This window comes from Martinezella sp. CNPSo 3732 (genome assembly GCF_057784515.1).
The window spans coordinates 1-228,295 of sequence record NZ_JBXSOO010000003.1; the positions used below are offsets into that span (position 1 = coordinate 1).

The following is a 228,295-nucleotide window of genomic DNA, read 5'->3' on the forward strand; positions in this document are numbered from 1 at the left end:
CCGAATACTATCTTAGCCGACTATCTTGGCGTCTTGCCGAGTATCAAATGAGGAGCCTGTTTCAGCCTGAGCGCAATATCCGCAGTCTCGAACGACTGCCTGCGCACGTTCTCATAGTCAGCTTGGCCATAATCTTCATAGCATTGCCGAACCAGCGCGAAGAAACGTTCCCTGAGATCCAGGGGCAATTGCGGATAGATCCAATCGAGCAAATCGAACTTGCTGCGAAGGAACCACTGGTAATAGACCTCTTTCATCCGCGGCAGGCGCGCGAACAACGCCTCCACCTCCGCAAAGGCCTTGAAGACCTCGAAGCGCTTTTCGGTGAAGACATTGGTCAGCTGCGCCCTGTCCTGATAGACGCGGTGGCCGATGAGATAGCGATTCATCATGCCGATCTTCCGGGCGTGCAGATAGATGTGCCAGTGAGCATAGATATCGTTATGGACACGCGTCTCCGAGAAGTGCAGACCCGTTTCCCTGCATAGCTTGGCGCTCACGATCTTGTTCCAGGGGAAATTCACCGTGAACAGCAATCGCTCGCACTGATCGAGCGTAAAAATGCCTATATCAGTATCGCCGAGCAGCGCTTGCCAGGCATCATTATCGATCGGCAGCATCGGATCGAGACGACCGTTCTTCTCGGTGACATAGCGATAACGAAACACCATCACATCGCAGCCATTGGCTTCCATGTGATGGACGACTTCATCGATCGAGCGATGTGCTACAATGTCGTCCGCGTCGAGAAAGTAATAATAGTCGCCGCGCGCGGCGGCCATGCCGGCATTCCGGCTATATCCCGCTCCGCCATTTTGCGGATTGCGCAGCAAGCGCACCCGCTGATCGCGCTGAGCATGTCGCTCGACAATCATCGCGGTGGCATCGGGAGACATGTCGTCGACGACGATCACCTCCAGAACGTCACGATTTTCAAGAACCGCGGCAATCGTTTCACCGATGGATTCCTGCGCTTTATAGGCGGGAATGATGACGCTGACTTTGCTCACAGGGTCTCCTGATGCTGACATGGATGCCAAACCCTGGAGGTATCGGTCGATCCATGTGCCTCGGGCTATCCGGCCATTTTCCAGGAAGAGGCACCCTCGAAAACGGCAATCGCTTCCTGCCGGGATTGCAGAATGCGCTGGCCGGAGCATAAAGAGCGGAACTTGCACTGAACTGGAGCATAAGCGCTTCCCACACTCGGATCGCTCAAAACTCTCCAGCCCCGCGAAAGCAATCCGGCTTATTCATGGATCGAAGTCCATGCATAGAATCGCGCTGATGCCTCGTGGAGAATATCGATGTCTTCTGCTCAAGTCCCCGTCCTTTCGATCTGCGTTCCGACCTATAACCGTCAGTTCATGCTCGAGCGGAACGTCAATTTCCACCTGGAAGAATTTCGGCGGCTAGGCCTCCCTTTCGAAATCGTCATTGTCGACGATTGTTCGACGGATGAGACCGCAGCCTACATTCAGTCGATCTCGCATCATCCGGAAATCAGCGCCTATCGCCGGGCGCGCAATTCCGGTTTCATCAGCAACTACGCCTTTGCGATGCAGAGAGCCCGCGGCCATTACGCGGTTTTCCTCGGCGACGACGATTTGCTGATCCCGGAAAAAGTCGTCGAATATCTTCGCATCATGGTGGACGACAAGAATATCGGCATGATCCAGGCGCCGTGGCTTCTGGTCGACGCGCGGCCGGGTGGCGGCGATATGGAGCCCTTCTATCACCTCTCCTATCCGACGCGTCACGCCAAGGGTGACTTCCGCTCTATGCTGGAATTCATTCTCGACCGTCACATCTTCCCCGAATTCATGATCATCCGGCGCGACGTTCTTCTGAAGTCGATTTCCAGCCCGACGCCGTTCATCTTCTGGGCATTCCTCTATACGACCCGCGCATTGGACAAGGCCGACGTGCTGTTCATGCCGGAGCCTTTCGCGCGCGTGACCGCCGTTTCCGACGATCCGCGCCTGCAGCAGGGCAACAAGGAGTGCATGTTCCAGTGGGATACCTATAGAGGCGGCCTCGAATACCTCGCCTCGCAGGCGCTGCGCGATAACCGCTATCCGCCTGACTACCGCGGCTCGCTGATGCCTCGCATCACCGAATTCATGCTGCAGCGCCAGGCGGTCGCCATGCGCCTGCATGTCAACGCGCAGAACTGGGTCGAAGCCTATATCATGTATCACCGCATGGCGGCCTACTTGCCGACGCCGTTGCCGCCGGAATCCTATGATCAGATCCGCAAGCTGGCAGGCATCTCCACCGCCGCAACGGAGGCAATCGCTTTCAACGGTGAACCCGTCATCATCGAACCGATCATCGACGACGCCACGATCAATCTTCTCCCACAGTCGATCCGGCAGCATCTCTCGAGAGAAGCGCCGCAGACCGGCAGCTATGGCGGCAATCCAAGGGCCTATCTCCGCTTCACCGAGGATTTCCCGGCCAATCCGGGTCCGAAGGACGGCCTGTTCAGCATCATGACCTATATCGATCAGTTCGTCTGAGATCTGACATCGAACGCCAAGGGGGCTCCGTCGCGCAATGCTCGGCGGAGCCTTTTTTATGGTTTCACATCAGCCGGGCAGCATTTCCGTCACTGCGATGATCGGCCCGAGCGGAAACAGGCTGTCGCGCCTTTGCCATTCCGGGATATCGAGGCTGGAGATGCTGCCATCGAGAAATAGCGCATTCGGACATTTCAACTCGTCGCGAAACAGCGTTGCAAAGTCGTGGAAACGCACCGCGCCATCGGAAATGGCGAAGACGACCTTGCCGTCAGAGGTAACGCCAACGCCGTTTCGTGTCTTTAAGCTCGGACTGTCGGCTAGAAATGACGGATGGACCTTGCCGCTGATGACCAGCATCGGGCCTGATTGGGTTGCGTAAAAAGGCTTGATGCCGGAAGCTGCGAATGCCTTGCTTTCCATGATCCCAGCCTTGCCCGACCCGAGATAGAAGACCCCGTTTGGCAGGAGATGAAAGTTGCCCCATCCCTTGTTGGTGTTGATCGCCTTCACCTCACGTCCGTTTTCGACAAAGAGGCCCACAGGAGACTGGTCGTCGAGATACATGCCGCCATTCATGGCAAAGCGCACGTAGATGCGATCCTGACGCAGATCATTTTCCAAGGCGCGGAAAGAGCCATAAGGCTTGCCGCTGCGATCGTTCTGGAAAATCTGAATGTCGTCGCTGACCGCATCGAAAGTGCAGACCGTATAACCCTCCCCGAGATGTTGGATCTTCCGACAGGCTTCGCCGGCCGATGCAGTGGCGGCAAAGGCAAGAACGGCAAGGACGACCATCAATCGAATCAAACGTATAGCCCCGCATGAATAACACAGGCTTCAGAACGCATCGCAATGCGGCGAAACAAGGAAGGTGTGACAACTAAAGCTGGAGTGCAGCCATATGGAATGCAAGCTGCGCGGCAGGATAACGATAGCCTGCCCCGACCGGGCAGGCATTGCGTGCAAGGCAGCCGCCGGCCATGCAGCCAGCCTGCCCAGTCGGCGTGCGCAAATGCGACCGGCAGACCGGAGCATCGAAGCCGGCTGCCGTTATCGCTCCAACGGGGCAGGCGGCAAGACAAGGCTTCTCCATGCATAAATCGCATGGATGCGGAGAAAACGGCGGCACCTCCATTCCTTCCAGCACATCGGCAAATCCCAATGCGCCGCGATATCCGTGCCACAGACCATAGTCCGGATGGATCAAGATGCCGAGCGGCGACGCTTTCAAGCCCTCGGCTTGCATGGCCCATCGCTGGAACGGCTGCCAAGGAGGGTCCGAAGGAAAATAGGCCGTAGCCCCCAACCCGCTTGCCACCGGCCGGATAATCGCCTTCGACCAGTCATCGAGGGGATCTTTGCGCATCTCTTTGTCGGGCATATCCAGCCATTTCGAGAACGCCGGCCAGATCGAGCCGCCGATATTGCCGAGCAGGATGACGCTGCGGGCTGTCGTGCCATCGCTCAGGAGCGGCCCCTCGCCTTCGTGGAAAGACAGACAGCCGCGAACGAAAACTCCGTGGACGCCGAGCGCCGCACGGAGTTGTTCGAAGATGGCAGGGCCGCGGCTCACCGTGGCCCCTTATATTCATAGTGCGGCCGCCAGACTTCCTTCTGGATCAGGTCGGCAACACGTGTTGCACCGCCTTGCTCCCTGGCGGCCTCGGGCTCTCTTCAGGTGAAGGCGTCCGGCATGGAATCCTTGCGCTTCTGGATATAGGCGAGGAGGGCCTGGTCGATGGCCGGATCGAGCGGCGGCGCTTCGTAGTGATCGAGCCAGGAACGGCAAAGCGCATTGGCGCGCTGCTCGATGCGCTTCTGGCCTTCGATCTCCCACTGCTCGAAGGAATTGTTATCGGCGAGCGGCGAACGATAGAAGGCCGACTGGAAATTTGCCTGCGTGTGGCCGCAGCCGAGATAGTGGCTGCCCGGACCGACTTCGCGGATGGCATCGAGCGCCTGGCCATTCTCCGAGAGATCGACGCCTTCGGCCATCTTCTGCATCATGCCGAGCTGGTCCTGATCGATCATGAACTTCTCGTAGGAGGAGACGAGACCGCCTTCGAGCCAACCGGCCGCATGCAGCACGAAATTCGTGCCGGCCAGCAGCGTCATGTTCAAGGTATTGGCCGATTCATGCGCCGCCTGCGCATCCGGAATCTTGGAGCCGCAAAGCGAGCCGCCAGTACGGAACGGCAGGCCGAGACGGCGGGCAAGCTGTGCTGCGCCATAGGAAACCAGCGACGGCTCCGGCGTGCCGAAGGTCGGTGCACCCGACTGCATCGAGATCGAGGCGGCAAAGGTGCCGTAGAGCACCGGCGAGCCCTTCCGGATCAGCTGTGTGAAGGAAGCACCTGCCAGCACTTCGGCCAGAATCTGCGTCAGCGTGCCCGCCACTGTCACCGGGCTCATCGCGCCTGAGAGAATGAAGGGCGAAACGACCGATGCCTGATTGTGCCGCGCATAGACCTTCAGGGCGCCGAGCATGGTCTCGTCGAAGACCATCGGCGAATTGGCGTTGATGAGGTTCAGCGTCACGCAATTATTCTCGACGAAATCGTCGCCAAAGACGATCTTCGCCATCGCGATAGTGTCCTCGGCACGCTCCGGTGCCGTGACCGAGCCCATGAACGGCTTATCGGAATATTTGATATGGCTATAGACCATATCGAGATGGCGCTTGTTGACCGGGATATCGACAGGCTCGCAGACCGTGCCGCCGGACGAATGCATCGACGGCGCCATATAGGCGAGCTTCACGAAATTGCGGAAATCCTCGATCGTCGCATAGCGGCGGTTGCCCTCGAGATCGCGCACGAAGGGGGGGCCATAGACTGGCGCGAAAATCGTCGCCTTGCCGCCGACATGGGCGTTGCGGGCGCTGTTACGCGCATGCCAGGTAAATTCCTTCGGCGCCGTCTTCAGAAGCTCGCGGCAAAGTCCTTTCGGAAAATGCACGCGCTGGCCGCGTACGTCGGCGCCGGCCTCCTTCCAAAGTTCGAGAGCTTCCGCATCGTCGCGAAACTCGATGCCGATTTCTTCCAGAACCGTGTCGGCATTGCGCTCGATGAGCTGCAGGCCTTCTTCGTCGAGCACTTCGTAGACGCCGATCTTACGGGTGATATAGGGAAGTGAAGGGCCCGGCCCGCCGCCGCTGCGCGAAGCGCGCCGCGCTGCCGCGCCCCTGCCCTCGCTGCGCGAACGCCGTCCACCGCCATCATTGCCTGCAGCCGGTTGCTCAATCATATCGTCCATGATGTTTCCTCACTCCTGCGCATGGATGCGTCTATCAGGCCCCATGCTACCCGATTCCGCCAAGCGGACGTTCCTTAATGCGCCAGCAATTAGCATAGGACAGACATGGGCTGCTAATATCAACTGTTCTTCGTCCGTCGCGATTGATCCGCGCGACGTCGCATTCAAAAAGAGTTTTGGCGGCCTTCCGGTCTATCGGTAATGGCGGCAGTGTTTTATACAAGTCTCTGATGCATTGCACGAAAATGGGATGGAGCGCATGTCTGACGACGAAATCATTCTCTCGGAACTTTCTGATGAAGAGCTCGTGCAGCAGATGCATGACGACCTGTATGACGGCTTGAAGGAAGAAATCGAGGAAGCCACCAATATTCTCCTGGAGCGTGGCTGGGCCCCTTACGATATTCTGACCCAGGCGCTGGTCGAAGGCATGCGCATCGTCGGCATCGACTTCCGCGACGGCATTCTCTTCGTTCCGGAAGTTCTGCTGTCCGCCAATGCAATGAAGGCCGGCATGTTTATCCTGCGTCCGCTTCTTGCGCAGACCGGTGCACCGAAGCTGGGCAAAATGGTGATCGGAACCGTCAAGGGCGACATTCACGACATCGGCAAGAACCTCGTCGGCATGATGATGGAGGGCGCCGGCTTCGACGTCATCGACCTCGGTATCAACAATCCGGTCGAAAACTACCTCGACGCCATCGAGCGCGAACAGCCCGACATCCTCGGCATGTCGGCCCTGCTGACCACGACGATGCCCTATATGAAGGTCGTCATCGATACGCTGAAGGAAAAGGGCCTGCGCGACGATTACGTCGTGCTGGTCGGCGGTGCGCCGCTGAACGAGGAGTTCGGCAAGGCCGTGGGTGCTGACGCCTATTGCCGCGACGCCGCCGTGGCGGTCGAAACCGCCAAGGAATTCATGAAGCGCAAGCACAACAGCCTGGCTGCCGGCGCCTGAGCCTTTATTTCTCCGAGCCGGCGACGGAAAGGTTGTCGCCGGCCCGTGGGCATCCCAAATGAGTTACTGAGCAGCCTTCTTGACGGTATGACCGGCATCTTCCGTCGCATTGACGGCGTTTGCCGTATCTCTGCCCATGCCACGAATGGTGTTGGAGCACGAAGCAAGCACCATAAGCACGGCGAAGGCAGCGGCGATTTTGCTTGTTGTCGATACGGTCATCATCAGGAGCCCCTTTGAATGGATGTTGATCGGCAAGATTCGGAGAAAAGCCCTCCGCCCGATAAACGCGCAGCAACTCAAAAAGTTCATGTGATCGCGTGCGGCGCAATCGCGCGCGAAATACTGGCAGTCTCTAGAATAAACGGGCTCGATCACATCGATCTGCACTGTCTTCCTGCAATCTATCATTCCTATCCACAGAAGATCGCGCCAGCCCTGGAAGAAGCGATTGCCGATGCCCGCTCGCGCGGCTTCGAGAAGATCTTCATCGGCTATGCCGATTGCGGCACCGGCGGCGATATCGACAGGATTTGCGAACGCGAGGGAATAGAGCGCCTGTCCGGCCCGCATTGTTATTCCTTCTTTACCGGCAATGAGGCTTTCGCCGCGCGCGACGATGATATCACCTCGTTCTTCCTCACCGACTTCCTCGCCCGCCAGTTCGAAGCCTTCGTCATCGTCCCGCTCGGCCTCGATCGTCATCCGGAGCTGCGCGACATGTATTTCGGCAACTATCGCAAGGTCGTCTATCTCTCGCAGGAGGAAGATCCGGCGCTGCAGGCAAAGGCGAAGGAGGCGGCCGCCTATCTCGGCCTGGACTACGAATATCGCTACACCGGATACGGCGATCTTGGCCGCGAGTTGTCGGTCGTCTGATTGCGACGCCTTGTCGTTTCCTGCTGGCTGCTTCTTTGTCGTCACCGACATGCTGGACGAGTAAGACACATTCAATCACAGTTCGAACCTGGTAATTTCAAAGGAAAATGCCCGTTAGGAACGCTGGAAGATAAGCTTTTCATGCGGCGTCGCTTTTCGGCATGTGCCGCGTCGTGGCGAGCGCAGTCCCGAGGTCGGCCGGCGTGCATTCTGGCGTGAAGAGGAGATTTGTGCATGGCAGATCGCATTGTCGTCTACTGGCGGGACATTCCGGCCCAGGTGATCATCAAAAAGGGCAGGCAGACGGCAAAACGTGAGCTTTCGCTGCGCTTTACCGAAGCAATCGACATGTGCGCCATGCGCACGGGTGCAGCCGAAACCGACGACTATCTCGCCGAATGGCGCAAAGCGGATCCCGTGCCGGTATCAGACGAACTCGAAGCTGAAGCAGACAAGGCAGCCGGCGAGCTTGAGGCCGCCTATGATCGCGAGCGGCTGGTGGCGCTGGTGAAGGCCGGAGGCCGCGACAATGGCTGATGCCGTACAGAAACCTGGCAATGCCGCCGCGGGTGCAAAGGCGGCCAGCGGCGCCTACACGCCAGCCGATGTCTCGCCCAACCGCCGCGCCCGGCGCAAATATACGGTCCGTCTCTGGGCCGTGCGTCACTCACGTTTCTTGGAATGGTTCTACCGTCGCTTCGCCGACGCCTTCCTCCTGCTTCATCCGCTGTGGAAGGCATTCGGCTATGACCGCGTGGAGCGCCCGATCACCTTCATCGAACGCAATGTGAAGGGCTTCCTGTTCGATTGCCGCATGTGCGGCCAATGCGCGCTGTCGTCGACGGGCATGTCCTGTCCGATGAACTGTCCCAAGCAGCTGCGCAACGGGCCCTGCGGCGGCGTTCGCGCCAATGGCAATTGCGAAGTGGAGCCTGATATGCCCTGCGTCTGGGTGCAGGCCTGGAACGGCTCGAGGAACATGACCCACGGCGACGCGATCCTGAAGGTGCAGAAGCCCGTGAACCAGTCGCTGCGCGAGACCTCCTCCTGGCTTCGCGTCACGGCGGAAGCGGCAGCAGCCCGCGAAGCGGCAAAAAAGGAAGCCTGAGCGATGTCGCATATCGATGAAAATCCGCTTGGCGTTCACCTGCCGCTCGATCCCCTACCCGGCCACTCCTCGCTGGGGCGGCTGGAACGCGTGCTCCGCCGCGGCGAGTTCGCCGTGACAGCCGAACTCAACCCGCCCGACAGCGCCAATGCCGAAGACGTCTACGAGCGCGCCGCCATTTTCGAAGGCTGGGTTGACGGCATCAATGCCGTCGATGCCTCCGGCGCCAACTGCCATATGTCTTCGGTCGGCATTTGCGCGCTTTTGACGCGCATGGGCTATGCGCCCATCATGCAGATTGCCTGCCGCGACAAGAACCGCATAGCCATTCAGGGCGACGTGCTGGGCGCTGCCGCGATGGGTGTGTGCAACATCATGTGCCTGACCGGTGACGGCGTGCAGGCGGGCGATCAGCCGGGCGCCAAGCCGGTCTTCGATCTCGATTGCATGTCGCTGCTCGAAACCGTGCGCGTCATGCGCGACAACGCCAAATTCCTCTCCGGCCGCAAGCTGACGTCGCCGCCGAAGGTCTTTCTCGGCGCCGCCATCAATCCCTTCGCTCCTCCTTACGACTTCCGCCCCTACCGGCTGGCAAAGAAAATCGAGGCCGGAGCGCAATTCGTCCAGAGCCAGTATTGCTACGACGTGCCGATGTTCCGCGAATACATGAAGAAGGTCCGCGATCTCGGCCTCAACGAAAAATGCTTCATTCTCGTCGGCGTCGGCCCGCTCGCCTCGGCAAAGACGGCCCGCTGGATGCGCTCCAATGTGCCGGGTGTCCACATTCCCGATGAAGTCATCAAACGCATCGAAGGTGCGCAGGATCAGAAGAAGGAAGGCAAGCAGCTCTGCATCGACATCATCAACGAGGTGAAGGAGATCGAGGGGGTTTCCGGCATCCACGTCATGGCCTACCGCCAGGAGGAATATGTTGCCGAAATGGTGCATGATTCCGGCGTTCTGAAGGGCCGCCAGCCTTGGAAGCGCGAGGCCAGCCGCAGCGACGCCCTGGTTGCCGAGCGCCTGCACCAGATCAGCGAAGGCCGGGAAGAAAACCAGCAGGCGATGGCGGAAATCGCAGCTCACCATACGCCGCCGCAGACGCATTGAGTTCGATAGATAGAGGCAGGCCAGGAGAGGAACCGGCCGGCTTGTAACCCAGATCACCGCACGATAGACCAGCTATCGGGCCAACTGACCAGAGGATCAGACATGACGCGTACCATCGTTGCCTCCGCCACCCGCGAGATCATCATAGGCTTCGATCAGCCTTTCTGCGTGATCGGCGAGCGCATCAACCCGACGGGGCGCAAGAAGCTCGCGGCCGAGATGATCGAAGGCAATTTCGACACCGTCATCAAGGACGCCCTGGAGCAGGTCGCCGCCGGTGCGACCATGCTGGACGTCAATGCGGGCGTCACCTCGGTCAATCCGAACGAGACCGAACCGGGTCTTCTGGTGCAGACGCTGGAGATCGTGCAGGGCCTTGTCGACGTACCACTCTCGATCGACAGCTCAGTCACGGCAGCGATCGAAGCCGCACTCAAGGTTGCCAAGGGCCGGCCGCTGGTCAACTCCGTTACGGGCGAAGAAGAGAAGCTCGAAGCCATCCTGCCGCTGGTCAAGAAATACGACGTGCCCGTCGTCGCCATCTCGAACGACGAAACAGGCATTTCCATGGATCCGGATGTACGTTTCGCCGTCGCCAAGAAGATCGTCGAGCGCGCCATGGATTACGGAATCAAGCCGCACGACATCGTCGTCGACCCGCTCGTCATGCCGATCGGAGCGCTTGGCGACGCCGGCCGCCAGGTTTTCGCGCTGCTGCACCGCCTGCGCAACGAGCTGAAGGTCAACACCACCTGCGGCCTCTCCAATATCTCCTTCGGCCTGCCGCACCGCCACGGCATCAATGCCGGTTTCATCCCAATGGTCATCGGCGCGGGCATGACCTCGGCGATCATGAACCCTTGCCGTCCGCAGGAGATGGAAGCCGTACGCGCCGCCAACGTGCTGAACGGCACGGACGCCAATTGCACCAACTGGATCATGACCTATCGCGACTACAAGCCGGCCGAAGGCGGCGTCGCAGCCGCCGCAGCAACGGCGGCACCTGCCGCCGGCGGCGGACGCCGCGGCGGTCGTGCAGCGCGCGCCGGTGCAGGGGCAGCGAGGGAATAAGATGTCATCCGGTCGCGGCCTTTCCAATGATCTTGCCACACTCTGGCTGCAAGCGCCTGTCGTGATCGCCATACGGCTGCAGCAGATGTGGATGGACGCGCTTGCCGGCAGCGTGAACGCGGCTGAAATGAACCGGATGTTTTCAGAAAAGATGATGGCTGCGGCGGAAAGCGCCGTTGCCGTCAACGCAGCAATGGTGCAACAGGGTTTCGCGGCTCTGACGGCTGCAGGCGCGACAAGCCAGCGCAGCATCGCCGATGCGATCGCTCACGCCGCGATAAAACCCTATAGCAGGCGCGTTCGCTCGAACGTGCGCCGCCTTAGCAAATAGAAAGGCTGATCCGTGGCCGAAGCCAGCGACAGCGCGAAACCTCTCGTCCTTTTCATGCCATCCGGCAAGCGTGGCCATTTCCCCGTGGGAACGCCCGTGCTGGAGGCAGCCCGTCAGCTCGGCGTCTATGTCGAAAGCGTCTGTGGCGGCCGTGCGACCTGCGGGCGTTGCCAGGTCTCCGTGCAGGAAGGCAATTTCGCCAAGCACAAGATCGTCTCGGCCAATGATCATCTTTCGCCGATCGGGCCGAAGGAAAAGCGCTATGCCGAGGTGCGCGACCTGCCCGACGGCCGCCGTCTCTCCTGTTCCGCCCTCATCCAGGGCGATCTGGTCATCGACGTGCCGCAGGATACCGTCATCAATGCGCAGGTGGTGCGAAAGGCGGCCGACGAGCGTGTCATCGCCCGAGATGCGGCCGTGCATATGTGCTACGTCGAGGTCGAGGAACCCGACATGCACAAGCCGCTCGGCGATCTGGATCGCCTTAAGGCAGCAATCGCAGCAGACTGGAAATACGACAATCTCGAAGTGGATTTCCACCTCATCCCGCAGGTGCAGTCGATCCTGCGCAAGGGCGAGTGGAAGGTGACGGCCGCTATTCATCGCGATCAGGATAGCGAGCGCCCTCGCCTCATCGCGCTCTACCCCGGCTTGAAGAACGAAGCTTATGGCATTGCCTGCGATATCGGTTCGACGACGATCGCCATGCATCTGTCGTCGTTGCTGTCGGGCAGAACCGTCGCTTCAGCCGGCGCCTCCAACCCGCAGATCCGCTTCGGCGAGGATCTGATGAGCCGCGTCTCCTATGTGATGATGAACCCGGACGGCCGCGCGGCGATGACCAACGCCGTCCGCGAAGCCTTGAACGGCCTGATCGACAAGGTCTGCGCCGATGGCGGCGTGTCGCGCGAGGATATTCTGAACGCCGTCTTCGTCGGCAATCCGATCATGCATCACCTGTTCCTCGGCATCGACCCGACCGAACTTGGCGGCGCGCCCTTTGCGCTTGCCGTATCCGGAGCCGTGCATCTGAAATCGGCCGAGATCGGCCTGCCGATGAATACGGGCACACGCATCTACATGCTGCCCTGCATCGCCGGCCATGTCGGCGCCGATGCAGCTGCAGCAACGCTTGCCGAAGGGCCGCATCGCCAGGATGAGATGATGCTGCTGGTCGATATCGGCACCAATGCCGAGATCGTCCTCGGCAACCGTCACCGCGTCGTCGCTGCCTCTTCGCCGACAGGTCCGGCCTTTGAAGGCGCGGAAATTTCCAGTGGTCAGCGCGCCGCCCCCGGCGCCATCGAACGCGTTCGCATCGATCCCGTCACGCTGGAGCCGCGCTACCGCGTCATCGGCATCGAGCCATGGTCGGACGAGCCGGGCTTCGAAGAAGCCGCAGCTAAGGTTGGTGTAACCGGCATCTGCGGCTCGGCTATCATCGAGGTCGTCGCAGAAATGTTCCTGACCGGCATCATCTCGGAAGATGGCGTCGTCGATGGCTCGATGGCTGCACGCTCGCCGCGCATCCTTCAGAACGGCCGCACATACTCCTATCTGCTGCGCCACGGCGAACAGCGCATCACGGTGACACAGAACGATATCCGCGCCATCCAGCTTGCCAAGGCAGCGCTTTATGCCGGCGTCAAGCTGCTGATGGATAAGCAGGGCATCAATCACGTCGACCGCATCGGCCTTGCCGGCGCCTTCGGCACTTTCATCGATCCCAAATATGCGATGGTGCTGGGACTCATTCCCGACTGTGAACTCGACAAGGTCAAGGCCGTTGGCAACGCCGCCGGCACGGGCGCGCGCATGGCACTTCTCAACCGCGGCCATCGCCGCGAGATCGAGGAAACGGTCAGGAAAATCGAGAAGATAGAGACGGCACTTGAATCAAAGTTTCAGGAGCATTTCGTCTACGCCATGGCCTTACCGAACAAGGTCGATGCCTTCCCGGAACTCTCGAAGGTCGTGACATTGCCGGAACGCAAGCAAACCTCCGACGATAGCGGAGAAAGCGGCGGCCGCAGGCGTCGCCGCAGCCGCGAGTAAGAAAACAATTTGGCCAAGAGATGGTTGACCGCGGTTCACGCGGCCATTTTGCGTCCGATCTCGACAAAAGCCTGGCGGATGCTGTCTGCCACCGCCTTCATCGGTCCGGTCATCTGCGATGCCGTCAGCAAACGGATGTCGAAGGACGTCAGCTCCGGCAGTCCTTCATTCGGCCCGAGTATTTCCATATCATCGGTGATGTAGGAGCGTGGGAATGGCGCCACGGCAAGGTCGGAGACGATCGCGGCGCGCTGCGCCATCGTATGGGCGCTGAGATAGGAAACGCGATAAGCACGTTTCTGCCGCTCCAGCTGCGCCATCGCTTCCGACCGCCAGATGCAGCCCTCCTCCCAGATGGAAATCGGCAGAGGATCGCGGCGATAAGCGGTACCGCACTTGGCACCTGCCCAGACGAGACGCTCCGTGTAGATCACTTCACCTTCGGTCGGGAAAGGACGCGTCGCGCAATTGATCAGCGCCAGATCCAGCCGCTGCTCTTCGATGCGCTTCTTGAGCTGGATGCTCATATCGACTGTTACATCGACCATGATGCCGGGATAGCTCTCTGAAAAGCTTTTAAGGATGCTCGGCAGCAGCCGCTCTCCGATATCGTCGGGAGCGCCAAGCCGCACCACGCCGCTAAGTTCGGGCATGATGAAGCGCGACACCGCCTCATTGGAGAGTGCCAGAATATTGCGGGCATAGGAGAGCAGCATTTCGCCGTGCTGCGTCAGGCTCACCGAGCGCGCATCGCGCAGGAACAGCGTGACACCGAGCTGCTCTTCCAGCTTCTTGATCTGCATGGAAACAGCTGAGGGCGTGCGAAAGACGGCATCGGCCGCAGTCGAGAAATTTCCGGTTTCGGCAATCGCGACGAAGGTGCGCAGAACTTCATTGTCAAGCAACGGTATGGGCCGGCGGAACGGTACGGTCATATCGATTACCTTTCAATTTTTCTGATCTTAAGCACCATATCATTTCATTTGTCTGAATGTCAACGAAGCACCATATTAGACGCAATGGAAATTCATCGCAGACAGCCTCGAAGGAGTAAGATCATGGCTGGCATGGTATCAGACGAAGCCTCACGGCTTTTCTCTCTCCTACGCCTCCGCAAAATTCAGCGCATGGCGCAGCATACGCTCGACGAGATTGCGACCCGCTTTCCCGCTCATCTGATCGATGACGTCAATGCGCGCGGCCTCCCGCCAGATCGCACCTTGGCAGCGCTGGAGCGAAAGCCTGGCAAGCTGCGTTCGTTCAAGAATACTAATGGCAGCTATAAGATCTATTCGTTTGATTGATGGATCTGGCAGGTCCATATTAAACCCGTGACATTTTGAGCGGTTGACACTGAAAGGACCCTGAAAATGACGACCATCAGCTATAGACAGACCGGCACGCGGAACCCGTTTCCGTCAGGCGGAAGTTACATGCCCTTCTTTTCTCGCATCGCTGATCGCTGGCAGCAGTGGCGCTCCCTTCGCGAGCTCGAATCTCTGTCCGATGACATGCGCAAGGACTTGGGCTGGCCGGCCGCAAACGAAATCAAGAAGCCGAAAGCCACCCGATGATAGTGAAAGAGCATAACAACTGAAGGCGACGCTCAACCCAAGCGAGCGTCGCCTTTTGAACATTTCCGCATCCAGATGCGAATCGCATTTTAATCCTGAGAATTACCCACAAATATATTTCGTCGCTTGAGCATATCGCTTGCCTCCGCTTCGCTTCTCTCCTTCATGCCCGTATTTTTCATAGTAGACGCAAATATCCCTTTGCGGCCGCGATTATCCATGCCAATGTCGCTTATAGACCATCGGGCCGACGTATTTGACGCAAGGAATACGTAACGGCCCTGGAACATGGATTTTCACGACATGAGCAAGACCCCGATCAAGACGCGCTCCCTGGTTTTCTTCCTTGTTCCGCATTTCACCATGCTGCCGTTTTCTGCTGCGATCGAGACGCTGCGGATTGCCAATCGCATGCTGGGCTATCCCGCCTACACATGGCGGCTTGCCTCGACGGACGGTCAGAAAGTCTATTCTTCCAGCGGCATTGGACTGGAGGTCAATTCCTCCCTCACCGACGAGCGTCGCTATCTAGGCGGAGAGAACCGCCCGAACATGGTACTGGTCTGTTCCGGCATCTATGTCGAAGAATTCCACAACAAGTCGGTCAATGCCTGGCTGCGCGAGACCTACAATCGCGGTGTGGCCGTCGGCAGCCTCTGTACGGGCGCCCATGTGCTTGCCCAGGCGGGCCTGTTGAACGGCAAGCGCTGTGCGATCCACTGGGAAAATCTGCCGGGCTTTTCGGAAACCTTCCCGCAGGCGGAAGTCTATGCCGATCTCTATGAGGTCGACAGCAATCTCTATACATGCGCGGGCGGCACAGCCTCACTCGACATGATGCTCAATCTCATCGGCCAGGATTTCGGCGAGAACCTCGTCAACCGCGTCTGCGAGCAGCAGCTGACCGATCGCGTGCGCAGCCCGCACGACCGCCAGCGCCTGCCGCTGCGTGCGCGCCTGGGCGTCCAGAACTCCAAGGTGCTGTCGATTATCGAGCTGATGGAAAGCAACCTGGCCGAGCCGCTGTCGCTTCTGGAAATCGCCGACGATGCCGGCCTGTCGCGCCGACAGATCGAGCGCCTGTTCCGCCAGGAAATGGGCCGCTCTCCGGCCCGCTACTATCTCGAGATTCGCCTGGATCGCGCACGGCATCTGCTGGTGCAATCCTCCATGCCGGTCGTCGAAGTGGCGGTCGCCTGCGGCTTCGTCTCCGCTTCGCACTTCTCCAAGTGTTATCGCGAACTCTATAATCGCTCGCCACAGCAGGAGCGCGCCGAGCGCAAACTGACCATGTCGACCAACCGTACCGGCATCGTCGTCTGAGAGCAGTGGAAAAGGCAAGCGGATCATGCAGGCGGCTTACTGGGCCGCCTCTTGGGCCATCTTGAAATCGGAATAGACCTGATTTCGGCCATTGTGCTTCGCCATGTAGAGAAACTGGTCCGCGGCGTTGAGATAATTGTCGAAGGACTCGTAGCCGGCAATTTCCGCCACCCCGATGGAAACAGTCACCGAAAGCTCTTCGTCGTCGGCATGAACCTTTAGGCTGGCAAGGCTGAGGCGGACTTCATCGCATAGCGCGGTCGCCGCACGCGAATTCATCTCTGCAAAAAGAATGGCGAATTCTTCCCCACCGAGGCGGGAGAGCAGATTGTCGGTGCCTTCCAGCAACCCGTGCAGTCGGCCGGCAACGGCCTTCAACACCTGATCGCCGATCTCGTGACCATAGGTGTCGTTCAGTTTCTTGAAGTGATCGATGTCGAGAATGGCAACCGAGCTTGGACGCTGACGACGCAGGCATTCGTTGACCAGCCGCGGGCCATGATCATAAAAATAGCGCCTGTTGTAGAGCCCGGTCAGATAATCGCTAGCCGCTGCCGCCCGCAGCTGTTTCAGCTGTGACAGCGTCTCGACGTTCAACGCGATACGACATTGCAGCTCCTCCTGGACGAAGGGGCGGTAGATGAAATCGCTCGCGCCGGCCTTCAGGAATGTCGCAGACAGCAAACGATCGTTCGAAGAGGATATGCCGATGATCCGCATCCGATCCGAGCCATAGCGGTGGCGGATGCGGCGGGTCAGCTCATGGCCGTTCATATCAGGCATATTGTAATCAGTGACGACGATTTCGATGTCGTCGAATGTCTCAAGCATCGCCAGGGCTTCGATACCCGTGCCGGCTTCGGCGACCTGGAATTGCTGAGCATGCAGCAAATCCGTCAGCATTTTGCGGGCTGAAGGCACATCGTCCACAACCAAAACACGCATCGACCGGTTGGCAATGGCACGCCTTACCGAGGAGACGAGATTGTCGAGGGCGAACTCGCCGTCCTTGAGCACATAGTCAACGACATTGCGCTCCATGATGCGATTGCGCGTCGCAATGTCGAAAGACGCCGTGAAGACGATGGTGGGAATGTCATGGGCAACGGCAACATCCAGGGCTTCTCCATGGGCAGCATCCGGAAGGTTGAGATCGATCACCGCCATCGTGAAGCTGCTATCAGGCCCCGCCAGCACCTCGTTCAGCATTTTCAAGGAAGAGCAATGCGTTACAGCCAGGCCGAGTTCGGTTTCGAACCGATGCGATAGCACTGCGGAAAACATGCGCGAATCCTCGACCAGAAGTATTTTCTGGCTGCCATTGCGGTGGCTAATGCCGCCGCCGAGGGATCCCACATGCAGTACCATTTCCCGTCAATTCCTCCCACACCATCAGGTGCATGAATATTCAGTCAATTGCAGGTCTGCCAAACCGTCTTGCACGTATCCTGAACAGGATTCGTGAAAAAATTGGAACCGCTGATTGCGGAGATTTACATAAAAGTGATTTTTCCTCACTTTTCTTACGGCTGTTTTGCCTGACTTGCCGCGCCTACGAGCTCTTTCCGGTCGGTTGAGCCGACTGAATCTGCAACAGAGTGTCGAGATTTTGATTCACGCGGCAGTAGAACTCCTCATCGATGAATGGCCGGAGGATGAAATCATTGCCACCCGCCTTGAGGAAGCGGGCGGAAAGCAGCCGGTTGTTGGATGACGAGACGCCAATGATGCGCAACTCATGGGAGCCGGTGGTCGCGCGAATACGTCGCGTCAGCTCGAAGCCGTCCATGTCGGGCATATTGTAGTCCGTGACCATAAGGCCGACATCTGGGCTGGCCTTCAGGATTTCGAGTGCTTTTGCACCATTCTCCGCAACGCTGACGCGGAAATTGTAGCGTTTCAGCCGGCTGGACAGCAAAGCGCGCGCCGTCGCGCTATCGTCGACGATAAGGACATGGTGACGATGGTTGGTCAGAAAACGGCAGATCGATTCCGCCAGCATATCCACCGCAAAGACATTGTCCTTGAGAATGTAATCCACCACATCCTTGGCGATCAGCTCGTCGCGCGTGCCTTCGAGAAAAGTACCTGTGAAGGCGATCGTTGGAATGCTGAGATCGACAAGATAGGCCAATGCCTCTCCCTTCTCGGCGCCTGGCAGGTTCATGTTCGAGATCGCCAGCTTGATCGGCTCCGACGACTTGTCGTAGGCGAGCTGCAGTTCTTCGAAATTGCGGCAGATCTCGACGTCGATGTCCAGAAGCTCCTTCAGCTTCGTACTGACCATCGATGTAAAAAGGTTGGAATCTTCAACGAGAAGAATGCGCGAGCCGGCAAGAGACGCACCGGAATATTGCATCCCCGAAACACCCAGAAATGGCATAATGAAAACCTGTTTTTGAAAATGATCCCCTCTGTATTCTTTTAGAACAAAGCCTTTGCGGATTTGTTAAGCCGACTGGTTTCCCGGAGGTGAAGAAAACAGCCCTCATTTGCCGCTTTCCAGGCGCGTTATCACCTGGACTCCCGCGGCGACGACATGCTCGAGATCCTGGATCCCACACGAGAGAAACAATCCCGAAGAGCGCCACACGCTTCCGTCGAGGAGCGCAAACTGCGAACTTCCGAGCGGAACCCACCGGAAACGACAACCGGCATCATTCCCGCTCGCGACACCATGGCTCTGTTTCACCGGGTTCTGCCGGTAATCAGATCACTCCGCCGCGGTCCTGCCCCGGCGCCGGCCTGTGCTCTTCGCTTCTGATACCTTGCCTTCGTCCAACAAAGCGGAATCGTCTTTCACGTCATCCTCAGCCTCAGGCCCATCTGCAAAATCCACCAAGGCATCGGCTGCGATATCCGGCTGCCTGCCTCGTCTGCCCTCGCGAACGATATGCAGCTCCTGATGCGGATAGGGAATGGAAATCCCCTCCTCATTAAAGCGCTTCAGGATTTCGATGCGCAGATTGTTGCGAATCTCCATGCCGTCGGAGAGATCGGACAGATAGAAGCGCATCTCGAAATCGAGCGACGATGGACCGAAGCGCAGGAACTCCACATGCGGCTCCGGATTCCTGAGAACCTTCGGAATCGAGCGCACCAGCTCCAGCAGGATATCCATCACCTTGCGCGGATCGGTATCATAGCTGACGGATACGGGGATTTCGGAGCGGGCGAGCCTGTTGCGATGCGTCCAGTTGCCGACGGACGCATTGATAAGCTCGGAATTCGGCACGATGATCGACTGCTTGCGGAAGGTCTCGATCTCGGTCGCGCGCACCGAGATGCGCTTGACGATACCTTCCGATGTTCCCGAGACGATCCAGTCGCCGACCTTGAACGGCCGCTCGACCAGCAGGATCAGGCCGGACACGAAGTTCGACACGATATTTTGCAGGCCGAAACCGATACCGACCGAGAGGGCACTGGCGACGAGCGCCAGGCTGGACAAATCGATGCCGGCAGCGGAAATGGCAAAGATCGCCGCCAATGCTATGCCGAGATAGCCGATGCCGGTTCTCACCGAGTTGCGGACACCCAGATCCACTTGTCCGCGCGCCATGACATTGCTGTCGAGCCAGCGCTGGAACCAGCGCGTGACCAAATAGCCGCCGGCAAACAGCAGAATGCCGACGAAGATGCCGAGCAGCGAGATCGACATATTCCCGATCTTGATCTCGGTGAAGAGCCTGTAAGCGAAGGTTTCCAGATCCTGGATATGGAAACCCCAGGACAGCAGGATGAGCGGAATGCCCGTTAGCAGCGCGACGGCGTAGGTCGCAAGACCGGCGGCGAGACCGGCCTGATCGAGTGCCACCTCACGTAGCGTCAAGCGATTTTCCAGAAAGCGGCCGATGATCGTTTCGGCAAAGACGCCCTGCTTGGACACGGCCTTGCCGAGTTGGAAGCCGAGATACATGGTCGCGATGACGGCACTCGTCACGATCATCTGCGTCGCCATGAAGCGGGCCAACCCGACATAGCCGATGAACGAGGTGAAGATCACCAATATGCCGAGAACTCGAAGAATGATGGCCATCCCATGAGGCCAATGGCGGCCCGGCGCATCCGGATCGCCATTCTTGGCCAGCATCGGCGAGCCGAAGGAGGCCGCAATCAGGATAAGACCGATCAGCAGTGCCGCCAGGAAGCTTTTCGCGACGGTAACGACGACCGGCGATCCCAGGGACTCGCTGATGCGGTCGAAGACGTAATCCAGCCCGTTGACCACAGCCATGGCCTGCAGGCACCAGGTGAGCGAATGTGCCCCTTTGTTCGACAGCTTGACCAGGCGCCAATGCGGCCGGAACGGCGCGAAAACGGCATTGCTGAGGCGGCCGACAAAATAGACGAGGCCGATGAAGCCGAAGACCGCCGCCAGTATCGGCGCGATATCAGGCCGCAGCACATTGAAATTCGAGAGGAAGAAGAAGGATGTGACGAGAAAGGCCGCCAGCGACAGCGTGCGGATCAGCGTCGACCAGAAGGCAACGGAGAGCCGGCTGATATAGGGCGGGTTCTCGATAGCCTCATCCTGCACATAGTAGCGGCGGAACAGCCGATAACCACCGACAAGAAATATCAGTGCAGCGCCGATCGACAGGCAGACGGCGGCCAGGAACGAGGCAAGCTTGGCCTTGAGCACAAAGCCGATCCAGCTCGTCACGGCGGTACTGAACTTGACGCCCTCGTCGACCAGGGCCGCGCCTGCATCGTCGAATGTCGTGGTGGAAACCTCCGTCCGCTTGAATAGCGTCTCCGCAAACAACTTTCGGCGCATCTCCATGAATTGCATCGAAAGCCGACTGCTTTCTGCGGTCAGATTGTCTGCATCGAGGATCACGGCGCTGATCTGCGAGCGTTCGGCATTAAGCCTTTCGCGCTCCTGCGCGACGATCGGAGCCTCGGGTGGCTGGCCTTCCTTCGGAGCTGCACCGAGTTGTGTCAGGCGTGCATCGATCTCAGCGGTACGGGGTTTCAGGCGCGCGGAAATAGCAGCAGTGGTGCGATTGAGTTCGTCAACCTGGCCGGAAAGCGCCACAAGCGTTTCATCGTCCGCTGTTGCCTGCTTCGCTGCCTCCTGAAGCGATGCGTAGGTCTTCTTTGCCTTGCCCAGATCGGTGACGGCTGCATCCAGCAGCCCATTGGCGAGCTGCCCGGGTTGTTGATCCGTTTGCTGCGACGCCTGGGCCGGCTGCTGATCCTGCGCAAGGGCAGCCCCCGCCAGCGGAATGATGGCGGTAAACACGCCCAATCCCAGCAGCAAAAGGGACAATAGAAAAAGACGAGATTTCAGCGGGCGCAAGCAGAGCTCCTCGTTGCACATGAAGTCGCAGGCAGTGGATGACTAAAATCGCCGCAAAAATGGAGACTCGAGTCGCCCTATAGTAGGATTGCGAATTCCATAGTCTTTACGCGTACGCCTTGTAAGACAAAGAAAGGCGACACGAAGGCATTCCATGCCCTTATCCTGTCCGCAATCTCGCTCAAAACCGGGTATCGCCCGCTCTCATCTTGGCGACGCCCTGTCGCATCGACCATGCCCGCCGGAAATAGGCCAGGAAAACAGCTTGGCAATGGGTCGATCTATGCGCGTCCGCTCCGCAGTATCAGGATGAAGGCGACGCCTCCGGCAAGCCCGGTGACCACGCCGATCGGCATGTCCTCTGGAGCCATGACCAGGCGCGCGATGATATCAGCCCAGATCAAGGTCAATGCGCCGAAAGCGGCGCTCAGCGGCACCACACGCACATTATCCCCACCCACGATCAGCCGCACGAAATGCGGCACCATCAACCCGACGAAGCCGATTGCGCCTGAAAAGGCGACCATCACGCCGGTCAGCAGCGCCGTGATGACGAAGAGCAACAGGCGAAACTGCGCGACGGCAATGCCAAGCGTGACGGCCGTTTCATCGCCCATAGCAAGTGCATTGAGCTCCCTCGTCTTCGGAAGAAGCAAGACGAGGCAGAGCAGCAGGATGCCGGCGGGATAGATAAGATGCTGCCATTGTGCCAGTCCTAGCCCGCCCAGCATCCAGAAGACAACGGTGTTGGCGGCTCTCGGATCGCCCAGAAAGATCAGGAGGTTGCCAAGTGCCGTGAACACGAAGGCTACCGCCACGCCCGACAGGACGAGCCGATCGGCCGATTGCGAGCGCGTCAGCCGCGTCGTCAGCCCGACGGCCGCGGTTGCGAGCAAGGCGCCGGCAAAGGCGAACAACGGCACCGTCAACAGGCCGAGGATCAGCCCGGTGTGCAACAGCGCCAGAATAGCGCCGAATGCCGCCCCGGAGGAGACGCCGAGGAGATGTGGGTCCGCCAATGGATTTCGCGTCAGCGCCTGCAGGACGGCGCCGGTGATGGCAAGCCCCGCCCCGACAAGGGCGGCCAGAACGACGCGCGGGAAACGGACGTCCCAGACGATGCTCTCCTGTCCGCTGGACCAGGTAACCGGAAAGGCACCCGCATGCAGTCTGTTGCCGACGATCGACCAGACGGTGGAGAACGGAATGGATGCCGAACCAAGCGACACACCGGCGGTGATCGACAGGATGAAGCAGATCGCGAGCAAGGGGATGAGAATAGAGAGGTTGAGGCGCATGTTTAAATCTTGAAGAAGAGATCCGCTCCGTGATGAACTGGACGGATCGGCATTACAGACGATTACATGGCGCTCGGGTGAAAGGCCTTGGCCAGCGTAGCAATGGCCTCGATGTTGCGCGGCCCCGGCGTCGCCTCCACATAGGGCAGCACGACGAAGCGTTCATTCTTCACGGCACCGATATTCCTGAAGGCCGGATTGCCCTTGAGAAAGGCGATCTTCTGGGCGGCGGTCACCTGGCCGTAATCGACGATGACGATCACTTCCGGGTTCTTCTCGATGACCGGCTCCCAGGACACCTCCGTCCAGCTCTTCTCGACGTCGTCCATCACGTTGACGCCGCCGGCAGCCTCGATCAAGGCGGTTGGAATGCCGTAGCGCCCCGATGTGAACGGCTTCTCCTCACCGGAGTCATAGACGAAGACGCTGGTCGGCTTGTCGACATGACCGATCCTCGCCTGGATCTCGGCAAGCTGCTTGCGATAGCCGGCGACGAGCGCTTCCGCCCTGTCCTCGACACGGAAGATCCTGCCGAGATCGAGGAGGTCAACGAACATGTCGTCCATGGTCGGCTTGTTCTTCTGCATGACGAAGATGCAGGATTCGGTCAGCTCATAGACCTTGATGCCGAAGGGCGCGAGCGTTTCCGGAGTTACCTCGCCGCCGACCTTCATGCCGTAGTTCCATCCGGCAAAAAAGAAATCCGCATTGGCACCGAGCAGCACCTCCTTGCTCGGATATTTCGGCGACAGCTCCGGCAGTTCCTTCACGCCGTCACGCAGCTTCTCATCCAGCGTCTTCCAGCCGGAAATGCCGGTATAGCCGACCATGCGGTCCTGCAGCTTCAGCGCCAGCATCATCTCGGTCAGGTTGACGTCGTTGGAAACGGCCCGCTCCGGCGCTTTGTCGAAGGTTACATCGCGATTGCAGCTGCGCACGGTGACGGGCTCGGCGAATGTCGTGCCCCCAAACAGGCTTCCGATAAGCAAGGCCGCGGCAGGTAGGGATATGCGAGAAAACATGAATAACTCCAATGATCGTATTATCGAAGGGAAAAGGAAAATCGTTGCGGGCCGCCGTCGGTGTGATGCAGCCGCGTGCCGACCCTGAAAGCGCTTGAGACGTGCTCCACAGTCAGGACTTCGGCAGGTTCGCCGTGGCCCGTGAGCCGCCCGCAATCCATGACGGCGATCTGCGTCGCAAAATCAGCGGCGAGATTGATATCGTGCAGTGTCGTGATGATCGTCGGGCCGAGTCCCTTGAGTAGCTCAAGAATCTCGAGCTGGTGTCGGATGTCGAGGTGATTTGTGGGTTCGTCGAGGATGATGAGCTCCGGTTCCTGCGCCAAGGCCCGGGCGATCAGCGCCCGTTGCTTCTCGCCGCCGGACAGCGATGCGAATTGCCGCAGTGCCAAAGCTTCCAACTCCAGCCGCGTAAGGACTGCGGTGGTGACGTCGTGATCGCGATCACTCCAGCGCGCCATGCCCTTGCGATGCGGAATACGCCCCATCAACACCACATCCCGCACACTGAAAGGAAAATCGCCTGGCGTCTCCTGCGGCACGACGGCGATCCGCTGCGCCGCCTCCCGCGGACCGATGGACCACAGATCCACGCCGTCGAGATACACCCTGCCCCGCTGCGGCTTGAGGCCGCGATAGAGGCAGCGCAGCAAGGTCGACTTACCGGCTCCGTTCGGACCGATGATGGCAAGCCGGGCGCCAGCCTCGACGGACAGCGTAATACCGCTGATGATCGGCATTCCCTTCTGGGCACCCCAGCTGATGCCGTCTGCTTCCAGTCGTGCGCTTCGTTCGGACATGACCCGGCTCCTATTGCAACACGACCAGTTGGCGTTCGGCTGAAACGATGGCGGCGGGAATGCGCGCAAGGGTCTTGCCTGCCAGCGCTCGCGGGCGTTCGCTTTCGCGGCTCAGCCCATCGGGGCGATCCCGATAGAGCCGCGCGAAGGAGATGAGGGCACCTATATCGTTCGCATCCTCGATGTCACCGAAGAGGTACGTCGCCTTTGCCGTGGCCTGGAAAGCGACCGTGCACGGCCGTTCGCAACCCGCCATGCAGACACTGCCTTCCAGGCAGAAATCATCCGCAAGTGCAGCGCCAGCCTGGGAGATCGCCATCTGCAAATGCTTCAGGAGCTCGAGGCCCGGCCGGCATGGTTTGCCGACATAACGGCAGTTGGTGCACACGGTGATCCGGTGCGTCGCCTCTTTTGTATTATCCATGAGATGCCTCCCGGAGATTTCGCCGGAGGCACAGTCAAGATAGGGCCAGCGGACGCAGCGGCGCCCTCGCCCAACCACTGATTTTCCATCGGAACACCCCGTCCGTTGCGGTTGATATCGTCGATGGCAGGTCTCCTGGCTCGCGGGTCACAACTCGTTCGCGCCTTCCCGGCTTAACGCCAGTGGCATATTGCGAACGCGCTCTCCGCTTACAGTTGCGGGGGCAGCCACGGTCTTGGCCCCTGATGGGTAATCCGCACCGTGTTCCCTTTTCAGCCGCTATCAGGATCGATCCGAAAGCAGCACCATCGGCGGTATTCATGTCACAGAAAGCGGATGCGGGCAACGGCGATGTCATATGCGCTTTCATTAGTCCTGGAGCTTCGGCTTAGGTAGCAGTCATTAGTTACGTTATTACATAACAAATGACAAGCCACTATCCCGTTCGCGGCCGAAACTGCGATATGCATGTGCGAAGGCGCCGCAATCACGATCCAGAATGGAAGAAACCGCTGAGTTGTTAGACCGCCTTGCACTGAGGATGGAAACGCTCCGCGACACTCTCTGCCGCCGCATAGGCCTGCGTCACGATCTCAGGCACCAGATCGATGTCGGGGAGACTTCCAAGTCCCAAGGGACCAATCGCAAAAAGCCCCTCTGTCGTGCGCCCGTTGACCTCGAGCGACCCTGTCGCCTCCACGGCGAGGCCGAGGCCAAGCTCGTCCGGCACCGCAAGGCCGGCATCGATGAGGCTGCGCAGCAAGGGTGCATTCAGATCCGGCGCCTGGCACCGGCAGTCGATTACATCGTCGGCATAGAGCTGCTCGGTCTCCTGCCGGCCAGCCGGCCTCAAAACCAGCCCAGTCGGCGTGCGGCGGATAAAATGACCGCGCCGCAACAGCGTATTGCCCTCGGCAAGCTCCTGATTGAGACGCACATGCAGCGCCTCAGGCAGCCGATTGCGATGGCTGTCATAAAGCGCCCGCAAATGGCGGTTGAACTGCTGCTTCTGCCCCGCCGGCAGGGATCGCCAAAGCGAGCGCGCGTGCTTGCGCAAGCCGTTCATGACGGATTGCCAGCTCTGGCCGTTCGCCTCCGCCTCGCCGCAAGCCTTGCGGACGAAGCGGACGATCTCGCTGAGCTTGCCGGGCATCTCGTCGGCAGGGAAAACCGGATCGGCATTATTGCGCGTGTGGCTCTGCGGCAGAAAGCCTCGCCGCGAAACGATAGTGATCTGCCCCGTATAGCCGCTCTCACGCATCTGCAGCAGCCGATCGACAACGCGCAGGCCGCTTCCGAGCAGGATCGTATGCGGTCGCGACACGAGACGGCGCGCGCGCACCGTCGTCGGCACGGTCACGAGATCGCTGGCCTGGAATTCGTGATCGCTAATGCCATAGCCTGTCGCCAGCACCACCATGTCGAAAGGCGCATTGGCGACGCCATCGCTTTCCACTGCGAAACGGCCGCCACGAACGCGCCGAAGCCCGAAGACCGTCTCACTGCTGACCTGCACCGCCACATCCCGCCGTGACGAGAAGGCTTCCGAAAAACGCTGATAGACGTAGTCGCTGAAAATGCTCTTCGGCACGAAGATCTGCAAAAAACCGGGTATGGCGGCGGGCACGGCGCTGCGGAAAGGCGCATTGCCGCAAAGCCATTGATTGAAATCGTCGGGATCGCCGGCGGAAACGGAAAGATCGCGAACACGGCTGTTGAGAATTTCGCTGCTATGTCCGGAGGCGAGCGCCTGACCGCCGCTGACGCTGGAATTGGGATCGAAAAGCTGCAGATGGAAGGGAAAGCGAACCGTCTTCATCAGGGCGATCGCCATCATCATGCCGGAAAAACCGCGCCCGATCACGGCAATGCGCGGCATCGCATAAGGCTGCGCCGTCGCGTTCGTCCTGGCAGAAAAGAATCCCTGAACCGTCATATCAACTCCTGGGGCAAGAGGTGGTCGATCATGCCTTTCTTGGGGCTTGCTCACTTCACAGGTCCGGAAACACAGACGCCAATATCCGGTCCTCGGCAACCTTGGAACTGCGGTCGGCAGAACGCAAGAAAGCCGCTTCCGTTCTCAATACGCGTCGCGCTTCTTCAATCAGGACCCTTCCAAAATGAAAGATGCGACAGGCAGGTCCAACTCCGATCCAACACCAGATGCCTGCAATCGGCCGCCATATGATTACTTCGTCAAAAGCCATCAGGCAGCAGAATTATTGCTATTGTCTACTTATTTAGTCGTATATGAAAGCGCGAAAACGCGCTGCTAGCAAGTGCTTTCTTGTCCGGTCGGAATAGGGTCGACCAAGCTGCGGCACGGAAAACGGCCGACGACCGGACACTCCCTTCGTATCCTGCACTCACGTCGACGGGCAAAAAAGGAAAGCAATTCCAAGCTCTAAGATCAGCTTATGAAGCAGCTTTCGCTATTCGTTGGCCGCAGGAAAGAGGGCTCGCAACCTCTATCCTCAACGTATTATATCGGGCCGCGCGCTTACAATTTTCGTGGTCGACGCCTATCGTGTCCGAGGGCGCGATATGAATGCACCAGGAAAATCCGTTGTACACTCCATCTATCGAAATTAAGATCGCAGCGATTTGCTGCGCCTGAGAAACCGACTTGGCGCTGGCCGAGGAGTGGTGAATGGGGACTGTTTCGCAGTTGCACGAACGCGTCAGACCGCCTGCCCATCGCATCCAAAGCGAAGAGGAAGCGCTCGACATCGCGCGTTCGCTCGCGGCCGCCTTCGCTCAGCATGCAAGCGATCGGGATATCAACCGCATTCTGCCCTATGACGAGCTCGAGGCCCTATCGCAGTCAGGCCTGCTCGGGATTTCCGTTCCGTCGGAACATGGCGGCATCGATATTTCAAACAGCGTTCTCGCCGAGGTCGTTGCCACCCTCGCCGAGGCCGATCCTTCCATAGCACAGATATTGCAAGCGCATTTTCATGTGCTGGAAGCGGTGAGAATTGCGGGTGGCGAGGACCAGCTGGCATCCCTTTTCGAGCGTGCCATTACCGGCGATCGTTTCGGCGGCATCTTTTCCGAATCCGGTGCAAGCGGCACCGACCAGCACGCCTTGCATCTGACAGCGGACGGGCTCGGCTTCCGCCTCAACGGACGGAGCCGGCCCTCCGCCAGCATTCTGTTTTCGGACTGGATCGCGCTATTCGCGACGGACAAACGCAAAGGGCTGATAGCCGCTGTCGTGTCCAGAAATACGGAGGGCATCCAGATCATCGACGACTGGGATGGCTTTGGTCAGCGCACTTCCGGAAACGGCACGACCATATTGCATAATGTCTATCTCAATGGCGACGCCCTTCTCCTGCATCGGGAAAAGCTGGCGGAGCCCACAGTGATCGATAGCGTGAACCAGCTCACGCGCGCCGGCATCAATCTCGGCATTGCCCGTTCCGCGCTGACGGCGACGATGGAATTCGTGCGGACGCGCTCGCACTCAGGGGAAGGCAACGGGGATGAGCGATCCGTCAACGATCCGCTGATCGTGACGAGGATCGGCGAAATTGCCATCCGTATCGAAGCGGCGACGGCGATGGTGGAGCGCGCCGGCGGCAAGATCGATGCCGCGCAGATCAATCTCACCGAAGATCATGTTATCGACGCCGCGCTCTCCGTTGCGGCGGCCCAGACGATTACGGCCGATATGGCGATGGAAGCAGCCGACGCGCTGTTCGAGCTTGCGGGCACGGAGTCTGCGCGCATCGGACTGAACCTCGACCGCCACTGGCGTAACGCCCGCATTCACACCCTGCATGAACCGGCCCGCCGGAAATACCACATCGTCGGCAACTACCATCTCAACGGCGTAAAGCCATCGAAGACCTCATTACCTTAATGGGCGCAGGAGAATCGACAAGGTCAGCCGATGTGTGAAGCCCGGCGGTCTTCCCGTTCCGGCAGATCAGCGTCAGCGCCGCCGGCAACAAATTGCTCCAACGACATGTTGTCGAGAATCTCTGCAATCGCGTCACGCACCTCAGTCATCGAGCGCCGAACCTGACAGCGTTCCGGATCGGAACAGTCGTCGCAGGCTTCATAGGCCGTGCGGCTGGCGCAGCGGATAGGTGCCAACGGACCGTCCAAGGTACGGATGACATGGCCGATGCGGATTTCCGATGCGGGACGCGACAGCGAATAACCGCCGCCCGGGCCTTTCTTCGACCGCAACACGCCAGCGTTTCGCAATTCAAGGAGAATGGTATCCAGAAACTTCTTCGGGATATTGTTGCGTAACGCGATATCGTTGATGAACGCGGTTTCACCCGGACCAAGGCGTGCGAGATCCACCAGCGCCTTCAGTCCGTACTTTCCTTTTTTCGTAAGCATCGCCGTCCGCTTTACTGCAAAGTCAATTGTTGAAAACCCGGCATAGCTCGAAAGAGACTCAACGGGCAGATCCTGTCAGCATGGGACTGCGGAAGTAACCCCGCAATCTCGTGGGAACAAGATAGTAACTCACAAATTGTATAGTTTATATGAGTAAATTTAGGCAAATGTATCGTCTAAGCAACGATTTTGCGGCTTTTCTTGGATTTTAGGCGGCGCTGCTATCCAAATATGTCTTGCCTTGCCCACGCCTGTAATCGGCGATCGCGCCGGCCACCTGGTCGGCCACCAGAACGGCATGCTCGATCACCTCGGGCAATCCCATCAATTCGCCGAAGGTTCCGCGCGCAAGCGGTCCGGAGATGAACAAGGAAGGAACCAGCGTACCATCGCCGGCAAGCGCCCGTGATTGCGTATCGCAGAAAAACCCCAGTCGCGCTGGATCCATTGCGAGATAACCGGCCTTGGATAGCTCATCGATCCAGCCTTGCGATTGCAGGATCCCGCGGTGCCCTGGTCCGGTGGTGACCACGACCGCATCGAATTGCCTTTCAACGGACAGCTCTGAGCGGCTGAGTCGCAGAGTGCAGTCGACGATGCCATCGGCGATGCCATCGGCGACGCCGACAGCCGCGACCGAAGCCGCCAGTATTTCCAGCCGGCCGCTTGCAAGCGCTCCTTCGCTGGCAGCCTCCACCTGCGGTGCGACGCGAAACCGATGCACATCCCAGAATGGCCTCAAATGCCGGACGAGACGCCGCCGCTCCGCAATCGGCAGCGCATGCCAGACATGCCCGCCTTGCGCCCTCACCTGATCGATGACGGCATGCCAGCTGCGGCCCTCGGCCTGCGCCTTGCGGATGGCGGTTCGCACACCGCGCAACAACTCGACTGCCGTCTTCGACGGCTGCGTGGCGAAATCGCCGAAAGGCTCCTGCTTGACCGCCGCATGGCCGCGCGAGCGCAGACCGCGTCGGGATATGGCGGTAACCGGCCCCTTATGACCCCTGAGCTCAAGCGAGGCTATGACATCGGCCGAGGTCAAGCCATTGCCGACGATCAGAACGCGATCCTCGGCGCGAATGGCCGCAAGCGCATCCGGTCGTGTCGGATCGGGAATGAAGCGCGGGTGATCGGCAAGCGCATCTTGCAGCACTGGTGGCGGCAAGGGGGACGGATGGCTGGTGGCGATGACAAGAATATCGGCATCCACACGCTGTCCATCAGTACCGGTGACCGTCCAGCGGTCGCCCCTCCTCTGAATGCGTTCGACACTTTGCCTGATATGGAGGAGCCGCCCATTCTCAAGAAAAGGGCGGATCATGCTATTGATATAGTTGCCGAAAACGGAGCGCCGCGGAAAAAAACTGCCATTAAGGGCGACCGCCGCATCATCATTGGCAAGCGCGTCATTCTCCAGCAACCAGCGCTGAAAATGTTCGATGTCGTCGGGCAGCAGGCTCATTTTTGCCGCCGGCACATTGATGCGGTGGGCAGGATCTTGCGTGTCGTAGGCAAGCCCTGCCCCTAGACGCTCCCTCGGCTCGAATATAAAGAGCTGACCGGCCTGCACCGGCTGTTTCTGTAGCAAATGGAAAGCAACCGCCGTCCCGGAAACGCCGCCGCCGACTATGACGATAACAGGCAGATCAGGCGCCTTATGCTCCAGGTCAATGGTCAATAGCCAACTTCCTCCAGATCGATCGCCACACGAATTCTACATCCGTCGGCAACAGCAATTATCATTGAGATAGAAATATACTCTATAAAATTTGTTGACAACACGATTGCAGCGCGTGCCCGCCCGCCCTGCAACCAACAGCAGTCAATACAGTGCTGATATGCCTTTGCAAACAAACGGTTATTTGTGCTTCGCACAACATTGTTTTTGCATCGCAAGATGCAAAAAGCTTGGCATACACCCGTGGGAGGAACATACTAGTAGTTGTTCTGGTTCATGTTCTCTGTGGGAGGAGAAACATCATGGAACTACTTCGTCTGCTCACCGCGTTCGACTATACCTTGGTGCTGATTCTGGCCGCCATCTTTGTATTCAGCGTCATGGAAGGCGGGCATAAGAAACACTGATTGCGCGCCGTTGAAGGTGACGGTCATTGCCGTCTGACAAACATGTCGGGCGTTATTTGAGCGCGGTTCAATCATCGAGTAATTCCGCCAGCCCGGCTTATCCGAGCACAGGCACGAATACCGCTTACAGCAACAGCGTAATCTGGTGATGCAGATTGGTTACCGCGCGATCAGCGCCGGGCCGGATATTCCGCCAAATCAGAGATTGTAGATCGCGCAAGATCCGCGATAGAATCCGAACCCGCTCCTTCTGGTTCAGGAATGAAGCTGCTCGGTTATACTTACAAAACTTAATCGCAAAATTGCAGCATCTGATTGTATAATCGGATGTATCTATTCATCATTCTGGTGAAAACAGTTCACAAGCTTCGCGCAAACAATTCATTGGATATTACCCAGCATCAATAAAGCACGAAGCAAACAGGATATACTTATGGGATACGACTGGGACGGCATCAAGACGCGCCGCATGCGAAGACTGAAATATGGGATTTCCCTATTTCTTTTCACGATGTCGATATCTGCGCCAACCGCGTTTCTCCTGCATCTGCGCTGAAGCCATTGGCATAGCGATCGCTTCGTGGCCGTTTCAAAACTTCTCCAACTGCGAAAGACGCCGTTCAACCTGACGGGAACCAAAGCAGCCTCCGTTCGTTCCTGGAGGAACTTACTCGCAACCAAGGAGGGCACCATGGCCGACATCTCGCTAGACAAGGACATCAATGCGCAGATCGATGAACTGCGCAGCCAGATCGATAGGCTCTCCACCGATTTGGCAAAGCGGATCGATAGCGCGTCGGATCGTGCCGACGAGGCCCTTTTTTCAGCAAAGGGAAAAGTTGCAAGCATCGCGGATCATGCCCGCTCCGAGGGCCGAAACGTGGTGCAGGTGGCAAAGGAAAATCCGACAGCCACCAGCTCCGTCCTGATCGTGACGGCGCTACTCGGGCTGTTTACCGGTCTTCTGCTAGGCAGGCTCTCCGACTGACCGACAATCGGGCAGCCGAAAACCCTTGACACGTCACAAATTATCTAACGTTTTCAAGGAATTTTTGGTGAGTGATGTATGGCTCGAACCTACGACCCGCTGATTAAGAGTAATCAAAATTTTTCGGAAGAGACTGCATTCCAAGGATACCGGTTTCCAATGGTGCCGCTAACTCACCCTGGAAACCACGTGAACATAACAAGAATTGGAAACCGGCATTGGTGTCATTTTTGTGCGCCCAGCGGCGCCCGGTGAGATCGATCGCATTCACGATGCGCCCTTCGCATTGTTCGGCCGGCGTGAAGCAGACAGAGACCTTCGCCGTTACAGATTGTTCCGCAAGTGTGGGTGACGTGACCAAGAAAATGAGGATCAAAACAGCCAGAAGTCTCATGATCCCACATGATGAAACGCCGTCACATAGGCGCCGAGGCTCGTACCTCTCCCCTCAATGACAATTTGAGTGCCGGGCGCGAGCGTTAGCCTTAAGTCATCCGAAACTCGGCATAGACTCTTAAAAAAAAGCGGTAGCCCCTGGAGGTCCACCGGTGAACGGCAGCCCCGATGGTCCTTTCCATTAGCTTCCGCCACCTTGTAAATGAGTTCAACGTGATGACCGGCAACTGCAGCCGCAACCATGGGGCCACTGACAAGAATCGACACGCTTCCCAGAAAATAGCCGAAAAACAGCGCCATCAATACAGCAGCGATCTTCCTCACTTCTCCTTCAACGGCATGCAAACCTTTGACTACGGCGACGACGGACAACAATGCCGTGACAAGGCCTACCACCATGCGAATGGAGCTCGTCGCGTCCGCCCAATACGTGGATGGCAAGTAGCCGTACCCAAACGTTGTTGAAAAGACGGACAAGAATGCGAGGAAAAGCAAAGCGAGGAACAAGGTCGCCGCGACCCGGCCAGCCCAGCGGACTGTTTTCACTTTCATTGCTTCACACATTTTGATCGGCTCGCCTGGGTTTTCTCAAGCTATCTTTCTCATACCCTCAGTTGCATTAGCAAGGCCTCTACCTCGCCAGTTCTCTCAGGCTTGACTCTTCTTAAAATGAGAACATTTATAGAACATGAAGGAAGACGCAGATGAGCACCGCCAAAAAATTCATCGTCCTGCCGTACCTAAAAAACCGTGGAAATCTTGTTCCGGGCGAGATGCGTCAGGCTTCGAATGAAGTGAGTGCGGAGAAAATCGCTGCGGTTACGGGAAGGAAGTCGCGCCGCGCAGTTTGGCGCGGGATGCGATGAGGCTCATGGAAAGCCGCTGGAGCAAGATCGAGCCCGCTGCATTCCGGAATAGCACGGAACTTGAATTGGAAGCCGTCGCCAATCTGCTGGAAACCGGACGGCCGAAAACCCTCGAGACGTTTCGAATTATCTAACGTTTCCAAGGAGTTTTTGGTGGGTGATGTAGGGCTCGAACCTACGACCCGCTGATTAAGAGTTAGATGATCTTATCCTTTAAAACCTCAGGTATATCATGCGTTCGTCAACATCTTTTATTGTCAACATGTCTTCACGGAGACAGTAAATCCTTTAGTTGCAGCATACCTGTAAACTTTTTTTGCTGTGATCAATTTAGATACCATTTGATCACCTCAATCTCGCCGCCTCATTTTGTGATTTTTACAAGCCAGTTACATCTTTTGAGCCAGTTAAACTTTAGAACTTGCCGGAGTTAGAAATCTCGGTCACCGTTTCTGTATCAACAAAATTGAGTACGAGTTGACGGTATGATCCACACTGAAGTTTTCGACGGAAACACGCTAAGAAAAGTCACTGGCCAGATCGCCAAGGGTAACGCTACGGGAGATACCTGGAAAGACGAGGAGTTGCCTGCTCTTCAAATCAGGGTGGGCAAGGCCTCGGCATCGTGGACGTTCAAGACGAAGGTCTCTAACGTCAAAATCGCTGACTTCTCGGTATTCGGAAAAAACGACGTTGAGACGCTCCGCGATCTAGTGAGACAAGCGAAGCAACTCGAAAAAGAGAGACGGAGCGCCGATTTCCTCTTTCGGGAGTTCGTTGAAAGCCGCTCGGTCACAGAAGCCAAAGCCGTTGCAGATGTCGAGGACGGTCTTGGAATGCAGTGGGAGAAGGCTCGCGATCTGTTCCTCGTCTGGCTCAAAGAGAACCGTAGCAAGGACACCCATCGGACGTATCGATCCGCGCTCGGTGCTGCACACAAGTCAACACTGTACCCTTGTTTCGAGCCGATCAATGGCCGCCCGATAGCCGCCATCACTACAGCCGACCTGGCGATGGTGCGAAACCGGATCAACAACCGCGGGAAGCGTGGAGAAGCCAAGGGCAGAAGCATCCGGCAGGCCGACCTCACCGTGGCAGCACTGAAGGCGGCATGGCTCCATTTCATCAACGAGCCTGAGACCTTCGGTATTGGCATTGCGAACGTTGTGACCGACGATCTGAGAAAGGTTCGAGACCGCGAGAAAGAAGTCGAATCTTCATCCGGCGAGACCGAGCGCACGATGAACCAGATCGAACTTGGGATGTTCTTCGATGAGTTGGGCACGGTCCGAAACGCAATGTCGCGCCTGATCCTGTCATTGCAGCTTCTCACGGGCCAACGCCGCCTCGACGTTTGCTCCGCGATCGCCGAAAGCTTTGTGCGGAGAGATGATTATGGCATCATCTGGCGACTGGAAGACAAGACCAAGTCGTGGCGCGTGCTTCCGCTTCCCCCCATCGCTCAGGACATCGTAAGCTCCGCTTTGGAGGAGCATTCTCACTACAAATCCCGCTACCTCTTCCCGAGGAATCGGAAGAAAAAGAACACCGATCCCGACACGGACGGCCATATCTCGGAGCGTACCCCATCAAAGATGATGGAGTTGATGCGTGAAAAAGGCGGTGCGTTTGAAGGCAGTCTGATCGATCCTTCGACCCACGATCTCAGGAAGGCGTTCATCACATTCTTCACGCCGAGAATTCACAAGTATTCCGTCGGCGGCCGTCAGCTAACAAAGGACGACATCCAGATGATCACCCATCTTGATGAGGGCCGCGAGACGACGGCCACGCTGGTCTACGACAAGAATGAATACCTTGACGTCAAGCTCGCGATCTTGACCGAGTGGCAGGATTACGTTGTCGAAGGCTTGAATCTCTGGCTCGCGGCCAAGTCGTTGAGGAACGCACAGAAGGCGGCCTAAGCCGCCTCTGCCAACCATTCGCGTCACGGATTGCAGTGGAGGTTACCACGGCTTTCGCTCATGAAGCTTGTTCCGCGATGCATGCACCGTTTCGATTCCGCTTTCGTATTTTCTGTGGTCGGTCCTGAAAATCGATCGCTTGTTCAGCGCACCAACTATGCCGCCCACCGACATCAGAGATCGTCGTAGCGAGACCGCAATCTCAGGTGCAGACAGACCTTCCCGGCGCATTTCGGTAGGGATCAGTCTTATTTCGAACACAAGCGCTCCGTGACTTACACGCCGTTCCTCCGGTCATCCTTGACTACAGTTGAGGTGACGGCCGGGACCGTGCCGACGCTTTGCGGCCGGTGACAGCCCCATTCTCCTTCTTTGATTTGCCTTGCCTACGCAGTTCGAGGATTATCGAATCTTGCTAAAACAACCAAAGAGAGTGGCTCGACATTGTAAGCACCCTATGATTTGCATGATCTTTATCGACGCTAACGTTCGGCCGCGAGTTTGGCTGCCTCTGCAGCGCTACCTTGAGACCACTTTCGATGATCGTGACCGAGGTGCCGCGCCTTACAGCACCATCGCGCACGTAAGCTCGTTGAACATCCTTGGCTGGAAGAAGACGTCGGGCATGTCGACGCCGACGTCGCGGGATCGACCGACGCCCAGAAGCTTGCCGTGCGAGTGTCCGAAGAAGTGGAAGGAGCCGTAGTGCTGGCTCGGCCATGACCTAACTGCATAATGAGATAGCCAGAGGTCGCGGCCGCCGTCGGTCGTGCGGATCGCATGTTCCGGCCGCGCTGCCCAGTCAAACGACGACAACGTCGGGTGCAGGCTTCCCTTCTTGTCGACGTCATGATTTCCGATGACAAGGTGCTTGCGGCCCTTCAGTCGCCCGAAGATGGCCCGGATACGATCGGCATCGCGCGACAGATTGAACGCGAAGTCGCCGAGGTGATAAATGATGTCATCATCGCCGACGACCGAATTCCAAGCCGTTACGATGTACTCATCATGCTCGTCGATCGATGTGAACGGTCGAGGCTGCATGCTCAGCATGCGCTCGTGACCGAGGTGCGTGTCGCTGATGTAGAATTTTTTAACGAACCTCATCGGTCCCTCCTAAATTGCCAGCGAAAGCTGTTGTTGCTGCCGGTAGGCATTGACGGCTTCGTGGACGTCCACCCCATCGATCCGGCCGCGCAGGCGCAGGAGCTCGACAACTTCGTCGAATGCCGACCAGTGTTCTTCGAGGATGTCCCTTGCACGGCCGAGTTGGTCCTGAAGGATGTCCTCGACGCGCCGGCGAAGCAGCGGATCGAAGCTGCGGGCCTGAATGAGTGACACGGCGTCACGATGTCCGTCCGAGACCAAGGTCTCGCCCATCCCCAGAGAGGAAAGCATGTACGCTGCAGTGTTCGACGCCTCCGCCAAGTCGTCGACACAGCCTTCGGCATGAGTCCCGAAAACCATACGCTCTGCTGCCACGCCTGCGAGCAGTTGGGCGATGCGATCCATGAACCAGTTGACATCGTGCTGACCTTCGCGATGTCGGATGATCGCCACCCCCGCGATCCCATCGTTAGTGCCACGATCCTTATAGATGATGACCTCGAGGCACTCGAACCCGAGTGCCGCGGCGACAACCGCATGAGCGGCCTCGTGGATGGCCAAGGCATGAATCTCGTCGTGCGACCGACGTTCGCGCTTCGGAAGAGTCTTCATGACGTGCTTGATGTTGATAGTGACCCCATCACGCCGAGCCAGCCGGCGAGCTTCGCGGGCTACCCGTTCGAGGTCAGCGCCGGACATGCCTGCGGTGCGATGGGGAACGACGCTCAATTTTGGCAGCTGAATGCCCAAATGTTGCTCGAGGATAGCAACACGATCTTCGGCGTCGGGAAAGCCGATCTCGATGTGTCTGTCGAGCCTTCCAGAACGGCGAAGCGCGCTGTCGATCCCGCTGACATCATTTGCGGCGGCGATTACAATTACGCCTTCGCGCTCAATCGCCCCATCGACGCATTCAAGCAAAGCGTTCACCACGCCGCGCATCCATTCATCCGACCTGCCGTGACCGATGCTGCCGCGCTGAACAAAGGCATCGGCTTCATCGATCAAGATGACTGCCGGCGCTTGAGCGCGTGCTTCGCCGAAGGACGCCCGCATCGCCTTGATGAGATCGCCTTGGTGTCCTTCGCCGTTAGAAATCCAGGCGGCGTAGCCCCCAATGACAAGGTGCGCATCAAGCGACTTCGCCAGAGCCGACGCAAACGTGGTCTTCCCGACGCCGGGAGGACCCGAGAGAAGAACTGCACCATCGACATCAGTCCACGCGATACGACCGGCGCGCCAGTCATCGATATCCCGCTTGAGTTCCAGAGCCCAGTCTTTTGCTGCGCCGTAGCCAAAAAGTTCCTCAAGCGGACGAACGTCCGGAATGGTTCGCGGTGATGATTTGCTTTTAGTCTTGGCCGCAGCTTCCTTAGCCTCGGCCTCTGCTTCAGCCTCGGTGACTTCGACGTGCAGCCGAAGGGTTTCCGAGATAGGTCGAGGCGACAGGATAGCGAAACGGCGACGACGCCACGGCATCCCGATCAGATGTTCGGCATCGAGGCGGCTAATTACCCGTCCAACGCGCGCAGCCGCCTCGACAACGAGGTCGGCCGCGAACTCGACACGGACGACGCTGTCAGCAAGTCTCACCGTGGGATGTTCGGCGTCGCCTGCGTTGGCGAAAATCAAGAATGCCTTGCCGTCCGCGGCGCTCAGGCCGACGTCAATGCCGTTGCCGGGCTTCAATTTCGAGACAGCGAGTCCCACATCGTTGTCAGCGTCATCAACGAAGTCCTTGAGGTCGAGTTCGCAAGCAGATGCGAGATCGCGCAGCGAGAAATACGCTTCGTCTTCCCATACCGAAGCGTCCGTCGTTGGTGGAACGACGACGAGGTGAACGCCGCGCGGCGCGTGGCCGAGACCGGCTACGATGCGATCAATGTGGAGTCGAGCGAGAACGCGCTCGACGTCGGGCCGGCGTTTTTGAGCCATGAGGGCCTCCTGCAAAATCCAACAGCCGGCACCCGGGATGGGCGCTCGGAAAAGGCTATTGACGTATTCGCAGGGTCTTCATTTCAGTCGGCTCCGTTTGAGTTGCGGCAACCATGCCGGGCACAGTGTAGGATGTCAACGCGACATCCGGGTGTCAGTCTTCCGTGTTCGATCGCACGGTTAATGACATGCGATCGAGGCCAGTTAGAACGGGATTTCGGCATCATCCACTTCGGCGCAGACGGCTTTATAGACGTCAGCGACAGGGACCTTGAGCATCCAGTCGTCGTACGTCAACGTCTGCGGTTGCCACTGCTCAAGTGCCGGCCGTGCGATCCGTTCCGACACTGGAAGGCAGCGAGCAATAGAAACAGCCGCCGTTTGCTCGACCCCTTCGTCGTCGATGACGAACCCGAAGTCCCGCTTCTCTACCCAGTTTTCAAACGCCTCTTCGGCACCGACGCGCGCGATCAGATCAAGGAACTCCTGAGCCTCCATACCGGCCGCGCCGATGCCGTAGTTCTGTGCGCCGTGGATGTCCGTCCACCAGTGGTCGAACACTTTTGTGGCGGGGACGCCAACTGCCGTTTCGGCCTGACGGAAATACATCAAAGTCGGGAAGTTCACCCGAGCCTCTAGCGGCATGTTGTAGACGGTTCCCAGGAGCTTCGCTGCAACCTTTGGAGCAATCCAGGCTGGCTTCAGCTCGCGTAGCTTCTTCGCCGAGCATCCGACCTTGATTGTCAGCTGCCCGTCTACGAACGCGATATTAATCGGAAAGCGCTTTCTGACGCCGCTGATTGCCAGAAGTTCATTGCAAACGAGTTGAAGAGTCTCTTCGAGAACACTGGTCTTCTCCGGCATTCCGACGAACACCCGGAATCCGGCCTTCGTCAGGACCGGGACATCGCGGTATAGTCTGTGTTTGCCTGCTTCCAGGCAAAGCTTGAGATACAGCGGAAAGGTGAATTTGCTCTTGAAGCGAGACAGCGCATTGAGCTCGACCCACGCGTAGTCGCGGCTCTCCAAAACAACGGCCTTCAATGCAGCGGGCAAACGAAAGTAAAGAATGTCAGAGCCACGCAAAGCTGCCAGGTCGTCGGTGTCATGCAGGATTTGTAGCATGCACATCCGCACAAGGCCACGGAAGCCTCTCTGGTTTAGCCGAAGCGTCATTTCGGCTGACGAGAGACGTACAAGAGCTTGCTTGGCGCGCACCAGACTTTCGAGGCCAAGGTAGCGGACGAGATCGCCGAGGCGGATCGAGTGGACGTCACCGTTGATGCCACTCTTTCGAGCCTCAGCAAACAGCCTCCAAAATGCGGCGACGTCATGGGCACGGAGGTGTGTAGACACGATCCGCATCGTGTCGATTACGATACGGGGGATCTCCACACGCGGGGAGGATGCATCGTTCGCGTAGACCGCTTCCGACGACAGGTCACGGCACCGAATCCCGTAACGCTGATCACCCCGAACAATGTCCCCGCCGGTGCTTTGCCACACGTAGCCCCGCTCGCTACCGTCATTACGAACATAAACGAAAAGGTCACCGCGTTTGCCGTGAAGTTTATGACGCCTGCGCATTCTCGCCGCTTCATTCGGTTTCGTCTTTGATGGCAACTCCATTGCCGATGTCTCCCGCATTCCTACTAAAAGTGTGCTTGTCGGCTTCGGGAGGCACAATAGGCCGACAGTAATTTTTGAAGTTAATTTCGCGGTTCTCGACGCCGTCGGGATTCGCGCTGGTTTTTAGAACTATCCACTCGGTGGTATTAAATAAACTGAGGACACTCTGTAATTTGGATTAGAAGCCCTTATTGCGATAGCAACTTTGAACCTGGGGTTCAATTTTCATCCAAGGAGTTTCCTGGGGCTTCGCCAGATTTTTAAGACGGGTCACTTCGCTCGGTCATTTTACTTTGCCCAACAGCGAAGCTTAGAGCAAACGTCATGTTGGTGGGAAATTCGAAGCGGCAGATAGCTTTCCCGTGATCATGGGGTTCCCACGGTCACAGGGTTTCCTACAATCTGGGCTCCTTGTTTTTTCTTAGTATCCATTCGTCGCACCGGCGAAGCGCCGGAGGCTCTTAGTGCGTCAGTTCGTTTTTTGAAACGTATTCTGCACGTAGAAAGCAAATATTAATTCTACATGTAGAATTAACTTGTATGAGGTTCTGCCGATGAGCACACTTCTATGAGTAGAAACGCTTTTTGATGGGGTGAGGAGGATGGCGGCAACGGTAGTTACCAACGAAATTGAAGAAGAAACGACTTCGGTAAGCGACCAGTTGGGCCTGCTGCGCGAACTGCTCAATGAAGACCTCGTTGTCGAGCGCCCGAAGAAGTCGAAGCCCTCTGTCGGGATCGACGCCATGACGCCTGAAGAGTTCAAGGCGTATAAAGCCAAACTACAAGCGGAGCGGCGCGCGCGGAACAAGGAACAGGCTGCAGCCGGTTCCTTGCCGTTCGATTCCGACACGACTCGGGACGCGCTCGCCGACGCCGCGATCATGTTGCTATACTCGGGCGGCCCCGGTGCGACTGCGATCATTAACTACTTGGGTCAGGTGTTTCACGACAAGCCAGGCGCTCCAATGACGATCGCCGCTCGGGTAAAAACGCGGGCGCTCAAGCCAAAGCTCATCAAGTTTGCCCGCAAGTCATCGTAATTTGAGGATGGGACGCCGATGTCCCATTCTTGATTTGGAATCCCGGCGGTTTGTCGCTTGCACCGAAACGGCGTTTCATAAAGTCGCAACGGCGTTTCCGGAGAATTCGGATGGCAAGCGAGTTTTACAGAACCACAGAGCGGCAGCGGAAGTCGGCACAGGCGACGCGCGAGCGCCGCGCAGCGGCTGGCAGGCCTCAGCCCGTTGCCGTTGACGAGGCGCTGTCGGCGGCGCTGCGATCCGCGCTCCGGCAGCTGAAGGCCCAGGGAGATAGGACATCCAATACCTCCGACGTCCTCAATGCAATTTTCGATTCCGCTATCCAGCACCTCGTCGACGTCCGAGGGCTTGACAAGAAGCAGTCTTCCATCGCTTTGTCGGCCCGCTTGGTCAAGCGTCGGCGCTATACATCGGCATCGTGATTTCCTGGGCGTTTGTCCGTGTTCTCCCCATTACTTCCTAGACGTGAATCGGGATTCTCTAAACACGCCGTTTCTACCGACGGCAACAGGGCTACTGCCGCGCCGCCGGTCGTCGTAGCATGGGTCATTGGCCTGAGACCCCGATGTTTTTCGGCGAACCGGCGTTGCGTCATTCCGCCGATGATTACAGAATATTTGTAGGAGCGAAAAAGGAACGCTGCAGGGAGACATCAACTGGAATTGGCACTGAAGCAAGAAGTTCACGAACACCCCGATTTTCGGTTCGCAGACGCGGTAGCGGAGATTCTGGCCGTTGCAGAGCTGCCGAAAGACCTCACGGGATTGCAGACCGAACGGGCCCTCGGCTCTGTCGTAGCCGCATGGTCGTCGGCAAAGGGTTACAACCTGTCCGACGTCGCGCACAGCACGCTGGTGCTGACGCTAATGCAATTGTCTGGCTACGCAGCCCTGTTGTACCGTCGGTACATAGATGCATCCCACACTCTTGATGACGTCCGTGAAGATGGCGGCGACCTCGTCGCAGCTCTCGGTTCATACATCTCTTCAGCCATCGCATATGGCAATGGTGAAATCCGCGAGGAAGTCGCTGAGCTCCGACGGTTGATTGCAGAGCGAGAAGCCCCATGAAAGCTTGCGGCGTAACGCTGATAGAAGCAGAACAAGAGGGGCGGCCACTGAGCCGCTTTTTTGTTGCTTGCACGCAATGTCACCACTCTCCCTCCAAGGGAGACGTCACATGGCAAAACGACACAAACATCCAGAATACCATGTAGCCGAGCGCGCACTTGTCGCTGAGCTCGATCTCGCGGACAGAGCATTGATCCCGATACGGAACCTCGTTGAATGCAGCCTCGTGCGCATCTTCTGGCAAGATTGGCGACGATCGGATTCCCGTGATCCGAAATGGACCGAGACGCCGGGTGATCACGACGAACCGGAGTTTCACCGGGTCGATGGTTGGCCCGAGTATGGTGTAGGAACCGTCGAGCGAAAATGGGCGCGCCGGGCGAGACTTTGGATGTCATGGTATTCTGTAGATGCCTGGCACATTAGCGATTGGCTTGTTAACGCAGTGAGCGACGGCAAGCCATGGCTCTGGAACCTAGATGACTTCGGATATCCCAAGAAGCTTACGAAGTGCGGCACTCTAGACCAGCTCGTACGGGAAGCGTCCAAAGGCTTGCGGGACCGCAATGCGCGAATGGCGCGTGAGATCATTCTCGGACCAGACGACGAGCATTTCATTGGTGACCTCGGCGCAGGCTACACCCTTGTCCGCCTCTGCTCCAGCCTGGCGCTCCGGAGAGAGGGATCGATAATGCATCATTGCATAGGCCATGGCGGCTATGATCCGTATCTCGACGATCCCGACGTCCTCCTCGTCTCGGTTCGCAACAACGACGGACATCCTCTTGCGACGCTGGAAATACAATCGGGTTTCGTCCGGCAGTTCCGGGGCGTGGCAAATTCCGAACCGTCGGCTGCGGTGAAGGCCCTCGTTGACGGAGCTATTCACCAGTTCGGCTGGCAGGAATGGCGGGATCGCAGAGGATCGCGCGACGATGCGCCAGACTACGGCAATGGGGTCGTACCGGTCCTCCGTGACCTGCCGCCCGCGCGACGTCGTGGCTGACCTGGCGTCGTTCCGCCGGCGGGTGCAACATAATCTAGAGTACGCCAACGACAACAAGGAAGATGTCAATGCTGCTGTTTCGATCTATCCACGACGCTCTCGAGCGCCATCTACCTTCGATCGACGAGGAGACCGATCGGCAAGAGGCTCTGAGGTACTTGCGTGGACTAAAGTCTGTTCTCGCAACGAGAGCCGATACGGCCGAGTCGAACGTCACTCTCTTCGGAAATAATCTAACTCGCCGGCGGCTTGCGCAAGCTATCAACGCAGCCCACAGCCGGCAGATCGCTGACGCTCGCAGGATTCACCAGCACGCCCTCGACGGTTTCGGTTAGGATAACCACGATGACATCGACTGAACGTCCCGAATATGACATCGACCACTCCGATTTCCCACCGCCGCTGTGGGGGAGTGGTGGTCTGCCGCCTGGGAGCAGCATGACCTGGACAACGCCGACGCGGAAGTGTCTTCACCTCTTCCATCAATCAGACTCAAAGCCCGGCGTTTTTTCTTAGAGATGCGTAAAATTCTACCGTCCTTCGCAAGATATGATTCCGAAACAGTCGCTACAAGCCGCGTTCAATTTGTTGGAGAAGTCTTATGTCGACGTTGATCATCATCAGCCGCAGCCGAATACGTAGCGAGAAGACTCGCTGCTCGGCTGCCGGATGCCGGTCAAAAAATCCGTCGAGAGGACTACTGCATGATTCCTTGTTCGCCGGCATTCACGCCTCAGCCGCAAGCGACTGACCTGAAGGCAACCGCGGCGCTGCTTCAGCTTGCGATGCAGCTGCATCACCAGCGCGCCACCGCCCACGTTCTCGACGGACGCGTCCTCGTGCTCGATGATGACGCCTATCTCTTGATGCCACATCCTGTCCGCGAACCCGGTCCGTTTGCCGTGTCGGTTGAATTCCCCGATGGGGTCGAGATCGGCGCTGTCTTCGATCTCCTCGGCTCCTCGTTCGACCATCCTTGCCTCAGGCAGGCGATGTTGCTTGTTGCGCAGGCGAAAGAGGACCTCGACGTGGCTCGTGCCAAGGCTAAGGGCCTTATCCAAGACTTCGTCGCCGAGTTCGCTCAGGCGGCATAACCCACTTGCCTCACCGGTCCCGTCATCAAACGGGGCTTCCGATTAACTCTAACGACTTTCAGCATATCATTCTCCTGGCTCCGGGGCTAAAAGACCGGACCAGTGCCCAAGGAGGCAAGAATGCCCGTATCGCAGTCGATCAAGACCCAAGACTACGTCAACCCGGCGGAGGTCGAACGTCACATCCAGGTCAAGGCTGTAACAAAGCCTCGCGCGACATGGTCGGTGCGCCGTGCGTATCGCTTCGAACTTCAGTCTGAGGGCCGTGGTGAGCATAACCCGGTGGTCCGCGCATATGAAGTGTGGGGCAAGTCGGAGTGGCACGTCGGCACGATCGCCCGTCAGTTCGAGCTTCATGACGTCTTCGTCGTGCAGCTTCGCATGGTGGACGAGGTGCTGACGGCCGAGGCAAAGGTGCTGCTCAACATGCGTGCACGCAAGTCGTTGCGCCTCGGCGACGTGAGCGAGATCGTAGTTCCGCTTTCGTCTAAAGTGGACGATCACATGATGCGTCGCCTCGCTGCGGTGCCGACGCGGCTCGGATCGTGGGCTGCCGAACGTTTGGGTTCGATCTTCGAAGCCCACCTTGAGTGTATGCTCAAGAAAGCAGCGGAAGCGGCCTAAACTTCAGCCCCCGGCATCGTCCGATGCCGGGGGCTATTTCTCGTCAATAACCAGACATATTTGAAAACGGGCGGATGCTTCCGCTCACGAACTAAAGTCCGCTCCCTCCACGTAGTGCTGCGTCGAGCGCAGCGGGCGGCTCGTCCATGTGAAACACCGCCGGATTACGGCGTCGGGGGTGCTGTGCTTCGCTCGCCGCCGCCTTCCGCCCTCGGGTCTTCGGCTCTTGCCAGAGCAACCCGCTGGCGCTCAGCCAAGCTCCGGCATTGAACCCTTGAGGTGATCCAGGAATGTCCGCAACGCCGACGGCACCTGGCGATGCGATACGTAGTACGCATGGAAACCCGGTCCTTTCGACGACCATTCCGGAAGCACGATCTCGAGCGTGCCGGATGCCAACTCGGCGGCTACTCGCGATTTCAGGCAATAGAAGAGACCGCAGCCTTCCGTAACCATCCGAATAGACAACTCGGAATCTCCGAGGATCATCGTGCCGGGAACATCAACTTCGATCGTCCGGTCACCGTCGCCGAGTTCCCACTTGTAGAGCCGATCTGTTCCTGTGCGAATGCGGATGCACTCGTGTCCCATCAGGTCCATCGGCTCCCGCGGTCGCCCCCGTTCGTCAAGGTATGCTGGCGAGCCAACCATAACCCACTCCAGGTCGGAGGTCAGGCGTGAGGCAATCATCCCATCCGGCACGGTACCGCCGTAACGGATGCCGGCGTCGAAACCCTCCGACACCATATCGACGAAGCGGTCATCGACTACGATCTCGAGCTCGATATCGGGATATAGACGTCGGAAACTCGGAACGCGCGGACCGATCAGCAGATGTGCGGCGTCCCGCAATGTCGTGATCCGCACCCGCCCGCTCGGACCGTTCCTGAAACCGTCGAGAAGATCGATGGCGCTCTGGATGCCCAAGAAATGAGGCTCGAGTTCCGAAAGCAGCATTTCACCTGCTGCTGTCAGGCTGATGCTGCGACTGGTGCGATGAAATAGACGCACGCCCAGACGTGCCTCGAGACCGCGAATGGCGTGGCTCAATGCCGATCCGGAAACACCGCGGAGCGCGGCGGCTTTTCGAAACCCTCCAGCCCGCGCAATGGCGATGAAGGACTCAAGATCGCTGAGATCGGCTCGACTCGACATGCTATATGACGCCCATTCATCGCAGTGAGAAGTAAGCGTCAACAATACTCCGGATGAACTGCGTGGATCAAGCGCCGACGACGATACGGCCGCCACGCCATGAAATGGGACGTATCGGTATGCAAAGGATTGTCGATCAGTCGGAAGAGGAAAGCGCGCCTCGCTACGAAATCCTTCCTCACAAATTGATCATGAGGAACAGCGGTGCAAACCCAAGGCGCGGTAAAGCACCAGTTAGAAGATTCTTAGGTCTCAAAGAACTCGCGTCGTGGAAAATCCACCGCCAGGCTCGCTCCTCAAGCCTCAAGCCCGCGCCCGCATTTCCGCCGACGCGCTATCCTCAAGCCATATATTCTCGAGCCATTGCTTGAACGCGCTGACCTTCTCCGACCGGAGCCGTGATCGGACGTACGTTAGGGAATGACACCGGAGATTTGGCCCTGTCATCCCAAAGGGAAGGACAAGATTACCTCGTTCGACGTCCCTTTGAAGCAGACGATAACTCTCAAGGCAGACACCCCTCCCTTCGACAGCCGTCGCAATCGACATGAAGGCGTCGCGGAACCGCGAGCCTCTGTTCAGGTCGATTACTAGCCCATGGTCTTTCGCCCATTGCTGCCAGCTGTAGAGGGTCTGCTCGGACTTGATGAGGGTATGACCGACAAGGTCGGATGGCCTGCGGATTGGCTTCTCGCCGTCGGCAACCTCCGGCGAGCAAGCCACCACGATCGTTTCCAGAGGGAATTCTTCGGTGGCGATCGAGCCGAGGCGCGGCACGCTGCCATAGCAGATGTCCACATCCACCGAGCCATCCGTCAATTTTGCGGGGTCGGACGAAGAGAGGAGACGAATTTCGATCGAGGGATGCAGTTCCTCGAATTGCTGAAGCCGAGGCATAAGCCACAGAGATGCCAGGCTTGGCGCGCAGCCGACACTGAGGACGTCGACGCTGTTGCGTCGTGACACCTCGTCGGTGGCCTGTTCGATCATCGAAAGCGCTTCCGATAGATCGCGGTGATATCGCTCACCGATCTCGGTGAGCGATACGTTTCTTCCGATGCGATGGAAAAGTTTTTCACCCAGGTCCTCTTCCATCAACCTGATCTGGTGGCTAATCGCAGAGGGCGTCAGTTGCAGCTGGGCGGCCGCTTCAAGAAACGAACCACGCCTGCCGGCGGCGACGAACGACTGAATTGCGCGGATCGATGGAAGCGTCGTCATCGCTGCCCCGATCCATCGTCATGCATTCTGACTGCACCCCTCGTCATAGCGAGGCCACCTTGCGTGCAGTGCGCTGGCCGAAATCTGACCGGGTGCTCTCTCCGGCGGCGATACGCTTGATGTCGCCGAGAACCTGCGAGAAGTCGCCGAGGCTAGACGTGCCGAAGCCCATGTAAACCTGCTTGAACAGCTGGTAGAGCGTTTCGTACCGCTCCCGGGTCGTTGGATCAGGCTCGTACTTCTTGAACCCCACGCACATGGCGGCCTGGGCACTTTCGATCGATGCGTGGTCTTTCGAGGCGAGGGAGGCGAAAATCCCCGAACCGAGACCAGTGGGAACGCCGTCCGGAACCAAGATCGGCTTACCGATAACATTCGCGTAGATTTGATTGAGGATATGGTTCTTTTGCGGAATTCCTCCCCCATTTATAACGCGATTGACTGGAACGCCGTGCTGCTCCATTCGCTCAAGGATGATGCGCGTATGGAACGCCGTCCCTTCGATCGCGGCGTAGAGTTCGTCCTGCGCCGTATGGCCAAGATGCCAACCAAGGGTCATTCCGCCAAGGTCCGATCGCACCAGGACGGTCCGGTCGCCGTTGTCCCATGGAAAACGCATGAGACCGGTCTTCCCGCCCTCGATGCTTTCCAGTCCCTCGGCGAGCCTTGCCACGGTGGTGCCTGCACGTCGCGCTACGGCGTCGAAGAGATCGCCAACCGCGGAAAGACCGGCCTCGACGCCCACTAGGTCCGGGTGGGCGCTTCCCGGCACGACCCCACAAACGCCAGGGATCAACTTTACCCGCTCACTAACCGCTATGATGCACGTCGAGGTGCCGATAACGTTGACGACATCCCCAAGTTTGCACCCCGCTCCGATCGCGTCCCAATGGGCGTCGAAGGCTCCCGTGGGAACAGGAATGCCGGATGTCAGGCCAAGGCGTTCGGCCCAGTAGGTGCTAAGCCCGCCAGCAACGTAGGCGGACGTCTGGTAGGTGCCGCCGATTTTCTCTCTCACTCCATCAAACAATGGATCAACACGTGAAAGGAAGGCCTGCGATGGTAAGCCGCCCCATTTGGTGTTCCACATCCACTTGTGGCCCATCGCGCAGACACTGCGAACGATCCGCGATGAATCGGTGACCCCCGTAAGGACTGCGGCGGCCATATCGCAATGCTCCACGGCCGTTCCGAAGCGCTCGCGCTGATCCGGATTGTGCCGCAACCAATGGAGAAGCTTCGCGAAGCCCCATTCATGCGAATAAGTTCCGCCACACCATTCGATCGCTTCCAGGTGCATGTCGTGCGCCATGGCAGTGATCTCTTCGGCTTCCGCTTTGGCGCGATGGTCGCACCAGAGGTAATAGTCCCCGAGTGGCTGCATGTTCCTGTCGACGGGCAAGACCGACGACCCGGTCGTGTCGATGGCGATCGAACGGACCAACTTGGGGTCGATATCGCACTCGTCGGTAACCCGGCTCATCGCAAGCACCAGCGCTTCCATATGGTCGGCGTGGGACTGGGTCGCGAGATCAGGGTCGGAGCGGCGGCGCTCAAGCGGGTATTCCGCGATCGCCGTCCCGAGGGAACCCTTCTCGGAATCCGCCAGCGTCACACGAACGCTCAGGGTTCCGAAGTCAACACCTGCTACAATCGACATGGTAATCCCTACTTAGAACCGTCAGGCTGGCCGTAAGTCGCCGACTGGCCGTGTTTGCGTTGATAGTGGCGATCAAGCAGAGCAGCGGATATTTCCGGATCAGCCTGGTTCAGCTGGCGCGAATGGAAGGCGATCTTGGCGACAGCCTCGAGCATTTCCGCATTATGAACCGCGTCCGCCGCGTCCTTGCCCCAACAGAAGGGGCCGTGATCGTTTACCAGGGCAGCCGGGATCGAGAGCGGGGTATTGTTGCCCAGTGCTTCGACGATCACCTTCCCTGTGTTCCGGACGTAGTCATCACGGATTTCGTCATCGCGTAGCTTGCGCGTGACCGGGATCGTGCCGTTGAAATAGTCGGCGTGCGTCGTTCCCATCGCGGGAATCCCCTGCCCGGACTGAGCCCAAGCCGTGGCGAAGAACGAGTGCGTGTGAACGACAGCGCCGATCGACTTGAAGCTCTTATAAAGCTCCAGGTGGGTGTCGAGGTCCGACGACGGTCGCATCGTGCCGTCCACGATGTTCCCTTCGAGGTCCGTCACCACGATGTCCGCGGCGGTCATGGCCTTGTAGGAGACGCCGCTCGGCTTGATGGCGACGACGCCCTGCTCACGGTCGATAGCGCTGACATTGCCAAACGTCGAGATGACAAGACCGCTGTCATAGAGTTCGAAATTCGCGTCGAGCACGGACTTGCGGAGTTCTGCGTACTTCATGGCGCTCCCCTCAAACCTTCTGGCGACGGTTGAAGCGGTCAGCTGCGACGGCGATCAGGATGATCGTACCGATGACGACCTGGTGCCAGAACGTGTTGACGTTGAGCAGGTTGAGGGCGTTGCGGACGACGGCCATCAGGACCGCACCGACAACCGTTCCGAAGAGCGTAGCCCGGCCACCGGAGAGACCCGTCCCACCGATGACGACAGCTGCGATGACGTCGAGCTCGTAACCCGTTCCTGCTTCCGGCATGGCAGCCTCGAGGCGCGAGGTCAGGAGGACACCTGCGAAAGCCGACAGAACACCAACGAGAACGTATACCGCGATTTTCACACTGTCCGTCGGGATGCCGACGAGACGAGCGGCGTCCGGATTGCTGCCGATCGAAAGGACGAAACGGCCAAAGCGGGTGTAGTAGAGAAGGTAGAAAGCGATAGCGAAAACGATAGCAGTCAGGATTACCGGAACCGGGATTCCGCCGACATAGCTCTGGCCGATCATACGGAAAGCGGGATCGGATGCACCGACAATCGGGATGCCCTGCGTATAGACCATCACGACGCCGCGGCTGATGACCATGATCGCCATCGTCGCAATGAAGTCGGTGATGCCGACTTTCGTGATGAGGATGCCATTCACGAAACCGATTACCGCGCCGACCGCGATGCCGCCGGCACAGGCCAGAGCGACTGAATACCCGAGAACGATCAGGTTAGCCGTCACGAGACCGCTGAGCGCCAACGTCGAACCGACGGACAGATCGATACCTCGCATGCCGATAACGAAGGTCGCACCGAAAGCGATTACCGCGATCGGTACGGCCTGGCGAAGTACGTCGGTGAGATTGCCAAAGGTGAAGAAGCGTGGAGCCGCGAAAGCGAGCGCGATCAGCAATACGACGAAGGCGAGATAGACACCCGCATTGCCGCTGTTGCGTGCTAACTTGAAGCCCGAGCGCGGGCGCGTAGCTGCGATATCAGCCATGGATTCCTCCCTGAGTAGGCTGGCCTTGAGGCGGCCGGACCGAATGAAGTGCGAGTGTTTCTTCTTTGGACGTCGCCGCATCGACGACGGCGGTGATCCGCCCCTCGAACATGACCGCGACGCGATGGCAGAGACCAAGCAGCTCGGCGTTGTCGGCCGAGACCACGATGACGGCGCAACCGTCCTTGGCTGCCGCCTGGATGAGCGCGTAAACTTCGGCCTTCGCGCGAACGTCCACGCCGCGGGTAGGCTCTTCGAGCATCAGCACCTTCGGCTGTGTGAGCAGCCAACGGGCGAGCATGACCTTCTGCTGGTTGCCGCCGGAGAGCGACGTGATATCGGCCGATGGGCCGTCGCATTTGACGCCAAGCTTCGAGATATAGCTCTTCGTGATGTCGCGCTCGCGGCTCGGCTTGAGCGTGATCTTGCCCAGTGTGCCGAGATTGGCGATCGAAAGGTTCCAGCCCACGGAGTGCTCGGGGAAGATGCCCTCGATCTTGCGTTCCGCAGGCAGGAAGGCGACATGCTGACGGATGGCGTCCGTAGCGTCCGCAATCCTCGCCTGCTTGCCGTCGATGTGTAGCGAGCCGGCGTCAAAAGGGCGCTGTCCGAAGATGGCGCGCAATACAGCGCTCTTCCCGGAGCCTTCGAGGCCCGTGATGCCAAGGATTTCACCCTTGGCGACCGAGAAGGTCACGTCTTCGAAAACGCCCTTCTTCGTCAAACCGCGAACGTCCAACGAGGGTTCGGACCTTGCCGGGACGCGGGGAGGAAACTGTTTTGCGAGCGACCCACCGATCATCGCGCTAACGACCTTGTCGACATCGAGCTCGGATACGGGCAGATCGGCAACCGTACTACCATCGCGCAGCACCATCACGCGGCTGACGATGCCGAGGAGTTCCTGGATGCGGTGCGACACGTAGATGACGGCTTTGCCCGCCTGCCGGAGTTTCTCGATGATGGCGAACAGCTGCTTTCGTTCGACCTCCTCAAGAGCTTCGGTGGGCTCGTCCATGATGATGATGTCGGCATTGGTGCTGATCGCCTTGGCGATCTCGATCATCTGTCGATGGGACAGGCTGAGCTCGCGGACAGGGCGATCAAGCGGTACGTCGACGCCGAGGTCGCCTTTGAGAATACGGGAGGCGGCGGCACGCATTGCCGAGTGATCAAGCGGCGACGCGCTCGAGTTCCCACGACGGAGCTCCCGGCCCGCGAAGATATTTTCCGCTGCGTCGAAGTCCGGGAACAGGCTGAGTTCCTGGTAAATGATCGCGATTCCGGCTTTGGAACCGTCTTTGGGATTGTCGAGATCGACGACCCTGCCCCGCACCGAAATCGTTCCCTCGTCGCGTGCGTACGCGCCCGACAGGATTTTCATGAGCGTGCTCTTTCCAGCACCGTTCTCACCAACCAGGCCGAGGACGTCGCCTGGGTGGAGTACAAGGTCGATCCCATTAAGCGCCTTCATGTTCCCGAAGCGTTTAGTGATGCCCTTCATTTGCAGGAGCGGAGCGTTCGTCATCCAAGTCACCCTTTTCGATGAGCGGCCCCTCAAAAGAGGGGTCGCGTACGTGTCACTGTTTCTGCTGCGGAACGTAGACGTAGTCGCTCTGGTCGAACGTCTTGATGTTCTTTGCGTCGTAGGTCTTGGGCGCGACGAAGATTTTCTTGGGAAGCGAATTGCCCTTCATGACGAACTCGTCGACCGCGCGGATGATGTTGCGGCCCTCTTCCTTGGCTCCGGTGTCAACCGTGGCCGCGAAATCTCCCGTCAGGATCGCGTCGTTGGCTTCCTTCATGTTCTCGTAGCCGACGATCGCGACCTTGCCGTTCAACCCCTTGGCCTTGAGAGCCTGGAGGCCGCCGAGGGCCATTTCGTCGTAGAGAGCGACCAGAACGTCGATGTCCGGGTTAGCCGTGAACATGTTTTCGGTTACCGAAAGACCCTGGGCGCGAACCCAGCCGGCCGGCTGCTTGGCTACGATCTTGAAGTTCGGGTGCTTCGAGATGATCTCGTTGAAGCCCTTCATGCGCTGGCTCGTGTGCGGACCCGGCAGACCTTCTAAGATGCCGATCTTCACTTCCTTGTCGCCGTAGGTGTCGACGAGCCACTGAGCCTGTGCCCGGCCGCCGTCGCTCTGGTCGTAACCGATATCGCTGACGTAATACGGGTTGTCGGCGACCGGAGAGTTGAAGAGGAAGATCGGGATGCCTGCCTCGGTGGCGCGGCGGATCGAAGGAAGTAACGCACCTTCGTTGTACAGAGCGACGGCGATCGCATCGACGCCGTCGTTGATCCAGGCTTCCATGGTCCTGATCTGATCGTCCGTTGCAGACTGGCTGCTCGGAGCCTGGACGAGGAGCTGGATCGCGGAATCACCACCGCGCTTGTCGATTTCTTCCTTCACGCCAGCCAGAACGCGCTGGTAGTAAGTGTCCATCGCCGTGGGGAGGAAGCCGACCTTGAGCGGACGGTTGTCCTTCTTGACGGGCTTTGCTTCCTGGCCCGTCGGCTTGATGTCCTTGTCCATCAAGATGCCCGGAAAGACCTTCGAGTAGTCGGTCTGCTGCGCAAAGACCGAGCTGAAGGAAAGCGATGCAGTGACGGCGATTGCCGCCCCGAGCATTAGCGTACGTCTGGAAATTGTCACATGATCCTCCCTGGTTGTGACAAGACACGGGTCTCCTGTCCGCGGGAACGGGCCCGCGGCAGAACTTTGCAAACCGGCATTCAAAGGTTCGGCTTAGAGCCCTGGGGCGATCGTGAAGACCGCCCGTATCGGGCCAGCGCCGTAGTTCAGGCACTGGTACGTTGTGCCACCGGGCAAGAAGAACGACTCCCCGTCGCGGATGTGGAACGTCTCGTCGGTCTCGGCGAGATAGAAAGTGGCAGGTCCCTGCAGCACATAAAACACCGCGTCCCCTTCATGGCTGTCGGGTACGCTTGCGCGCGGGCCGACGCCACCAACCGGGATGACCAATTCTCCGAGGTGCATCCAGTCATTGCTGACAGCGAACTGGATCAGGACAGGATGGTCGGAACCGGAAACGATGTTCAGGCGATCGCTCTTGGAGACCTTGACGAGGTCGCCCTTTTCGCGGGCGTCAGCGCCATCGACAGGATAGGCTCCGAGTTTATCGAGGCTCATCATGCTCTCCCTTCGTGCTTGTAGAGGCGGGTCGGACCATCATAGGCAGTCGGCGGACCACTCTCGTCCCAGATGCGCGGGGCGATGCAGAACAGAATGACAGCAGGCTTGTCGCTGAAGTTATAACCGCGGTGCCATGCCCCCTTGGGGATGAGCACGGCATCCCCTTCTACGAGTTCTTCGGTCTGCCCCGTTGCCGGATTGAGGAGGTGAACGGTTCCTTCAAGGACGTAGTAGACTTCGTCGCCGGCGTGAATGTCGGCGGGATCGAAGTTACTACCAGGAGCAAGCTGATAGATGCCCGTGGTCTGCTGATCCGTGCTTGCGAGCAGGTAGTTCAGGTCACTCGAGTACGGCTTCGTGCCCGTGTAGATGAACATCTTGTACGCGTCACGCGTCAGGTGGACTGGCTTTTTCTCGCTTGGCGGATGCGGGAAATTGCCGAAGTAGCTTGGTAGTTTTGGCATTTCGGTACCTTAGGTCCGGAGTTCGGAAAGCAGCGACTTGAGAAGCCGCCAGGTTGAATCCACGGTCGTGTGGTTGAGGCGCTCGCGGGTGGTGTGGACATCGAACGCTTCCGGTCCGATCGACAGCATGTCGATGTCCGGAACCTTCTTTCGGAAGAGACCGAGTTCGAGGCTCGAGTGCGAAACCTCGACGTGCGGCTGTTCGCCGAACTCGCGCTCGTATGCGGCCTTGGCGGCATTGAGCATCCGGGAATCAGGGTTATACGGCCATTCCGGGCAATCCGCGAAGGTTTCGACGGTCGCCCCGTTGCCGATGAGCTCCGACAGTTGCCGGATTTTGTCGACGATGTTGTAGCGACGCGAGCTGACGGCGCTCGGGATCGTGTTGACGATCTCGATCTCGTTACGGTCATTCGAGAGCAATGCGACCGTATTCGAGCTTTCGACGAGACCCTCGACCTGAAGGCTTTTGCTCTGCACGCCGTTCGGAAGCAGGTTCATCGCATCGACCAACGCGCGAGCAGCCTGGGCCGAGAACACCTCGGTGAACTGCGTCGGCGACACTGTCAGACCAACCTTTAGGTTCGGGTCGCTGGTCTTGTATTCGAAGGCGATTGCGGCAGCTTCGGCTTCGATCTTCTGCTTGAGATCGGCGACCTTGGACGCGTCAACCGAGATGATCGCTTCCGCTTCGCCCGGAATGACGTAACGGTTTACGCCGCCATTAACTTCGGCAACGCTTGCGCTGGCCTCACGGATCGCGATCCGAAGAAGGCGGCCGAGCTGGACGATCGCGTTGGCGCGCTCGAGGTGGATGTCGAATTCAGAGTGACCGCTGCTGAGGCCGGAGATGCGCAGCGAAAGAGCGGTTTGGCCTGAGGCGCGCGGTTCCCACTTGAGCGGAATTTTGAAGCGCGCCGAAATGTCACCGGCGCAACCTGCGAACAGGGACTTTGGATCATGCCAGTTCATGTCGAGCAGGCGCTTGCCGCTGAGCTTGGCACCCTCGAAGTACTGCGCGCCGCCCTTTCCTACTTCTTCCTGCACCGTCAGCACGACTTCCAGCGGCGGATGCGCAATGTCGTCCGATGCCAACAGCGACATCGCGAATGCTACGCCGACCGTGTTGTCCGCACCGAGCGTCGTGCCCGTGCCATGGATGAAGTCGCCGATGACCTGAAGCTTGATGCCTTCGTTCTTGAAGTCATGCTCAACACCTTCGTCGCTTTCGCAGACGATATCGGTGTGTCCGTGCAGGATGAGCGTCGGCGCGTTCTCGTATCCGGGCGTGCCGGGCTTCTTGATCAGGAGGTTGTAGATATCGTCCTGGTAGACTTCAAATCCACGAGAGCGAGCGAAATCGGCGATATGATCGCTTACCTGCTTCTCGTTGTATGAACCGCGCGGGATGGCGCTGAGTTCTTCAAAAAATCCAAAGAATATTGCAGGCTCCAAGCCTGCTAGTACAGAATTGGCGCGTCTATCGACAGTCTTTCCGGCCGGGACACTCATTCAGTCCTCCTCTTACTCCAAATCAGCGCAATACTTTCCTGTTCGCCGAAACATAGTCTCGGCAATTGCGTAAAACCGTATTGCTTCACATCTTACGCTCTAAGGCGATCGAGGCTCAGACGCCCTCCACGGCCTGAACCATCTTCGTTTCGAGCAAGTATTTCAAACGCATTATTCAGTGAAATAGGTGAGATAATTTCACTTGAGCGCTTGGCTTCTTGATTTAATGCATACATTACCGCATTCATAAATGTCAAGACTTGGTCGCTGGTCGAGCGATTGGCGTCGCTCGATACCACCTGGCTGGGCGCCAATGTTGACACTGCAATTCCCAATTGACTCCATCTACAAATGCGCTAATGTATACATTATTGCATTCGTATCGACTGGCAACATTGGGAGGAACCACAATGCCGTTGAATGTACGCAAGCCACTTCATAGCCTTGCTATCGTCGCCGCGTTGGCGATGAGCGCGTCGTATGCGCCAAGCGCATTTGCGATTGACGTCGATCAGCAGATCAAGGAAATCGAAAGCCATCCGGCAAAGGGTCCAAACGGCGAAAAAGCCACGCTTGCGAGCGATCTCAAGCTCTCGCCGGACGAGGTCGAGAAGATCAAGGCGAAGAAAGCCAAGGCCGCGATCGTCATGCACTACACGGCCTCCGACTGGGCCAAAGCTCAGATGGCAGGCCAGAAAAAGGCTCTCGAAGAACTCGGCATTCAGATCGTCGCGACGACCGACGCTGGCTACCGCGCGGAACAGCAGGTTTCAGATATCGAAAGCGTCATGGCTCTCAAGCCGGATGTCATGATCACCGTTCCCGCCGAGCAGTCGGCGACCGCAGCAGCCTACAAGAAGGCAGCAGCAGCCGGCATCAAGATCATCTTCCTCGACCAGACGGGCGCAGGAATGAAAGCTGGCAAGGACTATGTCAGCCTGGTGTCGTCGGACAACCGCGGCATGGGCAAGGTCGCCGCTCTCTTGATGGCGAAGGCGCTGAACGGCAAAGGCGAGATCGGCCTGATTCCGCACGCATCCGATCTCTTCGCGACGAAGGAACGCGTCGTCGGCTTCAAGGAAGCGATCAAGGACTACCCGGATATCAAGGTCGTCCAGGAAACGGGTGTCGGCGGCCCTGACTTCTCGAGCGAATCCGAACGCGTCGCCTCCGCGATGCTGACGGCCCATCCGAACCTCAACGGCATCTGGGCAGTCTGGGACGTTCCGACCGAAGGCGTTCTTTCTGCTGCACGCGCGGCTGGCGCTTCCAAGGACCTGGTCATTACGACCTGCGACCTCGGCGTAAACATCTCAATCGACATGGCCAAGAAGGGCTACGTCAAGGGAACCGGTTCCCAGCGTCCGTATGGTGCCGGCTACGCAGAAGGTATCCTGGCCGGGTACGCACTACTCGGCAAGGACGCACCTCCGTACGTTGTGCTCCCTGCCCTCGCCGTTACCCGCGACAACCTTCTCGAGGCATGGCCTCAGTCGAACGGCGACCAGGCTCCCAAGCTCTTGACTGACGCAATGAACTAACGACGCCAGGGGAGTGGCGCTGCCCCTCCCCATTTCACAAGCGGCGGATACGATGATGAATACACAACTACATGCGGATACTGTCGCCGCCGTCAGGATGAGCGACGTCAAGAAATCGTTTGGTGGCATACACGCTCTCCGCGGTGTCAGCCTGACGATCCAGCCTGGTACGATCCACGCGCTGGTCGGCGAGAACGGGGCCGGAAAGTCCACACTCCTGAAAATTCTCCAGGGCGTGTTGAGCCCCACCGAAGGAACGATCGAAGTTTTCGGCGAACGAATGACGGAGAACTCTCCGGAAAATGCCCGCCGCCTCGGGATCGAGATGATCTTTCAAGACCTTAGTCTGATCCCCTCGCTGTCGGTCGCCCAGAACATATTCCTGAACCGCGAACCGCGTCGGATGTCGTTGCTGCTGGACGAACGGAGAGAAATCACCCAGGCCGCCGACATCATCGGCCAGCTGAACCTCCGGGTCGATCCTCGGACACCCGTCTCGGAGCTCAGCGCCGGTCAGGCCCAGCTGACGGAAATCGCCAAGGCCATTCATCAGAAGGCACGTGTTCTGATCCTCGATGAGCCGACGTCGTCGCTCAGCGCGCAGGAAGCAGACACACTTTTCGGAATGCTGCGTAGGCTGACCGCCGCAGCGACTGCGGTGGTGTACGTCTCGCATCGCATGACCGAAATCATGACGATCGCCGACGAGATCACGATCCTGCGCGACGGTCAGAATGTGACGTCAGGGAAGACCTCCGATTTCACACTGGATTCCATCGTCCAGCACATGGTCGGCAAACGCGTTACCGGATTCCAGTATCAGGCTCGCCCCATTGACCGCTCGGGCACACCTGCACTCAAAGTGCGGGACCTGTCGGGACCATCCGGCAAGCCCGAACACGTGAGCTTCGATGTCCACAAGGGCGAGATCGTCGGGATCGCTGGCCTGATGGGTGCAGGACGGAGCGAACTCGCCCGTCTGCTGTTCGGCGTCGATCGACGCAAAGCCGGATCGGTCGACCTCGATGGCAAACCACTTGAGTTCCGGTCGCCAGCCGATGCCATCAAGGCAGGCATCGTACTGGTACCGGAAAGCCGGCACGACGAGGGTCTCATTGTCGAGCATAGTGTTGGTCACAACTTGGGACTCCCACAGATCGACCAGATGGTGCGTGGCCCTTTCACTGACCGCAACCGTGAGAGCGCGCTTAATGCCGAACTCATTTCCCGCCTTCGCATCAAGACGCCGAACGCGGAAAACAAGGTTCGCAATCTATCGGGTGGCAACCAGCAGAAAGTCGTCATCGCCAAGTGGCTCGCCACCGATCCATCCGTTGTCATTCTCGACGAACCGACCGCTGGCGTCGACATCGGTTCGAAAGCCGAGATCGTGGAGCTAATTCGCAGCGTCGCATCATCCGGCAAATGCGTGATCGTAATTTCGTCTGAACCCGCCGAGCTCCTGGCCACGAGCGACCGCATTCTCGTCATGAGCAATGGAAAGCTCGCCCGTGAAATCGAGCGTGACGAAATCGAAGGCTGGGCGGAAAGCGCCGGCGACGAAACCCAATCTCCGCTAATCCGCAGGGAACTCGGCCTGCAGGTCGCGATACAGAAGGCAAGCAAAAATGTCTACTGAAGTCAAAGCGTTGAGCGCAAAACCTGAACCAGAAATCCCACGCAGGCCGTGGCACAGCAACTGGCGCGACTACGTTGTCTACATCGGGTTCGTCGTCATCTTCATCGCTTTCGCGATCTTGCTCCAGGACCGTGGATTCCTCTCCTCGAATAATCTGCTGAACATCCTCCGGCAGACGGCGATCGTTGCTATCGTCGCGATGGCAATGTCGTTCGTACTCTCGGCGGGCGAGATCGACCTTTCCGTTGGCGCGATCGCAGGTCTGTCTTCGGTAGTTGCAGGCCTGGTGCTTATGCAATACGGGCTCGCCGCCGGCATCTTCGCAGGCTTGGCTCTTGGCCTTGTGGTCGGCGCTATCAACGGCACCCTCACCGCCTATCTCAATATCCCGTCGTTCCTCGTAACTCTCGGAATGATGGGGATTGCGCGCGGCGTCGGCATGTGGGTTAGCGGCACCGCTCCTGTTCCGATTGTCGACGACACCTTCGTCTACGTCTTCGGCTCCGGCAACATCGGTCCCATCCCTGTCCTCGTGGTCTGGGTCGCAATACTCGGAACCATCGCCCACTTGGCTTTGCGCAAGACACCTTTCGGTCGGAAGGTCATGTCGGCCGGCGGCAATGCGGTGGCAGCCCGTTACAGCGGCATCAACGTCCGGAAGATCAAGTTCCAGGTCCTGCTTCTGACGGGTGTCGCGGCGTCGATCGCCGGAATGCTCTACGCGGGCCGTCTGCAGTCCGGTCGCTTCCAGCTCGGTGAAGGCGACGAACTGTCGGTCATCGCGGCGGTTGTCCTCGGCGGCACAAGCCTCTTCGGCGGCCGCGGCACCGTTGTCGGATCGATCGTCGGAGCGCTTTTGATCGGCGTCATCAACAACGGCTTGATCCTCGGCGGCCTTGACTACAGCCAGCAGCTGATCGCCCGCGGTCTGCTCATCATCCTCGCGGTCGCGCTCGGTCGCAGCCGCTAACAAGAAGCATTTTAGGAGGTATTAGACAATGAGAGTTCTGGTAACTGGTGGCAGTGGCAAACTCGGTCGAGCCACAATCAAGCATCTGATCGAAACGGGCCACGACGTCATCAATGCAGACACCGTTGCTCCGCACGAAAGCCTCTGCCCTTTCATCAAGGTAGATTTCGAAGACATGCGTGCGACCGTCGAAGCTATTGGCGGTTTCGACTGGGACCACAACCGGAAGACCGAGGCCGTTGTGCATCTCGCCGCCATCCCAATGCCGGGCCGTGTCGCACCTGCGGAAGTTTTCCGTGTGAACACGATCTCGACGTTCAACGTCTTCGAGTCCTGCCGGCTTCTCGGCATCAAGAACATCGTCTGGGCTTCGAGCGAAACCCTCCTCGGCATCCCGTACGAGATCAAGCCTGACTACTTCCCTGCCGACGAGGAATACGAGTCCCGCCCGGAAACGTCGTACTCGCTGTCGAAGCACCTCGGCGAAGAAATGGCCAAGCAGTACTGCCGCTGGGACAGCAACCTCAAGCTGGTGTGCCTGCGCTTCTCGAACGTTATGGACGAGAGCGAGTATGCGGACTTCCCGGATTTCGAGAAAAACCCGGGCAGCCGTCGCTTCAACCTCTGGACCTACATCGACGCACGCGATGGCGCGCAGGCAATCCGCCGCTCGCTCGAATGGAATGGCAAGGGCGCGGAAGTCTTCATCATCGCGAACGAGGACGGGGTCATGACCACCCCCAACAAAGAACTCGTTGCCAAGTGGTACCCCGGCGTCCCGTTCAAGAAGCAGGTGGGGAAGAACGAAACGCTGCTTTCGATCGACAAGGCCAAGCGCGTTCTCGGTTACCAGCCGGAACACAGTTGGCGGAAATACGCACGCTCCTAAGGGAGGGGAAGCTGGGGATAGGTAAATGGCCGCTACGAAACCGACTGAACACGCCACAGAGATAAAGGAGGAGTCGTTCGCGAAGACAATGACCGCGACGGCGCACCTGCGTCTTCGGCAGCTCATCCTGGATAACAAGTGGCCCCCCGGCTACCAAGCGACGGAGCAGGATGTCGCTTTGCAGCTCGGCATGAGCCGGACGCCAGTAAGGGAGGCGCTGATGCGTCTGCAGCAAGACGGGTTCGTTGCGGTTGTCCCGCGTCATGGCATGCGGGTCCTACCCGTTTCGATGTCAGACATGAAGGAAATCTACGATATCCTGACTTCGCTCGAGAGCACTGCCGCCGAGCTGGCTGCGTCCCGCTATCTGCCAGAGGAGCAAATCTGCGGGCTGGAGAAAGCCACCGCCGATATGGACAGCGCGCTGGCGGAAGACGACCTTGAAAGCTGGGCCAGGGCGGACGCTCGGTTCCACGAACAGTTGCTAGAGCTGGGTGGCAATCAGATGCTCAAGTCGGTGGTCCTGAACTTCATCGATCGGGCGCATCGCGTCCGGATGCTGACCCTCAAGATGCGCCCCAAGCCGGTCAACTCCACTCGCGAGCATGCCGAGCTGGTTCAGGCGATCCGGGCAGGCCACCGCGAAAAAGCACGCAATATTCATCGGGCGCACAGGGAGCGCGCGGGCATCGAATTGCTCGCTCTTCTCGAACGTCTAGGCCTCAATCACCTTTAGAAAACAGGTATCAAACATGTCATCGCTCAAGAATAGCTTTAAGGTCGCAGTCCTGCCGGGAGACGGTATCGGTCGCGAAGTCATGCCGGCCTGCCTCGAAGTCATCGACGCCGCCGTCAAGCTCGCAGGCGCTCCTTCGGTGTCGTTCGATACGCACCAGGCAGGCGCACAGCATTACGCCGAGACTGGCGAAGCTCTGCCCGCCTCCGCGCTCGAAGCCTGCCGGGCCGCTGACGCCATCCTGTTCGGCGCGATGGGTTGGCCCGACATCCGTTTCCCTGACGGCACGGAGATCATTCCGCAGCTCGACCTGCGCATGGAATTCGGCCTGTTTGCGGGTGTTCGCCCGATCCGTTGGTTCCCCGGCCTTCCCAAGGTCCTCTCCGACCCGCGCGCCGAAGCCATCGACTTCGTACTGATCCGCGAGCAGACCGAGGGTCTCTTCTACGCCCGCGGCCGCGGTGAAATCCGCAATGACGAGGAGGCATACGATACCATGCAGATCACGCGCGCTGGCACCGAACGCGTCACCGAGTTCGCCTTCCATCTCGCCGCAGAGCGCAAGCGCCGCGGCAAGCCGGGCACCGTAACCTGTGTCGACAAGGCGAACGTGTTCGCTTCCATGGCATTCTTCCGGAAGGTTTTCGACGAGGTGGCCGATCGATATCCGGCGATGAACCGCGATTACGCCTACGTCGACGCCCTCGCACTCAACATGGTCAAGAAGCCATGGACGCTCGACGTTCTCGTCACAGAAAACATGTTCGGCGACATTCTGTCGGACCTGGCCGCAGGCCTGATCGGCGGCATGGGCATGGCTCCTTCCGCCGATATCGGCGAAAATCACGGCCTCTTTCAGCCCGCTCATGGCACCGCACCGGACATTGCCGGCAAGGGCATCGCGAACCCGAGCGCGATGTTTCTGTCCGGAGCGATGATGCTCGACTGGATGGCCGTTCGCCACGGCGAACCGAAACTTGCCGAAGCAGCCCATCTCATCGAAGCAGCAGTTGAATATACCCTTTCCACAAGTCTGGCTGTTCCGATGGAATATGGCGGCAAGGCAAACTGCGCAGAGATGACGCGCAGTGTCATCAGCTCGCTCGGCGCGGTCCAGAAGGAGGTCGCATGAGCTCGGCACAGACTAAGCGCTTCGTGGTCGTCGTCGACTTTGTCATCAAGGACGAACATGTCGAGAAGTTTCGATCTGCGATGATCGCCAACGCGGCCGCCTCGGTAAGCGACGAGCCCGGTTGCACGGTTTTCGACGTTTGCGTTGCCCCTGCAAACCCCAAGCACATCCACCTTTACGAGGTGTACGATACCAAGGCTGACTTCGATTATCACCTCAAGACGGAGCATTTCCTGAGCTTCAACCAGCTCACGACTCCTTGGGTCGCCGATAAGCGCGTCCAGACCTTCGATCTCGCAGGACAGGCTTGAAGGGAGTTACGATGGCAAACGAAATCAAAGCGATCGTCTTCGATACGTTCGGTACCGTCGTTGATTGGCGCGGCTCGATTATCAACGATCTCGGCGCTTGGGGCAAAACCGAAGGCCTCGAGGTCGACTGGGCTGAGATCGTCGACAAGTGGCGCGACCGCTACAACCCACAGAAGGCCCGTGTTCGTAATGGCGAATTGCCATGGACGAATCTGGACGAGCTCCATTTCGATTCCCTGAAATCGGTTTTCGCCGAGATGGGCATTCAGGAGCTCGGACACGACAAGATGATGCACATCAACAAGGTCTGGCACCGCCTGCAGGGCTGGCCGGATGCGTCAAAGGGACTTCACCGTCTCAAGACCAAGTTCATCATCGGACCGCTCTCCAACGCGAACGTCGCGATCCTGGTCAACATGGCCAAGCACGCTGACCTCCCCTGGGACAACGTGTTCTCGTGCGAGCTATTCCAGCACTACAAGCCAGACCCAGGGACATATCTCGGCGTCTGCAAGCTCCTATATCTCGAGCCAAGCGAAATCATGATGTGCGCCGCGCATAACTATGACCTCGCGGCCGCCCGCAATCTCGGCCTTAGGACCGCCTTTATCGCTCGCCCCACCGAATATGGCCCCGGACAGACCGCGGACCTCCACGCCGAACAGGACTGGGAGTTCGTCGCCGACGATCTTGAAGACCTGGCCACCCAGCTCGGCTGCTGAAAGAGAGAAAGACCATGCAGACATACAAGATGTTCATCGACGGCAAATGGGAAGACGCCGTCAGCGGAGAGACCTTCGAGACCCGCAACCCGTTTACTGGCGACGTCTGGGCTCAGATTCCCAAGGGAAGCAAGGACGATGCGGAGCGCGCGATCCTTGCCGCGCACAAGGCCTTCACCAGCGGCCCCTGGCCCAAGCTGACGGCAAGCGACCGCGGCCATCTCTTACGCCGCCTTGGCGACCTTGTTGCCGAAAACGCCGAGCATCTCGCGAACACCGAGGTGAAGGACAACGGCAAGCTCATCAACGAGATGCTGTTCCAGCTCAAGTACATCCCGCAGTGGTATTATTACTTCGGCGGCCTGGCCGACAAGATCGAAGGGGCGGTCATTCCGATCGACAAGCCGGACACATTCAACTTCACCCGGAACGAGCCGCTCGGCGTCTGTGTCGGCATCACCCCGTGGAACTCCCCACTCCTGCTCCTCGCCTACAAGCTCGCTCCGGCGCTTGCCGCGGGCAACACGTTCGTTGCAAAGCCGTCCGAGTTCACCTCGGCCTCTACGCTGGAATTCGCCAAGCTCGTCGAGAAAGCCGGCTTCCCGACGGGCGTCTTCAACGTCGTTACTGGTTTCGGCGCAGACGTCGGCGAAACGCTCACGTCGCACAAGTACGTCAGCAAGATCGCCTTCACAGGTAGCGAAGGAACGGGTCGCAAGATCGGCGAACTCGCCGCCCGCAACTTCAAGAAGGTCACGCTGGAGCTCGGCGGCAAGAGCCCGCATATCGTCTTCGCTGACGCGGAGATCGACAACGCGGTAAACGGCGTCATCTCGGGCATCTTCGCGGCAACCGGTCAGACCTGCATCGCAGGATCGCGTCTGCTCGTGGAGCGCAAAATCCACGACCAGTTCCTGGAAAAGGTCGTCGCCTTGGCCAAGACCGCGCGCATGGGCGACCCGATGTCGACCGCGACGCAGGTTGGCCCGGTGACAACCCCTCCCCAACTCGAGAAAATTCTCGGCTACATTGACATCGCAAAGAACGAAGGCGCTGAATGCCTTCTCGGCGGTGGCCGACCGAACAATCCCGAGCTGTCCAACGGCTGGTTCGTCGAACCGACAATCTTCTCGGGCGTCCGCAACGAAATGCGCATTGCCCAGGAAGAGGTCTTTGGTCCTGTTCTCGCGGTCATTCCTTTCGACAGCGACGAGGAAGCAATCCACATAGCCAACGACACCAACTACGGTCTCGCCGCAGGTTTCTGGACCCAGGACATGCGCCGTATCCTCAAGGTCTCGTCGGCGATCCAGGCCGGAACGGTGTGGGTGAACACCTACCGCACGATCAGCTACATGTCACCGCTCGGTGGCTACAAGGACTCGGGTATCGGTCGCGAAAACGGGATGGCGTCCATCCAGAACTACATGCAGACCAAGAGCGTGATGATCTCCACGGCCGAGAGCGTCGCCAACCCCTTCATCATGAGGTGAAATCAATGGCTCCACTTCTGATTGGTTGCGTCGCCGATGATTTCACCGGCGCAACGGACGTCGCGAACATTTTCGCACGAGGCGGGCTCAAGACCACCGTGCTCATCGGCGTGCCTGCCGATGACGCACAGGTGGACGCCGAGGCGATCGTAATCGCCCTCAAGACGCGGACGATCCATCCGTCGCTCGCAGTCGAAGAGTCCCTCAACGCGTTGCGCTGGCTTCGTCAGCGCCACGCACAGAAATATTACTTCAAGTACTGCTCGACGTTCGACAGCACGCACCGCGGCAACATCGGTCCGGTGACCGAGGCTTTCCTGTCTGAACTGGATAGCGATTTCACGATCGCTTGCCCGGCTTTCCCGGCGAACGGCCGCACGATCTACAAGGGAAACCTGTTTGTTGGTGACGTCCCCCTTAACGAATCCGGGATGCGGAACCATCCGCTGACACCCATGAAAGATTCGAACCTCATTCGGGTGCTTGCGGAGCAGACGAAACTGAACGTTTCCGGTTGCTATCATGAAACCGTGCAGCGTGGCGCGTCGGCGATCACGGAATGGGCCCGGGCTGCCAAGGCCGAGGGTATCGCCATTGCCGTCACGGACGCACTCGGCAACGATGACCTTGTGAAGATCGCTAAGGCTTTCCAGGGCCTCCCTCTGTTCACTGGCGCGTCCGGTCTGGCCTACGGGCTGGTCACGGCTCTCGGCGGTGGCGTGGCAAACGATCAGGATGTTTCCGAGGTGAGACGCCCGGGATTGAGGGCGGTCATCTCCGGTAGTTGCTCCGTTGCAACAAACGGACAGGTCGAGACGATGCTTCGCGACCACGAGGGTTACCGGATCGACGTCGACGATCTGGCGTCGGGCAAGGATGTTGTCGGAGAAGCGGTGCGCTGGGCGAAAGCAAGGCTCGGCCGCAAGCCGATCCTCATCTACGCGACGGCCAATCCGGAAGAGGTCAAGGCCAACCAGGAAAAGCTGGGTGTCGAAGCCGCCGGAACTCTGGTTGAAGACGCTCTCTCTGCAATCACGTTGGCCCTGGTTGAGAATGGTGTTTCCGAGCTGATCGTCGCTGGCGGCGAGACCTCGGGAGCGGTGGTGAAGGCGCTGGATGTCAAAGGCCTCAAGATCGGCCGCGAAATTGCCCCCGGCGTGCCGTGGGTTCGCACCGATCACAAGACCGGGTCCCTCGCCCTCGCACTCAAGTCCGGCAACTTCGGCAATTCGCGGTTCTTCCTGGATGCCTGGGAGAAGCTGTGATGTCGGCTGTGATCTCCGAAGAAGCGAAGATGCGGGATGAAATCGTAAGTGTTGGGAAGTCCCTGTTCGACCGCGGCCTCACACCAGGGTCGTCAGGCAATATCAGCGTCCGCATGACGGATGGTCGGCTCCTCATGACGCCAACGAACGCGTGCCTGGGCGAGCTCGATCCAGAGCGCATCTCGCTGTTTTCGGCCGAAGGCGTTCACATCGGCGGCGACAAACCGACGAAAGAGGCTTTCCTCCACAAATGCATGTACTGCGGCGGTTCGGGTCGGAACGCAGTGGTCCATCTGCATTCCACGTACTCAGTCGCGGCTAGCATCCTCGAAAACGTGGACGAGAAAGATGTCCTGCCACCGCTGACGGCTTACTACGTTATGCGCGTGGGAACGCTTCCGTTGGTCCCATACTTCCCGCCGGGAGACGAGAACCTGGCGACCGCCGTGGGAGCGGCGGCATCCAATCATCACGCCGTCTTGATGGCCAACCACGGACCGGTCGTTGCGGGCAAATCTCTGCGCGATGCCCAGTACGCGACCGAGGAACTTGAAGAAACAGCGAAACTGTTTCTGCTGCTTCAGAACCACCGAATTCGACCCCTAACCAGCGAACAAAAGGCCGCCGTGGCTAACCGATAGGGCGCATGAGGCGCTCGTTTCCGGCGACCAAGGCGCGCCGCCGGATACTATGTACTCTAGGAGGAGAACATAATGGAACGATCAGACAATCCCGCCATGTCGGGTATCCCAGGCGTAGCGGAGGACGCCGAGGATTCGCTCTACAAAAAAGTAACCCTCAGGCTTCTGCCTATCCTGCTTGCCTGCTACACGATCTCGTATCTCGACCGCATAAACATCAGTTTCGCCAAGATCCCGATGAATGCTGAATTGAATTTCAGCGAAGCGGTCTACGGTCTTGGCGCAGGTCTTTTCTTCATCGGCTATGCGCTCGCCGAAGTGCCGAGCAATCTGATGCTGCATCGTTTCGGTGCTCGTCGCTGGCTCGCCCGCATCCTGTTCACATGGGGCTGCATCTCGATGGCGATGCTCTTCGTTTTTTCGGAGAGCTCGTTCTACGTCCTTCGCATCTTGCTGGGCGTTGGTGAGGCCGGGCTATTCCCGGGTGTCATCTTCTATCTACTCAACTGGTATCCGTCGCATCGCCGCGCCGGTATCACGTCGCTGCTTTACCTTGCGGCACCGTTTGCTGGTGTCCTCGGCGCACCGATCTCGGCCTTCATCATCGCCGGCACCCATGGCGCGTTCGGCATGTCGGGATGGCAATGGATGTTCCTGCTCGAAGGCCTTCCGGCAGTTCTGCTAGCTTTCGTAGTCTTCAAATGGCTCACCAACAGCATCGAAGACGCTGGCTGGTTGTCCGCGACCGAAAAGACGACCCTGCGCGCTAACCTCAATGCCGAGGACTTGAAGAAGCATGACATAAAGTTCACCGCGATCTTCTCCGACAAGGGCGTGCTCATCCTGAGCGGCATCCTGTTCGGTATCGTGCTGTCCCAGACGGGTGTGTTCTTCTACCTGCCCTCTCTGATCCGCAACGCTGGCGTCACCGACACGGTTCACCTCGGCATCCTGTCCGCGATACCTTATGCGGCGGCCATCGCGGTCATGCTGGTCGTCAATCGCCATTCAGACAAGGTTGGCGAGCGTCGTTGGCACCTGTTTGGCAGCTGCATGCTCGGCATCGCCGGCTTTATCGTCGCGACGGCGTTCAAGGCAAACCTCGTCATGGTCATCGTCGGCCTCAGCATGGCGATCAGTGGTGTGATGGCGTCCCTTCCCGTTTTCTGGACCCTGCCAACCTCTATCCTGAAGGGCAAGGCCGCGGCTTCGGGTATTGCCTTCGTGAACAGTATCGGATTGACGGCCGGCTTCGTGGCTCCGTTCATCATCGGTTACCTCACCAATACAACCGGAACGACCGATGCTGGCATCTACTTCGTCGCCGCGGTGTGGTCGGCTACCGCATTGGTGGCGGTCTTTTTCGTCAAGCCAAAGCTCGTTTGACAATCAACGGCCGGGCCTGCTGAAGGCCCGGAATCAAACATGGGAAACGCTATTATGGATACTGGCGACGTTAAGCTTCTAGGTTTCGACGTGTTCGGAACCGTCGTCGATTGGAGAGGGAGCGTTGCGCGGCACGCCCAGGCCTTTTTCAAACTGGAAGGCATCTCTGTTGATCCGCATCAGTTCGCGACCGACTGGCGGTCGCTATACCAGCCGTCGATGGAAAAAATCCGTTCAGGCGCACGCGCGTGGGTTCCGCTCAGCGTCCTGAACCTCGAGAATCTCAAGCTTACCCTCGCCTACCACGGGCTGGATGTTGATCGCTTCACGCCCGAGAGCCTCAAGGAATTCAATCGGGCCTGGGAACGTCTTGATCCGTGGCCGGACTCGGTAGACGCCATCGCCCGCCTCAAGAAAAAATACGCTGTAACGACAATTTCCAATGGGCATATCGCCGGCATGATGTGGCTGGCGAAGTACGCCGATCTCAGATGGGACGCCATTCTCGGCTCCGAAATCGCCCAGAACTACAAACCGCGCCCGGAAGTGTATTTCCGGTCTGCGGAAGTCGCCGGTCTCAAAATCGGCGAGACGGCCATGGTAGCTGCGCACAACGACGATCTTGAAGCCGCTTCGGACTGTGGGATGAAGACGTTCTTTGTCTTCCGTCGCACCGAGCATGGCGAGAACCAGACCACTGACCTGACAGCCGAGAAGAAATGGGATGTCGTTGCCGAGGACCTCAAGGACTTGGCCGATCAGCTTGGTTGCTAAATCCCGCGGCGGCTGAATTGATCCAAGCCGCTGGCTCTCAGCATATGTTGATCGCAGACCAAGTGCAGATGATGGGCTATGAGCGTGCGCAAAGGGAACTTTTCTGGACCATGGCTGACGTCGATGATCAGGCCTCTGGAGAAAGCCCTGGCTGTCTTCTGGCCGCTTGGATGGCCGTTTTGGAGTTCATGATTTCCCTATGTATAACAAAAGCTAGGCGAGACAACGAGTGACATTCTGGCCTGCCTTTTGGCCGATCTTTTGAGTCGCTGCATTTCTCCACGCTCAGCCCGATATCGCGAGATTTCCTCATCGTCCCGTGAAATTGGGCTCACGCTCACTGCCAGCGTTTCCGGCCTATATTGCAACGCTTGGATCAGGTCCCAGCTCAGGAGTGTTCGTGAAACCATATGTAATCTGCCACATGATGGCTCCGCTCGATGGTCGGTTGATCGTGTCCGATTGGGCAAAGGCAACAGGGCACTCGCTCGACGAACTGGTGGAAGTGTATGATGCGGTCCACGACGGCATCGGTGCGGACGCTTGGTTGTCGGGACGGAAGACTGGCGAAGAGTTCGCCTCCGCCAGTTTCGCGTCTGTAACCGAGGCATCCGCAACGCCGAAACGTTCGGTGCATGTCGCAAATCCCTCGGCCACGAGCTTCGCGGTGATCATCGACAAGGATGGCCAGCTCCGGTGGGCTGCCGGAGACATAGACGGCGCGCACCTTATCGTCATCCTTGGACCCCAGGTGTCAGATGAACACCTATCCCGTTTGGCGGGCGTCGGCGTCTCGTACGTCGTTTCCAGCGGACCCAAAATCGACCTATCTCAAACGATGAAAACCCTAGCTACTCGTTTCGGGATCAAGCGCCTAATGCTCGAAGGCGGCGCACGCACGAACGGCGAGTTCCTCAAGGCAGGCCTTGTCGACGAGATCAGTTTGGTCCTCTTCCCTGGCATCGGCGGAAAGAGCAATACACCCGCGATCTTCGAGGGAGGAAGCGATGGTCTCGCCGACGTCGGCGCGCTCGAACTAATCTCGGTGGATAAAGCCGGGCTTGGCAGCCTGCACATCCGTTACAAAGTCCTCAAATAAGGCAATGAAACTGGGAGTTATTTTATGAAGATCATGGTCACTGGCAGCACCGGGAAGGTCGGTCGTGCCACCATCGACAGGTTGATCGAGGAAGATCACCAGGTTTTCGCAGTCGACGCGGTCGCGCCGGCGAATCCGAAATGCAAGTTCAGCAAGATTGATGGGACCGATTTCGGTCAGGTGCTGGAATCGGTGCTGGGCATCGACTCCGCACATTTGGGCCAGGATGCTATCGTGCATGTTTCGGCTATCCCGGGTGCAACGAAGTGACTGACATGTCTCGGTTTGAGAAGCTTCGATCGAAGGGCGCATTGAACCGAACCCATTGACGGCGATCATTTAACCGTCGACGCAGCAAGGAGGGCGCGCATGGGCAAGAGCGAACATATACATAGCAGTCCGGGTGCTAGCTTTGACCCGTTGCCCAAAAACTCTAAATCAGACACGGACTTCAATGCCGAGCTCCATGCGAGGCCTTCGATCTATTTCGAGGGTCCCGCGTTCGTTGAGCATGCCGCGTTCATGCCGCTTCAGGGGCATGGCCGACCCATCGATGGCTTTCACGACAGCGTCTGGGCGGACGGAGACGTTTCCATTCGCTTAGAGCGCCATACTGAGTTCGTCACCGTCACAAGACTCAGGAAGCTTGAGAGCGAACCTTCTGCTTGGCCTAGCTCCGATCTCGGCGAAGACCAGCTGGCACAGCTTGCTGGCTTGGATACTGCTCAACTCGTCTGTCGGATTGGATTGGTAGTGGCCGATGAGGCTCCAGTTGAACTAGGACCCCATCTCGCTGCGTACGGCTTTGGTGACGCAGCGGCTTCTACGATCGGGGGCGGTTCAGCTCTGGTGTGTTCGGATTTCCGTGTGAGGTCCGATTTGTCGAGCCGCATACTGCTGTTCAATAAGGACCTCAACGCGCATCGGCTGGGTCGCATGGTTCGCCGCTTGCTGGAAATCGAGACTTACAGAGCGATGGCGCTTCTGGGGTTGCCGGAAGCACGCAGGCTTGCGCCAATGCTCGCTGGCTTCGACGGTAAGCTCGTCCGCCTGACGACCAGAAACCTTGCGACGCCTGTGACCGAGCACAAGCAACTCCTAGACGAGATCACGGCCCTATCGTCGGAGATCATCTCGGCGACTGCCGAGACGAGAAACCGCTTTGGAGCGACATCGGCTTACTCGAAGATTGTCGAGGAGCGTATCGCACTGCTGAGGGAAACCCATGTCACCGGTTTTCAACGATTTGGCACCTTCGTCGTGCGACGCTTTCGTCCGGCGGTCAGGACCTGCGAGGCGACAGCGTTGCGTCTGGAGCAATTGTCCAGCGCAACGGTGCATCTCATCAATCTGCTCCAAACCCGGATCCAAGTCGAGATCGAGTATCAAAACGCGGTCCAGATACAGGCGATGGCGGACCGAGCCGCCACGCAGGTCAAAATCCAGCGAGCGGTAGAGGGCTTCTCGATCATCGCGATCAGCTACTACCTGCTGGGGATGCTGAAGGTCACATTCGAAACGCTCGACCATACTGGCTTACAGGTCAGCCCGCTTATCATGCTCGTATCGATCCCGATCGTGATTGGGACCGTCTGCATGACCGTTCTGCGGGTTAAACATGCGCTGAAGAGCGAAGCCTGATGAGGGCTTTTGCGGGCCTAGCCGAGAACCTGTACGGCTAAGCCTTCCTCCACTGAAACAGCACTGATGCCGTGGTAGTTGGTGATGCTGGGTCTGTCGAGCAACGTCGCGGTCTTCGTTTCCGTAATTACGAGGACAGAGCATCCAGCGGCCTCACCAGAGCAGATGCCAGCATCAGCATCTTCGAACACAAGGCATCGCGACGGCGCGAACGCAAGCAGTCGCGCGCCCGCCAAAAATGGATCGGGCGATGGCTTACCTTTGGTGACGTCCTCTGCCACTATAAGATTGTGCGGGATAGGCAGCCCCGCCGCGCAGATGCGGCGCAAAGCCAACGCACGGGGTGCAGAGGTGACGACAGCCCATCTCTCCGGCGGCAACGATGACAGGAATTCGCCAGCACCTGGGATGGCGACGACACCTTCCAGGTCTTCGAGTTCTCGGATCTCGATCTCGGCGGCAGCACGCAGCGGATCAATGCCTTTGTTCGTGAGGTCGGCCATCGTGTCCTGGACACGTCGGCCGTGGTACGGCGGAGTTGGAATACCGTTCTCCTTCGCCCACCCGCCCCAAACTCGCTCCGAGGCAGCACTGGAATCAAGAATGGTTCCATCCATGTCGAATAGGAAAGCACCAAAGGTTTTGGCTTCGAGGGAGTTTGCGTTTAACATCGTCATCCGTTTTTAGGTTCAAAATGGCGGGAAGCCCGCGGGTGTTCCGGAAGCAAGAGATCATAAATCCCCTTGTCGAGAAGCGAGCTATCGATCTCGATGATCTCGCCAGTCGAAGTCTTCTCGCTTCATCTCGGTCTCTTTTCCGTCTCGAGCGGTAGCTCACATCGCATTCAAGCGTCTTATGCCAAACCGATCGAGGCCCCAATCATTTGGGACTAAGCGCACCGGACAAATAGCGTGCCCTCATGTTCGCCAGAGAGAGAGGCCGAATCCTTTCGGCATGGCCTGCGGAACCGAAGGCCTCGAACCGCTCTTTGCAAAGCTTTGTCATGGCTTCCATTGCGGGCTTCAGGTACTTCCGGGGATCGAATTCCGCTGGGTTCTGGGTCAAAACTCTCCGTATTTGTCCAGTCATCGCCATACGACAGTCTGTATCAATATTGATTTTACGAACGCCACTACGGATGCCACGCTGGATTTCCTCGAGGGGAACGCCCCACGTAGGCTCTATCTCGCCGCCAAACTCATTGATGATCTCCTGAAGTTCTTGCGGCACCGAAGACGATCCATGCATAACAAGATGGGTGTTCGGAAGCTTGCGGTGGATTGCCTCGATGACATCCATCGCAAGGACGTCGCCGTCCGGCTTCCGAGAAAACTTGTATGCGCCGTGGCTGGTCCCCATAGCAACAGCAAGTGCGTCGATCTTTGTCTCCTGGACAAATCTGAAGGCGTCGTCAGGGTCCGTGAGAAGTTGGTCGTGCGACAGCTCACCCTCAGCACCATGGCCATCTTCAGCCTCACCCATTCCGGTTTCAAGGGACCCGAGGATGCCTAGCTCTCCTTCAACGGAGACGCCGCAAAGATGAGCCGTTTCGGTGACTTGCCTTGTGACCGCGACGTTGTAATCCCAATTCGCTGCCGTCTTGCCATCAGCTTCCAACGAGCCGTCCATCATGACTGAAGTGAAGCCCGCCTGTATCGCCGTCAGGCACGTACCCGGCTCATTGCCATGATCGAGGTGGACGCAGATCGGTATCGTTGGATGGATTTCCACGACGGCTTCCATCATGTGGCGCAGCATGATGTCGTTGGCGTAGACACGAGCGCCTCGCGAGGCTTGAAGGATGACCGGAGAAGATGTCACAGCGGCAGCCTCCACGATCGCGAGCGCCTGCTCCATGTTGTTGATGTTGAAGGCCGGCACCCCGTAGCTGTACTCGGCTGCATGATCCAGCAATTGGCGAAGCGTAATTTTTGCCATCTTAGATTTCCTTGCGCGAGCGGTTTTCGAGGATGTATTGGGAGAGCTTGTTGACCTCATTGATTGATCCGAAAACTAATGGGGTACGGGCGTGGTAACTCGCGACCGCCTTGCTGAGGATTGGCTGCGCACCATCGGTCGCTGCTCCACCCGCTTGCTGCAGAATGAACGCGATCGGATTGGCCTCATATAAATGGCGAAGCCGCCCGCTGGAGTATCCGGGCCGATCATCGCCGACGTAGAGGAAAATGCCGCCGCGGTGGACGATCCGCTGCAACTCGCCCACCGCTGCCCCTACCCACCTCATGTTGAAGTTCTTGCCGCGCGGACCTTCAGCGCCGGCCATGCAGTCCGCCAAATAGGCTGAAACACCTGCCTCCGTGTACCTTCGAACTGAGGCATTGAATGCAAGCTCTGCGGTATCCGGCTTCACCTTTGCGCTCTCGTCAAGAATGACGAACTGCGTATCCACGGGATCGAACGTGGCGAGCACCAGACCGTTTCCAACGCTGAAGGCCATGTCGAGTGAGTTCCCGTAGGAAACATAGCCCGCTGCGACGATGTCGTTTCCCCGAAGGGTGAAAGGGTCGACACCTGGAGCCTGGGGGATAATCGAGAAAAAGGTACCTAGTGGAGCGCCAAGTCCAACGTTGCCGGAACCGTCAAGTGGATCGATTGCAACGGCATACCCCTCGTCCCGCCCGCTCCTCACGGGCAAATCGGCCTCTTCCGAAAGGACGCTTGTCGCTCCGGCCTTGAGCAATAGGCTGACGAATAGATCGTGCGATGCGACGTCCAGAGCCTTTTGATTGTCGCCGTCGGAGTTCACGCCACTCAAGGCGCTGAGATCACCGGGCACGGCTCCCCGAGCGATGCGAACCGCAAGCGCCTGAGCACCTCGAGTGATCGCCTCGATCAAGGCAGCAATCTGCCAGCGCTGCGCATCCGACGCTTTCCAATCGCGAAGGTATGCAGTCACGCTCGACCGCCGGTGATCAAGTGCGTCAGTCTTCAGCTTGAAGAGATATTCAGTCATTGCGGGGACCTCCTTGCCAAAGTGCGACAGCGATGACGGTCGCGTCACGCCGTCCTTACGCACCGAAAATTTCCCGGCGCGATTTGCCATAGTCGCCATAAATCACAAAATGAAAAGTCAAAATCACAAAAAAGCATGTGATATTGTTATAAACCAGATCACCCCTTTTGACTTTGCGACGGAAACATAATTTGATAAGGATTAGATCATACATCATACCTTAGGGAGAGAGATACATGGAATATGTTCGTCTTGGCAAGACCGGTCTAAAAGTTTCCAGACTGGCGCTCGGGTGCATGAGCTATGGCGTACCGGAGCGCGGGAATCATCTCTGGACGCTCAACGAAGAGCAGTCCAGGCCACTTTTTCGACAGGCGCTAGAGGCTGGCATAACGTTCCTCGATACGGCTAACGCCTATTCGGACGGCACCAGTGAGGAAATCGTAGGAAAGCTTCTGAAGGAATTTGCCATTCGCGACGAGGTCGTGCTTGCGACCAAGGTCTATGGCCGCATGAACGGCAGCGCAAACGGTATGGGTCTGTCGCGCAAGGCGATCCTGTCGGAGGTGGATAGCAGTCTTCGCCGTCTTGGTACCGATTACATCGATCTGTATCAGACCCATTTCTGGGATAATGACACTCCGATCGAGGAGACCCTTGAAGCGTTGAACGATGTCGTGCGGGCGGGAAAGGTCCGCTACATCGGCACAAGCAATGCCTACGCCTGGCAGTTCGCCACCGCGATCCAAATATCCAAACACAACGGCTGGGCTGCATTCTCCTCGATGCAGGCACACCTAAACCTGATCTACCGGGAAGAGGAACGCGAGATGCTCCCGCTATGCCGGGCCGAAGGGATCGGTGTGATGACGTTTAGTCCGTTGGCGCGCGGGATGCTCACAAAAGACGCCGGATCGCAGAGCAAGCGCTCTGAGACGGATAATGTGACCGGTCGCTTCTACGAGAAGGCCGCGGTTGCCGACCGCAACGTCATTGACGAGGTTGCCAAGATCGCTTCCGAACGCAACCTACCTCGAGCCCAGATCGCGTTGGCATGGGTTCTCCAGAAAGATGGCGTCACTTGCCCGATCATTGGAGCGACTAAGCCCGGGCATCTTGAAGACGCGGTGGCGGCGCTTGATGTCACGCTAACGGCTGAGGAGATCCGCCGCCTCGAAGCACCGTACGTCGCACACGACGTCGTTGGCCTAAATTGAAGATAGTGTGGCGTGGGCAACCACGCCACTTTCGAGGTTCAGAGACGCGGTGCCGCCGCGCGACTCAGTCTATCATTTATAGCGACACCCATCCCAACCTCAGGGATCGGCGCGACGGCGATACCGTTGGGCGCGATTTCGTCGGCCGCCTTCAGCATAGCGTAGAGGTTTCTCGCGGCTTCTTCTAAATCACCTGCCACGCTCAAATGAAAGATAGCAGCCGCCAGTTCATAGCGGCCTAGCGTCGGCCCGAAGGTCAGGATCGCCTCCCCCGCACTGGCATCCATGGCGTTGAGTCGAACGGCGGCGTTTGGAGCGTAGTGAGACTCCATCATGCCCGGCGCGACCATCTTCTCATTCTGGACTTTCGCCAAGACCTCAATTCCTGTGGTTGCATTAATGTGTTCAACAGTCAGCCCGCCGGACCGCAACAAACGCACTTCCCCGCCATCGACCTTGAGAATTGTAGACTCTACGCCGACGGGAGTCGGACCATCGTCGAGCACGAGACGCACTGCGGCCCCGAGGTCAGCGACCACATGGTCCGCAGAGGTCGCGCTGACTTTTCCTGAGATGTTTGCACTGGGAGCAGCAAGCGGCTTTCCGTAGGCTTTGATCAAGTCGCGCGAAAATCCCGACGGCATCCTGATGGCAACCGTATCAAGTCCCGCCGTCGTTATCGACGGTAGCCCACCGCTAGGTCTCACTGGGACGACCAGGGTTAATGGCCCCGGCCAGCACACTTCCGCCAAGTGCCGGCTCACAGGGTCGAAATAGGCGAACTGCTCGGCCATCTCGATGTCCGAACAGTGACAGATCAATGGGTTGAAGGACGGCCGCCGCTTGACAGAGAAAATGCGCTGGACTGCGCGTTCGTTCGTCGCGTCGGCGGCCAGACCATAGACGGTTTCAGTCGGGATGCCGATAACTTCACCACTGTCGAGGGCCGCGCAAGCGGCTGCGATCGCCTCGTCCCTGTTTCCCTTAACGCTCAATTTCATGGCATTTTCCTTTCAAAAACTGGCGGTTGGGTAATCAAAAAAAAATCTCTTGTCAAAGGAGGTATGACCTTATACCTATTACCTCAAGCGAAGGGAGCTCGCTCGGAGGAGTTATGGAAAACAACGCTGCAAAACCCCAGTCCGCCACCGCGTCTTCCGCGTTCAACGAACTGCTCCTGGCAGAGCATGTTGCGAAGTCGTTCAACGGCGTGGCTGCTTTGAGAGAGGGTTTTCTCAGCCTCAAGCCAGGCACTGTGCACGCACTCTGCGGCGGCAACGGCGCTGGTAAGTCCACATTCCTGAATATCGTGATGGGCCTTCTTCGCCGTGACAGTGGCTCGATCAAGGTCAAGGGAGAGACGGTAGATTTTCGATCTGCAAACGAGGCCCTCTCGAAAGGGATCGCGATCATTACGCAGGAGCTGTCCCCGGTTCCTGAGATGACAGTCGCCGAGAACATCTACCTCGGACGAGAACCAAAACGGTTCGCGACTTTCATCAATTTTGCGGCGCTTGAGCGCAAGGCTCAGGACTTGCTCGATGGCATCGGATTCCCTGTCCGAGCCAATGCCCGGATGGCATCGCTTAGTTTGGCACAGACGCAGCTCGTCGAGATTGCCAAGGCGCTGAGCTACGACGCTGACATCGTCATCATGGACGAGCCTACCTCCGCCATTGGCGAGCACGAAGCCCACATCCTGTTCGACGCTATCCGCCGCCTGAAGGCACGCGGTGCGGGTATCATCTACGTCTCGCACAAGCTGTCGGAAATCTTCGAAATCGCCGACGAGTACAGCGTGTTCCGCGACGGTGCATTCGTTGCGACTGGTCCAATGAACGGGATTACCAGGCAAGAACTCGTCACCCAGATCGTCGGGCGCGAGGTCAAATTCGTGGAGAAGGAGCGGCCCGGTGACGGCGCTCCCATTTTGCTGGAGGTCCGCAACCTCTCGAAGGGCAAGACCTTCAACGACATATCGCTTTCCGTCGCGGCTGGAGAGGTTGTCGGAATCTATGGCCTCCTTGGCTCAGGACGGACTGAATTTCTGGAAGCGGTCTACGGGATGGAAAAGCCCAGCTCCGGCGAGGTCATTCTGGGCGGGCAGCCCGTACCCAGGGGAAGTCCGCGTGAATCCATTAAGATGGGCATGTCGATGGTCTCCGAAGATCGCAAGGATAGTGGCTTGGTGTTGTCGTCCTCCATTGCGCACAACATCACTCTGTCCGCGCTCTCTCTGATGGCGGTCAGCGGTTTCGTGCAGAAGCGGAAAGAGAGCGAAGTCGTCTCTGAAATGATCCGTGTGCAACGGATCAAAACAAGCTCGCCGGAGAGACACGTAGACACGCTCAGCGGTGGCAATCAGCAGAAGGTCGTATTTGCTCGATGCCTGACCACCAACCCGAGACTCTTGATCTGCGACGAACCCACGCGCGGCATCGACGAGGGCTCTAAGCAGGAAATCTACGCGTTCCTGAGGGATTTTGCGACCAAGGGGCATGGCGTGCTCGTGGTGTCGTCGGAGGCCCCCGAAATTCTGCAGGTCAGCGACCGGATTGCCATCTTCAAGGCGGGCAAAATGGTCGATGTGGTCGATGGGCATGCAACGAGCCAGCAGACCCTTATGGAACTCGCTAGCTAACAGCTAAGCGCTCCCCCTGCGTTGCCAAAAGCCGAGGCAGGCAGCGACGAGCGGCAAATCAGGATTCAGAAAATGAACAACCTTACAAATACCCTGACCGGGTCATCACAAGGCGAGAGCCGGAGCCGCAGAACCCAGGAGCTTGTGAAGCAATCCAGCATCATCTTGGTGTTCGTCTTTATCTGCGTGCTCTTCACGTTCTTGAACGAGTACTTCTTGACGTGGGGCAACTGGCTCAACCTTCTGCGCCAATCCAGCATCAATGGCATTCTCGCTATCGGCGTCACCTTCGTCATTCTGACCAAAGGCATCGATTTATCGGTGGGATCGATCATGGCGCTGGCGGGAATGTTAGCCGCGAGCTTCGTGACTACGGGAAACGAACATTTCGTCGGTATCGCTGTCGCCGTCGCGCTTGTAACCGGTGCTCTGATGGGTCTTGCCAACGGCGTGATTATCGCTCGGATCAACGTGCCACCCTTCGTCACCACGCTCGGCATGTTGAGCATGGCCCGGGGGCTGACGCTAATCTATTCGGACGGTCGCCCTACCGCTAACCTTTCGGCAGCGTTTCGTTCGATCGGTAGCGGTAACATCCTCGGCCTGCCCCTTCCAGTGATCATCTTCTTCGCGGTGTTCATCATCGGTTGGATCACGCTCACGAGGACGACCTTCGGACGATATGTCTACGCAGTCGGCGGCAACGAGAAGGCTGCTCGGACGAGCGGTATCTCAACACGCACCATTATCGCAGCGACCTACGTGATCTCCGGGCTATTGGCGGGCCTTGGCGGGCTGGTGTTGGCCGCTCGCACAACCGCCGCCCTGCCCCAAGCCGGAATTGGCTACGAACTCGACGCCATCGCAGCAGTCGTCATCGGCGGCACCAGCCTGTCGGGCGGCCGCGGATCACTCGTTGGCACCCTCTTCGGCGCGCTCATCATAGGCACCATCAACAACGGAATGGACCTCATGGGCGTGTCGTCCTACTACCAGCAGCTACTCAAGGGAGGCATCATCATCATAGCTGTTATCGCAGATCAGATCAGGAAGAACTAACTGAAATTACTGTCCTATTTTGTGGAGGAGAAATACATGAACAGACGTCTATTCCTTGCAGCCCTGGCTGCCTCGACGATGGTTATGTCGGCGCATTGTGCAGCCGCAGCCGACAAGGTCCGTATCGCCGCCCTCTCGTTCGGCGAGTCCGGCGAGTACATGAAGGCCTGGTCCGAGGAGATCCAGAACCACCCGGCTGTAAAATCCGGCGAAGTAGCGGTCACCGTTTTCGACGGAAAGTACGATCCGCTTGTGCAGGACAACCAGATCGACACTGCGATCACCCAGCACTTCGATGCCATCATCATGGCACCGTTTGACCTGGAAGCATCCGCACCGTCGATCGACAAAGCAGCAGAAGCGAAAATCCCAGTAATCGTTTCGGCTCTGAAAACGGCGTCGAAGAACTACACCTCATCGATCATCGTCGACGATCGCGCCGGCGGAAAGATCATTGCCGAAGAGATGGCAAAGCGCCTTCCTAACGGCGGGAACCTCGTCCTGATGGAGGGTCCGATCGGACAGTCCGCCCAGATCGAGCGTCGCGCGGGCGTCGACGCGGGCATGGCCGCGCACACCAATCTCAAGCTTCTCATCGACAAGAGCGGCAACTGGAGCCGTGCCGAGGGCCAAGCCCTGATGGAAAACTGGATTTCGGCCTATCCGAACAAGATCAACGGCGTGCTCGCTGAAAACGACGAAATGGCACTTGGTGCCATTGAGGCGATGAAGGCCGCCAAACTGGACCTGAGCAAGATTCCGGTTATCGCCATCGACGGCATCCCGGACGGCAAGCGAGCCGTCGCAAACGGTGAAATGGCCGTGACCCTCTACAAGTATGCAAGGGCCGAAGGACAAGGTGCCGTCGATCTTGCGCTCCGGCAGGTCAAGGGATCGGCCTACAAGCCGCAGTCCGAAGTCTGGAAGGACCTGATGCAGTGGAAAGGCGGCACAGAGAAGGACTACACGGTTCCGTGGCTCGTGCTCGATAAGGACAACGTCAAGAAGTATCAATAATCGAAGTCTTCGGCAGGTCCGTTTCAGACGGGCCTGCCCCTTGCAATGAGGTTTGAAATGACTGTGCTCGAAAAGCGAAAGATCGGAAATACGGGGGTCGAGCTTACCTCGCTCGGTTTAGGAACGTCCCCATTGGGTGGACTAGGCATCGACGTATCGTTCCAACAATTCGAGTCCGTGGTTCTTAAAGCATATGAGCTTGGCGTGCGGTACTTCGATACAGCGCCGCTTTACGGTCTCGGAAAGTCCGAACATAGCCTCGGCCATATCCTCCGAGTTAACGGCCTCATCGACAAGGTTCAGCTGAGCACCAAAGCGGGGCGCATTCTCAAGCAGGAAAGGCGCGCGAAGCGCGCTGAGAGCCTTTATGCGATCAATTGGGTGAACTCGCTGCCTTACGTTGACGAATATGATTACTCGTACGACGGTATCATGCGCGCGTTCGAGGATAGCCAGCAGCGGTTGGGCGTGGACGGTGTCGATATCCTCTTCTTGCACGACGTCAGCAGCGAATGGCATCGCAGCGACTACGACCATTATCTCGGACAACTCCGGGAAAGCGGCTATCGGGCATGTGACGAGTTGAGAAGCAGCGGCGCAGTCAAGGCTATCGGCTTGGGCGTCAACGAGACCGCGTCAGTTCTGCAGGTAGCTTCCGAATTTGATCTCGATTGCTCGATGGTCGCGGGGCGATACACGCTGCTGAACCATCAGCCATTGTACGACTTCTTCCCGGAAGTGCAGCGCCGCGGCATCTCGATCATCGCCGGCGGCATCTATAATTCTGGCGTGCTGGCAGAGGGCAGCAAGGGTGATGCGGCCGTGCGAACCTACGATTGCGTGGCGGCCCCTCCTGAAATCTTAGCTCGCGTCGAAAAGCTCGAGGCGGTCTGCGCGGAGTTCGGCGTATCACTTCCGACTGCGGCAACCCAATTCGTGTACAACCATCCGGCCGTAACAGCCGTGGTCCAAGGCGCTCTCTTTCCCAAGCACGTCGAAAGCAACGTTGCGGCAATTTCCCAGAAAGTCCCGCCAGCGTTTTGGACTGCGCTGAAAGATCGCGGACTGATCCCGGCTGAATCGATAACCGCAGCCCTCTCAGCTGCCTGAACTTGCAAGGTGATCTAATGGCAAATTTGCCACTTCGCCCCCTTGGGCAAACCGAAGTCAACGTGACATCACTAGGTCTCGGTACAGTGCCGTTGGCAGGTTTCAACGCCGACGTTTCCTACGAGGAATTCGAAAAGACTGTTCAGACTGCCTTCGATGTAGGCATTCGTTATTTCGACTGCGCTCCTATGTATGGCTTCGGAAAGGCCGAGCACTTTCTTGGACACGCGCTGCGGGTCAGGAAGCTGCGTGAGCAGGTTGTCGTCAGCACAAAGGTTGGACGCGTCCTCAAGCCCGCGAGCAAAACAAAACCGTTGGAAACGGTATACGGAATCGACTGGGTCGATCCACTGCCCTTCCTAGACACCTATGATTACACCTACGACGGTGTCATGCGCGCTTTCGAGGATAGTCAGCAGCGCCTGGGTCTCGACTACATAGACGTCCTGCTCGTCCACGACGTTGGAACGGCGTGGCATGGCGACCAAAGCGAGTTCTATTGGAACCAGCTCAGGGCATCCGGTTACAAGGCGCTAGACGAGCTCCGATCAAGCGGCAGCGTTTCCGCAATCGGGCTCGGCGTCAACGAGACGGCGTCTGTCGTACAGGTGGCCAAGGAATTCCAGATCGATTGCTCCCTGATCGCCGGCCGATACACGCTCTTGAACCATGCACCGCTGCAGTCGGATTTCGATGAGCTTCTGAAGCGCAAGGTCTCTGTCATCGCAGGAGGTATCTTCAATTCTGGCGTTCTGGCATCGGGCACGAAGGGAACCACCCCTACCTACGACTACGGCAAGGTCCCAGCCGAAGTTCTCGATCGTGTGAAGCGTATCGAAGCGCTCTGCGATCAGTTCACAGTCGACCTGCCCGCTGCGGCGATGCAGTTCGTATATGCGCACCCGGCCGTGGCGACCTTAATCATGGGAGCAAAGAACCCACAGGAGGTCGCGGCTAACACGAAGGCCATCCAGGCCAAGATTCCTTCGGAGTTCTGGACCGCCCTTCGCGAATCCGGCGCGATCCCGGAAAACGCACCTCTTCCGTCTGGAGACGCAAAATGACCCATGGCAGGATGGAGGCATCCACCTCTTTTCGCTGCCAAGAAGTCGACGGATCAGTCGCCGACGTTCGTTGGCGGCTGAAACGCCTGCTTGAGGACTACGCCGCAGTGCTGTCTCGCCTGTCCTTGGCTCATTTGAGCCGAAGCGCCGACGGTATGCGTCTTCTCGAGAGTCAACTGTTCGACTCCGCGCGACGGGACTTGGCCGAAAGCGATGACATCTTTTCCTGGCTGGCGAGCAAGAGCCTGGTGCAGCACCCAGTCCGTCACATCGGCCTTGCCCGCGGCTTCTTGAAGTGCGCCATCGAGAAGATGGACGGAGCCGCCCGTGAGCGAGCCGAGCCGCTCAATCTTCTGAAGCTCGCCTCGGACCAACTGAAAACCGCCTCGGCGTTAGCTGCCCACCCATTGTTCGACACCAGCACATGCTGCGCAAATCAATTCCATGCCACTCTGGAGCCAAAGAATGAGCGATCCTTCAATCTGGGTGCTTGAATACGCCCGTAGCCCCGCCCACCCGGTCAGCGCAGTTTTCTATGGGGCGCACAATCAGGGCACCATGAACCTGCCCTTTAGTTACGTCCTGATCAAAAGCGGCGACGTGGTAGCGCTTGTTGACGTCGGTTACGACGAAAGCGACTTCGGGGGTACCATCGCGGAGTCCATCGGAGTGACGCACTATACCCCGCCACAGCAGGTTCTGGGGGAGTGCGGCGTCTCTCCCGATCAGATCACACACATATTCGTCACCCATGGTCACTTCGACCATGTAGGTGGATTGCGGTTCTTCAAGAACGCCAAGGTCTTCATTCAGAAGAAGGAGCTTGAATCCTGGATGTGGATTCTCGCTAAAGGCCGTCGCTACCGAACGCTTGCCGCCGGACTTAATCCCGCGGACGTTCTACACCTCGCTGAAATCAACCTCGAAGGGCGGCTCACCCTCGTCGACGGTGTCCTGGAGAATGCCGTGCCGGGGATCGATCTATATCCGGCCTTCAATACTCACACCGCGGGTTGCCAGTACGTCGTCGTGCGAAGCGACAAGGGCGGAAAACTGGTGTTGTCAGGCGACGTCATCTATACCTACAAGAACCTCGATGGAGGTGATCCCTCCGATCCGTCTCTGGTGCCTCCAGGATTAGCAAACGGGAGCCAGACGGCGCTGATCGAATGCGCTGACGAGATGCTGGAACATGTTGACGGTAACCACCGTCAGATCATTCCGATGCATGAGGAGCGGCTTGGAGAACTATTCCCGTCCCGCACGACGAGCTATGGGCTCAAGCTAGTTGAAGTCCTGCTTAGCGCTAACGAACAAAGCCGCGTGGAATTCTGGTATTGAGATGAAAGTGTCCAACGACATTGTAATGACCTATCTCGTCGAGACCGACGGCAGTCTTACCGACCTCGCCACAAAAATCGCAAGCGATCAGTCGACGGGCACGTTCGTCCCATTGCCGGGAGAGACGCCCGAACTAAAGGCACGGGTGGCGGCGAAGGTTCTAGAAATGCGAGAGCTCGCATCAGCGTCCGTCCCGTCGTTCCCTCAGGGCAAGCCAGCCGGCACAGTCTATAAGAGAGCCGAAGTCGATATCGCATTTCCGTTCGAAGCGATCGGTTACGATCTGGCTGCGTTGATGACGATCGTCGTCGGTGGAGTTTATTCGATACGAGGTTTCACCGGGATCCGGGTAGTCGGCATGGCACTGCCTGACGGCTTCACCAGAGCATACCCAGGACCTCAGTTCGGCGTGCGGGGAAGCCGCGCCCTGACCGGCGTTTTCGACAGGCCTCTTATCGGCACGATCATCAAGCCCGCACTGGGTCTGCGACCGCACGAGACAGCCGAAATCGTCAAGGAGCTGATAGAGTCAGGCGTAGACTTCATCAAAGACGATGAGAAGCTCTGCAGCCCGCCCTACTCTTCCGTTAAAGATCGGGTGAAGGCGATCATGCCGCTGATCAAAGATCACGAGCAGAAAACCGGAAAGAAGGTGATGTACGCCTTCAACATCAATCACATCGACCTTGATGAGATGATGCGAAACCACGACATCGTTGCGGCCGAGGGTGGGAACGCGGCAGTCATCAATATCAATTCTATCGGCCAGGGTGCTTTCCTCGCGCTCCGCAAGCGATCGCAGCTCGCCCTGCATGCCCACCGGAACGGTTGGGATATCCTGACGAGACATCCTGGCCTTGGGATGAGCTTCTCGGTCTACCAACAGTTCTGGCGTCTACTTGGTGTCGACCAATTCCAGATAAACGGCATCGCATCTAAGTACTGGGAACCGGATGACTCGTTCGTCGCGTCCTTCCACGATCTCACGGAGACCATGGCGAGCGAACGCGAACAGCCAATGCCGGTTGTCTGCTCAGGACAATGGGGCGGCCAAGCGCCTGAGACCTATGCCCGCACCGGACAAACTCTGGACCACCTTTACCTCTGCGGCGGCGGCGTCGTCAGCCATCCAGGGGGACCTGCCGCGGGTGTGCGAGCCGTTCAGCAGGCTTGGCAGGCGACACGTGAGGGTATCAGTCTGGACGAGTATGCAAAGACACATCGGGAACTGCGGGAAGCTTTGGATAAGTTTGGCGCGCTTGGTGAGTAGGCGCGGTTGAGATCGCTTTTTGTGAAAATCGACTCCAAGCACAGGCCCTCTTCGGAAGGAAGGTTGCAACGCCGTTCCATCCGACCTTGGACAAACTCGGTTTTTGGGCTCGCAGACCTTTTGGCGAATCTGGCACGCGGCCATGCCGTATCAACAAAGTTGCTTAGGTTCGGGTTCGGGAGGAAGGCGAACCTGCCGATGGCTACAGCGGAGGGGCTGCCCCCGACCCGGGCTAAGATAGTTTCTTGGTCCCTTCGATCGAGCTCAAGAAGTGCTTCATGTTGGCGTCAACGCTTGATCGGTTATCCGCACCGACCTGACGGTTGAGGATTGCTTGATACATCTGTTCATGCAGATCGACAGCCCGGCGGCGTCCACTTACGTCGAGTGACTTACGGACCCATGGAGCAACCATAGTCAGCACGAAGTCAGCGATGACGACAATGAGCTTGTTGCCCGTCGCCTCGTAGACGGCCCTATGGAAATCGAGATCGGCTTTGAGCATCTCGTCCAACGAACCGTCTGGCTCCGCAGTGAGCGCCTTCAGACGATCAATGCATTCACGCATTTTCGCCAGATCTTCGTCCGTCCGGCGCAATGCCGCTAGCTCATTACAGTTTCGATCAAATATGTCCCGAAGCTCCATCAGCATCTCGGGCGTAGAGTCCTGCAGGTAGAGCTGAAACATAGCAAGGGGTAAAGCAGGCGCGCTCTGCGACTCGCGCACATAGCTTCCGTGGCCATGTCGGATGTCGATCAAGCCAGCAATCGAAAGCGACTTCATCGCCTCGCGAATCGGTGTTCGGCTGATACCCAGCTGGTCAGCCAAATCTTTCTCATTCGGAAGCTTGTCCCCAGCCTTCAGGCTTCCACTGGCGATTTGACTCGTGATATAGTCCAGAGCGACCTCTACACGCGTCTGAATTTTTTTCGGCGCATCCAAAGCTGTTTCCTCTTCCCAACCACTACCGCCAGCAGCACAACTCAAACGTAATACCTCATACCTATAGATGGTCACTGTCAGAAAGAAAAGCCACCGCTTTCACCTGCCTTAAAGAACGGCTGAACTGCGATGGCCTGATTGACTCGTTGTTTGTGCCAAGAGCACATGGGACTGCGAGTGTTACTTCTCGTCGCCGATCTTCGTCGCCGTTTTGGGATCGAACGGGAACAGCAGTCCAGCGGCAAGGAAGCCACCGTCGACGTTTAAAGTATGTCCGGTAACGTAACGAGCCTCGTCGCTCGCGAGGAATACCGCCGCATCCGCGATTTCGGACGGCTCGCCGTAGCGACGCTGTGGAACCAGCCGATGATACGCGTCACGGGTCTCCAGCGTGTGCATGGTCTTGGAAACTTCGGTCAGGATCGGGCCAGGCGCGATCGCGTTGACGTTGATTCCGTAGTCTGCAAGCTCGACAGCCATGACCTTGTTAAGGAGTTCGACACCTGCCTTGGAAGCGCCATAGGCGGAGCGACCCACCCCGCCCTTCTGGCCGGACAGCGACGCGATGTTGATGATCTTGCCGCTCTTTTTCGCGGCCATTTTCCGGGCAACCGCCTGAGACATCAGGAACGTGCCGGTCAAGTTGATGCGAACAACTCGTTCAAACTCTTCACGTGAACTCTCCAGGAATAGCGTCGTTGCGCCGATACCTGCGTTGTTCACGAGAATATCGATCTTTCCAAAGCTTTCGAGGGCGCTCGAGACTACCTTCTCGACATCCTCATCTGACGAAATGTCGCCCGCCACAGCAATGGCGGAGGGTCCGATCTCCTTGGCTGCGGTGACGGCCGCTGCCTCGTCGCGATCGCAGATCACAACCTGAGCGCCCTCATTCGCGAAGGCGACGGCGATAGCTTGCCCAATGCCGCGAGCGGCACCCGTAACGATGGCGGTCTTTCCTGAAAGTCGCATGATTTCCTCCCAATTTTGAGAACATAAGATCATAGGTATGAGGTATGATCTTGACCCGTTATGGTCTCGCTTCTAATGTGCTGTCAAGAGGCGGCGTCGAGCCGGATCCACTGATGGCCTGTCGGGAGGTAACAAGAATGAGCATGAAGAAGCCCTTGGTGGGCTTTTACGGCGACGATTTCACCGGATCGTCCGAGAACCTGGCGCAGTTCCATAGAAACGGCCTGCGCACGCGTTTGTATCTCAAGGTTCCAGAATTAGAGACGCTACAGAAGGCGGCCGAAACGCTGCATGTGGTTGGCTTCGCCGGCACTGCTAGGGCCCTCGACCCCGTCGCGATGCGGGCCGAGGTCGAGCCCGCGTTCCATGCTTTGAAGGCCCTCGGCTGCAATTTCCTTCAGTTCAAGATTTGCTCGACCTTCGATTCAGCGCCCGCGATCGGGAATTTTGGTCTTGCCGTGGAGCAGTTCACGGCTGGTCAGGCGTATGATCTCGCCGTGCTGGCGGCCACCCCCGATTTCGGTCGCTACACTGCGTTCGGAAACCATTTCGCCCGTTTCGGGAACGACATCTTCCGACTCGATAAACATCCAAGCATGTCGAGCCATCCTAGAACGCCGATGAAGGAAGCCGACCTCAAGGAACACCTAGCAACCCTATGTTCCTTGAAGTTCGCGAACATCCATGTTCCTGAAATCCGCGAGCCCGATGTTCTCAGAGCTCGCGTGTCTGAGCTCTTTGACGCCAAGGTCGGGGCTATCTTCGACGGCGTGGTCAACGAAGACCTCGCATCTGTGGTAGCAGAGCTCTGGGTCCGCAGTCGACAGAACCCGGTGTTCGCACTCGCCGCCCAGGGGCTAGCACAGCTGCTCGGGAAATACCTTGCCGCGGAAATGCCGGCGGGCGCACTCCAGGCGGTACAGACAGAGGTGACCCCCGCCTCCAACCTACTCGTCCTCTCGGGTAGTTGTGCGATTCAGACCGGCAGGCAAATCGATGTGGCGTCTCAGGCCGGATGGGCGACTATCGAACTTGATCCTTCAAAGCTTGTTGACCAACGAGCGATTGAAAGCAGCCTCGAGGTCGTTCTTCCAAAGGTATCCGAGCAACTCTGCAGCGGTCGCCCGACCATTGTGTACACCGCTCGGGGTGACGCCATGGCTCGGGATTCCTTCGAGGATATCCCGGCTGACCAGATCGGCGAAGCGTACGCGCAGCTCATGGTGCGGGCACGACTAGCTACGTCCGTTCCCCGCGTCGTGCTCGCAGGCGGCGACAGTTCGAGCTACACGGTCCGCTCCAGCGGCGCGGAAGCGCTTACCATCAAGGTATTCGACGAAGTTCAGCACGGCCACCTGTGCGAGCTGATCGGCGGGGAGAGTGGTTTGGACGGTCTCGAAATCCTATTGAAGGGCGGACAGATCGGCAGAGACGATTACTTCCTGCGCGTGCTCAACGGCACGAAGCATTGACGTTAGTGGAGGCATCGATGAAAAAGTTCATCCTCGAAGGACGCATCAACGAGTACGCGATGCGCGACCAGAACAGGCATGTACCCTGGACGTCCGACGAGATCGCGGAGACCGCGGCGCGTATTCGTGACGAAGGAGCAGCAATCCTTCACTTCCACGCACGCACGGTGGATGGCAAACCTCTCAACACTTTCGAAGCTTACGAAGAAATCATCACGAAGGTCCGGGCGAAATCGGACATTTTGATCCTGCCTACGCTGGGTTTCATTTCGAACGACTCGGATGCGAAGGCCCGCATCGATACCGTCGTGAAGTTGGCAGGCACACCTGGGTCTAAGCCCGATATCGCGCCGATCGATACGGGAACCGCGAACCTCGAAATTTACGATCGAAACACAAAACAGGTATCGTTCGTGGAACGGGTCTATCAAAACACGACGGACAGCCTCCTTCACTATGCCAGGGAGCTCAAGCGGGTGAACGTGAAGCCGAAGATGGTGTCGTGGTCGGTCGGATTTACCCGGCGAGCCCTGATGCTGATGGAAATGGCTATCATCGACGAGCCGGGCTACATGCTCTTCCATCTGACCGACGGCCAGGTCATCACAGGTCACCCCGCGACCGTCGAAGGCCTCAAGGCGCATCTGGCATTCCTCCCAGCCGACCGCAACATCGAGTGGACCGTCAACGCGCTGGGTGGAAACTTGTTTGCCATGACCGACACCATCGCACGCCTGGGCGGCCATATGGCGATCGGGATAGGCGACTACCCCTATCCTGAGTTATCGCATCCGACGAATGAAGAGTTGATCCGCGAAACGGTCAAGGTCATCGAAGCGACAGGTCGCGAGATGGCAACGCCGGATGACGTCCGCGAGATGCTGCGGCTCTCATGAAACATTGAAGAGGCCAACGAAACGTCGATCTGTGTGACAACGATTGCGCAGATCGGCGTCGTCTCCGAGCTACCTGGCCCTCATTTCGATCAAAACGGGCCATATGCCCTCGCATGCAGTAGCGACGTCAAACTGCGACGCTGTTGCCTCCAATGTAGCGATAGACACTCCTTCGACGGTCGGCCACGCGAGAGTGAGCTTTTTCACCAAGTCGCTGAGCCCCCGCAGCCTCTCCGCAACAGAGACACCCCGCGCCCATTCATAAAGGTAGATTGCGTTGATCAGCTCGACGCCCAACTGGTAAGCACCCTCCGGAATGCGGTCTCGACTCTTGTTTTCAGGCCACTTCCGATTCCCGAGCTTCGCAATTGCGATCATGAGGAATTCAAAATCCTGCCTTCGCTGCCTACGTCCATAGGTCTTTGCGATCACGTCAAGCAACGCGCCACGAGAGACGTCATCTTCCGCTAGCGCAGTAGGCGTTGAATAGGCCTCGAGCCTCTGCATCAGCGCAGCAACTGCTTCCTCGCCTACCTCAGCCAAGTCAATCACCAACGCAACAAGCGAGGTCAACAGTCGCCAGTTCTCGTCGGTCATTTCGGAGGCGATGTTGTGCAGCAGTTTTGAACCATCCCGCGCCGCCAAAGAGTGATTCTTCGACATCCAACCGGCCGAGAGGAACCGATGCACCGGGTCCTGCGCTGGCCAGAAACTCGACGGGCATTCGGGCAGCTGAACAAGGAGGTCGGGCATAGGTACCCAGGACTCCCCGCTACCCTGCCCCACCTTTTCGGCAATCGTATGCGGCAGCTCGGCCCCCACCCGCAAGAGTTCGGCGAAAGCAGCAGCGCGAAGCCGATTTGGCGTCATGGCAAGAAGCGATTGGGCGACCCAGGGCTCCCAGCTCTTCTGATCATCACTTTCCGTAAGCTTGCGTTTCCAACGCCCAGCAATCCAAGACGTGAGATCGTCCAGCGGCATTTGCTCTACATCGAACACGCGAGTGAGTTGGTCGGCGTGTAGCCAGATCAGCAGGAATGCCACGTCCGATTTCACCTCGAGCCACCGGGGATCGCCCAATGCCTGGCGGGCGCTTCCGCCCAGTAATGTGCAAAAGAGCTTTAGGCGGGATTTCGATAGTTGATCCAATAGCTCGAAATCATCCTGGGCCAGACCGCCGTTGTCCGCCTTGGCAATGAGAGCTGCAATGGCGAAGGACCAAGCCATTCTCTGGGGCACGACCTCTTGTCGCATCAAATCCATGATAGCCTTGGCGACGCGATCGGAGATAGCGAACGGAAGGCTACTTAGCCGCTCGACCGCTGCTTCTAATCCGAAACGGTCAAACAGCGCGTCTGTGGCTGCATCGACTGTGGCAGGTCCGTCACCTTCGAACATTGGTGGAAGCCCTAGAAATTCGAGCATCGTTGCGGGGCTTGGCAGTTTGAGATCGTCGAGGTCGAGGGTTCCGCCCTGGTCGATCCTCTGGCGCAGTTGTGAGAGAGTTCGCTCGAAATCCGCGGCGAGAACATCGTGTAGAAGCTCAACCCTTCGTTCAGCGCTCTGTTCCTTCGATATGACGTCTACCTGGTACGCGCTGAACTGCGGCCCGGTCATCCCGGAATTCGTCACCGACTCCAGCAACTTCGCGCGCACTTCTTGTGCCGGATGCAACACGGCAAGCGTCGCGCGGTCGAACGGGTGAACCCCTGAACCGAATTCGATAGATGCCGAGGGCAGTCCGGCCTCATCAAGGATTTTCAAGGTTCCGGGGACCTCATGTTTGTACGAGAGCACGGTCTGTTCAGCACCGCTCCCGTCGACAGCGGCGGTGAATGCGGCGTCGATATCTCGAACAGCAATTTGATGATCGTTTCCGACTTCGAGAAGCATGATGTCCTCTCGTCCGAGGAACTCATCAATGCCGTGATGTCCGGCTATACGGTTTGCGAAATCGCGTGGAAGCAATTCCAGGAAGCGACCAATCACCCTAACCATTTGCGCCCTGAGCACGTCCGCCAGATCGGCATCGATGTCGTCCGGGTCCGCGGTCAATCCCTCGATAAGCCCAGCCAGAAATACGGCAATAAGGTCCTCCATTTCCCGGTCCACGGCGACCATCGGGGCGACGGCGTTTTCCAAGACCCATTTTGCAAAGGGTGCGCGTCTATCCTCGGGAAACTTGTCGCGGCCAAGGTCTGACTGCAAGGTCGAGAACAGTATGTGGGTGACGTTCATCGCCGCGAGATGGCGTCTGGCCAAAGCGTTGTCGGAGGCGGGAGGGGACGGTAGGTAGTCCACTCTCAGGTTAGCCCACACCCAAGCAGATTGCGCTGCGGCGTCTTCGATCGCGATGTCCGGATTTTGCCAGATGCTGATGATGAGACCACTCGACAGCTGGGAAAGCGACAACATTCGGCGGCTCTCCCCGCTAGGTCGCCCTTCGCCATCGATCTCGAGCGTCGGATCGAGGTAGCGGAGATTGACCACATCGCGAGCGACCCAGCGACGCAACGTCTTGAGGTCTTCATTGCCGACGACTCTGCCGTTGACGACGGCCGCAGCTTGCAGAGTGCTCAGGATTTCGTTGAGGTCGAGCGGAAGGAAGGAGTATCCGGCTTCACGTAAGGTTTTCATGGCCAGCGGATAGCTACGGTCATCGAGCTCTCCTGCTTCACGAAGAACCGAAAGGACCTGGCCAAGGTTCACTGCGTTGACCGGGCTACGGGCCGAAATCAGCCGGTCTTCGATCCAAAACAAACTGTCGGCTTCGTCTTCCCTCGGAAAGGTCTCAGTCAAACATCTTACGTGAGCGGGGAAATTGACCGTTCGCGCGTGAGCAGTTTCCGAGAACGCGCCGACGGTTGTCCAGTTCGATGCCAGCCGATCGGAGACGCGTTGCCGCAGATTGCTGATCCGTTTGCCAATAATTTCCTCGGCCTCAGCGATATCGATCTGCACCAGATGGCGGTCGAGTTCGCTTTCCAATACCTGGATCGGAAACGATCGAGCGAGGGGCTCCAGCAAGTCGAGCTTCAAAAGGTCGAAAAGAGCGCTGCCAGCCATCAATATGCCAGTGTATATTCGCGCGGGCTGCCGACGGTCGCGGGCTATTTTCAAAGCGGCCCGCACGTCGTCTAGTTTCCACCGGGTGACGTGACCTCCCCTGTATGCCTGTTCGAGCAGCTGGTTGAGAACGTCGAGGGATTCCCCATCCTCCGGGGTATCCATGAGGACAGCCAGCTCCACGGATGTGTCCGACAAGCTGTCTACAATCTGAACCGCGCTGTTCCCTTCGGCGATAGCCCTGATACCATCGACAATTGGACGCGAAACCTTGCCGAACTGCGCCTCCATATCTATTAGCGCCTGTGGAAGCGAGCGCGGTATCTGGATAGAGAATTGCCTGTCCAGGGCGTCTACTAGGCCCAGACGGTCGGCAAGCAATAGCGCTCCCAGGTCCACCCGCAACTTGGGTCGGTCCTTCATCGACGGTTTCGGACGCTCTGTCGTCGTTGCGTTGAGAAGCATCGGGAAGCTATCGCCCGAGCTCGTCCGGCGAGTGAGGGTATCCCCGAGAAACAACAGAGCGTATTCCTTGGCGTTCCCGAGCGCGACGGACGCAGGCAGCCTTCCGTGTAGCCACTCCAAGACGTTGGTGCGCTGGGCCTCAGCGTGCTTCTTGATATGGTCAAGCACCTGCTCGACGTCGTCAAAACGCGTGACCATGTTCTGTCGCGGATCGCTGAGGACAAGGCGCAGGGTCTTCTCCTGCAGATCATCCAGCCCGAGCTCCGCGGACAACGATAGGAGCGGTCCTGCGAGTTCGGCAGGTATGTCGGACTTGGTGATATCCGTGAGAAGCAATCTCGCCATTTCCGGCGATACTCCTTTCAGCGCGCTGGCAAGCCGCACGGCGTCATGATGTCCCAGACTCCCCGCACGAAGAGCCCGTTCGGTTTCCAGTTTGACTTCTTCCAGCGCTCCGATGTTCACGTAGGCATCGAACAAGCGACTTCTCGCCTGCGGATCATCCCCCTTCTCCACAAGCTGTTTGAGGTCTTTGATTTGGTCGCGGTGGTTCCCTAGAAGCGCTTGAGCTTCAGCGCGCAGTCGAACAAGCTTGTCGGGCAAATCAAGCCCCTTCTGCCCTGTCTGCTCAACGATCGCCAAGCACGATGCAGGATCATCGGTTCGCAATGCCGCATAGGCGGCGATTTCCACGGCCCGCGTCGTGTCGATACGAGAAAGCAGAGAAGCGAGGTCGTTGACGTCCGCGAAAAGCCCGCGAGACATAAGGAATTCCGAGCCGGAGAGGATTGCTTCGACGCTCGACCGCTCCGATGCGAGAAACGTCTTGAGAGGTTTCGCATCGCCAGTCTCGATGACGTGACGGATGCCGGCCGAATAAGATTGATCCGGCGGGCCCGCATTCGCCGCGAATTGTTGACGCCAATCGCTGAAAAAGGCTTGAGCGGACGGAAAATCACCAGCGAACTTATCGATGACCGAGACGGCAGCTGCTGGCGTTGCGAACGCAGATGTCATCATCGCGAGAACGACGACATGGCTCGGGGTCCCAAGCTTTTTACGAAGGACGTCGCCCAATACCTTCTTCACCTTGCCGCGCCGCAAGGGAAGACCGTGATGGAGGCACCATGCCACGACCAAAGGATCCGGCTGATCTCGAGACAGCAGGAAACGCGCGTACACGCGCGCCTCCCGCGTCGTAGCGGGGTTGAGGAGGAGTACCGCCAGTTTCCAGACCTCGACTTCCGCCTTGAGCTCCCCCTCGACGGCAGAAACGAGGCTTTCCAGGTCATTGCGCGCCTGATTCAAGTGTTCGAGCGCACGCGGCCCCGACCGAACAAGGGAAGAACTGAAGGGGCTTGGAGCATTACCGAATGTGGGGAAGACGTCATCGACAAGACTGCAGGCTACGTGAATGGTCGCTCGGGTCAGACGACCAATCGCTGACGACTGTTCTCGAGCCAGGGCCGACGTTGCGAGATTGAGCGCGGCCTCCCGATCGCCTCCTGATAGCACCTTGGCGATCGCCCTCAGGCGAAGCACCTCCACGGAAACGCTGTCACCGAGCAGGCCCGATAGTATTTGGGTCGCCTGTTCGGGCTGCTCGTTCTCGATCATTAGGCCTGCAGCCAGCTCAGTTTCCCGTAAACCCACGGGCTCGCCGAGTAATCGCAGCGCCGCCGGAATACCCTCTGTCGAACGCACATAGAGGACTCTCGCGCTCCTGTCCGGAGCTTCCTCCAGCCTGTCTGCCTCGTCGAGCAAACCCGACGCGCCGACCGGATTTCCCTCGGCGAGGTCGATCACCGCAACAAGCCTCAGTCCTCGAGCGCGAGTCTTTTCATCCAGTGAATTCCATATGGCCGTGTCGGTGCGATAGGTATCCAGCCACTTCCTGACAGGAGCCCTTCTTCCCTGTCGAAGCGCGCCGATGGCATTCTCCAGCTCGTTGGCAATGGAATTGTTGAGTGGACCGATGTAGGTCTGCGCCAATTGGTCCGCGATTGCGGCAAGCGGGATGCCAAGGTTCTTGAGCGAAACCGCAGCGGTTGGCTCCACAGTCGGATTGTTCTGCGGCCCGAGGGCGGAGATTGCCTCGGTCCAGTGCTTGTGAAAATGCCGATCAACTAGAGCAGGCTGGTTGCGCAACAACTCCGTGAGGCGGACCGTATCCCACAGATGGAACTGGATGCCTTTCGAGTTGAGAAAGACCGCAAGCTCTCGCGCTTGATCGTTCATGTCGTCGTCGTTGGCTTCGACGCTGACCGCCAGTATGAAATGCTTGACGTTCTTGTCTTTCCAGTGCCCCTCAAGCTCGTCGATGAACTGTTGTATCCACGGCCGAAACTCCCAAGAGCGTATGCGCTTGTAGCATTTCGCTGAAAGAACGACTTCCGGAAACCCGAGACGGTCGAAACCCTCCACGTCCACGCCGAATTGCATGACGCCAGTTTTGCGCTTGAGGGCGACGCGATTCAGCTCCGGAAAGCCTTCCTTGAGGACATCACGGCAAAGCTCTTCGAATTTCACAGACCCGACCGCTACGATCGGAAGCACGGACTCGCGATGAAGCGAAGGCGGTGGAACCGCCGTCGCAGGCGTCACCGACCACTGTACCACTCTCTTTCCGGAAGACTTATTGCGAGGCATCGAACACCAAATCACTTGCGGCCAGTATCGGACGCCCGACAGCGTTGGGCAACTAGTGCCGCCAGTTACTCACAACTCATGATTGGATGGTGTCGTAATCAGGCAGCGTTTCCCTCTCCTCGGTCAGCGACTTCGTTAAACAGCCTCCAGTCAGATAAACATCTACAGCATGGGTGAGCACCGCTCATCGGGTCGTGCAATTTCCTTCACTTCTTTACCTGTGCTGCATGCTCTATCTTGAGCTCATCAAAAAGCACCCCACGCAACCAGCTTGCAACGAACGCGTCGCGCGAACCTTCCGACGCGGCGATTGCCTTTGGAGTTCCCATGTCCGCCTTCCCAGCATCAACCAGTTCCGGAAGCAAAAGCGTCGCCCTCGCCCAACTCGCTCTGGCGATCGGCGGCCTCATCCTTGGAACGGGCGAATTCACGGCCATGGGTTTGCTTCCCGATATCGCGAATGCGGTCTCGGTGTCCGTTCCCGAAGCTGGCAACTTCATTAGCGCCTACGCGCTCGGCGTCGTCATCGGTTCCCCTCTCCTTGCTGTCGCGACGGCGCGGATGGACCGGCGGAAGCTACTGATGCTCATCACGATCACCATGTTCGCGAGTAACACCGCAACAGCCCTCGCCTCCCAGTATTGGTCGGTCTCGCTGGCCCGCTTCTTCGCAGGTCTGCCGCACGGTGCCTACTATGGTATCGCATCAATCGTTGCCGCCTCGATCGTTCCACGCGAGCTGCGCGCTCAGTCGATCGGCCGGGTGATGCTGGGCCTTGCCGCCGCCAATTTTATCGGCGTCCCGATAGCGACCGCGCTGGGTCAGTTCTTCGGTTGGCGTGCGACATTCATCGCCGTGTCCGCGGGAAGTGCGCTCGTAACCCTACTGATCTGGGTGATGGTGCCGAGTGTCGAAGCCGATCCCGAGACGTCACCGGGTAGAGAGCTAGCGGGCCTCATGCGTCTGCAGGTCTGGCTGACCCTTTGGACGGCCGCCATCGGTTTCGGCGGCATGTTCGCGGTCTACAGCTATATCACGCACGCGATCACCGAGCTGGCACGCCAGCCGGATTCCTACGTCCCCGCGTACTTGGCTTTCTGGGGCCTCGGCATGGTTCTCGGGAGCCAAATCGGAAGCTGGTTTATCGACAAGTGGCAGAGCGGCACGATCGTGGTCCTCCTGATCTGGAACATCACATTTCTCGGTCTGTTCGCCTTTACGGCTTCTAGCCCGATAGCCTCGGCCACAACCCTGTTCTTCATCGGCATTGGCTTTGGTCTCGTCCCGGCGCTGCAGGCGCGCCTGATGGACGTCGCGCCGAAAGCGCAGTCGCTGGCTGCCGCAATGAACCATTCGGCCTTCAATCTGTCGAACGCGATCGGAGCCTGGACAGGAGGTCTCGCCATCGCCGCCGGCTACGGATGGGCATCGACAGGCCTGGTCGGTGCCGGGTTGGCGCTGCTTGGGCTCCTCGTGTTCGTCGCAGCCCTCATCTTCGAGAACCTTTGCAATCATTCATGACGCGTTGCGTCGCCTATACGGGAGTAAACAATGACAAAGAGAATGGAAAACGTACTCGCCGTTGGTCGGGTAGCCGTGATCACAGGAGCCGCCAAGGGTATCGGTGAAGCGTTGGCACGCGCATTGGCGAAGCGCGGAATGGAACTCGCACTGTTCGACAGCGACCGCGAAGCGCTCGAGCGACTCGCCCAATCGCTGGGTAAGAAACCGCTATTCGTCGTCGGTGACGTCACGAACACCTCCGACCTGTGCAGGCTACGAGACGAGACGGTGGATCGGTTCGGCGACATCGCGCTGCTCGTTAACAACGCGGGCATCTCGGCAGGTGCTGGCCCCTGGGGTGAACCGGAAGCCTGGAAGCGTCAGCTCGATGTGAACTTCGGCGGCATTCTGTCGGCCCAACACCTGTTCATTCCCAATCTGCTGGCATCGGATCGCCCGTCCGCGATTGTGAACCTCGGCTCCAAGGAAGGCATCACCACTCCCCCTGGCAACGCTGCCTACTCGGTGGCCAAGGCGGCGGTAAAGGTGCTGACTGAGCAGCTGTCGCACGAACTGTTGAAGGAAACGAGTGGTCGCGTCTCGGCTCACCTCCTCGTCCCCGGCTACACCTGGACGCCCATGAACGCGGCGCATAAGCCTGACGGATCGGCGAAGCCGGACGAAGCATGGACCTCGGCCGAACTCGTGGACTACTTCCTGAAGCGTCTACTCAACGACGACTTCTACATCATCTGCCCAGACAACACTGTGACCAGCGCCACGGATGCGAAGCGGATACAATGGTCCGCAAACGACATGATCGAGAACCGCCCAGCGCTGTCGCGGTGGCATCCGGACTGGAAGGATCGGTTCGCGGAGTGGATGCGGGGCTGAATATCAGCTCAAGCCAGATGAATCGAATGCAGGGGACCCGGCTCAGCGCCGGGTCTTTTCGTATCTGAGTTGACGGGGGAGATTTTGGAGGGCAACTCTCTATGTGAGGATTCATAACAATTTGAGGAAACCGCCTGATGGCGTCACAGCCCCGAGCCGCTCGATCTGTCCAGAAGGATGCCGATAACGTCATCGTATCGACACAGGAGAAGGTCAGCCAGGCAGAGCGCGCCTATATCGAGCTCAAACGGCTTATCCTCGACAATGAGCTGCCAGCGGGGTCACATCTTCTTGAAGCAGAGGCAAGCGAGCGCCTTGGCATGAGCCGCACGCCAACCCGCGAAGCGATGCTACGTCTGCAGACCGAAGGACTGGTCGAAATACGCTCCCGTCACGGAATGCGTGTGTTGCCGCTTTCTTCGAGGGACGTCCGCGAGATGTACGAGGTTCTCACGGGCCTCGAGTCCATCGCCGCCTACGAGGTGGCAAAGAGGGGCGTGTCCGAAGCGGAGATGAAGAGTCTTCGGGCCGCCATCGATGCCATGGACTCCGCCCTCGCCGCGGACGACCTTGCAGCGTGGGCGAAAGCCGACGAGCGGTTCCATGCTCAATTGGTTTCCCTAAGCGAAAACCAGAGGCTGATCGCCGTGGTAAACCAATTCGTCGAACAGGCCCACCGCGCTCGAATGCTTACGCTCAAACTCAGGCCAAAGCCTCTGCAGTCGAACCGCGATCACGAAGCGCTAATCGACGCCCTTGTTCAAAAGGACGCTGAGAGGGCCAGGCAAATCCATCACGACCACCGGGAGCGTGCGAAGAAGACTATTGTCGAACTGCTCGAGCGTCTGGGGTTCTGACCCCGACCTGGGTACCTTCTTTCCTTGTCCAATTCGTAGACAAGTCCTTATTTGCCCGAGAAAGTCTGGTGGCTAGCAGAAGTAAACGTCTCTTTGGTTCAAAACCGATAGCGTCGTTTCGATCGATTTGAGTTCCGATAACATTCCTTATCGGAACTTAGGCAAGAGTCATCGTCGGCAGGCCGTCCGGCCTTCCGACGTCTGGTGATCAGTTCCACGGCTGCCGTTGGAAGCATCGGACAACCTGGAGCTAGGAACCGCCGTCAGCAACCACAGACCCACCGCTCTCCTCCGGCGAGGGGACTAACTCATCAAGAAAGTATTTCGCATCGTCTAGCGACTTATCGTTTGGAACGTCAGGGTCAACAGCCTCTACAACTTGGCGCACGTTTGCATCGTCAATCCGAAGGTGCTCCTCAAACGCCGCCTGATAGCGATGATAACTCTCCGGCCAATCGCTCCCCCAAGCCTCTTTTCCCTCGCCCAAACATGGGAGGTCGATGTTGGCCACCTCCATGAACGTTTCTAGGAAGTCACATAAAGAGTGAGCCTGAACGTTGGCGTCTCCGGTTAAAGCCGCTTCGCGGCTTTTGAGCTTTGATTTGATTTCGCTGCGTTCAGTGTCTACGGGAATCACAGGATAAGGCGCACCGTCGACGACGCCCTTCAAAGCTTCGCGTCCATGATAACCAAAAGCGTGTGGGAATTTCTTCTTGGCAGAGGCCCGCGCAAGCACGTAGCCTAGCTGTACCGAGGCAACAAAGCGATCTTCCGATGCATTTTTCGCGATCCGGAAACCGGTATCTATCCCTTTTCCGAGAAAATCGAACCTGCTCGGCGCATCGTCAGCTGCTCGTTCAAATTCCTCTGTGTTTTCACTCGGCATTTCCACCGCGGCATATTGGCCGGTTGTTGTGTCAGAGGTAACCGCGATACTTATATTCGGTGCGGGAAATGCTGCCAACCAGCCCGCGCCCTTGAGCCGTAGAGGCTTATCGTCAGCTTCCAGTCGCTTCGAGTACAGCTCCAACGCCTTGAGAAATGCAGACACCGATGTGGCCGCGTGCTCGACGCTGTTCACACGGCTGCAGAAAATAATCTCGTCTCCGATAGTCTTCCAAACCCGAGGCCGGTTGCGTGCTTCGTCAAGCAACTCCTCTCCCAGCGCTTTCACCACCAATTCGTACGCAGTCGCGACCGCGATCGGAAAATCCTTATAGAAAGTACGAAACTCGTCGACCCATGCGGGCGACGGGCTGCCGTTTTGGGGCTCGGAATGCTTCTTGCTCGCTTTGAATGCGGTCGACCCGACCAAGTCGACTGACATGAAAAGGCGCATCCGGTAGTCTGGGCACTTCGCCAATTCTTAAAGACCCAAAGTGCTTGCGCGAACTTCCGCGGCGCTCTGACTAACCCCAAACCTTCTTGCAAGCTCAACAGCACTATCACCTGCCGCATGGTAGTGACGGAAAGGCTCGGCGGGCATCACAAATGCTGCAGCGAACCAGTTCGCCTCCCACTCCGCACGTCTCTGCACTTGGTCCGCTTGATCAACTTTGCGCGTCGCAACCATCGGTACCCCGGGATGGTCGCGCTTCACCTTGGGAAAGTGTAAGAACAAGTGTCCAAGTTCGTGTGCGATAGTAAAGCGATCACGCTCGGCCGTGGTCACGGTCGGCAGGAAAATTTGAAACTCTCCATTTGGCTGCACGATGATCGACTCGGGGAACTCGTCGCCAGGCTGCACTTCTTCATGAAACGAAATCCGGCCACCCAAACGCGATACGAACGCTCGCATATTCTCGCCAATCTCGTACTTTACATGTTTGGCAACATCTTCCGCAAAGTTGTAAACGGCTGCTTTGCTCGCCCCAAGGGGGCTGGGTTTCATGAAAGTCACACCATCCTCCTTTAATTTCGATTCGCCAGAAAGACACTATACGCACGAGACACGCTCAGTGCCACAACGGTTTCACTCCATCATCGCCCCCGGCTTAGAATATAGTTATAGGGATTCCGCCTTGCAACGTCACCGCTCTCCTGCTCGAAGATGATAGGCAACTGCCGTCGGCATCCGCAGCAGACAGAAACGGCCCCGGAGTTCCCGCCGGGGCCGCGCTTGTCGAAATTACGCCTTCGCCTCGCGCGGCAGATCAACGTAGCCATTGATGTTGACACCGAGTTCCAGGTGCGAGATGAGATGCACCAGGAAGTACTGCTGATGCACTACAACCGCATCGGTCTTGCCCTGCTTGGACTGCTCGAACAACGTCACAGCAAGAGCCGTGAGCGGAACGAGCACCTCCTCTTCGTCATGGAGGAAGATGTTGGCGGCCTCACCCGCCGTGATCCCCGTGAGCGGCATCATGGGAAATACGTGCGCCGCGTCCTCCGGCTTCAGCGACAAGAAAGGCTTGATATCGCCGTCGATCATGTCGCCGAAGTAGAAGCTGCCGTTCTTCATCGCGAACGCCGGAACGTGGTAACGTTCGTTGGGACTTGCGACGGCCATGACCTGCAAGTCAGCGATGAACGCGCAAGCGATCTTCTTCGCTTTCTCCAACGACTTAGTGGCATCGGCGAAGATAGCCTGCACATGGGGTTTGCCGTAGTCGGCTTCCATCAAGCGGAGGATATCGAACGCCGACACGTTGCGGCACTTGCGATTCATTTTGGAGGCGGAGGCAGTCATCTTGGCCATGCCAAGTCCTTTCACCCGGGATCGGTGCGATGACCCGGGCAATGAGCTTACAGGGTCGCACCTATAAGCTCGAAAGGATGATCAGCCATGTTTGACTCCTTTTTTGTTTCGACTGCAGCGTCTTAAGCGGCAGGTCATAATGTCCTGCTAAAACAGATGGTTACCTTAGTGTGTTGGGTTCCTAGCAGAGTTTAGCAAACGAGGGGCGATTTGTCGGTTGCGGCCGGTCATCAGAACCTGTGCCGTCAACTGAAACAGAGGACGATCCATGTTGAGGGCAATTGCAGACGCGATAGCGAAACTCTTTAGGGCGAGCGTAGGTGCGCTGAGGTGGACTGAAAATCTCGTATTCTCGCCGTTTCGGGCGCTGTTCGGTGCCGGCGGGGCACTGCCGTGGCCGGAGTTTGCACCGAACAAAACGAGCAACGAGCTGCTTGAAGAGTATGAAGCAAACCGACAGGCACAGGCCGCGCTTCTACGTTCTGACCGCGACGGCATCGAGTCGGTAATGAAGTACGCTGCAGGCAACGCAACTGCTCGCGCTACGATGGACTTGTCAGCAATTCGATCTGACGCTCGCGTTACCCTTTTGACAATGGATGACCACGAACTCAAAGCCCTTGCCGCGGCCGGTACCGCAAAGGTTCGCAGATGGATCGAAGGTAAAGATCACGGAATCTTCGGCGTTCCGGCGGTCACGCCCGCGAAAGCGGTCGAAACGCCTCCCGCTTCATCGCGGCCACCGAAACGCATGTCGCCCGGGGAGCAGACGGCATGGCGAATTCACGCCCGCCTGGGAAAGCCTGACCATTCCAAGGACTTCAAGCTTGCCTAACATAAGCCCGCCAATTGGGGGGCTATTTTCATTCCTCGTTCTCGAGGTATCTTAGCAAAACGCGGATCATGTCCGGTCTTTCGACGATGATGTCGATGCCGAACTCCTCGACGAGCCGCCACCATTCTTCATCGGTGATATCAGGGGCATTCACGAGCGACGACCTTTCAACGCGTTGATCACTTGCTGACGCTGGTTGCATGCGGCGCGGAGGCGGCTGTTTTCCGCTTCAAGTTCAGCGAGCATCGTCATTGCCACGCGCGCAAGGCCTTCCATGTTGTTGGCATGGTTGCTCGCGGCCGAGAGCACGTCATCGTAGCGCTGCTCATATCGAGCGCGTGCGCCAGCAGCGATCGCGTCGCCGATGGCATTGGCAAATCCGACACCGGCGGCGGCGAGGAACATCATCCCGGCCGCATTGCCAAGTGCTGCGTTATGCGCCGGGGAACCAAAGTTCGACATGTCGTAGCCTCCATTTCGTTCGAAGGGCATAGATGCCGGGCCCGGTTCCTTCCGGCAAGCCACCCCGTGAAATATAGCGATCGACGCGTTAATGGAGCGAAAACTGGTCGGAGTGGAGTGATTCGAACACTCGCCCCCCACGTCCCGAACGTTGTGCCTCAGCTTCGGCTCAGTCTGCCCGAGACACCGCAAACCCAACCAGAGCTCGCAGAGATTGGGAATTCATCTTGCGGGATTCGAGCTTGACGCCTCCCCACCAGTTCGGGCCAGCAGAACTTCAATAATCGACGAACGCTGTGACGGGGCTCATCGCACCCATACCTTATCCACAGCAATCCACAGGCGGCCGACCAAAGCCAAAACATCTGACCGTGACCATGTTGGTGACCAGGAAAAGTGACCAAATTGTTTCTGAAGTGATCATGCCTCTGATAGGCAACTAATTGGTATATCAGAGGAAAAAATGGTGGGTGATGTAGGGCTCGAACCTACGACCCGCTGATTAAGAGTCAGCTGCTCTACCAACTGAGCTAATCACCCGTACCGCTTGCTGGCGGCGTGACCGGGCATATAAATAGGATCGGTTTGATTGTCCAGCGGCCAGACGAATTTTCTTTGTTTTTTTGTCAAAAAAATTTCAGAGGCAGCCGAAAACTCAATAAAATCAAAGCTCAAGAATTCCTGACGCAACGCGCACCGCCTGGCCGCCGATGCGAGCATTGGCGATCAGGCCACCATTGATATCGAGGTGAAGATGAATCAGCGACGGCCGTCCCATCTCGATGCCCTGCTCTATGACAACAGGATGATGCCCATCCGGCAAAGCATCGAACTGATTGATCGCACCGGACAGCGCCGCCACCGCGGCTCCCGTCGCCGGATCCTCGACGATACCCATTCCCACAGGGAACATGCGCGCGTGGAATTTGGCAACGTGATTGACGCCACCACGACAATAAATGAAAGCCGAGGCAAGCGCGCCATCGACGAAAGGCACCGTCTTTTCCCAGAGCTGCAAATCGAATTCCAGCCTTTCCGCCGCGCCAACATCATGCACCGGCACCAGAAGGAACGGCACACCGGCACTCCAGATGGAAGGAACATGGTTTTCGAAGCCGATCTCGGTGATTTTCAGGCTGAGCGCATTGGCTATATCGGCTCTGTCGAGCGGCAGAAGGATCTCCTGCGACTTTTTCGGCAGATCGAATTCCGCAAAGCTCGCCTTGTTCTGTCTCAGCTTGATGGCGCAGCGCACCGGCCCGACGCGCTCGTCGAGAACGGAAACGAGATCGAGATCTCCGCCATGATTGGCATGGGCCTTCTCCGCCAAGGCGATCGCTGTGCCGACGGTCGGATGCCCGGCAAAAGGTAGTTCGCGACCGGGCGTGAATATCCGCAGGTTCGCCGTATGGGCAGGATTTTGCGGCGGCAGCACGAATACGGTCTCGGAAAGGTTCATCTCCCTGGCGATCGCCTGCATCGCTTCGTCGCTCAACCCCTCGGCATCGAAGATGATCGCGAGTGGATTGCCCGCCAGTTTGCTGTCGGTGAACACATCATAGACACTGTAGCTGCGTGCCAATCTGACCTCCATCCGTATTTCCAGATTTGATTATTCATACCGGCAAGCGACCCTAGCGCAAGCCCAAGCTATTGGCCGCCGCCAAAGAACCAGGCGAGAATGGGACGCATCGCAATGTTATAGGGATGCGCCGTTGGGTCGGCCGATCGAATAGCGACCACGCCATCGACCTCGTCCTCTTCGGAAACGAGCATATGCGCCTCGATCCGCCGAAGCATATCCTCGGCCGTCCATGGAAAACGGAAGACGCGAAGAAGCGTCACCGAACGCCTTATATGCATTGCGTGATATCCGGATACCGGAGCGGCATCACGTAGATCGAGACCAGTCTCCTCCAACACCTCACGCCGCATATTGCCTTCGACATCGGCGTGCCCGTCGACGATATCGCTCTCATCCATCGATCCGGAGGCGCAATAGACCTGACCGGGATTTGCGGTATGGGAGGCCATGCGTATCGCGATGATCGCTCCGTCCGACGATACGATGACGGGAAAGGCAAAAAGGTGAAAAGCTCCTGGCTGCCGCTGCTTTCGCCACAGGAGAAATGTCGAGAAGGGTGTTACATAGGCCTCCCCCTTCACTGCACCGCCTGTAAGCGACAGCCTGTGCTGAAAGATCATGCGACCGTCATAGAGTGATGGATTGGCGGCAATTTCCCTTGCCCAGTTCTCCCGCGCCGCCTCCTGCTCACGCAGGTGAAACGGATGTTCGCCCGGAAACACGGCAAGGTCGATGCTGGAGATAGGGAACACGGTGCTTTCCGGCGGCCAGGCGGCCACGTCGTTCTGTTCTGAAAGGGTCATATCAAATCCAATGTCATGACGACGGGGCAATGGTCGGAGGCTTTCGGCCTGTCCCAGCCGACGCGTGGATAGCGCTCTACCTCCTGCCCCGGTGGGAAAATAGTGCGGAAGGGCTGGCCCGAGCGGACGACATCGGGCACGCGCGTCGCATTGGCGCGAGCCAGCGCCGGAGAGAGCCAGATATAGTCGAGCTGGCAAAGCCGCTGCTCCTGCGGTCCGCGGGCGTGGTAAAGTGTCCAGCGGTCAAGCTCGTCGCGCCGCCGCATGACGTTTTCGGCGAAACCGTCATGGCTGAAGACATCGAGTGCGCTCCCTTTCTCCTCGCTGCGCGGTTCGAAGCGATAGCCGGTGCGGCGTGTGCCGATGACATCGATCCATTCCTGATAGTCGTTCATGTCGCCGCAGATGGCGAAATTCTTCGTTGCTGTGTGGCCGGCGCCGAAACGATCTTCGATGATGCGGCGAACCGCCATGGTCTCGGCCCGGCGTATCGCCATGGTCGCATGACGTCCATCCACCCCTTCACGTGCCGGTCCCATCGATTTCAGATGGATGACATAGAGCGAGAACGGCACACCGCCAATATGGAGACGCAGTTCCAGACAATCGCGCTTGAAGATCTTGTCCTCCGAATGAAGGCCGAGCTCCGCCAGCTCGTCGTTGAAAAGGCCGAAATTGCCGTAGGTCACCATGGCGTGACTCTTGATATCATTGAGAACGATCGGCTGACCGTCGCGTGTTTCCTCGCGCATCATCACGGCGACATCGATGCCGCGGCTGTCATTGCCTTCGATCAGAAATTTCTGCCGATAGCCGTTGCCGACCATGCGGTAGAGATAACCATATTCGAAAGCCTGCAGCGCCGCCATGTTGTCGACCTCCTGCAGGCAGATGATATCGGCATCGGCATCCGCGATCGCGAGCGCCGTCATCTGCCTGGTGTCGTCAGTCGCCGCAATCACACGCGCCGCTTCCAACTGCTGATAGATCTCTTCATTACGAACATCGAAGAGCTGCAACACGCGATCCTGGCGCAACTGATTGCGAAAACCAGTGTAATCAAAACGGGTCAGAAGGTTTTCGACGTTGAAAGTCGCAAGGCGCAGGGACATGAAGCATTCCAATTTAAGAAGAATGTGAGCCGGCTTATTATAGTCGCATCATCCGGCTTTGGCTGTTACCGTCGATTTGAACTTGCCCATCAGATACGGGCCGGAAAGAACGGGAGCATATTTCGGCTCCTCGCCTTCCTTCAGGCACGACGGTAGGCAGGCGATTTCGGCAAACCAGTTCGGCTGATGGAAGAAGGCCAGAGACTGGCGGCGCTGCATGCCGCCCTCCTCCGGCGGCGGATTGACGACACGATGCACGGTGGAAACCCAGCGATCGTTGGTCCAGAGCGCCATCAGGTCGCCGATATTGATGACGAAAGCGCCCTCCACCGGCGGCACCGGCGTCCAGTTGCCATCGGGAGCGATGATCTCAAGGCCCTTTGAGCCAGGCTGCGGCAAGAGGATCGTCAGGCTGCCGTAATCGGTATGCGCGCCGGCGCGAAGCTGGCCCGGCTGCGGCGGCACGTGCTGCTCGGGATAATTCAGCGCCCTCAGCGCACTGATCGGCGCATCGACGTAGGCATCGAAGAAATGCTGGTCGAGGCCAAGCGCCATTGCGAAGACGCGCATGATACGCGCCGCCAAATCTTCCATCGCCCGATAATAAGCCTTCCATGCGTCCGCGAATCCTTCAGGCCCCTCCGGCCAGATGGTCGCGGCATAACAGAAGCCGAGTGCTTCAGTATCTGTCATGCCTGAGGGTACGGAAAGCGGGCCGCCATTGAAGCTTTCCTTCAGATCCGGCGGCGTGTCCACGTTGCGCGATTTTGCAAGCGCCTCTGTGCCCGGTCCGAGATAGCCGTAGGGATAGCCGGGATAGAGCGTTTTCGCCTTCTGCTTCACCTCAGACGGCAGATCGAAAAAAGTCTGCGTCTTCTTCCAGACCTCGGCGATCACGGCATCCGCGACGCCGTGGTTGGCAATCGCCAGGAAGCCGGTCGAGCGGCATATCCGGTCCACCTCCGCGCCCAGCCGCTTTTTCTCGTCATGATCGGCTGCTTCGAAGGCGCCGAGATCGAAAATCGGAAAGCTATGATCGGACATGCGCGACTCCCCTTCTTGACATCGAGCAAATCAAGCATAGGAGGCGGCAGGGAACAACCATCTTGTCCCCTACCGATCAAAGCCGCCAGGCTGAGCGAATGGCAACTCGATAGTCGTCGCCCGCGGCGACAGGCTCGCGGCTATAGGCACGCAGCATCTGCCCATCCGGCATCGACAGCCTCAGTGCATAGCGCTCACCCTCATAAAGGACGGAATCGACACGGCAGGAAATGCCCTCGCCGGCGGCAATCACATCCTCCGGTCGCACGAGAATATCCGCGCTTGTCGAGCCGCCCGTTCGGTTCTCCCACAGGCCTCGGAAGAGCGACCAGTCGATGCGGCGCGGACCGCCATCGGGAAAAGCGAGCGACAGAATGGCGCCCTGCCCGACCAAGCCGCCGACCATTTTCCCTTCAGGGCGCGCATAGATCTCCGCCGGCGGCGCCACCTGCAATAGCCGCCCCTCGGACATGACGGCGACGTCGGTCGCGAGCGCCATCGCCTCGCTCTGGTCGTGCGTGACATAGACCATGGTGGCACCCGAGCGCTGGTGGAACTCACGGAAGGTTTCTTCCATCTCCTTCTTCAGATGACGGTCGAGGTTAGCTAGCGGCTCGTCCAGCAGCACGACATCGGGCGATGTCACCAGGCAGCGGGCAAGCGCCACGCGCTGCCGTTGGCCACCGGAGAGATCGGCGGGCCTGCGTTCCGCATAGTCGCCAAGACGCACCGTCGCCAAGGCCTCGCGCACCTTCTCGCGGTAGCGTTCGCCCGAAATGCCACGCACCTTCAGCGGATAGCCGACGTTATCGGCGACGTTCATATGCGGCCAAAGCGCATAGGACTGGAACACCATTGCCATGTTGCGCCGCTCCGGCGGCAGCATGCTCGCCGCATCCGCCAGCAACCGTTCGCCGAGGTGGATGGAGCCATCGGTCGGCTGCTCGAAACCGGCGATCATCCGAAGAACGGTCGTCTTGCCGCAGCCGGAAGGACCGAGCAGCGCCAGAAAGCCCCCTTCGCGCACGTCGAGCGACAAGGCATTGACGGCAGCTCGCCCGCCTGTGCCAAAATCCTTGCTGATGTGATTGAGGATCAGCTTCGCCAAGGCACCACTCCCTTCGGCAGGCGCTTGGCCATGATTTCCAGAAGCACCATCATAATGACGACCACGGCGATGACGATGACCGACATGGCAGAGGCCAGATCGGCGCTGCCGCCATCATCGAGATTGTAGATGACGACGCCAAGCGTCTGCGTGCCGGCCGACCAGAGCAGCGCTGAAACGGTCAGCTCGTTGCAGGCAATAAGGAAAACGAGGATCACCGATGCGCCCGCCGCCGGCGCAATCAGCGGCACGATGATATCGGTCAGCCGACGGAAGAAGCCGGCACCGGAAAGACGCGCCGCCTCCTCCAATGCCGGATCGAGCTGCAGGAAGGCGCTCATGACCGGCTTCAGGCTGACCGCGAAATAGGCGGAGAAATAGGCAAGCAGGATGATCCAGATCGTCCCGTAAAGCGTGACGTTGAGGATCGGCAAGGGTGCTGCAAATACCAGAATGAAGCAGACGGCAATGATGATGCCCGGAAGCGCATAGGGGATCTCAATCATGCCGCCGACGATGCGGCTCAACATGTCTTTACGCCGCGTCAGCGCATAGGCCGCGAGCACTGTCACCAGGAGGAGACCGAGCGCCGTCGTGCCGGCAAGAAACAGCGAATTGGAAAAAGCGGTGCGGGTTATGCTCTGCCGAAACAGGATTTCCGTAAAGGCGTTGAGCGACGCCGTCTTGAAGGTGAGCGGCACGCCGTAAGCCGGCACCAGCGCGCCTGCGACCAGCGCCAGAAAGGGAGCAACGAGCATGACGAAGAGGATGGCATAGAGCGCCGGCAACGCCAGAAAGCGCCAGCGGCCGAGCGAAAAGGCAGCCGTCGCGCCGGAAATACCGATGACGCGGTAATCACGCCCCTTCAAGGCCCTGCCCTGCACGGCAAGACCGGCAACGGCAATGACGGCAATCATCATTGAGAGTACGGCGATATCGCCGAATGTCCTCGGCCCGAAATTGGAGAACTTCGTGAAGATCACGGTTGAAAGTGTATAGATTGAGGCGGGAATGCCAAGGATCGCCGGAATGCCGAAATTGCCGATGGACGAGACGAAGGCAATCGCGGCTCCGGCAATGACACCGGGCAGAGACAAGGGCAGGATGATATCGCGGAAGACGCGCAGGCCGGACGCGCCGGAAAGCCTCGCGGCCTCGACACCATCGCGCGGAAGCGCCAACAGGCCGGCGCGCAGGGCGAGATAGACAAGCGGTGCATGTTGAACGCCGTAGAGCAGCGCGATGCCGCCAACCGAATACAGCGGCTGCGGCGAGCCGAGCGGCGGCGCGATATGCAACGCTTTCAGCAAGGGGCTCGACGGTCCGGACATCTGCACCCAGGCGAGTGCCGTCACCTGCGGCGGGATCATCATGGGCAATACGAAGAGGAAGCCGAGCAGCCCCCTGCCCGACAGATCCGTCAACGTCAGCAGGAATGCGAAGAGACAACCAAGCAAGACAGAAACAATGGTGCCGAGCACGGCCGTCTCGATCGTGTACCAGGCCGAGCGCCAGAGGGAGGGATCGGTGATGAGCTCATAGACACCACCCCTGAGCAGCGCCTCGATGCCGGCAAACGCCAGCCGCGCCAGCGGCAAAACGCTGAGCAAGAGCACGACGGCAACAACAAAAGGAAACAGCCAGGCCGGCTGGCTGTTTCCTCGACGCACATATCGATACATTCCAAATCCGGGTTGGATTACTTCGACTTGAAGTAGGTGGAGAAGGTCTTGAGGTCCTGATCCGTGTTCTTGAGAGCATCGGCGGCATTCAACGGCAAAACCTTGATGCTGTCACGTGCCGGGAAGCCTTCCGGCAGCGGCGTGCCGTTGCGGGCCGGAATGTAGCCGAGCTTCAGGAAGCCTTCCTGGCCCTTTTCGGAAAGAACATAATCGACGAACTTCTTGGCGGCATCGGCATGCTGCGTGCCGGCAAGGATGCCGACGGGCTCGGTCACGGCCGAAACGCCTTCCTTCGGAAAGACGAATTCCAGCGGAGCACCCTTGGCCTTTTCGCGGATCGGCATGTAGTCGACGATCATACCATAGGCCTTCTCGCCAGACGCGACCGACTTCAGCACGGCGCCGTTGCCACCCGAGGCGATCGCGCCATTGTCGGCGAGGTTCTTGTAATAATCCCAGCCGAGACTGCCGACGCCGGCGAGCGTCTGCGCGTGGATGAGAGCGGCGCCCGAAGCCAGCGGGCTCGGCATGGCGACGAGACCCTTGGCTTCCGGCTTGACCAGATCCTGCCAACTTGTCGGCTTCATCGCGGCAGCCGTGTTGTAGACGATGCCGGTCGTGATCAGCTTGGTGGAATAATAATAGCCGCCGGCGTCATAGAGCGACGGATCGTAGTTTGCGGCTTCCGGCGACTTGTAGGCGAGCAGCTTGCCGGCTTCCTTCAAGCGCTCCAGCGTCACCGTATCGGCGATCAGCAGGACATCGGCCACCGGAGCGCCAGCCTGCATTTCAGCCTGCAGCTTGGCAATGATCTGCGGCGTGCCATCACGAACCCAGTCGACCTTGATACCGGGATTGGCGGCCATGAAACCATCGACGGTCGCCTGCGCATCGGCATTCGGTTGGCTGGTATAGAGGACGAGATCGGCGGCGTTGGCGCTTCCGGAGAAAAGGGCGATGGCCAACAGGCCGGCAATGGCGGAAACAAAGGTCTTCATGAAAACGTCCTCGGCTAGGTTGTACGAGGTTGTCTAGACGCAGGGTTTAACATGATTGTGACAGTTGAATTTGAATAGATTGCCGTTCGTATGATGATTGAATCTTGACCGCCGCGATCCGGCACTATTTTCTGAGGCACGTATTTCAGACGGGATCGAGGAGGACAGATCTATGGAATATCGCCTGCTTGGCCGCTCCGGCCTCAAAGTTTCCACCATCACCATGGGCACCATGACCTTCGGCGGAGTTGGATGGGCAAAAACCGTTGGCGACCTTGGCGTCAAGGAAGCCAAGAAGCTTGTCGACATGTGCGTGGATGCCGGCGTCAACCTGCTCGATACGGCCGATGTCTACTCCCAAGGTGCGTCGGAAGAAATCCTCGGCGAGATCATCGGCGGCCCGCGCAAGAACGGCGTGCTCATCGCCACCAAGGCACGCTTCCCGATGGGGCCTGGTGTCAACGATGTCGGCTCATCCCGCCAGCACCTCATTCAGGCCTGCGAAGCAAGCCTCAAGCGCATGAAGACCGATGTGATCGATCTCTATCAGCTGCATGAATGGGACGGACAGACACCGCTGGAAGAGACGATGGAAGCGCTCGACACCTTGGTTCGTCAGGGCAAGGTCCGCTATATCGGCTGCTCGAACTTTTCCGGCTGGCACATCATGAAGGCGCTGGGCGTCAGTGAGCGCGACAAGCGCGAACGCTTCGTCAGCCAGCAGATCCACTACACGCTGGAAGCCCGCGACGCGGAAAACGAGCTGGTGCCTGTTAGTATCGACCAAGGCCTCGGCATTCTCGTCTGGAGCCCGATTGCGGGCGGCCTGCTCTCAGGCAAGCATCGCCGCAATCAGGCAACGCCGGAGGGTACGCGCCAGTTCGCCGGATGGACGGAACCTCCGATCCGCGATGAAAACCGCCTGTGGAATATCGTCGAGACGCTGGTGGAAATCGCGGATGGTCGCGGCGTTTCGGCAGCCCAGGTGGCACTTGCCTGGCTGATCGGCCGAAAGGGCGTGACCTCGGTCATCATCGGCGGCCGCACCAAGGCCCAGTTCAAGGACAATCTTGCGAGTGCCGAGTTGAAGCTGACCGACGAGGAGCGCAAGCGCCTCGATGACGTCAGCCTGCAGCCGCTGATGTATCCCTACTGGCATCAGCGCAACACGGCCAACGACCGGCTGAGCGAGGCCGATCTCGCGCTGATCGGTCCGCATCTGGCGAAGTGACATCCCTTCTCCCCTCGGGGAGAAGGTGCCGACAGGCGGATGAGGGGGCGCCCGCCAAGAGTACGAAAATACATGAATTCAAATCGGTGAGGCCCCCTCATTCGACCCTTCGGGCCACCTTCTCCCCCCGGGGAGAAGGTAAAAGCTAGGCCGCCATCGCCCCGATCTCACTCGCGATCAGCTTGCCAAGCCGCGAGATACCCTCGTCGATCATTTCGGCATTGGCACAGGAGAAGCTGACGCGGAAGGTATTCGCGCCTGTACCGTCGGCGAAGAAGGCCTGACCAGGCACGAAGGCAACCTTCGCCGTTTCCAGCGACCGGGCCAGCAGCTTGGCGCCATCCATGCCCTTCGGCAGGGTGACCCAGACGAACATGCCGCCTTCAGGCTTCGTCCAGCTCGTGCCCTCTGGCATGTACTTGGCAAGCGCTGTCAGCATGCAGTCGCGGCGGTGGCTATAGGTCTTGCGGACCTTGGCGACCTGCGCATCGAAACCGCGCTCGGCGACCTGATGGATCGCAATCTGGTTGATGGTCGAGGAATGCAGGTCAGCCGCCTGCTTCATCAGGACGAGCTTGCGGATGACGGACGCATTGGCAACGATGAAGCCGACGCGAAGGCCGGGCGCCAGCGTCTTGGAGAAGCTGCCGCAATAGATCGTGCGCGTGTCGTTGATGCTGCCCTTGCGCGCGATTTCCAGCGCCAGGATCGGCGCGACCGGCTCGCCGTCATAACGCAGCGACTGATAGGCGGCGTCTTCGATGACGGCGATATCCAGCTCTTCGGCAAGGTCGAGCAGCTTCTTGCGGCCGGCCAGATCGACGGTCTCGCCCGTCGGGTTGGCGAAGTCGGCCGAGAGATAAGCGAACTTCACCCTGCCCCCCGCTTGCGCAGCCGCGGCGCGATAGGATTCGGGCGTGCGATTACCGTTCGGCGTCAGCTGATCGTAGGCCGGCTCATAGGCGTTGAAAGCCTGCAACGCGCCAAGATAGGTCGGCGCCGTGACGAGCGCCGTATCCTTCGGCGACAGGAAAAGCTTGCCGAGATAATCGAGCCCCTGCTGCGAACCGGAAACGATGAAGACATTTTCGAGCTCACAGGGAATGCCGAGCGCGCCCATCTGGCCGACGAGCCATTCGCGCAGCGGCTTATAGCCTTCGCTGACCGAATATTGCAGTGCTGCATTCACAGTCGGACCGGAAAAGATGTCGGCATAGGCCTGCTTGAACTCCGCATCCGGAAACAATGCGGGATCGGGGATGCCACCGGCGAAAGAGATGATATCCGGCCGCTCCAGCAGCTTCAGCAGTTCACGGATTTCGGAGGCGCGCATTCGGCTCGAACGCGTCGCAAAGATATTTTCCCAATTCAACATGGGGCTTCCTCGTAATTTTTGGTCTTTCCGACACAAGATCACGCAACAAAATATAAGTCAATAATGCTGACCTATTTTGTTTGTCATCGTGACAGATATTGTCTGCCTTTCCTGCTAGCATCGACGATGGTCTTACAAAGAAATGAACGCCAGCCAGCATGAGCACCGACCCGACAGCGTCCTTCTATACCGACAACGCCGCCATCTACGCAGCGCGCGACCGTAAACTACCCAGACAGCGGCTCGACGCCTTTCTGGACACCCTGACTGCAAGCGCAACCATCCTCGAACTGGGTTGCGGCGGTGGCCAGGATGCCGCCTACATGCTGTCCCGCGGCTTCGACGTTACGCCGACGGACGGCTCAACCGAGCTTGCGAGGGAAGCGGAAAAGCGTCTCGGCAGGCCCGTTCGAGTGATGCGTTTCGAAGCCCTGGACGCTACCGAAATCTTCGACGGCATATGGGCGGAGGCCAGCCTCCTGCATGTACCGCGATCCGCTCTGCCGGCTATCTTCGATCGCATTTTGCGCGCCCTGAAAACGGGCGGCATCTTCCACGCCAGCTTCAAGGCGGGTGAAGCAGAGGGACACGACAAGTTCGGACGCTATTACAACTATCCTTCCGCCGTATGGCTTGAGGCTATGCTGAGCGCCGGAGGATGGAGAAACATTATCATGACTAAAGCGGATGGCGGCGGCTTCGATGGTGAACCGACAAGATGGCTCTACGTCAAAGCTCAAAAATAGAAAGGCCGGAGCTTTCGCCCCGGCCCTCCAATCCGGCTCTCGCCGAAAAGCTTAGTTGACCGACTTGTCGACCAGCTTGTTCTTGCCGATCCAGGGCATCATGCCGCGCAGCTTAGCGCCGACTTCTTCGATCTGGTGGCTGTCGTTGTTGCGGCGGATACCCTTGAAGCGAGCAGCGCCCGAACGGTATTCCTGCATCCACTCGGAGGTGAACTTGCCGGTCTGGATGTCCTTGAGAACGCGCTTCATCTCAGCCTTGGTCTCTTCGGTGATGATGCGCGGGCCGGTGACGTATTCGCCCCATTCTGCCGTGTTCGAGATCGAGTAGTTCATGTTGGCGATGCCGCCTTCATAGATCAGGTCGACGATCAGCTTCACTTCGTGCAGGCACTCGAAGTAGGCCATTTCCGGAGCGTAGCCGGCCTCAACAAGCGTTTCGAAGCCGGCTCGGATGAGCTCGACCAGACCGCCGCAGAGAACGACCTGTTCGCCGAAGAGGTCGGTTTCGCACTCTTCGCGGAAGTTGGTTTCGATGATGCCCGAACGACCGCCGCCGACGCCGCAGGCGTAGGAGAGAGCGAGTTCAAGCGCATTGCCGGAGGCGTTCTGGTGAACGGCAACGAGGCAGGGAACGCCGCCGCCCTTCTGGTATTCGCCGCGAACCGTGTGGCCCGGGCCCTTCGGAGCGATCATGACGACGTCGACCGAAGCCTTCGGCTCGATGAGGCCGAAGTGGACGTTGAGGCCGTGGGCGAAGGCAATCGCAGCGCCGTCACGGATGTTCGGAGCAATGTCGGCCTTGTAGATGTCGGCCTGCAGTTCGTCCGGCGTCGCCATCATCATCAGGTCGGCCCAGGCAGCGGCTTCGGCAACGGTCATGACCTTGAAGCCATCGGCTTCGGCCTTCTTGATCGTGGGCGAACCGGCCTTCAGCGCGATCACGAGGTTCTGTGCGCCGCTGTCCTTCAGGTTCAGCGCGTGAGCGCGGCCCTGGGAACCGTAGCCGATGACGGCGACCTTCTTCGACTTGATGAGGTTGAGATCGGCATCACGATCGTAATAGACGCGCATTGTTTGTCCTTCCCTTTGCTTGTCTGGGTGCAGATTTTAATTTGTCAGACGGTCGCAGCTGCTTCCGCCAATACCTTTTCCGTGCCGTAAAGCTTGAGGAAAGCGGTGATCGCTTTCTCCGCCTGCCGGCTCGTATCCTTCAAACCGGGCTCGCCGAGCAGCATGCGCACATGCAGATCGGAGACGATGAGCCCATAAAGCGTGTGATATGCTTCGTCAGCATCGGTAAAGCGCAGTAACCCTGCCCGCTTGCCGGCGTCGATGAGACCGATGGCGCGGCGGTCGATCTGCCGGCGCCCGCGCTCCAGCAGGAGCTTACCGAGCTTGGAGCCGTCGCGGTTCGATTGGCCGATTGCCAGGCGGTTCAAGGCAAGCGAGACGTCGCCGGCCAAAACCTCCAGCAGGTCGCGGGCGAAAATGACGAGGTGGTCATGCAGGCTTGCTGTATTCAGTCGCTCGCCATTGCGCTCGAAGGTGCGAACTTTGCTGGCCTGATAGGTAATCATCGCAGACAGCAGGCCATCGCGGTCGCCGAACCACTTGTAAAGACTTTCCTTAGAGCAATTGGCCGCGCGTGCGACGCCGGAGGTCGTCAGCGCCTTCTCGCCGCCGTCGACGAGCAGACGCAGCGCCTGTTCCAGAACGGCGTTCTGGCGCGGCGAAAACTCGCTCGACTGTCCTACTTCGCTCAGCACGATAGCCACTCCCAAATGCGTACCGTACGGTACGGTTCGTGGCGCTTTATGCAGGACACCGATGCAGCCGTCAAGCGGAATTCGTTGCTGCACTGCGTTAAAAGAGAGTGCTTGCCAGGACTGCTAAACGGTGGCAACTGCCACGAGCCGGTCAGTTGTCGAGAGAGCTTGACGCAAATGATCGGTCAGAAACATCACCTACTCGGCCGCCACCGCATTGTTGCGCATCGCCTCGACATCCTTCAGAGGAGGAAGACCGTAGAGACGGCTATATTCGCGGCTGAACTGCGAAGGGCTCTGATAGCCAACACGGTGCCCGGCAGAGCCGACATCGAGCTGCTCGACGATCATAAGCCGCCGCGCCTCATGCAGCCGAAGCTGCTTCTGATACTGCATGGGCGATAGTGCCGTGACAGTCTTGAAATGGTGATGCAGCGAGGAAACGCTCATGCCGACGCGCTCGGCGAGCTCTTCGATGCGCAACGGCTGCGTATAGTTGCCGCGGAGCCAGGCGACGGCCCGCGCCACCCGGTTGCTCTGGCTCTCCGCCATGGCGATCTGCAGCAGCCGAGGGCCATTCGGACCGGTCAGCAGGCGATAGAGGATTTCCTGCTCGATCAAAGGCGCCATAGCCGGAATATCTTCGGGCCGATCAAGCAATCGGAGCAGCCGTAGCGAGGCATCGAGCAGTTCCGGCGAGGCGGCATTGACCGCAATTCCGCGCACAGGCTCGGTCAACGCCTGACGCGGAATGCTGACGCGCGACAGGAGCTCCTTCAACCGTTCGCTGTCGAGCGCCATGCCGAAGCAAAGATAAGGCGTATCGCTGCCGACATTGGTGACCTGCGTCGAGACCGGAAGATCGAGCGCGGTCAAAATATACTCGCCGACACCGTAATTGTAGGTCTCGGCACCGATTGTCAGGTTCTTGCGCCCCTGAACCACGATTGCAAAACAGGGCCGATAAGCCCCATGCTGCCACACAGTCGCGGCCGATTGCCGATAGAGATTAAGATTGTCTATCGGCGTACGATGTTCGCCGTCCCCCGGAGCGAAACGTGCAACGATCGACGCGAGTTCCTGATTGGGATTGAAAGGCAGTGTCATGCGCAACCAACTGTTTTCGAGCAGATATCAATGTCTATCTAGGTAACACCGTTCGATCGCGAAAGACCTGCCGCGCATTTAGATTCGCAGGATCGTACATAAAGCTTGCAGGATCGCTCTAACGCTGTGGCCCGGTCCTGATGCATGGTGAGCCATCTAAATTCTACCCCCAACCCATCCGAAAAGATAAGGAAATCTCCCATGCCGATCGCAAAGGGTTATGCAGCAACCGACGCGTCCAAGCCGCTCACGCCATTCACTTTCGAGCGCCGCGACCCGAACACGGATGACGTTGTCATCTCCGTCAAATATTGCGGCGTCTGCCATTCCGACATTCACCAGGCCCGCAACGAATGGGGCGGCTCGAAGTATCCGATGGTGCCAGGCCACGAAGTCGCCGGCATCGTGACGGCTGTCGGTTCCGAGGTCACGAAGTTCAAGGTCGGCGACCGCGTCGGCGTCGGCTGCTTCGTCGATTCCTGCACGACCTGCGCCACGCGCGATCTCGACTACGAGCATTACATGCCGGGCCTCGTCCAGACCTACAACGACGTCGAAGCCGACGGCAAGACGCCGACTTTCGGCGGTTATTCCGACTCGATCGTCGTCAAGGAAGGCTATGTCCTCTCCTTCCCCGACAATATCCCGCTCGATTCGGGCGCGCCGCTGCTGTGCGCCGGCATTACGCTCTTTTCGCCGCTGCGCCACTGGAAAGCCGGACCGGGCAAGAGGGTCGCGATCGTCGGCATGGGCGGCCTCGGCCACATGGGGGTGAAGCTGGCGCACGCCATGGGCGCCGACGTCACGGTCCTCAGCCAGACGCTGTCGAAGAAGGAAGACGGCTTCAAGCTGGGCGCGAAGGACTACTACGCCACCAGCGATGCCGAGACCTTCACCAAGCTCGCCGGCACCTTCGACCTGATCATCAACACGGTCGGCACGGCGATCGACTGGAACGCCTATCTGAACCTGCTGAAGTATGATGGCAGCATGGTGCTGGTCGGCGTTCCCGAACATGCGGTTCCGGTTCATGCCTTCTCGCTGATCCCCGGCCGCCGCAGCCTTTCCGGCTCTATGATCGGCTCGATCAAGGAAACCCAGGAAATGCTCGACTTTTGCGGCGAGCACAACATCGTGGCCGAGATCGAGAAGATCAGCATCCAGGATATCAACGAAGCTTATGAGCGCGTGCTGAGGAGCGACGTCCGCTACCGCTTCGTGATCGACATCGCCTCGCTGGCATAAGCCGAAAAGGGCGGCGTCCGATCCGGACGCCGCCCTTTCTTATTCTTCGCGCATGCTTTCCCGCTGCGTGATCAGCCGGGCGCTGTGTTGCCGGCTGATATAGATCCACAGCCAGCTCCAGGCGACCGCGATGCGCCAGCGAACGCCAATCAGGAAATAGATGTGGGCAAGGCCCCATACCCACCAGGCGATCCACCCCTTGAGCTTCAGCCAGCCGAAATCGATGATAGCGGCACTCTTGCCGATCGTCGCGAGGCTACCCTGATGTCTGTAGCGGAACGGCCCCGGCACCGGCTTACTCGCCATTTTCGCCCTGATCACCTTGGCAACATAGTCTCCCTGCTGCTTGGCTGCCGGAGCGATGCCCGGCACCGGACTGCCATCTTCGCGCAAGACCAACGCCGTATCGCCGATGATGAAGATATTGTCTTTGCCCGGCGCCCTCAGATCCTTGTCGACAATGGCGCGACCGGCGCGGTCGGCTGGAATGCCAAGCCATTTCGCAGCCGGCGACGCCTCGACGCCGGCCGCCCAGACGATGGTGCGGCACGGCACGAACGTATCGCCGATCACGACCCCTTCCGCCGTGCAGGAGGTGACAGGCTTGCCGAAATGGAGTTCGACGCCGAGCAATTCCAGCTCCTTGCGCGCATAGTCGGAAAGGTCTTCGGCAAAGGCTGCCAATACCCGCGGTCCGGCCTCGACAAGGATGATCCTCGCCTTGCGGGTATCGATATTGCGGAATTCCTTCGGCAGCGTCGTCCTTGCCAGCTCGGAGATGATACCGGCGAGCTCGACGCCTGTGGGACCCGCGCCGACGATCACGAAGGTCAGCAACGCTTCGCGGGCCACCGGATCGGTTTCAAGCTCCGCCTGCTCGAAAGCCAGGAGAACCCGGCGGCGAATGGTGGTGGCATCCTCCAGCGTCTTCAGGCCAGGCGCCACGGGCTCCCATTCATCATGACCGAAGTAAGCATGGGTCGCCCCCGTCGCCAGCACCAGCGTATCGTAACCGATCTTCTGCCCGTCCTTCAAAAGGACCTCACGCGCATCACTATCGACACCAACGACTTCCGCCAGCAAGGTCGTCACATCAGGCCGATCCCGGAAGAAGCTGCGGATCGGCCAGGCAATCTCGGAGGTTGCAAGCAGAGTGGTCGCGACCTGATAGAGAAGCGGCTGGAACAGATGATGATTGCGCCGATCGATCAGCGTGATGCGGACGGGAGCACCTTTCAGATCGTTGACGAGCTGCAATCCGCCAAAGCCGCCCCCGACGACGACGATGTGATGATCCTGCATGGCAACACCTCATGGCTACGCTTCGCGAAAAACGTAGGGTTGAGAAGGATAAGCAGCAACTATCTTTTCTGCATGGCACCCCTGCGACTGTCACGCGCCATTGTGCCTACCGTGCGTATCCGACCGGAACGGACGAGCCGCTTTTCAGTTCCTCCATCGAGATCGATGCGGAAACATCGAACAGTTCGACCTTGCGCACGAGCATCTTGTAGATGACGTCATAATGCTCGACACGCGGCAGAACGATCTTGAGGATATAATCGTAATTGCCTGTCAGCCGGTGCGCTTCAACGATCTCGGGGATGTCGCCGATGACCTTGCGGAAGGATTCGATCCACTCGTCGGCATGATGCGCCGTTTTGATGAGGGCATAGACGGTGGTCGGTACCCCCATCTTTTCGCGATCGAGCACGACGATGCGCCGGGCGATATGTCCGCTTTCCTCCAGCCGCTGGATGCGGCGCGAGCAGGCCGAGACCGACAAGGCGACAAGATCGGCGAGCTCTGTCACGGATATGCCTGCATCCGCCTGCAGAAATTCGAGAATCTTTCGATCACGTTCGTCTAGCATATGCAGCAATCCATCTTCACGCGCCTTTATTTTGCACATAAATCCGAAAATGCACAAACTATTGCAGCAAAACTCTGATAGGCTTCAAAAAATGCAAACACGCGGCGGATGAATCACCACACTATTCCTCCATTCAAAACCCACGAGCGGAGAACAGCATTATGCGCACCATTGGCCTGATCGGCGGCATGAGTTTCGAGAGTTCTGCAGTTTATTATCGCCTGATCAATGAAATGGTCCGCGAGCGGCTGGGCGGCCTCTCCTCCGCCGAACTGGTGATGTACTCCGTCAACTTCGAAGAGATCGTCGCGCTGCAGAAGGCCGGCCGCTGGAACGATGCCGCCGACCGGCTCGGCGATGCTGCGCAGCGCCTGCAATCGGCCGGTGCCGAATGTGTGCTCATCTGCACCAACACCATGCACCTGATCGCGCCTCAGGTTGCGGAGCGCGTTTCGGCTCCGCTCATACATATCATCGATGAAACCGCCGCGGCCTTGAAGGCCGCCGGCAGGGTCAAGCCGCTGCTGCTTGCCACGCGCTACACAATGGAACATGGTTTCTACGCCGAGCGTATGGCTGAAAACGGCGTCTCCATCATGGTGCCCGGTCCCGAGGATCGCACCGTCACGCACGATATCATCTTCAACGAACTCTGCGCCGGCATCATCAAGGACGAGTCGCGCCGGAAGCTGAACGGCATCATCGAGCGCGCCAAGGCGGAAGGTGCTGATAGCGTCATTCTCGGCTGCACCGAGATCTGCCTCATCCTCGATCCGAAGGCGCTGATCCTGCCAGGCTTCGACACGACGACGATCCATGCCGAGGCGGCCGTCGACTTCGCGCTTGCGAATGAAAAAAGCACCAAAAGCTGCGCTGCTTGACTTCGATCAATTTACTTGACTGAGTCCAATAAATAATGGACATCGTCTCTGTACCTGAGGAGACGATGTCATGCCCGCCGCTGCCGATTTCACGACCATCGATGCCGTTCGTAACTTCAATCGCTTCTACACGAATTTCCTCGGCGTCCTGAACAAGGCCTATCTCGACAGCCCCTATACGCTCACGGACGTGCGCGTGTTGTTCGAAGTCGGCTTCCGCGGCGGTGTTGCCGCCTCGGCGCTGACGCGTGACCTCCATCTCGACCCCGCCTATCTCAGCCGTATCGTCAAGCGCTTCCGCGAGGATGGGTTGGTTGAGACGACGCCCGATCCGACCGATGCGCGCAGCCAGGTCATAAAGGTCACCGATAAGGGACAGGTGCAATTCGAGGAATTCGTCCGCCGCTCACGCGCGCAGATCGCCGGCTATTTCGAAAAGCTCGCTCCCGGCGAACCCGAGCGTGTCGTTGCAGCGATGCAGACGATACAGGAAACACTCGGCTCTGATCGAACCGCAGCGCCGCTCGCCCTCATTCGCAATCACCGACCCGGTGACATCGGCTGGATCGTACAAAGCCAGGCGCGCTTCTACACTGAAGAATTCGGCTGGGACGATCGCTTCGAAGGCTTGGTGGCCGAAGTCGCCGGTAAATTCCTCTCCAATTTCAACCAGCAAAAGGATCGCTGCTGGATCGCCGAACGAGGCGGTCTGAATGTCGGATCTGCCATGATCACCGATGGCGGCGACAGCATCGCGAAGCTTCGGCTGCTCTATGTGGATAAGACGGCGCGCGGCCTCGGCCTCGGCAAGCTGCTTGTGGATGAATGCATCCGTTTCTCGCGCGATGCCGGCTACAGCAAGCTATCGCTTTGGACCAATGACATTCTCGATACGGCCCGGGCGATCTATGTCAAGGCGGGCTTCAGGCTTGTAGCGGAGGAACGACATCGTATGTTCGGCCCGGAACTGAACGGCCAGACATGGGAACTCGATCTCTGTGTGACGCCTGTTCCCTAAAACGCGAGATTTCCGGTAGCGCTAGATCGAAAGCTCGGCATAATTTGAATGGTTGAGAAGATCTCGGCTTTCATCTGCCTCCACGATTTAATGCTGTGATGATTGGCGGCTCTGCCTATTCAATGCCGCAAGGACGACGTTACGCGCGTGGATCAAGACAGATTTGAACTCGTCTGAGGAAACCTCAACAAACCCGAGTCCTTGGAGCAGAAAGATACCTTCAACGGCAAGCAATGCCTGACGGACGTCGGCAAACTTCCCTGATTTCGATCGCAACGGATCGAGCAGTGTGCGATAAAGGCTCCGCACTGGCTCAAGCATGCCCGGAGCATGAACCAGCGCAGTTACAAGGAAGGCCGCCATTCGGGTCGAGGCATCATCCTCGTTAAGGGCCTCCTCAATATGCGCGAGGACCAATTCGATAGGATCAGCGGACCTGTCGCCAACACGGTGACGCACCGCCTGCTGGAAGCGAGTGACTTCCCGTTCTAGCGCCGCGTATATCAATTCATCCTTCGTAGCAAAGCTGTAGACGAGCCCGCCTTTGCTGATGCCGGCCCGCTCTGCGACCGCATCAAGCGTTAGATTTCGGCCATTGGAATCGAGAATGACGGCCTCGGCCGCGTCCAAAATCCTGTCTCGTTCGATTTCTTTTTTCCGGGCCATAACAACCTCTTGATTTTCCGACTGGCCAGTCGCATATAATTTTCGACTGTCCAGTCTGAATTAATTTCCGACTACGCGGTCGGATTAGCACGGCAGTAGCCGTGCTGCAAGATTCCTTCCTAGCTAACCCTTAGGACTCGATGAAAGGACCTAAAATGGAAAATCACTTACCCGCCGCAGCGCTCGGTCACTTTGTTATGAAAGTGGAGAATATCGGGGAGAGCTATCAATTTTATATCGGGCTAGGCCTGCGCCCGTTCGGCACATTTCCCGGACTGGCGGTCGTTGAAATGCGTGGTGGTACGCATTTGCTACTGTTTCAAAAAGACGACGATCAGGTTTCGACCTTGCAAAACAGCCACAATGGCCAGCGGCCAGATTTTAGCGGCGAAAAAATAGATCTGATGATCGCAGGCCACGCCAAAGCGGATCTGGAACACTACAGGGTCAGCCTGATCGATAAGGGATATTCACCATCAACCATCGCGGACAGTGAGCTATACGGTCATCATTACTTCTCGCTACAGGACCCCGACGGCAATGGGATCAGTTTCTACACCAGCCACAGCGGTGACGAGCCCGTTTGATATTTCAGTCAGTTACATTCGCCGACAGGAAACTTCTCACTGCTGACGACATCAATGTCATGAACTAAGGCCGCACGTATCGAAAGTCCGCGTGTGGACCAACATTGGCAAACCTTCCGAGCCGTGTTTCACATGGCTCGGCTTTTCGTACCGTGCGGCGGAACCCTCGAGCTGGCTTTCGAACAGCCTCGAAGTGTCTGTACGAGGGGTCGCCCGAAACCCGCTCGGGTCGAGGAAGTAGGCCATTGGAAAGGTGGGTGGGTAGACAGCCACTTAGTTGAACCATATCCTCGATGCACCCTCTATTTGCATCGAGCTGTTTTCTATGACCACCGAAATCCGGATAGAACCCATATCAACCGAGTACATCGAAGGTTTTCACAAGGCGCTCGATACGGTCGCGCGTGAGCGGGAATATCTGTCGCTGCTCGAAGCCTTTCCGCTGGAAGAAACACGCATTTTCGTGCTTGGCATGATCGAAAAAGGCAATCCGCAGTTCGTTGCCTTGGCCGATGGGAAAGTGGTCGGATGGTGCGACATCAGCCGCCATATGTTTCCCTCTCACGCCCACACCGGCAAACTCGGCATGGGCATCATCCCCGCTTATCGCGGCCAGGGCGTCGGACGTCGATTGATCGAAGCAACGCTGCGAGCCGCGCGTGACGCAGGGATAGAACGCGTCGAACTCAGCGTGCATGCTGACAATGACAGGGCCATCGCGCTCTACGAAAAAGTCGGCTTCGTCCGGGAGGGCCTTGCCCGCAATTCTGTGCGCATAGACGGCCGCTATAAGGACGCGATCCACATGGCGTTTTTCCACGAGTAGCGAGACCAGTCGCAGTCACTATTCTTCCGATTCTTGCTGCGGCGCAAAAATTCGCTTGATTTGGAAACGATCATTTCCTAAAAGAGCAACATGACAATAGACGCACTCGACATCGCACCGAAGCTTCGTGGACGCCCGCGTGAATTCGACATGGATTCCGCGCTGGACGAGGCCCTGCGCGTTTTTTCCGAACGCGGCTATTATGCCGCCTCGATTAGCGAATTGACCGAGGCCATGGGTCTGACCGCAGGTAGCGTCTACAAGGCTTTCGGTGACAAGCGCGGCGTCTTCCTCGCCGCATTCGATCGCTATCGCCGGGTACGGCAGCCACTGATCGACGCTGCCCTCGCTAAGGCCGTGAATGCTTATGAAAAACTGTGCGCATTGGTGACATTCTTCGCTGAGGCATCATGTGGCGAGATCGGTCGCCGCGGCTGTCTCGTGGTTGGCAGCGCGACCGAGCTCGCGCTTTTCGACGGGGAGATCGCCAGCCGCGTCAACATGGCTTTCGATTTCGACGAAAAGCGCATTTTAGATCTCATTCGCCTGGGTCATACGGATGGCTCGATATCGAAGCATGTCGACCCGGAAAGCACCGCCTGCACCCTGCTGGCCCTGACCAAGGGCATGCGCGTGATCGGCAAGACCGGCCGCAAGACCGAACAGATGCTCGCCGTCGCTGAGACGGCCATGAAACTGCTGAACTGATTTTCACTGAAATTTCGGGGAACGTAACCCCCGCCCCTATTGAGGACGAGACATGCCCGCAACTGCCGCTGCCAGACGGGAGAGCACGCCGCTCCCGGAAAAGACCCTTTCACCACTGCTGACATTCATGTTCGCCGCCGCCTGCGGGCTGGTGGCCGCGAATCTCTACTATGGCCAGCCGCTTGCCGGCCCCATCAGCCAGTCGCTCGGCTTCAGCCCGGCGGCGACCGGCCTCATCGTCACGCTGACCCAGATCGGCTACGGCCTCGGCCTCCTGCTGATCGTCCCGCTCGGCGATCTTCTCGAGAACCGGAAACTGGTCCTGACGCTGGTGGCACTCGCCGCGGTCGCGCTTGTCGGCGCTGCCTTCGCGTGGTCGCCGTCGCTATTCCTGCTCGCCTCTCTCTGCATCGGCCTTGCATCCGTTGCCGTGCAGGTTCTTGTCCCCTTTGCCGCCCATATGGCGCCGGACGCCAGCCGCGGTGCTGTGGTCGGCAATGTCATGAGCGGCCTGCTCGTTGGCATCATGCTGGCCCGTCCGGCTGCGAGCTTCCTGTCCGAGCTTCTCTCCTGGCACGCGGTCTACATCATCTCGGCCGGCGTCATGATCGGGCTGATCGTCATCCTGCGCCTCGTTCTGCCGACCCGCGTGCCCCATACGAAACTCCATTATGGGCAGCTGCTGTCCTCCATGGGCCACCTTGCGCTCCGCACACCGGTCCTGCAGCGACGTGCGCTCTATCAGGCCTGCATGTTCGGCGCCTTCAGTCTCTTCTGGACGACGACGCCGCTGCTGCTGGCAAGCCCGGCCTTCGGCCTGACGCAAAACGGCATCGCCCTTTTTGCGCTTGCCGGCGCCGCTGGTGCCGTCGCCTCGCCGATTGCCGGACGCGTCGCCGATCGCGGCTGGACAAAGCTTGCGACCGCCTTCGCCCTGGTGCTCGCCATCATCGCCTTCCTGATCGGCCATTTTTCCGGCAGCGGCTCGTTGCTGGCGCTGATCACGCTGACGCTGTCAGGCATCATGCTCGACTTCGGCGTCCAGACGAATCTCGTGCTCGGTCAACGCGCCATCTTCGCGCTCAGTGCCGAACATCGCAGTCGCCTCAACGGCCTCTATATGGCGACCTTCTTCGCCGGCGGCGCCCTCGGCTCGGCGCTTGGCGGGTGGGCCTATGCCACCGGCGGCTGGAACATGGCCTCCTGGATCGGCGTCGCCTTCCCGGTCATTGCGCTGCTTGCCTATCTGACCGAGCGGGAGAAATGATCACGACGGCTGCGGTACCGCCCGCCGCAGCCAGTCACATTCCCGCAAGCCTGCGCCATGGAACGGGTCGATCAGCGTGCCGGAGACAATGCCGGCGAGGATCTGCGGCGCGGGCGGCACTTTGGCGATGGTGGCGACCAACCGATCCCTGATCCAGGCCAATGCTGCCGAATCCGATTGGTAAAAAGGCGTGAAGGCGGCAGAGAGCAGCTGGAACAGCCGCACATGCATCCGCCGAGCCTTGGCATAGGCTGAAAGAGCGGCTTCGATGGTTTCATGCCCTGCCAGAGCATGCGCGAGCGCGGCTACATCGAGCAACGCCATATTGGCGCCCTGCCCGAGCTGCGGGCTGGTGGAATGGGCCGCATCGCCGACGAAGACAGTCCGCCCGCTATAGGGCGTCATCACAGTGCGATGGGCATAGCGTGCGAGCGTCAACTGATCCCAGTCAATGATCTGCTCCAGCAAGGGCTCGCATTCCGGCCAGTAGCCGCGGATCGTCTGTTTCCACCGATCGAGCCCGAGCCTGCGCACCTCATCCGCATCCGCCACTTTCAGGCTCCAGAACAGAGCCGCCTGCTTCGGCAAATCCGGCCTTCTGCTGCCGATCGGCAAGACGCCGATCATCACGCTTGCCTTGTCATAGCGCTGCGTCAGCGCAGCCTGATCTACGAGCCCGTCCGGACAGTCGAGCGTCGCCCAGAAGGCGCCGTAGACGAGATTTCGTGCACGCGGCGCTACGGGCGATGCCGTCACAAGCTCGGAACGCGCACCACTGGCGTCGATGACGAGATCATAAGGTCCGAGGCGCTCACCACCTTCGACAGAGAGATAGCTTTCATCGCCCTCCTCCGTCACACCGATAACCCGCTGCCCAGTATGGATCGGATGTCGCCGCGCAGAGACCTCATCGTAAAGCGTATCGAACAGGGCCGCACGATGAACGCCAAGCCCATAGCGCCCGCCTGGCAATGCATTGTAGCGCACATCGAGGACAATGCGGCCGCGGGTGGTTTCTGTGCCGAACAGGTGGTCGATGCGGTTGCCGGCGGCGTGGATAGCCGGACCAAGTCCGAGCGATTCCAGCACGGTCAATCCCGTCGGCTGCAGCATCAGCGCGGAGCCGACAGGGGCCGGGCTATCGAACCGTTCGATAATATCTGTCGTATGACCAGCACGAGTGAGAAAGAGAGAGGCGGCAAGACCGGCAGGCCCAGCGCCGATGATAGCAATCTTCAAGGGCTTCACGATAAAGCTCAGTCCGGTGATTGGTCGAAACGGGCTCTTGCGGCCTTTACGGCTTCATGATTGGCCTCGGCCCAATTCAGAAGCAGCGCCAGCGGCTCGTAAAGCGAGTAGCCGAGATCGGTCATGCGGTATTCGACGCTCGGCGGCTTGGTGGGAAAGACCTCACGATCGACATACCCGTCGCGCTGAAGGTCGCGCAGCGTTTGCGTCAGCATGCGCTGGGAAATATCGGGCACCAGGCGGCGCAACTCGCCGAAACGATACGGCCGTTTGGCCAGTGTTTCCAACAACAGCACCGACCATTTTCCGCCGATCTGCGAGATCAGGTCCCGCACCGGACAGTTGCTGAAATCGAGATTGCTGAGATCGACGTCGCGTAACGGTGGATCTATGCTGTCACGCAGATTGACGACGGCGCTGGCTACCATGCCGGTTCCCTTTTGGTAACTTGGAGCCGAAAAACTGCCTCCTTTACAGCGCGAAGTCAATTCCTATTCTAGTGCTAGTCTCTTTTTGAGAGCAACAAGGCCCTGCGAATGTGCGGTGGTCCAACAAGGGAAAACATATGAGCAGCACTCTTCTCGTCACCGGCGCCGCCGGCAAACTTGGCCAACGCGTCATCCATCACCTGCTGGAGACATACAAGGTCGCGCCCGGCCGCATCATCGCCGCCACGCGCAGCCCGGAGAAGCTTGCCGATCTCGCCGCCAAAGGCGTCGTCACCCGCAAGGCCGACTTCGATGACGCCGCCAGCTTGTCCGCTGCCTTCACCGGCGTCGACCGGCTGCTGATCATCAGCACCGACGCGCTCGCCGTGCCCGGCCTGCGCCTGAAGCAGCACACGGCTGCTGTCGAAGCCGCCAAGAAGGCTGGAGTCAAGCATGTTCTCTACACCTCAATGCCAGCCCCCGAAAGTTCGCTCGTCAGCTTCGCGCCCGATCATCTCGGCACGGAAAACGCCATCAAGGCAAGCGGCATCGGCTACACGATCCTGCGCGACGCCTGGTATTTCGACAACTACCTGATGGGCCTGCCGCACAACCTCGAAACCGGTAAATGGTACACGGCAACCGGCGGCGGCCGGGTCAGCAACATCAGTCGCGAAGATTGCGCACTCGCCATCGCCGCAGCACTGGCATCTGATGCAACAGAAAGCGCCACCTACACGCTGACGGGCTCGACTGCGGTCACCATCGAGGACGTCGCAAGCGTCGTGAGCCGGATCACCGGTCGTCCGCTCGAAGTCGTTCAGGTCAATGACGAACAGCTTGCCGCCGGCCTCACCGGCGCCGGTCTGCCGAAGTTCGTGGTGGACATGCTGGTCTCCTCCGAAGCCAATACCCGCGCCGGCAAATTCGACATTCTCACCAACGACTTCAACAAGCTCACAGGCAAGGAGCCGCAGACGCTGCGCAGCTTCTTCGAGGAACACAAGGCCGCGTTGGCTGGCTGAGTTTTGGCGAAGGTCAGGTGAGACTTCGTTTGCCGCACCCTTGCGCCTGGCCCCTCACCCCGGCCCTCTCCTCGCAAGCGGGGCGAGGGAGTTTTGGTGCTTCGTGCGCAAGCTCTAATCGAGTGATGCCGCCGCCATTTTGCGCTGTCGTCCCTTCTCCCCGCAAGCGGGGAGAAGGCTAGGATGAGGGGCCAGGCCAGAAGGCGCGGCAACAACAAACTTGCCCGACCAGCCCAAAGCCATCCCCCATCAAACCACCTGACCGCAAGCCCGACGGAAGCGGCGCACCGTTTCGGCCATGCCATATTCCAGCGCATCGGCGGTCAGCCCATGGCCAATCGAGGTCTCCGCGAGCTTCGGAATGCGCTTCAGCAGCGCCGGCAGGTTGGCAACAGTCAAATCGTGGCCAGCATTGACGTCGAGGCCGTTGGCAAAGGCTGCATCGGCGGTCTTGCCGAGCGCTTCGAGGATGACGGCAGCCTTCTGCGGATCAGCATAGCAGCCGCCATAGGGGCCGGTGTAAAGTTCAATGCGGTCGGCGCCCACTTCCCTGGCGATCTTCACCGCCTCTGCATCGCCGTCGCCATCGGCAAACAGCGACACGCGGCAGCCGAGCGTCTTGTACTTGGCGACGACATTGGCCAGCAGATCTCGGTTCTTACGAAAATCCCAGCCATGGTCCGATGTCGCCTGAGTGGGATCATCGGGCACGAGCGTCACCTGTTCGGGCTCCGCCGAAGCGCAGAGATCGAAGAATTCGTCGCTCGGATAGCCCTCGATATTGAATTCCGCTTCCGGAAACTCGTCGTCGATCAGCGCACGAATATCGGGCAGATCGGAAAAGCGGACATGCCGCTGATCGGGGCGCGGATGAACGGTCAGACCGCTTGCACCTGCCGCCAGCGCGATGCGTCCCAAGCCCGTGACGCTCGGCCAGGGAAGATCACGCCGGTTGCGCAGCATCGCGATGGCGTTGAGGTTCACGGAAAGCTTGGCGGGCATGATCGAAATCCCTGATTTTCAAAGCGGATGGTAGTGTCGTTTTATGCCATTATGGCCAACAAAACCAACGAGATTCCGACATCGTTCCATGCAAAACTTTGATAGCAACACGGCGCACGTGTCACCACATAGTGACGCCCCATCAATGAGCTTGAAGCCACTAGCGGACGATGGTCAGCGTCTCGGCGGCGCGGGTAATGGCCGTATAGAGCCAACGCTCCCGCGTATCGCGGAACGCCCAGCTCTCATCGAATAGCACCACGTTGTTCCACTGCGAACCCTGGGCCTTATGCACCGTCAGAGCGTAGCCGTAGTCGAATTCGTCATAGCGCTTTCGGGTCGACCACGGAATCTCGCCCTCGACATCCTCGAAGGCCTGCTTCAAGAGCTTGATCTTCGCGGCCCCGCGATCCATGTCGTCATCTTCCGGGCGCACCAGAAGATTGATGCCGGGCTTCGTCGTTTCCCTGGAAGAGGTCATGACCTGCCAGAGCGAGCCGTTGAGCAGCCCCTTGGCGGGATCGTTGCGCAGGCAGACCAGCTTGTCGCCGGATTGCGGGTAGTCCGCAGTAAATCCTTTCAGCTCGCGCAGGCGCTGATTGTAGCGCCGCCGCGTCCTGTTGGTGCCGACAAGAACCTGATCGGCCTCCAGCACCAGCGGCTGCGTGACCTCGTTTTTCGAGATCACCTGCGCGGTGCCATAGTCGCCATGCATGATTTCCTTGCCCTCACGCACCTGCATGGCGAGCTGGATGATCGGATTGTCGCGGGCCTGGCGGTGAATATCCGTCAGAAGATAATCCGGCTCTTCGTTCGTAAAGAACCCACCGCCGGAAACGGGCGGCAGCTGCCCGGGATCGCCAAGGACGAGAATGGGCGTGCCAAAACTCATCAAATCCTTGCCGAGCGCTTCGTCCACCATCGAGCATTCGTCGACGATGATCAGGGCGGCCTTGGCGACCGGGCTCTGGCGGTTGATGGTGAACATCGGGGCGATCGATGTCTTACCCGTCTCTTCGTCTTCGACGGCTTCCTCGCCGCGCGGCCGGTAGATCAGTGAATGGATGGTCTTGGCATTCGAGGCGCCGCGCGAGCGCAGCACCTGTGCCGCCTTGCCGGTAAAGGCCGCAAACAGCACCTCGCCATCCACATGCTCGGCAAAATGCCGCGCAAGCGTCGTCTTGCCCGTGCCGGCATAGCCGAACAGACGGAACAACGGCGAACGCCCCTCTTTCAGCCAGTTTGCGACGGCCTTGAGCGCTTCATCTTGTTGCGGCGCGAATTGCATGGATCGACTTGGCAGGATTCGGCTGATGGAAGCAAGCGGTAAAAATACCAGGCGAGCCGGGAATAAAATCGGACGCGCCGGTGTCTCATGTCCGGCAGCGCAACATGCGATGCCTGGACGATCCATCGTCCACCACCCGAGGAGAGACATCATGAAGACCATGAGATTCCTGACCGCGCTCGCGGCATCGGCCTTTGCCACAGCCGCTTTGGCAGCAGCCCCGGTCAAGACAGTCGAAAGCGCCAAGGGCAAGGTCCTTACCGGTGAAAACGGTATGACGCTTTACACGTTCAAGAACGACAAATCAGGCGAATCCAATTGCAACGGCGATTGCGCAAAGGCCTGGCCGCCGCTGATGGCCGATGGCAAAGCCAAGGCAGAGGGTGCATATTCGATCATTACCCGCAAGGACGGGATGAAACAGTGGGCAAAGGACGGCATGCCGCTCTACTTCTTCGTCAAGGATGCAAAATCCGGTGATGTCGCCGGCGACGGCTTCAAGGGTGTCTGGAATGTCGCACGGCCCTGACCGGACCGGAAAGGGCGCGACGGGAGGCTCCTCCGTGCCCGATAGTTTCGAGGCGGAGGTGCTGGCGCTCCTCCCCTCCTTGCGCCGCTATTCGCGCAGCCTCACCCGCTCGGATACCGATGGCGAGGACCTCCTTCAGGATTGCGTCGAAAAGGCCCTGACCCGACGCGGCCAATGGCGCGGGCTGAACCTGCGCGGCTGGATTCTCACCATCATGACCAATCTCTATCGCAACGGACTGCGCCAACAGCGCGGCCGCATTCTTGTCGATATCGACGACAACGACCATCTGCCTGCGGCGGACGCCGACAACGACCCGTTGCAGCGGTCGCGCCTGGAAACGGCTCTGAACAGCCTTAGCGAAGACTATCGCGCAGTGCTGATGCTCGTCGTCGTCGAAGGCTGCAGCTATCAGGATGTCGCAGTCATGCTCGATATCCCGATCGGCACCGTGATGTCACGCCTGTCTCGCGCCCGCCAGAAGATGACCAGCCTGTTGAATGCAGACAATATTGTCACGCTTCGGAGACCAAGATGAACGAACGCAAACCGACGGTGACCGAAGCGGACCTTCACGCCTTTGCCGATGGCCTCCTGCCGCTGGAAAAACAGGCGGAATTGCAGGCATGGCTGACCGAAAATTCCGAGGACGCCGCTGCCGTTACGGCATGGCAGGTCCAGAACGATGAAATTCGAGCCCTGTTCTCCCCCTATGCCATATCGAAGGACGGCGACGCGGACCTCATTTCCGGAAATAGAAGCACGCTCTCCGCGCAAGCGATCCCGCCACAGCGCAGCCGCAGGCTGATGATGCTCGCCGCCTCGCTGGCACTGTTCGTCGCCGGCATAGCAGCCGGTCATTTCGGTCCTGATCTCTTTGCACCGCGCGAATTACAGCTGGCATCTATCGAGGCGTTGCCGCAGCAGGCCCATTCGGCCTTCGTCGTCTATGCCAGCGATGTCCGCCATCCCGTCGAAGTCGGCGCGGATCAGGAGGCGCATCTCGCCACCTGGCTCGGCAAGCGCATGAATGTCGCCGGCCTCAAGGTGCCGAGCCTGCAGACGCTGGGCTTCCAGCTGATCGGCGGCCGGCTGCTGCCGGTCAACGGCACGCCCGGCGCCCTGTTCATGTATGAAAATGCCAGCGGCCAGCGCCTGACCGTGCTGGTTGGGCGCAATAGCGGTAACACCACGACCAGTTTCCGCTTCGCCAGCGACAAGGCCGTCGAAACCTTCTATTGGATCGACGGTGATCTCGGCTATGCGGTGACGGGCGAAATCTCGCGCAACATGCTGCGGCAGGTAGCGGACGAGTGCTACAAGCAGTTCTCGTCCTAACTGCAATTAGATGAAGCGTTTCGTCGCTCCAGGCTGTTGTATTAACTACTGCCTCGAAACGACCTCAACCGGAATCTATCGGCACGAGGCTGATCTTCATATATTCGGCCGTGACGGAGCCCCTCACTCCGTAGCTGGCATCCCATTCTATGCGGAAACTTCCATCCGCCTTCGTAATTTCCAAATCGAAGATGATACCCGGTAGCATATCGAAATCGGTGCAGCTGATGGCGCTCACCCCTTCAAGGACAAGCGTAACGATCGCATGTTTATCCAGGAGGAAGTAACCTTTGGCGTCCACCTGATCAGTCATGTTCCATGCGTGGATACGTATCAGCCCTGCTGCCCTGCCCGGGAAGCTGATCTCAAGCAATTTGGCATCGTGGAAGCGGGGTATCCGCCCGAACCATTCAAGCAGAGATTTGCCGCCGGGAATATCGCTTAGCACAGAAGTAGAGGACATTACGGTTCACGAATGGGATAAGCGGTTAGGAAACGCTTGTTTAGAAGGTCAACAGAAGCTCTTCAGGAAACTGCGATGTGCAATTCAACAACCGGACAGCAACATAGCAAAACAGGGCTGTATTATGCCAGTGACACAAAGAACAAACCATTCATCAGCCGATTTCTGACTGATTCTTAGCGCTGAGGATCGTTTTCAAGCGCGATCGGCTTGCCATGCGGCGTTGCCTCGGCCGCACGTTGCCAGCTTTGCTGTAAAGCCACAATCGCGTCGGCATCGGCAATGCCCTTCGCGACCAGCAGCCCTGACAAAGCAGCCACCCAGCAGTCGAAATAATCGCTGCCGTCAATCGCTCGGCCCGGCTTGTGCAGTTCCGCCGACAACTGCTCCGCCCATTCGCTCCAGGCAAACAGGCCGTTCTCATGCAGATGAACGGTCATGGCGAAAGCCTCTGCCGCCCAGGGTTCGGGAAAAACCGGCTCGCCATCGGCAGATTTCGGCAACTGCGGCGATTGCGCCAGAGGCGAGATGACCTCACACGCGCTCAAGATAGCTCTCCCAGGCATCGATCGAGACCGTCAGAGAGGGATCAGTTCCGTCGCCCCAGATCTCCACACCCTCGAAGACGACCGTATAGACCCATTGGGGATTTTCGCCCCGGCCATGGGCATTGTCGTCGGGGAAGACGAAGGAGCCCTGCACTGCCTCGACGACACCCGTCTTTGCGCGGGCATAGCGCGGCAATCTGGTATGACCGGTCGGATTGAAGTTCCTAGTCCGCACATGATCGCCGACGGCAAAGAGCGGTGCAGTATCGAGCGGCCGGTCGCAAGGGCCGCCCTTGGCCAACACACCGTCGACCATATCGGCCTTCAAAATTCGCTTCGGCGCCCTGCCCTGTTCGAGCGAATGGCCGCTGCGCAACTCCTCCGCCGTGGCAAAACCATGCCGCTCCAGCAGCATATCGACCGCGCGGGTCCAGATCTCGTAGTAGCTGGCACCCAGATAATCGGCGGGCGGAATGTTTTCGCGCGCATGCCGGCTTTCATCGATCGTCCAGGCCCCAAAGGCACCGCAGGAGAGCGTGATGCCAAGCGCACGCTTTTCCCATTCGGCATGGAAAATGGGCTCGTTCTTTTCCGGCGCTACGGGGCCGAAGCCCATCTGGCCGCCGAGATCATGGGGGCCGTTCATAGCGCAGCCTCAGGTGTCTTGGCGACCGCCGTGCCGATCATCGCGTCACGGCTGACGAGATCCGCCAGCGCCGCCTCGTCCATGCCCTCGGAACCAGCGGGCCGCTCAGGGATCACCAGATAGCGAAGTTCCGCCGTTGAATCCCATACGCGGATCTTCTTTTCCTGTGGCAGCGCGAGGCCGAATTCCGCGAGCACGCCGCGCGGGTCGATCACCGCACGGGAGCGATAGGCCGGCGCCTTGTACCAGACCGGCGGCAGCCCCAGCACGGCCCAGGGATAGCACGAGCAGAGCGTGCAGACGATCAGATTATGCGTTTCCGGCGTATTGAACACCGCGCGCATGTGCTCGCCCTGTCTGCCGGTAAAGCCGAGGCTTGCGATCGCCGCCGTAGCATCACGGCGCAGCCAGTCGGCGAAATCAGGATCGCTCCAGGCTTTCGCCACCACCTGCGCCCCGTTACGCGGCCCGACCTTCGTCTCATAGGTCTCGACGATGCGGTCGATCGCCGCCGGATCGATCAAACCCTTTTCCGTCAGCAGTGTCTCCAGCGCCTTTACCCGGGCCTGCATGTCCGAATAGTAGTTGTCGTGATGATGATGATCGTCTTCATCATGCGAGTGGTCGTGGGACATGGCCGTCTCCTGTCTCTTTGCGCCTACTTTAACATCGGCCAGAGACTGAGCACCAGCAGAACGGCCATGGTTATGTTGAACCATTTCAGCCTGATGGGATCGGAGAGCCAATCGCGCAGGACGGAGCCGAAGCCGGCCCAGGTCGATACGCTGGGGACGTTCACAGCGGCAAATGCGAACCCGACGAGAAGGACAGTGAAGAGATATAGCTGCTCATTTGTGTAAGTGGCCATGGCGGTGATGGCCATCACCCACGCCTTGGGGTTGACCCATTGGAACGCAGCAGCGCTGATGAAACTCATCGGCTTTGCATCGCTTTCCGCCTCGCTCAGGCTGCGCGAGGTGCCGATCTTCCAGGCTATCCAGACAAGGTAAGCTCCCCCGGCGAATTTAAGCGCGGTATAGAGCACCGGCACCGTGTGCAGAAGCGCACCCAATCCCAATCCCACTGCAATTAGCAGCACAAAAAAGCCAACCCCGATACCGAGCATGTGCGGAATGGTGCGACGGAAACCGAAATTTACGCCTGAAGCAAACAACATCATGTTGTTCGGCCCGGGCGTGATTGAGGTTGTGAATGCGAAAAGTAGAAGAGCCAGAAATGTATCCAGCGCCATGATGCCTCCCGAGGACACCGTACCGTGACAAGGCGGCATCCAAAATTCTTCTTCATGCGCGCAAAATGTAGCGACGCATGATCGTGCGACATTAGTTCGCCAGCCATACGAAAGCCATAGGGTGATTGTCACGGTGACATGACGGATGTCGATTGAAATCCGGTCGAATGCCCTTATCCTTCGGTTTTCTGCAGCGAGGAAAGACCATGCGCGAGCCCATCCCCACCGTCACCCTTCCTTCCGGCATCATGGTTCCGGCACTCGGCCAGGGAACTTGGAATATGGGCGAGAGCGCCGTGACCACCCGGGACGAGATCACCAGCCTGAAAACCGGTCTCGATCTCGGCATGACGCTGATCGATACGGCTGAGATGTACGCGGATGGCGGCTCGGAAGAGATCGTTGGCAAGGCGATCGAAGGCCGCCGCGACGAGGTCTTTCTGGTCAGCAAGGTCTATCCTGCCAATGCCAGCCGCAAAGGCGCGGTCGAAGCCTGCGAACGCAGCCTGAAGCGCATGAACACCGATCGCATCGATCTCTATCTGCTGCATTGGCGCGGCAACTACCCGCTTGAAGAGACGGTAGAAGCCTTTGAAGGTCTGAAGGCCGCCGGCAAGATCGAGGCCTGGGGCGTTTCGAATTTCGATGTCGATGATATGGATGAGCTGCTTTCTGTGCCGAACGGCGGCAATGTCGCGGCCAATCAGGTGCTTTACAATCTCTCCAGGCGCGGCATCGAATACGATCTGCTGCCCTGGTGCCAGGAGCGTAGCATTCCGATCATGGCCTATTCGCCGATCGAACAGGGCCGGCTGCTCCATCACCCGGAATTGATCCGCGTCGCCAAGACCTATCAGGCGACCCCGGCCCAGATTGCCCTCGCCTTTTTGCTGGAGCGCGACGGCGTGATCTCGATCCCGAAATCCTCCAATGCGCAGCGTGTCGAAGAGAACCGTGACTCGATCGATGTCGACATCACGGACGAAGATTGGGCCGTCCTCGACGCTGCCTTCCCGCCGCCGTCGCGGAAGAAGTCGCTGGACATGCTGTAGGTTCAGGCAGCCGCCTTCTGCTGCGCGACGATCAGGTCGATCGCTTGGAAAACATCCATTTCACGCCAGTCGCTGGGATCACGATAGGTCGGATAAAGTGAAAAAGCGGCAGCGGCGATCTGATCGACCGTCCGCAGCTTCGTTCGACGTCCGGCGAGCGCAGCCTTGGTATGGACGCCGAAATGATCCTCGGTCACGCCCCACCCGGCATAAAACGGCGCGGCATAGCAGCGAACCGGAATGCCGCGCAGCAACGCATCGAAGCCAAATTGGCTGGAGACCGTCCAGACTTCATCGACGACTTCGAGGATCGACGCTACCGACACCTCGTCGCCGACAAGGATTGCATCGCCTTTCGAAGCGTCATCCGTAAGATAGCCCTTACGAAGTCCGGCCATCACATCCGGATGGGTGCGGATCAGGCATTGCGCATCGCTCGCCAATCCGTCGGCAAGCATCTTCTCGAAGGAGGCTCTCGAACCAAGCGCCCTACCGACGGAAACGTCGCCGACGACCTGATCGACAAGCAGAATGCGCCGTTTTGTCGTCGGCTCAATGCTGGGCGGACGATGAGGAAGATGATTGTATTTCGAAAGCCTGTTGAGAACGATCTGCTCGCGAATGGCGCGGCCGAGATCTCCAGCCTCTTCCGCGCCCTCTATCAGCCGCTCAAGCCGTGACGGCCTGTTTGCATCGACGGGCAGGCCAAGATCGTCGATGACGATGGACAGTGGAATGGCGCCGGACTTGCCAAGCCCCACGGACCGGAGAAAACCATCTTCCAGATGCCAGTGCCGAAGGCGGCGGAAGCGGGCAATCCTATGAGCCACTTTGGCCGGCGCACGGCCGCCCCAGGAGACGACGCCGCCTATTCCGGGAGAAAGGATCGAAGCCAGTTTCTGCGAGCCGAAATAATGCTCAAGCCAGGGAAAATCGCCACGGACGAAGAACGCAGCGCCGAGACGCATATCATCAGGCGGATGCCATGGTTTTCTGCCGATCTCAGGCATTGTTGCCGTGTTTCCCCTTCTCCCCTCGGGGAGAAGGTGCCGTCAGGCGGATGAGGGGGTGTCTGCCAGGAGCACGAAAATTCGTGAATTCAAATCGGGAAGTCCCCCCCATCCGGCCCTTCGGGCCACCTTCTCCCCAACGGGAGAAGGAATTTGCAGCCCCGATTTGCCTCATATGCGATGCCCCCTCAACGCCGTAGGCCTTACATCCCCTGCGAACCGCGGTTCATCGCGGCAATGCCAGTGCGGCAGACTTCGATGAGGCCGAGCGGCTTGATGATGGCGATGAACTGGTCGATCTTCGAGGACTTGCCGGTGATCTCGAGAATGAAATGCTCGACGGTCGCATCCACCACCTTGGCGTGGAAGGCGTCGGCCAGCCGCAGCGTTTCGGCGCGCATCTCCCCGCTTCCGGTCACTTTCAGCAGCGCCACTTCGCGCTCGATCGGCCGTTCCTGGCCGAGTTCGCGGGCGCGCACCGTCAGATCGACGACGCGGTGAACGGGAACGATACGCTCAAGCTGCGCCTTGATCTGTTCCAGTACCTGTGGCGTGCCGCGCGTGACGATGGTGATGCGCGACAGATGCGCCTGATGCTCGGTCTCAGAGACCGTGAGGCTTTCGATGTTGTATCCCCGGCCGGAGAAGAGGCCGATGACGCGGGCAAGAACGCCGGGCTCGTTGTCGACGAGCACCGAAAGCGTGTGGCTCTCAGCCGCCGCGGTTTCCGGCGAAATGAAATAGGCGGAGCCCGTGGGTTGAAGGTGTGCGTTCATTATCCTTGTTCCGTTTCCTCGGTTCTTGTTCGATATGCTGGCGAGATCGGCGAGGCGCAGCTTTCGCCGCGCCCCGGCTGTCGATCAGACCAGCTGGCGACCCTTGGCGTCGATGGCGTTGGCAACCGCTTCGTCGGTCGCCTCATCAGGCAGCAGCATTTCATTGTGCGCCTTGCCCGAGGGGATCATCGGGAAGCAGTTGGCGAGATTGGCAACGCGGCAATCGAAGATGACCGGCTTTTTGACGTCGATCATTTCCTGGATGGCGGCATCGAGATCCCCCGGCTTTTCGCAACGCAGGCCGACGGCACCATAGGCTTCGGCAAGTTTGACGAAATCAGGCATCGCTTCCGTGTAGGAATTGGACAGGCGGTTGCCATGCAGCAGCTGCTGCCACTGGCGAACCATGCCCATATACTGGTTGTTCAGGATGAAGATCTTGATCGGCGCATTGTGCTGGATGGCCGCCGACATCTCCTGAATGCACATCTGGATAGAAGCATCGCCGGCAATATCGATGACCAGGCTCTCCGGATGGGCGATTTGAACGCCGAGTGCCGCCGGCAGGCCGTAGCCCATGGTGCCGAGGCCGCCCGAGGTCATCCAGCGGTTAGGCTGTTCGAAACCGTAGAACTGTGCAGCCCACATCTGATGCTGGCCGACTTCGGTGGTGATGTAGGTGTCGCGATGCTTCGTCAGCTCATAAAGACGCTGAATCGCATATTGCGGCATGATGACATCGTCGCTCGGCTTGTAGGCGAAGGAATTGCGCGCACGCCAGCGGGCAACGTCAGCCCACCAGTCTCCCAGACGCTCCGCGGCCGGCTTCTGCGGCAGCGCGCGCCAAAGGCGAACCATGTCTTCCAGAACGTTGCCGACATCGCCGAGGATGCCGACATCGGCGCGGACGTTCTTGTTGATCGAGGACGGATCGATATCGATATGGATCTTCTTCGAATTCGGCGAGAAGGCGTTCAGGCGGCCGGTAATGCGGTCGTCGAAGCGTGCGCCGATACAGACCATGACGTCACAATCGTGCATCGCCATGTTGGCTTCGTAGGAACCATGCATGCCGAGCATGCCGAGCCAGTTCTTGCCGGATGCAGGATAGGCGCCGAGGCCCATCAGCGTCGAGGTGATCGGGAAATCGGTGAGCTCGACCAGCTCGCGCAGCAGCTTGCAAGCTTCCGGGCCGGAATTGACGACACCGCCACCGGAATAGATGACGGGACGACGGGCATTCTTCATCAACTCGATCGCCTGGGTGATCTTGTTGAGATCGCCCTGGATCTTCGGCTGATAGCTCTTCTGGACATGATGCGCTTCCGGCGGCGTATAGGTGCCGGTCGCAAACTGGATGTCCTTCGGGATGTCGACGACGACGGGCCCCGGGCGGCCGGATTGGGCGATGCGGAAGGCTTCGTGGATGACGGCAGCCAGCTCGTTGACGTCCTTGACCAGCCAGTTGTGCTTGGTGCACGGCCGCGTGATGCCGACGGTGTCGCATTCCTGGAAAGCATCGGAGCCGATCAGCGTCGTCGGAACCTGACCGCTGAGGCAGACGAGCGGGATCGAATCCATCAAGGCGTCCTGCAGCGGGGTGACGGCATTCGTCGCACCCGGACCGGAGGTAACCAGCATGACGCCGACCTTGCCGGTGGAGCGGGCATAGCCTTCGGCCGCATGGCCGGCGCCCTGCTCGTGGCGAACGAGAATGTGCTTGATATCGTCCTGCTGGAAGATCTCGTCATAGATCGGAAGCACGGCGCCGCCCGGATAACCGAAGATGTGTTCGACGCCGTTGTCCTTGAGCGCCTGCAACACGATCTCCGCGCCTGTCATTCGATTGCCGCTCGCCTGATTATCTGTGCCGGTCATACGTTTGTTCCGCTTGTCTGCTGGAGGTTTGGAAAGATGAAATCTCGATTTCGGGCATAAAAAAAGGCCCCTTGGGGAGCCTGTCATCTAGCGCATGGGTGGCTATCGCCGGATGGTTACACCATCCTGCCCATGCGCCTTCCCACCACGATAAGAACGATCGAGTTTTTCATGGGGCGAAGTGATAGACAGAAAATTTCGAAGCGTCAACGCGTGAAGCAATAAAAAATCGCGGCGCCGCGGAAACCCCATAAAAAGCGCGGGTGGTCGACAGGATTTTATTAAGCCAGCGTCTCTATGCTCCAGCCACTAATGATTGGGGTAACTGTTTGCTGAATAACGATCTGCAGACATCAGGCAACGCTGGAGATCTTGATCGCCGCGATAGATTGAAACCGGGAAATCGCTTCCTCGGTCGCGTCGTCGCGTGCAATGGCTCGAGAGCGACGATCGCCGCCGTGGCCGAGGCCGGCGGCACGGACCTGACCGAACTCTGGTCGGTCGGCCGGCTGATTTCCATTAGTGTCGGGAAGAACCGCGTCGCTGCCCTCGTCTATGCGATGAACACGCAAAGCGTCGGCTGGGGTGAAGGGCAGGATAATCTCTTCCGCATCGAGGTCGAGCTGCTGGGTGAAGTCCGCGTCGGACCGGATGGCCGCGAGGAGTTTTCGAGTGGCATTTCCGCTTACCCATATCTCGGCGCCATCGCACACCGCATCCGCGCCGCCGACCTCATGCGCATTTTCGATGCCGGCAAGGGCAGCAGCTGCGTCATCGGCAAGCTGACGCAGGACGAAAGCATCGATGCCGCCATCCACATCCCCTCGATGCTGGCGAAGCATTTCGCCGTGGTCGGCTCGACCGGCGTCGGCAAATCCACCGCCGTCTCGCTGTTGCTACATAAGGCGATCACTGCCGATCCGAAACTGCGCGTGCTGATCCTCGATCCGCACAACGAATTCGCAGCCGCCTTTCCGAAGCACGCCGTCGTCATCGACACCGATACGCTCGACCTGCCCTTCTGGCTGATGCGGCTTGAGGAATTCAGCGAAGTCGTCTTCCGCGGCCGGCCGGCGATCCCCGAGGAACTCGACGCGCTGCGTGACCTTATCCCTGAAGCGAGACGCGCCTTCCGAGGCAACGATTCCACCCTGATGCGCCGCCAGACGGAAAAGTCCTCGGTGACGGCGGACACGCCGGTTCCCTACCGCATGGCCGATCTATTGGCGCTGATCGACGAGCGTATCGGCCGCCTTGAAGGCCGCCAGGAAAAGCCGCATCTGCGGTCGCTGAAGATGCGTATCATCTCGGCCATCAACGACCCCCGCTATCACTTCATGTTTTCCAACAATACGATCACCGATACGATCATGGAGACGATCGCCAAAATCTTCCGCATTCCGGGCGACGGTAAGCCGATCTGCACCTTTCAGCTCGCGGGCATCCCCTCGGAAGTCATCAATTCCGTCGCCTCCGTCCTTTGCCGCATGGCCTTCGAACTGGCACTCTGGAGCGAAGGGGCGATCCATATGCTCGTCGTCTGCGAGGAAGCCCACCGCTACATCCCCGCCGACCCGACGCTCGGCTTCTTTCCGACCCGGCAGGCCATCGCCCGCATCGCCAAGGAAGGCCGCAAATATGGCGTTTCGCTCGGTATCATCACCCAGCGCCCGGGCGAGCTCGACCAGACGATCCTTTCGCAGTGCTCGACGCTCTTTGCCATGCGCCTTGCCAATGATCGCGACCAGGAAATCATCCGCTCGGCCATCCCGAACTCCTCGATCTCGACGACCAGCTTTCTCTCATCGATCGGCAACGGCGAAGCCATCGCCTTCGGCGAGGCTATTGCAGTCCCGATGCGCATGCGCTTTTCTCAGGTTGAACGGCATCTGCTGCCGAAAGCCAGCGGCAGCGTGGCGAAGGCCAGCGAGGACTCGCCGGATACGGTCGATCTGCGCACGATCATCAGCCGTATGCGCTCGATTTCCAGTCCCGATCTCAGCCCTCTGCAGAGCTACAATGCTATGCCCGTGACGGATATCAAGGATGATTTCGACGAAGTGCCGGTCGAGCAGCCAATCCGGCCCCAAGCGGAATCGAGCTTGCAACCGATCGAACCCTATCGTCCAGACATGCTGCCTCGTACCGCCGCACCGCAACCCGCGGCGGCTTCGCAAACGTCGATCGACAGCAAGCTTGCAGAATTGCGCCGCGAATTCCGCAGCGACGAAGGAGGCACGCGCTCGGTGTCGCCAAGAGAGGCCGCTCCATCCCTGCGGCGCGAACCCGGCTCGTCCTTGCGGGACAGCATTCTGAGAAAACCGCTCAGCAGCCTTTACGACAAGGACTGATACCAGACTACGGGCTCAAGCGCTCCCAACTCTCGTCCATCTGATTACGGAACCAGGTCATCTGCCGCTTGGCATATTGCCGCGTCGCCGCGGATCCGGTTTCGATGACCTCGGAACGCGTCATCTCCCCTTTCAGCATCGCCGCGATCTGCATGACCCCGATCGCTTTCATGACGGGCATTTCCGAGGGAAGATCCAGTGCCAGCAGAGCCTGCACCTCGTCTTCCGCTCCCATCGCCAGCATTTTCTCGAAACGGCTGTTGATGCGTTCGTGCAGGATCGCGCGCTCGGGCATAACCACGATCTTTCGCGCGCGGTCGGGATTAATGATCATTGGTCCGTTCTTCCCCTGAAAAGCGGCGATGGACCGGCCCGTCGCTTCAATCACTTCCAGGGCGCGAACGATGCGCTGCCCATCCTGCGGGTTCAGCGTTTTCGCGACGGCGGCGTCGCGCTCCACAAGCTCACGATGCAGAGTTTCCGCCCCTTCCGCCAGCAGCCGGCCGCGGAGCCGATCGCGGATATCGGATGGAATCTCGGGCATATCGGAAAGCCCGCCCGTTAGTGCCTTGAAATAAAGACCCGTCCCCCCGACAAAGACAGGCATTCTGCCCTCGCCGCGCAAGCGTTCGACCAAGGTGCCGGCCTCGCGCAGCCAGGCGCCGGTCGAATAGGCCTGGCTCGCCGGGACGTGGCCATAAAGATGGTGCGGAATACCTTCCATATCTGCTTCATCCGGCCGCGCGGTCAGCACGCGCAGGGTGTCATAGACCTGCATGCTGTCGGCATTGATGACGACGCCATCGTGCGAACGCGCCAATTCTACTGCCAGCGCGGACTTGCCGCTGGCGGTCGGCCCGGTTATCAGGATCGCGTCGATATTGCTCATAGGGTTTCTGCTCATGGCCTTCGTTGCCACGCTTATTGCCAATCCGTCAAACCCCGTTCTTGTTCCGGCTATCGCCGAACAGGCGGCTGATGCCGTCAAAGCGTCCGGGCTCTATTGGCTTGCCGACGGCATCGCCTGCGATATCGCACTGCGCGACGGGACCGATATTGCAGCCGCCGAGGCCAATATCCTGGCTGTGATCGGCAGCCAGCCGATCGATCTCGCCATCCAGAAAGCGGAAACCCGCCGCAAGGAATTGCTGATTGCCGATATGGACTCCACCATGATCGGCCAGGAGTGCATCGACGAGCTCGCCGCCGAAGTCGGCCTCAAAGAGAAGGTGGCGGATATCACTGCTCGCGCCATGAACGGCGAGATCGCCTTCGAGCCGGCCCTGCGCGAACGCGTGGCTCTCTTGAAGGGACTGCCGATCTCTGTCGTAGATGATGTCATCGCCAAACGCATCACACTGACGCCGGGCGGCCCCGAACTCATCGCGACGATGAAGGCGAAGGGATATTACACCGCCCTCGTCTCCGGCGGCTTTACCGTCTTCACCAGCCGCATCGGCGCGACTCTTGGCTTCGACGAAAACCGCGCCAATATCCTGCTGGAAGAAAACGGCATCCTGACCGGACTCGTCGAAGAACCGATCCTCGGCAAGCAGGCCAAGGTGGATGCGTTAAACGATATAGCCGAGAGGCTCGGAATTTCCGTTGATGACGCGCTGGCCGTCGGCGACGGCGCAAATGACCTCGGCATGCTGCAGCTTGCCGGCGCCGGCGTCGCGCTGCACGCCAAGCCGACGGTCTCCGCTCAGGCCAGGATGCGCATCGACCATGGCGACCTGAGTGCTTTGCTCTACATCCAGGGCTATCGCAAGACGGACTTCATCAAACCATAGAGTGGCACAGATCGCCAAAACCAAGGGTTGCAGATGATTATCACCGAAACCGATCGCCTCATCATCCGCAACTGGCGCGAGACGGATCGCGACCTGGCCTACGAGATCAACTCCGACGAAGCTGTCATGGAGTTCTTTCCGTTTCGCCGCAATCGTACGGAGGCGGACGCCTTCTTCGATCGGGTCCAGTCGATGATCACGGAAACCGGGCTCGGCCTCTACATGCTGGAGCTGAAGGAAAGCGGCGAGGCAATCGGCTATTGCGGGCTGGTGCGGACGGATCATCTGGAGCCCTTCGTCACGGTTGGAACGATCGAGATCGGCTGGCGGCTGGTGGCAAGGCAATGGGGCAAGGGATTGGTCACCGAAGCAGCACGGGCATTGCTATCCTATGGCTTCGGAAAGCTCGACCTGGATCAAATCGTGTCCTTCGCGGTGCACAACAATGTCAGGTCGACCGCTGTTATGGAGCGGATTGGCATGCACCGCGTCGAGGGCGGCGATTTCAATCATCCCAACGTTCCCGACACCCATCCCCATTTGCAGCGCCATGTCCTCTACCGCCTGACCTCTGCCGAGTGGCGCTCCGGGCGATGACGACAATCGAAACATCTCGGCTGATCCTGCGGCCATGCCTGGCAGAGGATCGCGAGCTGTTTTATGAGCTGAGCTCCGACCCGGCCGTTCTCGAATTCTTTCCCTTCAGCCGCAGCCGCGAGGATGCCGACACCATCTTCGCGATGATCCGGAACGTCATCTCCGAACCCGGCTTCGATTTTCTGGTTCTGGTGCTGAAGAATAGCGGCGAGGCAATCGGCTTCTCGGGGCTGTCCAGGGCGCAGCTCGCCCCTTATTTGCCCAGAGATGCCGTGGAGATCGGCTGGCGGATATCGGCGCGCCATTGGGGCAAGGGCTACGCAACCGAGGCCGGCATGGCGCTCATGCGTCACGCGTTCACCATCCTGAATCTCGAAGAGCTCCTATCGATCGCCGTGCATAACAACAGCCGAGCGCTCGCGGTGATGCACAAGATCGGCATGCACCCCCATCCGGCCTGGGATTTCGGCCATCCGCAAATCCCGGAGACGCATCCGCACCTGAAGCGTCACGTTGTTCACCGCCTGAGCGCCGCCAAGTGGCGCGCGCAGCAGACAGAGCAAGCCGGGAGCTGAATTCTACTCCAACGCCACAGCGATGAAGCGCAAGTCACCGTTCGGAGACGCGATCATCATCTGCGCATTGCGGCGTCCCTCACGCTTCAGCGAGGCCACCTTGTCCGAGGCGGCACTCGGGGTCTGGACGAATTCCTGAGCGACCTCGACGACGACGTCGCCAGGCTTCAGCCCCTTCTCCGCGGCCGCCGAGCCTGGCGCTACTTCAGTGATGACGACACCATCGACGCTGTCGGCAATGCCGAAGCTCTTGCGGTTTTCTGCCGTCAGCGTCGAGAGCTTCATTCCAAGGATATTCGAGGTCGCCTGGGCTGGCGGCTGAGCCTGCGGCGATTGCTGCGGATCGCCGCCCTGATCCTGTCCGTCCATGCCATCGTCGTCGCCATCGTCTCCCTGGTCGGGATTGATGACGCCGTCGCTATTGCCCTTGTCGTCGGGTGCGAGCTGCGGCTTCTTGTTCTTGTCGGTGCTTGCGGCTGCCGCCTGGTCGCCGTCCTCCAGTCGTCCGAGCGTCACCTTGATGGTCTGCTGCTTACCATCGCGATAGATGACGACATCGACTTCCTTGCCAACAGGGCTTTCGGCGACAACGCGCGGCAAGTCGCGCATCTCGTCCACATCCTTGCCGTCGAATTTGAGGATGACATCGCCCGCTTTGATGGAGCCATTGTCGACCGGACCGCCCTTGATGACGCCGGCCACGAGCGCGCCCTTGGCCTCTGAAAGGCCGAGGCTGTTGGCGACATCGTCCGTTACCGGCTGAATGCGCACGCCGAGCCAGCCGCGGCGCGTCTCGCCGAAGTCACGAAGCTGATTGACGACGCCTTCCGCCAGTTCGGAGGGCACGGCAAAGCCGATGCCGATCGAACCACCGCTCGGCGAAATGATCGCCGTATTGATGCCAATCACCTCGCCCTTCATGTTGAAGAGCGGACCGCCGGAATTGCCCTTGTTGATCGCCGCATCTGTCTGGATGAAGTTGTCGTAGGGGCCGGCGTTGATATTGCGGCCTCGCGCCGAGACGATACCGACGGTGACGGAGCCGCCGAGGCCGAAGGGGTTGCCGATCGCCATCACCCAGTCACCGATCCGCATCTTGGAGGAATCGCCGAACTTAACGGCCGTCAACGGATGCTTCGGCTCGACCTTGAGGACCGAAAGATCGGTCTTCGTATCGGTGCCGATCAGCTTGGCTTTCAGCTTCGTGCCGTTCGGGAAGATCGCCTCGATATCGTCGGCGCCTTCAATGACGTGATTGTTGGTAACGATATAACCGGAAGGGTCGATGACGAAGCCGGAGCCGAGCGAGCTCACCTTGCGATTGCTGTCGTCGTCTTTCTTATTGTTGAAGAAATCGTTGAATTCATCCTGGTAAGGCGAATTGTCAGGCACCTTCGGGGTCGCCGGCCCATTTCCCTCATCCTTGACCTTCTGCGATGTGGAAATATTGACCACCGCATCGAGCAATCCGGAAGCGAGATCGGCAACCGATGCCGGACCGGCACTTATTGCCGGGTTCGTGGTGATCGAGGGAGATGCTGCCGGAGGTGTCTGATTATTGGTCGCGGCCGGCGGCTGGGCACCTGCGGCCGCACCGCTATTCTGCGCCTGCGCATAAGCCTGTTCGGTAACACCCGCAACGGGGCCGGCAATCAGTGCAATGCTTGCGAGCAAGGCAAACGAACGGCTGAAAGGCAGGCGATTGGTCGAAGCCATCAGGCATCCTCATAAAGAAAGGGAAAACTTGTATAAGCATCAACATAAGGCGGAATGATGAAGCGTGAAATCACCTTTTTGAGAAATCCCCGAACCTCCTCGCCGCCGATGCTTGCAGGCTGAAGGTGGTGCAATCCGTCATAAAGAAAAGGGCCACCCTGAGGCAGCCCTTTCGTTTCGGTGAAGCGACGCCTTAGTTCGCGGGCGCCGTCGGATTGGCGAGTGCCGGCGCGCCCGAATTGGTCGCAGAACCCGCAGGACTGTCAAAATACTTGAAGAAGTCCGACTGGTTCGGCGGCAGGACAAGCGTTTTGCCACCCGAGGCAAGCGCCTTGGTATAGGCGGCCATCGAGCGATAGAACTCATAGAAGTTCGGATCACGCTTGGAGGCATCCGCGAAGATGCCGTTTCGTTCGGCTTCGCCTTCACCGCGCAGAACTTCGGAATCCTTCTGCGCGTCAGCAACGATCTCGACGACCTGACGGTCCGCAACCGCCCGGCGACGCTGCCCCTCTTCGTTACCGCGCGCGCGGATCAGCTCGGCTTCCGCCAAACGCTCGGCCTTCATGCGGTCGTAAGTGTTCTGCGACACTTCCTGAGACAGGTCCGTGCGGCGGATGCGGACGTCCTCAATGTTGAGGCCGAGTGTTTCCGCATCGCGATGCAGATCATTGCGTACTTCCGTCATCATCGCGGCACGCTCGTTGGAAAGCGCCGCCTCGAAGCCGCGCAGACCATAGACACGACGCAGAGCAGCGTCGAGGCGGGTCCTGAGACGTGATTCAGCCGCATCGCGATCACCCGAGACGGTCTCGCGGAACTTGCGGGCATCCATGATCTTGTAGACGACGAAAGCATCGACTTCGTAGAACTTGCCGCCGGACACCTGGACACGGATATTGTCCAGATCGAAGCGGAGTTCCTGCAGCTGCACATACTGGACACGGTCGGCATCCATGAAGGCAAAAGGCAGCTTGAAATAAATGCCCGGCTCCGTCTTCACGTCACGAATCTGGCCGAAGCGCAGGACGATCGCCTGTTCACGGGCATTGACCACGAATACCGACGAATAAATAAGCAGCAGCACTGCCGCGAGCGCGATAAGAATGGCTGGCAAACGGCTGGATGTCATTATTTGGCCTCCGGCTGAGTTGCAGCAGCGGGCTTGCCCGCCTGGGTCGTGGGCTGCTTGCTGACTTCATTCAGCGGCAGATAAGGCACGACGCCCTGCTTGTCGTCGATGATGATACTGTTGGAATTGCCGATGACGGACTCCATCGTTTCAAGGAATAGACGCTTGCGCGTGACCTCTGGCGCCTTGACGTATTCGTCGTAGATCGAGATGAAGCGCTGCGCCTCACCCTGAGCTTCCTTCACGACACGATCCTTGTAGGCAGCCGCTTCCTCGCGGATCTGAGCCGCGCGACCGCGGGCCTGACCGAGCTTCTGGTTGGCGTATTGATTGGCCTCTTCCACCTGCTGGTCTTCATTCTGCTCCGCACGCTGCACTTCTTCGAATGCGTCGGCCACTTCGCGCGGTGGCGAGACATCCTCGATCGGAACAGCATTGATAGAGATACCGGAGCCGTAACGATCCATCGTATCCTGGATGATGCTTCTGACCTCGGTCGCAATTTCCTGACGCTTGTCGCGATAGATGTCCTGAGCCGGGCGGCGACCGACGACCTCGCGCATAGCGCTTTCCGCAACCTGCTGCAAAGTCTCGTCGGGGGTCTCGAGATTGAACAGATAGGATTGCGGGTTGGTCACGGTATAGAGGATCGAGAACTGCACGTTGACGATGTTCTGATCGCCCGTCAGCATCAGACCGGCATTCGAACCGGCCGAGGAGCGGCCACCGATATTGCGCTGCTGCTCGGTAACCTTCACGAATTCGATGCGGTCCATCGGCCAGATATGGAAATGCAGGCCGGGCATCGAGACTTCCTCACGCGGCTTGCCGAAGCGCAGCTCAACGCCACGCTCGTCCGGCTGCACGGTATAGATGCACTGGATCAGCCAGAAAACGGCAATCACTCCGATGATGATGAGCACGACGCCTGCGTTGAAGCCACCAGGCACGAAACCTTTCAATCGGTCCTGACCGCGGCGAATGATATCCTCCAGGTCCGGAGGCCCTCCATTGCCGCTGCCCCGCGGCCGGTTCGGTCCCTGCCCCCAAGGTCCCTGATTATTTCCGCCGCCACCGCCGCCCCATGGGCCACCGCCGCCGCCATTCTGATTGCTCCAAGGCATCAAAACCTCTTTGTTTGTTGACTCCCGATATCGCGCCAAGCCCACGAAATCCGTGGGTGGCGGCGATTGTTTCCCGTTATAGGTATCGAAGCACCTGCTTTCAACGCGACTTCAGGAAGTTCGTCGGATTCATTGGAAAATATTTGCTTTTTGGGGGCAGCTCTTATGCTTTTCGCCTGAAATAGCGAACGAAACGCGTGGGATAAGTGTCCTTTTCTCCAGCCGGAACGGCAAGTTCGCTATCCGCCTGCCAGATGCCGGGATCGATCTTTGGAAAGGATGTGTCGCCTTCCACATCCGCCTCTACATGGGTGATCAATAGCCGGTCGGAGAGATCGATCGCCTGCCGATAGATTTCGCCACCGCCGAGGATGCAGATTTCGTCGACATTGTTCTCCTTGGCTAGACCGGATGCAACCGTGATCGCTTCATCGAGCGAGTGCGCGACCGTTATCCCCTCGGCTGTAAAATCGGTGTCGCGGGTAATGACGACATTCGGCCGGCCCGGCAACGGCTTCCCGATCGACTGGAACGTCTTGCGTCCCATGATCACGGGTTTGCCGAGCGTCATCGCCTTGAAACGCTTGAGATCGGACGACAGCCGCCAGGGCATATCGCCTTCGCGCCCGATGATGCCATTGCGCGATATGGCAACGACGATGGTCTTGATCGGCTGGGTCATGCGTCTCCCTCAGTCTGCGTCGCCGACGCCAATGCGAGTCGGTTCGGCGACTTTACATCATGATGGCCGCAACGGCAGATGGAAGTCGCCCGTCTCAACCGCGCATCAGCCGCCGCTGTTCAATTTATCAAGCTGGCCAGCCAAAAGGCCTCCCTCCTCCCGATCCCTGGCCATCCTCCGATAGAACCCGGCCATGCCCTTAAAGATCAAGGCGGCCGGATCATCCTCGCCGAGGAATTCGGAAATCTCCTCCATCTCCGCGACCCAGCGATAGGCTTTCGGATACATGTCCGGAATGCCGTGGACGAATTTTGCATCGAGATCCGGCAGGCTTTCCTGAAGCTCGCGTTTCAGGGCAGCATCGGCATCCGAACGGATGGCCGCAAGCAACATGGCGGTGCCGAGCCCCGTCACGCCCTTGTTGATGCCGGCATAACACATCTTCAATGCCGAGGCCGCGCCGATCGCCCCATCGATACGGCGAACCTGAAGTCCGTACTCGATAAGCACACCACTGGCGTTGGCAATATCGCCGCTTACGTAGAGTTTCGGCCCCTTCTGGCCCGGCTTCGGCGGACCGCCGATGATGGAGCCGTCGAGGACCATGCCGCAATCGCCGCCGAAAATTGCCGCAACCTCGGTCATGGTCTTCGGCGAGATCGCATTACAGTCCATGAACGTCGTCTTCGCACCGACCCGACGCAGTTCAGCGGCGACCTGCTTTGCAACGCCGACAGCTTCAGCCGGCGGAACGATGGAAAGAATGAGAGGCGACGCGGCTATGGCGTCCAATCCAACCAGCTCCATGCCGGCCGTTTTCGCTCGCTCGATGGTCGAAGCCGAGCGTCCTTCGAGATAGGTGAGCACCCTCGCCCCGTTTTCGACCAAGCGCCGGCCAATAGCACTTCCCATGGCGCCGGCTCCGATGACTGCGATCTCCACGGCCAATCTCCTTCTCCGATCGAGGAAGATGGCAGCATATCGCCTATCATCTGGCCGCACGAGCGGAATGCCTTGCGGTAACGCTAAGTTTAGCGCGGGCCGTCAAGCGTTGCGAAGCACGAGGACGGCATAGATGCAGGGCTCATCGCTTTCATTCTTGAAGACGCAATCCGTCGGCGGACCGAGTTCGAGGCAATCGCCCGGCGACATCGAGTGCCTCGTATCTCCCTCGAGAAAAGTCAGCCGTCCCTCCAGCATCCAGATGAGCTGCCGCATGAAGGCATAAGCCGATGCGGGCATCGGAACCTCCGCACCCGCAGGCAATTCGATACGGACGAGATCGAGCGGCAGGTCCGACTTCGGGGAAACGTGCCGGCGCTCATAGCCCGTCTGCGGATCGACCCAGACGGGCTGCTCTTGCCTCCGAAGAAATCGGCCCTGCTGCATCTCCGCGCGCGCCATCAAAGCCGACATGCTCAAGCTGAAGGCACCAGAAAGCTTGCCTAGCAGCGTCGCCGTCGGGCTGCTTTCGCCGCGCTCTATCTTGTGGATCATGGCGCGGGAGACTGTTGAGCGCTCCGCAAGCTCCGTCAGCGACCAGCCGCGGCTTTCCCGTTCGATGCGAATGCGTGCGCCGATCCGCCTATCAATATCAGCAAGTTGAGACATTCGTTTTATTATAGTGGACTTACGCTGAGCTGGCAATTAGCGCCCTACGCATCCAAAACGTCGTCTCGTCCGGACTTTGACAGCATGAAAGAAGAAACGGAATCCTCCAAACCTGACGGAGGCTTTTTTTTGGATTGCCGGATATCTGTATTAATATAGTGGACGGATATGGAAATCGATGTATGACAGGTAGAGCAACAACAGATCCATCTGATTTAGTGGACAGCCACGGAGCGACCGATGCATATTCGCGATGCGAGAGACGAGGATCTCGCGGGAATAACCGCGATCTACAATGACGCCGTCGCCAATACCGCAGCGATCTGGAACGAAACTCTGGTCGATATCGGCAATCGCAGGCAATGGCTGCAGGATCGGCACAAGCTTGGCTATCCGGTGCTCGTCGCGACCGACGATCGCGGTGACGTGGTCGGTTACGCCTCGTTCGGTGACTGGCGCGCCTTCGACGGCTATCGGCACACGGTCGAGCATTCGGTCTATGTCCGCAACGATCAGTACCGTGGCGGCATTGGCAAGGCGCTGATGATCGAACTGATTGGGCGAGCCCGGGCGATCGGCAAACATGCGATGGTCGCAGGCATCGAGGCCGGCAATGTCGCCTCCATCCGCCTGCACGAAAAGCTCGGTTTCCAGCAGGTCGGCCTTCTTCCGCAGGTCGGCACGAAATTTGGGCGCTGGCTCGATCTTGCCTTCCTGCAACTCCTTCTGGATGAGCGCGTCGATCCCGACAGCAAGCCCACGGCCTAGGGAACGAACACCATGCCGATTACGGTGGCAACGCTCATTCTCGCCCGCATTGCCGGTCGAAACGCTTAAACCGCGACTTCGGCCGCGATTGCCGCGTGCGGCTCATACCCCAGAACCTCGAAATCCTCGATGCGATAGTCATCGATACTGTCGGGTCGGCGTAGTAGGCGCAAGGTCGGGAACGGCTTCGGCTCACGGCTGAGCTGCTCGCGGATCGCATCCAGATGGTTGAGATAGAGGTGGACGTCACCACCCGACCAGACCAGCTCGCCCATATCCATATCGACCTGCTGCGCGACCATGGCGAGCAAAACCGCCTGTTGACAGATGTTGAATGGATTGCCGAGGAACAGATCGCATGAGCGCTGGAAAACCATCAGGCTGAGACGCGGCCGCTTGCCCCCTTCGGCCGAGATGTTCGATACGTGGAACTGATAGACCATGTGGCAGGGATGCAGCGCCATGTCGGCAAGTTCTCCGACATTCCAGGCATGGAAAATCATCCGGCGGCTGCTGGGATTGGTCTTGAGATCCTTGATGACAGCAGCGAGTTGGTCATGCACCCGGCCCTCTGCATCGCGCCATTGCCGCCACTGCTTGCCGTAGACCGGGCCGAGATCGCCCCATTGCAGCGCAAAGGCCTCGTCCTCCAGAATGCGCTTTTCAAAAGCGACCTGATCGATCTCTTCGCATGTCGCCTTGCGATATTTCGCCAGCGGCCAGTCGGTCCAGATCCGCACATTCTCTTTCAGCAGATTGCGGATATTGGTGTCGCCCGTCAGGAACCAGAGCATCTCCTTGACGGCGAGCTTCCAGTAGACGCGCTTCGTCGTGAAGATCGGAATCTGTCCCTTCGAGAGGTCGAAACGCATCATCGCGCCGAGGCCGCTCAAGGTGCCCACACCCGTGCGGTCGATCCGGCGATCGCCGTGCTCGAGCAGATGCGCCATCAGGTCGAGATATTGGTACTCCGGGTGACGAGCCATCTTCTGCTCCGAAATCGCTTGAATTTGCGGATGGCACGGATGCCAACAGCGGCCACTTGCCGCCGCGTACCCGGCCGATTCCTTTTTCGCGATTTTAATGACAAGCCGAGACGAAACCAACCACGGCGAAACATAATTCAAGCGAATCTCGCGCCCGCAGATGCAAAGCGATGTTTCGGCGAAGCATTTATGACAATTGCCCTTCCCTTCGTCTGCGGAAAACACTATATCATCCTTGCCGGTCCTCGGGCCGGCTATGGCGATAAATGAGCGGTGTAATAAACCTATTGGACCCGGGGGCGGTACCCGGCGCCTCCACCAAAAACCGGCCGGCAAGACTGGCGACAGACCGGCTTTTGATGGGGGCGAAACAGGATCGACAAGGGTGTAAAGATCGACTTTTCGCTCGGCATTGTACCGCCGTTATCGGGCTAAAATTGTAGTTGCAAACGACAACTATGCGGAAGCTCGTCTCGCTGCTTAATCGCGGTGTGACACTTCAAATAAAGTCCTAAGGGGTCGCACTCTTAGGCGGGGTTCGAAGGCACCTGGCAACAGAAGCCTTCACCTTCTTCTCCAGTGCTATATTATGGATCGACACGCGGTGACTCGCGCATAGGGCTTTTCCGGCGGCGCTCAGCGTGGCATAAGCCTATAAAAAGCATGGCCAACGAAAGACAGGAAAGCATGGGGCAGGATCATATCCGCTACGACATTTTGGCACAGGACGCCCTGCGTGGAGTGATCCGCAAGGTGCTGACCGAGGTCGGCGCTACAGGCCGCCTGCCCGGTGACCACCATTTCTTCATCACTTTTCTGACCGGCGCTCCCGGCGTGCGCATTTCGCAGCACCTCAAGTCGAAGTATCCGGAGCAGATGACCATCGTCATCCAGCACCAGTTCTGGGATCTGAAGATCAGCGAAAGCCAATTCGAGATCGGCCTCTCCTTCTCCGACGTTCCGGAGAAACTGGTCGTCCCCTTCAACGCCATCCGTGGCTTCTACGACCCATCAGTCAATTTCGAACTGGAGTTCGATGTCCCGTTGGCTGACGACGAAGAAGAGACCTCCACCAGCGAAATCACCGCCTATCCGGTGCCGACCGAAGGCGAGGAAGCGCCCGCGGCTGCAGCCAAGGAGGGCGAGGAAAAGAAGCCGGGATCGGTCGTCTCCCTCGACGCATTCCGCAAGAAGCAATAGGCATTGGAGGGGAAGCATTCGCTTCCCTTTTCATGTCGGTAACGGAAGAGATAGATGAGCGCCGAAATCGTCAATCTGCGCCAGTTTCGCAAAAAGCAGGCCCGTTCGGACAAGGAAAAGCAAGCGGAGCAAAACCGCATCGCCTTCGGGCGAACCAAGGCCGAGAAGAAGCTGACGACGGCGCTTAACGAAAAGGCCGAGAAGACGCACGAGGCCGGGCGAATCGAAACCAAGAAGACCGAAGACTAGTTTAGAGCCCGCGATAAAAAACTCCAGAAATCAGTTGCTTACTTCCGCATTTTGAATCACTTTCAGAGATATCCCGCCATTTCCGATTTTTGATCGATCCGCTGATGATCCGTAAACATTCCGCGACGCTTCATGGCCATCGCACAAGCTTTTCCCTTGAAGATGCCTTCTGGACAGAACTGAAGGCTATCGCCAGCGCGCGCGGCACGTCGCTCGCAGCGTTGATCTCCGAGATCGATGACGGGCGTGAAGCAGGCAGCAACCTCTCCTCGGCACTTCGCCTCTATGTCCTCAGATGGCTGAAGGATCGCAATTGAACGGTTGCGGGAAACTGGCGACAATGTCGTCAGCGCGCATCAATCGCTCGACATAGATCGATTTGCAATTTGTCCGCCCTACTGGGCAACTCCCGGCAATTCATTGAAGTTCAACGGTGCCGTCGTTTGCGGTGCAGGCGGGTGCTGCGCTTCGGCCTTGGCTCGCGCGTCGGCCGCCGCCTTGGCCTTGGCTGCCTCCTCGGCTGCCTGCCTGGCACGAGCCTCTTCCTCCACCTGCTTTTGCGCAGCCGCCTGCCGGGCCAGATCGCGCAGCCGTTCTTCTTCCGCACGGCGCTGCTGCTCGACGGCGGCATCGCGCTGGCGCTGAGCCTCGCGCACGCCTGCAACATACTTGTACAGCGCCACCTCGCGCCGCAGCCGCTGCTTTTCAAGCACATTGGCCTGCAGGCGCTCGACACGCCGGCGCTCGCGCTCGAATGCCCGAACCGACAGGAAGCTGGTCACGTCCGTCACGTCCATTGTCCGGCCGGGTGAGTCCAGCGGTCCGGCGAAATCGAGGCGCAGCGCCGGTTCCGCTCCGCTCTGCGCTTCTGCGCCGGCGTTGAAATCGATGCCCAGAGAGCCGCGCATACGCTCATCCGGCAGGCTGATTTCGGCATTGCCCGAAAGCTTTGCCAGATCGTTGCTGGCAGCAATATTGGTCGCCCGCACCACGCCGGCGGAAATGTTGAAAGGGATGCTGGTCGCCGGAAGGACCGCTTCGCCGTTGTTGAGCAGCGTCTGCACGATCGGCAGCACCTTGGCGGCGGTGATATCGCCCTGAATCTGATCAGTCGCCGAGAGGAGCGGTGGCATGACGGAAAGATTGAGGCCACGCACATGCGTCTCGCCGAGCTTCATTTCACCCGAACCGCTGGCATTGGCCGCGAGGTCGGCAATGCTTTTGCCGCTCGCTTCGGCATTTATCGCGAGGCCGAAGCGGCCGGTGGCAAGCGGCGCACCATCGCGTTGCCAAGCGACAGCAGCAAGATCGCCGTTGGCAAGGCTAAGCTTCGTCTGCAGCAGACCGGTACCGTCAGAATTGGCGAACATCGCGCTTCCGGTCAGCGTGCCGCCATTCCAGCCACCCGTCAGATCGTTCAGCCGCAATTCTTCGCCCTTGTAGGTCGCATTGGCGGTGAAATTCGAAATGGGGCCGAATGTGCCGGGCCATACCTGTTTTGCGGAAAGCTTAACGCCGATATCCATCCCGCTGAAGGCAGGCAGGCCGAGCTTATCCCGGTTGAGAGCACCCGTTTTCGGATCGCTCATCGGCCCGTAGATGGCTTCCGCCAGCCAATCGAGATCCGCCTTGTCGAGCGACAATTCACCCGACGCCTTGAGATTCGGCGCCTTCCGATCGACGGTCAGCGTGCCGGACATATTGTTGTCGGCAAACAGCCCCTTCATGTCCGAAAACACGATCTTGTCCGGGTTTAGGGCGGCATTGGCCTGGAACTTCACCGGCAAACCGGCGCCCATCTGCGGAATGCCGATGCCGTTCATCACGAAATACGGATCGATGTCAGCGCTTTCGAGCGACAGCGCTATGTCACCGTTGAGGAAGGTCGCTGGACGGACATCCACCTTGCCATTTGCGGTAAACGACGTCTTGTCAGTCGCAAAGGTGAGTGCGGCATCCGCCGGATCGGTGCCGCTTGCGGACACTTTCAGCGTCAGACGACCATTGGCATCGGCCTCAACAGGCAATGGATCGAGACCCGCCTGGCCGAACAGGATCGACGTCACCGAATTTTCCAGCGTTCCCTCGAGCGTCGTGGTGCCCTTGCCTGCGAAAGCCGAAAGATCTGACATGCGATAATCGAAATTGACACGGCTGCCGTTGGAAACGCCGGCAAGCGTCACCGTCAGCGCATTGTCCTGATCCCCGCCGAGCGTCACCGCCCCGCGAAGAGCAGTGTTTCCATACCATGCGGCATTGCGCACCAACCGGTCCATGACAGGATGATGCGGCAGATGCTGGCGCATCATTTCGAAGAACGGCCCGGGATCGGCAGCCTTGAAGGTGATCTCGCCCGATCCCTTGTAGTCGGAAGGCGTGCCGTCAGCGCGGCCGGTTGCGGTGATTTCGGCGCCGGCGACATTGCGCACCGAAAGCTTATCGATCGTCAGAGCGCCGTCGGCAACGGAGAAGGACGTATCGACATTATCGGCCGGCACGCCGAATGCCATGAATTTTCCGGCCTGCAGATGCGCCGTAATCCGTTGGTCGAAGAGGGATTCTCCGCTATCCTGGCCGGTGAAGAGCCCGGTCAGCGCCCTCAGCGCGTCTAAGTCGAGAGTATCGCCGGTTAGATCGACGGCAAGCTTTGCCGGGATTTTGTCCGTCCCGCTCTGGCGATCAACGCGGCCTTTCAGCGTGGCCGAACCGATTGCAATCTCAAGATTTTCGAAGCGCTGTTCGTCATGCTTCAGGCTGACATCGGCGGAGAAGCCGGCCTGACGCAGCTGGCGTATCGCCGGATCGACCGACCCTACAAGCCACGACGCCAATCCCGAGGGCTGATTGGATGCGACAATCAGATTGCCGATGAAGTTCGGCTCGCCCCGCAGCATGAGATTGCCGCGCGCTTCGACCTGCGTGCGACCGGGCATCGTGCCGATCGCATGATCGATCTTCCATCCCGTTCCCGCCGGTTCGAGATCGAGCTGTACATCGCGTATGGTCGTGTCGCCCGCCACGATCGCCGGCAGGCGGAAGATCGCCTTGCCGGGGACTTGCGGCACCGGGATTTCAGCCGCGATCGCAATCAGATTGTTCAGGCGCTGACGCGCGGAGATCGCCGGGTTGCGGTTGGTCTTGCCGTTGGTGCCCTTGTTGTTGCCGAGACGATTGACGTCAATCTGCTGGCCATCGGCCGTCAGCAGGAATTCCGGCTTGGAACCCGTATCCAGCGTCGCCTCGCCGGTGACGACATAGGGATCGTCATCGGCGCCGACTTCGAGACGGTATTCGGGAACGCGAATGCGATCATTCGTGAGTTCGAAACGGCCCTTGATGCGGGGCTGCGCCTTCTGGTCGGCGGAATCACGCGCCTGCTTGTCGTTTACCCCAGCTGTGAAGGAGCCCATGTAATCGGGCTTGCTGTTGACGAGTTTCAATTCGCCGTCGAGATCGACATTCAGCGGATGACGATCCGGCATCAGCCGGGTGCGGACTCGCAGGACGCCGTTGTCATCAGGCTGGCTGCTGGAAACCGTGAAATTGCCATGCTCGTTGTCGAGTGCCGCATCACCCTCGATACGCCAAGGACCGGCAAGCGATCTGGCCGACATCTGGGCGTTCAGGCCGGTGACATGCCGGGTCCTCCCCGTCTGCTCGTCTATGAAGAGAATGTCGCCGTCTTCGACGTGAACGCTTTCGAGCACAACGGACTTTGCGGGAATTTCCGGCTGGCTGCCGCGCATCCAATCAAGCGTGCCATCCTTCAGCAGCCGCAGCCGTACCTTGGGCTTGGATACCCGCATGTCGAAGATCAGCGCTTCGCCGGAAAGAAAAGGCGCAAGTTCCGCATCCATGGAGAATTCGGCCACCTGCACCAGCGGCGTGCCATCGGCCTCCTGACCGACACGGACATCGTGCAGCGTCACCGACGGGAACGGCAGGAGCCGCGCATCCACGGTGCCATGAACGGTCACCTTCTTGCCGATGATGCGGCTCGCCTGATCCTCGAAATTCTTGCGAAAATCGGTCCAGTCTATGAAGAGTGGAGCGAGCAGCGCCACGAACAGCACCACCACGAGCAGTCCACCCAGAAAAACCAGGACCCTACCTAACAACGCGTATCGTCTCCAATCTTCATTCCCAACATATGCAGGCGTCGCTTGTCAGAGCGCATACGCGGCATAACTTAGACCATGCACGGTTCTACCCGACCTCCACCTGTCACCGCAGCTCTTTTCAGGAGATACGCCCCATCTAGCGCATATCGGTGGCTTTTCATGGCAAAAACCGGAAAAGTGCGGATGCAGCCTAGCGTCATTCGCGCTTGTAGCAAGCCAAGATCATGAAAATATTCCATCTTTCAGTGCCTGCGGAATATCTTCCCTGGATTGAAAATGGCATCCGGATCGAGCGACTCCTTGATTTGACGCATCAGATCGACCGCATCGCCGAGCTCCTGCTCCAGAAACGCCATCTTCCCCTGCCCTATGCCGTGCTCGCCCGTGCATGTGCCATCCATGGCGAGCGCACGCGCGTTGAGGCGCGCGACGAATTCCTCGACGACAGCGATCCCTTCAGGGGTTTTGTCGTCGAACAGGACGAGCACATGGAAATTGCCATCACCGGCATGGCCGACAATGGGTGCCAGCAGGCCATGCGCCTCGATATCGGCCTGGGTTTCCGCGACGCATTCGGCAAGCCGCGAGATCGGCACGCAGACATCGGTCGATAGCGCAGCCAGCTCCGGCGCCAGCGCCCGGCAGGCCCAATAGGCGTCATGACGGGCTTTCCAGAGCTTGTTGCGCTCTTCCGCATTGCTGGTCCAAAGGAATTCGCCGCCGCCGCATTCCGCCGCGATCTCGGCAAATTGCGCCGACTGCAGCGCTACCGTCTCGTCGGTGCCGTGGAATTCAAGGAAAAGCGTCGGCTTCTCGTCATAGGTCAGGCCGGAATAGCGATTGCAGGCCCGCATCTGCATGGCATCGAGCAACTCGATGCGCGCGACGGGAACGCCCATCTGGATGGTCATGATGACCGCATCGCACGCCGCCTTGATATCCGGAAAAGCGCAGGCACCGCCAGCGATCTTCTGGGGAATGCCCTGAAGGCGCAGGGTGATCGAGGTCAGCACGCCGAGCGTGCCTTCGGCGCCGACGAAAAGCCGTGTCAGATCGTAACCGGCCGACGATTTCTTGGCGCGGCGGGCGGTGCGGATTTCCTCGCCGTTGGCGGTAACAACGGTCACGGACAAGACATTGTCCTTCATCGTGCCGTAGCGCACGGCATTGGTGCCCGATGCGCGCGTCGATGCCATGCCGCCGATCGAGGCATTGGCACCGGGATCGATGGGAAAGAACAGGCCGGTATCGCGCAGGTAGGTATTAAGCTGCTCGCGGGTGACGCCGGGCTCGACCGTGCAATCCAGATCCTCGGCATTGATTTCGAGAATGCGGTTCATGCGGCTGAAATCGATGGAAATGCCGCCCCGGGGTGCATTCACCTGTCCCTCCAGCGAAGATCCGGTGCCAAAAGGAATGACCGGAACCTTATGTTCGGCACATGCCTTCACGACAGTCCGTACGTCCTCGCTCGTTTCAGCAAAGACCACGCCGTCCGGCAGCTGCGATGGGATATAGGTGGTGGTGTGGGCGTGCTGGGCACGAAAACTTTCGCCGGTCTGGAAACGCTCACCGAAGGCCTGCTTCAGAATGCCGAGAACGGCGGATATGCCGGCCTCATTGCGTGTTCCCGCCTTTGCATCAGCCAAAACCATAGTCCGAATCTCCCATCGCGGTCGTCCAGGGCGTTAACCCCTCTCGGTTCTATGGGACATTTGGGGCGGGGCTGTCCAGTGATGAAAGTGAGCGGCTATCGCGCATAAGTTCAAGTTTTGTGCGACTGATCAAAGCCGGGACGATCGGTTGGCCGGAAAAAGCATCACCGCAGAATTTTGCCTATATTTTAATCAATCCACAGCGCCAACGATCACCGAACATTCACCTTCATCCATACCCTGACACCAAGAGGCAGTTTTCCGTCGACTGGCATATGTTTTGCCTTTCGCCTTTCAGCTTTCACACAGCCACGATTGGAAGGACATTCGATGAAGCGCAGACAAATGCTCACGGCACTCGGTATCGCGATGCTGGCGATGGGGTCGATTTCCGCCCCTGGCGCAGCTCGGGCGGATGCCCTGAGCGACATAACCTCGCGCGGCACGCTGCGCGTCGCCGTTCCGCAGGACTTTCCGCCCTTCGGTAGTGTCGGTACGGACATGGCGCCCATGGGCTATGACATCGACATGGCCAATCTGATCGGCGAAAAGCTCGGCGTGAAAACGGAACTTGTCCCGGTCACCAGCGCCAACCGCATTCCCTATCTCCAGACCAACAAGGTTGATCTGGTCATATCAAGCCTCGGCAAGAATCCGGATCGTGAAAAGGTTATCGATTTCTCCGATGCCTACGCGCCTTTCTTCAACGGCGTCTTCGGCCCCGGCGATGTCGCGGCCGCGAAGCCGGAAGACCTTTCCGGCAAGTCGATCGGCGTCACCCGAGGCGCGATCGAGGATCTGGCGCTGACCAAGGTCGCGCCCCAGGATGCGACGATCAAGCGCTACGAGGACAATAACGGTACCATCTCCGCCTTCCTCTCCGGCCAGGTCCAGCTGGTTGCGACCGGCAATGTCGTCGCGGCGGCCATTCTTGCCAGAAATCCGCCGAAGAAGCCCGAGATGAAATTCCTCATCACCAACTCCCCCTGCTTCATCGGCCTCAACAAGAACGAGCAGGCATTGCAGAAGAAGGTCGACGACATCATTGCCGCCGCCAAGGCGGACGGGACACTGAACAAGATGTCACAGAAGTGGCTGGGCGCCGACCTGCCGGCCGGCTTCTGATCAACGCAGGACCGATCTCACCGTCATTCGGCGGCGTGATCGGTCTCAGCGAGGCTTTCTCCCATGCGCTATCACTTCGATTTCGGCTGGCTTGCCGAATACTATCCCACGCTGATCAAGGGCGTTCTCGTCACGGTGGAGCTGACCCTTATCGGCGCTGTGCTTGGCATTATCCTCGGAATTGCATGCGCCTGGGCTCGCGCACTTGGCCCGAGCTGGCTCAAACCCTTCGTGGCTGCCTATGTCGAGCTCATCCGCAATACGCCGTTTCTGATCCAGCTCTTCTTCATTTTCTTTGGCCTGCCCGGCATCGGCGTTCAGATGAACGAAATGACCGCCGCCAATCTCGCCATGATCATCAATCTCGGCGCCTATAGCTGCGAGATCATCCGCGCCGGCATACAGGCAACGCCCCGCGGTCAGTTCGAAGCCGGCGCCAGCCTCGCCATGACCCGGTTCGAAACCTTCCGGCATGTCGTCCTCGTTCCGTCCCTGCAGCGCATCTGGCCGGCATTGTCCTCTCAGGTCGTCATCGTCATGCTCGGCTCCTCCGTCGTCTCGCAGATCGCCGCCGAAGACCTGACCTTCGCGGCAAACTTCATCCAGTCGCGTTCATTCCGCGCCTTCGAGGCTTATTTCGTGTCCACGGCGATCTACCTCGCGCTGGCGATCCTGCTTCGACAGATACTCGCGGTCGTGGGCAAGATGATCTTTCCACGCAGGGTCCGCCAATGATCCAGTTCACCACATGGGATATCCTGCGCGGCCTGCTGCTGGCGGCACGCTGGACGATATTGCTGTCGCTCGTCTCCTTTGCGGGGGGCGCCATCGTTGGCGCGATCCTCCTGTTCCTGCGGATCGGCAAGGCCAGGGCCGGCCGCATCGCGGTCAGATATTTCGTCGAGCTGTTCCAGGGCACGCCGCTGCTGATGCAGCTCTTCCTGGCTTTCTTTGGTCTCGGGCTTTTCGGGATCGACGTGCCGGCCTGGTTGGCTGCCGGCGTCGCACTCACCCTCTGGTCGGCTGCCTTCCTGACCGAAATCTGGCGTGGTTGCGTCGAAGCTGTGGCCAAAGGCCAATGGGAGGCTTCGGCAAGTCTCGGTATGGGCTATCTGCAGCAGATGCGCTACGTCATCCTGCCCCAGGCGCTGCGCATCGCCGTGCCGCCGACCGTCGGCTTCTCCGTACAGGTCGTCAAGGGCACGGCCCTGACCTCCATCATCGGCTTCGTCGAGCTATCTAAGGCCGGCACCGTCATCACCAACGCGACCTTCCAGCCATTCACCGTCTACGGCTTTGTCGCACTCATCTATTTCGCCCTGTGCTGGCCGCTTTCGAAAAGCAGTCAGATCTTGGAGAGGAAGCTCAATGTCGCTCATCGAAATCACTGAAGTCCGCAAGAGCTTCGGCACCAACGAAGTCCTGAAGGGCATCAACCTCGATGTCGAGCCCGGCGAAGTCATCGCCATCATCGGCAAGAGCGGTTCGGGGAAATCGACGCTGCTGCGCTGCATCAACGGGCTGGAGACGATCAATGACGGCTCGATCTCCGTCGCAGGCGCGCAGCTTTTGCCTGACGACCTGCATCTGAAGGCGCTTCGGCTGAAGGTCGGCATGATCTTCCAGCAGTTCAATCTCTTCCCGCATCTGAGCGCGGGACGCAACGTCATGCTCTCGCAGATGGTCGTCAAGAAGACCGCCAAAGCCGAAGCCGAGGCGATGGCGCGGTGCATGCTCGACCGTGTCGGCCTCGGGCACAAGTTCGACGCCTATCCGGATGAACTCTCCGGCGGCCAGCAACAGCGCGTCGCCATCGCAAGAGCACTCGCCATGCAGCCGATCGCGCTTCTCTGCGATGAAATCACCTCCGCGCTGGACCCGGAGCTGGTCGCGGAAGTTCTCGCCGTTGTGCGCGAACTGGCCAGCGAAGGCATGACGCTGCTGATGGTGACCCATGAGATGAAATTCGCCCGGGACGTCTGCTCACGCGTGGTTTTCATGCACCAGGGTCGCGTGCACGAAATCGGACCGCCCGGCGATGTCTTCGCCGACCCGCAAACGCCAGAGCTCAAGCAGTTCCTCGGCCTGCATTGAGAGCCGGCAAGCCCGCCTAGCCAGTTCTTTGAACCATAGTGTTCCAGGCACCCGGAGCAATGCCGAACGCCTTCTTGAAATGCCGGGTGAGATGGCTCTGATCGGCAAACCCGGTTGCGGCGGCCACTTCCGCGATCGGCTCTCCCGCGCCAATCATCGCCTTTGCCTGCTGCAGCCGCCGCATCAGCAGGAACCGATGCGGGCTTGTTGCAAAGGCGGCACGGAAATGCCGCGCCAGTGCAAAGCGATCTAGACCGGTGATGCGCTCCAATTCCTGCGAGCGCACACCCCGCGTGACATGCGCCTCGAGATAGTCCCGCGCAGTCTTCACTTGCCCCCAGGCAATGCTACCCAAGGGCCGTTGCGGCAAACGGGCATGCTGGACAAGTCCGTCGGTGAGCCGCGAGACGAAATCGTCGACGAAGAGCTCATCCAGCTCGCGATCGAGCTCGCCGAGCGCCGCCAGCAACAAGCCGGCGAGACGATTGTCCTCCACCACGGGGTCATCGACGAAAGGCAGGCCGACGCGCGCCACCTCAAGGCATTGAAACAGCACCGATGGTTCCAGATAAAGCATCCGGTACACGAGGCCGTCCTCGGTCGCGGCTCCGCCGTCATGCAGCTCGTCCGGATGAAGAATGATCACCCGCCCCGGCAAGCTGTAGCGCTGTTCGCCACGATAGCGGAACGTCTGCACGCCGCGCATGGTGACGCCAAGCGCATAAGTATCGTGCCGATGCAGCTCGAAAGCATCGCCGCGAAACTGCGCCTGGATGCGCTCGATACCCGGATAGGCCGGCGCGGACAGGATGCGGTTGGCCTCCGGCGTCACGCACAAACGTTCAAGACCCTCGAAGATCTGTCCGGTTACATCCTCGCGCAATGTCCCATTTCCAGACTGCATGAAAGTGACCATCGATGTTCGATACCAAAATCGCGATCGTTCTGCGAAGCGACCTTCAATCCTGGCAAAAGCTGAATGTAACGGCCTTCCTGTCGACAGGCATAGCCGGACAGCATCCAGATATCATCGGAGAAGCCTATCGCGATCGCACTGGCAACGTCTACAACGCTTTGTCAATCCAGCCCATCATCGTGCTCTCGGCCGACAAGGAGAGGATTACCGCCATCCACCGCCGCTCGCTGGAGCGTGGTGTCACGTCTTCCATCTTCATCGAGGAAATGTTTTCAACCGGCCATGATGCGGCCAACCGCGCCGTCTTTTCCGAATTCGCACCGGAAGATGCCAAGGTCGTCGGCATCGCCTTGCGCGCGGACAAGAAAATCGTCGACAAGATCACCAAGGGTGCGAGCATGCACGCGTGATCGGATGCGCAAGGAAAACGGCCGGATCGTGAGACCCGGCCGTCTTTGTTGAAAAGGCTTAGCCGTTCTGCGTGATCGGTGCGATCTGGATCTCGACGCGGCGGTTCTGCGCGCGACCGGCCTCGGTCGCATTCGTTGCAACCGGCTGCGATGGACCGAAGCCGATGGCCGACATGCGGCGCTGATCGATGCCCTGACTGCCGAGGTAGGACGCGACCGATCCGGCGCGGCGCTCGGACAGATCCTGGTTATGCTGCAGGCTGCCAGTCGAATCCGTATGACCGTTGACGTCGATCAGCGTGCGGTTGAACTTGCGCAGAACGATCGCGACAGAATTCAGTGTCGAGAAGAATTCCGGCTTGATCGCGTCCTGGTCGATGTCGAAAGTGATTGCCGACGGCATATTCAGGATGATGCGGTCGCCGACGCGGGTGACCGAAACGCCGGTGCCTTGCAGCTGTGCACGCAGCTCTGATTCTTGCTGGTCCATATAATTGCCGATGCCCGCACCTGCGAGCGCACCGACGCCTGCGCCGATCAGCGCGGCATTCCGGCGCGAGGCCGGCGAATGGCCGATCAGAAGGCCGGCAACGGCGCCGACACCGGCGCCGATCGCCGCACCGCCTGCGGTATTCGATACCTTCTGCTCACCCGTATAGGGGTCGGTGGTGGTGCATGCGTTCAAAAAGGCTGCCGCTAGGGCAAAAATAGCAATTTTCTTGATCATAGAATCGTCGCTCTCCGGTTCGATGGCCGCAGCAGATATGAAGCATTGCGGCAATATCATGAAGAGAAATCTTATCCAGACCCTTGTCCCCTGTGCATAGAGCGTCGGCAAAGCTTTTTGGCGAAGCCGGCTCATCCGGAAGCGTGGAGCCTGCCATTTCCGACCCCACCAACTTCGACGCCGCACACCTGCAATCAGTGATTCTGGAAGAGCTGCAGAACCGTATTGTAGCTCGCATTGGCAATCGCCAGAGATTGCAGCCCGAGTTGTTGCTGGGCCTGCAGCGCCAGAACCTTGCTCGACTGCTGCTCCATATCGGCATCCACGAGTTTGCCGACGCCGCTGGTCAGCGAATCGTTGAGATTCTTGGCAAACTCGGTCTGAAGATTGATACGCGCTTCGAGGGAGCCGAAGGCGGATCCGATCGTCTTGAGCTGGTTCAGCATTCCCGTCACGGTGTTGACCATGTCGACAATGGCGCCCCCGGTCGTATTGGCATCGAGCGAAATCTCCACCTGGCCGCTCGTATTGCCGTTCTTGCTGCTGATCAGCACATAATTCTTGGCCGCTCCGGCTTCGGTGGCGAAAGACGTCGACGTCAGCACGCCATATCCGCCGGTACCGCTCGACTGATCATCGATCAGATAGCGCGCATCGGCTGAGGTGATCGGCCCGGTCGTCGAGCTGACGCCCGCATAGCTTAGCATGCCGATCGTCACGGTGCCGTTGGTGCCCCGGATAAGGGAGCCTGGAATTTCATGGGGATCAGTCGGGTCCGCACCGTCTTGCAGCACGGTCCAGTTGACCCCGTTGAACGTGGCCGACTCCCCGACGCTGCGCAGCTGCTGCTTGAGCTCGGTGATCTCGTCGTTGAGCTTCGTTTTATCGACGCTGGTCTCATAGGCGCCGACGAGCTTCGTCCTGATTTCGGTCACGACGTCGATCGCGCTGCTGACACCCGTGGAAGCGGTGCTGACGGTCGAGGCGGCTAGACCAAGCGCATCCTGAACCGACGAAATCGCGCCGATATCGGTATGCGTCAAAGTCGAGATTTTCCAGTATGTGGCATTGTCTCTGGCCGACTGAACCCGTAGGCCCGACGACATCTGTCGTTCGGCGTTACCCAGTTTGGTCTGGGTGTCCCTCAGCACTTCCAGTGCTGTATTCACGGAGGGACTGACCCTGATGAAGGTCGAAAAAATACTCACGGCACATGAACTCCGGACGCAACAATACGCAACAAATACAAGGAGACATCGGAACCTTGCCGCGGGCGCTCATGCGCGCGGGCCGAGTGTGTCGGCGAACGGGGAACGAGGCAAAACAACGCCTGCGCTCCAGCGGTTACATACCGACATGATTAGCAAACATGCTTAAAAAAGCGCTAAACGATACCCCTGATTTACCATAAATAAGCGCAACGCCCGCAACGGGCGCAACCTGCCGACCTACTCCGCCGCACGAAGATTGGTGAGCTTCGCGCGCAGCGCCGCGTCCGACATCTCGTCATGCAGCCGCTGCTCTTCATGCGTCTGCGGTTTTGCAAAGCGGGCAATCAGCAGATAGGCGACCGGCGTGATGTAAAGCGTGACTAGGGTCGCAAACCCCAGGCCGCCAACGATCACCCATCCGAGCGCGACGCGCGCTTCCGCACCCGCGCCCTCCGCAAAGACGAGCGGCACGCCGCCGAGAATGGTCGCAATCATCGTCATCATGACCGGCCGCAAACGCAGCGCGCAGGCCTTTTCGATCGCCTCACGCACACCCTCCCCCTTATCGCGCAGCTGATTGGCAAACTCGACGATCAGGATGCCGTTCTTGGCCATGACACCGACGAGCAGCACCAGGCCGATCTGGCTGTAGATGTTGAGGCTCGATCCGGTGATGACGAGCGCAAAGACGGCACAGGCAAGGCCGAGCGGCACCGTGGACATGATGATGATCGACGACAGCACGCTTTCGAACTGCGCGGCGAGCACCAGGAAGATGATGACGATGGCAAAACCGAAGGTCAGGGCCATGCCGCTGGAATTCTCCTCCAGTGTCGCCGCTTCGGCGAGCGGCATCAACCGCGAACCAGGCGGCAGGAGCGGCGCTGCGATCCGCGTGACTTCCTCGACCGCCTGCCCGAGCGACATGCCGTTCTTGAGCCCGGCCGTGATCGCAACCGAGGCCAGCTGCTGCTCGCGGGTCAGCTGCGGCGCAACCGCATTCTCCTTCAACGACGCAATGACCGACATCGGCACGATCTTGCCGTCGCCGGTCTTGAGGAAGACATTTTCGAGGTCCGTAGGATCGTCGATCGGTCGCATCGTCGACGTCAAAAGCACCGGATAGGATTCGCCGGCGACAAATACGTCGACGACGGAGCGGCCCTCAAGCAACGACTGCAAGGCCACTGAAAGACCTGAAATGTCGACCCCGAGATCGGAAGCGCGCTCACGATCGATGGTGACGGAGACCTGAGCCTGTGTCGGCTCGTTGTTCAGCCGCGGCGTATCGAATTGGCCGGTCTTGTCGAGTTCTTGCACGAGTTTCAGGGCTGCTTCGGTCAGCGCTTCGTGATTGTTGCCGATGAGCGCCATCTGCACGCCGCTGCCTGCGCCACGGATGCGCAGGCTGTTGGCCTGGATGATATTGCCACGAAGAGCCGGCACGCCTGCCATGGCTTTGTTGATATCGGTGACGATATCCTGCTGCGTACGATGACGCTCACTCCAAGGCGCCAGCGTCAGCACCATGAAGCCGCTGTTCTTCTGGCTGTTCATGCCTGAAATCGCGTAGATATTTCGTATATCGCCGCTGTCCATCAGCGGCTGCAGCCGCTCTTCGACGCGCTGCAATTGATCCTTGGTATAATCGAGGCCTGCGCCTTGCGGCGTGGTGAGACGCAACATGACCATCGCCCGATCCTCGCTCGGCGTCAGCTCGCTCTTGACGTTTACGAACGCCAGGACGGCTGCAGCCGAAAGCACGGCACAGAAGACGATGACGACGAAAGGCGCATTGAGACAGGCCTTGAGGGTACGACGATAGACACTGGAGAAAAGCTCGCCGAAACGCCCGAGCGCGCCATGCTCCTCGCGCATCTCTTTGGTCAGCATGCGCGAGGCAAGCATGGGGCACAGCGTCAGCGCTACGATCGATGAGAGGCCTACAGAGAAGGCAAGCACGAAGCCGAATTCGCGGAACAGGCCGCCCACCTGCCCCGGCAGGAAGGACAGCGGAATGAACACAGCGGCGAGCGTTGCCGTCGTTGCGATGACCGCGAAAAAGACTTCTCGCGTACCGAGAACAGCGGCGGCGCGCGGCCCGATCTTCTCCGCCCGGCGACGAACGATATTCTCCAGTACGACGATGGCGTCGTCGACCACGAGGCCGGTCGCAAGCACGATCGCCAGCAGCGTCAGGATATTGACGGAGAATCCCACCATATAGAGCGCGGCAAGCGTGCCGATCAGCGCTACCGGCATGGTGACGACTGGGATCAACGTCGCCCGCCAGTCGCGCAGGAAGAGATAGATGACTGCGGTGACGATCAGCGCCGACAGGACGAGCGCCAGCACGACCTCGTGGATCGCCCCCTGAATGAACAGCGCGTCATCGCTGGTGATGACGATGCGCGTACCCTCGGGCAACGATTTCGACAGCTGCGCAACGACGGCCTTCACGCCTTCGGAAATATTCAAGGTATTCGACTGCGCCTGGCGAATGATGCCGAGGCCGACGCCCTGTACGCCGTTCGAGCGCAGCGCGGTCGTGCCGTCCCTCGGTCCGAGCGTCACGGTCGCGACATCGGAGAGCCGCACGCGGTTCTTGATAATCAGCCGGGAGAAATCCTCCGGCGTCTGCAATGCGGCCGTTGCGCGCACGACGATATCCTGGCGCGCGCTCTTCAACGATCCGGCCGGCACGTCGAGCGCCGCGGTCGCAAGCGCTGTCGTCAGATCGCCGATCGTCAGGCCGCGCCCGGCAAGAGCCGCCTGATCGACATCGATGCGGAAGACCTTCTCCTGATCGCCATAGAGCTCGACATCGGCAACGCCTTCGACGGAGGCCAGCCGGTCAGTGATCTCCTTGTCGACGAGCTGCGTCAGGTCGTCCATCGTCATCGTACTCGAGGTGACGGCAAGCCGCATGATCGGCTGTGAATCCGAATCCGCCTTGACGATCTGCGGCGCATCCGCCTGATCCGGCAATTGTTCGGTGATGCGGCCGATAGCGTCGCGGACATCGTTCGCGGCAACCGAAAGATCGGTCGCGTCGGAAAATTCCAGCGTCACCCGGCTCTGGCCGAAGGACGAGCTGGAGGAGACCGATTTCAGGCCGCTGACGCGGGCGACCGCCCCTTCGATGATCTTCGTCAGCTCCTGATCCACCGTCTGGGGAGAAGCGCCGTCAAACACGGTCCTGACGGTCACGACCGGACGGTCGACATCGGGCAGTTCTCTCACTTCGACGCCGAAATAGGCGGCGAGACCGGCGACGACCATCAGCGTGTTGAAGACCAGCGCCAGGATCGGCCGGCGCACGAAAAGCGCGGTAAAGGATTGCTTGGCCGCCGCCGAGCCGGCATCCGTCATGTCATCGCCATCGGTCATCGTTGGGTGATGACCTCCTTGGCCTGGGCGACATCGCGGGCAAAGCGAACCTCGCCGCCTTCGGTCACGCGCTGCAATCCCTCGATGACGATGAGATCGCCATTGTGAAGATCGCCGCGGACCAGCACCGCATCCGGATTGCGCTGCACGATGCTGACGCGCACCTTCGAGGATTTGCCGTCGACGACGCGCCAGACATGCGCACCCGCTCCATCCCATTGGACGGCGAGCGGATCGACGGAGGGATAGGATTCTCCGGCAAAGCGCATGCCGACATTGAAGGACATGCCGGCGCGCAGAACATCGGAGGCATTGTCGATCCGGGCGCGCACACGCAACGTCCGGCTCGCGCCGTCAACACGATTGTCGACTGCCTCGACAACGCCCGAAAATGCCCGCCCCGGCAATGCCACGGACGTCGCTTCCACCGGCTGGTCGACCTTGACGGTGTTGGCGAAGCGTTCCGGCACCCAATAATCCACCAGGATTTCCGAGCGGTCGTCCAGCATCACGATATTGGTCGTCGTCGTCACGTTGTCGCCGACGACCACAGGCACGATGCCAACGATCCCGTCGATCGGCGCAACCACATCACGGCGCTTCAGCGCCAGCTCGGCCGATTGCAGCGCCAGCTTGGCGCCCTGCTCCACGATCTCCGCATCGAACACATCCATGCGCGAGACGGTGGATTTGATGTTGCGGTAGAGTTGGGATTTTTCGACGGCACTCTTCAGCGCCACCTCCGCCTGACCGCGAGCGATGATCTGCTCGTCGTCGTCGAGACGCGCCAGCACCTGCCCCTGCTTCACCCTGTCACCTGACTTTATGAGAATTTCCCGGATCGTGCCCGCCGCCTGCGGCATGACGACGACCGAGCGGATGGCGTCGCCGGTACCGATGGCGCTCAGGCGATCATTGACGACGCCGCTGACCACAGGCTCAGTGACGACAAGCGGTATGTTCTGGCCGCGCCGTCCGCCGGAGCTTGCCTTCGTCTCCGCCTTTCCGTCCGCCGCGTCATGGTGCGGAGCAATCCAGGCCACGACGGTCTCGGGAACGCCGACCTTCTGCAGCAAGCCCGCCGCACTTGGCATGAAGGCCACGACAGCGGCTATGCCGGCTGCCAGCAAGAGAAAAGACAAGGAAAGCTGCTTCCAGGCGGTCATGCACGTCTCCGGCTCGTTGTGTCAGAGGCGATGAAATCGCGTCGTTGGTTTTTAGTACGGCCCCTCTCACCCAGCGCACTTACAGGGCCAATCTCGGTTCGGGCGGCTCCATAACGCAAGATTGTGCCCGATTTGCTGCAATATCGTGTTTTTGTACATATGCAGCAAGTTCTGCGACAGATTATGACAAAGTTGTAATCTTGGTGCGGACAACGAAACGTTTTACTCGGGGGCCAGACCGATCCGTTCCGATGCGAAAAACAGGCTTCGGTCAAGCATTATGCCCTGTGAATGTGCACTTTTTGTTCTAGTTTCGGCCCGTTTCTTTTGCCTTTCGGGGTAGAATCATTACATTGGGCCGCATGACCATTGGACATGACGACATTCCCTTCTTTGACGAGGAGCCGGAGCATATGGCGCCGCGCCGTTCTGCGCCGGCTGCCGGCAGCAACAGCGGCGGCATTGCTGCTCGCGCCATGGCGGCACGCGACAGCGGCCGCCGGCCGGATTATCTCTCGGGCCTTAATCCGGAACAGACGGAAGCCGTGGAAACGCTCGACGGCCCCGTGCTGGTGCTTGCCGGCGCCGGCACCGGCAAGACGCGCGTACTGACCACCCGCATCGCCCATATCCTTTCCACCAACCGCGCCTTCCCCAGCCAGATCCTCGCCGTGACTTTTACCAACAAGGCGGCGCGCGAGATGAAGGAACGCATCGCGCTGCTGGTCGGCGGCGCGGTCGAAGGCATGCCCTGGCTCGGCACCTTCCACTCGATCGGTGTCAAGCTGCTGCGCCGTCATGCCGAACTGGTCGGCCTCACCTCCAGCTTCACTATCCTAGATACCGACGATGTCATCCGCCTGATCAAGCAACTGATCCAGGCTGAAGGGCTCGACGACAAGCGCTGGCCGGCCAAGCAATTTGCCGGCATGATCGACACCTGGAAGAACAAGGGCCTGAGCCCCGCCGATATTCCGGAGGGTGACGCCCGCGCCTTTGCCAACGGCAAGGGCCGCGAGCTCTATGCCGCCTACCAGAACCGCCTGAAGACGCTGAACGCCTGCGACTTCGGCGATCTCCTGCTGCATCCGATCAATATATTCAGGCAGAATCCTGATATCCTCAAGGATTATCACCAGCGCTTCCGCTACATCCTCGTCGACGAGTATCAGGATACCAACACGGCGCAATATATGTGGCTGCGCCTGCTAGCGCAGCGGCAGAAGGGCGAGCCTCAGAATGTCTGCTGCGTCGGCGACGACGACCAGTCGATCTATGGCTGGCGCGGTGCGGAGGTGGACAATATCCTGCGCTTCGAGAAGGATTTTCCGGGCGCCAAGGTCATCAAGCTCGAGCGCAACTATCGCTCCACCGAACATATTCTCGGTGCAGCCGCCCATCTGATCGCTCATAATGAAGGCCGGCTCGGCAAGACGCTGTTCACCGACCGCTCCGACCCCGACGACATCAAGGTGCAGGTGCACGCCTCCTGGGATTCCGAGGAGGAAGCGCGCGCGATCGGCGAAGAGATCGAGCAGCTGCAGCGCAACAAGCACAATCTCAACGACATCGCCATCCTCGTGCGCGCCTCCTTCCAGATGCGCGAGTTCGAAGATCGTTTCGTCACGCTCGGCCTGAATTATCGTGTCGTCGGCGGCCCGCGTTTCTACGAACGCCTCGAAATCCGCGATGCCATGGCCTATTTCCGTCTCGTCTGCCAGCCGGCTGACGATCTCGCCTTCGAGCGCATCATCAACACGCCGAAGCGCGGCCTTGGCGACACCACGGTTCGCGCACTGCACGATTACGCCCGCGTGCGCGATATCCCGATGCTGGCGGCAGCGGCCGATATCATCGAGACGGACGAGATGAAGCCGAAGGCGCGCAAGGCGCTGTTCGACGTCGTGCAGTCCTTCCGCCGTTGGCAGGGCCTGCTCGAAAACATGCCTCATACCGAGCTTGCCGAGCAGATCCTCGAAGAGTCCGGCTATACGGACATGTGGAAGAACGACAAATCGGCGGAAGCGCCGGGGCGCCTGGAAAACCTGAAAGAACTGATCCGCTCCATGGACAGTTTCGAATCCATGCGTGGATTCCTCGAACACGTCGCCCTCGTCATGGATGCCGAGCAGAACGAGAATCTCGACGCCGTCTCCATCATGACGCTGCACTCCGCCAAGGGTCTGGAATTCGACACCGTGTTTCTGCCCGGCTGGGAGGAAGGCCTGTTTCCGCACCAGCGCTCGCTCGACGAAAGCGGCCGCGCCGGCCTCGAAGAAGAGCGCCGCCTGGCCTATGTCGGCATTACGCGCGCCAAGCGCCGCTGCCACATCTGGTTCGTCTCCAACCGCCGCATCCACGGCCTCTGGCAGTCCACGATCCCCTCCCGCTTCCTCGACGAACTGCCGGAAACGCATGTTCAGGTCGCCGAAGTCGAGCAATCCTATGGTGGGTACGGCCGCGGCGGCTACGGCCAGTCCCGCTTCGACAAGGCCGATCCCTTCGCGAATACCTATTCCACGCCCGGCTGGAAACGCGCCCAGGCCAACCGCAACGATGCGACACGCGACAACTGGGGCAGCCGCTCTGGCCATGCGGTCGAGCGCATCGGCTATGGCGAAAGCGGCCCGAAGGTGCGCACCATCGACGGCGAACTGGTGGCCAAGTCCACCTCCTCCGAACCCTCCAAATTCGCCATCGGCGATCGCGTCTTCCACATCAAGTTCGGCAACGGCAATGTCTCGGAGATCGAGGGCAACAAGCTGACGATCGAATTCGACCGCGCCGGGCAGAAAAGGGTGTTGGATGGGTTTGTGGAGAGGGTTTGAGACGACGAGGCCTCTGGATAGAGACCAGAGGCGCGCTGACAGGCGCCGTGGTCCATCCTAGTTCAAAGTGCACGCGTCGAATCCACTGTGGGGCTCCTCATCTCCCATCCCCTCCGTCATCCTCGGGCTTGACCCGAGGATCCAAGCACAAGCGCTTCCACCAAGTGCGCTACCAGTTTGAATCACGACAAGAGTGCAATGCGACGGTCGTGACCAAACCGTTGGCACGCCGATTTCATCCCCAAGCAACGAGGCCTGCGTTTGGATCCCCGGGTCAAGCCCGAGGATGACGGAGTGTGGGGCAAGGGTGGTAAACGCAACACTGCCTGCTCATTCTAGCTCTTGACGGCTATCGTCTCAACCAACACCATACACGCATGAGTGGATACACTTACATCATCACCAACCACAAACGAGGCACGTTATACATCGGCGTCACCGCTGATCTCGAACGCCGCATCTACGAACATCGCGAAGGTCTGACGCCCGGCTTCGCGTGGAAATATGGCTGCACGCGACTCGTCTGGTATGAAGACCACGCCGACATCGTTTCAGCCATACAGCGGGAAAAATCGTTGAAACGCTGGTATCGCCAATGGAAAGTCGAGCTGATCGAAAAAACAAATCCCGATTGGCGGGATTTATACTACGAGCTCTGGTGAAGCCTCACGCTTCCCCCCTCGCCTGTGCATCCCAGTCCTTCAACCACAATCCGAATCTCGCATTTCTGACGGTAGCTGGTGACGCCGCACAAAGGCTCCTGCATCCCACTACGCCACTTCAGTTGCGCCCGCCATTTGCCCTGATGATCTGGCCGTTGACCCAGCCGCTCTGCGGCCCGGCCAGAAACGATACGATCTGGGCGATATCCTCCGGCAGCCCCAGGCGTCCGAGCGGAATGTCGTTGACCAGCCGCTGGATCAGCGCCTCGGATCTTCCCTTGAACAGCAATTCGGTCGCGATCGGCCCCGGCGCGACCGCATTGACCGTGACGCCGCGCGGACCGAGTTCCTTGGCAAGGATATGGGTCATCGCCTCCACCGCCGCTTTGGTCGCGGCGTAAACGCCGTTGCCGGGGGAGTAGTGACCGATAATGCTGGTGGAGAGATTGATGATGCGGCCGCCATCGCGCACCCGCTTCGCCCCTTCTCGCATTCCATTGAAGGTTCCCGTCAAGTTGACCGCGACCTGCTGCCGAAAATCCTCATCCGAAACCTCGGCCAGTGGCGAGAATTTGCTGATCCCGGCATTGTTAACGAGCACGCCGACCTTTCCGAACTCCGCTTCCGCGCGATCGAACAATGCCGTCATTGCCGCGGCATCGGCGACATCGGCACGGACTGCAATCGCGCGACCACCCGCCGCAGCGATACCGGCGACAACATCGGCCGCCTCTTCGGAACTCGATGCGTAGTTGACGACGATCTGAAAGCCGTCGGCGGCAAGCTGCTTCGCAATAGCGGCGCCGATGCCCTTGGATGCGCCGGTTACGATCGCTGATCTAATTTCGTTGGACATGCGTCAATCTCCTTGTCCTTCGCACAAGCGCTCTCCGCCATGCCCGGGAACTTAATCTCGGCATGTCGTTGAAACGCTTCTTTCGTTGGGTCGCGAATTGCAATATGAGCGATAATTCGCTTTTTGCTACTCGCATTCCAGAAACATGTCCGAAAGCCCGCTCCACAGCCGCGCCACGCCGAGAAAAGCGCCAAAGCAAGCCCGCTCGCTCGCAACAGTCGAAGCGATCGTGGAGGCTGCGGCTCGCATTTTGGAAGAGCGCGGCCATGAGGCCTTCTCCACCAATGCCGTCGCTGAGAAGGCCGGTGTCAGCGTCGGCTCGCTCTATCAATATTTTCCACGCAAGGATGCGCTGATCGGCGCCTTGATCCTGCGCGAGACTTCCCGCCTCGTCGCAGAAGCGGAAATTGCCGCCAACAAGCCCACCGGCAGCGAGGCCTTGTCGGCGCTCATCCTCCCTTGCGTCGAGCAGCAGCTTCGCCGGCCGGCACTTGCCCGTCTGCTCGATTTCGAGGAAGCGCGGCTGCCGCTCGATGCCGCCACCGAAGCGGTCAAGCGGCGATTCTTGGAGCTCACCCGCACAACTTTGCTGCGACCGGATTTGCCGCCGCAGGTCGATATCGATGTGGCAAGCCGCGACGTGGTCGCGATCATCAAGGGAATGGTCGATGCCGCAGGGGACCATGGCGACACGGATAAAAACCAGCTGGCTCTGCGCGTGAAACGCGCCGTTCTTGGCTATTTGCACAGCCTCGACTGACATCGGCAGCTTGCCCCGATCGAAGGCGAACCCAAAAGCTAAAAAGCATGGCTAGACATTCCACTCTTGCAAGCTATTGCATTGCAGCATTGCAGAATCCGCATGCCTAGCAAGCTACCAATGATAATCCAATCGATTATATCGATTGAAGCGGCTTCGGGATTCTGCGTTTCCCGCGGGTGTCTCGGCAAGCCGCCGCCAGTTCTTCTTTCGGCCCGTTCGGGCTTTTCGTCCGGCTCGAATCTCGAAGCCTGGTAACAACAAAAACCGAGGATAAAAAAGTGGCTGGCTCAGCAACAAGCTCTGCGCCCACCAGCGCGCGTGCATCCGCACACCAAGGCCAGGGCAATTACCAATTCGCACTTATCGCACTCACCTCACTCTTTTTCATGTGGGGCTTCATCACCTGCCTGAACGATATTCTGGTCCCGCATCTGAAAAGCGTCTTTCAGCTGAATTATACCCAGGCAATGCTCATCCAGCTTTGCTTTTTCGGTGCATACTCCATCATATCGCTGCCTGCCGGCACGCTCGTGAAGCGTATCACCTATAAATGGGGCATCGTTGTCGGCCTCGCGATCGCGGCTGTCGGCTGCGCCCTGTTCATTCCGGCCGCCACCTACCGAGTCTACGCCCTTTTCTTGGGCGCGCTTTTCGTGCTCGCCACCGGCATTACGATCCTGCAGGTCGCCGCCAATCCCTATGTCACCGTATTGGGACCACCGGATACCGCCGCCAGCCGCCTGAACCTGACGCAGGCCTTCAATTCGCTCGGCACGACGATTGCACCATACTTCGGCGCAATGCTGATCCTGTCCGCTGCGACCGTTGCGGCCACCAACGCGACCCCGGAACAGCTCGACGCTATGCGCCTTGCCGAAGCCGGTGCGGTCAAGTTTCCCTATCTGCTTCTTGCAGCCGCTTTCCTGGTGCTCGCGGCCGTCTTTGCGGCGCTGAAACTTCCGGAAGTCGAGGATGAGGAGACCATCGAGCCGATGCGCGGCGGCGGCTCCGCCTGGCAGTACCGCCATCTCGTGCTCGGCGCTGTCGGTATCTTTGTTTATGTCGGTGCGGAAGTCAGCGTCGGCAGCTTCCTGGTGAACTTCCTGAGCCAGCCCGATATCGCCCATCTCTCCGAGTCCGATGCCGCTCACTACGTCTCCTATTTCTGGGGCGGCGCCATGGTCGGGCGCTTCGTCGGCTCGGCAATTATGCGCCATATCGATGATGGCAAGGCGCTTGCGTTCAACGCCGCTGTCGCAATCATCCTTCTGCTGGTGACGGTGCTGACGACAGGCCATATCGCCATGTGGTCCGTGCTGGCGATCGGCCTGTTCAACTCGATCATGTTCCCAACGATCTTCAGCCTGGCGCTGCATGGTCTCGGCAAATATACGAGCCAAGGCTCGGGCATTCTTTGCCTTGCCATCGTCGGCGGCGCGATCCTGCCTGTTATCCAGGGCGGCCTTGCCGATACGATCGGCATCCACCTCGCCTTCCTGATGCCGATCATCTGCTACGTCTACATCGCCTTCTACGGCCTCAAAGGCCACAAGCCGGCATAAGCCTTTACAAACCATCGCGCCTCGCCGCCTTCACCGGCGGGGCGCAAAGGGCTTGATCCGAAGCGCGCCGCTTGGCATCGTGCGGCACAACAAAATAGAAGGACGAGCCTCATGAAAGCGCTGCTGCTCATCGACATCCAGAACGGCTTCTGCCCAGGCGGTAACCTTCCCGTGCCGGACGGAGATCAGGTGGTGCCTGTCGCCAATAAGCTCATCGACAGCGGCCAATACGATCTCATCGTCGCTTCGCAGGACTGGCATCCGGCCGGTCACGGCAGCTTCGCTTCCGCTCATCCAGGCAAGAAACCTTTTGAAATCGGCACACTGTCAGGCAAGCCGCAGATGATGTGGCCCGATCATTGTGTCCAGAATAGCAAAGATGCCGAGTTTCACCCGGATCTCCATATGGACGCCGTCGATTTCATCCAGCAAAAGGGCCAGAATCCCGCCGTCGACAGCTATTCCGCCTTCCGTGACAACGATCAGGCTGCCCTCACCGGGCTGGCCGCCTATCTGCGCAACAAAGGCGTCACCGAACTCGACCTTTGCGGGCTGGCAACCGATTATTGCGTCAAGTTCTCGGCGCTCGATGCCGTTGAAATGCTGCCCGGCGTCACAATCCGCTTCATCGAAGATGCAAGCCGAGGCATCGATCCCGCCGGCGTCAAATCGGCAATCGACGAGATACGAGCCCGTGGTGTTGCCGTGATCAGCAGCAAGGATGCGTTTGCGTAAAATCGCGCAAATCCAGCTAAACCTTCTCTAAATAAAATGGTGCAAGCTATTCCCTGTCAGTAAGATATCGGGATTTCTTGCGTGCAGTCGATTGTCATCAACGGGCGTTTTCTCGGCCAGCCTCTGTCCGGTGTGCAGCGCTTTGCGCGCGAATTAACCCTGGCGCTCGACCGCAAGATCTCCTCGGGCGCGCTGCCCGCCTCCCTGAAAGGAGTGCGCTGGCGTCTGGCCGTGCCGCGCAATACGCCTGTCGATATCAAACTTTCCGCCATAGACGTTGACAGTTTCGGTTCCGGCCCCGGCCATCTTTGGGAGCAAACAGCGCTGCTTTCCCGCTCGCGCGGCAGCCGGCTCATCGGCCTCGGCGGCAGCGGGCCGCTCCTGCATCGCCGTCAAGCCGTCGTCATCCATGACGTGACGATCTTCCGCCATCCGCAGTCCTTCAAGCGCAGCTACCGCCTGCTACATGGCGCCCTTGGAATCGTGCTGACGCGCACCGCCAAGATCGGTACCGTCTCCGAATTCTCGCGGCAGGAGCTCGCCTCTGTATTCCGGGTGCCATGGACTGGTATCGACGTCGTCTACAATGCCGTCGATCATTACGCCGTCATCGAGCCGGATGAGGCCGTCATGCAGCGGCTTGGCTTGAGAACGAACGGCTTCTTCCTGCTTGTGGGAACGATGAAGCCGAACAAGAACCTCGATTTCGCGATCCGCGCCTTCGAGGCGCTCAAGGATGAGAACCAGAAGCTCGTGGTCGTCGGCGGCTCCGCACCGACCGTCTTCAAATCGGATAACCAGCAATCGAACGACAGCCTGCTCTTTCCCGGCCGGCTCGCCGATACAGAAATCGCCGCCTTGGAGCGCCATGCCACAGCTTTCGTTTTCCCGAGCCTCTACGAAGGTTTCGGCATCCCGCCGCTGGAGGCGATGACCCAGGGCTGCCCGGTACTTGCGGCCGATATTCCTGCCGTACGTGAGGCATCGGGCGATGCCGCGCTCTACTTCGATCCCTTCCGACAGGACGAACTTGTCTCCGCCATGCGACGGATCGCGGCGGATGAGGCGTTACGCCAGGATCTGCGACGACGCGGCCATGAGAACGTTACGCGCTTCTCCTGGGATGGCAGCGCAGATCGCGTCCTGTCCATTCTGGAAGATCTCTAAGAGATTTCACGACCCTGATTGCGGCCGGAACATCGTGACGAAGTAGCTGTAGAGGCCGAGCAGGCAGAAGAGCGCGCCCCCGATAACGCCGACAACTACAGATATCCAGAGCGAATAGCCAAAACCGGCCGTTGCCAGCACTGGCAGGGCCAGCCCGATGGCCGACAGAACGACGGGCGGCCAGACGAAATCGAAGGCAAGAGACATCATAACCTTGACGCCGATCGCCGTGGCGCATAGCGCGCCAATCATGCCGCCGGCCATGAGGGCTGCATCGCTGAAGGAACCGAGATAGCCGCCGATGAGCGTGCCCGCATTCAGCAGCAGGCAATCCAGCGCCGCGAGCAGGAAGATCATCAACAGCCGATGCTGCAGGTGCGCAGGAGTGGGCATCATGTTGGCCGTCAGCGCGCGGCATGTCGCAAGGCCGATGACAAAGGGGGCGACGGTAAGAAACTCCTTGCGCAAACCGGCGGCGATGACCAATTGCCCGACCGGCTGCAATAGCGCGAAAATGCCGGCGGCGGTCATCAGCGTCAGACCGGTCAGCAGCGAATAATATTCTCCGAGCTGCTTGGCAAAGGCAGGCGTCCGCCCATCGCGATCATAGGTCGTGACGACATCGGGATATTGAATGGCCTGCAGCGCAGAGACGATCAGGACGAAGGGCCTCTGCAGCAGATCAAGCGCCAGAAGTGCGCCGGCGGCGCCACCCGCTCCCAGCGTAGCCGTAAGGATCGATTTCAATCCCAACGGCGTCAGCATGCCGATAACGGAGGCGCTCGCGGCAACGCTGCCATAGACGAAATGCTTGCGTACCAGCGCCTTCTCGAACGAAGCCGCCTCGTGAAGACTGTTGCGGGTCAAAAGTACGGCAAGGAGCCCATAGGCAAGATAGCCGGCCATCAGACCGACGACGGTCCATGTGAAGGTCGGGGCAACAGCCGCACCCGCAAGCGTACCGATGGCCAGAATCGTCGCACGCGAACCCTGTAGCCGCGAAAAGACCCGAAATTCCTGACGGAAGCGCAGCATGGTGAGATGCAGATCGCTGCCGCCCTGGAAGATTGCGACCAGGCCGCCAAGCACGGCAATCTCTGCCGAGACAGAAAAGAAGATCGAGACGGAAGCGGCGATCAAACAGATTGCCGAGCAAGCCGCAAATTCCACCGTCAGCGCCTTGCGCTCCAGCGCCTCGCTCCCAGGCCCCTGCCCCGGATAGAAGCGGCTGCAGGCAAAGCGAACCCATTCGAAACACAGGATCGCGGCAAACTGGCTGATCGAGATGAATAGCGAATAGGAGGCATAATCCGCTGGCGTCAGCAGATGCGCCACCGCAATCAGCAGCCCGAAAGCCACCGCAGCCTGATAGAAATATGCAGCCAACGCCACGATCTTCGCCATGGTGGCAGCTAACAGCAAAAGATTGAGGAAAGCGCTAATCTCAGCGGGCGAAGTGGAGTCGACATTGAAACCTCGGCCCAAAATGCAGGCATCGTCCTGACATCATGCCGATCATTTCCGTCTCACCTCCTCGCCGGTAGTTTTTCTACTGATAGACAAGAATTTAGCTGCTTGGCCCTCGTGCGAAGAAGATGATATTTCATCAGCAGATTCAGGCAATCGATCTCCCGGGAACCAGACGAGGAAGGACGCACATATGTCGATACAAAAAGTGGCTGTTATCACTGCGGGCGGCAGCGGCATGGGTGCCGAAAGCGCCAGGCGCCTTGCCGCCGATGGCTTCCATGTCGCCATCCTCTCCTCCTCCGGAAAGGGCGAGGCTATCGCTCAGGAACTTGGCGGAATCGGCGTTACCGGCTCCAATCAGTCGAATGACGATCTCAAGCGCCTGGTCGATGCGACGATGGAAAAGTGGGGTCGGATCGATGTGCTCGTCAACAGCGCCGGCCATGGTCCGCGCGCCCCGATCCTTGAGATCACCGACGAGCAATGGCGCACCGGTCTTGATGTCTATCTGATGAACGTCATCCGTTCGGTCCGCCTCATCGCTCCCATCATGCAGAAGCAGAAATCCGGCGCGATCATCAACATCTCCACCGCCTGGACGTTCGAACCATCGGCAATGTTCCCGACTTCGGCCGTATTCCGCGCGGGCCTTGCCTCCTATACGAAGATTTTTGCCGACACCTATGCCGCCGACAACGTGCGGATGAACAATGTCCTGCCTGGCTGGATCGACAGCCTGCCGGCGACCGAAGAACGCCGTGACAGCGTGCCGATGCAGCGTTATGGCACCAGCGCCGAGATCGCCGCTACCGTCGCCTTCCTGGCCTCCGACGGTGCTGGCTACATCACCGGCCAAAACCTCAAAGTCGATGGCGGCCTGATGCGCTCGGTCTAGTCTCTGCAAGACAGCATCGTCTCGTTTTCGCTCTCTCAGGCACCCCTTGGGAGCGCGATTCGGTTTGGAGCACAGCAGCGGAGATTAAATCGCCTTGGATTGGCCTGCGAACCTCATAGCCTGAAAGCGAAACCGCGGCTGGTGGCGCGGGCGAATTGCCTTTTCGCACTGCACACGTTAGAAGTCCCCGCAATTTTGAGGGATGGAAACCGGCAATACGGAAACGGCATTGCCTGGGGAGGAGTGCCACGATGGAGATCGTCCACACGATAGCCAACCTGCGCGAACGGCTTGGCGAACACCGTAAAGCCGGCAGGAAAATCGGCCTGGTGCCGACCATGGGCTACCTGCATGCCGGCCATATGGAACTCGTCTCACGCGCCAAGGCCGAGAACGATGTCGTCGTCACCTCGATCTTCGTCAATCCACTGCAATTTGGCGCCAATGAAGACCTGGCGAAGTATCCGCGCGATCTCGAGCGGGACAGTTCCATGTTGCGCGATGCCGGCGTCGACTTTCTCTTCGCACCCGGCGTCATGGACATGTATCCGCGACCGATGGAAGCGGTGGTCGACGTGCCGAAGCTCGGCGCGGAGTTGGAGGGCGCCGTTCGTCCGGGACACTTCGCCGGTGTTGCCACCGTCGTCACCAAGCTCTTCAATATCGTCCAGCCCGACAGCGCCTATTTCGGCGAGAAGGACTACCAGCAGGTAACGATCATCCGCCGCATGGTCCAGGATCTGGCCCAGCCTGTCCGGGTCGTACCAGTGCCAACCGTTCGCGATGCGGATGGTCTGGCCCTCTCCTCACGCAATGTCTATCTGTCAAAAGAAGAGCGTGCCGCCGCTGTTATTGTCCCCAGAGCATTGAAGGAAGCTGCAAGGCTTTACGATCTCGGCGCCGATGATCCAGCAGCACTCGAAGAGGCGCTTCGCGCCTTCATCGGCAAGGAGCCCCTCGCGACCGTGGAAGTCGCCGCCGTTCGTCATCCTGAAACGCTGGAGCCGCTGACCAAACTGCAGGGGCAGCCGATCCTCATCGCCTTGTTCGTCCGCATCGGCACCACCCGCCTGCTCGACAACCGGGTTATCGGCAGCAAATCCGCCAACGAAGGGGCCGCCTGAGATGAGCACCGTCGGACACACCAAGCGCACGACGCCGGCAGCCATCGAAGCGATGAAGGGCACGCGCCCGATCGTCAGCCTGACGGCCTATACAACGCCGATCGCCCGCCTGCTCGATCCGCATTGCGACCTGCTTCTGGTGGGTGATTCCCTTGGCATGGTGCTCTACGGCATGGAAACGACCGTCGGCGTCACGCTGGATATGATGATCGCCCACGGCCAAGCGGTCATGCGTGGCGCAAAACATGCCTGCATCATTGTCGACATGCCCTTCGGCTCCTATCAGGAGTCGAAGGAGCAAGCCTTCCGCAATGCGGCGCGCATCCTGAAGGAAACCGGCTGCGATGGCGTGAAGCTCGAAGGTGGCGAGGAAATGGCAGAAACCGTGGCCTTCCTCACCAGTCGCGGCATTCCGGTCTTCGGCCATGTCGGACTGATGCCGCAGCAGGTGAATACGACCGGCGGCTATCGTTCGCTCGGGCGCTCGGACAAGGAAGCCGATAAGATCCGGCGTGATGCCAAGGCGATCTCGGAGGCCGGCGCCTTCGCAATAGTGATCGAAGGCACGATAGAGCCGCTCGCCCGCGAGATCACCGCCGCCGTCGCCATTCCCACCATCGGCATCGGCGCATCTGCCGCCTGCGATGGGCAGATCCTCGTTTCCGACGACATGCTCGGCCTGTTCAACGATTTCAAACCGCGCTTCGTCAAGCACTTCGCGGAGCTGGCGCACATGATCTCGAAAGCCGCGGAAGCCTATGCCGAGGAGGTGACAACTCGCACGTTTCCGGCACTGGAGCATACGTTCCAGCCGAAGAAGTAAGACGCCATCAGCTCTTGGCCGGCTCTTTCTCCAAGAGATAGATCGCCTCGCCGAAATCCTCCATCTTGCTCATCAATGCTGCATGGGCATCCCGCAGGCCTTGATTGTAGTAGTAAGGGCCGATCTCGGATGTGAAGAAATCGAGCAGGAATTCAGCGGGCAAGGTGCCGAGCGTCTGGTCCAGCTCATCGGCGAAATAGCGCTGAACGCGGGCGACCATGGCCGCCTTCTCCTCCTTCGAAAAGGTGATCTTCTTCATCTTTCCATCTCCCATTTTGCGAGCGGGCCGAAGCGCTGGATCAAGGAAATCAATTGATCCATCAAGGAAATTCAATTGCTGGCTCCAAAGGTACGGCATACACCTCCCGCCATTGAACAGCGTGGCACAAAATGCGCAAGGGTATAACCATCGTTGGTTCCATGCGGAATGTGCGCCCTCGACACGACATCCAGGCAAAAGCGCCGGATTTTCCACAAAGGACAAAGCGGACCATGAGTCGCGCGGAATTTCTTGAAGGCTTGAAGGGCGGCATTCCCGTCGGCCTCGCTGCAGCGCCTTTCGGCGCCCTCTTCGGTGCGCTGGCGCGCGATCAGGGCATGTCCCTTGGCGAACTGACCCTGATGAGCGGCACCGTCTATGCCGGTGCCAGCCAGATGGTCGGGATCGATCTCTTCGGCCACAATGTTCAGGCCTGGCTCATCGTGCTGTCGATCCTCGCCGTGAACTTCCGCCATGTGCTCTATTCGGCAGCGATCGCTCGCTATATCAGACACTTTTCCGCTGTGGAGAAGTTCTTCACTTTTTTCCTGCTGGTCGATCCGCAATTCGCCGAGACGATCAAGCGCCATGAAAGCGGCAAGCCGTTGACTTTCGCCTGGTATATCGGCTTTGCGGTGGTGATCTATGTTCCCTGGGTGGTGGTGAGCCTGATCGGCGGTCTTCTCGGCAGTTTCATCGGTGATCCCAAAGCCATCGGCCTCGATATTCTGCTGCCGGTCTATTTCCTCGGCATCGTCATGGGCTTTCGCACGCGCGACAACTTCCTGCCTGTCGTGGCGGTCAGTGCCATGGCATCGGCCATCGCCCATCGCTATGTCGGCTCGCCCTGGCATGTCAGCATTGGCGCCTTAGCGGGCGTCGCGCTTGCCGCAATGCTGCCGCCGGTCAAAGCGAATCGCAAGCCTGATATCGCGCACGGAAGCCACGAGGTCTGACCATGTTCGATTTCAATTCGCATATGGTCCTGCTGATTGCGGCTGCGGCCGTGGTGACCTTCCTGACGCGCATCGGCGGCTATATCCTGATCGTTAAGATGACCCGCATTCCGCCACGCGTCGAGGCGGCGCTGAATGCCGTACCCGCCGCCGTACTCACGACCCTTGTCGCCCCCGCCTTCTTCGTCGGTGGCTGGGATACGAAGGTGGCGATGCTTGCCGCCCTTGTCGTCGGACTGCGCTATCCTTCGACCTATATGCTGGTCGCAGGATGGGTGGTCGTCATGGCGTGGCGCCATTCCATAGGCGCTTGAGACGGACCCCATCCCGATTTCGAGATGGGATGAGGCCCTTATTTCTCAATGGCTAAGCTCGAGCGTGGCATTTTCCAGCCACGCCCGTACGTCATGATCATGGATCAGCGGCATCAGCGCTTCGCGCGTCCGGGCGTGATACTGGTTCAACCAGTTTAGCTCTTCATGTGTCAGCAGCTCGACAAGTACCAGGCTGCGATCGATCGGGCAGAAGGTCAAAGTCTCGAAGCCCAGCATAGGCATGTCACCCCCCTCGATCTCCTCCGGATCGCGGATATAGATCAGGTTTTCAATGCGGATGCCGAAATGACCCGGACGATAGTAGCCGGGTTCGTTGGACAAGATCATGCCGGGAAGCAGCTCCTGCACCGCGAGCCGCGCAATGCGCTGCGGCCCCTCATGCACGGACAAATAGGAACCGACGCCGTGGCCCGTGCCATGGGCGAAATCGACGCCTGCCTTCCAGAGCGCGATGCGCGCCAGCGGATCGAGATCGCAGCCGCGCGTTCCCTTCGGAAAACGAGCCGTGCTGATGGCGATCATTCCCTTCAGCACCAGCGTGAAGAGGCGCTTCTGCTCTTCGGAGACAGCACCGATGCCAACTGTACGGGTGATGTCGGTGGTACCGTTGATATATTGCGCACCCGAATCGATCAGGAACAGTTCGCCCGCCTGGATCAGCCGGTCGCTCTCCGTGGTCACGCGATAGTGCATGATCGCCGCATGCTCGCCGGCACCGGAGATCGTATCGAAGGAAATGTCCTTCAGCGGGTTTTGCATGCTCTCGCCGACGCGGGCGCGGTAGGCTTCCAGTCGCTTGGCCGCCGCAATCTCCGTCACCGTTCCAGGCTTGCTTGTCTCCAGCCAGTAAAGGAACTCGACCATGGCGGCGCCATCCTGCAGATGGGCAGCCGCAGAGCCGTTGATTTCGGCAGCATTCTTGCAGGCGCGCGGCAGCTTGGCGGGATCATTGCCCTCCACGACCTCTCCACCCTCTCGACGGATGATATCGGTCAAGGCATAGGAAGCGAGATCCGGATCAACCAGGATGCGCCCGCCATCCGCAGCAGTAGCGGCCAGGCGCTTGGTAAGTTCCGACGGCGGCAGTTGCTTGCAGATCTGCGTGAGATAGGCTTCGGCCTCGACCTTGGTCTTGCGCTTGTCGAGGAAGAGCGCCGCTTCTCCTTCCGCATAAATGATGGCGCGGGCCAGAGGATGCGGTGTGTGCGGCACGTCGCTGCCGCGGATATTGAAGATCCAGGCGACAGAGGACGGATCGGTAATCAGCGCCGCCTTGAGATTCTTTTCCTTGAGGCCGTTTGCAATCGTCGCAAGCTTGTCCTTGGCGAGGATACCGGCCTGGGCGATATCCTGAATGATAACGTTGCCCAGCGGCTCGGGCGGCCGGTCGGTCCAGAGCTTGTCGAGCGGATTGTGGGGCAGGAAGACGAGCTTGCCGTCGATCTCGGCCAAGGCCTTTTCCAGTCGGCGTACTTCGGCACCCGTATGCAGCCACGGATCGATGCCGAGCCGGAAACCTTTCTTCGCGTGACGCGGCAACCAGACATGCGGCGGCTCGTTCACCAGATCGCCTCCGCTGAAGACGCTCCGATCCACCTGCTCTGCAAGCTGAGTCACATAACGGCCATCCACGAAAACCACGGCCTGAGAGTGCGTGATAAGCGCAACACCTGCCGATCCAGTGAACCCCGTGAGCCATGCGAGACGCTCCGAGCATTTGGGCACGTACTCGCCTTGATACTCGTCAGCCCGCGGCACGAGGAAGCCGTCAATGCCGAGATCGTCGAAGGCAGCGCGCAAGCCGGCGACGCGCTCGCGGCCGAATTGCGGGGTGGAAGTGACGTCGAAAGACTGAAACATGGGCTGATCCGGTAGTGATGGAGAGTTCGTGAAACTGAATATTGCCAGTATGTTAGAGCATCACGATCGGAAGTGCGACGTGATTTTCGATCTCTAAGACGCTATGTACGATTACCGCAATATCACACCAGATGAGAGTAGTTTATCTCATGCGGGCCGTTAACGAATCCGCCCATTTCGTGAGCATGCCAGTCCGATTATGACAACTTCACGGCACGAAACATGCATATTACGCATAGCTCCCATGAAGCTGCCCCCCTGCCACGCCGACGGGCGAGTCGCTATATCCGCGGCATCAAACGGGGTTCACGAAGAACCAGCTCAAAACCAAGGACTTAAGACAATGCCTATCTCTCGCTCCGCATATGTTAGCCCGGCGCTGGCTGGCGAGCGTCGCACCGTACGCCATTCCGTCGGCTCGCTTCGTCAGCTCGAAGTCGAAACCGCAAAGGCAATCGGCGCCAGCCGCGGCGGTCGCCGCTAACAAGTTTACGATCTACGCGTTCCAAGACGATCGTAATCCGGTTCTCCTCCTCCCTCGGATTATGATCAGAACGCTTAGAGCCCGCTTGAGCACTCCTCCTCCACACGCTCGCGGGCAAGATCGGTGAAAACCGATCTGAAGGCGGTGCTTCGGCACCGCCTTTTTTTATTTTCGCGATTGTTGATGCGGGACGTGACCGGCTCAGGGCCGGTCAAGATGGATGGTGACCCAGCCGTTGCGCCAGATCGTGCGCACATGCCGCAGGTGCGCGCCGTTATAGGCAGCGAGAACCTTCCAGCGCTGCTCCGCAAGAATACCCGAAAGAATGACCGAGCCGCCCGGTGCCAGATGCGCCACAAGCTGCGGCGCCATCTTGATGAGCGGACGCGCCAGAATATTGGCGATGATCAGGTCGAACGGTCCATGACGGGAAAAGGCCGTGGAATGGAATCCCGGTGCCGTCTCCAGCGTGACGCCCGAGGCAATGCCGTTGCTGCGGACATTTTCCTTCGCGACGCGAACGGCAATCGGATCGATATCGGTCGCCAGAACCGGAATGTTGCGCAGCTTGCGCACGGCGATCGCCAGCACGCCGCTGCCCGTCCCGAGATCGAGCGCGTTGCGCACGCGGCGGCTCGCAACAACCTTCTCGATCGTCTCAAGGCAGCCAGCGGTCGTCCCATGGTGACCGGTGCCGAAGGCCTGTCCGGCTTCGATCTCGATGGCGATGTCGCTGGGGCCGACTTTGTCGCGGTCATGCGAACCGTGCACGAGGAAGCGTCCGGCGCGCACGGGCTTCAACCCTTCCAGCGACTTGGCGATCCAGTCGATATCGGGAAGCACTTCCTTTTGAATGGCGAGATCGGGGAAAGTCGGCTTCAGGAGCGCTTCGAAACGACCACGGACCTCATCCTCGTCCGCAGCATAGAGATAGATCGACGCTTCCCAGACATCGTTCTTTTCGTCGATTTCCGTCGTTGCAATCGGCAATTCTTCGTCTTCGAACACCGGCGTCATCAGGTCCAGAACCTGCCCGGCCTTCTTCTCGGTCGTCGTCACATAAAGGCGGATTTCACTCAACTCGTCGTTCTTTCTCGTTCTTATTCGGCCCAGTCGATCCAAGGCGGTTTCGGCGTGTCATAGCCAGCCACACTCCGAAGCAATGTCCGGCGGATCGGGCCGAAGCGCAACAATAGCGGCGCAAAGAAATTACGCGCCACAACTGCCAGCGGGCGTTGCATCGTCACCAATCGTGTCAGGCCATAGGTCTGTTTCAAAACCTGCTTGACGGCGGGAATTCTCAAGGCCGAATACTCCTGTTCGCGGCCTTCCGCAATGAGCCACGCAAGCCAGCAGGCATCTTCGATACCGAGATTCATGCCCCGCGCGCCGGCCGGCGAATGAATATGGGCTGCATCACCAACAAAAAAGACATTGCCCTTGGCCATGGGTTCGACATGCCGGAAGTGGATGCGGAACTGCGAGACCCAGGTCTTTTCGGCAATAGCGGCTGGATGAACGATGCGGCTTTCGAAATTCTCCAGCGTCGAGATGTAGCGGATGATATTGGCCGTGACAGGCAGGCGCCCGACCATGCCGGGATCGAAGAGCGATATCTCTGCAAAATGCGCATCTGCCGGCTCCGCATAGCGAAAATCGGCAAGATAGAAATAAGCCTCCAGCGCCTCGCCCGGGAAGCCGGCACCAAGTGCCTTGCGCACCGCAGAATGGGCGCCATCTGCACCGATCAATATGTCCAGCTGCACCGTTTCCAACGCACCATCAGCTCGACGCAGCGTGACCTCCGGCTTTTGAGGGTCCGATATGGCCTCTGCAATCACTGTCGTCTGCCATTCGGGCGAGATGCCATAGGTTGAAAGCACTTCCATCAGCAGGCGTTCGGTACTGCCCTGCGGCAGAGCGCAAATAGCACTGAAGCGGCCTTTCACCTCGCGAGTATCCAGCTCGATCAAAATTTTCTTATTCGCGCGGACGCGAAAGCGCTCGATCGGTTGCGCGTCGGTGACGATGCGCTCGGCAACGCCGGAAGGAGACAGCAGCGTCAGCGTTCGGGCATTAACGCCGAGAGCCCGGCTTTCCTGTAGCGGCGTCGGACCAGTGCCGTCATCGACGATACGCGGCGAGAAGCCGCGACGGGCGAGCTCGAGAGCGGCGGCAAGACCGACCGGCCCAGCCCCCGCGATCAGGATGGATCTGGATTTTCCCGTCCGCCAATCCCCTCGCCCATGCGGGTCCTATCCCTTCTTGACTAGGTTCTCCAGCTTCTTCACCGCCACGTCCGGATCTTCCTCATAAGCGATGGTCCCGGCAAAGCGGCCCTGCGAATCCAGCAGGAAGACGGAAGCCGTGTGATCCATCGTATAGTCGCCATTCGGCTGCTTGTCGTCGACCGGGACTTTCTTGGCATAGACACGGAAGCCCTTGACCATATCCATCACCTTGGCGGGATCGCCGGAAATGCCGGTGATGCGCTTCGAGACGTTGGAGACATACTGGTCCATGATCGCGGGCGTATCGCGTTCGGGATCAACCGTCACAAAATAGGCGTTGAGCTTGCTCCCGTCAGGGTCGACCTTCTGCAGCCAGGCGTTCAGCTCGAACAGCGTCGTCGGGCAGACATCAGGGCAATGAGTATAGCCGAAGAAAACGGCCGACGGCTTGCCACGAAACGCCTGGTCGCTGATCGGCTGGCCGCTCTGCGAAACGAGCGTGAAGGGCACGCCATAAGGCCCGGATGCCGCCACCTCGGGCGACTTGCCGCCGCCAAAGCTAAACCAGCCCAATAGTCCGGCCACGATCAACACGGCCACCCAAACTGCAATCCGCACGCTTCTCATGAATGCCATTCCTCACCAATACGGACGATCACGCTGAAAGTGCAGTGCAATCGACCCCTAGCCGATGTAATGGCTCGAAGTGAAGGACGCAATTCAAGAAGATGTTCAGAGGAGGCCGAAATCGTCGCAGCATGCGGTTCGGTGGTCTTCCAAGCCTTGATCACTCCATTTTGCCGCTCTTCTGGGCCGGAGAGACAAAATCTGCATTCATGTTAAATCAATCCTAACCAGTCCGCGCCAACATCTGCAGCAAAGGTCGAATTCCACTTCGCCCACCGCCCGAAAGCGCGGCAAACCTCTTTATTCCAGAAGGGCATGACGCCCGCCGGAACGCCAGGCGTATCTTTCGCCGAAGCACCGGACGCTGCCGCTGCCCAAGCCGCTCCAGCCGATCTCTTTTTTCAATCGCGAGCGTCGCTTGCGGCGATGCCAAACGGGAAATTCTCGAATATGACGAACGCCATCAAGCAATCGGGCACCTATCTGGAAATCGTCTCCTTTCACCTGGGCGATCAGGAATTCTGCATCGACATCATGGCCATCCGCGAAATCCGCGGCTGGGCCCCGGTGACGCCGATGCCGCATACGCCGCCCTATGTGCTCGGCCTCATCAACCTGCGCGGTGCGGTGATCCCGGTCATCGATATGGCCTGCCGTCTCGGCATGAAGATGACGGAACCATCGGAGCGCTCCGCAATCATCGTCACGGATATCGCCGGCAAGCTGGTCGGTCTGCTCGTCGAACAGGTCTCTGATATGATGTCGATCAAAAGCGAAGACCTGCAGCCGGCTCCGGAAATCATCCCCGAAGGGCAGCGCGCCTTCTGCCGCGGCATCGTGGCGCTGGAAAAGACCATGGTCTGCTTCCTCAACCTCGATACGGTAATTGCGGATCAGTTGGCACAGGCAGCCTGATTTCAATAAGTTAGCTCAACAAAAGAAGATCGCCCTGCAGCCGAGCTCCAGGGCGATCGCTTTTTATACAACCGGTTTTGGCAGGGGTGTAGCCAATCACACGGTCTTGCAGGCCGTGAACAGGGGCGAGAGTCGCCTCCCTGTTCGCCTTCGAAATTGCATCAAAAAGGTGCAAACCGAAAGCAACCAGAAGCAATTCGACAACCCAAGAGTATGACTTTTTTTGGTATTATCTTTCTACGGGTTATTTTTGAGGTATAGAAATACCGTCATTTCGGTTTGCCGTTCTTCCAGGTCACCTGCTGGCCGAACAAGGGGATCGTCGAAATGGCCATCTTGGCAGAACCATCCGTCAGCTGCCGGGAATGGATGAGATAGACCAGCGTATCGTTCTTCTTGTCGTAAATACGGGTGACGACCAGCTTCTTCCAGATGAGCGATAGCCCAGCGCGAAATACCTCCTCACCGCTCTGAGACAGGTTGATATCACCGATCTCGATCGGACCGGTCTGACGGCAGGCGATGGAATTGTTGGAAGGATCTTCGAACCAGTTGCCCTTGCGCAGCCGGTCGATCACGCTGCGATCGAAATAGGTTACATGGCACGTGATGCCTGAGACTTCGGGGTCCGGCACGGCATCGACCAGTATATCATTGCCCGTCCAGTCCACACCGACCTTGCCGATGACCTCGGCTGACGCAGAAACGGGCGCCGCGACCAGAAAAGACGCGGCAATGGCGGCGAAGAATTTGGGTGAACGCATCGAACATCCTCCAACAACAGCCGCCGGGAGCAAGAGCGGCTTGGCTAAGGTAAGATGGTCCATGAGCGATGCAAGATGGGCCGCCTATTTCCGCGTGCAACGCTTCACGGTCGATGCGGCAGCGATCCACATAATGGACGCCGCAGCCAAAGCAACGGCGTCCGAACACACGCAGGCAGCGCGTCATCTCACTTCTGGCTGATTGCGACCGTTCCGGTTTCCAGCAGCGACTTGAGGTTGGACAGGATTTTCGGCCAGCCACCGGAAACCGCCTCGATAAGCTTGGAGTTTTCAACCTCGATCGTGTGGGCAACGGTTAGCTTCACGACACCGTCCGCCGGCTCCAGTTCCATCACGCAACGCGACCAGCCTTCGGCCTTCAGATCCGGGCGCCACTCATTGCGCCAGTTAATGGCGAGCCGCCGTGGCGGATCGAACTCAGCAATCTCTCCTGCATCGGCAATCCGACCATCCGGAAAGAGCATTTTCCACGGCGATCCAACCTTCCACTCGGTCTCGTGGACCATATCGAACCAGTATTGCTTGATGAATTCCGGCGTGGTCAGCGCCGACCAGAGCTTTTCCGGCGTGGTGCGGATGAAGGTGACGTAGACGAATTTGCTTCCAGTCATGCCATTTCTCCTTGTTTGAATTTTATTGCTTGTTGAGCTCACGAACCGCCGCCGTCCTCCAGCACTTTCTTCAAGGCCGAAAGCGCATTCAGATGCCGCTGTTCGAACTTGTTGATCCAGCGTTCGGCGATGCCGTTGATCGGGATCGCGTTGATGAAATGCAGCTTCTCGCGTCCATGCTTCTCTGAGGAGACGAGATTGGCCTCCTCCAGAATGGCAAGATGCTTGGCGACCGCCTGGCGGCTCATGTCCAGATCTTCGCAGAGCGCATTCAATGTCTGCCCGTTCTGCTCATAGAGCCTGTCGAGCAATTGTCGCCGGCTGGCATCCGCCAGCGCCTTGAAGATCGCATCATCATCATCCACGGACACGAAACCATTTAGTTGCCTTTTCTTGTTTATAGGCAACCAAATGGTTGCCTGTCAAGTAATATGTGAAGCGACGCAAACCCATCGCGCCGTGAGGAGGCGGCGGTTCCATCTCGGGATTTATGCAAGGAACGATTGACAACTTCCGCATCGCGTCGGATCATCCGCCCATGATCGCAAACCGCACCATGGTGACACACCTTCACACCATCTCTCCCTTTGCAGGGCGAGTGGAAGCTGTGTTGCGCTGAGCTGACCGCGATCCATCTCAACCCTGCCGAGGCGAGCAGGGTTGAAGCCTCCTTGCTCTCCTCCCCATTGTCAAAGGAGAGCCCATGAATTCCGAGCAGCAAGAACCGGACGAGCGACGATCAAAAAAATTTGGCTCAGTCGAGATTCGCGCAGCACGCCCATCCGATGCCGAAGGGATCGCCGCGATCGCCAATCTTCCCGGCTTTCGCGCCGGCACGCTGCGGCTGCCTTTCCAAAGCACCGAAGAGACGCAACGGTGGCTGGACAAGCATGATGCCAACGCCGTCAGGCTCGTCGCCGTGCTTGATGGGCAGATCGTCGGCAATGCCGGCATGCAACGCCTTGCCGGCCGGCGGATTCACAGCGGCAATATCGGCATGGGCGTGCATGACGACTTTACCAGCTGCGGCATCGGCTCCGCGCTATTGGGCGCGCTTATCGATACCGCGGACAATTGGCTGGCGATCAAGCGGCTGGAACTGACCGTCTATGTCGACAACGCGCGGGCGATCGGCCTCTACGAGAAATTCGGATTCGAAACCGAGGGTCGCCTACGCGCCTTCGGTTTCCGCAACGGCGAATATGTGGATGCGCTCACCATGGCGCGGCTGAGATTGTGAGCAATCGCGCGGCGGCGGATGCGATTCCGCCGCCCCCCATCATCAGCCGATCAAATCCAGCCACTCATCCTCGGTCATGACCTGGACATTGAACTCGCGCGCCTTATCCAGCTTCGAGCCGGCGCCCGGCCCTGCCACGACGATATCGGTCTTCTTCGACACCGAGCCGGAAACCTTGGCGCCGAGGCTCTCCGCCTTCGCCTTGGCCTCGTCGCGGGTGAATTTTTCCAGAGAGCCGGTAAAGACGACCGTCTTGCCAGCCACCGGACTGCCCGAAGTCACCGGCTGCTCCGCCTCCTGCGGCTGCACTTCTTCCAGGAGCTTCGCGATAACTTCGGTATTGCGCGGCTCCTTGTAGAATTCGACGATGGCCCGCGCCACCACTTCGCCGATACCTTCTATATTGTTGAGGTCGTTCCACGCATCACCGCTCAGGGGTGCCGCTTCCTTCATTCCTGCCTCGAAGGCCGCATAAGTGCCGTAGGACCGCGCAAGCAACTTGGCCGTCGTCTCGCCGACATGGCGGATGCCAAGCGCAAAGATGAAGCGATGCAGGGCGATCTGGCGCCGCTCATTGATCGCGGCATAAAGCTTGCCAACACTCACCTTGCCGAAGCCGTCGATATTTTCCAGCTTCGCAAGCGATGCCTGCTGGCGCTTTTCCAAAGTGAAGATATCAGGCGCGATCCTGATCTGCAGCGCCGGATCGTCGCTTTCGAAAAAGAAATCGATCTGCTTCGAGCCAAGCCCCTCGATGTCATAGGCATTGCGCGAAACGAAATGCTTGAGATGCTCGGTCGCCTGCGCCCGACAGATGAAGCCGCCGGTGCAACGCGTGACAGCGTCGACCTTACCGGTCTTCTCGTTGATATCGCGCACAGCATGGCTGCCGCAGACGGGGCAGACCTTGGGAAATTCATAGGGCGCGCTCGACGTTTCGCGCTTCTCCAGCACAACATCGACGATCTGCGGAATGACGTCGCCCGCCCGCTGCACGATCACCATATCGCCGACCCGGATATCGCGACCGTCGCGGATCGGCTCGCCCTTGTTACCGATGCCCTTGATGTAGTCGGCATTGTGCAGCGTCGCATTGGTGACGACAACACCGCCGACCGTGATCGGCTCCAGCCGCGCAACCGGCGTCAGCGCGCCAGTGCGGCCGACCTGGATATCGATGCCGACCAGACGCGTGAAGGCCTGCTCCGCCGGGAATTTATGCGCGGTCGCCCAGCGCGGCGAGCGCGAGCGGAAACCAAGGCGAGCCTGCAGTTCCAGGCTATCGACCTTGTAGACGACACCGTCGATATCATAATCGAGATCCGGCCGCTGCAGCCCTATCTGATCGTAATGCGCGAGAATATCGGCAACCGAATTCAAGCGCTCCATCAACGGGTTGACCGGAAAGCCCCAGGATTTGAAGGTCTGCACCATGCCGTATTGCGTATCGGCCGGCATGTCCGACATCTCGCCCCAGGCATAGGCGAAGAATTTCAGCTTGCGGCTCGCCGTCACCTTCGCATCGAGCTGACGCAGCGATCCGGCTGCGGTGTTGCGCGGATTGACATAGGTCTGCTTGCCTTCAGCTTCCATTTGCGCGTTGAGCGTCAGAAAGTCGCTCTTGGCCATATAGACCTCGCCGCGCACTTCGACGACGGAGGGAGCGCCTGCCGGCAAAGTCTGCGGGATTTCCTTGATGGTCCTGATATTGGCGGTGACGTTCTCACCTGTCGTGCCGTCGCCGCGCGTCGCGGCGCTGACCATGCGGCCATTCTCGTAACGGATCGACATGGAAAGGCCGTCGATCTTCGGCTCGGCTGTAAAGGCAATCGAATTATCCGGCAGGCGACCGAGGAAACGATAGACGCTGGCGACGAAATCCTCGACATCCTCCTGCGAGAACGTGTTGTCGAGCGAGAGCATCGGCCTTGCATGGACCACGGGAGCAAACGTCTCAGATGGCGCGGCGCCAACCCGGCGCGAGGGACTGTCGGCGCGAATCAAGGCCGGGAACCGGGCCTCGATGGCATCATTGCGTCGCTTCAGCGCATCATACTCGGCATCCGAAATCTCCGGCGCATCCTTGCCGTGGTAAAGCGCATCGTTGCGCGCGATCTCCGCAGCCAGATAGGCAAGCGCCGCGGCCGCTTCCTCCTCGGTCAAATCCTCGACGGGCTTCTGTTCGGTGCTCATGAATCTACACTCCCCGATTTCGAAGATGTTTTAGAGCACTTCCGCGAAAAGTGCGAAGCGGTTTTCAGCTCGGAACACGTAAAAACAAAGGGAAAATCCGCAATTCAATCGCCGCGCCGATAAAGGTGGCCGCGCTGCTCACGACAACTTTACGCCGTGATCGGTCGTTCTTGATGTTACAGGTGCGGGAAATATCGGCGCCCAGACAACCCTGGTGGAATTCTCTATCCAATTCCTGGGGCAGCGGCTCTTCCGCGTCTATCGCAGGGGATTTAAGGTAGGCTATATTATGAGAACCAAATCTCGGGAAATGATTGGATCATCAGCAGAAATTCGAAGTCACGCATGAAGCATCGTCTTATCGTTCTCTCTATTTCTCTCGTTATTGCAGTCATGCTCATGAGCTCATTCGTCAGCCGCTCTGCTTTGGGGCTGGTCGTTAGAGCTTGCGAAGTCAACTCTACCCTGACAGGCTCACCATATCCGTGCCTCAAGATAGTCCGGTCGCAGGACCCATTGTCTTCATACGTTGTTCTTCGCGAACCGGCTGACAAAGAGCGCACCATTCTTGCACCGCTCGCCGATGTCCCCGGCATCGAGGACCCACGCCTTCTGGCCACGGGAGCGCCGAACTATTTTGACGAAGCGTGGAGAGAGCTGTCAGCGACCGATCCGCGTGCAATGAAGGCTTCGCGACAGAATTTTGCCCTGGCGATAAACGCAGCCAGTTGGCGCACACAAGACCGGCTTCATATCCACATGGGGTGCGAGACGCCCCGCTTTAGGGCGCTCTTGAAGGCCCATGTGACGGAAATTGAAAGCGGCCGGTTTACGGACCTGAAGACGCGAGCTGGTTGGTGGGCAACCTTCCTTGCAGCCGATGACCTCTCGAATTTGAACCCACTGAAGCTCGTCGCAGACGGCGTTGATGGCGCCCGTTCAAATATGGAAAACGTCGTGGTCGGCGTCTTTGGCTCGATATTGCCGGACGGACAGCGTGGCTTCTATATTCTCGCGAGAATAAACGAAGCGCACAAATCCCGCGGGTCGGCGGAGGATATGATCGATCCTAAATGCCAGCTCTAATGCATGTTGCTCAGACGCGGATCAAGACCAGCGCTCGCAAAAGGCTTCTATGTCGCTTGACTGAAAATCGACAAGCCGCTCCATGATGGTTTCGAACGGCCAATCCCACCAGGCAATGGACGTAAGTCTCTCTGCGATACTTCGCGAAAACCGCTCTCGAATGAATTTGGCGGGAATACCGCCGACGACAGTATATGGTTGGACATCTTTCGTGATGACCGCACCCGCTGCAAGCACGGCGCCGTCTCCAACCTTTACGCCCGGCAAAACGATCACGCCATGACCAATCCAGACATCGTTGCCGATGACGGCGCGGTCTTCCTTTCGCCGATCGAAAAAGGCGTGGTCCCGCACGGCGCCCGCCGCGTAATATTCCGGACAATAGGTGAAGCGATGCATGGACGGCCGGTCCATCGGGTGATTGGGAGCGCCAATTCTGACCTCCGCCGCAATGGCACAAAACTTTCCAATCGTTGCGTCACCGACAATGCAGCGCGGCCCCAAGTAGGAGAAATCTCCGAGTTCGGCGGTGTGCAGAGATGTGTCCGCCAAAATCTCACAGCATCTGCCGATGCTCGAATCCTTTATGTTCGCCGTCGGGTGAATGACGGTTTCCGCGATTTTGGGGCGATTGGGCTGTGGGGTCGAGTGCATGGATGGTCTCCGGATTCTGGCCTGCCTAACCGGGGACGATAAAGGCTATATGACGCAAGACCGTCGAAAGACCGAGGCAAATGTCGGTGGCAGATGACGAGTTCCGACGCGCGTCAGCGCTATAGTCGCTGACCTTGCTGCTATGTCTGCTTCGGGCAAGTCGTCGCCGGCCTCTGCTCCAAGTATCACCATGGGAGAGATCAGCCGTTGCCAGCCAACAAACGCTTGGCGGCCGCCCTCGCCTCTTCGGTTACCGAAGCACCCGCGAGCATGCGGGCGATTTCCTCGGTGCGATCCTTCGGTTCCATGGTGGCAACGCGTGTGGAAATCTTTTCCGAGCCGTCCGCGACCGGTCCCTTGGAGATCAGGAGATGCGTTGCAGCGCGAGCCGCGACCTGCGGGGCGTGGGTGACCGACAGCACCTGTACGCGATCGGAAAGGCGCTTCAGCCGCTGGCCGATGGCATCGGCCACCGCGCCGCCGACGCCGGTGTCGATTTCGTCGAAGACGAGGGTCGGCGCCGAGCCGCGATCGGCGAGCGCCACCTTCAGCGCCAGCAGGAAGCGTGACAGTTCGCCGCCTGAGGCAACCTTGGTGATCGGTCCCGGCCGCGTGCCAGGGTTCGTCTGTACGTGAAATTCGACGACGTCGATGCCCTCGGCCGTCCCGGCCTCTGGATCGCTTGATATCTCCACCATGAAACGCGCGCGCTCAAGCTTCAGGGCCGGCAATTCGGCCATGACGGCTGAGGCAAGAGCCTCGCCGGCATGGCGACGTTTCTCCGACAAACTGCGCGCGGCAACATCATAATCCGCCTTGGCGGCCGAAAGCTCGGCGGCAAGACGCGCCAGCCGCTCTTCGCCGGCATCGAGATCAGCGAGATCCGAAATCATGCGTGCGGCCAAGGCCGGCAGTTCCGTCACCGGCACGGAATATTTACGCGAGGCGCCCCGCAACGCGAAGAGACGCTCTTCGACCCGCTCCAGTTCGCGCGGATCATATTCTGTTTTGCGGAGTGCTGCTTCCACTTCCATCTGTGCGTTGGACAGCTGATCGAGAGCGGCATCGAGCAGCGCCACGGTATCTTCGAGCAAGCCAGGCGCCTCGTGGCTCTTGCGCTCCAATCGGCGCACCAGCGATGCGATATGCGGCACGGGCGATGCGTTCCCATTGAGGAATTCGGAAGCCTCGGCGATATCGCCGGCAATGCGCTCGGCCTTCATCATCCGCGAGCGCTTCTCAGCCAGTTCATCCTCCTCGCCATCCTGCGGCGAGAGCTTCTCCAGCTCCTCGACGGAGGCGCGGAGATAGTCCGCTTCACGCGCAGCCTTCTCGACCTGCTCGCGATGCTTCTTCAAGGTGCGATCGGTATCGCGCCAGATTTTGTGCAGCTTGGCGACCTCCTGTGCCTCTTCGGCAAGGCCGGCAAAGGCGTCCAGCAAGGTGCGGTGCGCGTCGGTATCGACAAGGGCGCGGTCATCATGCTGACCGTGAATTTCGACGAGGAGCTGGCCGATCTGACGCATGAGCTGCACACTGAGCGCCTGGTCGTTGACAAAGGCCTTGGTGCGGCCATCGGCGGATTGGACACGACGGAAAATCAGATCGCCATCATCGTCGATGCCATTTTCGCGCAGGAGCTTGCGCGCCGGATGCTGTGTACCGACATCGAAAACCGCAGTCACCTGGCCGCGATCCTCGCCATGGCGCACGAGCCCGCCATCGCCGCGCCCGCCAAGGGCCAGCGACAGACTGTCAAGCAGGATGGATTTGCCCGCACCCGTCTCGCCGGTCAACACCGAAAGTCCGGACTCGAAGGCAAGATCCAGCCGCTCGATCAAAACGATATCGCGGATCGAAAGCTGGATCAGCATATGCGCTCAATCTCACGTCCCAAGAAGAAGTTTCTTGCCCGCTCTGGAAATCCAGGAGCCCGAATTTTCGCTCGGCTCCACGCCGCCCTTCTGCAGCAGCTGATAGGAATCCTTATACCAGCGGCTGTCCGGATAGTTGTGGCCGAGAACGGCAGCTGCCGTTTGCGCTTCGGGTACGATACCCATTGCATAATAAGCTTCGACGAGTCGCGCCAGGGCTTCTTCGATCTGGTTCGTCGTCGGATACTGCTCCACCACCACGCGGAAGCGGGAGATGGCAGCCAGATAATCCTTGCGCTCCAGATAATAGCGGCCGACCTGCATTTCCTTGCCTGCAAGCTGATCCTTGGCAAAGCGGATCTTTTCCTGAGCGTCGCTGACATATTGCGACTTCGGATAGGTGTTGACGAGCTTGGTCATCGCCTCGATCGTCTGCTGCGCCGCACGCTGGTCCTGCGTCACGTCGACGATCTGCTTGGCATAGGACGAACCGACCAGATACTGCACATAGTCGGCATCTTCCGAGCCCGGATATTGCTTGAGATAGGTATTGCCGGTCTGTACCGCCTCATCATAGCGACCTGTGCGGTATTTCACGAAGGTGCTCATCACCAATGCCTTGCGCGCCCATTCGGAGAAAGGTTGCTGCTGGTTGATGGCATCGAACTTCTTGCCGGCCTCGGTCATGTTGCCGGCCTTGATGTTGGCAAGGCCCTGATTGTAGAGCATCTCCGGCGGATCGGTCTCGACACCGAGCTTGGTGATGTCGATATCCTTTTTCGTATTACATCCCGTCACCACCGCACCGGTACCGGCCAGAAGGAGCGATACGAGCAAAGCCCGTGCTGTGATATTCATGCGTTCAGACCTTGCAAAACCCATCGGATGACTGTCCCATAGCCGTCGTTGCGGAGACGGCGTTCTCTCTCGCTGGCGTTTCTAGCCGCAAAAACACCATCAGGGCAACGCATTGATGGTGCATTAACGCATTTTTGTGGCAAAGACCGCATATCCGCAGCCTTTAATCACTGTTTTGACAGCGATTTCTCATACCGTCCCTTCCGCATACCGCCGCTTCGCGAGCGAAGACAGACCCGATGAGTCGCCGCCAAAAAAAGAGCCGCCCTTCATCAGAGCGGCAGCTTTGTCTCATTTCGATCCCGAAAAAATCACGCCGACCAGGGAGCGAATTCAGGAGCGTTGACTGCGATGAACTCGCGACCATGACCGCGCTGACGCGGTGCAGAGGTTTCGACGACCTCGTAAGCCGAAGCGTCGCTGAGCAATGCCTTCAGAGCATTCGCATTCATGCGATGGCCGCCGCGATAGGAGCGATAGCAACCAATGAACTGAGCGCCGGCCAGAGCCAGATCGCCAACGGCATCGAGCGTCTTGTGGCGGACGAACTCGTCCTTGGGATAACGCAGGCCTTCGACATTGATGACGGTGTTATCGTCCGAAATGACGACCGAATTTTCCAGCGACGAACCCAGCGCATGGCCCGAAGCCCAGAGAGGTTCGACATCGCGCATGAAGCCGAAGGTACGGGCACGCGACAGTTCCGTCTTGAAGGTCTCAGCGGTCAGATCGCCTTCCCACTTCTGGCGGCCGATCAGCGGGCATTCGAAGTCGATCTCGACTTCGAAGCGCGTGCCGTCATAGGGGCGGAACTCACACCAGGAACCGCCGGCCTCGATCCGCACCGGCTTGATCACGCGGATGTAGCGACGCTTGACACCGAGCGAGACGACACCCGCCTGTTCGATCGCCTCGATGAAGGGATAGGAGCTGCCGTCCATGATCGGCATTTCCGCACCGGACACCTCGACGACGACGTTATCGAGGCCGATCGCATAGATCGCAGCCATGACGTGCTCGACCGTCGCAACGGAGCGCGCCGGAGAAAAACCGAGAACCGTGCAGAGATCCGTATTGCCGACCTGCGAGGAAACGGCGCGCAGTTCGGTCACATCGCCATTGTCATGCAGGCGCTGGAAAACGACACCGCTGCCGGCTTCGGCGGGGTAGAAGGTGATCGACACGTTGGCACCGGAATGAACGCCAATACCGGAAAGTGTCACAGGGTTTGCAATGGTGGTCTGAAAACCAAGCAATCCAATTGCCATGTAATTCTGCCTTCGTCTGTCTGATCCAGGCCGGGCGGTCATCTTCGGACGCTTACCCTTTATTGCCGGTTCAGTCTGTTAACTATGCCACGCACCTCACATACATTCGTCACCGAATGTGATTCAGCGGGCTTGCTTGATATCTACATACGCGCCAGGGCATCGCATTCCAAATCACTGTTTCTTTCGTTTTGTTACGAAAGCAGCCAATTGAATTCGTTGGATAATTTTAAATAAGACAATCGTTATAAAATAAGAAAATCCGGAGCCTTTCGGCCCCGGATTTCTCCAATATGGTTAGCAACCTATTAAAGGGCTGCCTGTTGCGGGTCAGTTCGACTGGCGGCGCAGGAAGGCCGGAATCTCGAGCTGATCGTCCTCATGGCTTGCCATGCGCGCCTGCGGAACCGGTCGGCCCTGATCGTCGAGATTGCCACGGCGTGGAGCATAGAGGCTCGCTTCCTGCGACGGCGTACGACGCTGCTGCGGAGCGGCATTGTTCGTCGAAGCCATCATGTCGTCGAAGGCCGGATCTTCTTCGCGGCGGCCGAGCGAATTGGTGATTCGCTTCAGCAGCCCCATCGGGCCGCGCTCTTCGGTCGCCTGGGCAGCGGCCGGCTGGGCGCGATGTTCCATTTCAGCCTTAACGACCGGCGGGAAATCCTCGACCTTCGGCATGCGGACCTGCTCGGGAGCCTGACGGATGACCGGCTGCTGATGCATGACCGGTGCCTGCGGCTGTGGCTGAACCGGGGCCTGACGAACCGGCTGAGGTTCCGGAGCGGCTGCGAAGATGCGGCTCTGCGGACGGAAGTTATCTTCCGGCGCTGCGGCCTGTTGCATGACCGGTTGTTGCGGCGCCTGAGCCTGCCGGCTCATCTGGAATTCCAGCTCACGCTCGAGATCGGCTTCTGCCGCACGAATGGTCTGAGCGACCGGATCTACGGTACGAGGAGCCGGAGCGGCAGCCTGTGCGGTTTGGGCCTGCGAGACGTGGGCAGGCTGAACTGCGGCCGCTGCCGGAGCGGCGGCCGCGGAAGGACGCATAGCAGGCTTTGCGGCCGGGCGGAATTCCATGCCCCGGTCGGAAGCCTCGTTCATCGCGCGATCGATGCCCGTTGCGACGACAGAAACGCGGATGATGCCCTCAAGCGATTCGTCGAAGGTGGCGCCCAGGATGATGTTGGCGTCAGGATCGACTTCTTCGCGGATGCGGGTTGCAGCTTCGTCGACTTCGAACAGGGTCAGGTCACGGCCGCCGGTGATCGAGATCAGCAGGCCTTGTGCGCCCTTCATCGAGGTTTCGTCGAGCAGCGGGTTGGCAATGGCGGCTTCAGCGGCCTGCATTGCACGACCCTGGCCGGAAGCCTCGCCGGTACCCATCATGGCGCGGCCCATTTCGCGCATGACCGAACGGACGTCGGCAAAGTCGAGGTTGATGAGACCTTCCTTCACCATCAGGTCGGTGATGCAGGCAACGCCCGAATAGAGAACCTGGTCGGCCATCGAGAACGCGTCGGCGAAAGTCGTCTTGTCGTTGGCGATGCGGAACAGATTCTGGTTCGGAATGACGATCAGCGTGTCGACCGACTTCTGCAGTTCCTGGATACCCTGCTCGGCAAGACGCATGCGGCGACCACCTTCGAAGTGGAACGGCTTGGTCACAACGCCGACAGTCAGGATGCCCTTGTTGCGAGCCGCCTGTGCGACGACAGGAGCGGCACCCGTACCCGTACCGCCGCCCATGCCGGCGGTGACGAAGCACATGTGCGTACCGTTCAGGTGATCGATGATTTCATCGATGCACTCTTCGGCAGCTGCACGGCCGACTTCCGGCTGCGAGCCGGCGCCGAGACCTTCCGTGACGTTGACACCGAGCTGGATGATCCGCTCTGCCTTCGTCATGGTCAGCGCCTGAGCATCCGTGTTGGCGACGACGAAATCGACGCCCTGCAAGCCTGCCGTGATCATGTTGTTGACGGCATTGCCGCCACCGCCACCGACACCGAAGACGGTGATTCGCGGCTTAAGCTCGGTGATATCTGGCTTATGCAGCTTGATAGTCATTGTACCCGTTCCTTCTCTTTATGGCCGCATCGCCACGCCGGCCAATTCACTCGATTTCACTTGCCTGACGCTTGCCCCGGAATGAACTCCGGGATCAGGCACTCAAAAACTCTCTTTCAGCCATTGGCCGACGCGGCCGATCCGGCTGTTGTTACCTCCAAACGACGAGAGCAGACCGCTGCTCGGCGCATGTGTTTCCATGTCTGCGACCTGCGGATAGATCATCAGACCGACCGCGGTCGAAAAAGCCGGACCCTTGGCTGCCGTCGGCAAACCAGACACGCCCATCGGACGACCGATGCGGACATTGCGGGCAAGAACACGGCGTGCCACATCGGGCAAACCGGTCAGCTGGCTCGCGCCACCCGTCAGGACGACGCGCTTGCCGACGATCGGGCTGAAGCCCGAACGCTGGATGCGATCGCGAATGAGCTCGAGGGTTTCCTCGATGCGAGCCTTGACGATGCGCGACACCAGCGCCTTCGGCACTTGTGTCGGCTGATCACGCTCGTCTTCGCCGATCGGCGGGATGGAAATCAGTTCACGCTCTTCCGAAGAATTCGCGAGCGCCGAAGCATGAACGACCTTCAGGCGCTCCGCATCCTCGATGCGGGTGGAAAGGCCACGGGCAAGATCGGTGGTGACATGGTGGCCGCCAAGGCTGACGGCATCGGTGTGCACCAGCTTGCCCTCGGCAAAGACCGAAATCGTCGTCGTGCCACCACCCATGTCGATCGCAGCGCAGCCAAGCTCGACCTCATCGTCGACCAGAGCCGCAAGACCGCTGGCATAAGGTGTTGCCACCATGCCTTCGACCGAGAGATGCGCACGGTTGATGCAGAGCTCCAGATTGCGAAGCGCCGCACGCTCGGCCGTTACCACATGCATATCGACACCAAGCGCGTCGCCGAACATCGCCAGCGGATCGCGGATGCCGCGCTCGCCGTCCAGGGAGTAACCGGTCGCCAGCGAATGCAGGACGGCACGCTCCTGGCGGACCGACTGCTGGCAGGCCGCGGCCAGAACCTTCTTGAGATCGTTGGCTTCGACTTCCTGACCGCCGAGATCGATGGTCGCGGTGTAGATATCGCTGCCGAGACGGCCAGCCGAAACATTGACGATCAGGCTGTCGACCGTGAGGCCCGCCATGCGCTCGGCGGCATCGACCGCAAGCCGGACGACACCTTCCAAGGCGTCGAGATCGGCGATCACACCGGTCTTGATGCCGCGTGAACGCTGATGGCCGATACCGATGATCTCGATATTGTGCGTGCGGTTCGGGAGAACCTGGCTCTCCTCGCGCGGCGTCAGCCGGCCGATCATGCAAACGACCTTCGTCGAGCCGATGTCGAGGACCGACACGATATGCGACCGCTTCGAAGAGAGCGGCTTCAACCGAGGCAGGCCGAAATGGGACGAACCAAATAAGCTCATGTATCCTGACCTGCTTTCTTCAAAGCCTTGTTTCTTGCATCGACTGCGGCCTGGCGACGAACTGCGGCATCCGGGGTTAACTCAATGGCGGTACGATCATCGATACGAAGATCGACGGCAGCGATATCGCGCTGCAAAAGATTTTGGTCCTTGTCGAGCTTGGTCAGCCGCGCGAGTGCGTCATCAATATTGTCTTCCGGCAATTTGATGATCACGCCGTTGTCCAGATAGAGATCCCAGCGGCGACCAGCGACACGCACGAAAGCCTTCACGTGACCGCGAATTTCGGGCCACTTCGCAAATTGGTCGTCAATGGAGGCAGCCGCGGTTTCTGCATCACGGCCGACGAAGAGCGGCAGCTTTGCAAACTTGTTGTCACGCAGCGGCGCAATCACGCTGCCATCCTTCTCGATTAGCGAAAGCTCCGAACCGTGCTGCCAAATGGCATAGGCCTTGCGCTCCTTGAGCTTCACTTCGACGGCCTTTGGATAGACCTTTCGAACCTCGACATCCTGAACCCAGGGCAGGTTGGCGATCTTCTGGCGGGCCGCATCGGCATTTAGGGCAACGAGCGAAGTCGTGCCATCAAGACCGAGCAGCTGCAGGATTTCAATTTCGGAGGTCTCGTCATTGCCGGAGACTTTTACATCCTCGATCGCAAAACCGGCAGCAGAGGTGGTTGCCTCCGCGACCGCCTGGGTGTGGCCGCCAACGGACATGCCATAAAGGCCAGTCGCCGCAAGGAGAACGAGGGTCGAGACCGTACCCGTGTGAGCCGGAATATTGATGCGACCCGAACCGAGACTGACCAGGAAGCGAACGGCACGGCGCAGCGGACGCGGCAGGACGAATGCGTCCTCGACGTCGTCGATGGCGAGCGGGACGCGATGACGGGACCGCCTCATATTTTTGACCGTCAGCGCAAACAAGACGCGTCCTCCACCATCCACCGGAGAAATTCACCAAAAGAGTAGCCGGCATGAGCGGCCATTTCAGGCACCAGGGAGGTAGGAGTCATGCCGGGCTGGGTGTTGATCTCCAACCAGACAAGTTCGCCCTCTTCGAAAAAGCGATCGTCAAAACGGAAGTCAGATCGACTAACACCGCGGCAGCCGATAGCTTCATGCGCCCTTAACGATAATGTTTGTATCTTTTGGTAAAGATTCGGTGAAATTTCCGCCGGCAAGACATGTTTTGAGCCACCCTTGGCGTACTTGGCGTCATAATCATAGAAGCTGTGACCGAGCGGCACGATCTCCGTAACACCCAGAACCTTGCCATCCATCACACCGCAGGTCAGCTCACGTCCGTAGATATAACGCTCGACCAGAACCTCGTCGCCATAGCGCCATTCGGCCGAAGTAACGATCTGCGGCGGATGCGCCTGATCTTCCTTGACGATCACGACACCGAAGCTAGACCCCTCGCGCACCGGCTTGACGACATAGGGCGGCTTCATCGGGTGCTCGCCGACAATGGCGAAACGATCCATGACGATTGAACTCGCAACCGGAATGCCCGCAGCAGCAGCAACCGTCTTCGCACGGGATTTATCCATCGCAAGAGCCGAGGCAAGCACGCCGGAATGCGTATAGGGAATCTGCAGATATTCCAGAATGCCCTGAATGGTACCGTCTTCACCGAAAGGGCCATGCAATGCATTGAAGACCACGTCGGGCTTCAACTCGGCCAAGCGACTGACGACGTCATGATCGACATCCACACGGGTAACCTGGAAGCCTTCCGCCTCAAGGGCATCGGCACATGCCTTTCCCGAGGACAGGCTGACAGGCCTCTCCGAGGAAAATCCGCCCAAAAGGACAGCCACATGCTTGCCACCCATCAATACCCCCGACTCCACGGTCTCTACTTTGCGTTTGCAGGGCCTCGCCTAACCGCGATTCTCGCCCCGTTTTCAATAGGTCGATTAGAACGACATTAAGGTTAATGAAGCGTTTACTTTCGTTAACTTTCCGCCGCTCTAGCGATGGCCGAATGGTTCGAATCAAACCGACTTAAAGAATTCTGCCATTGGAATCATGGAGTTGCTACTTTTGAAATCGCTACATTTAGATTTTTTTAAACAATAAGCCCCGCATCGACGGACCGATGCGAGGCTCCAGGCTTTGAAATAAGGCCGAAATCACTCGCTGTCGTCGACCAGTTTCCAGACCAATCCGCCCAACGCTCCGCCGATGATGGGCGCCACCCAGAACAGCCAAAGCTGCTGAAGAGCCCAACCGCCGACGAATAAGGCCTGCCCCGTCGAGCGGGCCGGATTGACCGACGTGTTGGTGATCGGAATCGAGATCAGATGGATCAGCGTCAGCGCTAGGCCGATGGCGATGGGCGCAAAGCCGGCCGGCACCTTGCTGCTCGTTGACCCGAGAATCACGACGAGGAAAAACAAAGTCAGCACGATCTCGGCCACCAATGCCGAAACCAGTGAATAGCCACCCGGCGAATGTTCGCCATAACCATTCGCCGCAAAGCCGCCGAGCTGGAAATCAGCCTTGCCGCTTGCGATCAGATAGAGCACGGCCGCGGCGACGACGGCGCCGATGACCTGCGCGACAATATAGGGGATGAGCTGCGTACCGGGAAAGCGGCCAGCCACCGTCAGGCCGACCGAAACGGCCGGATTGAAGTGCCCTCCTGATATACCGCCGACGGCAAAAGCCATGGTCAGCACAGTCAGACCGAATGCAAGAGCAACGCCTAGAAAACCAATACCGAGGCTCGGAAAGGCTGCTGCGAAAATCGCACTGCCGCAGCCGCCGAAAACGAGCCAAAACGTCCCAAGAAACTCAGCGATGAGTTTTTTCTGCATGAAACCCTTCTCCTCAGCCCGCAATCCAAGCGAGAATCGGCCATTGGCGAAAAGATTCCGGTAAGGACTCGCCGGAGCACGCCTCTCCAACAACAAACGCCGCCTGATTGCCCACGAATCAACATTACGGCAAAATAGTAGCACGCAACCGCTGATTTCTTGCGCAGTTAGCGTTTGCGTTGAACAAAAATTACGCTAAGGACAATTTTTATCCGCTAAGCGTACCTTAGCATCCTCTGAATTGGTGGGAACATGACTGACGCGATATCTCCTTTATCGCCGACCCCCTCGTCATCGAACAATGCTGTTGCGAATTCCCCGGCACGTGTTCTGATCGCGAGCCTTATCGGCACAACGATCGAATTTTTCGATTTCTATGTTTATGCAACGGCAGCGGTTATCGTCTTCCCGAAGCTGTTCTTCCCGGCAAGCGATCCGACTTCGGCAACGCTGCAATCCTTCGCGACCTTCTCCATCGCCTTCTTCGCGCGCCCGATCGGCGCCATGATCTTCGGCCACTTCGGCGACCGAATCGGCCGCAAGGCGACGCTTGTCGCGGCTCTGATGACCATGGGTCTCTCGACCGTCGTGATCGGTATGCTGCCGACCTATGAGTCGATCGGCGTTCTTGCACCGATTCTGCTGGCGCTCTGCCGCCTCGGCCAGGGTCTTGGACTCGGCGGCGAATGGGGCGGCGCTGTATTGCTTGCGACGGAAAACGCGCCGGAAGGCAAACGCAGCTGGTATGCCATGTTCCCGCAACTCGGCGCACCCATCGGCTTCATCTTTTCGGCAGGTCTCTTCCTCATCCTGCGCGAAACCATGGCAGATACGGATTTCCTCAACTATGGCTGGCGCGTTCCCTTCCTGATCAGCATCGTGCTGGTCGCTGTCGGTCTTTATGTCCGCCTGAAGATCACCGAAACCCCGGAATTCCAGCGCGCCATCGAGAAGGAAGAGCGCGTTTCTGTTCCGATCGCAGTCATCTTCCGCTCGCACTTCCGCAGCCTGATCCTCGGCACCATCATCGCGGTGGCGACCTTCGTGCTGTTCTATCTGATGACGGCATTCACCCTGAGTTGGGGCACTCGCCCACCGGGCAACGGTCCGCTTCCGGCCGGCCTCGGCTACTCACAGGGCCAGTTCCTGGTCGTTCAGCTCGTCGGCGTCGTCTTCTTCGGCCTGATGATCCCGGTCTCCGGTCTCCTGTCCGACCGCTATTCCCGCCGCCTCGTCCTCATCCTGACGACGATCGGTATCCTCATCTTCGGCCTGTTCTATTCATCGCTGCTGACGGCTGGCCTTGCCGGCGCCTTCGCCTGCTCGATCATCGGTCTTGCCCTGATGGGCTTTACCTATGGCCCGATCGGCGCCGCTCTGGCGGCGCCCTTCCCGACCACCGTGCGCTATACCGGTGCGTCCATGACGTTCAATCTAGGCGGCATCGTCGGCGCATCCTTGGCACCCTACATTGCCACATCGCTCGCGACCAATTACGGCCTTGTCTATGTCGGCTACTACCTCGCCGGTGCCGCAGTGCTCTCGCTGATCGGCATCCTGCTCTCGGGCAATGACGAAGTCTGAGAAAACAGGCATAACCAATTGAAAAGGCCGGGTGAAAACCCGGCCTTTTTTCTTGAATCATTTTATGAAGACGGCACCGACTGCAATCGGGATCTACTCGGTCGTCACACCCTGGAACGGGCGGACTTCCCGGCCCGGCATGAAGTGGCCGAGGCGCTTAATTTCCCACTCCAGCTTGATGCCGGATTTTTCGAAAACCTCGCGACGCACCTGCTCGCCGAGATATTCCAGATCGTAGCCCGTCGCCTGCTCCATGTTGATCATGAAGTTGCAATGCAGCGACGACATCTGGGCGCCACCGATAACCAGACCACGGCAACCCGCCTCGTCGATCAGCTTCCAGGCAGAGAAACCATCCGGATTCTTGAAGGTTGAGCCACCGGTCTTCTCGCGTACCGGCTGCACCGTTTCGCGGTGAGCGCGCACGGCATCCATCTCGGTACGGATCTTGGCACGATCCTCCGGGTATCCCTCGAAGAGGACATGGGTAAAGATCAGATCTTCAGACGCATCGGAATGTCGATAGCTGTACCCCATCTCGGCATTGGTCAGCACGTGCTTGTCGCCCTTGCGGTCGACCGCATGCACTTCGATGACGCGCTCACGGGTTTCGGCGCCATTGGCGCCCGCATTCATCCGCGCAGCACCACCGATACTCCCCGGAATGCCGTAATAGAAATGGAAACCGCCGATGCTGTTGTCCATCGCCATGGCCGCGACATGCTTGTCCGGGCAGATCGCACCGGCCAAGATGCGGTTCTCGCCGGCAAGCTCGACCGAGCCGAAACCCTTGGCAGAAAGCCTGAGGACAACGCCCGGAATGCCGCCATCACGCACCAATATGTTCGAACCCACGCCGACGACCGTGAGCGGCACATCTTCCGGCAGGATCTTCAGGAAGGCGATGAGATCGTCCGTGTCATGCGGCTGGAACATCAGTTCCGCCAGCCCGCCAGCACGGAACCACGTCACACGATCCATCGGAGCGTCCGGCGTCAGCCGGCCCCTGATGTCCTTTACACCGTCGCCAAGCGACGCCAGAAGCTTTTCCCCATCTACCTGTTTCATGCGGACTTACCCGAGAGGCCTTCCAATTCCTTTGGCAATGATGCTGCCCAATACGTGATGCTACCAGCCCCCAACAGAACCACAAAATCCCCTGGTTGCGCAATCTCTGCAACCATGGCGGCAAGATCTTCCTGTGATGGCAGATAGCGTGCGTCGCGATGACCGCTGGCTTTGATACGCGAAACCAGCGTTTGCGAATCCACGCCCTCGATCGGCTCTTCGCCGGCGGCATAGACCGGCGCCAGGAAGATGCTGTCGGCATCATTGAAGCAGGCCGCAAACTCCTCGAAGAGGCTCGACAGGCGCGTATAGCGGTGCGGCTGGTGGACGGCGATGATGCGGCCCTTGCAGGCTTCGCGCGCGGCCTTCAGCACAGCTTTGATTTCGACGGGGTGGTGACCGTAATCGTCGAAGACCTTGACCCCGTTCCATTCGCCGGTCAGCGTGAAGCGGCGCTTGACACCGCCGAAGGATGCAAGCCCCTTGGCGATCGCCTCACTGGAAATCCCCAGCCGGTTGGCAACAGCAACTGCAGCCGTTGCATTGGAAATATTGTGGCGGCCGGGCATAGGCATGACGAGATCCTTGATCTGGATCACCTTGCCGGTACGGCGCCTGCGAATTTCGATATCGAACAGCGAACGTGTGCCGTCGATCCGCACATTCGAAAAACGCACGTCTGCCTGCGGGTTCTCGCCATAGGTGATGACCTTGCGGTCCTCGATGCGTCCGACAAGCGACTGCACTTCCGGATGGTCGATGCACATGACGCCGAAACCGTAGAACGGCACGTTCTCGACGAATTGCCGGAAAGCAGCGCGGACGGCATCGAAATTGCCGTAATGGTCGAGATGTTCGGGATCGATATTGGTGACGACGGCGACATCGGCCGGCAGCTTCAGGAAGGTGCCATCCGATTCATCGGCCTCGACCACCATCCACTCGCCCTCACCCATGCGCGCATTGGTGCCATAGGCGTTGATGATGCCGCCATTGATGACTGTGGGATCAAGTCCGCCGGCTTCGAGCAGCGTTGCGACGAGCGATGTCGTCGTCGTCTTGCCATGCGTGCCACCGATGGCGATGGCGTTGCGGAAACGCATCAACTCGGCCAGCATTTCGGCACGGCGCACGACCGGCAGCAGCTTTTCACGCGCGGCGACGAGCTCGGGATTGCTCTTCTTGATGGCTGTGGAGACAACGACGACCTCTGCATCGCCGAGGTTCTCAGCCTTGTGACCGATATGGACCGGAATGCCCTTGTCGCGCAGCCGCTGCACGTTGGCGCTTTCCGACTGATCGGAACCTTGCACGCGATGGCCAAGGTTATGCAGAACCTCGGCAATGCCGCTCATTCCGATGCCACCAATACCGATAAAATGCACAAGGCCGATTGCCTTCGGCAGCTTCATGCGCCTGCCCCCTTGAATTGCTGAATTGAACGTCCCGCGGCAATAGCCTCAACCATGTCGGCAAGCAAGTTTGCCGCATCCGGCTTGCCCGCCTGCTTGGCTGATGCAGCCATCTTTGCGAGCTTTTCCGGCATGGTCATGGCGCCGCGCAGGATGGTGGAAAGTTTCTCCGGCGTCAGTTCGGACTGCACGATGACCTTGACGCCACCGGTTGCCGCGAGTGCAGCCGCATTGGCTGCCTGGTCGTGATCGAGCGCATGCGGATAAGGAACCAGGATCGCCGGGCGCCCGATGACGGCAAGCTCCGAAACCGTGGAGGCACCGGAGCGGCAGAGAACCAGATGCGCAGCACCGATGCGCTCCGCCATGTCGTTGAAGAACGGCGCGACATCGGCGCCCATCTCAAGCTTTCTCGTGCAGCTATTGACCGTCTCCATATCCTCAGGGCGCACCTGCTGCGTGATCCGCAGGCGCTTGCGCAGCGGCTCCTCAAGCAGGCTGATCGCCGTCGGAACGGCCTTCGAAAAATATTGCGCGCCCTGGCTGCCGCCGAACACGACGAGGTTAAACGGATCTTCCGGACCAGATGGCACATACGGACGCTTGGCCGCCTCGATGACGGCCGGACGCACGGGATTGCCCGTGGTCACCGTCTTCTCGGCAAATGCGCCGTTTTCCGTGAGGAAGCCGCCGGCAATCGCACGCACGCGCGTCGCCAGCATCTTGTTGGCGCGGCCCATGACAGCATTCTGCTCATGCAACATGGACGGGACGCCCATACGCGTCGCCGCGAGAAGCGGCGGAACCGTCGGATAGCCACCGAAGCCGACGACACAGACGGGCTTGATGCGCTGGATCAGCTTGCGCGCTGCGCGCATGCCGGTCCACAGCGTCCAGAGGGCTTGCGCGACATTCACCGGGTTCTTCGAACCGATCGTTGCCGAGGGTACGACATGGATTTCGTCGGCCGGGAATTTGCCGGCATAGCGTTCGGCACGGCTGTCGGTGACGAGGTGCACGGAATAGCCGCGCTCCTTCAGCTTATAAGCCAGTGCTTCGGCCGGAAATACGTGACCGCCGGTACCACCGGCGGCAAGAAGGACAATGCCTTTACTCATGATTTTCGCTCCCGCGAATACCCACTACTCGGGGCATCTCCCTAATATAGGAAGCCGCCCCGACCGCGTCATCGGCGCGGGCCAAGCCCCCCTCATAGACCGGCGCTTCGGGAAAAGCGACCGGAGAATGAGGAGCAGGCAGGAGATATGAGGAGCAGATGGCCGATAGTCCCAAGACGCTCACTCCGCCGGCAAACCGTGCGTCACTCGGAACATGGTGCGATCCTGCGCGCGCTTTTCCGGCCTGTGACGCGTGAGTGCCAGAATGAAGCCAGCCGTCACACAGATCGCGGTCATCGACGAACCGCCGTAGGAAATCAGCGGCAGCGTCATGCCCTTGGCCGGAAGCAGCTGCAGGTTCACGCCGATGTTGATGATCGACTGGATGCCGATCTGCAGCACCAGGCCGGCGACGGCAAAACGATTGAAGTCGTTCTTCTCCTTGTAGGCATGCGAGAGGCCGCGCAGCACGAGGAAGCCGAAGATCAGCACGAGCACCATGCAGAAGATGGCGCCGAACTCTTCGGCCGCCACCGAGAAGATGAAGTCGGTATGGGCGTCCGGGATGATGCGCTTGACGATGCCCTCGCCAGGACCGACGCCGAACCAGTTGCCGTGGACGATCGCTTCCTTGGCGGTGTCGACCTGGAACGTGTCACCCTCGCCCGTCAGGAACTTGTTGACGCGTTGCGCCACGTGATCGAAGACATAATAAGCGGTGACGAAACCGCCGGCGCCAAGACCGCCAAGCACGATGATCCACAGCCAGGGCATGCCGGCCATGAAGAACATGCCACCCCAGACGGCAGTCGTCAGGATCGTCTGCCCAAGGTCAGGCTGGGCGACGAGCAAAGCGACGACGATGCCGAAAAGAATGATGGCGAAGAGATTGCCGGGAATCTCCGGCTGGCGCGCATGTTCGGAAAACAGCCAGGCGCAGACGACGACGAAAGCCGGCTTCATGAATTCCGAAGGCTGAATCGACAAGGCGGCGATATTGACCCAGCGCCGCGAGCCCTTGACCTCGATGCCGAAGAAAAGCGCAAAAAGCATCATCGCCAGTGACACTATCAGCAGAATGACTGCCGTTCGTCGCACCTGTCTGGGCGTCATGAAGGAAATGCCGATCATCGCCGCGACCGCCGGGACGAGGAACAGGGCGTGGCGCTTGACGAAGTGGAACGGCTCAAGCCCGATGCGCTCCGCTACCGCCGGCGAAGCCGCGAAGGACAGCATGAAGCCGATGCCGATCAAGAGGATGAAAAGGGCGAGAAACACGCGGTCGATGGTCCAGAACCACTCGGCCAAGGCCCCACGTTCAACGCGGCTTACCATATCATTTGCCTCCAGTTGCTGAACCGATCAGCATGGTGACGCCATCGATCGCAGCGACATGGCTGACGAAGGCGTCGCCCCTGACCTCGAAATTCTTATACTGATCGAAGCTTGCGCAGGCCGGTGACAGCATTACTGCCGCGGACTCGTGCTCATCCCTGTCCGCGTCTGCAGCAGCATGTGCCACGGCGCGTTCCAGCGTGCCGGAAATTTCATAGGGAACCAGGTCGCCGAGCGTCGCCGCAAAGGCAGGTGCCGCTTCACCGATCAGATAGGCCTTGGCGATACGCGGGAAGAGCGGCGCCAGGCTGGTGATGCCACCCTCCTTCGGCAGGCCGCCGGCGATCCAGTAGATATTCTCGTAGCTCGAAAGCGCAGGCGCGGCCGCATCCGCATTGGTCGCCTTGGAATCGTTGACGAAGACGACCCGGCCGCGCCTTCCGACAGGCTGCATGCGATGCTTGAGTCCTGGGAAGGATTTCAGGCCAGCGCGAATTTCCTCCGCGGAAACGCCAACAGAGAGGCAAGCGGCAATTGCAGCCGCCGCATTCTGTGCGTTATGGCCGCCGCGCAGCGTTTGAATACCGTCGAGATCGGCGATCTCGCTTGCCGCACCGTTCGATGCCTGCAGGATGCGGCTACCCTCGGCATAGAGACCATCCGCCAATGCGTGCCGACGTGAAATTCGTGTGACCTTGCCGCCAGCTCGCTCGATGCGGTCGGCGATCAACGAGGAATGGCTGTCATCGATGCCGACGACGGCGACATCGCTGCCCGCGACAAGCCGCTCCTTGATGTCGGCATAGTGCTGCATCGTGCCGTGGCGGTCGAGATGATCGGGCGTCAGGTTCAAGAGAATGCCGGCCGAAGGATTGAGCGTCGGCGCCAGGTCGATCTGGTAGGAGGAGCATTCGACGACGTAGAAACGCCCCGCCTTCGGTGGGTCGAGCGTCAGCACCGCCGTACCGATATTGCCGCCGAGCTGCGTGTCACGCCCGCTCGATTGCAGGATATGAGCGATCAGCGCAGTCGTCGTCGATTTGCCGTTTGTTCCGGTGATGGCGATGAACGGGCAATCCGGTGCATGTGCCCGCCGCTCTCTGACGAAAAGCTCGACATCGCCGATAATCTCAACGCCGGCAGCGTGGGCAAGATCGACGGTCCAGTGCGGCTTTGGATGCGTCAGCGGCACGCCGGGCGACAAAACGAAGACCGACAGACCATTCCAGTCGATCGTTCTCAAATCGGCGACCGCTATCCCTTCGGCAGCCGCCTTCGCCACGCTGTCCGGATTATCGTCCCAGGCTGTGACGTCGGCGCCGCCGGCAACGAGAGCGCGCGCCGTGGCAAAGCCTGAGCCGCCAAGGCCGAAAAGAGCGACCTTTTTTCCGTTCAGCGTGGAGACTGATATCATCGACGCCTCACCGCAGCTTCAGGGTGGAGAGGCCGATCATCGCCAGGATGACGGCGACGATCCAGAACCGCACGACGACCTGGCTTTCCGTCCAGCCCTTCTTTTCGAAGTGATGGTGGATGGGCGCCATCAGGAACACGCGGCGCTTCGTCATCTTGAAGAAACCGACCTGGATGATGACGGAAAGCGCCTCGAGCACGAAGAGACCGCCGATGATCGCCATGACGATCTCGTGCTTGGTGGCGACGGCAACGGAGCCGATCATGCCGCCGAGAGCCAGCGAACCGGTATCGCCCATGAAGATGGCCGCCGGCGGCGCATTGAACCAGAGGAAACCGAGGCCGGCGCCGATGACCGCGCCAAGCACCACGGCAAGCTCGCCCGTACCGGGCACGAAATTGATCGCGAGATAGTCGGCGAAGACGAAGTTGCCGGCGAGGTAGGCGATGACGCCGAAGGACGCGGCAGCGATCATGACGGGCACGATGGCAAGCCCGTCGAGACCGTCGGTCAGATTGACAGCATTGCCGGCGGCAACAATGACGAAAGCACCAAAAAATACGAAGAACATGCCGAGATTAAGCAGCAGGCTTTTGAAGAAGGGGAAGGCGACCGACGAGCCGAAGGTCGAACCGGCCGGACCGGAAGACAGCGCCGTCGTCATCATGAAATAGACGGCAATCGCGGCAATCACGAATTCGATGCCCAAACGCGCACGGCCGGAAAAGCCCTTGTCGCTCTGCTTGGTGACCTTGAGATAGTCGTCATAGAAGCCGATGGCGCCGAAGCCGAGCGTTACCAGCAGGGTGGCGACGACATAGACATTGGCAAGATCAGCCCAAAGCAGCGACGAGACGACGATGCCGGCGAGGATCATCAGGCCGCCCATGGTCGGCGTGCCGGCCTTCTTGAAATGTGTCTGCGGACCATCGGCGCGGATCGGTTGCCCTTTGCCCTGACGCACACGCAGGGAGGAGATGATTCGCGGCCCGAAGAGAAAAACGATCAACGCTGACGTGAACAGGGCACCGCCGGTACGGAACGTGATGTATCTGAACAGATTGAGGAATCTGAAGTGTGTACTGAAAAAATGAATATGGTCCGACAGTTCGGCAAGCCAGATCAGCATAAGAGCCCTTTCTAAAGCCCCTGATGGGTATGGGGGCTCGTGTCGGAAAATGCGGGGAACTTGTCAAGCAAGCCCGCGATGATCTTTCCGAACCCCATTCCCAGCGACGATTTCACCATCAACACATCGCCGGGGGCGACAGAATTGAGCGCGAATTCCGAGAGCTCCTCAGTCGTCTCGTGATATTCGACATGAACACTTTCCGGCAGCTCATCCCTCAAAGCCGCCATCTCCGGACCCGCCAGCCAGACATGCTCGATGCCGGCGGCCAGCAACGGCCCGGCAAGGTTGGCATGAACGCGCTGGGCATAATCCCCCATTTCCAACATATCGCCGAGCATGGCGATCCGCCTGCCCGACCGTCCGCCTGGCCCTGCATGCGGCGATGTCGTCGCCAGCAGCGCGATGGCCGCGCGCATGGATGCGGGATTGGCGTTGTAGCTTTCGTCGATCAGCGTGAAATAGCCGTTGCCGATCGCGCGCTTGTGACGTTGACCCCTGCCCTTTTCCGGCTGCAGGTCTGCAAGGGCATCGACCGCCTGGTCGAGATCGGCCTCCACGAGCATGACGGCTCCGAGCACGGCAAGCGCATTTTCCGCGATATGGCGGCCGGGTGCGCCGAGCGCCACCTCCATGGTCTCGCCGCCAATCGTCAGCCAAAGTGTCGAATTCTCTTCCGAGGCGTTGAACTCAGCGAGGCGGACATCCGCCTTCGCATGCTGGCCGAAGCTATGGATATGCTCGATACCGGCTGCCATGGCAGCCTTCTCCAGCATTTCGAACTGATCATTGTCGTGATTGAGGATGGCATGACCACCCGGCACGACGCCGTCGAAAATCTCCGCCTTTGCGGCAGCAATCTCGGTGATGCTGTTGAAATTGCCGAGATGGGCCGGCGCTATCGTGGTGATGATCGCCACATGCGGCTGCACCATCTTGACGAGCGGCCTGATCTCTTCGGGATGGTTCATACCGATCTCGAAAACGCCGAAATCGGTATCTTCCGGCATGCGGGCCAATGTCAGCGGAACGCCCCAATGATTGTTGAAGGAAGCAACGGAGGCGTGCACCTTGCCCGAAGGCGTCAGCGCACGGCGCAGCATCTCCTTGGTCGTCGTCTTGCCGACCGAGCCGGTGACGGCGATGATCTTCGCCTGCGTGCGCTTACGGGCGGCGACACCGAGCCGCGCAAGCGCCGCCAATACGTCGTCCACAACGACTTTCGGCACGGTCAGGCTGCCCATCGCCGGCAGCCGTGCCTCACTGATCACGATGAAGGCGGCGCCGTTCGCCATAGCGATATTGGCATAGTCATGGCCGTCGACGCGATCGCCCTTGATGGCGAAAAAGGCTTCGCCTGGCTGGATGGAACGACTGTCTATGGAAATGCCCGTGATACCAGCGGGCAGCGATCCAACGAAGCGGCCCGAGATTGCAGCGATCAGATCCTCAGTTGTCCATAGCCAGCTCAAGACTTCAAATCCTCCAATGCTTTGCGCAATTCGGCATGATCGGAGAACGGTAGCGTGACGCCGCCGATCGTCTGACCTTCCTCATGCCCCTTACCGGCGACGATCAGCGTGTCGCCGGATTTCAGCAGACCGACAGCCTTGCGGATCGCTTCGGCGCGATCGCCGATCTCCGTCGCGCAAGCCGCAGCCGCCATGATTTCCGCGCGGATCGTCGCCGGATCCTCGGAGCGCGGATTGTCGTCGGTGACAACGACGACATCGGCAAGACGGCAGGCGATCTCGCCCATGATCGGACGCTTGCCGCGATCGCGATCGCCGCCGCAACCGAAGACGACGATGACGCGTCCCGTCGTGAACGGCCGCACCGAATTCAGGACGTTTTCCAGCGCATCCGGCTTGTGGGCATAGTCGACATAGGCGAGCGCACCGTCATGTGTATGACCGACAAGCTCCAGGCGGCCAGACGCACCGACGAGCCTTTCCAGCGCTGCCATGGCAACCGGTGCGGCAACACCTGTCGAAATGGCGAGGCCAGCTGCGACCAGCGCATTGGCAATCTGGAAATCGCCTGCGAGCGGGATATGAACTTCAAAGATGTCGTCGCCGACATGAACCTCGGCGATCTGCTTGTGGCGAAAGTGTTCGACGCGCTTCAACGTCAGGAAATCACCCTTGCGCCCGACAGTGCGGACATCATGCCCAGCCTCCTGTGCAGCGGCAATCGCCTGCGCGGACCAGGCATCATCGGCAAAGATAACGGCTGGTAAACCCTTCGGCAGCAGGTCGCGGAACAGCCGCATCTTGGCGGCCATGTAGTCCTCGATCGTCGGATGATAATCCATGTGATCACGGCCGAGATTGGTGAAGGCGGCAGCGGCAAGCTTCACGCCATCAAGCCGGAATTGGTCTAGGCCATGACTGGATGCTTCCATGGCCGCATGCGTGACGCCCTCGTCCGCCAATTCGCCAAGAAGCTTGTGCAGCGATACCGGATCGGGTGTGGTCAACGCGCCATATTCGTTGCGGCTGGGCGAAACGACGCCCGTCGTGCCGATCATGGCGGCCGGATGGCCGGCATGAGCCCAGATCTGACGTGTGAAGGAAGCAACCGAAGTCTTACCCGCAGTTCCCGTCACCGCCACCATCGTTTCCGGCTGCCGTCCGTAGAAACGTGCAGCGGCGACAGCAAGGAACCGGCGTGGCTCGGAGACCTGCAAGACGGGCACATTACCGGCATTGGCCTCATGACCCGCAATGATAACGGAGGCACCGCGCGAAACGGCATCGGCGATAAAGCTTGCGCCGTCGGCCTTTGTGCCGACAACGGCTGCGAACGCCATGCCTGGCGCCACCTTACGGCTGTCGGCGGAGATCCCGCTTATCTCAAGATCGCCAAGCGCTCCGCCAATGTGTGTGTTGAGTTCCGGAAACACGTTTCCGGCAATATCCCGCAAGTTCATCGAATGTACTTTTCGCCTTCTCGATCAGTCCGCCCCTCGCGAATCGACGTGTGTATTCTTTCACGCTTAATAAGACGCCAGCAAGGCCGAGTCATCTTTTCCAAAACTGGGCTGTACCCCGAGAATCGGCGCCGAGCGGGCGACGATATCACGGGCGATCGGCAAGGCCGTGAAGGCCGAAATCGTTCCGCCGCCGCGCTCGCCGCTCTTCGGCTCGTCGATGAAGGTCATGACTATGTATTGCGGATTGTCGATCGGAAACACGGCCATGAAGGTATTGAAATTCAGCGTATTGGAATACCGGCCGTTGACGACTTTATCGGCCGTGCCGGTCTTGCTGCCGACATTGTAACCGGGAACGCGTGCATTGCGACCCGAGCCTCTCGTGCCGTTGAACTCGAGCAGGAAGCGCACGTCATCGCTGGTGCTCTTCTTCACGACCATCTTGGCGATGGCGTCGGCCTGGTCGCGCGTGCGCGGCAGGAAGGTCGGCTCGATCAGCTTGCCGCCATTGACGAGCGCAGCACCGGCGACAGCTGTCTGCAGCGGCGTCGTCGAGACACCGTGACCGAAGGAGATCGTGATGGAGTTGATCTTCTTCCAGACGCGTGGCTGCGACGGCATTTTCACCTCGGGCAATTCGGTCTGCATCTTCGTGAGCAGGCCGATACGGGTGAGGAATTCCTTATGGCCATCGATACCGACGAGATCGGCGATCTTGGCCGTGCCGATATTCGAGGAATACTGAAAAATTTCAGGAACGGTCAGAACGCGACGCTGGCCGTGGAAATCCTTGATGGTAAAGCCACCGATGCGGATGGGGTTGGTGGCATCGAAGGCGTTACGCAACGTCACCTTGCCATCATCCAGCGCCATCGCCATGGTGAAGGTCTTGAAGGTCGATCCCATTTCGAACGTGCCGTTCGTCATGCGGTTGAGCCAGCCTTCCGTGGCGCCCTCATTCGGATAATTCGGATCGAAGTCGGGAGCCGAGGCCATGCCCAGCACCTCGCCCGTATGCACGTCGAGCACCGCGGCGCCTGCGCCCTTGGCCTGAAAATTCTTCACGGCGTTAACGACCGCGTCGCGGACAATACCCTGCACTCGCAGATCGATCGAAAGCTTGACTGGCTGCAGCGGCTGATCGCTGGTCATACCCGCAGCAGCGAGGTCGGCGAGCCCCTGGTCGTCGATATATTTCTCCATGCCCGCAACGCCGCGATTGTCGATATTGACGTAGCCGAGAATGTGGGGAGCAGTCGTACCGCCCGGATAGAAGCGGCGCTTCTCCGGACGGAAGCCGATGCCGGGAATGCCGAGTGCCAAAATCTGGTTCTGCTGCTTCGGCGTCAGCTGCCGACGCAGCCAGGCAAAATGCGAGGACTTCGCCGAAAGCTTCTTGTAGGTGGATTTGGTATCGAGATCCGGCAGGACCTTGCGCAATTCCTCGACAGCTTCGTCCGCGTCGATGATCTTATTCGGCTCGGCAAACAGCGAGACCGTGCGGATGTCGGTTGCCAGCAGAGCGCCGTTACGGTCGACGATATCAGGACGCGAGGCCATCAGACGATCCGGCGGCAGAATGCTCGACGTCATCTCAGGCAATGTCATGGCGAACTGGACAAGCCGGCCGCCGATCACGCAATAGACGGCGACGAAGCTTGCGACCAACAGGACGACGCGGCTTTTTGCCTGATTGGACTTGCGCTTGCGCACGCCCTCGAAGCTCGAGCGAGAAAAGCCGTCGCCTGGGCGGTTGTTGCCGTCGGTGGAGAAGTGAGCCCTGCTCTTCAGGACCATGATGCGAGAAAGAAAAGACATTATTCCCTCACCGATCCCGTTGCCATGTTGTCGACATCCGGCTTCTTACGCTTGGCAAGAGCCGGCGGTTTCGGTCGCGGCGCCGGCGCAGCAGCCACGTCGGCGATGGCCTTCCTGATCTGCGCATCCGTCGTATCGCCATTGCTCGAGGCGACTGCCGCGCCGCTTTTAACTCCACCCGCCTTGCCGCTCTTCGGATCATTGGAGGCTGTTACCGTTGGCGGCGGAAGCTGCGAGCGCAGCATCGGCAATTCGCTCGGCTGAACGATCGCCGTCGAGAGCGTCGGCTGCAGTTGCAGTTCGCCATTATAGTTATTGACGAGACGCTCGAGCCGGTTCGGCTGAGAAACCAGCGCCCAGTCCGCCTTGAGGAGATCGATCGTATCCCTCTCAAGCTTGATTTCGGATTCGAGGCGATGAACCTCTTCCAGCTTCAGCTCGGCACGATGCTTGATCGTATAAGTCACGCTGGCCATGGCCGTCATGACGCCGATCAGCACGATGTCAAAAGTCTTCAGCATCTTAGCCCCCAAGCTTTCCAAGACTGGCGAGACTGGGCAGATCGAAGATCGAAAGATCTGCCGCCTCCGCCGGAGCTAAGGTGCGAACCCCCGCACGCAACTTGGCCGAACGAGCGCGTGGATTGGCTTCCGCCTCAGCATCCCCAGCAGAAATCATCGACTTGCCGACGGGCTCGAAGGTGGCAGGCCGCTCGTTCACGATCGGCATGTGACGCGATCCGGCGGCACGACCCGAGCGGTCGGCAAAGAACTTCTTGACGATGCGATCCTCCAGCGAATGGAAGGTCACGACGACGAGGCGCCCGCCCGGCTTGAGGGCGCGCTCGGCGGCAAACAACGCCTGAGCCAGCTCACCGAGCTCGTCATTGACGAAAATCCGCAGGGCCTGAAAGACCCGCGTCGCTGGATGAATCTTGTCCTTCGCCTTTCGCGGCGTCACGACCTCGATCAACCCGGCCAGATCGCGAGTGGTCACGAAAGGAGCTTCCGCGCGCCGCTTCTCGATCGCATGAGCGATGCGCGGCGCCTGCTTTTCCTCGCCCAGAAACACGAAGATACGAATGAGATCGGCAAGCTTTGCACGGTTGACGACATCGGCAGCCGATACGCCGCTCGCCGACATACGCATATCGAGCGGACCGTTCTTACTGAAGGAGAAACCCCGCTCGGCCTCGTCGAGCTGCATGGAGGAAACGCCGATATCGAGCACGACGCCATCGAGGCCGCCGTCAGGCGCATGTTCGGCCAGCTGAGAAAACTGCGACTGAATGAGCTTGAGATGTCCGGCATGGGCGGAAACGAGCGCCTGCCCTGCAGCAATCGCTGTCGGATCGCGATCGAGCGCGATCACATTGGCGCCGGCCTTGAGGATGGCCGAGGTATAGCCGCCAGCCCCGAACGTTCCATCGAGGATGACCTTGCCGGGCGCCGGAGCCAGCACCTCCAACACCTCGGGAAGAAGAACCGGAATGTGACGAACCGGTCCGCCACCGGCATCAGAAGAACCTCCGCCTGAATTCGCCACCATTCCGTTTCCCCGCTCTATTCCGAGCGCCTGCCCGCCAGCCTGCGCCCCTCTCGTGCCTGCGACTGCAAGGCCAAGAAGGCCTCCGGTCGCCACAATTGAAAATGATCCGCCCGACCGACGAAGGTCACTTCGCCTGCGATCCCGGTGAAGTCGCGAATGAAATCCGTGACCATCAGCCGCCCTTCCGCATCGAGCTTCATGAAGACCCCGCCCCCGTGAATGAGGAGCGACATCTGGTTCGCCGCCGGCGAAAACGGATCGTCCGCCGCAATCTGCCGCTCGAAGCGATCGAGCAGATCGAGACCACCGATACTGATCGCCGGAAACACAAAATCCTGAAAGCAGTACAACTCCTGGATCTTGCGCTCGACCAGCACGGAACGAAACGCCGCCGGCACGGAAACCCGCCCCTTGGAATCGATCCTGTTGGTCGCGTTTGACAGGAAGCGGTTCATGACGCGAAACACCCGTCCCCCATGACCCGTAAGCCGCTACTCGCTTACAGGCACAGCCAAAATCGGACACAACTTCGCAAGCCGAAAGAGCCGACACCCCTTCGACACTCCCAGAACGGAAGCGATCATGGCTTTGCGATGATTGGGCTCTGATTTGCCCGTGTGCAGTGTGCTTTTGGGATACCATGGGACCATATGGGCGTCAATGGGATGAAGCCACGTCAGACGTGGCCACAGCCTGAATATTCATAAGACGTTAAGTTTAACGAAAGGTTAGGATCGGCTTCAGGAGACGTCCCGAAACGGATTGTTTTCACAGGTTAAAAACCTCGCCCGACAAGGCTGGAAAGCCCTGAATTCGGGGCATTCGGCAGCTTCAAAAATTATTTGGCGGAAGTGTTGGCCGCGCCGCTCGAAGTGACGCGATGATTTGCCAGTTGGCCTGTAAGCCGGGTTCTGTATGGCTCCGGCCGAGGCCGGAACGTGGCAGCCATTCATCTGGGACGCCGCTTGCGCGACGCCTCGTGCAACCCACCCGGATGACCGGCCCGGAAACAGGCTGGAGGGCTTGCGCGCTCCGTGTCATCCCTATTCGGTTTTGCTCCCGGTGGGGTTTTCCGTGCCGTCGCTGTTGCCAGAGACGCGGTGGGCTCTTACCCCACCCTTTCACCCTTACCCGATCCGAAGATCGAGCGGTTTGCTTTCTGTGGCACTTTCCCTGAGGTTTCCCCCGCCGGACGTTATCCGGCACCGTGTTTCCGTGGAGCCCGGACTTTCCTCACCCCATCGCCTTTCGGCATTGATGAAGCGCGGCTGCCCGGCCAACTGGCACAGGCTCATTAACCGAGACCGCCCACAATTGCCACCGAAATATGCTGGTTTGTGAAAAGCGGATGTCAATTGCGGAAATGCGCTGAGAAATCCGTGCTGTAGCCTTCGTCCTTGATTCGACCTGTAAGCAGCAGCTCCGCCCCGAGCCGGCCTATTTCATCGGAACTCTTGGCGGCAGTACCGCAGCCCCCCGTCAGAACCGCAACACGTGGTGAAGATGTGTAACCGATCATGGGATAGCCGGTCGGCGAATAGGAGACAGCGCAGGAATTGGTGAAAGCCGGTGGCCGCCTGACGCCGGGAACGAGCTGATGGAATATCCGCACCAGATGCTCGCGCGCCTTGTCGCGGCCGGCGGTGCGGAACCAGGCACGCAGCTCCGTCTCGGTCATGAATTGCAGATCATCGGGGTCGCCACCGATTTTCATGTAATATTTGCCGTCCGGATAGCGGATCGGCGGCAGCATATAGATGCTGTCCACGTCATCAGCTGCCTTCGATATCAGCGACGGCATGCCGGAAAGGGCTTCGGCTTCCGTCTCGCTCACCTCGAAGAAAGTGACCGTGCGGCCATAAACCTTCATCTCAACAGGTCGCGGCAAGAGATTCTCGGCAATGGAGAAACCGCCGGCGGCGAGCAATATCTTTTCGGCGCTGAATGTCTCGCCCTCTGCAGTCGTCACGACAGCTAGGCCGCTCTCGTCGCGGATCGATAGCGCCGTCTGCTTGATGACCCGCGCGCCTGCCTTTTCCGCCAACAGGGATTGTGCCTTGACCAGCCGGCGCGGGCTGATGTGGCC

At 59.0% G+C, this 228,295-nt stretch carries 217 protein-coding genes, 2 tRNA genes, 2 other RNA genes and 1 riboswitch (1 of these 222 cut by a window edge); of the genes, 98 read left to right on the forward strand and 123 right to left on the reverse strand.

Going from position 1 to position 228,295, the window contains the following annotated elements; translation table 11 throughout:
• Positions 1-20: 20 nt before the first annotated feature.
• Positions 21-1,010, reverse strand: a complete 990-nt coding sequence (locus tag AC13RM_RS08655; protein ID WP_374817363.1) for a glycosyltransferase family 2 protein — start codon at positions 1,008-1,010, stop codon at positions 21-23.
• A gap of 297 nt (positions 1,011-1,307) precedes the next feature.
• On the opposite strand from AC13RM_RS08655, the gene AC13RM_RS08660 reads away from it, so the two are divergent.
• Complete coding sequence (locus AC13RM_RS08660; protein WP_285171488.1) at positions 1,308-2,522, forward strand: glycosyltransferase family 2 protein; 1,215 nt, start codon at positions 1,308-1,310, stop codon at positions 2,520-2,522.
• Positions 2,523-2,591: 69 nt separating this feature from the next.
• On the opposite strand, the gene AC13RM_RS08665 is transcribed toward AC13RM_RS08660, so the two are convergent.
• The 3 genes from AC13RM_RS08665 to AC13RM_RS08675 all read right to left on the reverse strand — a co-directional run bounded on the left by AC13RM_RS08665 (position 2,592) and on the right by AC13RM_RS08675 (position 5,780).
• The gene (locus tag AC13RM_RS08665; protein WP_285171487.1) at positions 2,592-3,320 is read right to left on the reverse strand and encodes a phosphodiester glycosidase family protein; all 729 of its coding nucleotides are present in this window, start codon (positions 3,318-3,320) and stop codon (positions 2,592-2,594) included.
• Between the two features lie 85 nt (positions 3,321-3,405).
• Positions 3,406-4,098 carry a ferredoxin gene (locus AC13RM_RS08670; RefSeq protein WP_167077966.1) on the reverse strand — a complete coding sequence of 231 codons (693 nt, stop codon included), beginning with the start codon at positions 4,096-4,098 and terminating at the stop codon, positions 3,406-3,408.
• 101 nt (positions 4,099-4,199) lie between these two features.
• Positions 4,200-5,780, reverse strand: coding sequence for a trimethylamine methyltransferase family protein (locus tag AC13RM_RS08675; RefSeq protein ID WP_167077964.1), 1,581 nt, complete (start codon positions 5,778-5,780; stop codon positions 4,200-4,202).
• 259 nt (positions 5,781-6,039) lie between these two features.
• Here AC13RM_RS08675 and AC13RM_RS08680 point away from each other — a divergent pair, with 259 nt between their 5' ends.
• Positions 6,040-6,741, forward strand: coding sequence for a corrinoid protein (locus tag AC13RM_RS08680; protein ID WP_112334822.1), 702 nt, complete (start codon positions 6,040-6,042; stop codon positions 6,739-6,741).
• Positions 6,742-6,804: 63 nt separating this feature from the next.
• Here the strand turns inward: AC13RM_RS08680 and AC13RM_RS08685 are convergent, their stop codons facing one another.
• Entirely contained in the window at positions 6,805-6,966 is a 162-nt protein-coding gene (locus AC13RM_RS08685) for an entericidin domain-containing protein (protein ID WP_015340221.1), read from the reverse strand.
• Positions 6,967-6,981: 15 nt separating this feature from the next.
• On the opposite strand from AC13RM_RS08685, the gene AC13RM_RS08690 reads away from it, so the two are divergent.
• The 7 genes from AC13RM_RS08690 (at position 6,982) to AC13RM_RS08720 (ending at position 13,295) form a co-directional block, all read left to right on the forward strand.
• Positions 6,982-7,620 carry a DUF1638 domain-containing protein gene (locus AC13RM_RS08690; RefSeq protein WP_167077962.1) on the forward strand — a complete coding sequence of 213 codons (639 nt, stop codon included), beginning with the start codon at positions 6,982-6,984 and terminating at the stop codon, positions 7,618-7,620.
• Between the two features lie 234 nt (positions 7,621-7,854).
• The gene (locus AC13RM_RS08695) at positions 7,855-8,157 is read left to right on the forward strand and encodes a virulence factor (RefSeq protein WP_167077960.1); all 303 of its coding nucleotides are present in this window, start codon (positions 7,855-7,857) and stop codon (positions 8,155-8,157) included.
• Positions 8,150-8,728, forward strand: a complete 579-nt coding sequence (locus AC13RM_RS08700) for a methylenetetrahydrofolate reductase C-terminal domain-containing protein (protein ID WP_167077958.1) — start codon at positions 8,150-8,152, stop codon at positions 8,726-8,728. The genes AC13RM_RS08695 and AC13RM_RS08700 overlap by 8 nt, the downstream gene beginning before the upstream one ends.
• A gap of 3 nt (positions 8,729-8,731) precedes the next feature.
• The gene (locus AC13RM_RS08705) at positions 8,732-9,838 is read left to right on the forward strand and encodes a methylenetetrahydrofolate reductase (RefSeq protein WP_167077956.1); all 1,107 of its coding nucleotides are present in this window, start codon (positions 8,732-8,734) and stop codon (positions 9,836-9,838) included.
• A gap of 102 nt (positions 9,839-9,940) precedes the next feature.
• Positions 9,941-10,909: a methyltetrahydrofolate cobalamin methyltransferase gene (locus tag AC13RM_RS08710; RefSeq protein ID WP_167077954.1), complete on the forward strand. Its 969-nt coding sequence runs from the start codon at positions 9,941-9,943 to the stop codon at positions 10,907-10,909.
• A 1-nt stretch (position 10,910) separates the two neighbouring features.
• Positions 10,911-11,240, forward strand: coding sequence for a hypothetical protein (locus AC13RM_RS08715; protein ID WP_167077952.1), 330 nt, complete (start codon positions 10,911-10,913; stop codon positions 11,238-11,240).
• 54 nt (positions 11,241-11,294) lie between these two features.
• On the forward strand, positions 11,295-13,295 hold the full coding sequence (locus AC13RM_RS08720; protein WP_488554921.1) for an ASKHA domain-containing protein: 2,001 nt from the start codon (positions 11,295-11,297) through the stop codon (positions 13,293-13,295).
• 35 nt (positions 13,296-13,330) lie between these two features.
• On the opposite strand, the gene AC13RM_RS08725 is transcribed toward AC13RM_RS08720, so the two are convergent.
• Positions 13,331-14,230, reverse strand: a complete 900-nt coding sequence (locus AC13RM_RS08725) for a LysR family transcriptional regulator (RefSeq protein ID WP_047632863.1) — start codon at positions 14,228-14,230, stop codon at positions 13,331-13,333.
• A gap of 123 nt (positions 14,231-14,353) precedes the next feature.
• Here AC13RM_RS08725 and AC13RM_RS08730 point away from each other — a divergent pair, with 123 nt between their 5' ends.
• The 3 genes from AC13RM_RS08730 to AC13RM_RS08740 all read left to right on the forward strand — a co-directional run bounded on the left by AC13RM_RS08730 (position 14,354) and on the right by AC13RM_RS08740 (position 16,192).
• Positions 14,354-14,599 carry a hypothetical protein gene (locus tag AC13RM_RS08730; RefSeq protein WP_167077950.1) on the forward strand — a complete coding sequence of 82 codons (246 nt, stop codon included), beginning with the start codon at positions 14,354-14,356 and terminating at the stop codon, positions 14,597-14,599.
• Between the two features lie 129 nt (positions 14,600-14,728).
• Positions 14,729-14,869, forward strand: a complete 141-nt coding sequence (locus AC13RM_RS08735; protein ID WP_374817373.1) for a YjiS-like domain-containing protein — start codon at positions 14,729-14,731, stop codon at positions 14,867-14,869.
• A 303-nt stretch (positions 14,870-15,172) separates the two neighbouring features.
• The gene (locus AC13RM_RS08740) at positions 15,173-16,192 is read left to right on the forward strand and encodes a GlxA family transcriptional regulator (protein ID WP_348627044.1); all 1,020 of its coding nucleotides are present in this window, start codon (positions 15,173-15,175) and stop codon (positions 16,190-16,192) included.
• Between the two features lie 36 nt (positions 16,193-16,228).
• Here the strand turns inward: AC13RM_RS08740 and AC13RM_RS08745 are convergent, their stop codons facing one another.
• The 8 genes from AC13RM_RS08745 to AC13RM_RS08780 all read right to left on the reverse strand — a co-directional run bounded on the left by AC13RM_RS08745 (position 16,229) and on the right by AC13RM_RS08780 (position 26,977).
• The gene (locus AC13RM_RS08745) at positions 16,229-17,560 is read right to left on the reverse strand and encodes a diguanylate cyclase (protein ID WP_488554832.1); all 1,332 of its coding nucleotides are present in this window, start codon (positions 17,558-17,560) and stop codon (positions 16,229-16,231) included.
• A gap of 184 nt (positions 17,561-17,744) precedes the next feature.
• Positions 17,745-18,575: a response regulator gene (locus AC13RM_RS08750; RefSeq protein ID WP_488554833.1), complete on the reverse strand. Its 831-nt coding sequence runs from the start codon at positions 18,573-18,575 to the stop codon at positions 17,745-17,747.
• Positions 18,576-18,905: 330 nt separating this feature from the next.
• Positions 18,906-21,497, reverse strand: coding sequence for a mechanosensitive ion channel family protein (locus AC13RM_RS08755; RefSeq protein WP_488554834.1), 2,592 nt, complete (start codon positions 21,495-21,497; stop codon positions 18,906-18,908).
• A gap of 281 nt (positions 21,498-21,778) precedes the next feature.
• Positions 21,779-22,795, reverse strand: a complete 1,017-nt coding sequence (locus AC13RM_RS08760; RefSeq protein ID WP_488554835.1) for a FecCD family ABC transporter permease — start codon at positions 22,793-22,795, stop codon at positions 21,779-21,781.
• 62 nt (positions 22,796-22,857) lie between these two features.
• Positions 22,858-23,817, reverse strand: a complete 960-nt coding sequence (locus tag AC13RM_RS08765) for an ABC transporter substrate-binding protein (protein WP_488554836.1) — start codon at positions 23,815-23,817, stop codon at positions 22,858-22,860.
• 20 nt (positions 23,818-23,837) lie between these two features.
• A complete protein-coding gene (locus AC13RM_RS08770) occupies positions 23,838-24,617 on the reverse strand; it encodes an ABC transporter ATP-binding protein (RefSeq protein WP_488554837.1) in 780 nt (259 codons plus the stop codon).
• Positions 24,618-24,627: 10 nt separating this feature from the next.
• The gene (locus AC13RM_RS08775; protein WP_488554838.1) at positions 24,628-25,041 is read right to left on the reverse strand and encodes a DUF1636 family protein; all 414 of its coding nucleotides are present in this window, start codon (positions 25,039-25,041) and stop codon (positions 24,628-24,630) included.
• Positions 25,042-25,149: 108 nt separating this feature from the next.
• Positions 25,150-25,366, reverse strand: a riboswitch (cobalamin riboswitch).
• A gap of 195 nt (positions 25,367-25,561) precedes the next feature.
• Positions 25,562-26,977 carry an FAD/NAD(P)-binding protein gene (locus AC13RM_RS08780; RefSeq protein WP_488554839.1) on the reverse strand — a complete coding sequence of 472 codons (1,416 nt, stop codon included), beginning with the start codon at positions 26,975-26,977 and terminating at the stop codon, positions 25,562-25,564.
• A 714-nt stretch (positions 26,978-27,691) separates the two neighbouring features.
• Here AC13RM_RS08780 and AC13RM_RS08785 point away from each other — a divergent pair.
• Positions 27,692-28,909: an SfnB family sulfur acquisition oxidoreductase gene (locus AC13RM_RS08785; RefSeq protein ID WP_488554840.1), complete on the forward strand. Its 1,218-nt coding sequence runs from the start codon at positions 27,692-27,694 to the stop codon at positions 28,907-28,909.
• Positions 28,910-28,932: 23 nt separating this feature from the next.
• Here the strand turns inward: AC13RM_RS08785 and AC13RM_RS08790 are convergent, their stop codons facing one another.
• Both AC13RM_RS08790 and AC13RM_RS08795 read right to left on the reverse strand, forming a co-directional pair.
• Positions 28,933-29,400: an RrF2 family transcriptional regulator gene (locus AC13RM_RS08790; protein ID WP_488554841.1), complete on the reverse strand. Its 468-nt coding sequence runs from the start codon at positions 29,398-29,400 to the stop codon at positions 28,933-28,935.
• Positions 29,401-29,608: 208 nt separating this feature from the next.
• Positions 29,609-31,081, reverse strand: coding sequence for an FAD/NAD(P)-binding protein (locus AC13RM_RS08795; RefSeq protein WP_488554842.1), 1,473 nt, complete (start codon positions 31,079-31,081; stop codon positions 29,609-29,611).
• 1,098 nt (positions 31,082-32,179) lie between these two features.
• On the opposite strand from AC13RM_RS08795, the gene AC13RM_RS08800 reads away from it, so the two are divergent.
• Entirely contained in the window at positions 32,180-32,476 is a 297-nt protein-coding gene (locus tag AC13RM_RS08800; RefSeq protein WP_374817393.1) for a hypothetical protein, read from the forward strand.
• Positions 32,477-32,579: 103 nt separating this feature from the next.
• Here the strand turns inward: AC13RM_RS08800 and AC13RM_RS08805 are convergent, their stop codons facing one another.
• Positions 32,580-32,870, reverse strand: a complete 291-nt coding sequence (locus AC13RM_RS08805; RefSeq protein ID WP_285171464.1) for a hypothetical protein — start codon at positions 32,868-32,870, stop codon at positions 32,580-32,582.
• Entirely contained in the window at positions 32,867-33,424 is a 558-nt protein-coding gene (locus AC13RM_RS08810) for a hypothetical protein (protein WP_374817395.1), read from the reverse strand. Before AC13RM_RS08810 ends, AC13RM_RS08805 begins: the two co-directional genes overlap by 4 nt.
• Positions 33,425-33,576: 152 nt before the next feature.
• Between AC13RM_RS08810 and AC13RM_RS08815 the strand changes: the two genes are divergently transcribed.
• Entirely contained in the window at positions 33,577-33,738 is a 162-nt protein-coding gene (locus AC13RM_RS08815) for a hypothetical protein (protein WP_374817507.1), read from the forward strand.
• Positions 33,739-34,223: 485 nt separating this feature from the next.
• Positions 34,224-35,663 (forward strand): hypothetical protein, encoded by a 1,440-nt coding sequence (locus AC13RM_RS08820; RefSeq protein WP_488554843.1) that lies wholly within the window; start codon positions 34,224-34,226, stop codon positions 35,661-35,663.
• A gap of 564 nt (positions 35,664-36,227) precedes the next feature.
• Here AC13RM_RS08820 and AC13RM_RS08825 read toward each other — a convergent pair.
• From AC13RM_RS08825 to AC13RM_RS08835, 3 genes are all read right to left on the reverse strand, one after another.
• Positions 36,228-36,770 (reverse strand): hypothetical protein, encoded by a 543-nt coding sequence (locus tag AC13RM_RS08825; protein WP_374817399.1) that lies wholly within the window; start codon positions 36,768-36,770, stop codon positions 36,228-36,230.
• A gap of 9 nt (positions 36,771-36,779) precedes the next feature.
• Positions 36,780-38,705, reverse strand: coding sequence for an AAA family ATPase (locus AC13RM_RS08830; protein WP_374817401.1), 1,926 nt, complete (start codon positions 38,703-38,705; stop codon positions 36,780-36,782).
• 204 nt (positions 38,706-38,909) lie between these two features.
• Positions 38,910-40,334, reverse strand: a complete 1,425-nt coding sequence (locus AC13RM_RS08835; RefSeq protein ID WP_488554844.1) for a hypothetical protein — start codon at positions 40,332-40,334, stop codon at positions 38,910-38,912.
• Positions 40,335-40,936: 602 nt separating this feature from the next.
• Here AC13RM_RS08835 and AC13RM_RS08840 point away from each other — a divergent pair.
• From AC13RM_RS08840 to AC13RM_RS08850, 3 genes are all read left to right on the forward strand, one after another.
• Complete coding sequence (locus tag AC13RM_RS08840) at positions 40,937-41,377, forward strand: hypothetical protein (RefSeq protein WP_374817405.1); 441 nt, start codon at positions 40,937-40,939, stop codon at positions 41,375-41,377.
• Between the two features lie 110 nt (positions 41,378-41,487).
• Positions 41,488-41,799, forward strand: a complete 312-nt coding sequence (locus AC13RM_RS08845) for a hypothetical protein (protein WP_374817407.1) — start codon at positions 41,488-41,490, stop codon at positions 41,797-41,799.
• A gap of 240 nt (positions 41,800-42,039) precedes the next feature.
• On the forward strand, positions 42,040-42,447 hold the full coding sequence (locus AC13RM_RS08850; protein WP_374817409.1) for a hypothetical protein: 408 nt from the start codon (positions 42,040-42,042) through the stop codon (positions 42,445-42,447).
• A gap of 520 nt (positions 42,448-42,967) precedes the next feature.
• On the opposite strand, the gene AC13RM_RS08855 is transcribed toward AC13RM_RS08850, so the two are convergent.
• Positions 42,968-43,159, reverse strand: coding sequence for a hypothetical protein (locus tag AC13RM_RS08855; RefSeq protein ID WP_488554845.1), 192 nt, complete (start codon positions 43,157-43,159; stop codon positions 42,968-42,970).
• Between AC13RM_RS08855 and AC13RM_RS08860 the strand changes: the two genes are divergently transcribed.
• Positions 43,139-43,453 carry a PcfJ domain-containing protein gene (locus tag AC13RM_RS08860; protein WP_374817413.1) on the forward strand — a complete coding sequence of 105 codons (315 nt, stop codon included), beginning with the start codon at positions 43,139-43,141 and terminating at the stop codon, positions 43,451-43,453. The two genes, AC13RM_RS08855 and AC13RM_RS08860, sit on opposite strands and share 21 nt — an antisense overlap.
• Positions 43,454-43,686: 233 nt before the next feature.
• Here AC13RM_RS08860 and AC13RM_RS08865 read toward each other — a convergent pair whose 3' ends face one another.
• A complete protein-coding gene (locus tag AC13RM_RS08865) occupies positions 43,687-43,830 on the reverse strand; it encodes a hypothetical protein (RefSeq protein WP_374817415.1) in 144 nt (47 codons plus the stop codon).
• A 327-nt stretch (positions 43,831-44,157) separates the two neighbouring features.
• Here AC13RM_RS08865 and AC13RM_RS08870 point away from each other — a divergent pair, with 327 nt between their 5' ends.
• Entirely contained in the window at positions 44,158-44,547 is a 390-nt protein-coding gene (locus tag AC13RM_RS08870; protein ID WP_374817417.1) for a hypothetical protein, read from the forward strand.
• A gap of 120 nt (positions 44,548-44,667) precedes the next feature.
• The gene (locus AC13RM_RS08875) at positions 44,668-45,171 is read left to right on the forward strand and encodes a hypothetical protein (protein ID WP_488554846.1); all 504 of its coding nucleotides are present in this window, start codon (positions 44,668-44,670) and stop codon (positions 45,169-45,171) included.
• 249 nt (positions 45,172-45,420) lie between these two features.
• Here AC13RM_RS08875 and AC13RM_RS08880 read toward each other — a convergent pair whose 3' ends face one another.
• The 10 genes from AC13RM_RS08880 to AC13RM_RS08925 all read right to left on the reverse strand — a co-directional run bounded on the left by AC13RM_RS08880 (position 45,421) and on the right by AC13RM_RS08925 (position 56,039).
• Positions 45,421-46,326, reverse strand: a complete 906-nt coding sequence (locus tag AC13RM_RS08880) for a LysR family transcriptional regulator (RefSeq protein WP_374817421.1) — start codon at positions 46,324-46,326, stop codon at positions 45,421-45,423.
• A gap of 303 nt (positions 46,327-46,629) precedes the next feature.
• A complete protein-coding gene (locus AC13RM_RS08885; RefSeq protein WP_374817423.1) occupies positions 46,630-47,547 on the reverse strand; it encodes a LysR substrate-binding domain-containing protein in 918 nt (305 codons plus the stop codon).
• A 43-nt stretch (positions 47,548-47,590) separates the two neighbouring features.
• Positions 47,591-49,207, reverse strand: a complete 1,617-nt coding sequence (locus AC13RM_RS08890) for a ribulokinase (RefSeq protein ID WP_374817425.1) — start codon at positions 49,205-49,207, stop codon at positions 47,591-47,593.
• An 8-nt stretch (positions 49,208-49,215) separates the two neighbouring features.
• Positions 49,216-49,920: an L-ribulose-5-phosphate 4-epimerase AraD gene (gene araD, locus AC13RM_RS08895; RefSeq protein ID WP_374817427.1), complete on the reverse strand. Its 705-nt coding sequence runs from the start codon at positions 49,918-49,920 to the stop codon at positions 49,216-49,218.
• Between the two features lie 10 nt (positions 49,921-49,930).
• A complete protein-coding gene (locus AC13RM_RS08900) occupies positions 49,931-50,905 on the reverse strand; it encodes an ABC transporter permease (protein ID WP_374817429.1) in 975 nt (324 codons plus the stop codon).
• Positions 50,898-52,433, reverse strand: coding sequence for a sugar ABC transporter ATP-binding protein (locus AC13RM_RS08905; RefSeq protein ID WP_374817431.1), 1,536 nt, complete (start codon positions 52,431-52,433; stop codon positions 50,898-50,900). Before AC13RM_RS08905 ends, AC13RM_RS08900 begins: the two co-directional genes overlap by 8 nt.
• 52 nt (positions 52,434-52,485) lie before the next feature.
• Positions 52,486-53,562 (reverse strand): sugar ABC transporter substrate-binding protein, encoded by a 1,077-nt coding sequence (locus AC13RM_RS08910; RefSeq protein WP_374817433.1) that lies wholly within the window; start codon positions 53,560-53,562, stop codon positions 52,486-52,488.
• A gap of 93 nt (positions 53,563-53,655) precedes the next feature.
• Complete coding sequence (locus AC13RM_RS08915; protein ID WP_374817435.1) at positions 53,656-54,060, reverse strand: cupin domain-containing protein; 405 nt, start codon at positions 54,058-54,060, stop codon at positions 53,656-53,658.
• Positions 54,060-54,527: a cupin domain-containing protein gene (locus AC13RM_RS08920; RefSeq protein WP_374817437.1), complete on the reverse strand. Its 468-nt coding sequence runs from the start codon at positions 54,525-54,527 to the stop codon at positions 54,060-54,062. Before AC13RM_RS08920 ends, AC13RM_RS08915 begins: the two co-directional genes overlap by 1 nt.
• 9 nt (positions 54,528-54,536) lie before the next feature.
• Positions 54,537-56,039, reverse strand: a complete 1,503-nt coding sequence (locus AC13RM_RS08925; protein WP_374817439.1) for an aminoacyl-histidine dipeptidase — start codon at positions 56,037-56,039, stop codon at positions 54,537-54,539.
• 410 nt (positions 56,040-56,449) lie between these two features.
• Between AC13RM_RS08925 and AC13RM_RS08930 the strand changes: the two genes are divergently transcribed.
• The 16 genes from AC13RM_RS08930 (at position 56,450) to AC13RM_RS09005 (ending at position 72,278) form a co-directional block, all read left to right on the forward strand.
• The gene (locus AC13RM_RS08930) at positions 56,450-57,580 is read left to right on the forward strand and encodes a substrate-binding domain-containing protein (protein WP_374817441.1); all 1,131 of its coding nucleotides are present in this window, start codon (positions 56,450-56,452) and stop codon (positions 57,578-57,580) included.
• Between the two features lie 55 nt (positions 57,581-57,635).
• Positions 57,636-59,219 carry a sugar ABC transporter ATP-binding protein gene (locus AC13RM_RS08935; RefSeq protein WP_488554847.1) on the forward strand — a complete coding sequence of 528 codons (1,584 nt, stop codon included), beginning with the start codon at positions 57,636-57,638 and terminating at the stop codon, positions 59,217-59,219.
• Positions 59,209-60,189 (forward strand): ABC transporter permease, encoded by a 981-nt coding sequence (locus AC13RM_RS08940; RefSeq protein WP_374817445.1) that lies wholly within the window; start codon positions 59,209-59,211, stop codon positions 60,187-60,189. The genes AC13RM_RS08935 and AC13RM_RS08940 overlap by 11 nt, the downstream gene beginning before the upstream one ends.
• Positions 60,190-60,217: 28 nt before the next feature.
• A complete protein-coding gene (locus tag AC13RM_RS08945; RefSeq protein WP_374817447.1) occupies positions 60,218-61,078 on the forward strand; it encodes an NAD-dependent epimerase/dehydratase family protein in 861 nt (286 codons plus the stop codon).
• Between the two features lie 25 nt (positions 61,079-61,103).
• A complete protein-coding gene (locus AC13RM_RS08950; RefSeq protein ID WP_374817449.1) occupies positions 61,104-61,814 on the forward strand; it encodes a GntR family transcriptional regulator in 711 nt (236 codons plus the stop codon).
• 16 nt (positions 61,815-61,830) lie between these two features.
• Positions 61,831-62,946: an isocitrate/isopropylmalate dehydrogenase family protein gene (locus AC13RM_RS08955; protein WP_374817451.1), complete on the forward strand. Its 1,116-nt coding sequence runs from the start codon at positions 61,831-61,833 to the stop codon at positions 62,944-62,946.
• Entirely contained in the window at positions 62,943-63,257 is a 315-nt protein-coding gene (locus tag AC13RM_RS08960; RefSeq protein WP_374817453.1) for a putative quinol monooxygenase, read from the forward strand. The genes AC13RM_RS08955 and AC13RM_RS08960 overlap by 4 nt, the downstream gene beginning before the upstream one ends.
• An 11-nt stretch (positions 63,258-63,268) precedes the next feature.
• On the forward strand, positions 63,269-63,979 hold the full coding sequence (locus AC13RM_RS08965; protein WP_374817455.1) for a haloacid dehalogenase type II: 711 nt from the start codon (positions 63,269-63,271) through the stop codon (positions 63,977-63,979).
• 14 nt (positions 63,980-63,993) lie between these two features.
• Positions 63,994-65,472 (forward strand): aldehyde dehydrogenase, encoded by a 1,479-nt coding sequence (locus tag AC13RM_RS08970; protein ID WP_374817457.1) that lies wholly within the window; start codon positions 63,994-63,996, stop codon positions 65,470-65,472.
• Positions 65,473-65,477: 5 nt separating this feature from the next.
• Positions 65,478-66,737: a 3-oxo-tetronate kinase gene (gene otnK / locus AC13RM_RS08975; RefSeq protein ID WP_374817459.1), complete on the forward strand. Its 1,260-nt coding sequence runs from the start codon at positions 65,478-65,480 to the stop codon at positions 66,735-66,737.
• A complete protein-coding gene (gene otnC, locus AC13RM_RS08980) occupies positions 66,737-67,378 on the forward strand; it encodes a 3-oxo-tetronate 4-phosphate decarboxylase (RefSeq protein ID WP_374817461.1) in 642 nt (213 codons plus the stop codon). The genes otnK and otnC overlap by 1 nt, the downstream gene beginning before the upstream one ends.
• A 72-nt stretch (positions 67,379-67,450) precedes the next feature.
• A complete protein-coding gene (locus AC13RM_RS08985; protein ID WP_374817463.1) occupies positions 67,451-68,764 on the forward strand; it encodes an MFS transporter in 1,314 nt (437 codons plus the stop codon).
• A gap of 54 nt (positions 68,765-68,818) precedes the next feature.
• Complete coding sequence (locus tag AC13RM_RS08990) at positions 68,819-69,538, forward strand: haloacid dehalogenase type II (RefSeq protein ID WP_374817465.1); 720 nt, start codon at positions 68,819-68,821, stop codon at positions 69,536-69,538.
• 400 nt (positions 69,539-69,938) lie between these two features.
• Positions 69,939-70,637, forward strand: a complete 699-nt coding sequence (locus AC13RM_RS08995; protein WP_374817467.1) for a dihydrofolate reductase family protein — start codon at positions 69,939-69,941, stop codon at positions 70,635-70,637.
• Between the two features lie 24 nt (positions 70,638-70,661).
• Complete coding sequence (locus AC13RM_RS09000) at positions 70,662-70,907, forward strand: NAD-dependent epimerase/dehydratase family protein (protein WP_374817469.1); 246 nt, start codon at positions 70,662-70,664, stop codon at positions 70,905-70,907.
• A gap of 99 nt (positions 70,908-71,006) precedes the next feature.
• Positions 71,007-72,278, forward strand: a complete 1,272-nt coding sequence (locus AC13RM_RS09005) for a DUF3422 domain-containing protein (protein WP_374817471.1) — start codon at positions 71,007-71,009, stop codon at positions 72,276-72,278.
• Positions 72,279-72,295: 17 nt separating this feature from the next.
• On the opposite strand, the gene AC13RM_RS09010 is transcribed toward AC13RM_RS09005, so the two are convergent.
• The 3 genes from AC13RM_RS09010 to AC13RM_RS09020 all read right to left on the reverse strand — a co-directional run bounded on the left by AC13RM_RS09010 (position 72,296) and on the right by AC13RM_RS09020 (position 75,252).
• Entirely contained in the window at positions 72,296-72,955 is a 660-nt protein-coding gene (locus AC13RM_RS09010; protein WP_488554848.1) for an HAD-IA family hydrolase, read from the reverse strand.
• A 202-nt stretch (positions 72,956-73,157) separates the two neighbouring features.
• Complete coding sequence (gene fba, locus AC13RM_RS09015) at positions 73,158-74,216, reverse strand: class II fructose-bisphosphate aldolase (protein ID WP_374817475.1); 1,059 nt, start codon at positions 74,214-74,216, stop codon at positions 73,158-73,160.
• A 1-nt stretch (position 74,217) separates the two neighbouring features.
• Entirely contained in the window at positions 74,218-75,252 is a 1,035-nt protein-coding gene (locus AC13RM_RS09020; RefSeq protein ID WP_374817477.1) for a class 1 fructose-bisphosphatase, read from the reverse strand.
• A gap of 236 nt (positions 75,253-75,488) precedes the next feature.
• On the opposite strand from AC13RM_RS09020, the gene AC13RM_RS09025 reads away from it, so the two are divergent.
• Positions 75,489-76,469 carry an aldo/keto reductase gene (locus AC13RM_RS09025; RefSeq protein WP_374817479.1) on the forward strand — a complete coding sequence of 327 codons (981 nt, stop codon included), beginning with the start codon at positions 75,489-75,491 and terminating at the stop codon, positions 76,467-76,469.
• A gap of 38 nt (positions 76,470-76,507) precedes the next feature.
• Here AC13RM_RS09025 and AC13RM_RS09030 read toward each other — a convergent pair whose 3' ends face one another.
• Positions 76,508-77,470: an L-threonylcarbamoyladenylate synthase gene (locus AC13RM_RS09030; protein ID WP_374817481.1), complete on the reverse strand. Its 963-nt coding sequence runs from the start codon at positions 77,468-77,470 to the stop codon at positions 76,508-76,510.
• Positions 77,471-77,583: 113 nt separating this feature from the next.
• Here AC13RM_RS09030 and AC13RM_RS09035 point away from each other — a divergent pair, with 113 nt between their 5' ends.
• The 8 genes from AC13RM_RS09035 (at position 77,584) to oiaX (ending at position 85,971) form a co-directional block, all read left to right on the forward strand.
• Entirely contained in the window at positions 77,584-79,110 is a 1,527-nt protein-coding gene (locus tag AC13RM_RS09035; RefSeq protein ID WP_488554849.1) for a sugar ABC transporter ATP-binding protein, read from the forward strand.
• Between the two features lie 72 nt (positions 79,111-79,182).
• Positions 79,183-80,169, forward strand: coding sequence for an ABC transporter permease (locus AC13RM_RS09040; RefSeq protein ID WP_488554850.1), 987 nt, complete (start codon positions 79,183-79,185; stop codon positions 80,167-80,169).
• Positions 80,170-80,205: 36 nt separating this feature from the next.
• Entirely contained in the window at positions 80,206-81,186 is a 981-nt protein-coding gene (locus tag AC13RM_RS09045) for a substrate-binding domain-containing protein (protein WP_488554851.1), read from the forward strand.
• A 57-nt stretch (positions 81,187-81,243) separates the two neighbouring features.
• Entirely contained in the window at positions 81,244-82,296 is a 1,053-nt protein-coding gene (locus AC13RM_RS09050) for an aldo/keto reductase (RefSeq protein WP_488554852.1), read from the forward strand.
• Positions 82,297-82,358: 62 nt separating this feature from the next.
• Entirely contained in the window at positions 82,359-83,360 is a 1,002-nt protein-coding gene (locus AC13RM_RS09055) for an aldo/keto reductase (RefSeq protein ID WP_488554853.1), read from the forward strand.
• Positions 83,357-83,854: a hypothetical protein gene (locus tag AC13RM_RS09060; RefSeq protein ID WP_488554854.1), complete on the forward strand. Its 498-nt coding sequence runs from the start codon at positions 83,357-83,359 to the stop codon at positions 83,852-83,854. The genes AC13RM_RS09055 and AC13RM_RS09060 overlap by 4 nt, the downstream gene beginning before the upstream one ends.
• Positions 83,826-84,701: an N-acyl homoserine lactonase family protein gene (locus tag AC13RM_RS09065; protein ID WP_488554855.1), complete on the forward strand. Its 876-nt coding sequence runs from the start codon at positions 83,826-83,828 to the stop codon at positions 84,699-84,701. The genes AC13RM_RS09060 and AC13RM_RS09065 overlap by 29 nt, the downstream gene beginning before the upstream one ends.
• A 1-nt stretch (position 84,702) precedes the next feature.
• Positions 84,703-85,971, forward strand: coding sequence for a 3-oxo-isoapionate-4-phosphate decarboxylase OiaX (oiaX, locus tag AC13RM_RS09070; protein ID WP_488554856.1), 1,269 nt, complete (start codon positions 84,703-84,705; stop codon positions 85,969-85,971).
• Positions 85,972-86,203: 232 nt separating this feature from the next.
• Here oiaX and AC13RM_RS09075 read toward each other — a convergent pair whose 3' ends face one another.
• Complete coding sequence (locus tag AC13RM_RS09075; protein ID WP_374814824.1) at positions 86,204-86,914, reverse strand: FadR/GntR family transcriptional regulator; 711 nt, start codon at positions 86,912-86,914, stop codon at positions 86,204-86,206.
• A 180-nt stretch (positions 86,915-87,094) separates the two neighbouring features.
• Positions 87,095-87,886, reverse strand: a complete 792-nt coding sequence (locus AC13RM_RS09080) for an SDR family NAD(P)-dependent oxidoreductase (RefSeq protein ID WP_488554857.1) — start codon at positions 87,884-87,886, stop codon at positions 87,095-87,097.
• A 137-nt stretch (positions 87,887-88,023) separates the two neighbouring features.
• Between AC13RM_RS09080 and AC13RM_RS09085 the strand changes: the two genes are divergently transcribed.
• Together AC13RM_RS09085 and AC13RM_RS09090 are read left to right on the forward strand one after the other, a co-directional pair.
• The gene (locus AC13RM_RS09085) at positions 88,024-89,358 is read left to right on the forward strand and encodes a four-carbon acid sugar kinase family protein (protein WP_488554858.1); all 1,335 of its coding nucleotides are present in this window, start codon (positions 88,024-88,026) and stop codon (positions 89,356-89,358) included.
• Positions 89,359-89,375: 17 nt separating this feature from the next.
• Entirely contained in the window at positions 89,376-90,254 is an 879-nt protein-coding gene (locus tag AC13RM_RS09090; protein WP_488554859.1) for a beta-keto acid cleavage family enzyme, read from the forward strand.
• Between the two features lie 69 nt (positions 90,255-90,323).
• Here AC13RM_RS09090 and AC13RM_RS09095 read toward each other — a convergent pair whose 3' ends face one another.
• Together AC13RM_RS09095 and AC13RM_RS09100 are read right to left on the reverse strand one after the other, a co-directional pair.
• On the reverse strand, positions 90,324-96,404 hold the full coding sequence (locus tag AC13RM_RS09095; protein ID WP_488554860.1) for a hypothetical protein: 6,081 nt from the start codon (positions 96,402-96,404) through the stop codon (positions 90,324-90,326).
• Between the two features lie 236 nt (positions 96,405-96,640).
• Entirely contained in the window at positions 96,641-96,763 is a 123-nt protein-coding gene (locus tag AC13RM_RS09100; protein ID WP_374814837.1) for a hypothetical protein, read from the reverse strand.
• Between AC13RM_RS09100 and AC13RM_RS09105 the strand changes: the two genes are divergently transcribed.
• The 3 genes from AC13RM_RS09105 to AC13RM_RS09115 all read left to right on the forward strand — a co-directional run bounded on the left by AC13RM_RS09105 (position 96,762) and on the right by AC13RM_RS09115 (position 99,688).
• Positions 96,762-97,955: an MFS transporter gene (locus tag AC13RM_RS09105; RefSeq protein ID WP_374814838.1), complete on the forward strand. Its 1,194-nt coding sequence runs from the start codon at positions 96,762-96,764 to the stop codon at positions 97,953-97,955. The two genes, AC13RM_RS09100 and AC13RM_RS09105, sit on opposite strands and share 2 nt — an antisense overlap.
• A 30-nt stretch (positions 97,956-97,985) precedes the next feature.
• Entirely contained in the window at positions 97,986-98,831 is an 846-nt protein-coding gene (locus AC13RM_RS09110) for an SDR family oxidoreductase (protein WP_374814841.1), read from the forward strand.
• Positions 98,832-98,968: 137 nt separating this feature from the next.
• Positions 98,969-99,688, forward strand: a complete 720-nt coding sequence (locus AC13RM_RS09115; RefSeq protein WP_374814844.1) for a GntR family transcriptional regulator — start codon at positions 98,969-98,971, stop codon at positions 99,686-99,688.
• 250 nt (positions 99,689-99,938) lie between these two features.
• Here the strand turns inward: AC13RM_RS09115 and AC13RM_RS09120 are convergent, their stop codons facing one another.
• The 3 genes from AC13RM_RS09120 to AC13RM_RS09130 all read right to left on the reverse strand — a co-directional run bounded on the left by AC13RM_RS09120 (position 99,939) and on the right by AC13RM_RS09130 (position 102,389).
• Complete coding sequence (locus tag AC13RM_RS09120; RefSeq protein WP_488554861.1) at positions 99,939-101,015, reverse strand: hypothetical protein; 1,077 nt, start codon at positions 101,013-101,015, stop codon at positions 99,939-99,941.
• Between the two features lie 39 nt (positions 101,016-101,054).
• On the reverse strand, positions 101,055-101,579 hold the full coding sequence (locus tag AC13RM_RS09125) for an ImmA/IrrE family metallo-endopeptidase (RefSeq protein WP_374815601.1): 525 nt from the start codon (positions 101,577-101,579) through the stop codon (positions 101,055-101,057).
• A 237-nt stretch (positions 101,580-101,816) separates the two neighbouring features.
• Positions 101,817-102,389: a hypothetical protein gene (locus AC13RM_RS09130; RefSeq protein WP_488554862.1), complete on the reverse strand. Its 573-nt coding sequence runs from the start codon at positions 102,387-102,389 to the stop codon at positions 101,817-101,819.
• A gap of 268 nt (positions 102,390-102,657) precedes the next feature.
• Here AC13RM_RS09130 and AC13RM_RS09135 point away from each other — a divergent pair, with 268 nt between their 5' ends.
• Positions 102,658-103,224 carry a hypothetical protein gene (locus AC13RM_RS09135; RefSeq protein WP_488554863.1) on the forward strand — a complete coding sequence of 189 codons (567 nt, stop codon included), beginning with the start codon at positions 102,658-102,660 and terminating at the stop codon, positions 103,222-103,224.
• A gap of 28 nt (positions 103,225-103,252) precedes the next feature.
• On the opposite strand, the gene AC13RM_RS09140 is transcribed toward AC13RM_RS09135, so the two are convergent.
• The 11 genes from AC13RM_RS09140 to AC13RM_RS09190 form a co-directional block, all read right to left on the reverse strand.
• Positions 103,253-103,378: a hypothetical protein gene (locus AC13RM_RS09140; RefSeq protein WP_488554864.1), complete on the reverse strand. Its 126-nt coding sequence runs from the start codon at positions 103,376-103,378 to the stop codon at positions 103,253-103,255.
• Positions 103,375-103,686: a hypothetical protein gene (locus tag AC13RM_RS09145; protein ID WP_488554865.1), complete on the reverse strand. Its 312-nt coding sequence runs from the start codon at positions 103,684-103,686 to the stop codon at positions 103,375-103,377. Before AC13RM_RS09145 ends, AC13RM_RS09140 begins: the two co-directional genes overlap by 4 nt.
• Before the next feature lie 104 nt (positions 103,687-103,790).
• Positions 103,791-103,863, reverse strand: a tRNA-Pro gene (locus AC13RM_RS09150).
• A gap of 287 nt (positions 103,864-104,150) precedes the next feature.
• Positions 104,151-104,226, reverse strand: a tRNA-Lys gene (locus AC13RM_RS09155).
• Positions 104,227-104,350: 124 nt separating this feature from the next.
• Entirely contained in the window at positions 104,351-105,268 is a 918-nt protein-coding gene (locus AC13RM_RS09160; protein ID WP_285171554.1) for a PhzF family phenazine biosynthesis protein, read from the reverse strand.
• A gap of 68 nt (positions 105,269-105,336) precedes the next feature.
• Positions 105,337-106,074 (reverse strand): NUDIX hydrolase, encoded by a 738-nt coding sequence (locus AC13RM_RS09165; RefSeq protein ID WP_285171459.1) that lies wholly within the window; start codon positions 106,072-106,074, stop codon positions 105,337-105,339.
• Positions 106,071-107,186: an endonuclease/exonuclease/phosphatase family protein gene (locus AC13RM_RS09170; RefSeq protein ID WP_285171458.1), complete on the reverse strand. Its 1,116-nt coding sequence runs from the start codon at positions 107,184-107,186 to the stop codon at positions 106,071-106,073. The genes AC13RM_RS09165 and AC13RM_RS09170 overlap by 4 nt, the downstream gene beginning before the upstream one ends.
• 48 nt (positions 107,187-107,234) lie before the next feature.
• A complete protein-coding gene (locus tag AC13RM_RS09175; protein WP_440477577.1) occupies positions 107,235-108,230 on the reverse strand; it encodes an isopenicillin N synthase family dioxygenase in 996 nt (331 codons plus the stop codon).
• Positions 108,231-108,306: 76 nt separating this feature from the next.
• Positions 108,307-109,338 carry an ABC transporter ATP-binding protein gene (locus AC13RM_RS09180; RefSeq protein ID WP_440477578.1) on the reverse strand — a complete coding sequence of 344 codons (1,032 nt, stop codon included), beginning with the start codon at positions 109,336-109,338 and terminating at the stop codon, positions 108,307-108,309.
• Positions 109,326-111,020, reverse strand: coding sequence for an ABC transporter permease (locus AC13RM_RS09185; RefSeq protein ID WP_440477579.1), 1,695 nt, complete (start codon positions 111,018-111,020; stop codon positions 109,326-109,328). Before AC13RM_RS09185 ends, AC13RM_RS09180 begins: the two co-directional genes overlap by 13 nt.
• A 17-nt stretch (positions 111,021-111,037) precedes the next feature.
• Positions 111,038-112,018, reverse strand: coding sequence for an ABC transporter substrate-binding protein (locus AC13RM_RS09190; protein WP_285171455.1), 981 nt, complete (start codon positions 112,016-112,018; stop codon positions 111,038-111,040).
• Positions 112,019-112,190: 172 nt separating this feature from the next.
• On the opposite strand from AC13RM_RS09190, the gene AC13RM_RS09195 reads away from it, so the two are divergent.
• Positions 112,191-113,249, forward strand: a complete 1,059-nt coding sequence (locus tag AC13RM_RS09195) for an aldo/keto reductase (RefSeq protein ID WP_488554866.1) — start codon at positions 112,191-112,193, stop codon at positions 113,247-113,249.
• Between the two features lie 145 nt (positions 113,250-113,394).
• On the opposite strand, the gene AC13RM_RS09200 is transcribed toward AC13RM_RS09195, so the two are convergent.
• Positions 113,395-114,624, reverse strand: coding sequence for an aminotransferase-like domain-containing protein (locus tag AC13RM_RS09200; RefSeq protein WP_488554867.1), 1,230 nt, complete (start codon positions 114,622-114,624; stop codon positions 113,395-113,397).
• A 158-nt stretch (positions 114,625-114,782) separates the two neighbouring features.
• Between AC13RM_RS09200 and AC13RM_RS09205 the strand changes: the two genes are divergently transcribed.
• The gene (locus AC13RM_RS09205; protein WP_488554868.1) at positions 114,783-115,370 is read left to right on the forward strand and encodes a class I SAM-dependent methyltransferase; all 588 of its coding nucleotides are present in this window, start codon (positions 114,783-114,785) and stop codon (positions 115,368-115,370) included.
• Between the two features lie 51 nt (positions 115,371-115,421).
• On the opposite strand, the gene ilvC is transcribed toward AC13RM_RS09205, so the two are convergent.
• The 3 genes from ilvC to AC13RM_RS09220 form a co-directional block, all read right to left on the reverse strand.
• The gene (ilvC, locus tag AC13RM_RS09210) at positions 115,422-116,441 is read right to left on the reverse strand and encodes a ketol-acid reductoisomerase (RefSeq protein WP_037202641.1); all 1,020 of its coding nucleotides are present in this window, start codon (positions 116,439-116,441) and stop codon (positions 115,422-115,424) included.
• A 44-nt stretch (positions 116,442-116,485) separates the two neighbouring features.
• Positions 116,486-117,136, reverse strand: a complete 651-nt coding sequence (locus tag AC13RM_RS09215) for a TetR/AcrR family transcriptional regulator C-terminal domain-containing protein (protein ID WP_113230584.1) — start codon at positions 117,134-117,136, stop codon at positions 116,486-116,488.
• 198 nt (positions 117,137-117,334) lie between these two features.
• Entirely contained in the window at positions 117,335-118,243 is a 909-nt protein-coding gene (locus AC13RM_RS09220; RefSeq protein ID WP_488554869.1) for an AraC family transcriptional regulator, read from the reverse strand.
• Between the two features lie 201 nt (positions 118,244-118,444).
• Here AC13RM_RS09220 and AC13RM_RS09225 point away from each other — a divergent pair, with 201 nt between their 5' ends.
• Positions 118,445-119,488 carry an NAD(P)-dependent alcohol dehydrogenase gene (locus AC13RM_RS09225; protein ID WP_488554870.1) on the forward strand — a complete coding sequence of 348 codons (1,044 nt, stop codon included), beginning with the start codon at positions 118,445-118,447 and terminating at the stop codon, positions 119,486-119,488.
• Positions 119,489-119,527: 39 nt separating this feature from the next.
• Here AC13RM_RS09225 and AC13RM_RS09230 read toward each other — a convergent pair whose 3' ends face one another.
• Both AC13RM_RS09230 and AC13RM_RS09235 read right to left on the reverse strand, forming a co-directional pair.
• Complete coding sequence (locus AC13RM_RS09230) at positions 119,528-120,790, reverse strand: NAD(P)/FAD-dependent oxidoreductase (protein ID WP_488554871.1); 1,263 nt, start codon at positions 120,788-120,790, stop codon at positions 119,528-119,530.
• A gap of 106 nt (positions 120,791-120,896) precedes the next feature.
• Positions 120,897-121,361: an Lrp/AsnC family transcriptional regulator gene (locus tag AC13RM_RS09235; RefSeq protein WP_488554872.1), complete on the reverse strand. Its 465-nt coding sequence runs from the start codon at positions 121,359-121,361 to the stop codon at positions 120,897-120,899.
• A 161-nt stretch (positions 121,362-121,522) separates the two neighbouring features.
• On the opposite strand from AC13RM_RS09235, the gene AC13RM_RS09240 reads away from it, so the two are divergent.
• Together AC13RM_RS09240 and AC13RM_RS09245 are read left to right on the forward strand one after the other, a co-directional pair.
• A complete protein-coding gene (locus tag AC13RM_RS09240) occupies positions 121,523-122,242 on the forward strand; it encodes an aspartate/glutamate racemase family protein (RefSeq protein WP_488554873.1) in 720 nt (239 codons plus the stop codon).
• Positions 122,243-122,312: 70 nt separating this feature from the next.
• Positions 122,313-123,260: a bifunctional helix-turn-helix transcriptional regulator/GNAT family N-acetyltransferase gene (locus AC13RM_RS09245; RefSeq protein ID WP_488554874.1), complete on the forward strand. Its 948-nt coding sequence runs from the start codon at positions 122,313-122,315 to the stop codon at positions 123,258-123,260.
• A gap of 87 nt (positions 123,261-123,347) precedes the next feature.
• On the opposite strand, the gene AC13RM_RS09250 is transcribed toward AC13RM_RS09245, so the two are convergent.
• Positions 123,348-123,926: a TetR/AcrR family transcriptional regulator gene (locus AC13RM_RS09250; protein WP_488554875.1), complete on the reverse strand. Its 579-nt coding sequence runs from the start codon at positions 123,924-123,926 to the stop codon at positions 123,348-123,350.
• 155 nt (positions 123,927-124,081) lie between these two features.
• Between AC13RM_RS09250 and AC13RM_RS09255 the strand changes: the two genes are divergently transcribed.
• The 4 genes from AC13RM_RS09255 (at position 124,082) to AC13RM_RS09270 (ending at position 127,314) form a co-directional block, all read left to right on the forward strand.
• Positions 124,082-124,513, forward strand: coding sequence for a VOC family protein (locus AC13RM_RS09255; protein WP_374814911.1), 432 nt, complete (start codon positions 124,082-124,084; stop codon positions 124,511-124,513).
• Between the two features lie 325 nt (positions 124,514-124,838).
• Positions 124,839-125,339 carry a GNAT family N-acetyltransferase gene (locus tag AC13RM_RS09260; protein ID WP_113230693.1) on the forward strand — a complete coding sequence of 167 codons (501 nt, stop codon included), beginning with the start codon at positions 124,839-124,841 and terminating at the stop codon, positions 125,337-125,339.
• 90 nt (positions 125,340-125,429) lie between these two features.
• On the forward strand, positions 125,430-126,047 hold the full coding sequence (locus AC13RM_RS09265; RefSeq protein WP_488554876.1) for a TetR/AcrR family transcriptional regulator: 618 nt from the start codon (positions 125,430-125,432) through the stop codon (positions 126,045-126,047).
• Positions 126,048-126,099: 52 nt separating this feature from the next.
• On the forward strand, positions 126,100-127,314 hold the full coding sequence (locus AC13RM_RS09270; protein WP_488554877.1) for an MFS transporter: 1,215 nt from the start codon (positions 126,100-126,102) through the stop codon (positions 127,312-127,314).
• On the opposite strand, the gene AC13RM_RS09275 is transcribed toward AC13RM_RS09270, so the two are convergent.
• On the reverse strand, positions 127,315-128,562 hold the full coding sequence (locus AC13RM_RS09275; RefSeq protein ID WP_488554878.1) for an FAD-dependent oxidoreductase: 1,248 nt from the start codon (positions 128,560-128,562) through the stop codon (positions 127,315-127,317).
• Between the two features lie 8 nt (positions 128,563-128,570).
• The gene (locus tag AC13RM_RS09280; protein ID WP_374814924.1) at positions 128,571-128,990 is read right to left on the reverse strand and encodes a winged helix-turn-helix transcriptional regulator; all 420 of its coding nucleotides are present in this window, start codon (positions 128,988-128,990) and stop codon (positions 128,571-128,573) included.
• 137 nt (positions 128,991-129,127) lie between these two features.
• Between AC13RM_RS09280 and AC13RM_RS09285 the strand changes: the two genes are divergently transcribed.
• Positions 129,128-130,015, forward strand: coding sequence for an SDR family oxidoreductase (locus AC13RM_RS09285; RefSeq protein ID WP_374814926.1), 888 nt, complete (start codon positions 129,128-129,130; stop codon positions 130,013-130,015).
• A 249-nt stretch (positions 130,016-130,264) separates the two neighbouring features.
• On the opposite strand, the gene AC13RM_RS09290 is transcribed toward AC13RM_RS09285, so the two are convergent.
• Positions 130,265-131,017 (reverse strand): pyridoxine 5'-phosphate synthase, encoded by a 753-nt coding sequence (locus tag AC13RM_RS09290; RefSeq protein ID WP_374814928.1) that lies wholly within the window; start codon positions 131,015-131,017, stop codon positions 130,265-130,267.
• A gap of 160 nt (positions 131,018-131,177) precedes the next feature.
• Entirely contained in the window at positions 131,178-132,305 is a 1,128-nt protein-coding gene (locus AC13RM_RS09295; protein ID WP_095435208.1) for an ATP-dependent DNA helicase, read from the reverse strand.
• Positions 132,306-132,456: 151 nt separating this feature from the next.
• On the opposite strand from AC13RM_RS09295, the gene AC13RM_RS09300 reads away from it, so the two are divergent.
• Genes AC13RM_RS09300 through AC13RM_RS09310 form a run of 3 tightly spaced genes read left to right on the forward strand, consistent with a single transcriptional unit; the run spans position 132,457 to position 134,172 of the window.
• Positions 132,457-132,834, forward strand: a complete 378-nt coding sequence (locus AC13RM_RS09300) for a COG4315 family predicted lipoprotein (protein WP_374814930.1) — start codon at positions 132,457-132,459, stop codon at positions 132,832-132,834.
• Positions 132,818-133,372, forward strand: a complete 555-nt coding sequence (locus AC13RM_RS09305) for an RNA polymerase sigma factor (protein WP_374814932.1) — start codon at positions 132,818-132,820, stop codon at positions 133,370-133,372. Before AC13RM_RS09300 ends, AC13RM_RS09305 begins: the two co-directional genes overlap by 17 nt.
• Positions 133,369-134,172, forward strand: coding sequence for an anti-sigma factor family protein (locus AC13RM_RS09310; protein ID WP_374814933.1), 804 nt, complete (start codon positions 133,369-133,371; stop codon positions 134,170-134,172). Before AC13RM_RS09305 ends, AC13RM_RS09310 begins: the two co-directional genes overlap by 4 nt.
• Before the next feature lie 64 nt (positions 134,173-134,236).
• On the opposite strand, the gene AC13RM_RS09315 is transcribed toward AC13RM_RS09310, so the two are convergent.
• The 5 genes from AC13RM_RS09315 to AC13RM_RS09335 form a co-directional block, all read right to left on the reverse strand.
• Positions 134,237-134,635: a hypothetical protein gene (locus AC13RM_RS09315; protein ID WP_374814935.1), complete on the reverse strand. Its 399-nt coding sequence runs from the start codon at positions 134,633-134,635 to the stop codon at positions 134,237-134,239.
• Between the two features lie 176 nt (positions 134,636-134,811).
• Positions 134,812-135,183, reverse strand: coding sequence for a nitrile hydratase accessory protein (locus AC13RM_RS09320; RefSeq protein WP_374814937.1), 372 nt, complete (start codon positions 135,181-135,183; stop codon positions 134,812-134,814).
• On the reverse strand, positions 135,170-135,829 hold the full coding sequence (gene nthB, locus AC13RM_RS09325; RefSeq protein ID WP_374814938.1) for a nitrile hydratase subunit beta: 660 nt from the start codon (positions 135,827-135,829) through the stop codon (positions 135,170-135,172). Before nthB ends, AC13RM_RS09320 begins: the two co-directional genes overlap by 14 nt.
• A complete protein-coding gene (gene nthA / locus AC13RM_RS09330) occupies positions 135,826-136,464 on the reverse strand; it encodes a nitrile hydratase subunit alpha (RefSeq protein WP_374814940.1) in 639 nt (212 codons plus the stop codon). The genes nthB and nthA overlap by 4 nt, the downstream gene beginning before the upstream one ends.
• A 23-nt stretch (positions 136,465-136,487) precedes the next feature.
• Entirely contained in the window at positions 136,488-137,081 is a 594-nt protein-coding gene (locus AC13RM_RS09335; RefSeq protein WP_374814941.1) for a LysE family translocator, read from the reverse strand.
• A gap of 206 nt (positions 137,082-137,287) precedes the next feature.
• Between AC13RM_RS09335 and AC13RM_RS09340 the strand changes: the two genes are divergently transcribed.
• Complete coding sequence (locus tag AC13RM_RS09340) at positions 137,288-138,133, forward strand: aldo/keto reductase (protein ID WP_374814942.1); 846 nt, start codon at positions 137,288-137,290, stop codon at positions 138,131-138,133.
• Between the two features lie 2 nt (positions 138,134-138,135).
• On the opposite strand, the gene AC13RM_RS09345 is transcribed toward AC13RM_RS09340, so the two are convergent.
• The 3 genes from AC13RM_RS09345 to AC13RM_RS09355 form a co-directional block, all read right to left on the reverse strand.
• Entirely contained in the window at positions 138,136-139,143 is a 1,008-nt protein-coding gene (locus AC13RM_RS09345) for a capsular polysaccharide export protein, LipB/KpsS family (RefSeq protein WP_374814944.1), read from the reverse strand.
• Positions 139,144-139,346: 203 nt separating this feature from the next.
• Positions 139,347-139,919 (reverse strand): acetolactate synthase small subunit, encoded by a 573-nt coding sequence (gene ilvN / locus AC13RM_RS09350; RefSeq protein WP_174179833.1) that lies wholly within the window; start codon positions 139,917-139,919, stop codon positions 139,347-139,349.
• An 84-nt stretch (positions 139,920-140,003) separates the two neighbouring features.
• Positions 140,004-141,797 (reverse strand): acetolactate synthase 3 large subunit, encoded by a 1,794-nt coding sequence (locus AC13RM_RS09355; protein WP_440478343.1) that lies wholly within the window; start codon positions 141,795-141,797, stop codon positions 140,004-140,006.
• A gap of 329 nt (positions 141,798-142,126) precedes the next feature.
• On the opposite strand from AC13RM_RS09355, the gene AC13RM_RS09360 reads away from it, so the two are divergent.
• Positions 142,127-144,148: an ATP-binding protein gene (locus AC13RM_RS09360; protein ID WP_440478344.1), complete on the forward strand. Its 2,022-nt coding sequence runs from the start codon at positions 142,127-142,129 to the stop codon at positions 144,146-144,148.
• 7 nt (positions 144,149-144,155) lie between these two features.
• Here the strand turns inward: AC13RM_RS09360 and miaA are convergent, their stop codons facing one another.
• A complete protein-coding gene (gene miaA / locus AC13RM_RS09365; RefSeq protein WP_440478345.1) occupies positions 144,156-145,037 on the reverse strand; it encodes a tRNA (adenosine(37)-N6)-dimethylallyltransferase MiaA in 882 nt (293 codons plus the stop codon).
• A gap of 13 nt (positions 145,038-145,050) precedes the next feature.
• Between miaA and serB the strand changes: the two genes are divergently transcribed.
• Genes serB through AC13RM_RS09380 form a run of 3 tightly spaced genes read left to right on the forward strand, consistent with a single transcriptional unit; the run spans position 145,051 to position 147,113 of the window.
• Positions 145,051-145,941: a phosphoserine phosphatase SerB gene (serB, locus tag AC13RM_RS09370; protein WP_440478346.1), complete on the forward strand. Its 891-nt coding sequence runs from the start codon at positions 145,051-145,053 to the stop codon at positions 145,939-145,941.
• A gap of 33 nt (positions 145,942-145,974) precedes the next feature.
• A complete protein-coding gene (locus AC13RM_RS09375; protein WP_488554879.1) occupies positions 145,975-146,538 on the forward strand; it encodes a GNAT family N-acetyltransferase in 564 nt (187 codons plus the stop codon).
• Entirely contained in the window at positions 146,535-147,113 is a 579-nt protein-coding gene (locus tag AC13RM_RS09380) for a GNAT family N-acetyltransferase (RefSeq protein ID WP_488554880.1), read from the forward strand. The genes AC13RM_RS09375 and AC13RM_RS09380 overlap by 4 nt, the downstream gene beginning before the upstream one ends.
• 3 nt (positions 147,114-147,116) lie before the next feature.
• Here AC13RM_RS09380 and AC13RM_RS09385 read toward each other — a convergent pair whose 3' ends face one another.
• The 6 genes from AC13RM_RS09385 to AC13RM_RS09410 all read right to left on the reverse strand — a co-directional run bounded on the left by AC13RM_RS09385 (position 147,117) and on the right by AC13RM_RS09410 (position 153,378).
• Complete coding sequence (locus AC13RM_RS09385; protein ID WP_488554881.1) at positions 147,117-148,829, reverse strand: DegQ family serine endoprotease; 1,713 nt, start codon at positions 148,827-148,829, stop codon at positions 147,117-147,119.
• Between the two features lie 193 nt (positions 148,830-149,022).
• A complete protein-coding gene (gene hflC / locus AC13RM_RS09390; RefSeq protein WP_113230556.1) occupies positions 149,023-149,961 on the reverse strand; it encodes a protease modulator HflC in 939 nt (312 codons plus the stop codon).
• Positions 149,961-151,085 carry an FtsH protease activity modulator HflK gene (gene hflK / locus AC13RM_RS09395; RefSeq protein ID WP_488554882.1) on the reverse strand — a complete coding sequence of 375 codons (1,125 nt, stop codon included), beginning with the start codon at positions 151,083-151,085 and terminating at the stop codon, positions 149,961-149,963. The genes hflC and hflK overlap by 1 nt, the downstream gene beginning before the upstream one ends.
• 163 nt (positions 151,086-151,248) lie before the next feature.
• Positions 151,249-151,767 carry a dihydrofolate reductase gene (locus AC13RM_RS09400; RefSeq protein WP_488554883.1) on the reverse strand — a complete coding sequence of 173 codons (519 nt, stop codon included), beginning with the start codon at positions 151,765-151,767 and terminating at the stop codon, positions 151,249-151,251.
• 105 nt (positions 151,768-151,872) lie between these two features.
• Positions 151,873-152,709, reverse strand: coding sequence for an NAD(P)-dependent oxidoreductase (locus AC13RM_RS09405; protein WP_488554884.1), 837 nt, complete (start codon positions 152,707-152,709; stop codon positions 151,873-151,875).
• Between the two features lie 102 nt (positions 152,710-152,811).
• Entirely contained in the window at positions 152,812-153,378 is a 567-nt protein-coding gene (locus AC13RM_RS09410; protein WP_374814964.1) for a helix-turn-helix domain-containing protein, read from the reverse strand.
• 240 nt (positions 153,379-153,618) lie between these two features.
• Between AC13RM_RS09410 and AC13RM_RS09415 the strand changes: the two genes are divergently transcribed.
• The gene (locus AC13RM_RS09415; protein WP_374814966.1) at positions 153,619-154,146 is read left to right on the forward strand and encodes a GNAT family N-acetyltransferase; all 528 of its coding nucleotides are present in this window, start codon (positions 153,619-153,621) and stop codon (positions 154,144-154,146) included.
• Positions 154,147-154,211: 65 nt separating this feature from the next.
• On the opposite strand, the gene AC13RM_RS09420 is transcribed toward AC13RM_RS09415, so the two are convergent.
• Positions 154,212-155,132, reverse strand: a complete 921-nt coding sequence (locus tag AC13RM_RS09420) for a thymidylate synthase (protein WP_374814968.1) — start codon at positions 155,130-155,132, stop codon at positions 154,212-154,214.
• Between the two features lie 198 nt (positions 155,133-155,330).
• Here AC13RM_RS09420 and ssrA point away from each other — a divergent pair.
• The 4 genes from ssrA (at position 155,331) to AC13RM_RS09440 (ending at position 156,898) form a co-directional block, all read left to right on the forward strand.
• Positions 155,331-155,701, forward strand: a transfer-messenger RNA (tmRNA) gene (gene ssrA / locus AC13RM_RS09425).
• A 118-nt stretch (positions 155,702-155,819) separates the two neighbouring features.
• Entirely contained in the window at positions 155,820-156,332 is a 513-nt protein-coding gene (locus tag AC13RM_RS09430; RefSeq protein ID WP_113230549.1) for an SspB family protein, read from the forward strand.
• 54 nt (positions 156,333-156,386) lie between these two features.
• Positions 156,387-156,581, forward strand: a complete 195-nt coding sequence (locus AC13RM_RS09435) for a DUF4169 family protein (RefSeq protein ID WP_113230548.1) — start codon at positions 156,387-156,389, stop codon at positions 156,579-156,581.
• A 104-nt stretch (positions 156,582-156,685) separates the two neighbouring features.
• Positions 156,686-156,898 (forward strand): ribbon-helix-helix domain-containing protein, encoded by a 213-nt coding sequence (locus tag AC13RM_RS09440; protein ID WP_092716493.1) that lies wholly within the window; start codon positions 156,686-156,688, stop codon positions 156,896-156,898.
• Between the two features lie 78 nt (positions 156,899-156,976).
• On the opposite strand, the gene AC13RM_RS09445 is transcribed toward AC13RM_RS09440, so the two are convergent.
• Complete coding sequence (locus AC13RM_RS09445; protein WP_374814971.1) at positions 156,977-160,699, reverse strand: AsmA family protein; 3,723 nt, start codon at positions 160,697-160,699, stop codon at positions 156,977-156,979.
• A 245-nt stretch (positions 160,700-160,944) separates the two neighbouring features.
• Positions 160,945-162,357 carry an FAD-binding oxidoreductase gene (locus AC13RM_RS09450; RefSeq protein ID WP_374814972.1) on the reverse strand — a complete coding sequence of 471 codons (1,413 nt, stop codon included), beginning with the start codon at positions 162,355-162,357 and terminating at the stop codon, positions 160,945-160,947.
• 345 nt (positions 162,358-162,702) lie between these two features.
• Between AC13RM_RS09450 and AC13RM_RS09455 the strand changes: the two genes are divergently transcribed.
• From AC13RM_RS09455 to AC13RM_RS09470, 4 genes are all read left to right on the forward strand, one after another.
• Complete coding sequence (locus AC13RM_RS09455) at positions 162,703-163,482, forward strand: transporter substrate-binding domain-containing protein (protein WP_374815607.1); 780 nt, start codon at positions 162,703-162,705, stop codon at positions 163,480-163,482.
• A 63-nt stretch (positions 163,483-163,545) separates the two neighbouring features.
• Positions 163,546-164,217: an amino acid ABC transporter permease gene (locus AC13RM_RS09460; RefSeq protein WP_440478302.1), complete on the forward strand. Its 672-nt coding sequence runs from the start codon at positions 163,546-163,548 to the stop codon at positions 164,215-164,217.
• A complete protein-coding gene (locus AC13RM_RS09465; RefSeq protein WP_374814975.1) occupies positions 164,214-164,873 on the forward strand; it encodes an amino acid ABC transporter permease in 660 nt (219 codons plus the stop codon). Before AC13RM_RS09460 ends, AC13RM_RS09465 begins: the two co-directional genes overlap by 4 nt.
• Positions 164,851-165,576: an amino acid ABC transporter ATP-binding protein gene (locus AC13RM_RS09470; RefSeq protein WP_374814977.1), complete on the forward strand. Its 726-nt coding sequence runs from the start codon at positions 164,851-164,853 to the stop codon at positions 165,574-165,576. The genes AC13RM_RS09465 and AC13RM_RS09470 overlap by 23 nt, the downstream gene beginning before the upstream one ends.
• 16 nt (positions 165,577-165,592) lie before the next feature.
• Here AC13RM_RS09470 and AC13RM_RS09475 read toward each other — a convergent pair whose 3' ends face one another.
• On the reverse strand, positions 165,593-166,480 hold the full coding sequence (locus tag AC13RM_RS09475) for an AraC family transcriptional regulator (protein ID WP_374814979.1): 888 nt from the start codon (positions 166,478-166,480) through the stop codon (positions 165,593-165,595).
• 14 nt (positions 166,481-166,494) lie between these two features.
• On the opposite strand from AC13RM_RS09475, the gene AC13RM_RS09480 reads away from it, so the two are divergent.
• Complete coding sequence (locus AC13RM_RS09480) at positions 166,495-166,902, forward strand: DUF2000 family protein (protein WP_488554885.1); 408 nt, start codon at positions 166,495-166,497, stop codon at positions 166,900-166,902.
• A 58-nt stretch (positions 166,903-166,960) separates the two neighbouring features.
• Here AC13RM_RS09480 and AC13RM_RS09485 read toward each other — a convergent pair whose 3' ends face one another.
• The 4 genes from AC13RM_RS09485 to AC13RM_RS09500 all read right to left on the reverse strand — a co-directional run bounded on the left by AC13RM_RS09485 (position 166,961) and on the right by AC13RM_RS09500 (position 173,396).
• Positions 166,961-167,629 carry a YiaD family glycine zipper/OmpA-like lipoprotein gene (locus AC13RM_RS09485; protein ID WP_285171397.1) on the reverse strand — a complete coding sequence of 223 codons (669 nt, stop codon included), beginning with the start codon at positions 167,627-167,629 and terminating at the stop codon, positions 166,961-166,963.
• A 194-nt stretch (positions 167,630-167,823) separates the two neighbouring features.
• Complete coding sequence (locus AC13RM_RS09490; RefSeq protein WP_488554886.1) at positions 167,824-168,837, reverse strand: flagellin N-terminal helical domain-containing protein; 1,014 nt, start codon at positions 168,835-168,837, stop codon at positions 167,824-167,826.
• Between the two features lie 240 nt (positions 168,838-169,077).
• Positions 169,078-172,230, reverse strand: a complete 3,153-nt coding sequence (locus tag AC13RM_RS09495; RefSeq protein WP_488554887.1) for an efflux RND transporter permease subunit — start codon at positions 172,228-172,230, stop codon at positions 169,078-169,080.
• Positions 172,227-173,396 carry an efflux RND transporter periplasmic adaptor subunit gene (locus AC13RM_RS09500; RefSeq protein ID WP_488554888.1) on the reverse strand — a complete coding sequence of 390 codons (1,170 nt, stop codon included), beginning with the start codon at positions 173,394-173,396 and terminating at the stop codon, positions 172,227-172,229. Before AC13RM_RS09500 ends, AC13RM_RS09495 begins: the two co-directional genes overlap by 4 nt.
• A 362-nt stretch (positions 173,397-173,758) precedes the next feature.
• Here AC13RM_RS09500 and AC13RM_RS09505 point away from each other — a divergent pair, with 362 nt between their 5' ends.
• On the forward strand, positions 173,759-176,224 hold the full coding sequence (locus tag AC13RM_RS09505) for an ATP-dependent helicase (protein ID WP_488554889.1): 2,466 nt from the start codon (positions 173,759-173,761) through the stop codon (positions 176,222-176,224).
• Between the two features lie 377 nt (positions 176,225-176,601).
• On the forward strand, positions 176,602-176,886 hold the full coding sequence (locus tag AC13RM_RS09510) for a GIY-YIG nuclease family protein (RefSeq protein ID WP_113230537.1): 285 nt from the start codon (positions 176,602-176,604) through the stop codon (positions 176,884-176,886).
• Positions 176,887-177,004: 118 nt separating this feature from the next.
• On the opposite strand, the gene AC13RM_RS09515 is transcribed toward AC13RM_RS09510, so the two are convergent.
• Positions 177,005-177,742, reverse strand: coding sequence for an SDR family oxidoreductase (locus AC13RM_RS09515; RefSeq protein WP_440479015.1), 738 nt, complete (start codon positions 177,740-177,742; stop codon positions 177,005-177,007).
• Between the two features lie 145 nt (positions 177,743-177,887).
• On the opposite strand from AC13RM_RS09515, the gene AC13RM_RS09520 reads away from it, so the two are divergent.
• From AC13RM_RS09520 to AC13RM_RS09535, 4 genes are all read left to right on the forward strand, one after another.
• Entirely contained in the window at positions 177,888-178,502 is a 615-nt protein-coding gene (locus AC13RM_RS09520; protein WP_440479014.1) for a TetR/AcrR family transcriptional regulator, read from the forward strand.
• A 281-nt stretch (positions 178,503-178,783) separates the two neighbouring features.
• Positions 178,784-180,067 (forward strand): sugar MFS transporter, encoded by a 1,284-nt coding sequence (locus AC13RM_RS09525; RefSeq protein ID WP_488554890.1) that lies wholly within the window; start codon positions 178,784-178,786, stop codon positions 180,065-180,067.
• Positions 180,068-180,178: 111 nt separating this feature from the next.
• Positions 180,179-180,802 (forward strand): bifunctional nicotinamidase/pyrazinamidase, encoded by a 624-nt coding sequence (gene pncA, locus AC13RM_RS09530; protein ID WP_440477864.1) that lies wholly within the window; start codon positions 180,179-180,181, stop codon positions 180,800-180,802.
• An 81-nt stretch (positions 180,803-180,883) separates the two neighbouring features.
• Positions 180,884-181,969: a glycosyltransferase family 4 protein gene (locus AC13RM_RS09535; RefSeq protein ID WP_374814992.1), complete on the forward strand. Its 1,086-nt coding sequence runs from the start codon at positions 180,884-180,886 to the stop codon at positions 181,967-181,969.
• Positions 181,970-181,975: 6 nt separating this feature from the next.
• Here the strand turns inward: AC13RM_RS09535 and AC13RM_RS09540 are convergent, their stop codons facing one another.
• The gene (locus tag AC13RM_RS09540) at positions 181,976-183,361 is read right to left on the reverse strand and encodes a hypothetical protein (protein ID WP_374814993.1); all 1,386 of its coding nucleotides are present in this window, start codon (positions 183,359-183,361) and stop codon (positions 181,976-181,978) included.
• A gap of 268 nt (positions 183,362-183,629) precedes the next feature.
• Between AC13RM_RS09540 and AC13RM_RS09545 the strand changes: the two genes are divergently transcribed.
• The 3 genes from AC13RM_RS09545 (at position 183,630) to panB (ending at position 186,281) form a co-directional block, all read left to right on the forward strand.
• The gene (locus tag AC13RM_RS09545) at positions 183,630-184,334 is read left to right on the forward strand and encodes an SDR family oxidoreductase (RefSeq protein ID WP_374814995.1); all 705 of its coding nucleotides are present in this window, start codon (positions 183,630-183,632) and stop codon (positions 184,332-184,334) included.
• 251 nt (positions 184,335-184,585) lie between these two features.
• On the forward strand, positions 184,586-185,458 hold the full coding sequence (gene panC / locus AC13RM_RS09550; protein ID WP_374814997.1) for a pantoate--beta-alanine ligase: 873 nt from the start codon (positions 184,586-184,588) through the stop codon (positions 185,456-185,458).
• Between the two features lies 1 nt (position 185,459).
• Positions 185,460-186,281, forward strand: a complete 822-nt coding sequence (panB, locus tag AC13RM_RS09555) for a 3-methyl-2-oxobutanoate hydroxymethyltransferase (RefSeq protein WP_374814999.1) — start codon at positions 185,460-185,462, stop codon at positions 186,279-186,281.
• Positions 186,282-186,288: 7 nt separating this feature from the next.
• Here the strand turns inward: panB and AC13RM_RS09560 are convergent, their stop codons facing one another.
• Positions 186,289-186,540: a DUF2164 domain-containing protein gene (locus AC13RM_RS09560; protein ID WP_113230529.1), complete on the reverse strand. Its 252-nt coding sequence runs from the start codon at positions 186,538-186,540 to the stop codon at positions 186,289-186,291.
• 233 nt (positions 186,541-186,773) lie between these two features.
• Between AC13RM_RS09560 and AC13RM_RS09565 the strand changes: the two genes are divergently transcribed.
• Together AC13RM_RS09565 and AC13RM_RS09570 are read left to right on the forward strand one after the other, a co-directional pair.
• A complete protein-coding gene (locus tag AC13RM_RS09565; protein WP_374815001.1) occupies positions 186,774-187,496 on the forward strand; it encodes an AzlC family ABC transporter permease in 723 nt (240 codons plus the stop codon).
• 2 nt (positions 187,497-187,498) lie between these two features.
• A complete protein-coding gene (locus AC13RM_RS09570) occupies positions 187,499-187,810 on the forward strand; it encodes an AzlD family protein (RefSeq protein WP_374815003.1) in 312 nt (103 codons plus the stop codon).
• A 45-nt stretch (positions 187,811-187,855) separates the two neighbouring features.
• Here AC13RM_RS09570 and AC13RM_RS09575 read toward each other — a convergent pair whose 3' ends face one another.
• Positions 187,856-189,691, reverse strand: coding sequence for an aminopeptidase P family protein (locus AC13RM_RS09575; protein ID WP_374815004.1), 1,836 nt, complete (start codon positions 189,689-189,691; stop codon positions 187,856-187,858).
• Positions 189,692-190,034: 343 nt separating this feature from the next.
• On the opposite strand from AC13RM_RS09575, the gene AC13RM_RS09580 reads away from it, so the two are divergent.
• Positions 190,035-190,175: a hypothetical protein gene (locus AC13RM_RS09580; RefSeq protein ID WP_162711788.1), complete on the forward strand. Its 141-nt coding sequence runs from the start codon at positions 190,035-190,037 to the stop codon at positions 190,173-190,175.
• 201 nt (positions 190,176-190,376) lie between these two features.
• Here the strand turns inward: AC13RM_RS09580 and AC13RM_RS09585 are convergent, their stop codons facing one another.
• Genes AC13RM_RS09585 through AC13RM_RS09595 form a run of 3 tightly spaced genes read right to left on the reverse strand, consistent with a single transcriptional unit; the run spans position 190,377 to position 193,033 of the window.
• Positions 190,377-191,255, reverse strand: a complete 879-nt coding sequence (locus AC13RM_RS09585) for a 50S ribosomal protein L11 methyltransferase (protein ID WP_374815007.1) — start codon at positions 191,253-191,255, stop codon at positions 190,377-190,379.
• A 20-nt stretch (positions 191,256-191,275) separates the two neighbouring features.
• Positions 191,276-192,385 carry an FAD-dependent oxidoreductase gene (locus AC13RM_RS09590; protein WP_374815613.1) on the reverse strand — a complete coding sequence of 370 codons (1,110 nt, stop codon included), beginning with the start codon at positions 192,383-192,385 and terminating at the stop codon, positions 191,276-191,278.
• Between the two features lie 45 nt (positions 192,386-192,430).
• Positions 192,431-193,033, reverse strand: coding sequence for an SCO family protein (locus AC13RM_RS09595; RefSeq protein WP_285171374.1), 603 nt, complete (start codon positions 193,031-193,033; stop codon positions 192,431-192,433).
• A 450-nt stretch (positions 193,034-193,483) separates the two neighbouring features.
• Between AC13RM_RS09595 and AC13RM_RS09600 the strand changes: the two genes are divergently transcribed.
• On the forward strand, positions 193,484-193,948 hold the full coding sequence (locus tag AC13RM_RS09600; protein WP_374815009.1) for a chemotaxis protein CheW: 465 nt from the start codon (positions 193,484-193,486) through the stop codon (positions 193,946-193,948).
• A gap of 269 nt (positions 193,949-194,217) precedes the next feature.
• Here AC13RM_RS09600 and AC13RM_RS09605 read toward each other — a convergent pair whose 3' ends face one another.
• On the reverse strand, positions 194,218-194,712 hold the full coding sequence (locus tag AC13RM_RS09605; protein WP_113230522.1) for a CreA family protein: 495 nt from the start codon (positions 194,710-194,712) through the stop codon (positions 194,218-194,220).
• 61 nt (positions 194,713-194,773) lie between these two features.
• Between AC13RM_RS09605 and AC13RM_RS09610 the strand changes: the two genes are divergently transcribed.
• Positions 194,774-194,914 carry a hypothetical protein gene (locus AC13RM_RS09610; RefSeq protein WP_374815011.1) on the forward strand — a complete coding sequence of 47 codons (141 nt, stop codon included), beginning with the start codon at positions 194,774-194,776 and terminating at the stop codon, positions 194,912-194,914.
• Here the strand turns inward: AC13RM_RS09610 and AC13RM_RS09615 are convergent.
• Both AC13RM_RS09615 and AC13RM_RS09620 read right to left on the reverse strand, forming a co-directional pair.
• Positions 194,901-195,344 carry an SRPBCC family protein gene (locus AC13RM_RS09615; RefSeq protein WP_113230521.1) on the reverse strand — a complete coding sequence of 148 codons (444 nt, stop codon included), beginning with the start codon at positions 195,342-195,344 and terminating at the stop codon, positions 194,901-194,903. The genes AC13RM_RS09610 and AC13RM_RS09615 overlap by 14 nt on opposite strands.
• A 38-nt stretch (positions 195,345-195,382) precedes the next feature.
• Positions 195,383-195,709, reverse strand: coding sequence for a winged helix-turn-helix domain-containing protein (locus AC13RM_RS09620; protein WP_113230688.1), 327 nt, complete (start codon positions 195,707-195,709; stop codon positions 195,383-195,385).
• Positions 195,710-196,047: 338 nt separating this feature from the next.
• Between AC13RM_RS09620 and AC13RM_RS09625 the strand changes: the two genes are divergently transcribed.
• On the forward strand, positions 196,048-196,584 hold the full coding sequence (locus AC13RM_RS09625) for a GNAT family N-acetyltransferase (protein WP_113230520.1): 537 nt from the start codon (positions 196,048-196,050) through the stop codon (positions 196,582-196,584).
• Positions 196,585-196,626: 42 nt separating this feature from the next.
• Here the strand turns inward: AC13RM_RS09625 and ligA are convergent, their stop codons facing one another.
• Complete coding sequence (ligA, locus tag AC13RM_RS09630) at positions 196,627-198,777, reverse strand: NAD-dependent DNA ligase LigA (RefSeq protein WP_488554891.1); 2,151 nt, start codon at positions 198,775-198,777, stop codon at positions 196,627-196,629.
• Between the two features lie 345 nt (positions 198,778-199,122).
• Here ligA and AC13RM_RS09635 point away from each other — a divergent pair, with 345 nt between their 5' ends.
• A complete protein-coding gene (locus AC13RM_RS09635) occupies positions 199,123-199,863 on the forward strand; it encodes a CDP-diacylglycerol diphosphatase (RefSeq protein ID WP_488554892.1) in 741 nt (246 codons plus the stop codon).
• Between the two features lie 21 nt (positions 199,864-199,884).
• Here the strand turns inward: AC13RM_RS09635 and AC13RM_RS09640 are convergent, their stop codons facing one another.
• The 9 genes from AC13RM_RS09640 to aqpZ form a co-directional block, all read right to left on the reverse strand.
• Complete coding sequence (locus AC13RM_RS09640) at positions 199,885-200,517, reverse strand: DapH/DapD/GlmU-related protein (protein ID WP_488554893.1); 633 nt, start codon at positions 200,515-200,517, stop codon at positions 199,885-199,887.
• A 200-nt stretch (positions 200,518-200,717) separates the two neighbouring features.
• Complete coding sequence (recN, locus tag AC13RM_RS09645; RefSeq protein ID WP_488554894.1) at positions 200,718-202,391, reverse strand: DNA repair protein RecN; 1,674 nt, start codon at positions 202,389-202,391, stop codon at positions 200,718-200,720.
• 12 nt (positions 202,392-202,403) lie between these two features.
• The gene (locus AC13RM_RS09650; RefSeq protein ID WP_208409191.1) at positions 202,404-203,273 is read right to left on the reverse strand and encodes an outer membrane protein assembly factor BamD; all 870 of its coding nucleotides are present in this window, start codon (positions 203,271-203,273) and stop codon (positions 202,404-202,406) included.
• 287 nt (positions 203,274-203,560) lie between these two features.
• Positions 203,561-204,517 carry a UDP-3-O-acyl-N-acetylglucosamine deacetylase gene (gene lpxC / locus AC13RM_RS09655; RefSeq protein WP_285171369.1) on the reverse strand — a complete coding sequence of 319 codons (957 nt, stop codon included), beginning with the start codon at positions 204,515-204,517 and terminating at the stop codon, positions 203,561-203,563.
• 330 nt (positions 204,518-204,847) lie between these two features.
• Positions 204,848-206,584, reverse strand: a complete 1,737-nt coding sequence (gene ftsZ, locus AC13RM_RS09660) for a cell division protein FtsZ (RefSeq protein ID WP_167077942.1) — start codon at positions 206,582-206,584, stop codon at positions 204,848-204,850.
• A gap of 102 nt (positions 206,585-206,686) precedes the next feature.
• On the reverse strand, positions 206,687-208,018 hold the full coding sequence (gene ftsA, locus AC13RM_RS09665; protein WP_075850914.1) for a cell division protein FtsA: 1,332 nt from the start codon (positions 208,016-208,018) through the stop codon (positions 206,687-206,689).
• Complete coding sequence (locus AC13RM_RS09670; protein WP_167077940.1) at positions 208,015-208,947, reverse strand: cell division protein FtsQ/DivIB; 933 nt, start codon at positions 208,945-208,947, stop codon at positions 208,015-208,017. Before AC13RM_RS09670 ends, ftsA begins: the two co-directional genes overlap by 4 nt.
• Positions 208,935-209,861: a D-alanine--D-alanine ligase gene (locus AC13RM_RS09675; protein WP_167077938.1), complete on the reverse strand. Its 927-nt coding sequence runs from the start codon at positions 209,859-209,861 to the stop codon at positions 208,935-208,937. Before AC13RM_RS09675 ends, AC13RM_RS09670 begins: the two co-directional genes overlap by 13 nt.
• Before the next feature lie 300 nt (positions 209,862-210,161).
• Positions 210,162-210,848: an aquaporin Z gene (aqpZ, locus tag AC13RM_RS09680; protein WP_113230511.1), complete on the reverse strand. Its 687-nt coding sequence runs from the start codon at positions 210,846-210,848 to the stop codon at positions 210,162-210,164.
• A gap of 252 nt (positions 210,849-211,100) precedes the next feature.
• Here aqpZ and AC13RM_RS09685 point away from each other — a divergent pair, with 252 nt between their 5' ends.
• Positions 211,101-212,432 (forward strand): MFS transporter, encoded by a 1,332-nt coding sequence (locus AC13RM_RS09685; protein ID WP_167077936.1) that lies wholly within the window; start codon positions 211,101-211,103, stop codon positions 212,430-212,432.
• A 93-nt stretch (positions 212,433-212,525) separates the two neighbouring features.
• Here AC13RM_RS09685 and murB read toward each other — a convergent pair whose 3' ends face one another.
• The 14 genes from murB to AC13RM_RS09755 form a co-directional block, all read right to left on the reverse strand.
• Positions 212,526-213,500 (reverse strand): UDP-N-acetylmuramate dehydrogenase, encoded by a 975-nt coding sequence (gene murB, locus AC13RM_RS09690; RefSeq protein WP_113230509.1) that lies wholly within the window; start codon positions 213,498-213,500, stop codon positions 212,526-212,528.
• On the reverse strand, positions 213,497-214,912 hold the full coding sequence (gene murC / locus AC13RM_RS09695) for a UDP-N-acetylmuramate--L-alanine ligase (RefSeq protein WP_113230508.1): 1,416 nt from the start codon (positions 214,910-214,912) through the stop codon (positions 213,497-213,499). The genes murB and murC overlap by 4 nt, the downstream gene beginning before the upstream one ends.
• Positions 214,909-216,030, reverse strand: a complete 1,122-nt coding sequence (gene murG, locus AC13RM_RS09700; protein WP_113230507.1) for an undecaprenyldiphospho-muramoylpentapeptide beta-N-acetylglucosaminyltransferase — start codon at positions 216,028-216,030, stop codon at positions 214,909-214,911. Before murG ends, murC begins: the two co-directional genes overlap by 4 nt.
• A 180-nt stretch (positions 216,031-216,210) precedes the next feature.
• Positions 216,211-217,365, reverse strand: coding sequence for a putative lipid II flippase FtsW (gene ftsW / locus AC13RM_RS09705; RefSeq protein WP_113230506.1), 1,155 nt, complete (start codon positions 217,363-217,365; stop codon positions 216,211-216,213).
• A 1-nt stretch (position 217,366) separates the two neighbouring features.
• The gene (murD, locus tag AC13RM_RS09710; RefSeq protein WP_113230505.1) at positions 217,367-218,779 is read right to left on the reverse strand and encodes a UDP-N-acetylmuramoyl-L-alanine--D-glutamate ligase; all 1,413 of its coding nucleotides are present in this window, start codon (positions 218,777-218,779) and stop codon (positions 217,367-217,369) included.
• A 7-nt stretch (positions 218,780-218,786) separates the two neighbouring features.
• Positions 218,787-219,908 carry a phospho-N-acetylmuramoyl-pentapeptide-transferase gene (gene mraY, locus AC13RM_RS09715; RefSeq protein ID WP_113230504.1) on the reverse strand — a complete coding sequence of 374 codons (1,122 nt, stop codon included), beginning with the start codon at positions 219,906-219,908 and terminating at the stop codon, positions 218,787-218,789.
• Positions 219,909-219,919: 11 nt separating this feature from the next.
• Positions 219,920-221,380, reverse strand: coding sequence for a UDP-N-acetylmuramoylalanyl-D-glutamyl-2,6-diaminopimelate--D-alanyl-D-alanine ligase (locus tag AC13RM_RS09720; protein ID WP_113230503.1), 1,461 nt, complete (start codon positions 221,378-221,380; stop codon positions 219,920-219,922).
• Positions 221,377-222,840 (reverse strand): UDP-N-acetylmuramoyl-L-alanyl-D-glutamate--2,6-diaminopimelate ligase, encoded by a 1,464-nt coding sequence (locus AC13RM_RS09725; protein ID WP_285171360.1) that lies wholly within the window; start codon positions 222,838-222,840, stop codon positions 221,377-221,379. The genes AC13RM_RS09720 and AC13RM_RS09725 overlap by 4 nt, the downstream gene beginning before the upstream one ends.
• Before the next feature lie 66 nt (positions 222,841-222,906).
• Complete coding sequence (locus AC13RM_RS09730; RefSeq protein ID WP_285171359.1) at positions 222,907-224,661, reverse strand: peptidoglycan D,D-transpeptidase FtsI family protein; 1,755 nt, start codon at positions 224,659-224,661, stop codon at positions 222,907-222,909.
• Complete coding sequence (gene ftsL / locus AC13RM_RS09735) at positions 224,661-225,182, reverse strand: cell division protein FtsL (protein WP_285171358.1); 522 nt, start codon at positions 225,180-225,182, stop codon at positions 224,661-224,663. Before ftsL ends, AC13RM_RS09730 begins: the two co-directional genes overlap by 1 nt.
• Position 225,183: 1 nt before the next feature.
• Positions 225,184-226,209 (reverse strand): 16S rRNA (cytosine(1402)-N(4))-methyltransferase RsmH, encoded by a 1,026-nt coding sequence (gene rsmH, locus AC13RM_RS09740; protein ID WP_285171357.1) that lies wholly within the window; start codon positions 226,207-226,209, stop codon positions 225,184-225,186.
• Between the two features lie 14 nt (positions 226,210-226,223).
• Positions 226,224-226,664, reverse strand: a complete 441-nt coding sequence (mraZ, locus tag AC13RM_RS09745; RefSeq protein ID WP_285171356.1) for a division/cell wall cluster transcriptional repressor MraZ — start codon at positions 226,662-226,664, stop codon at positions 226,224-226,226.
• Between the two features lie 429 nt (positions 226,665-227,093).
• An RNA gene (gene rnpB / locus AC13RM_RS09750) (RNase P RNA component class A) lies at positions 227,094-227,493 on the reverse strand.
• Between the two features lie 67 nt (positions 227,494-227,560).
• Positions 227,561-228,295, reverse strand: the 3' portion of a protein-coding gene (locus AC13RM_RS09755; protein WP_285171355.1) for an NAD(P)/FAD-dependent oxidoreductase. It continues 459 nt past the right edge of the window; the window shows 735 of its 1,194 coding nt (coding positions 460-1,194); its start codon lies beyond the right edge, outside the window; it ends in the stop codon at positions 227,561-227,563.

Bases quoted from the DNA above. Each gene is read 5' to 3' on its own strand.
- AC13RM_RS08870 (WP_374817417.1), top strand. From the start codon at position 44,158: ATGATTCCTTGTTCGCCGGCATTCACGCCTCAGCCGCAAGCGACTGAC.
- AC13RM_RS09240 (WP_488554873.1), top strand. From the start codon at position 121,523: ATGCGCACCATTGGCCTGATCGGCGGCATGAGTTTCGAGAGTTCTGCA.
- AC13RM_RS09115 (WP_374814844.1), top strand. From the start codon at position 98,969: ATGGCGTCACAGCCCCGAGCCGCTCGATCTGTCCAGAAGGATGCCGAT.
- recN (WP_488554894.1), bottom strand. From the start codon at position 202,391: ATGCTGATCCAGCTTTCGATCCGCGATATCGTTTTGATCGAGCGGCTG.
- AC13RM_RS08805 (WP_285171464.1), bottom strand. From the start codon at position 32,870: ATGAGACTTCTGGCTGTTTTGATCCTCATTTTCTTGGTCACGTCACCC.
- AC13RM_RS09605 (WP_113230522.1), bottom strand. From the start codon at position 194,712: ATGCGTTCACCCAAATTCTTCGCCGCCATTGCCGCGTCTTTTCTGGTC.
- AC13RM_RS09250 (WP_488554875.1), bottom strand. From the start codon at position 123,926: ATGGCCCGGAAAAAAGAAATCGAACGAGACAGGATTTTGGACGCGGCC.
- AC13RM_RS08680 (WP_112334822.1), top strand. From the start codon at position 6,040: ATGTCTGACGACGAAATCATTCTCTCGGAACTTTCTGATGAAGAGCTC.
- ftsL (WP_285171358.1), bottom strand. From the start codon at position 225,182: ATGCTGAAGACTTTTGACATCGTGCTGATCGGCGTCATGACGGCCATG.
- AC13RM_RS09130 (WP_488554862.1), bottom strand. From the start codon at position 102,389: ATGGCCAAGATGACTGCCTCCGCCTCCAAAATGAATCGCAAGTGCCGC.
- pncA (WP_440477864.1), top strand. From the start codon at position 180,179: ATGAAAGCGCTGCTGCTCATCGACATCCAGAACGGCTTCTGCCCAGGC.
- AC13RM_RS08780 (WP_488554839.1), bottom strand. From the start codon at position 26,977: ATGACGGTTCAGGGATTCTTTTCTGCCAGGACGAACGCGACGGCGCAG.
- AC13RM_RS08825 (WP_374817399.1), bottom strand. From the start codon at position 36,770: ATGAGGTTCGTTAAAAAATTCTACATCAGCGACACGCACCTCGGTCAC.
- AC13RM_RS09465 (WP_374814975.1), top strand. From the start codon at position 164,214: ATGATCCAGTTCACCACATGGGATATCCTGCGCGGCCTGCTGCTGGCG.
- AC13RM_RS09235 (WP_488554872.1), bottom strand. From the start codon at position 121,361: ATGCTAGACGAACGTGATCGAAAGATTCTCGAATTTCTGCAGGCGGAT.
- AC13RM_RS08985 (WP_374817463.1), top strand. From the start codon at position 67,451: ATGGAACGATCAGACAATCCCGCCATGTCGGGTATCCCAGGCGTAGCG.
- AC13RM_RS09125 (WP_374815601.1), bottom strand. From the start codon at position 101,579: ATGAAACCCAGCCCCCTTGGGGCGAGCAAAGCAGCCGTTTACAACTTT.
- AC13RM_RS09035 (WP_488554849.1), top strand. From the start codon at position 77,584: ATGGAAAACAACGCTGCAAAACCCCAGTCCGCCACCGCGTCTTCCGCG.
- AC13RM_RS09040 (WP_488554850.1), top strand. From the start codon at position 79,183: ATGAACAACCTTACAAATACCCTGACCGGGTCATCACAAGGCGAGAGC.
- AC13RM_RS08810 (WP_374817395.1), bottom strand. From the start codon at position 33,424: ATGAAAGTGAAAACAGTCCGCTGGGCTGGCCGGGTCGCGGCGACCTTG.
- AC13RM_RS08835 (WP_488554844.1), bottom strand. From the start codon at position 40,334: ATGGAGTTGCCATCAAAGACGAAACCGAATGAAGCGGCGAGAATGCGC.
- ftsZ (WP_167077942.1), bottom strand. From the start codon at position 206,584: ATGACTATCAAGCTGCATAAGCCAGATATCACCGAGCTTAAGCCGCGA.
- AC13RM_RS08830 (WP_374817401.1), bottom strand. From the start codon at position 38,705: ATGGCTCAAAAACGCCGGCCCGACGTCGAGCGCGTTCTCGCTCGACTC.
- fba (WP_374817475.1), bottom strand. From the start codon at position 74,216: ATGGCAAAAATTACGCTTCGCCAATTGCTGGATCATGCAGCCGAGTAC.
- panB (WP_374814999.1), top strand. From the start codon at position 185,460: ATGAGCACCGTCGGACACACCAAGCGCACGACGCCGGCAGCCATCGAA.
- AC13RM_RS09640 (WP_488554893.1), bottom strand. From the start codon at position 200,517: ATGCACTCGACCCCACAGCCCAATCGCCCCAAAATCGCGGAAACCGTC.
- AC13RM_RS09575 (WP_374815004.1), bottom strand. From the start codon at position 189,691: ATGTTTCAGTCTTTCGACGTCACTTCCACCCCGCAATTCGGCCGCGAG.
- AC13RM_RS08685 (WP_015340221.1), bottom strand. From the start codon at position 6,966: ATGATGACCGTATCGACAACAAGCAAAATCGCCGCTGCCTTCGCCGTG.
- AC13RM_RS09005 (WP_374817471.1), top strand. From the start codon at position 71,007: ATGGGCAAGAGCGAACATATACATAGCAGTCCGGGTGCTAGCTTTGAC.
- AC13RM_RS08915 (WP_374817435.1), bottom strand. From the start codon at position 54,060: ATGAGCCTCGATAAACTCGGAGCCTATCCTGTCGATGGCGCTGACGCC.
- AC13RM_RS09045 (WP_488554851.1), top strand. From the start codon at position 80,206: ATGAACAGACGTCTATTCCTTGCAGCCCTGGCTGCCTCGACGATGGTT.
- lpxC (WP_285171369.1), bottom strand. From the start codon at position 204,517: ATGGCAATTGGATTGCTTGGTTTTCAGACCACCATTGCAAACCCTGTG.
- AC13RM_RS08925 (WP_374817439.1), bottom strand. From the start codon at position 56,039: ATGAGTGTCCCGGCCGGAAAGACTGTCGATAGACGCGCCAATTCTGTA.
- AC13RM_RS08875 (WP_488554846.1), top strand. From the start codon at position 44,668: ATGCCCGTATCGCAGTCGATCAAGACCCAAGACTACGTCAACCCGGCG.
- AC13RM_RS09010 (WP_488554848.1), bottom strand. From the start codon at position 72,955: ATGACGATGTTAAACGCAAACTCCCTCGAAGCCAAAACCTTTGGTGCT.
- AC13RM_RS08990 (WP_374817465.1), top strand. From the start codon at position 68,819: ATGGATACTGGCGACGTTAAGCTTCTAGGTTTCGACGTGTTCGGAACC.
- AC13RM_RS09120 (WP_488554861.1), bottom strand. From the start codon at position 101,015: ATGTCAGTCGACTTGGTCGGGTCGACCGCATTCAAAGCGAGCAAGAAG.
- AC13RM_RS09470 (WP_374814977.1), top strand. From the start codon at position 164,851: ATGTCGCTCATCGAAATCACTGAAGTCCGCAAGAGCTTCGGCACCAAC.
- AC13RM_RS09310 (WP_374814933.1), top strand. From the start codon at position 133,369: ATGAACGAACGCAAACCGACGGTGACCGAAGCGGACCTTCACGCCTTT.
- ilvN (WP_174179833.1), bottom strand. From the start codon at position 139,919: ATGAACGCACACCTTCAACCCACGGGCTCCGCCTATTTCATTTCGCCG.
- AC13RM_RS09615 (WP_113230521.1), bottom strand. From the start codon at position 195,344: ATGACTGGAAGCAAATTCGTCTACGTCACCTTCATCCGCACCACGCCG.
- AC13RM_RS08790 (WP_488554841.1), bottom strand. From the start codon at position 29,400: ATGCTTACGAAAAAAGGAAAGTACGGACTGAAGGCGCTGGTGGATCTC.
- AC13RM_RS09135 (WP_488554863.1), top strand. From the start codon at position 102,658: ATGTTGAGGGCAATTGCAGACGCGATAGCGAAACTCTTTAGGGCGAGC.
- miaA (WP_440478345.1), bottom strand. From the start codon at position 145,037: ATGAGCAATATCGACGCGATCCTGATAACCGGGCCGACCGCCAGCGGC.
- AC13RM_RS08725 (WP_047632863.1), bottom strand. From the start codon at position 14,230: ATGACCGTACCGTTCCGCCGGCCCATACCGTTGCTTGACAATGAAGTT.
- AC13RM_RS09100 (WP_374814837.1), bottom strand. From the start codon at position 96,763: ATGGGAACTCCAAAGGCAATCGCCGCGTCGGAAGGTTCGCGCGACGCG.
- AC13RM_RS08970 (WP_374817457.1), top strand. From the start codon at position 63,994: ATGCAGACATACAAGATGTTCATCGACGGCAAATGGGAAGACGCCGTC.
- murB (WP_113230509.1), bottom strand. From the start codon at position 213,500: ATGAAACAGGTAGATGGGGAAAAGCTTCTGGCGTCGCTTGGCGACGGT.
- AC13RM_RS09280 (WP_374814924.1), bottom strand. From the start codon at position 128,990: ATGGTAGCCAGCGCCGTCGTCAATCTGCGTGACAGCATAGATCCACCG.
- AC13RM_RS09625 (WP_113230520.1), top strand. From the start codon at position 196,048: ATGAATTCCGAGCAGCAAGAACCGGACGAGCGACGATCAAAAAAATTT.
- ftsA (WP_075850914.1), bottom strand. From the start codon at position 208,018: ATGAGCTTATTTGGTTCGTCCCATTTCGGCCTGCCTCGGTTGAAGCCG.
- AC13RM_RS09265 (WP_488554876.1), top strand. From the start codon at position 125,430: ATGACAATAGACGCACTCGACATCGCACCGAAGCTTCGTGGACGCCCG.
- AC13RM_RS08690 (WP_167077962.1), top strand. From the start codon at position 6,982: ATGGATGTTGATCGGCAAGATTCGGAGAAAAGCCCTCCGCCCGATAAA.
- AC13RM_RS08920 (WP_374817437.1), bottom strand. From the start codon at position 54,527: ATGCCAAAACTACCAAGCTACTTCGGCAATTTCCCGCATCCGCCAAGC.
- AC13RM_RS09420 (WP_374814968.1), bottom strand. From the start codon at position 155,132: ATGGCTCGTCACCCGGAGTACCAATATCTCGACCTGATGGCGCATCTG.
- AC13RM_RS09200 (WP_488554867.1), bottom strand. From the start codon at position 114,624: ATGTTGAATTGGGAAAATATCTTTGCGACGCGTTCGAGCCGAATGCGC.
- ftsW (WP_113230506.1), bottom strand. From the start codon at position 217,365: ATGGTAAGCCGCGTTGAACGTGGGGCCTTGGCCGAGTGGTTCTGGACC.
- AC13RM_RS09000 (WP_374817469.1), top strand. From the start codon at position 70,662: ATGAAGATCATGGTCACTGGCAGCACCGGGAAGGTCGGTCGTGCCACC.
- AC13RM_RS09635 (WP_488554892.1), top strand. From the start codon at position 199,123: ATGAAGCATCGTCTTATCGTTCTCTCTATTTCTCTCGTTATTGCAGTC.
- AC13RM_RS08840 (WP_374817405.1), top strand. From the start codon at position 40,937: ATGGCGGCAACGGTAGTTACCAACGAAATTGAAGAAGAAACGACTTCG.
- AC13RM_RS09050 (WP_488554852.1), top strand. From the start codon at position 81,244: ATGACTGTGCTCGAAAAGCGAAAGATCGGAAATACGGGGGTCGAGCTT.
- AC13RM_RS08880 (WP_374817421.1), bottom strand. From the start codon at position 46,326: ATGTCGAGTCGAGCCGATCTCAGCGATCTTGAGTCCTTCATCGCCATT.
- oiaX (WP_488554856.1), top strand. From the start codon at position 84,703: ATGAAAGTGTCCAACGACATTGTAATGACCTATCTCGTCGAGACCGAC.
- AC13RM_RS09175 (WP_440477577.1), bottom strand. From the start codon at position 108,230: ATGTCCGATCATAGCTTTCCGATTTTCGATCTCGGCGCCTTCGAAGCA.
- AC13RM_RS09410 (WP_374814964.1), bottom strand. From the start codon at position 153,378: ATGTCTCAACTTGCTGATATTGATAGGCGGATCGGCGCACGCATTCGC.
- AC13RM_RS09295 (WP_095435208.1), bottom strand. From the start codon at position 132,305: ATGCAATTCGCGCCGCAACAAGATGAAGCGCTCAAGGCCGTCGCAAAC.
- AC13RM_RS09480 (WP_488554885.1), top strand. From the start codon at position 166,495: ATGTTCGATACCAAAATCGCGATCGTTCTGCGAAGCGACCTTCAATCC.
- AC13RM_RS08930 (WP_374817441.1), top strand. From the start codon at position 56,450: ATGCCGTTGAATGTACGCAAGCCACTTCATAGCCTTGCTATCGTCGCC.
- AC13RM_RS09190 (WP_285171455.1), bottom strand. From the start codon at position 112,018: ATGAAGACCTTTGTTTCCGCCATTGCCGGCCTGTTGGCCATCGCCCTT.
- AC13RM_RS08800 (WP_374817393.1), top strand. From the start codon at position 32,180: ATGGCCGACATCTCGCTAGACAAGGACATCAATGCGCAGATCGATGAA.
- AC13RM_RS09440 (WP_092716493.1), top strand. From the start codon at position 156,686: ATGATCCGTAAACATTCCGCGACGCTTCATGGCCATCGCACAAGCTTT.
- AC13RM_RS08950 (WP_374817449.1), top strand. From the start codon at position 61,104: ATGGCCGCTACGAAACCGACTGAACACGCCACAGAGATAAAGGAGGAG.
- AC13RM_RS09230 (WP_488554871.1), bottom strand. From the start codon at position 120,790: ATGCAGGATCATCACATCGTCGTCGTCGGGGGCGGCTTTGGCGGATTG.
- AC13RM_RS08715 (WP_167077952.1), top strand. From the start codon at position 10,911: ATGTCATCCGGTCGCGGCCTTTCCAATGATCTTGCCACACTCTGGCTG.
- AC13RM_RS08675 (WP_167077964.1), bottom strand. From the start codon at position 5,780: ATGGACGATATGATTGAGCAACCGGCTGCAGGCAATGATGGCGGTGGA.
- AC13RM_RS08860 (WP_374817413.1), top strand. From the start codon at position 43,139: ATGCATCATTGCATAGGCCATGGCGGCTATGATCCGTATCTCGACGAT.
- AC13RM_RS08765 (WP_488554836.1), bottom strand. From the start codon at position 23,817: ATGTTTTCTCGCATATCCCTACCTGCCGCGGCCTTGCTTATCGGAAGC.
- AC13RM_RS08730 (WP_167077950.1), top strand. From the start codon at position 14,354: ATGGCTGGCATGGTATCAGACGAAGCCTCACGGCTTTTCTCTCTCCTA.
- AC13RM_RS09270 (WP_488554877.1), top strand. From the start codon at position 126,100: ATGCCCGCAACTGCCGCTGCCAGACGGGAGAGCACGCCGCTCCCGGAA.
- AC13RM_RS08775 (WP_488554838.1), bottom strand. From the start codon at position 25,041: ATGGATAATACAAAAGAGGCGACGCACCGGATCACCGTGTGCACCAAC.
- AC13RM_RS08945 (WP_374817447.1), top strand. From the start codon at position 60,218: ATGAGAGTTCTGGTAACTGGTGGCAGTGGCAAACTCGGTCGAGCCACA.
- AC13RM_RS09345 (WP_374814944.1), bottom strand. From the start codon at position 139,143: ATGCCTGAGATCGGCAGAAAACCATGGCATCCGCCTGATGATATGCGT.
- AC13RM_RS09515 (WP_440479015.1), bottom strand. From the start codon at position 177,742: ATGTCCAACGAAATTAGATCAGCGATCGTAACCGGCGCATCCAAGGGC.
- AC13RM_RS08935 (WP_488554847.1), top strand. From the start codon at position 57,636: ATGAATACACAACTACATGCGGATACTGTCGCCGCCGTCAGGATGAGC.
- aqpZ (WP_113230511.1), bottom strand. From the start codon at position 210,848: ATGCAGAAAAAACTCATCGCTGAGTTTCTTGGGACGTTTTGGCTCGTT.
- AC13RM_RS08720 (WP_488554921.1), top strand. From the start codon at position 11,295: ATGCCATCCGGCAAGCGTGGCCATTTCCCCGTGGGAACGCCCGTGCTG.
- rsmH (WP_285171357.1), bottom strand. From the start codon at position 226,209: ATGGTGGCGAATTCAGGCGGAGGTTCTTCTGATGCCGGTGGCGGACCG.
- AC13RM_RS08660 (WP_285171488.1), top strand. From the start codon at position 1,308: ATGTCTTCTGCTCAAGTCCCCGTCCTTTCGATCTGCGTTCCGACCTAT.
- murD (WP_113230505.1), bottom strand. From the start codon at position 218,779: ATGATATCAGTCTCCACGCTGAACGGAAAAAAGGTCGCTCTTTTCGGC.
- araD (WP_374817427.1), bottom strand. From the start codon at position 49,920: ATGAAGTACGCAGAACTCCGCAAGTCCGTGCTCGACGCGAATTTCGAA.
- AC13RM_RS09065 (WP_488554855.1), top strand. From the start codon at position 83,826: ATGAGCGATCCTTCAATCTGGGTGCTTGAATACGCCCGTAGCCCCGCC.
- AC13RM_RS09080 (WP_488554857.1), bottom strand. From the start codon at position 87,886: ATGCGACTTTCAGGAAAGACCGCCATCGTTACGGGTGCCGCTCGCGGC.
- otnK (WP_374817459.1), top strand. From the start codon at position 65,478: ATGGCTCCACTTCTGATTGGTTGCGTCGCCGATGATTTCACCGGCGCA.
- AC13RM_RS09185 (WP_440477579.1), bottom strand. From the start codon at position 111,020: ATGTATCGATATGTGCGTCGAGGAAACAGCCAGCCGGCCTGGCTGTTT.
- nthA (WP_374814940.1), bottom strand. From the start codon at position 136,464: ATGTCCCACGACCACTCGCATGATGAAGACGATCATCATCATCACGAC.
- AC13RM_RS09520 (WP_440479014.1), top strand. From the start codon at position 177,888: ATGTCCGAAAGCCCGCTCCACAGCCGCGCCACGCCGAGAAAAGCGCCA.
- AC13RM_RS09610 (WP_374815011.1), top strand. From the start codon at position 194,774: ATGAGCGATGCAAGATGGGCCGCCTATTTCCGCGTGCAACGCTTCACG.
- AC13RM_RS09565 (WP_374815001.1), top strand. From the start codon at position 186,774: ATGAGTCGCGCGGAATTTCTTGAAGGCTTGAAGGGCGGCATTCCCGTC.
- AC13RM_RS09415 (WP_374814966.1), top strand. From the start codon at position 153,619: ATGCATATTCGCGATGCGAGAGACGAGGATCTCGCGGGAATAACCGCG.
- AC13RM_RS09110 (WP_374814841.1), top strand. From the start codon at position 97,986: ATGACAAAGAGAATGGAAAACGTACTCGCCGTTGGTCGGGTAGCCGTG.
- AC13RM_RS08665 (WP_285171487.1), bottom strand. From the start codon at position 3,320: ATGGTCGTCCTTGCCGTTCTTGCCTTTGCCGCCACTGCATCGGCCGGC.
- AC13RM_RS08885 (WP_374817423.1), bottom strand. From the start codon at position 47,547: ATGACGACGCTTCCATCGATCCGCGCAATTCAGTCGTTCGTCGCCGCC.
- AC13RM_RS09300 (WP_374814930.1), top strand. From the start codon at position 132,457: ATGAAGACCATGAGATTCCTGACCGCGCTCGCGGCATCGGCCTTTGCC.
- AC13RM_RS09435 (WP_113230548.1), top strand. From the start codon at position 156,387: ATGAGCGCCGAAATCGTCAATCTGCGCCAGTTTCGCAAAAAGCAGGCC.
- AC13RM_RS09475 (WP_374814979.1), bottom strand. From the start codon at position 166,480: ATGCAGTCTGGAAATGGGACATTGCGCGAGGATGTAACCGGACAGATC.
- AC13RM_RS08700 (WP_167077958.1), top strand. From the start codon at position 8,150: ATGGCTGATGCCGTACAGAAACCTGGCAATGCCGCCGCGGGTGCAAAG.
- AC13RM_RS09375 (WP_488554879.1), top strand. From the start codon at position 145,975: ATGATTATCACCGAAACCGATCGCCTCATCATCCGCAACTGGCGCGAG.
- AC13RM_RS09380 (WP_488554880.1), top strand. From the start codon at position 146,535: ATGACGACAATCGAAACATCTCGGCTGATCCTGCGGCCATGCCTGGCA.
- AC13RM_RS09675 (WP_167077938.1), bottom strand. From the start codon at position 209,861: ATGGGTGGCAAGCATGTGGCTGTCCTTTTGGGCGGATTTTCCTCGGAG.
- AC13RM_RS09505 (WP_488554889.1), top strand. From the start codon at position 173,759: ATGACCATTGGACATGACGACATTCCCTTCTTTGACGAGGAGCCGGAG.
- AC13RM_RS09400 (WP_488554883.1), bottom strand. From the start codon at position 151,767: ATGACCCAGCCGATCAAGACCATCGTCGTTGCCATATCGCGCAATGGC.
- AC13RM_RS08940 (WP_374817445.1), top strand. From the start codon at position 59,209: ATGTCTACTGAAGTCAAAGCGTTGAGCGCAAAACCTGAACCAGAAATC.
- AC13RM_RS09205 (WP_488554868.1), top strand. From the start codon at position 114,783: ATGAGCACCGACCCGACAGCGTCCTTCTATACCGACAACGCCGCCATC.
- AC13RM_RS09145 (WP_488554865.1), bottom strand. From the start codon at position 103,686: ATGTCGAACTTTGGTTCCCCGGCGCATAACGCAGCACTTGGCAATGCG.
- AC13RM_RS08770 (WP_488554837.1), bottom strand. From the start codon at position 24,617: ATGTCCGAACGAAGCGCACGACTGGAAGCAGACGGCATCAGCTGGGGT.
- AC13RM_RS08955 (WP_374817451.1), top strand. From the start codon at position 61,831: ATGTCATCGCTCAAGAATAGCTTTAAGGTCGCAGTCCTGCCGGGAGAC.
- mraZ (WP_285171356.1), bottom strand. From the start codon at position 226,664: ATGAACCGCTTCCTGTCAAACGCGACCAACAGGATCGATTCCAAGGGG.
- AC13RM_RS08900 (WP_374817429.1), bottom strand. From the start codon at position 50,905: ATGGCTGATATCGCAGCTACGCGCCCGCGCTCGGGCTTCAAGTTAGCA.
- AC13RM_RS09450 (WP_374814972.1), bottom strand. From the start codon at position 162,357: ATGGTTTTGGCTGATGCAAAGGCGGGAACACGCAATGAGGCCGGCATA.
- AC13RM_RS09430 (WP_113230549.1), top strand. From the start codon at position 155,820: ATGGGGCAGGATCATATCCGCTACGACATTTTGGCACAGGACGCCCTG.
- AC13RM_RS09025 (WP_374817479.1), top strand. From the start codon at position 75,489: ATGGAATATGTTCGTCTTGGCAAGACCGGTCTAAAAGTTTCCAGACTG.
- AC13RM_RS09020 (WP_374817477.1), bottom strand. From the start codon at position 75,252: ATGACTGAATATCTCTTCAAGCTGAAGACTGACGCACTTGATCACCGG.
- AC13RM_RS08845 (WP_374817407.1), top strand. From the start codon at position 41,488: ATGGCAAGCGAGTTTTACAGAACCACAGAGCGGCAGCGGAAGTCGGCA.
- AC13RM_RS09220 (WP_488554869.1), bottom strand. From the start codon at position 118,243: ATGACACTGCCTTTCAATCCCAATCAGGAACTCGCGTCGATCGTTGCA.
- AC13RM_RS09355 (WP_440478343.1), bottom strand. From the start codon at position 141,797: ATGACCGGCACAGATAATCAGGCGAGCGGCAATCGAATGACAGGCGCG.
- otnC (WP_374817461.1), top strand. From the start codon at position 66,737: ATGTCGGCTGTGATCTCCGAAGAAGCGAAGATGCGGGATGAAATCGTA.
- AC13RM_RS09485 (WP_285171397.1), bottom strand. From the start codon at position 167,629: ATGATCAAGAAAATTGCTATTTTTGCCCTAGCGGCAGCCTTTTTGAAC.
- AC13RM_RS08735 (WP_374817373.1), top strand. From the start codon at position 14,729: ATGCCCTTCTTTTCTCGCATCGCTGATCGCTGGCAGCAGTGGCGCTCC.
- AC13RM_RS09340 (WP_374814942.1), top strand. From the start codon at position 137,288: ATGCGCGAGCCCATCCCCACCGTCACCCTTCCTTCCGGCATCATGGTT.
- AC13RM_RS08855 (WP_488554845.1), bottom strand. From the start codon at position 43,159: ATGGCCTATGCAATGATGCATTATCGATCCCTCTCTCCGGAGCGCCAG.
- hflC (WP_113230556.1), bottom strand. From the start codon at position 149,961: ATGACATCCAGCCGTTTGCCAGCCATTCTTATCGCGCTCGCGGCAGTG.
- AC13RM_RS09245 (WP_488554874.1), top strand. From the start codon at position 122,313: ATGCCCGCCGCTGCCGATTTCACGACCATCGATGCCGTTCGTAACTTC.
- AC13RM_RS08890 (WP_374817425.1), bottom strand. From the start codon at position 49,207: ATGTCGATTGTAGCAGGTGTTGACTTCGGAACCCTGAGCGTTCGTGTG.
- AC13RM_RS09600 (WP_374815009.1), top strand. From the start codon at position 193,484: ATGACGAACGCCATCAAGCAATCGGGCACCTATCTGGAAATCGTCTCC.
- AC13RM_RS09510 (WP_113230537.1), top strand. From the start codon at position 176,602: ATGAGTGGATACACTTACATCATCACCAACCACAAACGAGGCACGTTA.
- AC13RM_RS09495 (WP_488554887.1), bottom strand. From the start codon at position 172,230: ATGACCGATGGCGATGACATGACGGATGCCGGCTCGGCGGCGGCCAAG.
- AC13RM_RS08760 (WP_488554835.1), bottom strand. From the start codon at position 22,795: ATGCGCCTCAACCTCTCTATTCTCATCCCCTTGCTCGCGATCTGCTTC.
- AC13RM_RS09545 (WP_374814995.1), top strand. From the start codon at position 183,630: ATGTCGATACAAAAAGTGGCTGTTATCACTGCGGGCGGCAGCGGCATG.
- AC13RM_RS09290 (WP_374814928.1), bottom strand. From the start codon at position 131,017: ATGCCCGCCAAGCTTTCCGTGAACCTCAACGCCATCGCGATGCTGCGC.
- AC13RM_RS09650 (WP_208409191.1), bottom strand. From the start codon at position 203,273: ATGGGTTTTGCAAGGTCTGAACGCATGAATATCACAGCACGGGCTTTG.
- AC13RM_RS09030 (WP_374817481.1), bottom strand. From the start codon at position 77,470: ATGAAATTGAGCGTTAAGGGAAACAGGGACGAGGCGATCGCAGCCGCT.
- AC13RM_RS08750 (WP_488554833.1), bottom strand. From the start codon at position 18,575: ATGCCATTTCTGGGTGTTTCGGGGATGCAATATTCCGGTGCGTCTCTT.
- AC13RM_RS09170 (WP_285171458.1), bottom strand. From the start codon at position 107,186: ATGTCCCTGCGCCTTGCGACTTTCAACGTCGAAAACCTTCTGACCCGT.
- AC13RM_RS09165 (WP_285171459.1), bottom strand. From the start codon at position 106,074: ATGACCCTTTCAGAACAGAACGACGTGGCCGCCTGGCCGCCGGAAAGC.
- mraY (WP_113230504.1), bottom strand. From the start codon at position 219,908: ATGCTGATCTGGCTTGCCGAACTGTCGGACCATATTCATTTTTTCAGT.
- AC13RM_RS09285 (WP_374814926.1), top strand. From the start codon at position 129,128: ATGAGCAGCACTCTTCTCGTCACCGGCGCCGCCGGCAAACTTGGCCAA.
- AC13RM_RS09335 (WP_374814941.1), bottom strand. From the start codon at position 137,081: ATGGCGCTGGATACATTTCTGGCTCTTCTACTTTTCGCATTCACAACC.
- AC13RM_RS09560 (WP_113230529.1), bottom strand. From the start codon at position 186,540: ATGAAGAAGATCACCTTTTCGAAGGAGGAGAAGGCGGCCATGGTCGCC.
- AC13RM_RS08905 (WP_374817431.1), bottom strand. From the start codon at position 52,433: ATGACGAACGCTCCGCTCCTGCAAATGAAGGGCATCACTAAACGCTTC.
- murG (WP_113230507.1), bottom strand. From the start codon at position 216,030: ATGAGTAAAGGCATTGTCCTTCTTGCCGCCGGTGGTACCGGCGGTCAC.
- AC13RM_RS09580 (WP_162711788.1), top strand. From the start codon at position 190,035: ATGCCTATCTCTCGCTCCGCATATGTTAGCCCGGCGCTGGCTGGCGAG.
- AC13RM_RS09260 (WP_113230693.1), top strand. From the start codon at position 124,839: ATGACCACCGAAATCCGGATAGAACCCATATCAACCGAGTACATCGAA.
- murC (WP_113230508.1), bottom strand. From the start codon at position 214,912: ATGAAGCTGCCGAAGGCAATCGGCCTTGTGCATTTTATCGGTATTGGT.
- AC13RM_RS09105 (WP_374814838.1), top strand. From the start codon at position 96,762: ATGTCCGCCTTCCCAGCATCAACCAGTTCCGGAAGCAAAAGCGTCGCC.
- AC13RM_RS09460 (WP_440478302.1), top strand. From the start codon at position 163,546: ATGCGCTATCACTTCGATTTCGGCTGGCTTGCCGAATACTATCCCACG.
- panC (WP_374814997.1), top strand. From the start codon at position 184,586: ATGGAGATCGTCCACACGATAGCCAACCTGCGCGAACGGCTTGGCGAA.
- AC13RM_RS08820 (WP_488554843.1), top strand. From the start codon at position 34,224: ATGATCCACACTGAAGTTTTCGACGGAAACACGCTAAGAAAAGTCACT.
- nthB (WP_374814938.1), bottom strand. From the start codon at position 135,829: ATGAACGGCCCCCATGATCTCGGCGGCCAGATGGGCTTCGGCCCCGTA.
- ilvC (WP_037202641.1), bottom strand. From the start codon at position 116,441: ATGCGCGTCTATTACGATCGTGATGCCGATCTCAACCTCATCAAGTCG.
- AC13RM_RS08815 (WP_374817507.1), top strand. From the start codon at position 33,577: ATGAGCACCGCCAAAAAATTCATCGTCCTGCCGTACCTAAAAAACCGT.
- AC13RM_RS09090 (WP_488554859.1), top strand. From the start codon at position 89,376: ATGAAAAAGTTCATCCTCGAAGGACGCATCAACGAGTACGCGATGCGC.
- serB (WP_440478346.1), top strand. From the start codon at position 145,051: ATGGCCTTCGTTGCCACGCTTATTGCCAATCCGTCAAACCCCGTTCTT.
- AC13RM_RS08745 (WP_488554832.1), bottom strand. From the start codon at position 17,560: ATGGTACTGCATGTGGGATCCCTCGGCGGCGGCATTAGCCACCGCAAT.
- ligA (WP_488554891.1), bottom strand. From the start codon at position 198,777: ATGAGCACCGAACAGAAGCCCGTCGAGGATTTGACCGAGGAGGAAGCG.
- AC13RM_RS08960 (WP_374817453.1), top strand. From the start codon at position 62,943: ATGAGCTCGGCACAGACTAAGCGCTTCGTGGTCGTCGTCGACTTTGTC.
- AC13RM_RS08740 (WP_348627044.1), top strand. From the start codon at position 15,173: ATGAGCAAGACCCCGATCAAGACGCGCTCCCTGGTTTTCTTCCTTGTT.
- hflK (WP_488554882.1), bottom strand. From the start codon at position 151,085: ATGCCTTGGAGCAATCAGAATGGCGGCGGCGGTGGCCCATGGGGCGGC.
- AC13RM_RS08710 (WP_167077954.1), top strand. From the start codon at position 9,941: ATGACGCGTACCATCGTTGCCTCCGCCACCCGCGAGATCATCATAGGC.
- AC13RM_RS09305 (WP_374814932.1), top strand. From the start codon at position 132,818: ATGTCGCACGGCCCTGACCGGACCGGAAAGGGCGCGACGGGAGGCTCC.
- AC13RM_RS09455 (WP_374815607.1), top strand. From the start codon at position 162,703: ATGCTCACGGCACTCGGTATCGCGATGCTGGCGATGGGGTCGATTTCC.
- AC13RM_RS09060 (WP_488554854.1), top strand. From the start codon at position 83,357: ATGACCCATGGCAGGATGGAGGCATCCACCTCTTTTCGCTGCCAAGAA.
- AC13RM_RS09385 (WP_488554881.1), bottom strand. From the start codon at position 148,829: ATGGCTTCGACCAATCGCCTGCCTTTCAGCCGTTCGTTTGCCTTGCTC.
- AC13RM_RS08965 (WP_374817455.1), top strand. From the start codon at position 63,269: ATGGCAAACGAAATCAAAGCGATCGTCTTCGATACGTTCGGTACCGTC.
- AC13RM_RS09685 (WP_167077936.1), top strand. From the start codon at position 211,101: ATGACTGACGCGATATCTCCTTTATCGCCGACCCCCTCGTCATCGAAC.
- AC13RM_RS09255 (WP_374814911.1), top strand. From the start codon at position 124,082: ATGGAAAATCACTTACCCGCCGCAGCGCTCGGTCACTTTGTTATGAAA.
- AC13RM_RS09570 (WP_374815003.1), top strand. From the start codon at position 187,499: ATGTTCGATTTCAATTCGCATATGGTCCTGCTGATTGCGGCTGCGGCC.
- AC13RM_RS09085 (WP_488554858.1), top strand. From the start codon at position 88,024: ATGAGCATGAAGAAGCCCTTGGTGGGCTTTTACGGCGACGATTTCACC.
- AC13RM_RS09500 (WP_488554888.1), bottom strand. From the start codon at position 173,396: ATGACCGCCTGGAAGCAGCTTTCCTTGTCTTTTCTCTTGCTGGCAGCC.
- AC13RM_RS09195 (WP_488554866.1), top strand. From the start codon at position 112,191: ATGGAATATCGCCTGCTTGGCCGCTCCGGCCTCAAAGTTTCCACCATC.
- AC13RM_RS09725 (WP_285171360.1), bottom strand. From the start codon at position 222,840: ATGAACTTGCGGGATATTGCCGGAAACGTGTTTCCGGAACTCAACACA.
- AC13RM_RS09225 (WP_488554870.1), top strand. From the start codon at position 118,445: ATGCCGATCGCAAAGGGTTATGCAGCAACCGACGCGTCCAAGCCGCTC.
- AC13RM_RS09730 (WP_285171359.1), bottom strand. From the start codon at position 224,661: ATGTCTTTTCTTTCTCGCATCATGGTCCTGAAGAGCAGGGCTCACTTC.
- AC13RM_RS09315 (WP_374814935.1), bottom strand. From the start codon at position 134,635: ATGTCCTCTACTTCTGTGCTAAGCGATATTCCCGGCGGCAAATCTCTG.
- AC13RM_RS08705 (WP_167077956.1), top strand. From the start codon at position 8,732: ATGTCGCATATCGATGAAAATCCGCTTGGCGTTCACCTGCCGCTCGAT.
- AC13RM_RS08785 (WP_488554840.1), top strand. From the start codon at position 27,692: ATGGGGACTGTTTCGCAGTTGCACGAACGCGTCAGACCGCCTGCCCAT.
- AC13RM_RS08695 (WP_167077960.1), top strand. From the start codon at position 7,855: ATGGCAGATCGCATTGTCGTCTACTGGCGGGACATTCCGGCCCAGGTG.
- AC13RM_RS09595 (WP_285171374.1), bottom strand. From the start codon at position 193,033: ATGAGAAGCGTGCGGATTGCAGTTTGGGTGGCCGTGTTGATCGTGGCC.
- AC13RM_RS08865 (WP_374817415.1), bottom strand. From the start codon at position 43,830: ATGTCATATTCGGGACGTTCAGTCGATGTCATCGTGGTTATCCTAACC.